This window comes from Polynucleobacter hirudinilacicola (genome assembly GCF_002192535.1).
GTDB lineage: Bacteria > Pseudomonadota > Gammaproteobacteria > Burkholderiales > Burkholderiaceae > Polynucleobacter > Polynucleobacter hirudinilacicola.
Map to the genome: position 1 here is coordinate 980418 of NZ_NAIA01000003.1, position 179739 is coordinate 1160156.

Genomic DNA, 179739 nt, shown 5'->3' on the forward strand with positions numbered 1-179739 from the left:
TCGATTCAGAAACACCAAAAAGCGCCTTAGGCATGCGCCAAATCACCACATTCAAAAAGCTACCTACTATCAGGCCTAGCAATAGGAAATAGAATGCGCCGACCGCTGATGTTTTAAAGAAAAGATTGAAGTGTTCAGCCATAAAGATGAATAGCTAAAATCCTGTTTTAACATTTTGTTGGTTAATCGAATACGTCAAACTAGAATCACTTCTCGATTGCGCATAAGCCACATAGTCATTGGAATTCACACCAGTGCAACTTCCTGACGAACCCACCGTGCCTGGTGAAATGTAAAAAAAGAAATCATTACTTGCCCCCACCACAATCGGACCAGAGGCTGGTGTTGTAGAACCTAGTAAGTATTGATTGACACTAGTAGATTGATCACCAGAACCGGGCGTAATGTAATAACAATAGTTTTCTGCAAAATAATTTTTCTGCATTAAGAAGATTGTCTTGAGAGTATTTTGCGCTTCCGCATTTTTGGCAACACGAATGTTATTGGTGTAAATGGGTGTGCCAATCGCAGCCAGAATCGCAATGATAGCGATCGTGACTAATAACTCCATCAAGGTAATGCCTAACTGCCCTCTTCTCTTTACCGAACTGATTTGCACCGCTACGCTCCTAAAAAAATGACCCGTAATAACGGGTCACTTATCAAACTTAAAGCAAACTCAGAGTCGCTTTAGTGAAAAATTACTGTACGCTGATGCACTCCGCTGCGGCTGGATATGAAGCAGTAGCGTTGGTGGCTGGATCAATAATCTTCGCCTGAATGGAAACACCAGATGGGCATGATGCAGTTGCTGCTCCGCTGATGCCAATCTCACCATTGTTTGCTGGGGGGATAGTGCCGTTCACAGCAGTAGTAGAAGTGCTGTCGTACGGGTTCTTCATCGTTGCCAAACCATAAGCCGTGAAATACGTAGCGGCTGCAGTCGCGGTTAAACCACCAGGACAAGTAATCGTTGCGCCGCCTGCCTTCGGGTCAGCCAAAGTTGGGGTCAAGCCAGCAGAACACTTAGTTACTTCACCAGCAATAAAAGTTTTCATACCATCAAAGTTTTGCTTGGTAGCACTGACCTTCGCAGATGCTTGGTAGCCGTTGTACATTGGCACACCAATTGCAGTCAAAATACCAATGATGGCAATCACCACCAATAGTTCTACTAGCGTAAAACCTTTTTGTTTAGTTTGAATATTCACGTAAAGCCTCCATGGGTGTTTGGTAACAAGTTAGCATTTTTAGTATTTATAAATCAACAATTCCAAATGAGTATGGTACTTATATACCAATTTCATCATAAGTTGCTGATTTAACAACGCTCTCAACTGATTTTATACATGTTTAGAACGGAATCTACTATTTCTTCAATTCCTTTTGCAAAAGTTCAATATTTCCTTGATGCAAACTTTGTTTCTTTTGTAAGGCAGCAAGTTCTTTTGCTTTGTTCGCTGATTTATTAGATGGGCTATTCAGGTTAGCAATCTTTGCATTGATCGCATCGAGCCGATCTTGCTCAAGAACCAACTCTTCCTGAATAATGCGCTTGCGCTCTCCTTGGGCATTCTCATAATTCGACTTGTTTTTAGCCTCTTTACTATTAGCGGCATCAGATGATTTAGCGGAGGCTGCAGACGAAGCATCCATTCTTGCCCGCTTCTCTACAGGCGGCAACACCATTTTTTTACAATTCTTATCTTTTTGAATATTGGATAGCGTAATGACGCCTGGAGTATCGTCGCAACGATAAATATCGGCATGAACAGTTGTCACCGTTAGAATCGATAATGTCGCTAAGCCCAGTCCGACAAGCCTTAGAATCCTTGGTGTGGCTATATTTATGGCTTTACTTCTTTTCATCTAATAGCGGCACCAGGTACATCGATAAGATCTTGGTTGCAATACCGTACTTTTCTTCCAGCTCTTCCGTACGAACTACCTCACCTTCACAAGAGAAGGTTAACTGCCCCGTTGGGGAATCGAGCGTTACTAAAAACTCAATGGTGCTGCCGGGCTCTTGAGGGCTGTTGACCTCCAAAAAAACGCCGCTAGCACTGACATCCCTCGTAATACCTTGCACACCATTGATAGTGACTGGCAGTTCAGTTTTAACGCGATCGGCCGTACGGATTTGATGTGTTTTATTTGTCATTATTTAGTAATGTAATACCGCTACATTGTGATTATTGCTTCTTCACACCCTATTATGAATTGTCTTTAAAGAGTGGCTCGATTTTTTAATAAAATGGTCCGCCAACGCCCCCCCTTGTAATTGTCTTAAAAAGTGTTTAATTTCATTAAATTTGCACTATTTTGGTGAATAAATACTAGTAAATTTAATAACCACTACTACGCAAGTACTATAGATCTAGTACACTCACGCCATGTTAATGCCAATAGCTAAAGGTAATCGTTTGGGTAGTACCGCTCAAAACACCGTTAATGTTTTATTGATTGATAGCCACCGCATTACCTTGTGGGGCTTAAAGCACCTCATTGAAAGCTCAGGCAATTTCTCCGTTTGCGCTTTAGCTACCAATCAAAAAGAAGCGCTCAAATACATTGACGAGCACGCTCCGGACATCATCATTCTTGAACCAGATCTAGACGGTGAGAATGGTATTGAGCTGATCCCCACCCTACTGCAAAGAAGTCATGCGAGACTAATTGTTCTCACGGGTCTGAGAGACTCTGATGCACACGACCTCGCAATTGTTAAAGGTGCGCGTGGCGTTCTCAAAAAATCTGATTCGCACGAAAATCTTTTAAAAGCAATAGAAAAAATTCATCAAGGTGAATTGTGGGTAAATCGCGATGCAACATCTCGCATCTTGATGCAGATCGCTCAGGCAAATGCGCCTAAGGAATACACTCCAGAAGAGAAAAAATTAGCGTCCTTAACTCCTAAAGAAGAAAAAATTGCGCGCACCCTACTCGGCCATAGTGAAAAACCCTTAAAAGAAATTGCTGGGTTGCTGCATATTAGCGAACATACTCTACGCAACCATTTGGCCTCCGTTTACGAGAAACTAGGCACACGTAATCGCCTAGAGCTTTATGTTTTCTGCTCTAAACATATGACATAATTGATTGATGAAATCCAAGTCGCCTCCTAAAGGCACTTCTTCCAACACACAACGGGCTCGCGCAGATCGAGTCAAAGCAGAACTCCCCATTACTCTAGGCAATCATTCCGGAAAAATACGGGATATCAGCGCCACTGGCATTTATTTTGAAATCCCCGAAGAGAAAAAACTTGGCTCGCAGGTGAACTTTGTCATTGATCTAACAACGCCTGGAGGCCCCTTGCAAGTGCAATGCACAGGTCAAGTTGTGAGAGTCCAAAATGCTGATGGCAAATTCGGTATTGCCGTAAAGATTACGAATTCAGAACTAAAGTAGTCGCACAAAAAATATCGGCGGACTGTATGCCCGCTCTTTCAAGTCTGCTGCAAAGGCTTAAAGACTTAACTCAACCTTAACCTCTACATCAAGCCCTTTCAATTTCATGAAGCCTACAGTCATATCACTGCTAGGCGAGACTCTAGCGATAACGCGTGAGATGAATCAGTAGCTAGAGCTATTAACTCTTGCTACGTGTATTGATTATTGGGGCTGCACAAGCTTGCTTTGAATATTTCTGGGGTTTTTGTTGTTCGCGAGTTGTCTTTATGCCCGATGTGTCATTGCGCCACCTTGGGCATAAAAGAGCGTTTCTTTGATCGCACCCATCAAGGGTTCGCAAGCCACCACTTTTGGGGTGCCCTTGACGGAAGGAATCCGCAGGTAAAATGAGTATGCATACCTACCTTTATTAAATTTACTAAAAATCTTATAAGCTATTGTTATTTATAGTATTTAATTAATAATTACTATTACAAAAATAAGTCATTAATGTCTTATTTTTGTATACAATAGCAGCATTAATACAGAAAGGAGGCCAAGATGGCTAGAGCAACAACTAAAGACCGTATTTTGGCCAGCCTACGTAATTCCAAAGGCAAGGTCTTCTTGCGTGATGACTTCAACCGGTTTGGTACCTACCGTCAGGTCTGCCGTGTGGTCAAAGAGCTATCAAACGAAGGCAAGCTAATACGCCTTGGTTACGGCACCTATGTAAAAGCACACCCCTCTTCCATCTCCGGCAAACCAGTAGCAGATGAAAGCCTGATTAATATTGGTCTTGAGGTGATGAAAAAGTTATCTATCAAAGCTGATGTAGGCAAAGAGATGCGCGCCCTTATCGAGGGTGATAGCACTCAGGTGCCAATGCCCCCCATCGTCAACATTGGTAATTCTCGGGTCTGCCGCAAATTATCTGTTGGTAACCGTTGCCTAGTCTATGAAAAAAATTAAAGATATTCAAAGACTCCAAGTCTTGGATGTAATTAATGAGTTTGAGCTTGGTATATCCGAATTTGCACTAGAAAAAGACTTCATGGTTACAGATGCTCTAGCATCGCTTGCCAGCATCAATAATCTAGACTTTGAATTGGTCTTCTGTGGTGGCACCTGCCTCTCTAAGGCCTATGGTCTATTGGAAAGAGTTTCCGAAGATGTGGATATCAAAGCCATCCCAAAATCTTCAGAAGCATTGACCAAGAGCAAAATCCGGTCAAGCATGAGCAAGCTCAAAGATGACCTTGAAGCGGCAATGAACTCGGCTGGCTTTAAATCAGAGTTCATATCAAGAGATGCTAAGGGCGACAACAACTTCATAGAGTTCGATATCCAGTACTTATCTCACTTTCAGGTAAGCCCTGGTATGCGAGCTAATTTAAAGCTGGAAGTAAGTTACAGCCCTCTACAGCTACCAAAGCAAGATAAAACAATTACCCTGCTATTTGACTCATTGGCCACTATGAATACAGGCCCCAAGTTCTCAATTCCATGCGTAGATTTGAGAGAGGCGCTAGCTGAGAAACTCGTTACCTTCCCAAGACGCCTAGCCCTATCGTTAGCCAAAGCAGGTGATAAGGTAGATAAGGCCTTAGTTCGTCATCTGTATGATGTTTATCAGATCATCGTAAAGAACCCCAGCCTCCTAGAGAATGATCTGGAACTGCTGACTAATCTGGTAGCTCAGGTCATTGAAAAGGATGGACTGGACTTTGCCAAGCAGCATGAAGTGTTTGTCATAGATCCAATGAGTGAAATCAAGAAGGCAATACAGTACGCCACAGCTGATCCGCAAACTAAGCAGACCTATGATGAATTCATCAGGGTGATGGTCTATGGCAAGAATGCACCTTCTTTTGAATATGCATTCTCACAGTTTTCCAAAACCTTGAATCTAGCTCTACCGAACCTTTCTCAATAGAAGACTAGATTCCCATATTGCCCTGATGCTGACTATTCAATCTATTAACTCTACAGAGCATGCTACCGATGCTTCTGGAGTAGCCGTTCTCGCCAAAATAGATGAAGATTTATTGCTCACAGGCTATGCAGTAGATCTTTATCGATAATTTCAAGCGGTCTGCTTGAAAAGTCGACATTATTTTTTGAAGTAAACCGCCACCTTCTCAAAGTCATTAACCTCAAGCGAGCCACCCAATTGATTGAGCTTTAAATAAGCCACTAAATAGTTGTATTTAGTTTGCGCTAAATCACGACGGGTGTTGAACAAGCCCTTTTCAGCAAGCAAAATATCGACGTTAATCCGCTCACCAGCCTGTACGCTCTTACGCATCGCTTTTACCAGCTGGGTAGCTGATTCTTGAGCGGATGTTAAGGCTGCCACTTTTTGTTTACCAGATACGACAAAATCATATTGCTTACGCAATTCGGTGATGACTTTATCGCGGGTCACATCGTAATCTGCTTTGGCTTTTTCATAATTGGCTAAAGCTTGTGAGCTACGAGCATTGATCTCGCCACCACTGTAAATCGGCAGATTGACTTGGACGCCAACATAGGCCTGATTGGTGGTGTTATTAATACTGGTGACGGTATTGGATTGCTGTGTAGTCATTGCACCAATCAAGTTCAATGTAGGGTAGTGACCACCATGATTTTTACGGTACTCTTGCTTGGCAATTTCCATATTATTTTCAGCAGCTTTCAGCTCAGCATTGCTGGCAAGAGCCTTTTCTTTCCAGTCCTCAAACTTGGTAGCAGGAAGATTGAGATACCGAAAGCCTGCCGATAACTTATTTACATCATTAACATTGGTGATGTTTGTACCAGTAATACTATCGAGCTTGCGTTTAGCATTTTCAATGGCATCTTTGGCATCAATCACCTTGGCCTCAGCTACTTGATATGAGGCCTCAGCTTCCAAGATATCCGTCATCGAAACTTCGCCACCCTTGTTGAGTTTCTTGGCAACATTCCACTGTTCTAAAAAGGCATCACGTTCTGCAGTCTGAAACTGCAACTGATCTACAGCAAATAAGAGATCGGTATAGGCTTGCGCTACCCGAATAAGCATATCCTGCGTGTTATAAATAAATTTAGACTGACTAAAATCTGCCTGGGCAATACCCTGACGCCAACGCGCAAAGGCTTCTAGACTGAAGATGGGTTGGGTAAGCTGAACGTAGGAATAATTACTCGGATAGTTCCAGTTAGTAGAAGTTTGGGGGCCGCCGGTATATTGAGCACCCCACTGAGTCGCTTTATTAGCATTCTGGTTATAAGCTGCGCCAATTTTAGGCAAAATAGCTGCTCGTCCAATCCCATTATTTTCCAAGCCGGCTTCATAATCTTTGCTTGCTGAACGATAAACAGGATCGTTTTTTAGGGCCAGCTCATAGGATTGCATTAAGTCTAAGGCCATCGCAGGCTGAACCATAGCGCAACAACCTAGGACCAAGAGTGATTTGCGCATCTTGAATGTATTAAATTTCACGGTAATTATTCCTCTCGTAATGCAGAATGGGTACGATCAAAGATTGGCTTAAGCATATAAGTCATCATCGATTGTTCGCCTGTCTTCACAAATAACTCAACTGGCATACCAGGGCGAACCTTATAGTCTTTGAGCATCTTGGCACCTTTTGCCGTTGTGACTGCTTGAATTTTATAATACGGCTGGCCAGTTTTTTCATCAACAATGCGATCGGCACCAACAGAAATCAAGGTTCCGGGAATATGCGGTGTGCGATTGGCATTAAAAGCAGTAAACATCATCTCTACAGGGAGGTCAACGTGGACCTTATCCACCAAATGCACTGGTAGCTGACCCTCAACAATGAGCGCCTCATTCGATGGAATGACTTCCATAATCTTCTGGCCAGGGCTCACTACCCCACCCTTGGTAAAGACTGTCATATTGACAACTTGACCATTAACTGGGGATTTGAGTTCGGTGTTCGCCAGATCCATCTCAAATGGGGTGAGCTTTTCTTTTTGTTCACTAATTTGACGTTTTAGTCGAACCAAATTGCCTTCATCTTCGAGTATGGAGCCCTTTAATTGCAGTTGCTGACGCTCTAGGTCAAATACCTTGTTACGCGCCATATAGCCTTCAGCGACCAATTCCCGTAAACCGATTAATTGCTTTTCAAGTAAAGCCGATTGCTGCTTTTTTTGAACAATCGATTGCTCCAAACCTTTGGACTGTGCATCTAAACCACCAATCACCTCTTGAGTAGAATTCTTTTGCGCCAATGCATTCGTGGGGTTTAATTTAATAAGCACTTCGCCAGCTTTAACCTGCTGGCCCTCTTTGACATAGATGTCTTCCACAATGCCTGCAAAGGCCGGCTGAATAGCTTGGCGATTACTATCCGTAATCACAAAGCCTGAAGCGGAAACGCCTTTCTCCAAAGGTGCAAAAATGGCCCATAGCAAAAGAATTCCCATGCCCCAAATTAATACCTGCCATCCGAGCCATGAGAAATAACGCTCATCTTTATCACCAGTGCGGATGTCATGCCACTCTGCATAGCCATCAGCCAATTTCATGACGGCATTTTTGGTGACATCAGTTGCCTGAGCAACGACTAAGGCAGCGCCAGTTTTAGGGGCGTTACCTGCTCCATCATTGGATAAAACAACTTCGGTTGCCTCAGTTGCATCTGAACCAGCGCCATGACGCGCTGATTTGTTTTCGTCTTTATCTTGATCTGAATTTGGATCATTTGGGTTTAGTGATCGATCATTCATCACGCTTCTCCCGTATTACTCAATTTTCCAGGGCCACCATCCCCCTGAATACTAGGCTTAGGCTCAGCCGCTTTGGTTAAGGCTTGCATCACTTCTACACTTGGGCCAAAGAGTTTGGCCATGCCGTCTTGTAGTACTAGCAACTTTGTTGTTCCTTGCAAGATCGGAATGCGGTGCGTAATGACTACTACTGTTGCCTTGCGTGCCTTGAGCCCTTGAATCGCTGCCACTAAAGCCTGTTCACCTTGCTCATCTAAGTTGGAATTAGGCTCATCCAAGACGATGATGGCTGGCTTTCCAAATAGAGCGCGCGCTAAGGCGATGCGTTGCTTTTGCCCACCGGAGATACCGTAACCACCATCCCCAATGCGGGTGTCATACCCCTCTGGCATACGCAATACCAAATCATGAATGCCTGCTGCTTGCGCAGCCTCTACAACATCCTCGGATTTGAAATCGGTAAAGCGTGCAATATTTTCTGAAACGGTTCCGGGGAAGATTTCAATATCTTGCGGTACATAACCAATTGCAGGTCCTAGTTCGTCCTTATTCCAACGATAGGCATCAGCACCATCAATCCGGGCTGGATTGGGTGAGGAAGGCCAGATACCCAAAATGACACGGGCTAAAGTCGATTTACCCGCTGCGCTAGGCCCGATCACACCCAATACATCACCTGGGGCAATAGCAAAACTCACATTTTTTAGCACTGGCTTAGAAATACCTGGAGGGGCAGCAAAGACGCCTTCAAAGGAGATAAATCCTTTGGGCCTTGGCAAGCTCATACCCAATACACGGGCTGGGTTATCAATAAAGAGTTTTTTAAGACGCTCATAGCTACTTACCGTACCGCGCCATTGACGCCATGAACCAATCACCGTCTCCACTGGACTAGTCGCTTTACCCAGCAAAATCGTGGCAGCAATCATCATGCCTGGTGAGATTTCATTTTGTAGCACTAAAAATGCGGCAATACCCAATGCAAAAGACTGCATTAAGGTTCGTGCAAACTTGGTGATAGCGCCTAGGCTGGCAGCACGTTTGCTGGCGATTGACTGAAAATCCAAAAATTGAGAGTGCAAGGCAAACCAACGACTCCGAATCGCTGGCAACATCCCCATGGATTCCAGAACTTCAGATTCACGTAAATTATTGGTGACTACCATGGAAGACTGTACGGACTTAGTGCTCGCTTCCGCCAAAGGCTCATGGGTAATACGCTCATTGATCACGGCCAGTACGATCAATATCAGTACGCAAACTGTGGAGTACACCCCAAGCCAGAAGTTAAAGAGAAAAATGACAATCAGGTAGAACGGAAACCAGGGAGCATCGAAGAATGCATATAAAGATGGCCCAGTAACAAACTGACGAATCGTCGTTAAATCATTGAGTGCCTGCCCTGCATTGACACCTTTAGTCTTCAGATTTTGCTCAAAGGCGGCATTGAATGCACGGTCATTGAGTTCAGCATCAATTTTCTTGCTGACTTCAATCACGGTTTGGCTGCGAATCATATCCAAAGCTGCATAAATAATGAACAGCACCAAGATAATCAAAGACAGCATTAATAAGGTGAATGCATTGCGACTGGTTAATACGCGGTCATATACCTGCAACATATACAGAGACGGGACCAACAGCAGCATATTCATGCAGGCAGTGAAAAAGCCTACGGACTTAAAAATCTTCTTAAATTTATAAAGCGTCGACAGTATTTCGTCGTCTGCCGGTGGCGGATTGAGGATTTTTTTCATAAATCAAAAGTGCTGGCATTTACCAGCACTGCAATCATTTCTAATAATCGTTAACACCCTGAATTATCTAGATTTTTTAACATTTGGCAAGGTAGATGCCTGCCAATTGGGATAGGACTTAGGGTTTTATCTATAAATACAACATCCATAAATCCCAATCCAGGAAATCCAAGAAAAAAGCCCAATCCACTAGGTGAATTAGGCTTTTTGCCTTCGAAACAGCAAAGCTAAGAAGTCAGGATTTCTAAAGGCTCAAGTGTTAGCCACCTGAGCCTTTAGCTTCATCGACTTAGACTAATGGCACATCCACTGGCAATGGGTCTTGAGAGATACCAACCAAAGCTACATGATTTGGCTCTCCAACAGCAAAACTGACGTCTTGGGCTACATGCTGAGCACCATCATTTGTGGTGAACAATGCATTACCAAAGCTATTGACATCGCCGTTAGCCATGGTTTGGAGATTGCCATCNGAAAAACNCCAAGTTCAAACTCTGAATCTGAGCCGCAGCCAATGATTGGAACTCACCGTCTTGCTGAGCGCCATCACTATTTACATCGACCCAAACACCGAAGTTAGCAAATGCATCATCCTGAATATCCAAGATACCATCTTGATTGCCATCGAACAACTTAGCAATGGCTTGTAAGTCAGTCTCGCCATCTTGAGTTGAGAACGCAATCTGTAAGCTACCGTCCTCACGCATCAATGCCAAGAGACCATCTTCAGGACCAGTCCAAGCAGTTCCTTCGGCTACGCCGTCTTGGCCGTAATCAAAGCGAACACCCGCATCAAGCGATAAGTAGCTGATGATGCCGTCATGGTTCATGTCAAGGGATACTGGGGCAACGCGTCCAACTACGCCACCAGTGGTGGATGTTGTTGACAGACTTGTCAGAGTAACGCCTGACAAGTCGATTAATTGCCCTCCAGCACCCGCACCTGTTTGTGTATAGACGAATGTATGCGCGACAGCAGTGCCATTAGTTGTTATGGATGCGTTAAAGAACACGGTTGATCCAGCTGCGCCGATACTATTAGCGTTTAGGTATTGAGTTGCTGCTGCTACGTCAGACCATGAACCCAAACTAACCGCGGCAGAAAAAGTATTCGCATCATCAAATGTAACTCTGCCATTGGCATTGATAGCGTGCGAACGTGCTGCAATACCAGTGTTCAACTGCAACGTGCTATCAGTGCCATTAGTTGCTGCAGTAGCTGTGGCTAGAGCTGCAGTACCAACTACATCAAGAATATCGTACGTTGAGGATGAATTAAAGTCAGTAATTACATCATATCCACTAATAGTTCCGCCGGTGGTAGTACCCCCAAAAGATAATGTTGTGGCGCCGCTCGCAAATACGAATGTATCGGTACCCGCACCACCAGTCATCGTATCTGCACCAGCACCACCAGTGATCGTATCTGCACCATCACCACCAGTCATCGTATCTGCACCAGAGCCACCAGTGATTGTGTCAGCAGCAGAACCACCAGTAATTACAAATTGGCCATCTGCTTCGTTTGCACCATTCCAAGTCATTGCGGAAGCTAAGGCACTACCATCAACGGTCAGTGTTGCTCCACTAGCAACTAGTCCGTTTACGGTGGTCACGGACGTAGCAGCATTACCTAGAACAATACGCTCCACATTCGTTACGGCATTAAGGTCATTAGTAGCACCGCCAGCATCTGTGAAGTTCAAGGTGTCACTGTCAGCACCGCCATTAATCGTATCCGCGCTTGTCAAACTTGTACCAAGGTTGAAGATATCAGCACCTGCGCCGCCGTTTAAGGTGTCATTACCAGAACCGCTAGTGATTGTATCTGCACCAGAGCCACCAGTGATTGTGTCAGCAGCAGAACCACCAGTAATTACAAATTGGCCATCTGTTTCGGCTGCACCATTCCAAGTCATTGCGGAAGTTAAGGCACTGCCATCAACGGTCAGTGTTGCTCCACTAGCAACTAGTCCGTTTACGGTGGTCACGGACGTAGCAGCATTACCTAGAACAATACGCTCCACATTCGTTACGGCATTAAGGTCATTAGTAGCACCGCCAGCATCTGTGAAGTTCAAGGTGTCACTGTCAGCACCGCCATTAATCGTATCCGCGCTTGTCAAACTTGTACCAAGGTTGAAGATATCAGCACCTGCGCCGCCGTTTAAGGTGTCATTACCAGCATTGGAAGTGATAGTGTCATCGCCATCGCCACCATTAATGGTGTCATTAGCAATCGTGCTATCTACTGCAGTTTGAGTAGTTTCTACAACAGGACTTTGCTGAGTTTGTTTTCCTGCTACGCTTGAAATGTTTGGGGCAGTCTGTCCTGTAGCGCTAGAAGTTATTACACCGGGATCGAACGTTGAGGAGATTTCAAACAAGTCAGTACCGGCAGTGTATGTCGCTGTCACGCCTGGAATAGCATTTAACTGATCTACCAAACCAGGGGCAACAGCATCAAATCGAGCATTACTATTAGCAGCCGCTGATGTTGAAGAAGTATAAGTTTGGCCATTAAAAACAATGCTTATCGTTCCCGATCCGTTACCAAAGCTATTAGGGGTACCATAGTCAATGGTTGTGACCCAAGCAGTATTTGTAGCATTCGTGACAGAAGCGGCAATAGTGAATGCATTTGCCGCACCAGCATTACTGGTTAAAGTAACTGCATCGCTAGCTAAATTACCTGCCCAAGTTACACCTTGAGCAGACAAACTATTAGCCAACGTCACACCATTAACAGACACAGCCTTTAATGCGTCATAGACGCTTTCAGCCGTGCGCCCATTGGCGAGAACAGTATGGCTGTAGTCAACAGTGCCAACGGTAACCGTGACGACGTCTCCTGCATCGTAACCATTGGCGTTAAAGGTCAATGTTGAAATCTGACCTATAGCAGCGGCTTCAGCAGCTGTATTGTCGGTAATAGTGTCATTACCGACACCACCATCGATAGTGTCTGCACCAGCACCGCCATTAATGGTGTCATTGCCATTGCCACCGAAGATGTTATCAACACCAGTTCCACCATTAATAGTGTCATCGCCATCAAAACCATAGAGTGCTGATGTTCCATTTCCAGTGTTGCTAATAGTATCGGCGCCTGAAGTTCCCAGAGCTACATAGATACCCGTATCCACTGTGAATTCACCATCCGTTACGCTCAGCTTGCCCTGTTTGAGGCTATCTTGTTGATCGGCAGTAAATGTTGAAGCTGCTTTCTCATTAATTACGGTGAGCACATTATCAAACGGTGCCGCATATGTCATTGTGCTATCGGTGTCACTTGCAGTAAATGTGATTGACTCTCCATTAACAACTGCACTCGTAGTGATGACAGGTGTGAGATTAGGATCACCAGGTATGGTTACCTTCAATTCAGCCTTATCAGACCCTTCAGCATTTGTTACGGTATAAGTAAAGATGTCATCGGCCGTCTTGCCATGAGCAATCAATGCAGCTTTAGTTGGGTCCACTGTGTATGAATATGTTCCATCTGCCTTGATAACCAAACTGCCATACAAACCCACCAGCGCAGTGTTAAGAGTACCGGTAGCACCAGAACCGTCTTCAGCGCCTGTACGAATTGCTGAAACTGTTAAAGAACCACCAAGCGGATCTTGATCATTTGTCAATACAGTACCAGTTGCTACTACATAGGCAGTAGTAACCAGTGTGCTATTTAGGAAGGTTGGTAGTTCGGCTTCGTTCTGTACAACAACACCATCCAAGGTTGAATTGTTAAAACCATCCCATGCCACTGGACTCAAGTTAACCTGAGTTGCCCCAGTACCAACTCCGAATGCGTAAGAAGTTATCTTATTAGTATTTAAGAATGATTTCCATGCAGCTTCTTCAGTTGCATCAAGGCCAAGGCCTGTTGACTGTGCACCAGTCGGACTAGGGTTAGTTAGCAACGATACAGTGCCATTAACGCTACCTAATGTAGGATCACCATCAGAAATAAAGTAAGAGACATTTCTTACATCAGACCCCACTAACTTCCCAGTGCTTGTTGCAAATGCACTTGTTGCAACAGCTATGGCAGCATCATAATTGGTGTACTGACCAGTATCACTAGGGCCTGCAGTTAGAGCATTAATAAATGTTCTAGCAGCTGCAACAGTTAACCATGTATCACCAAGTTGTAGAGCATCACCGGTGTCAGTGCTATCCACTTTTCCACTAAATTTAACTAAACGCACCATTGCGTTTGTATTGGCATCATATGTATCTAGCAAATCATTGAGTGCAAGCTTAGTGGCCTCCATCCGTGAAATTGTCTGACCTGCATATGTAACATTGGTAGTCATACTTCCTGAAACATCAATAACCAACATCATATTTACAGAAGGCTCGGTTGCTGTCAGTCCTACGGTACTCTATGCTGTCATCTACTGCGACTGGGTTGTCGTTAACCGCATTTACAGTAATCGTTTCAGTAGCTGTATCTGTGCCACCTTCACCATCGCTGATCTCATAGTCAAAGCTTACTTCACCATTAAAGTTCGCATTTGGCGTAAAGGTAATCACGCCAGCAGCGCTAATGTTCACCTTGCCATCAGTTACGGCAATCTCTTGCGCATTACCTGTCAAGGTAGTGCCATTAATACTGGTGACACTTAAGGTATCACGGTCTAGATCGGTATCTAAATCTAGTGGCGTTAAGGTAACAGTCTGGTCTTCATCGACAGTGTATGTGTCATCTACTGCGACTGGGGCTGAATTAGCAACCTTATCGATAATAGTACCCGTAGCGCTTGGGCCTGATACATCATGGTCATCATCAGATGAACAATTTTCGCCATCTTCTTCATGATCGTCACCCTCGTGATCATCGCCGTCTTTAGATTCAGCTGAGTAGCTGTACTCGCTATCTTCATGATCATCTTCTTCGTGATCATCGCCATCAATCAATTGAACGCCATTTGTTACGGCAGACGTCAAAGTAACGGTAACAGTTTGATCACCCTCCACCTTAGAATCTTCGTTTGTTGTGATTTCAATATATCCGGATGTTTCGCCCTTAGGAATAATGATTTCGTAAGTTGGCGCATCATAATCTGCATCTGCAACAGTAGCAGTGCCACCTAGAACATACTTAATAACTGTATCTTGAGAAGATTCCTTGCTTAACTCAACTGTGTAAACAAGCTTACCGCCCTCTTGCACATCTGCTGCATTTTTGATCGTAACAACTGGCTTATCGCCATTGTCCAAAACCTTACCAATTGCAACTAAACCATTGCCTTTGCCAGAATGATCATTGTCTGAATACTTGTCATCACCTTTGCCTTGGTCTGGATCTTTTTGGAGCCCAGTTAAACTTAATCTCCCAATAGTCGCAGAATTAATGGTTGCTACAACTTTTTGCGTGCCATTGAAGACCTCATTAGGTTCGGATTTAAACGTGAAGGTAGCGCTGGTATCACCCGCCGCAATGGTCAACTGGTTTGGTTCACCATTTAAGGTGTAATTAACAACAGTAGCTTCCGATGCAGCGCGATCCAATTTGACCGTATAAGTGAGCGTGCCACCTTCTTCAACTGACTTGCTTACATCTAAAGAAATCTTTGGAGGCGCATCGTTATCCTGAATGGTAGTCGCAAAGCCGGACTTTTCCGAATTAATTCCAACGCCTTTATTTGCTGCCAGCTCTACATTGAATGTATCGGCACCATCAAAGAGGTTATCGTCTTTTAACTTAATACTAACTTCGCTTGAGGTCTTCCCTTTAGGGATAACAACATAGTAAAGGCCGGTGGGGGCGCCGTTACCGTCTTTCTCCGCAATAACATTGGATGGCAACTTATAACCCTCTTCGCTGCCGCTAAGCTTGAAATAAACCTTGGTATCTGTTGAAGACGCTTTAGCAATATTGATATTAAAGGAGAGTACACCACCCTCTTTAACGGTCTGCGCGCCGCCAGAAATCGAAGCAACTGGAGATGCTACTGGAGTAACAACTTTAGAAGAAGATTTATTGTTTGAGCTCATGGTTTATTTCCTGTCTTAGTTTTTTTGCTAATTACTGTATTTGATTTATGGGTTTCGGTATTGCTGAATTAATTACTACGAATGTCTTGTTTAATAATCTTTGCTGCTATTCCGAGCTTGCCGTCCTTGTTTGTTAGACGGACCACTTCGCCGGTACAACGAATTTCTAATTTGCCGCCTGGGGTATCTAGTTCAATGGTGAATTCGATTGCGGAACCGAGTTCCTGATCATCATCAAGCTCAAAATAAACACCCGTAGCACTAATATCTTGGGTTAACCCCTTTTTGCCGTTGAGAACAACCGGCATTTGCGAGCGCACTCTGGGCGCTCTGTCACGCTGGACTTTGGATAGACCTGTCACACTTTTTTTCATAGTCAAAGAATAGGTTTCTTTGATATAGATCAAATGAGAGGCACCTACTTATCAATTAGTAGCTGGGGTGCTAATTTTGTGGGGGTAATTTTGGTAGTAGCGCAGTACGCCAACTAGTACTTATCAACTACTTTATACAATATCCAAAGTGATTGATAATTTCTCTATATAAATCAATAACTTGTAAATATATAGCAAAGAAAAAAGCTCTCAATCTTGAAGGTGATTTTTAGGCTTTTTAAGAACTTCCTTAGGACTTATTCTCTACAGGTGGCATATTTTTATGAAAATGCCAGCTGTTTTTCCCCTGCTTTTTAGCTTCATACATGGCCTCATCGGCATGCTCTACCATCTCTGCTGGGCTGGAGTTGTCAAATGGGTACAAAGTGACACCAATACTCGCTCCAATGGTGACCTTGTCGTGTGGCAATCTAATGGGCTTTTGCAAGGCGGTCAGAACCCGTCTTAAGAGGTAATGGGATTCTTGTTGGGTTTGGATCCCACCCAGTAGCAGTACAAACTCATCTCCGCCTAGGCGCATCACCGCATCATCACCACGGATGGTGGCGCGCAAACGTTGAGCCACTTCAATCAGCACCTCATCACCCGCCGTGTGTCCTAGACGATCATTTACCAGCTTAAAGCCATCTAAATCCAAGAAGCAAACAGCCAAAAGGCCGCCCTGCTGATGGCAACTGCTAATTGCCTGCTCCAAGAGCGGAATTAAGGCACTGCGGTTAGGTAATTTCGTTAACTCATCGATATAGGCGGCATTAGCCAAAAGGTCATTCGATTCAATGAGGGCATTCTCACCAGCCTCAATGACCCTAAAGAACCTTCTCATAATGACAATGATGATAGAAATGAGCGCCAAGAAGACAAGTGCCACACTCAAAGTAATATTGCGTTGAAGCGTATTGAGGATTTGATCCTCGGTTTGCGTCGACATCTCTATACGGAGCCAACCGAGTACTACTCCCGCCCTCACTTTGTACCAAAGCGTAACTACACCACCATCTTGGGTTTTGACTAAATCAGAGCTGGTATTAAGCGGTGGATTAATAAAGGTCTGATCAAAAACTAAGTTTGATTCCCCAGGATTTGTCTTAGATTTTGCTAAGTTCAAAATGACATTACCTTTGCTATCGGTAATGGCTACAGCGAGCATATTTTCATTGGCCAGGGTATCGACTAACCTTGACTCCAGCTCCGTATAGTCGCGAGTCACAATCGGATCACTGACTGCTACGGCAATACCTTTAATCAAGGCATGCTCACGGCGATCTTGTGTCACCCGCAAAAGATTATTAATACTGTAATAGGTCCATACGCTAGTCAGGATCATCAAGATCAATACCAATCCAGCGATGGAATAAATAACTTTAGGAAGTGCTATTTGGCTAGCACTGCGGCGGCGTTCAATTCGCATCGTGCACCACAAATTTATCCAAACCCAAATTCTCCAAAGCTTGATAGTCTTGCTTATAGCTTACAGCAACAGGATCAGGCATTTGTATTCCCTCTAACAGCGCTACGGATGAAGGATCAAGTTTCAATTTCATAAAACCATCTATCACGGCTGTATTTAAAGCATGAGGTACGCGCGGATGAACCGCAAAAGGATGAGGTCTAAAACTAGGGCTGACATACAAAATACGTAAATGTTCGCGCACCTCTAATCTCTCGCGTAAATACGTTGCATTGACCCCACCACCTGCAGCAGCCTGACCTAAGATCACTGCGCGATAGACATTTCCATGAGAACGTACATAGATTGGATTAATGGGAGTGTGCGCCTTAGCAAAAACTGACCTTAACAGCAGAGAGGAACCAAAGGCATTGGGCGATGGGAAGGCAACTTTTTGATTCTTCAGTTCTGCAATGCTAGCGATAGGACTATCCGCTCTCACCACAATAATGCCGTCGAGCATTTGCTTGCCATCGGCCAGTAAAGGATCATATCCCTGCGTACGATGGGCCATGACCAAATGATATGGATTCATAAATGCAAAATCTGCTTTACCACTGAGCACCGCTTTTTCAAAGGCATGAATACTGGCTGGAATTTGCAAATCAAAACACGTTTTGGCACTTTTTCCTACGCGCTCTAATACAGGGGCCCAAGCAGCATATAACTGCGTCGGCGCTAATTGCGGAACAATATAGACGCTACGAACCACTACCGCAGAGGGATCACCGATACAGTTTGCTACTGCTGAGTTAACCGCAATAGGACCAAAAAAAAGTATGGTGAGAAAAGCTCTTTTTAGAAAATGGAATGAAGGCGAGTAATGCAAATCAATCAATCGTATAGTGAAGCAGGAATGGGGCCAAGAAACAAAAGTAATAGATGCTACTTACTTCAGAGATTTGAGTAATTCAGCTTCATTGAGTTTGGCATCTGAATAATCGGGGCGAATACGCAAGGCTTTCTTAAAATAATCGAGCGCTTCTTTAGGGCGATTAAGGTCTCTTAAGGCAACGCCCATATTATTTAATGCTTCAGCATAATCTGGCTTAAGAGCAACCGCCTCTTCAAAATTAGCTAGTGCCGCCTTGGCATCTTTCAAGATACGTTGGACTACACCACAGTTATTGTGCGCTGCTGAGTTATCTGGATCTAGTTTGAGCGATGCCTGCATTAAGCCTAAGGCTAATGCAAAGTTTTGATTTTCTGCGGCAATAATGCCCATCAGATGATATGCGGGCGCATTTTTCGGATCAGCTCTCACAACGAGCTCACAAGTTAGATACGCATCTCTTAGTTGACCTTTGCGACGTAACTCAATCGCACGATTAAAGGTCGCTACTACATTTAGACGCTTAACAATCGGCGGCGCGTCTTTAGTACCCGCCGCAACGGATGGTTTTGTAGGGCTCGCCTTTGATGCTAACTTTTTAGCGACTGTCTTTTTTACAGCAGCCTTCTTAGCCGGGGTAGCACTCCGATTGCTCTCAACTTTTTTCGATGCAGTTTTAACTTTGGACTTTTCACTTGAAGTCGTCACCTTTTTTGGGCTTGCAGACTTCTTGTCTTGATCGCTCTTTTTGTCAGCTGTTTTCTTAGCTACCGCTGTCTTTTTACTAGCCACTGTTTTTGTTACTGTTTTCTTTTCAATAGTTTTTTTTGCTGGTGCTTTTTTAGTTGGCATTTTTTTTATTCAAGATGAGAAAGACTATTAAGACTAATTTTATCGATTACTTTTCACATTAGAGGACAAAAGAGGTGTCGGCTAAAGAAGCACCGCCAATCAAATTTACAGCAACGGCAAAGTCTACATTGACATTAGCATCCATATTTGCTTGCACTTGACCTGATAGAGCGTCAAACCTCAACTCGCCAGCTACACCAGAGAACTGATTGCCGCCAATGAACTTAAATACATCATTCGCAGTGGTTGCTGTATTCGCATCAAGCACTGATAGATCTAGCTTATCTCCAGCAGCAAAATCGAGGATCCGATCAAGCGCCAATAAACCAGAGTCTGCAGCTGAAAAATATTTGAAAATATCTGTGCCGGCACCGCCAGTAAGCTGATTAACACTTGCGTTAGCAACAATAGAGTCATTACCAGAGCCGCCAATGGCATTTTCTACTGCGCAATTTAAGGCAATAGATACGTTATTTGTTCCGCCATCTACTGAGGAGAAAGTGCCAGCAATTAAGCTAATATTTTGCGCAGCTGAATATCCAGAACAATCTAAGGTATCTACTCCGCCGCCATCCCAAATACAAAATTGGGGGATGACTGCTGTAGTCATACTGAAGGAGGTTTGTGCATCACTGGTGGCATTAAAGCCGTAGGTAGTATTTGTGGCCCGAGTAGCAGTGTTAGCGCCATACATTTGCTGGATTTCATAGATATCCAACAGCATCGGCGTATAGGCTGTTGCAAACCCACCAGGAGTTCCCCCAGTATAGGAACCACCGAAGTAGCTCATTACTGAATACATTTCCGTATCTTGAACAAATTGCGCGCTGTTGGCGTAAGTAATACTGACACCTACCCCTGCGTTGTAATCACCCGGATGTGCCAAACCTAAGGCATGACCTGCTTCGTGCATGATTGCAAAAAATGGATAAGTGCCAGGCGTTACGCCGCTCGTACTAACACCCCCAGCAAGATTTAACCAAAGATCGCCAGCAGAACTGGATGCTGCAGTAGATCCTGGGTAGTAGGCAAAAGCTCCTGCACCATCATTGGCGGAGTAGTTTGAAATCGCCATCGTGCCATTATTTGAGTATTCAGTAATGCCGTTGATAGTGGTGTCAACAACTTGCGTAAACGTCACTTGCGCAACATCTGACCACAATTTAAGGATAGCTTTGACAGCAGTAATTTCTTCGCTAGACAAAGGTGAAAAATTGGTTGGTGGTGCGTAAGTGGTAGGCGCAGAAGATCTAAAACTATAAGTCACATTGACTGCACTGGCAGATGTTAAAGAGCCCCAGGACGTATAAGAATCTAGTGCCCCTGCTGCCATTTCAATATCAAAGGATGCTTTTGTGCCAGCAGTGACAGAAACGCCGTACTGGCCAGTGCTGCCATTATTAAAGGCTCCAGCATCAATAAAATAGGTCCCAGACGCAGTAGGCTTATAGGTCAATAATGCGCTCGATCCAGGGCCACCATCATCATTACTGGCAACCCTCTTGCCAGATGCATTAACAATAGCAAGAAAAGGATCCTTCAGGCTACTAACCCCGGTACCAATTTCAGCAAATGTATAGGTTTGACCTGCCACCAGTGAAACTTTGTAAAAGTCGTGATCCCCTTTTGCAGAAATCTCTCCCCTAGCAGTTTGTCCAACGGCTAGGGTATATGTAGTTTTAATAGTTGCCAGCGCATCTACTTTTTCAGCAAGATTTGGGCCGATTGAAATGGCTGGAAACAATGTCGTTGCATAAGGGCTTGTTGCAGTTGAAATCACTGCATTGACATTTGGATTGGTGCGCGCAAAGAAACTTGTTTGCAAACTGTTCAACAAAGGATCAAAGAGCGTTTGATTATTCATCCCATGAGCGCCATTGAAATAATTTGAACGGCCTTCGTGCTCAGAAAATAATTCAAATGCACTCGAATTTGATTTTTTTTGAGAATGTTGTCATAAACCTCTGCCTTTAAAATTGACCCGCCCACTTAAACCATCAAAAATGATTATTTCTTTTGGATACATAATATAGTGATCTAGAAGCACTACTTCATTATTCTTGACGTTTTTTGAGGCATCTTTTACCAACTTCAGCGTGAATATCCCCAAGCAAGGATATAACTTTAGTTATATAAATGGTTAATCAATAATCTTTCGAGAAAATAGAATATAAAGTCTACAAATGGCGATTAAACAATTCAACGCGGGCTGGTCTAAAAAAGAGGATCGCATTACCCTAAGCCTCAATACCAGCGAAGGGGAGCTTTTCCGCTTTTGGATTACCCGCTTTATTGCCAAGCATCTTTTGCAAGGTTCGCAATCCATGATTCAGGCGAACTTGGAAACGAAACACAACGCCCGAGCCTCGCAAGTCATTCAAGAATTTCAAAAGGACGCTGTTAAACAGCAATTAAATCTTCAAGAGTCTTTTGAAGGTGGTGACAAGACTCCACTCGGCGATAAGCCCGTTCTGGTCATCGGTTTAAACCTCCAATCCAATAATGAATCGGTAACCATTGGTCTGCAATTAGATATTGGTAAAACAGCCACCTTTGAACTACCACTGGGGCAATTACAACCACTCATTGTTTTACTGGAGAAACTTGCTACTGATGCGGATTGGCAACTCCATGCCGAGAGTACTGGCGCACTGACTGGTTTACATGAAACCCTTGAGCAAGATAAATCTAGAAAACTCCATTAACTCAGGTGAATATGAGCTTCTTTAGAAAAGAACGTTTCCTCAATAATCGCTTCATTAGAACGCTGGGTGGCCTGGTCATTGCGCTCTTCTTTGTAGCGCAGGCAGGCAATTGGATTAACGTTTCCTTAATTGAACATGCTGATGGCCTGCTGTATGACGCTCGCCTAAAGCTGACTGCGCCTGGTGGCGTGGATTCTCGCATTGTCATTGTCGACATTGATGAAAAGAGTCTGCGCGAGCGCGAGCAAGGCGGTGAAGGACGCTGGCCATGGCCGCGTGATCGCCTAGCCCTTTTAAATGATCGCTTACTCAACCAGTATCAGGTAGCGCTAGTTGGCTATGACGTGATCTTTTCAGAAAAGGATCTCTCTTCTGGTATCCAGTCGCTTGAAAATATTGCCAATAGAAATCTCAAAGGCAACTCTGTATTAGCTTCAGAATTATCCAAACTCAAACCGGAGCTTGATTTTGATGGCCGCTTTGCAGCCAGCATGAAAGATCAGCCCGTTGTTTTGGGTTTTACCTTTTTGCCAGCAATTGAGACCAGTCAGAAAGGTTCTCTGCCAATACCTGCACTCACTACAAAAGAACTCCCCTTATCAGCGGTGGATCCTTTAGTACGTAGTGGCTACACCGGTAATTTGGCACGTCTGCAATCAAGCTCCGCGGATGGCGGTCACATCAATCCACTGGTCGACAGTGATGGCGTTATCCGCCGCGTACCCATGCTCATACGTCATGAGAATGGTTATTACGCCTCTCTTGCACTCGCTTCAGCTCGTACACTCTTGGGCGGTTTGCCCCTCGGTTTAATTCTGAATCCAGGAACTTCTGTCGACCAATTTGGCTCTGTTGCCGCTCTAGATGTTGGTGGCGCTGCGTTGCCAATAAACACGGAGTTAGTGAGCTACATTCCCTATCGCGGTGGCTATCAGAGCTTTGACTATATATCCGCATCTGATGTCATCAATCAAAAGATTGATCCCAAAGCGCTAGAAGAAAAAATCGTGCTCATTGGTACAACTGCTCCAGGCTTGCTGGATCTGCGCACCACTCCTTTTAGCAATACTTACCCTGGTGTAGAAATTCATGCGAACCTTATTGCCGGAATTCTGGATGGCACGATTAAGCAATCCCCTGTTTGGGTACAGACAGTCAATTTTTTAGCGATTGCAGTTTTAGGCATTTTCTTTGCACTGTTATTGCCGTGGCTAAAACCACTCTCGGGTTTAGTGGCTTCGACCATTGGGGCTGCTGTCATTCTAGGATCCAATTTCTGGCTCTATCAAGGGGGCATCGTCTTTCCACTAGCAGGTTTAATGGCGGTAGCCACCCTCCTCTACCTATTTAACGTGGCCTACGGCTATTTTGTTGAGTCGCGTGGCAAACGTCTGATGAATGGTCTTTTTGGTCAATACGTCCCTCCCGAACTCGTTGATGAGATGGCCAAGAATCCTGCCAACTTCAGTATGGAAGGTGAAAGTCGCGAGTTGACTATTTTGTTTAGCGATGTCCGTGGCTTTACGACGATTTCTGAAAGCTTAGATGCTAAGACTCTCTCTGAGTTTATTAATGCCTTCTTAACCCCCTTCACCAAAGTGATTTATCACAATCAAGGCACCATTGATAAATACATGGGCGATTGCATTATGGCGTTTTGGGGTGCGCCAATTAAGGACGAAGATCATGCGCGTCATGGTCTCATCTCTGCCTTTGAAATGCTCACCGCCATGGATTTACTCAATGAAGAATTTATTAAAAAGGGTTGGCCTCCTATTAAGGTGGGTATTGGTCTCAATAGCGGTCGCGTCAGCGTCGGCAACATGGGCTCCGAAATTCGTTTGGCATACACCGTCATGGGTGATGCAGTGAATTTAGCCTCTCGCCTGGAAGGCATTACTAAAGAGTATGGCGCAGCCATCATTATTGGTGATGAGACCTACAAAAAACTACCAGATTTGATCGCACGGGAAGTTGATAAAGTACGTGTGAAAGGTAAAGATATCGCCGTCAAGATCTTTGAGCCACTGGGCTTTGAAGGCACGGTCTCTGAAGAAAAGATGGCGGCCCTCCAATTGTTTGAAAAAGCCTTACAAGCCTACCGTAATCAAGAATGGAACGACGCACAAACCCAGTTTGAGTTCCTGCTAGAAAATTACCGCAGCACTGGAGAGGTGCTCTATGAGCTCTACCTAGAGAGAATTGGGCTTTTGCGAGATAATCCACCAGGTGATGATTGGGACGGTAGCTTTACCTTCACCAAAAAATAATTGGATTAAATAATGACTTGTAGCTTGCAGGTTCTGGGATGTAGTGGCGGCATTGCTGCTGGACTCAGAACCACTTCTTTTCTGCTAAATGAGAACACCTTAATTGATGCTGGCACTGGCGTTGGCGATCTCACACTAGATCAATTACGCAAGATTGATCATATTTTTCTGACACATAGTCATTTGGATCATATTTGTAGCGTTGGTTTTTTGGCAGATTCTGTTGGTGGCTCACGCAAGAGCCCGATTAAAGTCTATGGGATTGATGCCACCCTAAGTGCACTCAAAAACCATATTCTGAATAACATCGTCTGGCCTGATTTCACGGTCATTCCGAGCATTGAGCATCCTTTTTTGCAACTCATGCCAATCGACCTTGGCCAAACAATGGAGATGGGCACCTACAGGATCACTACCCTCCCGGTAAACCATAGCATTCCTGCTATTGGCTACGCGATTGAATCTGATTCTGGCGTTTTGGTCTTTAGTGGTGATACAGGCCCCCATCCCGACTTCTGGCAAGCAGTGAATGCCTACCCTAACTTGAAGCACTTATTAATAGAGTCTTCTTTTACAGCCTCAGAGCAGGCCTTAGCCGATCTCTCTGGTCATTACAGTAGCCTTGGCATTGCGAAAGATTTAGAGAATTTATCTAATCAGACAACCCAAGTTTGGATCTCGCATTTAAAACCAGATGGCGGCAATCACATCATCCAAGAAATTTTGGCTGCCTCCAAACATCTACCCCAGAAAATTCGTTCTCTAGAAGCAAACTTGGTCTTATCGTTTTAATTTCAAGAGTCTATTAAGTCAGCATAGGCGATGCACTTCCAGGTATCGCTGGATTTTTTCCACACACTCAAGCGTGGTGAATAGCTGGAAGATAATTGCTTGCCATCACGGTATTCGATGGCACAGATCCAAAAGCTGACAATTAGATTATCCCCTGCTTGCGTCACTTTAAAATCCTTAAAGCCTACCTCACCTAGATTCATCTCTTTCATGAGAGTCATGGCACTTGCCCGATCGTAAGACCCTGTAGAGCTTACAAACTGACAGGCGGGATCGAGCATATCCTCTAGGGCTTGCCAATTTTTTTCCTGAATATGGCGCACAGAGAGGCGCTCTAAAGCTTCTGCCTGAGCTTGGATGTCAATTGCATTCATCTACATTTCCAATCTAATTTCTTCTGTTTTACTGTGTTTCTTTTCCATCATACCGAAATTGAAACTCATTTTGTACTGTGAATGCGCACAAATAAAAACCCCCACCGGTAAGGATGGGGGGTTTTAGAAGACTGGGATATGCGTCCAATGATTAGTTCACATACCCTTCCCTACTTGATTAACCGTGCCACTGGATCTTATCGACATTATGAATATCGTGTGAAGTTCCATCAGCAGTGGTAATCGTAACCGCATTATCAGCATGATCTGAAGAGAATGTGATCTGATTGTTAGCCGTATCAACAGTAGCAGTACCAGACTTAACAACTACAGTCCAATCACCACCATTGTTGTCAAAGCTATTAGTTAATGCACCACCTTCAGCTGTAACAGATGCAGGACCACCATGCAAGCTAGTGATATCCACAACTTCAGTCCATGCGCTACCATCAAGCGCCTTAGCACCATCAGCGCCAGCGAAGTGAGACAAAATATCCTTACCGCCTAATTCTTCGCCTTTCATGGTTGCGATCTCGTAAGTCTGACCGCCGAGCTCTACAAACAGAGATGAATGTGAATCGGTTGCGCCATCCTGGTCGATCGAAATCTTCGAATGAACTGAATCAGCACCGCTTAACAAGGCTGAGAAATCAGCCAAGTAGAAGTCGCCATTGGTTGCAAAGCTGACGTCTTGAGCAATATGCGCAGTGCCATCAGTTGTGGTAAAGGTAGTTTCACCATGGATGATGACATCACCATTTGCAGCAAGGCTTACCTGACCATCTGAGGTTAATGACAAACTAGCAATACCGCGATCAGCTAATGTTTGGAATTCACCAGCATCAACCTTGCCATCGCTATCAACGTCTTGCCATGCACCAAACTTAGCAAAATCAACGTCTTTTGAATCAAACACATTATCTTTGTTTGAGTCATAGACTTTTGCTAGGCCTTGCAAGTCAGTTTCACCTGCTTGAGTACTAAAGACAATATTCAAAGTACCGTCTTCTCTTTGCAGAGCCAGTAAGCCATCACCTGAACCAACCCAAGCCGTTGCTTCGTTTACTCCAGTATTAGTGAAGTCATGAGTTACGCCGGCAGAGGTACTTAAGTAATTAATACCATTACCATCAAGATCCAGGGCAATAGGAGCTCTACTTACTGAAACATCAATCGCTGCTGTACCGATATTGGTAGAGCCACCATCACCATCATTTAATGTGAAGGTAACCGTACGCGTTGCTGTATTTGGATTATTCGAAGTATTGGCATAGGTGATCTTTTCGATCAAGGCTTCCACAATAGCAGGTGTTACTGAGCTGCTAGAGAAGTTGATTGTGAGATCAGAGCCATTTGAGCCATTTGAGCTAATCGTACCTACTGTGATTACGTTTGTGGTACCAGAACCCGTAGGGTTGTAGTACAAGGTAGTTGTGCCGCTTGAAGTCCTTGTACTAAAGTCCCCATCGTTAGCTGGAGTACTGCTACTTGTAGAAGACGTAATAATTGCCAATTGATCAGCAGCAGTACCGTTGGCAGTGAAGGACACTGTTAAGGAACCACCATTGAAGTTGGAAGAGTCGGCATCAGATACCGTTACAGCACTGTCCAATACAATCGTTCCGCCACTTTTGGTAAATGCCGCCGAGCTATTAACAGCACTAATTACCGGAGCATCGTTCGTACCAGCAATAGTGACGGTAATAGTCTTATTAGTACCATCAGCAGCTTGTACGGTCACGCTATCAGTGTAATTAGTACCTGATACGAACTCGTTATTAGCAGTATCTGCGGTATAAGTCCATGCGCCACCACTGGTCATTGTAAATTTGCCATAACCATTGTTACCTGCAGTACTAGGTAACGCTATAAATGCATTCGCAGTGCCATCTACGTCAGTAGAAGTTAAGGTACCAGTTGTCGTTAATGCAGCATTAGTTTCAGTCAGGCTAGCGGTTGAAGTTCCGCTAATGACTGCGGCGTTGTTAACCGCTGTTACATCAACAATAATTTCTGCTGTACCGATATTAGTTGAGCCTCCATCACCATCATTCAATGAGAAGGTAACCGTACGCGCTGCAGTACTTGGATTATTCGAAGTATTGGCATAGGTAATCTTTTCAATCAAAGCTTCTACGACAGCAGGTGTTACTGAACTGCTAGTGAAGTTGACTGTTAAAGCAGAACCATTTGCGCCATTTGAGCTAATCGTACCTACTGTGAATAAATTTTCTGCGCCCGCAGGGTTGTAATACAAAGTTGTTGTACCACCAGAAGTATTTGTACTGAAGGTACCGTCACTTGGGGTTGTATCGCTTGTAGAAGACGTAATAATTGCCAATTGATCAGCAGCAGTACCGTTGGCAGTGAAGGACACTGTTAAGGAGCCGCCGTTGAAGTTGGAGGAGTCACTGTCAGATAGAGTGATAGCGCTATCCAAGGTAATGGCCGAGCCACCCTCGGTATAAGCTACTGGGCTAGTAACAGCACTAATTACCGGAGCATCATTAGTACCAGCAATAGTGACGGTAATAGTCTTATTAGTACCATCAGCAGCTTGTACGGTCACGCTATCAGTGTAATTAGTACCTGATACGAACTCGTTATTAGCAGTATCTGCGGTATAAGTCCATGCGCCACCACTGGTCATTGTAAATTTGCCATAACCATTGTTACCTGCAGTACTAGGTAACGCTATAAATGCATTCGCAGTGCCATCTACGTCAGTAGAAGTTAAGGTACCAGTTGTCGTTAATGCAGCATTAGTTTCAGTCAGGCTAGCGGTTGAAGTTCCGCTAATGACTGCGGCATCATTAGTACCAGCAATAGTGACGGTAATAGTCTTATTAGTACCATCAGCAGCTTGTACGGTCACGCTATCAGTGTAATTAGTACCTGATACGAACTCGTTATTAGCAGTATCTGCGGTATAAGTCCATGCGCCACCACTGGTCATTGTAAATTTGCCATAACCATTGTTACCTGCAGTACTAGGTAACGCTATAAATGCATTCGCAGTGCCATCTACGTCAGTAGAAGTTAAGGTACCAGTTGTCGTTAATGCAGCATTAGTTTCAGTCAGGCTAGCGGTTGAAGTTCCGCTAATGACTGCGGCGTTGTTAACCGCTGTTACATCAACAATAATTTCTGCTGTACCGATATTAGTTGAGCCTCCATCACCATCATTCAATGAGAAGGTAACCGTACGCGCTGCAGTACTTGGATTATTCGAAGTATTGGCATAGGTAATCTTTTCAATCAAAGCTTCTACGACAGCAGGTGTTACTGAACTGCTAGTGAAGTTGACTGTTAAAGCAGAACCATTTGCGCCATTTGAGCTAATCGTACCTACTGTGAATAAATTTTCTGCGCCCGCAGGGTTGTAATACAAAGTTGTTGTACCACCAGAAGTATTTGTACTGAAGGTACCGTCACTTGGGGTTGTATCGCTTGTAGAAGACGTAATAATTGCCAATTGATCAGCAGCAGTACCGTTGGCAGTGAAGGACACTGTTAAGGAGCCGCCGTTGAAGTTGGAGGAGTCACTGTCAGATAGAGTGATAGCGCTATCCAAGGTAATGGCCGAGCCACCCTCGGTATAAGCTACTGGGCTAGTAACAGCACTAATTACCGGAGCATCATTAGTACCAGCAATAGTGACGGTAATAGTCTTATTAGTACCATCAGCAGCTTGTACGGTCACGCTATCAGTGTAATTAGTACCTGATACGAACTCGTTATTAGCAGTATCTGCGGTATAAGTCCATGCGCCACCACTGGTCATTGTAAATTTGCCATAACCATTGTTACCTGCAGTACTAGGTAACGCTATAAATGCATTCGCAGTGCCATCTACGTCAGTAGAAGTTAAGGTACCAGTTGTCGTTAATGCAGCATTAGTTTCAGTCAGGCTAGCGGTTGAAGTTCCGCTAATGACTGCGGCATCATTAGTACCAGCAATAGTGACGGTGATCAGCTGAGTGGTTCCATCTGCAGTTGTTACTGTAATACTGTCGGTGTAATTTCTGCCCTCTTCAAATTCATCGTAAGCACTGTTCATGGAGTATGTCCAAGTGCCATCCATATCAACACTGAACTTACCGTAGCCATTATCACCATCAGCCTCTTCGTATGCTACAAAGAAGGTTTCATCTCCGCCAGAGGAATGAGCAACTAATCTTCCGCCGGTAGACTTGCTTTCATGCTCTTCATCTACTCTTGATGAATTCTCTCCTGAAATTGTGCTATCTCCCTCTTCAGTTTCACCGTGAATATCAGCCTCACCAGATCCATCAGCAGATATATGATCGTCAATAGCAACACTTAGTGCAACACTTTCCAAGCCTGTTTGATCAGAATCAGCACCAGCTACGTTGTCGATTTGGCTCGCTTGATATACAGGCACATCAATTCCAAAATCTACTACCTTAAAGGAAGCTTCGCTGCTGGTATTTCGTGGATTTCCAACGGCCCAAATATCTATGCTGACGATATCTTCAGAATTTGTATAAGAAATGTTCCACAGCACATTGGTTGCACCTGATCCGTTTGAACCAGAATTATGATCTGAGCCACTCTCTTCAGAGCCATCATTGGCTACAACCTTTTGAATCTGAAAACCTGGTGCCGAAGAAATAGGATCGCCGCTGTTCGTAACCTTGATTAAGTTAGCATTATCACTGGCCTTAGTACCAGTAAACCCAGCAGAATATGAATCGGGCGAGTTCTGAGAGAAGATAAATGATTGAATCTTAATGCTTCCATCAGTAAACTTAACAGCTAAGGCAACTTCAGCATCGCCTACATTAGTAATCGTAAAACCACCACCCTTAACAGCCTGGGCCTGGTTAAATGTAGCAACCATGTGCTCTTGATAACCCTTTGTTTCGCTTGGGCCAAAATATTTGCCTTGAACCGTATTACCAGCAACGCCAGCAGTAAATGCGCCGGTATCGCTACTCATCTTAATAGGTGCATCAGTACCGCCCAAGTCATATTTACCATTTTGAGACTCATCTAAATCAGCAGTGCGATTGCTATCGTAAACAACATTGTTGTTTACATAAGCCGACAATTCGACATAATCGCGTCCATCAATTGAAACATCGTAGGTCATGCCTCTATCAGAGGTTGAGAAACTCATATCAGAAGAACTGATAGTCTCAATTGTGTAATTCAGATCTTCAATCTGAACTTCATAAGAGTAGGTTACAAGAATTGTTTCACCAACTTGTAATTCATCAATCTCTATATATGATTTACCTGCTAAATCAGTTTTAATTTCTCCATCATAGAGTTCACCATTAATTTTTATAGGAGAGATATGACTGCCATTTGTAACAAACATAGTGTCATAAACCAAAACATTAGTAAGAGTTGTATTTCCTGTGTTTTGGACTGTTAACGTATATTCAATGAGATCTCCAGAGCTATCTACTGAATGATGAGATGAATTGGAATCCGAATCGGATTCCGAGCTTGACTCTGAGTCATTCTCATTATTATTTTCTACTCGATACTCATTCTCAGAGTTATTGTTCTCATCATCGCTGTTGTCATCATCGCTAGAGTTATTGTTCTCATCATCGCTGTTGTCATCATCGCTAGAGTTATTGTTTTCATTCTCATCATCATGACTATCAGAAGATTCACTACCGCTTCCATCTGAGTCGAAGTCATCACCAAGATCCTTGATAACTGCGCTCTTAGTAATCAATAAATCTGGGGTTTTGGCCAACTCTACTGTGTAAGTAGCTTTACCATCATTGGCAGCAGGAGTATCACGATCAGCTGGGGTAGTTTGATCAGAGCTAGCGATTGCTAAGTTATCTAACTCGGCATTGCCATCAGCATCATTACCATCGGCAACATCCAAATCATCTTGGGTAATCACATAGTCATAAGACAGTTGCAAGGCTTGACCTGGGGCTAAAGTAACGCCCTCAGCCAGAGTCACTACTCCATTAGCACCGAGGGTGCCAGTAACTGTAGTGGTACCTGTAGTGTTTTGTGTAAAGGCAGTACCGTTATAGGTGCCTACCTCAAAAGTAATGGTGTCACCAATTTCATATAAATCGCTGGCATCAACTGTTGCAGTATTTAAAGAGCCAAATAATTTATCGTCGGCAATCGTTAAAGAAGATAAGGTTTGGTTACCCGTGTTTTGAACGATCACCGAGTAAGCAACCTGCGACTCACCCGCTTCAATCATAGTATCCAAATCACCCGCACCTTCAACAACAGTGCCAGTTTTCCAGATCGAGAGTTCTGGGGTTTTGGCCAACTCTACTGTGTAAGTAGCTTTACCATCATTGGCAGCAGGAGTATCAGGATCAGCTGGGGTAGTTTGATCAGAGCTAGCGATTGCTAAGTTATCTAACTCGGCATTGCCATCAGCATCATTACCATCGGCAACATCCAAATCATCTTGGGTAATCACATAGTCATAAGACAGTTGCAAGGCTTGACCTGGGGCTAAAGTAACGCCCTCAGCCAGAGTCACTACTCCATTAGCACCGAGGGTGCCAGTAACTGTAGTGGTACCTGTAGTGTTTTGTGTAAAGGCAGTACCGTTATAGGTGCCTACCTCAAAAGTAATGGTGTCACCAATTTCATATAAATCGCTGGCATCAACTGTTGCAGTATTTAAAGAGCCAAATAATTTATCGTCGGCAATCGTTAAAGAAGATAAGGTTTGGTTACCCGTGTTTTGAACGATCACCGAGTAAGCAACCTGCGACTCACCCGCTTCAATCATAGTATCCAAATCACCAGCGCCTTCAACAACAGTGCCAGTTTTCCAGATCGAGAGTTCTGGGGTTAAGACAATAATCTCAGGCGCAATTCCGCCATCGTCAACTGGATCGATAAGCAAGGCTGGAGTAGTGTCAGTAGGAGGGGTAACTTGATCAGCATTAGTGGGGGTTGGGTCTTGAGGGACCGCAGGTACAGCTGGGGCTGCTGGTGCGCCTTGTGGCTGGTTGCCATCACGACCGCCTACTATCGTAGGGTTCACGTTCGCATTTGGATTGCCTTCTGCAACAGTAACTGTTGCAACTTCAGTATTTTTTCCAGTGAAATCTTGGTTAGGATCAATAGCTGTTGTGTTCAAGTCGCCAGGGTTGCTGGCTACATTAGCGCCATCAAGTGGTGAATCTGCAGGCCTGCTATTTAATGGTGATTGATTATTATTTGGAGATTTTTCGTTATTGAAAAGACTTGGCTGATCTTGTGCTGGTGCGTTTTGCGCATCTGATGCGGCATCAGCACGAGCCTCGCCTTGATCCGGCGCATTGTTTTGCTGCAAGGACGTCATGTCATCAAGATGTTGTGCATCCTGAGCTTGTTGTGCTGAGTTTACGTTTGCGTTTTCTTCACCGGCCATGATCAATCTCCAAGTTAATTGCTAGGCAAGAACTGCCCTTTCGAGACTAATTTAATGCTTTATATGGGTTTTAATACCCCTAATCATGGTTATATAACTTAAGTTATATAACCTTAGGATTTTAGAAGATTAACGCTTATAGACAGCGACACCCTGAACAAAGGTGGTGCCAGTATTGAAGTTATAGGAGAGTCCAGCAGCTGATACAGGGGTGTTATAAAAACTCACATTACCGGACGCAGCACATCCAGATTTACAGACCCCTTGATTACCAGTGGTGTTTGAAACGGTACCATTTACTATGTTATTGGCTGACCCAGTTAGCCCACCTGAAAACGCCATGTTGTAGTTAGCATTACCTGAGGTTGTAGAAAATAAGCCCAAATTACCATTGATAGTTGCAGCACCAATATTTGCCGTTAAGTTTCCACCAGTGACAAACCAACTTTGGCCACCATTAATAGCAGTTGGAGTAGTAGCACGAAGCAAGGTAAAAGAAATAGAATTCGCCCTATTGATGGTCGCATTAAGCATATCTTGGTTTAACTGACCCGCAACAAGGTGAATACCAGAATCAATCGGAACATAAATAGGCTGGCCGTTGTTATATCCAGCAATCTGAGAAACGGTGCCATTACCCCAGCGCCCCCAAGAAACGTTTTGGTAATTTCCGCCCTCTAGTAACTGAGCCGAGCCTTGGGTATAAGCCAGTACCGGAGGAAGATTCGGCAATTGAGGTTGGGGGCCTGGCACAAGCAACGCGCCAGCAGAGGCCAGACTAACTTGTGTTAAAAAACCTGAAGCACTATAAGTTGCCGCAAAGCCTCCGCCATCATCAGTATTAATTAAAGAAGGGTTAATACTGTAATACGGCAAACCATTGCTTGGATTAGTGGACCCTGGCCAAGCTTGCGCGATTTGCACATAGTTGCTGTAACCAGTTGCCACTGTTGAGCCATCGTTATAAGTCGTGTTGTATATGTTGGCCGGGAAATTCCAAAGCAGGTTAGGTGTTTGGAAAATCGTTACTGGTCCAATGGTGGTTAATGATGTGGATGCATTGCCAACAACAACGTCAGCAGGTTCTTTAGGTGGATTGACTGGCTGCTGAATCGGCTGAACTACAGAGGCCGCCTTCTTAGGCACAATCACTTGACTAGCTAGTGGATCTCTCAGGAAGGCTGGAGGCTCACTGAGGCGATCAATCGGTGCGGTCTTGCTGGCAACGTAAATGGGCTCGTTCACCCCATACGTACCCTCACTAGCATCATTCTTGACTACGACTTTACCTTCAAAGACGCCTGCATATAAACCATTTTTGGCGAGCGCTTTGTCTGCGCCTAAACAACTATTAGAGCAATCGACGATATTAAATCCAGTACCACGCACACCAATGGTGGCGGCCACAGTATTGACTTTGAGATTGTCTTTATTCTCTCTCCCAATCACGCCAGTCACTGCACGTACACCACCTTGGACTAAATTTAATGAGGCTTTTTCAGTACCATCCGATTTACCATTGAATTGATACTCATCGATCTTAAATTCTGAACCAGCGCGCAGTGCAATCACTGCACCATCAGTCATGCGCATTTGTAAATTACTATTTACACCAGTGGTAATCGTATCGCCTGCTTGTAAGGTGGCGCCTTTCGTTAAGGCGCTACTCTGCCCTTTACGAATGAGCTTGGTATCACCAAGCGCTAATAAGATGCGACCTACTTCTGCGGTCGATTGTGCAAAGATTGGACTGGCTAGAGCGCAAGCTAATATGGCGCCGAGTAAAACCTTTGGAAGGTATTTGAAAAGATGAGGAGATGTCAATAGCATGGTCATGCTCCTTATTTAGATTGCCACTCATAGCGCAACTTCAGTGCACCGGTATATTGTGAGAACGAGTACAGCGTCAGATTCGAGTTATTTCTATAGTAAGTAAACTCTGCTCTTGTTGACAATGTTTTTGTCATTTTGTACTCAAGAGTACTTTGTGCTGAAATCAAACCATCACTCCGATTTTGCCCGTACAGCAAATCCGGTGCACCATAAGCGCTAGATGCATATCCTCCGCCAACCTGAAGACCCCACTTGTCACTCGGCAAGAAATATGCCGCTACAGTGCCACCAGTGATATTACGGCTTAAATCAGAACGATTTTGTGTATTGTTTTGTTGTGAGTAACTTGCTCCAAAAACCACAACAGGGGCCCAAGTCACATTGGGCATTGCCCAGCGATAACCGAGTGCACCTGTATTGAGAGTGGCGTTGTATACGCTGTACTCTGAGTTGTAATTCAGAGCAGTACTTCCCAAAGCAGCGGTAACCATATGATTGGGCACCAACAAACGCTCATACTGCGCACCGCCACCGTAAGCACTGGGCACAGGTACTTGATCTAGCTTAGCTGGACTAGCAAAACCGACTACCTTCACGGTGTTGATATCGTCAGTCATTTTGAGACCAGTCAACACATTACCAACATTCAGATCATAGCCGTCAACCTGCGAGTAGCGTTGGCTGCTAACACTCACTGAGGTAAAGCTGGTGATACCAGGCCTCACAGGAATATTAATATTTCCGCCAGCAGACAAGTATGAAAATGGCGAGGATTGTGGCTTGGAAGTGGATGCTAATTCCACTGGGCCATAAAACGGCAAAATGATATTGTTAATTGCAGCAGCCGTGTTCACATTATTGTTATAACCAGCACCGATTTCAGCAAAGACGGATCCGTTAGGTTTTAGAGCCCTTTCTTTGCGCTCAATTTCTGCAAGATACAAATTAATAGTACTCATTACCGCCGCAGGTGGTTTGTGGCTTTTCACTTCCAAAAACTCATCTTTTGCGCGACCGTACTCTTCTAACTGGTAATACGCACGCCCAAGCTCAAGTCGCACTAAATCATCGCTAGGGTTTTGTAATAAGACGCGCTCTAAGGAGAGTACGCCAAGTGATGCTCTGCCGGCATCTACCGCCGCTACACCAAAAGCATAATCAAACAGAGGCTCACCCATGAGCTCGGGATGTTTTAAACCTAACTCATATGCCTGCTTTGCTTTGCCCTGCTCAATCAATACTTTCATCTCATCGGCAATATCCGCACGCGCCAATGATGACATCACTAGCATGCCAATTGCTATGCCAACAAAAATTGAGGCGCGCACAATTTTGCTAACGTTTAATAAGGTAGAGACACTTTTCACAATTGCAATTAATTTAATAAATCATAGAAAAAATCATTTAACGGACAAATTCTAATACACATCTACTATTGGAATGCCATACATACTAGCCCTCAAGACCTATCCTAAGGGCTAATACCGATCTGTTAAAACCCGCCTGTAACAATTAATGTAGTCCACCTGTTTTTGCTCAAAAGAGGCGCACTCAGAGGCAACCTTAGCGGTACGCCGATGAAGTTCATCCTTATCTAAGGCCCACTTACCCTTCTTCTGAGCATAAAAAAGGACTCTTTTCTCAAAATACGCATCCTCAAAGCCTGATAGTCCATAAAAAGTGATTTCTTCACCTGTTAGGCGATACACACCTTTAGTGGTGTGATTTTGCATGGCCTGAAAGAAGCTACTCGGTATACCCATCTGCGCAAAATAAACTTTGGCATCACGCTCAAATTGGGCAAGCAAGGCTTTTGCCTTGGGATCTTCCTGTATATCAACTTCGCGCTTAATAACGCCGGCATCACTACTCATCGTAATGCGTCCCTGGTGAATGCCAACACTAAAGGAAGGTGCACCGCGCACCACCCCACTAGCTAACAAAAATACGCAAGCACTGGAACACTCACCCGTCACGAAAACATGGGCATTATTGCGCCTCAGAAATCGACCAATTTCCATAGCAGCCATCCCATCACCGCCCTTGCTGTCAAGGAGAACAATTAACTTCCCAGGAATAGGCTCTTCCATAGGATCGGGCACAGTATTGCCGGCTAGTAGCTTGCGCATGTTTTCAGCCAACTTACGTGAAATCGTGCCTTTGACAATGACTACCCGAATTTGATTGGCTGATAGAGGTTCGCCTTGCTCAATCGCCTGCTCTAAGGAAACTGGTTTGGCGCTCCGTTTATCGGGCTCGACCACTCCAGTTTGCGCCGATGATTTGTTCGCCGGCTTAAAGCTTGGAAGCGGATCACTGGAAGTCCTTGGGGCAACTGGAAATGGCGGACTAGACAAACCACAAGATGCCAAGAGAATACTTGCTAAACACAGCACCAGAAGTTTCAGATTGATGGGCTTGGCTGGCATCATAAATGAAAGAAGACTGACTAGGCTGCTAAGGACATATCGCTGAGCTGCTTAATGGCATGCGCAGTTGCGAGGTCGCGGAATTCAAAGCCATTACCCTGACTTGGCAGAATCAGACCGAAACTTGCTAATTCCTGAATAGCGGCCTGCAATACGGGCCTTGGGGACTGTAGCTCGAGGACTAAATCCTCAATCGATTTTTCTGGAGAAATAGCTGCCTTAAAGATCAAAGAATTCGCTACCGGTGATAGCTGATCCAATAATGCTTGCAAGTCAACACGGACACCCTCTGGTAAGAGATCTAAATCTGGTACCGTCATTGTCAGCACCCTTGAGAAAAGTGGCTTATGTGGACGAGGCCCCAGTAGGCGCACACTAGTCCGTGGCTCACCTTGATTTTGCACATTGCCTGCCGCAACCATCATGCGAGAACCCACCAATCGATCAACACCCTTTTCACCCAAAATCGTTTGTAAAGTTGGTAATGCGTGGATGCCATAAACCAACAAAACAATGGGGTTCTTTTTCGATAAATCGATCAAGGTTTTACTCAGGCGCTCAGCATTACCTTCTGCAAATGATTGCGAAGATTTAAGCTTACTTGGCATATAGCACTCAAGTTGAGCTAGCACACAGGAGCACACTGCATCAGCTTGTTTGTGTGCAGGCAGTCGAATATGAACTGGTTGAAAACCATGATTCATCGCTTCATTACCAATCGCATCTATTAATGCGGTAGTAATAGAAGGCGGCCAAGATTCCACCGCTAGCCATTGCGCAATGCCGCCATCGGCGGATGTACAAACCTCTGCTAAAAATGGCATACCGCCCCACTGTGTAGGATGGTTTGTTGGAGCTGATGGGACTGGACCAATTGCTATAAAACCTGCTGAATTCGCTACGTCTTTTGTCGGTGATTTTTTGGGTTTAATGAGAACCCATGGCACACAATGCGGTGCCAGTTTTTGCACTAAAGTATTTGCGAGAGGCAAACGCAAAGCGAAAGATTGTTTCGCCAAAGAAAGCGCCGTGCGATAGACCTCGACGGAGATTAAGTCCTGCGCCCCAGTGGGTACGACTTCAGCATGGGATGCAATGCCAATCCCCATCGGCTGGGCCAATGATTTCTGCTTATTTAACCAGTGACTAACAGCCTGGGCCAATTGACAGGCCCTGTCAGCATCATCCAAATGTGCCGCTGGATGACCAAACCAAGTCAACAACCCACCATCGGGAAGTGGCATAGCCCTGCCATCCAATGCTTGCGTTAATTTCATGACAAATTGACGGAACTCCATCATTTGTCGATTGTGTTCAAGAACCGCCTCTGGATTAGGGGGTGGAATATCAGAACTTACAAAAGCAACCGCGCTAATTAAGCGCCAGGCATAGCCTTTTTTATTCTGAATACTACTTTTTTTAATGTCATCGAATTGATGGGAGTCTAAAACTTCTCTAGCGAGAATCGCGACCTTGCCACGACTCGAGACGCCCAGCATTTTGAAAATGGTAAAGAGATGCTGCTTTACCGTGCCATAGGTGATTTTTAAATCAGCGGCAATTTCTTTATTGGACTTACCTTGTGCGATCAAATCCAAGATTTGCAATTGCCTCTGGGAAAAAGAGGATTTTGCTGAAGATGGATGCTCGCTCATAAGCTAAAACAAGAGTTTCCCCCTCCAATTAAGGAGAGGGAATTTGTTTAACGCTCACGCATACCTTGATGGAATGCAATGTAAATAGGACGCATTAAATAACGCAATACAGATTGACGATCAGTGACGATATCCGCCTGGGCAGTCATACCAGGGTCAATCGTTTTAGCAGGATCATCACCCAAGTTTTTCATCGGCAATGAGATGATGACCTTGAAATAAGGCTGTTGCTTCTCATCCAATGTGCTGTAGGAAGAAACCATCGAAACAGTGCCTTCCATCGTGCCGTAGCGCATGAAATCGTAAGTGCCAAATTTAACACGAGCTTTTTGACCCACTTTGACAAAGCCAATATCGGTTGGTAAGACACGCACTTCAGCGTGGAGGTTACCGTCAGATGGAACCACGTTCATCAAAATAGCGCCTGGAGGAATAACGCCACCCACCGTACGGAACTTCAGATCTTGCACAACGCCGTCTACTGGAGACACAACGTCTACACGCTCTAAACGATCGCGCATTTTGTTGAGTTGCTCTTCGGTCTGCACCATTTCATTGGCAGACAAATTCAGCTCATCCATATTAGTACGACGATAACGCAGCAACTCTGCTTTTGCTTGGGATAAATTACGCTGCGCATCTAGTGCTTGTACACGAGTTGCAAGCTTTTCTTTAGACAATTCACCACGGATATTGCTAACCTCAGACAAAATCTTAATTTCGCCTTCGAGTTGCGTTACTTGATCACGTGAAGTCTTGAGTGTTGTCTTTTGCTCTTCAACCATCTTGTCGAATTCTTTAGGAACATCCGAGAAATTAGCATCACGGCCATCAAGCAAGGCGCGCAAACGCTCTACTCTGGCATACAGACCCCAATACTTTGCATTCAAAGTCTCATATTCAGCGGATGGCTCGGTATCGTTTAGGCGCATTAGCACTTCGCCCTCTTTGACCTTTTGGCCATCGACTACATTGATCGTAGCAATACGACCACCGTCAACGTGCTGGATTACCTTTACGGCCTGAATCGGCATAATTTGTCCGGTTGAAAGCGCCACGACATCTAGCTTGGCAAACATCGCCCAAACAAAGAAGATGCCAACGGTATAAGCAACCAATTTGATGGTAGTGCGCATATACGTTGGAGGAGTTGCCTCTTCCAACAAAATCGCCTTAGCCAAATAGTTATCAGCACGGCTACCCAACACTAAGTTTGGACGGTCATTTGATGGTAAGTTTGGATCATTACTCATAGTTTTTTCTCACGTTTAATCTTTTTATCTACTACGCACTACTCGTTCATTAATGGTTACAAATCGTCTTTACATCCGTTTTAATTCTTAAGCAGCGGCATTAGTCGGTTGCTTGAGAAGCTCACTGGGTGGCCCAGCAGCCCGCAAGTAACCCTTATCAAAGACCAATAAGGTGTCAGCCAAACGAATATGGCTAGGACGGTGACTAATAAAGAGCACTGTGGTGTTGCCTTTGAGGGCCTTGAGAGCCTCAACAAACTTCGCATCACCCTCTGGATCTAAACCAGAGCCAGGCTCATCAAAAATCATGATTGGCGCACGGGTTAAATATGTTCTAGCAAGTAATAATTTCTGTTTAAGGCCAGAAGGCAATTCATTGGTGTTGTCACCCAAGCGATAGTCAATGCCACGCGGCAAGGAGAGTACGGTATCTAATGCGCCTGCCATATCCAAGGCTTGATACACCTCGTCATTGGTAGCATCTGGCCGTGCCAAACGTAAGTTTTGAGCAATGGTGGCCCTAAAGAATTGCATGTCTTGTGGTGCATAGCCAATTAAGCGGCGCAATTCTTGAGAGTCGAGCTGACGAATATCAACACCATCGATCAAAATGCTACCGGCTTGTGGTTGATACATGCCCAACAACATTTTGAGCAAGGTAGACTTGCCGCCACCGTTTGGACCAGAGATCGCCACCATCTCACCTGGCTGAACACGGAATTCAACACCAATTAATGCTGGATCCACATTCAATGAATAGCGGAATGACACCCGGGCAAACTCAATACGCCCTTCTAAACCACGAGCAATTGGAGAGGCCGCATTTTCTTGACGCTCACCTTGAATACGCATCAAGGTATCAATTTGGCGAGTAGCACTGCGAATACGCTCTAAACGGGTCATATTGACAAAGGCAGTTTGTAAGGGAGTCAATACACGCCACATCAGCATCATTGAGGCAATCAAAGCGCCTGATGAGAGTGTTTGGTCAATCACAGCAGGAGTAGTGAATGACACGATTAACAAGGCTGCCAACATCATCACAAAATAGGATATGCCGACCAACAGAGATGAAAGTTTTTCTGCCTTGAATGATGCCATTGTTGCGCTTGCAGAGGTCTCGCGTAAACGCTCTAACCATAAATACTGTGCGCCAGACTCACGGATATAACGCATTTTGCTGGTCATCTCAATCAAGAACTCAGTACGTTTTGTTGAGGTTCTACTGACGTCGATAACACTGTCATTCGTTCTTCTAGAGAAAATAAAGAACAGACCTGTATACACAACCACCATGATGACAAACAAAAGCAATGCAATCGGGTTAATGATAGATAAACCAATCAGCAACACCAAGGTCGCTGGAGTCTCAAGTAAGGTTGAGGCGATAGGGCCAGTAAAAAGGTCTCGAATACCTTCAAATGACTGTAAGCGAGCGGTTTGCGAGCCAACTGACGCACGTTCGGTATAGCTTGGTGGCATTGCCAATACGTGCTGCAAAATAGCCGTGCCGAAAAGATACTCAATACGGCCAGAAATGTAAGACAAAATGCTCGCGCGCTGACGTATGAAGAAATACGAAAACGCCAATGCAATAAAGGCGCCCAAACTCAAGTAAAACAAAGTATCTAAAGCGCCAGACGGAATAATGGTGCTATACACCACCATGAGGAAGAGGGAACCAGACATAATCACCACGCCTGATACCAAAGAGGATATGGTTGCTTGGCCAATCAATGGAGAAAAGCGATACAAGGTATGAGCAACCCATGACTTATTGTCAGGCAATTTAAACTCAGCGCGCTCATAGAAATACGCACGACCTTCCATGCCTAGATTGGACTCTAACCGTGGCTCAGTGACCGAATCTTGGCCAACGCGGAGTTGATTGCCAATACGTCCCAGCACTACGAACGCCTTACCCTCATTCGGAATAAACAAGCAAGGCAATGCGCGGCTATCAATTTCACTAAGGCGGCACTCGACATCAGACATCTTGTAATTTAACTGCGCCATTGCATTTTGAAAGCCAGTTAAATCTAAGTTATCCGTGAAATACGGCAAAGATTCTGCAACTGCACGAGCAGAATCTTGCGAGTTCATGAGCTTCAATAATAAAGATAGGCATCCAGAAAAATCGGTTTCATCTTTAAAGTTACCACTGACAGTCTCATGCATACGCTCCCATTTGCGGGTTGCTAAACCACCCTGCTTAAATGGAGACTGGAAGAAGGCTGCTGCAGAAAGCGGCTGATAGCTAGCAGGCAACTGCTGACGCGGGGTGAATGCAGGAATGCTAGCAACCATACCGCTACCTTGACTCACGTCACGCAGTGTATTGAAGCCTCCCTCGGGCGCTTCGATTAACTGACCGTCTTGCAAAATCAACTTCCGATCAGCCATACGCAGGAAGGATGGGCGCTCGGATACCAGAACCAAAGTAACCTTACCGCGGATAGACTCGAGATACTTCAATAGCAGGCTATCACCCTCGGAGTCCATCGCTGAACTAGCATCATCAAACAAAACGATATTCGGATTACTAGATAAAGCGCGCACAATCGCAATACGTTGACGATATCCTGGTGGCATTGAATCGGCTGCCATATCACCAACGATCGAATCCCAACCGCGCGGCATTTTGGAAACAAAATCTGCCAAACCTAATTCTTTGGCAATACGCAAAGCGTCGTCTACGCGCCCTGCATCATAAACAGTGGCATTGTCCAAAAGCGAACCTTCAAACATCACTGCTTTTTGTGGCAAATACGCAATTTGCTTAGTGAATGAGTCAATCGGGAGTGCTTTTAAATTGATGTCATTAAATAAGACATCGCCACTCTGTGGCTGAATAATGCCGGACATTAATTGCAATAGCGTGCTTCGACCAGCACCACCATGACCGCCAATTGCGATGCACTCACCCGCACGAACATGCAAGGAAAGGTTTTGAAACAAAGGTCTCTCAATTGCAGGGAATTGATAAGTCACATTAGTGAGCTTGAGATCGGCTGGCTTAGATTCCACTTCAATGGTTTTAGCCAGTGCATCTACTACATCATCCTGCACTTGTGTTGGCAAGGAACCGTTATCCAAGGCCTTAGCCAATTTGTCACGCAACACTTCATCCTGTTGATACTTGGCCCACATGCCACCTAAACGCTGGAGCGGAGCTAAAGAACGCATGCCTAACAATACGCAGGCAGCCAATTCACCATTGGATAAACGACCAATAATGACAAGGTATGCCCCCAAAGCAACCACTAGAACGGTCATCAGAGGTGAGAACACATTTCCTATTCCTGATGACATATCTAGCGCATAGGTCATGCGCGCCATCATCTTGGCGCAACTCTCTTGGAGACGCTCATACCTTCTCAGCATCAACGACTCCATCGTCATTGACTTTAAGGTGTGCACGTTTTTGAGGATTTCGTTCAGGAAATTAGCGCGGCGCAAGTCCCCTTCTTTTTGATCCTTAATTAAGGCAGGATCTTCGCGACCATTTTTCCAGGTGATAAATACAAATACGCTGTATCCGGCCATCAACAATAGACCAACCCATGGGCTAATCAAGAACACGATCAAGACATACAAGATCGTGAATGGTAAATCCATTAACTGCTGAAAAGTCTGGCCTGAATAGTGATACTTCAAAGTGGAAACAGATTTGAAGTCTTCCATGATTGCGCCAGTACCCTTGCGCTCAAAGTCATGTAAAGGTTCAGCCAGTAAACGATCTGCTAAAGATAAATAAGCACGATGCTCAAAACGCGCAGAGATCCATGCAGTAGCAAAGGATCTTAGTACTCGAATCATTGATTCCAGCGCAACGGCTAAGCCAACACCTACAGCAAAAATAACTAAGGTATCAGAAGATTGGCGCGGCAAAATGCGGTCATACAACTGCAACATCAACAACGGGAATGCTAAGGCCAAAATATTGATGATGATGCTAGCGACTAAGATCGTATTACGCTCTTGGTCAAATGGTGACATTTGAGAAACCGCATTATGCGGTGACTTGTTATGACGTGCATCTTGGTAGCGCTGCCATACTGTTTTTAAGTCTGCAAAAAAAGCAGCTAACTCGCGCTCACTAGTCGCTTGAAATTCTTCAAGGCGACGACTCAGCCTGGTGTAAATAGCATCAGCAGAATATTGATCAGCAAGCTCTTGTTTGCGCTGGGCAATTGAAAGGTCATCTAGACCCCCTTTCGCCTTAACAGATTTCCAAGAGCTGTGCGCTGAACCGCGTAATTTTTGGACATCATTGAAAACAGTATGGATAACTGTTTCAATACCAGTAAATATCCAGGCTAAGAGCAACCATACTGGTTTAGCAATTAAACCTAATGGCGATAGCAAACCTCTCACAACACCTGGCAAGGCATTCCAAATCCGTATGCTGGTATTGCTAATACTTGTGACTAGCGATTTAAAACCACTAATGACGGCCAAGATAATTTGAATCGCCTTTGGCACAACTAACTGTGATGCTTTGACAAACGCCAAAATGGCTTTGTCGAATAAATTAAATGTCCACCAGAACACAGTAAAAAGGATGATCAATAAACCACCAAGTAATCCAATAATAGGAGCGCTGATAGCACCCACTACTTTCTTGAGGCCAGTAAAAAGATTTGATAAGAATGAGTTCATAACAAGGCCAAATTAATTAGGTTTTACGTTGTTTACACCAGGAACAGGAGGCTCTGCAAGAACTTTTCCAGTGCCTTCAACAATAGGTTGACCACTAGAGTTCACTCCCAGGGCAGGTTTGCTACCAAAGACTGAATCTTTCTTGGAGGCATTCTGAATCCAGCGCGCATCAGCTTTCGGCAAACCTCCGCCGCCCACACATGGATCATCGTCCAACTTGGTGCCACCGCCCAGAGACTTAAAGAGATCAACAGAGGCGCGTAACTGATCAAAACGCGCGGAAATTGCAATGTCTTCTGTATTAAATACAGAGCGCTGAATTTCATACAACTGCACATAATCCATGCCACCCAACTCAACAACTCTCTGACTCATTACCGTCAAACGCTGCGCTTTATCGCGGGACTCATTTAATGAGTCGTAGGCCTTAGCTGTCAAAGTAATGCCTGTGAGGGAATCCTCAACCTCGCGTAATGATGAGAGGACTGTATTGGCATATGTCTCTAGCATCTCAACGTTTTTAGCACTTGCAATTTGCACTTGTGCCTCACGTTTGCCGCCGTCAAAAATGTTAGCCACTAAATTACTGGTGACGTTGTAGAAAAGACTTTGCGGCATTGTTAAGGTCGACAACAAATAACTACCGTAACCACCACCACCGGTTAAGACGAAATTAGGCAATATATTGGCTCGCGCAGCATAGAGATCCGCTTTAGCAGCAACCAACATGGCCTCAGAACGACGAATATCAGGACGACGGCACAGCAAATCAGAAGGCAGACCAGGCTCAACGACTGGAACCTTAATGCCTTCAACCGATTTAGCTGCGATCTTTAAGGTGGAAGGAGTGCGGCCTAGCAAAGTAGCAAGACGCGTAAAAGCACGCTCTTTTTGTTGACGGAGCGCTGTGACCTGAGCATCCGTATTGTTTGTCAGAATGACCTGTTGGTAGTAATCAATCTCAGTGGCATCACCCTTATCAACGCGACGCTTCAATCCACGAGTTAAGGTTTTGATGGCCTCTAAGTTACGCTCACCAACCCGAATCCGCTCATCTAATGAGACAACTTGGAAATACACAGTAACTACGTCACTCGCCAAACTTAAGGCAACTACTTCGCGGTTGAACTCACTTGCTAGAGCCTGCGCGAAAGCAGACTGTGTATCAAAACCTTTTTTACCCCAGAGGTTTACTTCATAACTTGCTAGCAAACCAACCTGCCATGTTCCTTGACTACTCCACTGCGATTTATTTGCCGCAGAGCCAATCGCGGGATATGGCGCCTGACTGGAATAACCACCCACCGCATCAATCGTGGGGTATTCAGCAGACTTCACTACATCCGCCTGCGCTCTAGTTTGAGCAACCCTAGCAATCGCTACTCTGAGGTCGTAGTTATTAGTGAATGCAGTGTCAACCAGTCCGTTTAACTCGTCGCTACCAAAATCCTGCCACCACTTTTCTTTCGGCTTAGGCAGTTGAACTTGGACCTCTGCCTTATATTGCTTTGGCATCCAGCGCACGTAATCAGGGCCATCTGGCGCATCGCCCTCCTTGACGATCGGGGATGTACAACCCGACATCACTAAGGCACAACAGGCCACATAGATAGGCAATCGCACAAAAAGTGGCTTGCGGGACGGTTTCGTTCCGTTAGAAATAGTCATAAATACAAGTTATTTATTTAGGTATAAGTATTTAAATCAATTAGATACGTTAATTTAGTGATTTTTTTTCTTCAACACAGCAATTAGTACATTAGATTCGATATATAACTAAATTCATAGAGTAGATGTTGCATCTAAATCACGATACTTAAATACTACTTTTTATTTTTATTATTAGTATTTATATACTAGTAATAAAACAATAGATTTACACCTGACCAAGATATATTGAGTAAACGCAATAAAACTCAATGCAATGCGCCATTCCTCCTATTAGAATTCTTTGATGAACACAAAGAATCCAGAAATCAAAATGATGCAAAAGCTCCTAGAAGTAGGAGCTTCGCTCAGCAGCGAAAAAGATATTGATCAATTACTTGAGAATATTTTGCAAGCTGCCATGAGCATCACCAATGCTGACGGCGGATCCATTTATCGACTCACCGAAGACCAGCACCTGAAATTTGAGATTCTGATTACCAAAAGTAAAGGGGCGCATTTAGGCGGCAAGAGTGGTACACCCATCCCCTTCCCGCCGATAGCTATTAATAAACCCGATGGTAGCCCTGAAATGTCGCGGGTGGTTTGCTACGCCGTTCATAAAGACGAGACTATTAATATTCCAGATGCTTATAACGCTACGGGGTTTGATTTCTCTGGAACTAAATTATTTGATGAGAAAAATAATTACCGCTCTCAGTCCTTCCTGACGGTGCCCATGCAAAATCATGAGTCTGAAATCATTGGGGTAATGCAGCTCATTAATGCTACCGATGCAGATACCGGAAAGATCCTTCCTTTTTCTGCAGCCCAACAAGAAATCCTAGAAGCTTTAGCATCCCAGGCCGCCATTGCCTTAACCAATCGACTGCTCATTAACCGCCTTGAGGATTTGTTTGAAGGCTTCATTAGCATGATTAACGATGCGATTGATGACAAGTCGCCATACACCAGCGGTCACTGCATGCGGGTACCTGAGCTCACCGTGATGTTAGCGGATGCAGTTAATAGCGCTAAAGCAGGCCCGCTCAAAGATTTCACGATGACAGATGGTGATCGTCACGAGTTAAAGATCGCAGGTCTACTGCATGATTGCGGAAAAATTACCACACCAGTTCATATTGTGGATAAGGCCACTAAGTTAGAGGCTATTTTTGATCGCATCGCCGTGATTGATTTGAAGGCGCAAATTATTCTGAGAGATATTGCCATTGAGGTAAAAGAGGGAACGCTAGATGAAGCAACTGCGCTGACGAAAAAGACGCAATTACTAGACGATCTCGCTTACTTACAAAAAACCAATATCGGTGGAGAGTTTATGTCTAACGCGGATATTGAACGCGTGAGCGAAATCGCACAGCGCTATACCTGGAAAAATAGCGCCGGCGAGCAAGCTCCATTCTTAAATGCGGATGAGATTAAAAACTTAACGATTCGTGCCGGCACCTTAACTGAAGAAGACCGCCAAATTATTAATCACCACATCGAAGTGACTATTACGATGCTGGAAAAATTACCTTGGCCCAAACACCTTAAAAATGTTCCCGAATATGCAGGGGGTCACCACGAGCGCATGGACGGCAAAGGCTATCCAAAAGGCCTTACCCGCGATCAAATGTCAGTACAAGCAAGATGTATGGCTATCGCCGATGTATTTGAAGCGCTAACCGCCTCAGATCGACCTTATAAAAAGGGTAAGAAGCTGAGCGAGTCATTAGAAATCTTAGGAAAAATGAAGCTTGGCGCTCATATCGATCCCGATCTATTTGATGTTTTCATCTGGGAAAAGGTATATGAAAAGTATGCCTCGAAGTACCTGCCAGCTGAGCAAATCGATGAGATTGATGTGGCTAAGATTCCAGGCTACAACCCGCCACCAGAGAATTATTTCAAGGCCTAATCTAAGCTACTAGCAACAAAAACTACTTTTTTTGTTGCTAGCTATTTTTTCGAATGATTTTTATTTAATAGTTGCGGGTAAGACTAACGCGACGGATTTCCGTTACAGCCAGCTGAGCTATATCACGCAGCTTTTCGTATTTATCTTCCTCTAATGGCGCCAGAGAATCGATTTGCGCGTAGGAAGAGGTGACAAAACGGTCGCCGTTTTCTTTACTGTAGCGCATCACTCCAAATTCAACCCTGCTACGCTCATCCGTGGTTAATCTACTAATGAGATTTTTGCTAGCCCAAATCGTGCCATGCCTTGCAAAGTCACTTAAACGGGCAGCACGATTAATCGTATCGCCCAGCACTACGAATTCAACATGATTGGCGGACTGGAAGCTACCTAACCACTCCTGCCCTTCGTGTAAGCCAATATTGAGTTGCAGTTCAGTTAGCCAGTTCTTTCTAAACTGCCAATCAGCGCTAATCTTGCGCATTGCTGCTCTTAATTCATCAGCGCAAGCAACGACATTAAAGAGGTAATTGCTCTCTGGTTGCGGGAAGAAGTAGTAAACCACTCCATCACCCGCATGCTTCCCATGAGTACCGGTGTATTTACGAAGGATGGGTCCCATGGTGGACCAGATTTGATTAATCAACTCAAAATATTCATCCGGCGGAAGTTCGGAGCAGATACGAACGGAGTTTTGCAAGTCGGCCACCAGCACTGCTAACGGTGTCATCACCGGCAGGCGCTTGCTTAACAAATTCTGAATAACCTGGTCGCGTCTTCCTAAGAAATCAAGCAGATCATCGCCGCGATCCTCTGCCAAAGTATGAATGACCAAAATACCTTCGCGGAAATACACCGCATAAACTCGATAGCGTGTTGGCACACCATGAATATCGGTACGGAATAAATCCAATTCGGCAACAGACTGCTGCTGCCCTTTTTCATGATCTGAATTTGCAAAATCAATATCATTAAAGAGGCTTAACAAATCGGGATCTGCCGCCAGCACCAATTTAGACAAGGCCTCACGTCCCACTCGAGCGCTTGCCAGGTGTATATATAAATTGGCTAGCGCCTTTTGATCCAATAGGCTGATGCGTGCCTCAGGACGAGAGAGCAAATCGAATAGATTACGCTCGGCACTTTGTGCAGGCGGAGTGTTAAAACGGAATATTTCTTTTCGTGCGGCCTCATTCAACCAGGTCAACTCGAGGTTGTAATTGAGCATATAGGCAGGCTGAGACAAGCCTTCAAGTGATAAAGCCATGGAAGAACTTGACCTGGACTTCTCAACAGTAGTTGTACTTGAGCCGCGCTTCTCAACACCGACACCAGCTCGACGACCACTTTGCTTGGCCTGCCCTACGCTTGCTTGGACAAACGCGGTATCTTGCTCTACATCTAATAAATCGTTGGTTTGCGAGAGCCGCTCTGCAATGGATGCCATATTTAGGCCCTGCGACTTGAGAAATTGAACAGTCTGGATGGTGTCTAAGGCGTCATCTGGAAAGTAACCCAATAAACGAGCAGTACCCTGCACCACCTCTTCGGATGGCGACTGAAATACAGGCTTAGGCAAGATGCCAAGCTGTATATAGTTATTGAGAGTCGCTCTAGAAATGCCGGATAACTCCAGCACTTCTTTACTTGAAATCATTTATACACATGTCCAATTTAACTGGCAGATTCATCAAAGTGCCGATGAAAATACGACGCCGGGAGAGTATTTATACAGCTATCTCAGTAATTTAGACACTTATTTAAATAGACAGGTGTATAAAGTTGCATGCAAACAACAATGATTTTAGCCACTAGAAGCCTCTTTTAGGTGTTTTTGAAAGTCAGCCCCAGACACAGGCCTACCAAATAGGTAGCCCTGTCCAATTTGACACCCTACATCTAGTAGTATTTGCCGCTGCTCTTCAGTTTCAACGCCCTCAGCAATAGACTGCAGATTCAAACCTGATCCCATAGTGATCATTGCTTGCACCAAAGCCCGATCAGCGCTCGCCCGCCCAATTTGCGAAGTAAATGATGAATCAATCTTTAAGAAATCAAAATTAAAATTTCTGAGGGCGGAAAGGGAGGAATATCCCGTTCCAAAATCATCAATCGCAAACCGAAATCCGGCTTCATGTAGCAGCGCAATTTTTTGACTTACTCGAGCATTCTGATTCATCATCGTGTGCTCAGTAATTTCTAGTATCACCCTTTCGGTGGATAGATTTAATTCATGTAGATACTCAATCCAATTTAATGCTGAGTGCTTATTCGAGTTGAACTGGGTCGCAGATACGTTAATGCCAACGCTAATATTGTTTGCCGACGCTGGCAGGGACAACAAAAACTGGCACACTTGACGAAATACCCAATCACCCATTTCGATGATCAATCCAGAATCCTCTGCCACCTCAATAAAATGTTCTGGCAAGATTAAGACGCCATCATGTCTGCGCCAACGTAATAAGGCCTCAGCATGAATCACTTCCTTGGTTTTGAGATCAACTATCGGCTGATAGAACACATCGAATTGGTTTTCTTGTAACGCTGTTCGCAATTCAGAAATAATTTTCATCTTACGGTCAGCCAACTCCTGGAGTGACTGAGTAAAGTAGTGGAAACCATTTCGTCCTTGATTCTTGACTGCATACATCGCCTGGTCAGCCTTCATCAGCAAGCCCTTAGTGCTATTGGCATCCTGTGGATAGAAGGCGATCCCTAGGCTGGCTGATATATGAAATATTTGTCCGTCAATCTCTACAGGCTCAGCCAAGCGATCTGTGATTCCCAGCAATACCTTGTCAATATTTTGGGGGCTATCTAAGTCATTGAGGATGATGGTAAATTCATCTCCCCCGATACGTGCAACGGTATCGGATTCGCGCACCTCTTCTTTAAAGCGATCAGAAACCCTTCTCAGAATCTCGTCACCAACATCATGACCCGAAGTGTCATTAATATCTTTGAAATGATCTAAATCCACGAATAACAATGCAAAAGTATTTTTGGCACGATCAGCACGTTTAATAGATTCATCCACACGATCTAAAAAAAGACGTCTATTTGGCAGACCCGTTAAAGCATCGTAGTTTGCCTGTCGATTAATAATTTCTCGGGTTCTCTTTTGGTCTGACACAGGCGAAATCAGACCAACGCGTTGTCGCACAAATCCTGAATCATCTAAGGCTGTAAAAATTGACAGAAATCCTAAATATTCAGCATCTGTCTTGCGTTTAATCCAAACCTGCCCTTCCCAGTGCCCAACAGAATCGAGCGATGGAATTAAGTCCGAGTATGAGCGGGCTCCATGGGCTTTAACCAGGATCGATGGCAAATCTTTGCCAACGATTTCAGACTGGGCATACCCCGTGATCTCCTGGAATACATCATTCACTACCAAAATCGTATTTTTACCATCCATAATGAAGACGGCCTCTCCGATAGCTTGATAAACGGAGGATGTGATTCTGAGCAGATCTTCGTCATGCTTTCTTTCGGTTAAATCAATACCGTAGATAGCAAATTTATCTCCCGCTTGGACTGATCCCCAGCTAATGTATTTCTTGGCGCCATTTTTACAAGTAGTCCAAGTTTCTAGTGGGGCCATGACTGATTGAGTTTGACGGGCTTGATGCAGGCGATGACTCCACTCCCTCTTCATCTCCTGACGATATTGGGGGTCTGGGTAGACTAAGTCCCACCACTCATCACTATTACTCAAATCCGTGGCTTGATAGCCCGTTAGATCGGTGTAGGCTTTATTGACAAACTCCACGGATCGTTTATGAATATCTAGCAGCGCCATAGACACAGGCATGCGCTCAATAATTGCCCTGAAGCGCCCTTCCATTTGCAGCAAATCATTTGTCTTGTCTTCAATACTTTCGATAATCAAACTGACTAACAAGCCCACCAGACACATCAAGCTCAAATAAGCCCAAATACTAATTGGGGCTGGGTCATTCATCAGATTTTTATTAAAAAATCCGTGGCCCTCATAAGCACCCAGAATAGACTGCAAGACAGTCATGGCTAGGATAAGCATCGCTCCATGTCTGCCGTAGCGCAAAGCTGCAACCAACAGAATTGGATAGACGAAATATCCTCGGTTCAGAAATTCAATATGGGCAAATTGATTATTTAGCCAACCAAAAATAACTGCTTGCCCAAATAAAAATACTAGTCCGAAAAAAACCAATACCTCGTATAACTTTGGCGCACGAAACCAGTCCCTAGGTACTGTTCGCCAAACCAAAATAACAGGCGTGAAGAAAGCAGCGCCAAAAAAATCACCCACAAACCAAGTATAAAAAATATTGAGGTAGGTTTCGTTTTCTAATAGATCTGCGTTGATCAACAAGAGTGTGCTGAGAGAGCTACTAATCAAAGCAGTAATGACAGACACTACAAATAAAGAGGCGATATCTAGAATCGAAGTGATATCTTTATTGAAGGAAAAAACATATTGCAGCAATAAACTGCCCACTAGAGCAGCGACCGTACTGCCAGCTGCGAGCTGAAAAGCGATCAATAAATCAAAGCCACCCAAGAATTCACCAACAACGGCAGCAACAAAAATAAAAGGCCAAAAACGGTTGCCATAATTGAGCAACATGGCAAGGCCAATACCAGCCGGCACCCAAATCATGCTGGCGCCAGAACTGTTCGAAAAGTTTTTTAGGATATAACCAGCAATATAAGCATATAAAATTGACCAAAGGATCGCTGAGGCAATTTCACGATTTTTCATCAAAGGATGATTCTGAAAGCGACTTATTAAGTTCATTTATGGAGCAGTCAAATATTGGTTTTATTGGCCCTAGCTTTTAATCCAGCGCCTGCCAAAAGAATACCCCAACCTTACTCATTTCGTTAAAATTGAATCGCCCACCTAGATAGCCCCTCATCGGGTTAATATTTGCTATGAGCTCCGTCACCATTCAACCCCAATCCTATGATTACCCAGCACAAAATGCCGCTGGAATAACCTGTACTGCTCAAGCCTGGGCCAATGTACCGCCCCCATTACAGGCAACTGAAAAAGCCGCGATCGTTTCACGGATCAAACAGCTTTTGAAGGAAAAGGATGCCGCTTTAGTGGCGCACTACTATGTTGACGGTGATATTCAAGACCTGGCCTTAGAAACCGGGGGTTATGTCGCAGATTCTCTAGAAATGGCGCGCTTTGGCAAAAATCATTCTGCAAAAAACTTAATTGTGGCTGGCGTTCGCTTTATGGGCGAAACCGCAAAAATCCTCAGCCCAGAAAAACGGGTCTTTATGCCGGATTTAGATGCTACCTGCTCTTTGGATCTTGGCTGTGATGCAAAGGACTTTGCAAAATTTAGAGCACTCCATCCTGACCGTGTAGTGGTTGTCTATGCCAATACCAGTGCGGCAGTCAAGGCTCAGGCTGATTGGATGGTGACTAGCTCCTGTGCACTGGCCATTGTTCATCAGCTCAAACTCGATGGAAAAAAGATCTTATGGGCGCCCGATCGTCATCTTGGTCGCTATATTCAAGAACAAACCGGCGCCGACATGCTTCTATGGAATGGCGCCTGCATTGTGCATGATGAATTTAGAGCGGTAGAGCTTGAACTTCTCAAAGCTAGTCACCCACATGCAATGGTTTTGGTTCACCCTGAATCACCGCAAGCCGTAGTAGATTTAGCGGATGTGGTTGGCTCTACTTCAGCCATGATCAAGGCCGTAGTAGATGGCACAGCAACTGAATACATTGTCGCAACCGATAAGGGCATTCTGCATCGGATGCGTCAATTAGCGCCCAATAAGAAGCTGATTGAGGCCCCCACTGCTGGCAATAGCGCCACCTGTAAGAGCTGTGCACACTGCCCGTGGATGGCAATGAACGGTTTACAAGGAATTCTCAATTGCCTTGAAACATCCTCTGGCGAAATTTTTGTCGCAGAGCCCATCCGTCTCAAAGCTCTGACCTGTATAGAGCGCATGTTAGATTTTACGAAGAATCATCCTGATCTATTAGCCAAAGCCCAGCATGGCTTTGTAAAAAATATTGGTGCTGCTTAGTTTCATCATTTCTTTTAATTTTTGATTTAGAAAATTGTGCGTTTATGTTTGATCACAACGAAACCTTAGAGCAAGCTCGCCAACGCAATATTCATGATGCGCTTATGGAAGATATTGGCAAGGGCGACTGGACTGCCCAATTGGTTCTCAGTAAGGCTGTTCAAGCGCAATTGATTGTGCGCCAGGAAGCAGTGTTGTGTGGCGTCGATTGGTTCGAAGGCACGCTGAAGAAATTAGACCCCAATGCCAAGGTAACCTGGAGTTATATCGAGGGCGACCTGATGAAGCCAGATACCAAGGTATGCGACATACAAGCCAACTCGCAAGCCCTACTCTCTGCTGAGCGCACTTGCATTAACTTCTTACAAACACTCTCATGGACAGCCACTATCACCCGTCAATATGTTGACGCCATTGCGGGTGCTAGCCCTAACCCCCAAGGTTGCGCGGTACTAGATACCCGCAAAACGATTCCAGGATTACGTCAGGCTCAGAAGTATGCAGTACGGGTTGGCGGAGGAAAAAATCAACGTCTCGCCTTATGGCATGGCATTCTGATTAAAGAGAATCATATTGCGGCTGCGGGTAGCGTCACAGCAGCACTAAACAATGCTCAAGCGCTCAATGCAGGAGTGGATATTCAAATTGAAGTAGAAACTTTTGCTGAGCTTGAAGAGGCTTTGTCAGCTGGTGCAAAAAGCATCTTGATCGACAACTTTACTACCGAGCAAATGCAAGAGGCCGTTGCGCTGACTGCAGGTCGAGCACTACTGGAAGCATCAGGGGGTATTAATTTAGATCAAATGCGTACCATTGCTGCTACAGGTGTTGATCGTATCTCTCTTGGAAAACTCACCAAGGATGTTTTAGCAGTCGATTTTTCAATGCGTATCTTGGGATAAGGCTAAGCCTTTTCATCCCCTTCACTACCCTCTGATTGCGGTGTCAGGATTGTTGGGTACGAGACCGCCCAAGTCCCAGGGTAATCACGACTGTAATGTAACCCTCTGCTCTCCCTGCGCATCAGAGCTGATCTGACGATGAGCTCTGCGCATTCTAATAAGTTCCGGAGTTCAATGAGGTCGCGTGTTACTTTAAAGTTGGCGTAATACTCCTGAACTTCATATCTGAGGAGTTTAATTCGGTGAAGTGCGCGCTCCAATCGGCGATTGGTTCTCACAATGCCGACATAGTTCCACATGAGTGAGCGCAATTCATCCCAATTATGAGCAATCACCACCTGCTCATCGGCATCTTCCACTTGGCTCTCATCCCAAAGAGGCAAATCTGGCATTGCTGGTGTCTTGGAATTCGAAATATCTTCTGCTGCAGCCTTACCAATGACCACACATTCCAAAAGTGAGTTACTCGCCAAACGATTAGCACCATGCAAACCAGTATAGGTAGCCTCACCTACCGCATATAGGCCAGGTAAATCAGTGCGGCCTTTTAAATCGGTCACCACACCTCCGCAGGTGTAATGGGCTGCAGGCACTACTGGTATTGGCTCTTTGGTGATATCTAAACCCAAGCTGAGGCAACGCGCATAAATCATGGGGAAATGTTCTTTAACAAATACTTCACCTAAATGGGTAGCATCCAGATGCACATAATCTAAACCGTGCTTCTTCATTTCAAAGTCGATGGCACGGGCAACAATATCTCGAGGCGCTAACTCATTGCGCTCATCATGCTCTGGCATAAAGCGGGTGCCATCAGGAAGCTTTAATAAGCCACCTTCACCCCGCATGGCTTCGGTAATTAAGAAAGTGCGATCACTGGGGTGATACAAACAGGTTGGATGAAACTGAATAAATTCCATATTGCCCACGCGGCAACCTGCACGCCATGCCATTGCTATGCCGTCACCTGTAGCGGTATCAGGGTTGCTTGTATAGCGATAGACTTTACCAACGCCACCAGTAGCCAGCACAACTGATTTGGCTTGAATCGTTTCTACACGATTATTTTTAATATCTAAGGCATAAACACCATAGCAACGATTTGGCTCGGTGCGCTGTATCTTGGCATCGAGTTGACGATTGGTAATGAGATCAAGCGCAATCCAATGTTCCAGAATACGAATATTTTGATGGGACTTAGCTTTATCCAACAATACTTCATGAATGGCTTTTCCGGTTGCATCTGCGGCATGGGCAATACGACGGTGACTATGGCCACCTTCGCGAGTTAAGTGCAAACCCATAGGCCCAGTTTCATCGGTGGTGAACGGGACACCCTGCTCTACTAACCAACGAAGTGCCTCAGCGCTCTCTTCGGCAATATAACGAGCAGTCGACTCAACGACTAAACCAGCGCCAGCATCTAATGTGTCAGCCACATGTGAATCAATACTGTCATGCTCTTTATCTACAACACCCACAATACCGCCTTGTGCCCAGGCAGTCGCTGCTTCACCTAAGCCGCGTTTCGCCATCAAGATAACGGGCTGGGTTTTAGCCATATGTAAGGCAACAGTCAAGCCAGCTAATCCAGCCCCAATGATCAGGACAGGAAGCTCAGCTTTTGCAGTGGTATTTACAGAGGATTTGGAACTGGCCATAGAGGGATCATTCTAACTGGCATTAGAAATATTGGTTACGCTTAAATTTCTGCATTACGAGGCATAAAAGGAAGTAATTCATCTAATTTAGATATAGAAAGTGCCATTAAACAATTGGCAACAAAGGTAGGCGGAAGATCTGGATTGTCTATACAAGCTCGCTCTAATCGAACAAAGAATTGCATTTGCTCCTCTTCCGAATAATCCTTATCTGAGGCTAAAGCCCTCGCATATTTAAATAAATTACGCTCTAACATTAGGTACTCAGCATTTATGTGATGGATAGCAAAGACTTTGCCTTAGCCCTTACTTCAGCTAGAACTCCAGGGTTCACTTTATTTTTGTATTTTGCTTTTCTTATTTTCCAATCAAGCGACTTGACCTGATCAGACAAGACCGCAGATTGAACTCCATCTATTTCAACCAACACTTCAAAGGGATAGCCTTTAATCTGGGTTGTTAATGGACAGCAAATCATCAAATTAGTTTTTTTGTTATAGACCTCTGGTGTCAATACGACAGCAGGTCGACGACCCGCTTGTTCCCTTCCTGCCTGAGGATCAAACTCTAACCAGACAATATCACCAGCTTCTGGCACATAAGCTCTAACCATTAGAGAAGCTCTTTACCAAGGGGGCCACCAAAGTCGGCCTCACCATGTAAATTCTTAGCAGTAATTCCGGACAATAGCTCATCCAGTGGATATTCTTGTTTCGCCATTGGCTCAATCACAATTCGACCCTTTTGTACTTTTACAGAGACAAGCTGATCAATATTCAATTGGGCGGATTTCATCACCGCAGCATTTAAACGCAAAGCTGGGCTATTACCCCACTTTTTAATAATTGTTTGCATATGAACCCCTCTAAATGTATCTACATTGTATCTACATCACCCAATGCAAGCAAGTCAAAAGAAAAAACCCCGCCATAAGGACGGGGTTTTAGGGGTCTCTTCAAGTTAAACGTTAGACATTTCCTTAGATCCGCCTAGGGCGTTTGTGCCATAACCCATGATCTTAGCCACTTCACCGCCCTTAGCTATCTTCACGGCGCAGTACTTAAACTCCGGAATCTTGCCAAATGGATCTAGCGCTGAATTGGTGATCAAGTTCGCTGCAGCTTCATAGTAGGCAAACGGAATGAAGATCACACCTCTAGGTGTACCGTCATCCCGTCTCACATGGATACCGACCTTACCCCGACGTGATTGAACAGTAATGACATCGCCCGCTGTAACCCCTAACTGGGTCATATCTTCACCGTGCATAGATACGGTAGCCATCGGTTCAATTGCATCCAGCACAGTGGCACGACGAGTCATACTGCCGGTATGCCAATGCTCTAGCTGACGACCCGTTATCAGTACAAATGGATACTCAGCATCTGGTCTCTCATTGGCAGGAATGATGTCTGCAGGAACGAGTTTGACCTTGCCGTCAGCTGTAGCAAATTGGTCGTCAAAAACGATTGGGCGACCCGGATCCTCGAGTGATAGGCATGGATAAGTTACGCTAGACTCTTTTTCAAGGCGCTCCCATGTAATACCGTTAATAGCCCCATGCATTGCCTGGCGCATTTCGTCATAGACTTCTGCGACACCTGCGTCAGGACCTTGGTAATTCCAATTGAGCCCCATACGTTTAGCAATTTCCTGGATGATCCAAAGATCTGGCTTGGCATCCCCAGGAGGTTCAACAGCTTTCTTGCCCATCTGCACCATGCGGTCTGTGTTACTGGCAGTGCCTACTTTTTCTGGCCAAGCACTCGCAGGCAAAACAACGTCTGCCAGCAATGCGGTTTCAGTCATAAAGATATCTTGCACTACTAAATGCTCAAGAGATACCAAGGCATGACGAGCATGGTTTAAATCTGGGTCGCTCATCGCTGGGTTTTCACCTTCGACATACATGCCGCGAATCTTATCCGGGTCACTATCAGGCGCAGTGATCTTGTGCATGATTTCAACAACGGTATATCCAGGCTTTTTATCCAATGGAGTTCCCCAGAATTTTTCAAACCAAGCATGCGCCTCTGGGTTATCTACTCTCTGGTAATTCGGGAACATCATTGGGATCAAACCAGCATCACTAGCACCCTGCACGTTATTTTGACCACGCAATGGGTGCAATCCGGAACCGGGCTTGCCGATTTGACCGGTAATACTCACCAAGGCAATCAAGCAACGGGCATTATCGGTACCGTGGACGTGCTGACTAACGCCCATGCCCCATAAAATCATTGCCGATTTAGTAGTAGCAAACTCTCTTGCTACCTCACGCAAGGTTTCTGCTGGAATACCGCAGATTGGCGCCATTTTCTCTGGGCTATAACCCTTAATGTTTTCTTTTAAGGCTTCGTAATTATTAGCGCGGTTCTCAATAAAATCTTTATCCGCCAGACCTTCTTCGATAATGGTGTAAATCATGGCATTGAGCATGGCCACATCAGTATCTGGCTTAAATTGCATCGTACGCCAAGCATGCTTACCGATCTCAGTCATGCGAGGATCACACAACACAATTTTTGCGCCGCGTTTAGCCGCATTCTTAAACCAAGTTGCTGCTACTGGATGATTTGCGGTTGGGTTAGAGCCGATTAAGAAAATCAAACTGGAATGCTCAACATCGTTTACTTGATTGCTGACCGCACCTGAACCTACGCCTTCAAGCAAAGCAGCGACAGATGATGCATGACATAGACGGGTGCAATGGTCGACGTTATTGCTACCAAAACCGGTGCGGACCAATTTTTGAAATAGGTAAGCCTCTTCGTTACTGCCCTTTGCCGAACCAAAGCCCGCCAATACTTTATTACCGTATTGATCCTTAAGCTTCTTCAGCCCGCCACCGGCAGCCTCCAAAGCCTCTTCCCAGCTTGCTTCACGGAAGATGTCGGACCAATCTTGCTTCCCTTCGAGCAAAGCTTCGTCTTTGGGTACGCCAGGCTTACGAATCAATGGTTTCGTTAAACGCTGAGGGTTATGGATGTAATCCATACCAAAGCGCCCCTTCACGCATAAGCGATTGTGATTGGCTGGACCATCACGACCTTCGACACTGACAATCTTGTCATCTTTAACGTTGTAGGTGATCTGACAACCAACACCGCAGAATGGGCAAACAGAGTCTACCTTGCGATCCACTGTTTGGGAGCCAATGAGCCCCTTTGGCATCAAGGCGCCTGTAGGACAGGCTTGCACGCATTCTCCACAAGCAACGCAGGTACTCTCGCCCATAGGATCATTGAGATCAAACACAATTTCGCTATGTGCACCGCGCATGGCATAACCAATCACATCGTTCACCTGCTCTTCACGGCAAGCACGCACACAACGATTACATTGAATACAAGCATCTAAATTGACAGCCATCGCTGGATGAGAAATATCACTACTTACCTTCTCGCGACGCAATGCTTTTAACTCAGGACGAACCGTGACAGCCATGCGCGTAGCCCAAGTACTGAGTTCGCCATGCTGATTCTGCTGCTCTTCTTCTTTGCTGCTACCAACCCACTTAAAGCCCTCATCCGGCATATCGGATAGCAACATCTCTAAAACTAGCTTTTGACTCTTTACAGCTCGCTCACTATTGGCCTTGACTTCCATCCCTGGCGTCGCGCTCCTGCAGCAGCTAGGCGCCAGAGTGCGCTCACCATTAATTTCAACCACACAGGCTCGGCAATTACCGTCTGGGCGATAGCCATCTTTAAAACACAAATGGGGAATATCAATGCCATGACGTTTAGCAGCCTTAAGGATCGTTTCACCTTCATAAGAAAGGATCGTCTTGCCGTCTAACTTAAACTCAACTGTTTGCAGTTCAAGTTCTTTAGGATTGGTGGGTGCGTTCATGTTTGTCTCGTTGTTCCCTGATGATTTTGAGTTCTTTTGTTCAACAACTTCTTTATTTAACTTCTTCTGGGAAATATTTATGAATACAACGAATAGGATTTGGTGCTGCTTGGCCAAGACCACAAATAGAAGCATCTACCATCACAGTAGCTAGGTCTTCTAAGGTTTCTTGATCCCAGGATTTGGCTTGCATCAATTGAGCCGCTTTACCAGTGCCTACACGGCAAGGGGTGCATTGACCACAACTCTCATGCTCAAAGAAATGCATCACGTTCAAAGCCATATCACGCGCTTTATCGTGATTACTGAAAACCATGACTGCAGCAGAACCAATGAAACATCCATAAGGTTGCAAAGTATCGAAATCAAGTGGAATGTCATTCATAGTAGCGGGCAAAATGCCGCCAGATGCTCCACCAGGTAAATAGCCATAAAACTGATGGCCATCCTGCATGCCACCACAGTACTCATCGATCAACTCTTGAATGGTAATACCGGCAGGCGCCAACTTCACACCCGGTTTTTTAACACGGCCACTGACGCTAAAGCTACGCAATCCCTTCCGATCATGGCGACCAAAAGAACTAAACCACTCCGGACCACGTTGCACAATATCGCGCACCCAATAGAGCGTTTCAAAATTGTGCTCCAACGTTGGCCTCCCAAATAAGCCGACTTGAGCAATATAAGGTGGGCGCATGCGAGGCTCGCCACGCTTACCTTCAATACTTTCAATCATGGCGGATTCTTCACCGCAAATGTAGGCACCAGCGCCACGACGCAATTCAATATTCGGCAACTTAAATGGTGGATTCGCTTTCAACTTTGCCAACTCAGACTCGAGCAACTCCCTGCAGCCGTGATATTCATCGCGTAAATAGATATAGCAAGCATCAATGCCTACTACATTTGCCGCAATTAATAATCCTTCTAAAAAGCGATGTGGGTCACGCTCTAAGTAGGTACGGTCTTTAAAAGTTCCTGGCTCACCTTCGTCAATATTGACTGCCATTAATTTTGGAGCAACTTGATCCTTCACGATACGCCACTTACGACCCGCCGGAAATCCTGCGCCACCTAAACCACGAAGACCAGAGTTTTCCATTGCTTTGATGATGCTCTCAGCATCTTTCTTGCCTTCGAAGATTTCTTTAGCTAAAGCATAGCCGCCTTGAGCACGATAAGACTGATATCCAACATAGTCAGGAGAAACTGCTTGCATCTCGCCTTGAGGGGAAACACCCTGCTCAGCTAGAGATGCCGGCTCAAAAATGGCATCGTCTTTTGCCATTGGCTGGGTAGTGAGATTATTTTTGACAGCGGCAGATACTTTATCTACTGTGGCAAATAGCACTGGGTACTGATGCACTACTGCGATAGGGGCCTGCTCGCAACGGCCCACACAAGGAGCTGCAGCAACTTTTATATTGGGGTTGCCTAAGATATCCGGTAACTTTGCCAGCAGATTTTGTGCGCCAGCCAATTCACAAGCGATACCATCACAAACACGAATGAGGATATCCGCCACAGGATCATTACCGCGTACTACTTCAAAATGATGATAGAACGTGGCAACCTCATACACTTCCGCCATCGGTAAATTCATTTCTTTTGCCAATGCAACCAAATGTCGATCATGCAAAGCACGATACTCATCATTGAGCTTGTGAAGATTTTCAATGAGCAAGTCGCGACGATGTGGCGCATTGCCAATTAATTTGCGGACCTCTGCAAGGGATGCATCATCTGCCTGGCGTCCCTTCAGCTTACTCTTGCGACGAATGGTTTCTCGTAAATCATCTGCAGTTGCAACCGCAACAGCTTTGACTTCTCCAGAAGGCTTCGGATGATTCATATTTTCTAGTCTCTAATTTTTTATATTTATTGCTATTTTTTGCTTTGTACTAAGGCAGAGTTTTTTGCATTTCGCGCATCAAAAATCAATCCCAGCCAGACACTGAGCATGCCTTAGACATACAAAATAAGGCTTAATTTTGGGTTATTTAATACCCTAAGTCCTTGACGGCGCTCAAGGACTTGAATTAAGGGTTTACCCTATCAAAGTAAGGATGGGTATGGCTTATCGCCAGGAGGAAGGGAGTAATCCAACTTGCGCTCATACAACCTTGCTTTATAGCAATCCTGGTAGCCTTTGCTGCCAATTTGCCAGCCAATTGAAGTGCAATCGTCTTGAGCAGCTGATTCAATGGAGCCGCATCCAGTTAAACCCAGCACAGACAGAACCATGACGATAGAGAGAATATGCAATTTTGTTGAATTCATAGGCTCAAGTCTACTTGATTCTGACCTCGACATCGAGAGGAATACCCTCTTTTCCAGCCCCTACCGCCCTCACTTCACCCATCTGAATCCGCTCTTTTAAGCTCGGGTCGGCTTTGATCATGTAGCCGTACGCAATCTTGGCACGCTCATGAGCTAGCTCTCTTAGTTCGGCATCGGTGATCTCAGTGCCAGCAATGAGCTCAGCATGGAGTTGTTCGTTGCGCTGCTCGTTGTCTGGCAGCATCAAAAGACGCTGTCCGAGTTTGATGCGTCCAATGTATTGAGCATAAGCTGATTTAAGCCCAGCCTGAACCCTAGGGTCCGACATACTAGGGGTTGGAACAGGTTCACCTGGGGACAACTTAAAACCAGCGTCTATTAATATAGCCGTGTCCGCTTTTGCTCTCGCGAGCTCTTTCTTATCTTGCACTGGATCATATGTGCCAATAATTTCTATACTGGAATTAGGTCGCTTCACAAGATACTCGCCAAACTTTTCTAAACGATCTTGGTCATCCACTAAGAAAACTGCTTCCCCAGGGACAGCGTTCACCCCCTCATTTGCCCCTAAGCCCATTAAAGCACCCAGCGCCCTAAAGGGAGCGGTGGCAATATTGGTCAGCACAGTGCTAATAGCCTGCCATACCAACCCGCTAGCGCTGAACTCAGGGGAATCTACATTGCCCGCAATACGAACTGTGACATCGATCGTGTCATCAGAATCTTCAAGCAAGGCTATTGCCAAACTCAGGGGTAATTTCTTACCCTTGAAGTCTGGCACCTCTTCACCCAACTCTACTTTTTTAATAATGATTTGATTGCTGCCACTTAAATTACCATCTTTTGCTTTGTAATTTAAATTGAGATTGAGACGACCGCTAGCGATTTGGTAGCCAGCAAATGAAATCGCAGCGGGGTTAAGGGCAGATAAAGGCAGATTCTTAAAACCCATCTGAATATCATGATTACGTCGCGGATCATCAAACGAAGCCTGCCCCCTTGCCCTCATACTTCCCGATCCGGCAACTACCCCATCCATCGCAACTGTAGCGAAACGGCCAGGAGTATTACTCACACCCAGTAAGGTCGCATTGAACCTCTTCACATCCACTTTGAAATGAGGTCGCATCGCCAAATCAGAGAAGAACACTTCGCCATTTTTGAGATTCATTGAGCGAATATCCAAATTGAATACAGCAGAGTTGTCAGTTGGAGATGCGCTAGCTGTCTCAGCACTTGAATCTGTTGCCGGTTTAGCAAATAGCCTTCTGAAATTAGAAAATCCCTCTTCGTTAATTTCAAATTGAAGAATTGGACTATCAACAATCAGTTCGTTAATTGCAAGGACATTTCCAGCACCTTGTTTTGACTTCAGCATCTGGTATTCAAATTGGCGAATATCTGCCATTTTCCAAACAATCAGTGGCGTTTTTTGACCCATTTCGATAATCGCTAAATCCGCAAGATGAATATCACCAGTCACTGAATCGACATCACCACCAAGCTTCACACTAAGCTCTGCATTGATGGCACCACTTTTGCCTATTAGCTCTTTATTGGCCGGCAAAAGTGGAATGATAGGTGCAGTTGCCAGATTCTGAATCTCTAACTTACCATCTACTGATTTTGCTTCGGTATTGAAATCCCAATGAGAGAGCACGGCACCATCATCTAACTTCACATTTAACTGCACTCCCAAATTACCTGAACGTGAATTATCCAATCCGCCCGTAATAGCAACATGCTGATAGGTGACGCTTTTATTAATACCCGGTATTAATACTTGCAAAGCACCCAGATTGAAATCATATTGCCCGCGCACGCCTGACACAACTCCATGCTGATCGTAGTTCGCCACATCAAGTAACTTCATCGTAAAAGGCTTAAGCTCTTCTTTAAATCCAGAAGAGTCATCCAGCAAACGGAGTGAAGCCGAGCTCACCTTCAATTCGTCGATCGATATTTTGATGGGCTTCTGAGGCTTGCTGGGATCTGCTGGTGGCACCACCTTGTCAATTGCAGCAATCAACTCCTGCCAATTCCAGACCCCTGACTGAGTACCCTTGGGCAACTTCTTCTCCACCACAAGCTTGGGCTCCTGCAGCAAAATCTCAGAAAAACCGATTTCGCCAAGAACGAGTTTGGTCCATTTCAGCGTAATGACCAGCTTTTTAAACTCCAGTAATTTAGAGTCGCCCTCTTTTGCCAAATGAAGACCATCTAGCTCTACCTTAAGTCTTAAGGGGGAGATACTGAGGTCTTGATAAGCAACAACGTAACCAATCCTCTCACCCAATTCAGATGCAGACTTTTTAATGAAGCCAGGGACAAAGAGATGAGCTCCTGCCCAAAACATCATGATGCAAGAAAGCACCAAGATGATGACCCTAGTGAGCCACTTTATTAAGCGAGGGTATGATTTAATTACCATAATCAGAAACGAAAAACGCCGTAATGATGGTCGGTTACTTAGTGCGCGGGAGGGAATCCAACCTTTTGCGCCCACATATTATTAAATACATGGATCACTCAATTGATAATGAATATGGTGGATGTTTTGTGGTTACCCGCTTAGTAATATGCTCAAAATTTTGCCGCTCAGCGATGAATGCTTCTACTACGACTGGGTCAAAATCACTTCCACTCTTACTTATAATTTCAGCATAAGCCTCTTCTATGCTCCATGCTTTTTTATAAGGACGAGTGCTGACTAAAGCATCAAATACATCTGCTACAGACATAATTCGAGCCTCAATTGGAATATTGTCCCCATGAAGTTTCCTTGGATAACCACTGCCATCCCACTTTTCATGATGAGCACCAGCCACCCTCATAGCTGTTGAGATCAAATCAACTTCTAGATCTTCAGATTGCGCGGCGGCCAAAATATTTTCTCCAATTAATGCATGGCTATAGATGAGTGATTTTTCTTCATCTGTTAAACGACCTGTCTTTTTTAGAATGTGATCCGGTATACCCACCTTACCCAAGTCATGCAAGGGAGCAACTTTAACTAATTTTTCAATATGCTCATCAGATAAAGTCTCGGGACAATAACCCATGCTTTGCAATCGATACGCAAGTAGCTTTACATACTGCTGAGTACGAAGAATATGACTACCAGTTTCATTATCTTTTGCCTCTGCCAAGGAATTCAAAGCAGATAGCATTTGATCCTCCCTAACCGTAATTTTGCGCTTAGCGGACTCTAGGTCATGCAAATACTTTGTCATTGGTCGCGTTACCGTCCATCTCACAACAGGGATGGTGATCAAACTTAACAATGCGATATCCACAAAAACTGTGGCTATATTCGATAGAGTTCCAAGAGATGGAAGGATAAGCATAATCAGGGCTTCACCAGCACAAATTGTGACGATGAGGACTGCATTGAGCCGATGAATCGGGATGTATTTCTTACGCAATCAGAGTTCTCCTTGGTGAAATCTGATAAGGATCATCCTAACACTAAATTAATTGCCTTGGTGCAAAATGATAGGGATTAGAGCTGCAAATAGATATCCCCCCATAGAAAATACTTTCTATCTGACTTTAAATAAATAAAAAACCACCCGCGGGTGGTCTTGTGTGGAAAGCAAAATAAACTTATTTAGAGGCCAACTGTATAAGTGGCTAGCACGGCTGTTATTGAAGTTGCTTGATAAGTTTCTTTGTCGCCTAGGGCGCTATCAAATCTCTATCACAGGATTTTCAATCCCCAACTTATATGACCGCTGGCGAGAAAAATGAAAAGCCACCCCGTAGGATGGCTTTGGTAAAGACCTTGGTAATGCCTAAAGACTTGGCGGAAGGGGCGGGATTCGAACCCGCGGTAGGCTATTAACCTACGCACGCTTTCCAGGCGTGTGACTTAAACCGCTCATCCACCCTTCCGTACAGCCGTTGATTATACGTTTGCCAAAAGGGTTTCTGCCAAAAGCTGATGCCTGCTTGCTTATACAGACTCTTTTAGCTGCTCCAAGATATGTGGATTTTCAAGCGTAGAGGTATCTTGAGTAACCTCTTCACCTTTGGCAATCACGCGCAAGAGACGACGCATGATCTTGCCAGAACGGGTCTTAGGCAAGTTATCACCAAAGCGGACATCTTTTGGTTTTGCAATTGGGCCAATTTCTTTGCCAACCCAGTTACGCAATTCAGTCGCAATCTTCTTAGCATCTTCGCCTGTTGGGCGACCGCCTTTAAGAACTACGAATACACAAATGGCTTCACCAGTGAGTTCATCTGGGCGACCAACCACTGCAGCTTCAGCGACTAATGGATTAGCCACCAAGCAAGACTCGATTTCCATGGTTCCCATACGGTGACCGGAGACGTTCAGGACATCATCGATACGACCGGTAATGGTGAAATAGCCAGTATCTTTGTTACGGATTGCGCCATCGCCTGCAAGATATAAAGTTCCGCCCAACTCTTCTGGGAAATAGGATTTCACGAATCGATCAGGGTCACCCCAGATGGTACGAATCATTGAAGGCCATGGACGCTTCACAACCAAGATACCGCCCTGACCGTTCGGAACATCCACGCCAGCTTCATCAACGATAGCCGCCTGAATACCTGGCAATGGCAATGTGCATGAACCTGGAATCATTGGTGTTGCACCCGGCAATGGTGAAATCATGTGACCGCCAGTTTCGGTTTGCCAGAAAGTATCAGCGATTGGGCAGTTAGAATTGCCAACATTTTCGTAATACCACATCCATGCTTCTGGATTGATTGGCTCACCAACAGAACCTAAGAGGCGCAATGAAGATAAGTCATAGCTCTTTGGATGGACTGCTTGATCATTGCTAGATGCTTTAATCAATGAACGAATCGCGGTCGGTGCTGTATAGAAAATAGATGCTTTGTGTTTTTGGATCATGTCCCAGAAACGGCCAGCATTTGGATAAGTTGGCACACCTTCAAACACAATCTCAGTAGCGCCAACAGCGAGTGGGCCATAAGTAATATAAGAGTGGCCCGTTACCCAACCAATGTCAGCAGTACACCAGAACACATCATTTGGCTTAATGTCAAAGGTCCACTTCATTGTGAGAATCGCCCACAAGAGGTAACCGCCTGTAGAGTGCTGCACGCCCTTTGGTTTACCAGTAGAACCTGATGTGTACAGAATAAATAATGGGTGCTCAGCGCTGACCCATTCTGGCTCGCAAGTCGCGGCTTCATTCGCCATGATTTCTTGCATCCAAACATCGCGGCCTGCAGCCATCACAATATCAGCGCCAGTACGCTTACTAACGATCACATGCTTTACCTTAGGGCATTCGCCAGTGGAAAGAGCCTCGTCACAAATTGCTTTTAATGGCAATGCTTTGCCGCCACGGAACTGTCCGTCAGCAGTAATCACTGCAACTGCACCGACGTCCATAATACGATCGCGCAGTGCTTGTGCAGAGAAACCGCCGAACACTACAGAGTGAATTGCGCCAATACGGGCGCAGGCTTGCATCGCCACAATGCCTTCGATAGTCATTGCCATGTAAATGATGACGCTGTCACCAGACTTAATACCCATCTTGCGCATTGCGTTTGCCATTTTGCAAACGCGCTCAAGTAACTCTTGATAGGTCACTTTAGTCACTGTGCCGTCATCCGCTTCAAAGATCAGGGCAGTCTTAGCACCTAAACCAGCTTCAACCTGACGATCTAAACAGTTATAAGAGGCATTTGTTGTGCCATCTTCAAACCACTTATAGAAAGGCGCTTTAGATTCGTCTAAAACTTTAGTAAATGGCTTTTTCCAATAGAGATTTTCTTTAGCAAGCCGACCCCAAAAACCGTCATAATCCTGATTCGCTTCAGCGCAAAGCTTCTGATAGGCGTCCATACCCGGAATAGCAGCACCCTTTACAAAGTCTGCGGGTGGGTTAAATACGCGGTTTTCTTGCTTTAATGGTTCCATGCTTCGCTGCCCTCTATCTAATAATCAATAATCTATTTTTGCCAAAATACCGCAAAATGATGGGTTTAGACCCTCGGAACCTTAGAAGATAAGTGAAAACACCCGGGATTTGCTCTATGGCAAACCCTTAAAATAGGTCAAACCTTACTAATAATGTGGAAATAAGCCAAAAACCATGACAAATATCAAACAAAACGACCTGATTCAAAGCGTTGCCGATGCATTTCAGTTCATCTCTTACTACCACCCCAAGGACTTTATTACTGCCATGGGTAAGGCTTATGAGCTTGAGCAAGGCGCAGCCGCCAAAGATGCACTGGCCCAAATTTTGACCAATAGTCGGATGTGCGCTGAAGGCCATCGCCCAATGTGCCAAGACACGGGCATTGCTGTCGTATTCATGAAAATTGGTATGAATGTCCAATGGCCTGATGCCACGATGAGCGTTTCTGAGATGGTGAACGAAGGTGTTCGCCGTGCCTATCTCAATCCAGAAAATACACTGCGTGCATCAGTTTTAGCTGACCCAGCAGGCAAGCGCAAAAATACAGGTGACAACACCCCCGCTGTCATCCATTACGAAATTGTTCCAGGTGATGATGTTGAAGTGATCTGCGCCGCCAAAGGTGGTGGCTCAGAAAACAAAGCCAAAATGGTGATGCTCAATCCATCAGACTCCATCGTCGACTGGGTAGTGAAAACTGTTCCCACCATGGGTGCAGGTTGGTGTCCTCCTGGAATTCTGGGTATTGGTATTGGCGGCACTCCAGAAAAAGCCATGTTGATGGCAAAAGAATCCTTAATGGGTCCAGTAGATATTCAGGAACTCATTGCCCGTGGTCCTAAAACGCGCGCTGAAGAGCTGCGTCTTGAGATTTATGACAAAGTAAATAAATTGGGCATCGGCGCCCAAGGTCTTGGTGGCTTGGCAACTGTGCTCGATATTAAGATCATGGAATACCCAACCCATGCTGCGTCACTACCTGTAGCAATGATTCCGAACTGTGCAGCCACTCGTCACGTGCACTTCCATTTACACGGCGATGGCCCAGCGAAGTTAGAGAAACCCTCTTTATCTGATTGGCCAGATGTCACATGGACACCAGACACCCAAAAATCGAAACATGTCGACGTCAATACATTAACTGCTGAACAGGTAGCAAGCTGGAAACCAGGCGATACCTTATTACTCAATGGAAAAATTCTCACTGGTCGTGATGCAGCCCATAAACGGATTGCCGATATGTTGGCCAAAGGGGAAGAACTTCCAGTGAGCTTCAAAAATCGCATCATCTATTACGTTGGTCCAGTGGATCCTGTTCGTGATGAAGCAGTTGGTCCTGCAGGCCCTACCACCTCAACTCGGATGGATAAATTCACCGAGATGATGCTTGCCCAGACTGGCTTGATTTCGATGATTGGTAAAGCTGAGCGCGGCCCGGTTGCAATTGAAGCCATCAAGAAACATAAATCCGCTTATCTCATGGCCGTTGGTGGCGCCGCCTACTTGGTATCTAAGGCGATTCAGTCTGCCAAAGTCGTTGGCTTTGCTGACCTCGGCATGGAAGCCATTTATGAATTCGATGTCAAAGATATGCCAGTAACCGTTGCCGTTAATTCTGAAGGCATCTCTATGCATGAGACTGGCCCTCAAGAATGGCAAGCAAAAATTGCTGGTATTCCAGTCAAAATTGCTTAACCAAGATCATATCGCTAGATCGCTTTGGCACTCATAGGGGTTTTTGATTCTGGCGTTGGAGGCTTATCCATTTTGGACGAGGCTCTGCGTCAGCTTCCGCAGCACGACTATATCTACCTTGCGGACTCAGCGAATGCCCCTTATGGAGAAAAATCTAGCGACTGGATTACTGCCCGCAGCCTTGCTTTATGTAAACATCTCGCAAGTAAAGGCTGCGATGCCATCGTTGTAGCTTGTAATACTGCTACTGCTGAAGCAATCAAACAGATCCGCGCCGCATTAGATATTCCGATCATTGGCGTGGAACCAGGGATTAAACCTGCGGCGATGCAATCGCAAAACGGGATCGTAGGAGTCTTAGCAACTGAGGCAACTCTCAAGAGCGATAAATTCAATGCGCTATTAGCAACTCTTCCGGATCACTGTCGTTTCATTAAGCAGGCTGGCGCGGGACTTGTCCCTCTAATTGAGGCGGGCAAGGCAGATAGTGAGGAAACGTTAGAGCTATTAGGTAAACATCTTGCACCTATTTTGGATGCTGGCTCAGATACTTTGGTCTTGGGTTGTACGCACTACCCTTTCCTTAAAAAATCTATCCGCAAACTTTTAGGTGACAGCGTTAGCTTAATTGATACGAGCGATGCTGTGGTAAGGCAACTGAAACGAGTACTTGAGTCATTGCCACAAGATGCTCATTCTGCAAAACGCAGCTCCGTTTTATTTATCAGCAGTAAAAATGATGCCTCGCTTCTAAGTATGTCCCAAGATTTACTCACGAGCGATTTAAATATATATGCAATTGATTCAGCATTGTTGGGTGAAGTGTCATGAGCACCTTCATGCAAAAACTAGACTCTCGTCTACCGTTTACCAAATCAGAGCGGGTCATTATTGCTATCGTTTTAGTGTTGCATGCTTTGCCAGCTTTGGAGTTCATTCATCTCAGCGCGCGTCCACCCAAGATAGATGACACGCGGATGATGGCAAATTTAGTGAGCCCTTCACCAGCCAAAAGCCAGGAAGCACCTGCTGTGCCCAAACCCATACCACCCAAATCTAAAGAAGAGCCGAAGAAAAAGGTAGAGGAGAAACCAACTCCAACTCCAGCGCCAGCAGAACCAAAATCGTCAACGGCATCCCAGAAGCCAGCAGAGACTAAGAGTGAATCCCAAGCCCAAAATGCTGCGGTGGCACCCTCTACTACTGGCGGAGCAAGCGGCACGCCAATTCAGACCGACATTGGTAAACTGGAGGTGCTCTACCAACCCGATGCGGACCAGTACTATCCCTCATTCTCAAAAAGGTCTGGAGAACAGGGTACAGTTATTGTGCGTTTAATTATCGATCAAACGGGCATCGTTGAAGAAATTGCCCTTTTGCAATCGAGCAATTTTCCCAGACTTGATCGCGCTGCTAGTGAAATCGGAAGACGTTATCGCTTCAAGCCTTTTTTAGTAAATGGTTCACCACAAAGAATTTCTACCAATCTCTTAATTAAATTTAATCTCAAGTAAACACATTATGAATACACCATTTGGCATAGCAAATCTTTGGCTTGAAGGCGACTTCATCACCCGCTTTGTGGCTATCGCACTTATCATCTGCTCAATTGTCACTTGGGTCATTTTGCTCAGCCGCTTTTGGGAGCTACGCAATCTTCGCAAGCTCAAGCCTGAGCTCGATCAATTCTGGCGCGCCACATCCTATGATCAAGGTTTACAGTCCTTTAGCAGTCATGCGCTGAATCCTTACTATCACCTTGCTAAATCTGCAGCGACTGCATCTGCGCATCATCAGAATCAAGCTCATGATCATCGTGAACTATTGCAAACCCTCAATTACTCTGAATGGATGGCTAGAAGCCTGAAGAACAGCATTGATGGAATTGCAGCAGGTTTTCAGAAAGGGTTAACTTTCCTCGGCTCTACCGGTGCGATTTCTCCGTTTATTGGCTTGTTTGGTACCGTATGGGGCATCTATCACGCCCTTATTGCAATTAGCAGCTCGGGTAGCGCACAGCTAGACCAAGTTGCTGGCCCAATTGGTGAGGCACTCATTATGACTGCCCTGGGTTTAGCGGTGGCGATTCCTGCCGTTCTGGCTTTTAACGCCATTAATCGCGCTAACAAATTAATGGTGGCTGACCTCAATCGCTTTGCAAATGATCTTTTAGCCTACTTTGTGACAGGTGCGCGCGTGAAGTCAGGAGAATAAGTATGGCCTTTCATATTCAAGATGATCAGAGTGATGACAGCATCATGTCTGAGATCAATATGACACCAATGGTTGATGTGATGTTGGTGCTATTGATCATTTTCATCATCACCCTACCCGTCATACAACAAGCAGTAAAGATTGAGCTGCCCAAAGCCAATAGCGTGCGTAATGAGGTCAAACCAGAATCTGTTCAACTCAGCATTGACGGTAAGGGTCAAATTTTCTGGAACAGCACTGCAATTGATTTAAAAACTTTTGATGGCTATGCCGAGAAAGCTGCTCAGAAAGAGCCGCAACCAGAAATTAACTTGCGTGCTGATAAATCCGTGAAATATGAGTACGTCGCTCAAGTCCTAGCGGCCTCTCGTCGCGCTGGGTTAACGAAGTTGGGCTTTGTAACCGAGCCTGATTAAGTTCTAGCGTGGTTTTGAGGGTGCTTTAGCTGGGAAACAGGTTTCTTCACTCACGTGAGTGCCGTTTCCTAAAGATGCACCCAAAATACCGCCCTGTATTTTTTCAACCTTCTTTAACTTCCCAGTCGCTGGATCAAGAGTGATGTGGGTTAAAACTGTGCCAGCAGGATATTGAACACCCATGAGGTTCTCGGCTGGAAAACTAGCCTCTATTACTATAAAAATATTTGGCTTAGCAAGTGTGACACTCTTCACAACTTGCGTTCCAAAGGCATCAGACTGATCCAAATCCCGGTCATCTAAATAGACTTTTGCCTTTTGGGTCTTTGATGCAAGCGTCAGCTGCATGGAATACTCTTCAACAAAATCCCTTTCGGATCTTTTACAGTCAAAGAAAGCAGATTGCCCCATCACTGGAGTCATTGTGCAAGAGAGCAATAACAGGAAGATTAAATGAAATGTTCTCAAGATCTGAATGAGGAAACAATTGAAATACTGGTGCCCGAGGCCGGAATCGAACCGGCACGACTTTTTTGAGTCGGCAGATTTTAAATCTGCTGTGTCTACCGATTTCACCACTCGGGCTCGCACAAACAGAAACTGCTGCGCTAAATAAATCAAGACAAACAGAATTTTAGCACGCCAGAGGGGCCTTAGCCTGAAGCCCCAGGGATCTTCATGCCCAGTGGGCTAGCCTATAAAAGCACTAAACTACCCCCATGAAATTGCAAGGAAAGTCCAAGGCCATGAGCTCGTTTATACGGGGCTCTTTGTTCATTGGCGGCAGTCTCTTGGTCATTGCAGTTTTGATTGTTCTGGCTTATTTATATTTTGCTCAATCCTCCCCTGCTGGCAAAAGAACAATCAAAAATCTGAGTGACTCTGTTGTCATTACTTTTGATGAGAGCGATGTGCCTCATATCAAAGCCAACACTCAGGCAGATGCCTTATTTGCCCTAGGCTATTTACATGCTACTGAGCGTTCTTGGCAAATGGAGGTCAATCGCCGTTTGGCTAGCGGTCGCCTCTCAGAAATTTTAGGTAGCGACACTGTCAAGATTGATCGCTTTATTCGTACACTCGGTATTAAGCGCGCTGCCGAGCGTCAATTTGATCGCTATCCTGTGGCAGCTAAACGTTTACTGCAAGCATATGCTGATGGTGTGAATACTGGCAATGCTCAACTAGGCTGGGCGCTACCAGTGGAATATTTTCTAGCAGGGTCCAAACCTGGCCATTGGTCGCCAACGGATAGCGTCGCCTGGATGCTCATGATGGCCTACGATCTTGGCGGAAACTGGGATAAAGAATTACAACGCTTTGAACTCTCGCAGTTCCTCAGCACAAAACAAATTTGGGAAGTATTGCCGCCCTACGAAGTCGGTAGCCCTGTAAGTAATGTAGATTTTGCAAAGCTCTATAAAGACCTGAATGCATTTAATCCTGCAGCGGGTCCATCTGAAGAAAAATCCAAAAAACTTCCTACAACTGAGCTCGGCTCTCTTGATCTTCCAGGTGGAAAAGATGGCATTGGGTCAAACAACTGGGCATTAGGCGGCAAGCTCACTGCAAGTGGCAAGCCTTTGCTAGCGAACGACCCTCATTTGGGTCTATCGGCTCCAGCTATTTGGTATTTTGCTCACCTCGATGCACCGGGAATGAATGTCATCGGCGGAACTCTACCGGGCATTCCAGGAGTAGTTTTAGGAAGAACAGATAAATTTGCTTGGAGTTTTACCAACACCAATCCCGATGTGCAAGACTTGTATATTGAGCAAATAGATCCAAGTAATCCAGGTATGTATCGTGGCCCCGATGGCCTACTCCCATTTAAAGTGCATCAAGAGATCATCGACGTCAAAGGTTCGCCATCCATCACCTTCTTGGTAAAAGAGACCCGTCATGGTCCTGTTATTTCAGATTCCTATGCGCGTGCCAAGCGCAGCATCGATACCAAGCGATTTGCCTTAGCGTTGCGTTGGACAGCACTCGATACCGAGAATCAATCCGTTGTTGGCCTTTTAGAAATGAATAGTGCCAAAGATTTAGATACCTTTAAGCAAGCGCTACGCAAAAACTATGCCCCAATGCAAAATGTGGTGATGGCAGATGCTGAAGGCAATATCAGCTATCAAGCTGCCGGTATTGCTCCTAAGCGTGTTTTACACCAAGGACTCTATGGTCTGGCACCAGCTCTGGGCTGGGAGAAGCAATACGATTGGACTGGCTATGTTCCTTTTGAACAGCTACCGGCAAGCAATAACCCCGAACAGGGCTGGATTGCTACTGCCAATCAAAGAATCATGGCCACCAACGATCCCAATCCATTGACGGCGGATTGGGATTTGCCAACGCGTTATGACCGTATTGTTGAGCTCATTAAATCTCGAAGTAGTCATGACCTCGGTTCAATGAAAGCCATGCAGGCAGACACCCTGTCTCTTGGTGCCACTCCTTTATTAGACTTATTTAAATCGAGCAAATCAAATCATAAACTTGCCCTACAAGCACAAGAAATCATTCAAAAATTTGATGGGGATATGACGATCAATAGTGCTGGCGCTCTGATTTTTAATGCTTGGGCAGATCAGCTGACTCGCAATCTATTCTCACGCCTGAGTTATTTGTTTACCGAGAGCTATGGTTCGCGCAGTTTTAGACAACCCCTCATCCTTGCCTTGCAAAACCCTGATAGCTCTTGGTGTGATGACCCCAAAACCAATCAAGCAGAGTCTTGCTTAGACTCCTCTAATAATGCTCTTGATAAGGCTTTGGATTATTTAAATAATCAATATGGTAGTGACCCCAAAGGTTGGACATGGGGCAAAGCGCATACCGCTACATCAGAGCATCGACCGCTGAGCAAAGTTCCAGTATTGGGTGACCTCTTCAATCTAAAGACTCCTTTTCCTGGAGATGCCTTCTCTATTAATGTTGGCAGACTTCAACTCCTGAAATCTACCAACCCCTATGAAACTGTTCAAGGCCCTAGCATGCGGGCAATCTATGACCTTGCAGACCTAGAGAAGTCACTGTTTATTTACCAAACTGGTCAATCTGGCTGGGTACAAAGCAAGCTCTATCGCAATATGAACCCCCTGTGGGCGAATAATGAATACCTGCGATTACAGATGAAACCTGAAAAGACTCAGCGCCAACTTGAATTGAATAACAAATAAGGCTTATGAACAGCACTCGCTAAGACGTTTAGAATGTCTTATCGCTATCAATCAGTCACTGATTAGGACTCTGACCCATGAAAAAATTGACCCCATTCATTACAGCCACCATCTTTACCGCCTCCATGTCTTGCATGAGTAATGCCTATGCTGAGTGGAAAGAATTAGGCTATAACGATGTCATGGTTGTTTATGTTGATTTAGATACGGCTAGTAGCGGCAGTGGCGAAAAGGCCCAAATCATGTCTATGTTGGATTTTAAAAAGCCTGGAAGAAATCCAAACAATAAAGAGACTGTGAATTCTATTATTGGCCTCAATGAATACAACTGTCCTGAGCTGAGCTATCGCCCAATTGCCTTTAAAGAATTTTCTGGCAGCAAAGGTACGGGCAAAGTAGTTTCTGATAACAGCACTCCTGATAGCAAGTTTGAACCTGTCATCAATGACTCATGGACAGCTGGAGTATTTAATGTTGTCTGCCAAAGAAAATAGTCTGCCCACGAAATCTCCATTCAATTTCGGGGTTTACCTACTCCCTATCTTTTGTGGCCTAGGTTTACAAGCCTGTATTGCCCCCATTGCAGCTGTTGGCGCCTCAGGCTCAGCCGCAGCTAGCAGCGCTGGCGGTGCTGTAGCTACTGCTGCAGTTGCAAATCCAGTAACAGCCACCAGCCTTGCATCCACTGCAGCCACAGGCAAATCTCCTTTAGAGCATGCCGCCTCTGCTGCTACTAAAAAAGAATGTAGCTTCTTGAATCCGCTGTCATCTAAACCAATCTGCATAGAAGTCTCCATCCCTAAGGTGACCGATAACAGCACGCCCTTAGCTGGTCCTGCAGATCAAATGATTGATACAGCCAAGCAGCAGAACATCTCTGCCCCGCTCTCTAAGGACTAAAATAATCGTTTACCAGCATTTTTACTAATCTAGCCATGACAACAGAAAACTATTACCTCACGCTAACCTGCCCTAATAAACCAGGCATCGTTGCTGCAGTTTCAACCTATATCTTTCAGGCAGGTGGCGATATTGAGGAGGCCCAACAGTTTGACGATAAGGCTTCTAAACGTTTCTTTATGCGCGTGAGTTTTAGTTGCCCTACGGATGGCAACACTCTCAAGTCTGGCTTTCAAGAAATTGCCAAACGTTTTGAGCTCACCTGGGATTTGCGGGCAGTAAAGGATCTCAAGCGCGTCTTGATCATGGCGTCAAAGCTTGATCACTGCTTGGTAGATTTACTCTACCGTTGGCGTATTGGTGAATTACCAATGATTATCTGTGGCATTGTCTCGAACCACCCACGTGAGGTATACGCTAGCATCGATTTTGCTGATATTCCGTTTTACCATCTACCGGTCACTCCTGAAACTAAGTCAGCACAAGAAGCTAAACTACTAGAAATCATTGCTGACTCCAAGGTCGACATGGTCATTCTGGCGCGTTATATGCAGATTCTGTCAGATGACTTATCCAGCAAATTATCTGGACGCTGTATCAACGTACACCACTCCTTCTTGCCAAGCTTTAAAGGTGCCAAGCCTTATCACCAAGCGCATGCTCGTGGCATTAAATTGATTGGTGCTACCGCTCACTTTGTGACTAGTGATTTAGATGAAGGCCCCATCATTGAGCAAGATGTGACTCGAGTCACTCATGGTGATACACCTGATGATTTAGTGCGTAAAGGTCGTGACTTGGAGCGAACTGTGCTTTCTAGAGCCCTGCGTTATTACTTGCATGACCGCGTCTTAATTAATGGCGCAACTTCAGTCGTCTTCTCAGACTGATACTACTTGAGACATAACCCTCGGAGTGCCTTGGGATAGTCTTCTGGCTTGCCGCATCAGCAAATGCCAGGGTGCCTTGTGATGCGGCACTAAATTCATTAATTTATTCCCCAAGGGCGTGTAATTTAGTGCTGATTATCTTTGGAAATGATGCTGCAGTGGCGTCATCGTTTTTTACTAGGCAACCGTAAGCCTAGCCTGTAAGATCAAGTCATGATCTCCGGCCTTGTTCAAATACTGCTCTTCCAAAGCTTGGGTGAGCTAGTTTCTAAATTCTTATTACCCACCCTACCTGGTCCTGTGATTGGTTTGGTTCTCTTAGTTGTATGGCTAGTCCTGCGCAAAGGAATCAATGCTGAGCTAGCTATGGTTGCGGATGGCTTTAGTCAATACTTGGGCTTACTCTTCGTCCCCGCTGCCGTTGGTGTGGTGCTCTTTCTGCCGCAGCTACAAGCAAATGCTCTAGCAATCATGAGCGCTCTTATGGGTAGTGTCATTTTGACTATTGGGTCGAGCGCTCTAGTAGTTCGCTTTTTAAGCAGAAAAGATGCTCATGAGTGATAAGCACTCTATTGTTGAGATTTGGGTTTACCTATCTGGTAGCCCACTCTTTGCCCTCTTTATTACTTTGGCAGCCTATCAAGTTGGATTAATGATCTATCAGCATGCCAAGCAAAATCCTCTGGCTAATCCTGTAGCGATTGCCATCATCTTGGTTGCCACCATGATTCAGTTCATCGAGATGCCCTACTCGACCTACTTTGAAGGCGCACAATTTATCCACTTCTTATTGGGTTCAGCAACGGTTTCCTTGGCCATTCCGATTTACCGAGGGCTGGCTAGCTTAAAGGGTCGCTCTATACCGCTGATTGTTTCATTGGTTACCGGTGGCTTGGTTTCCATAGTGAGCGGGGTCGGCATTGCTAACCTGTTGGGCGCCGACTCCAGCATCACGGGGGCAATGTATCCCAAATCGGTTACAGCACCAATCGCCATGGGTATTGCGGAACGTATTGGGGTATCACCAACACTCACCGCCATCTTTGCTGTCAGCACCGGCATTCTGGGGGCGATCTTGGCACCCTTTGTTTTAAACGCACTAGGTATGAAAGCATGGTGGCAAAGAGGCTTTGCAATTGGTATAGGCGCTCATGGTATCGGTACCTCACGAGCATTTAGCATTCATCCTGAAGCAGGAACTTATGCAAGCTTAGCCATGGGCATGAATGGTGTGATCAGCGCTGTCGCTATACCAGTGATCTATCACTTATTTAATCAGTAAATTTTAGGCTGCTAGTAGTTGAGGAATACGAGCATGCTTCACTTTAGGCTTAATAGTCTTTCTAGCCTTCCACAGATCGTAGGCTGACTGTTGTGCCAACCAAACGCTTGCGCTACCACCATTTTTAACGCCTAGCCATGCCCCAATGCGCAGAGCCATCTCAGGAGAAATTGCAGCTCTAGCATTTAATACTTAAGATAAAGCAGGACGAGTAACCCCCAACTGCTCGGCTGCAGTTGTCACAGTGATCCCAAGAGCTGGTAAAACATCATCTCGCAAGGTTAGCCCTGGGTGCGGTAAAGGAAAATTTTTATTCATAAGCTTCATTTTACTTTCATCGCAGCATCCACTGCATCACCCAGCACGCTACACAAGAACTCCACTTCTTCCGGTTTAGAAATAAATGGTGGGCCTACTGCAATGCAATCACCTGCTACACGCACCAGAGCTCCGCGTTCAATGCAAGCTTCTAGCACTTTCAATGCGCGCAGTCCGAGTTTTCCTGGCACTGGCTCAAGATCAATTGCGCCAGATAGGCCAAAGTTACGAATATCCAATATTCCAGATTTACCTTTTAAGGCATGCAGGCCATTTTCTAAAACTGGCTCTAATGCTTTAGCGCGATTGACTACATCATCCGACTCAAAAATATCTAGCACCGCATGGGCAGCCGCTGTTGGTATTGGGTGCCCTGAATAAGTGTAGCCATGAAAGAACTCAATCGCCTGCTCTTGTCCGCCATTACCAATAATGCTGTCATAGATATCACCGCGCACAAGAACACCACCCATCGGAATTACGCCATTCGTAATCCCTTTAGCAAAGGTAATCATGTCAGGCGTCACACCAAAACGATCGGCACCAAAGTTAGCGCCCAAGCGACCAAAGCCGGTGATGACCTCATCAAAAATCAACAGAATGCCGTGCTTAGTGCAGATCTCGCGAATCTTTTGTAAGTAACCTTCTGGTGGAACGATCACTCCAGTTGAACCTTGCACCGGCTCAAGAATGACTGCGGCAATCGTATTGGCATCATGTAATGCAACGATCTTTTCTAATTCGTCAGCAAGATGAGCACCCCAAATCGGTTGACCTTTAGAAAAAGCCATTTGAGAAAGATTTAATGTGTGAGGTAAATGATCTACACCGGGGATCATAAGGCTAGTAAACATTTTGCGATTAGCAACCATGCCGCCTACCGAGATACCGCCCATCCCTACCCCATGATATGCACGCTCTCGACCAATCATGCGAACACGGGAAGCGTTTCCCATCACGCGGTGATATCCAATCGCAATTTTGAGCGCAGTATCTACCGCTTCAGAGCCTGAGTTGGTAAAAAATACTTTATCTAAACCCTTGGGTGCCATCTTGGCAATACGGCTTGCAAGACTGAAAGTAGCTTCGCTTGCCATCTGAAAAGCTGGGCAATAGTCCATGGTTTCATATTGCTTGCTGATAGCTGCACCAATCCGTGGATCGGCATGCCCTAAAGGAGAGCACCAAAGCCCAGAAAGGCCATCAAACAGCTTACGCCCATGATCGTCATAGTAGTAAGCTCCTTTGGCAGATTGCATCACCTTGGGGTTCTGATGAAAGTAGCGATTGGGTGTGAATGGCAACCAATAGGCTGACATATCAACTGGCTTAGAAGGGCTGCTCATGCTTGTCTCGTATGTATTTAATAGAATTATTCGATACTATAGCAATTCAATAGCTTTTCATTGATCACCCTCATGAATTTAACCAACTACCCCTATGCCAAGTTCTAAACACTCCATTACGGTTGAGACCCTGTCAGCATTCAGCGCTGCCTGGAACCGCCACGATATCGACTCCCTCATGAGCTTCATGAGTCATGATTGTGTATTTCAAACAGCAGCGGGGCCAGACTCTTGTGGCGCACGCCATGAAGGCCCTGCAGCAGTGAGAGCAGCATTTGAAAGTGCTTGGCTGAATTTTCCAGATGCCCAATGGATGAACGATAGGCATTTTGTCGATGGGAATTTTGGGGTATCGGAGTGGACGTTTACTGGAACGGCAGCCGACGGCAGCCGCATTGAGGCTGACGGCGTCGATATTTTTACTTTTAAAGATGGCAAGATTCAGTTAAAAAATGCATTTCGCAAGAATCGTCCAAACTTGCCCGCAGCAAAGTAATTGGGAATGCTCTAGACTCAATCCCCATGAAATACGACCCACTTTATGACCCCCTCACTTCTGAAAATCCTGGGGCGAATCGAGACTATGCCCCTAGTTATTGGGTAGCGAGTGCTGGATCACCGCCACCAACAGATGGGCCAGTAAGCCAAGATATTGACGCCGATGTTGTGGTGATTGGCTCAGGTTCAACCGGGGTTTCAACTGCGCTGTATTTAGCGCAAGAGCACGGAATCAAAGCGGTCATCTTAGAGGCCAACCAAACTGCGTGGGGTTGCTCGAGCAGGAGCGGCGGCCAGGGCCAAAATGCCAGCGGTCGATTGTCGCGCTCTCAATGGATTGAGCGCTGGGGTTTAGAGACTGCCAAAAAACTCGATCGTGAAATTTATAGCGGCTTTGAGAACTTCAAAGATCTAGTCAGTCAAATTGATTGCGATGCCACCGATGGTGGCCATCTTTACGTTGCACATCGCCCAGAGAAGATGGCCTATCTTCAGAATGAAGCGCGGGTCCGTAAGGATGTATTTGGATATGATCCGCTGCTCATGAGCGCCCAAGAACTCAGGGAGCAATATTGTGATGATCACGATGCAGCTGGAGCTCTTTTGGAGCGCGAAGGCGTTGGTATTCACCCGCTCAAATTTACTTTTGGATTACTCCGCAAAGCTCAAAGCTTGGGGGTAAAAATTCATACTGGCAGTCCTGTTCAGGGATGGGAGACGATTAACGGGGTTCATCATATTCAAACTCCCGGTGGCATTGTTCGTGCCAAACGCATTGCGATTTGTACCGGTGGGTATGGCATGCAGGGCCTCAAGACCATCAAGAATCGCATACTCCCTATTTTGTCTAATTCAGTGGTAACCAGACCGCTGACTGATGCAGAGATAGCAGCCTGTAAGTTTCGTTCACATACCTTTTTAACGGATACGCGCACCCTACGTTTTTACTATCGCCTATTAAAAGATAAGCGGCTGCAAATTGGCAGCCGTAGCTCTATTGGTGGTGCCGATGCCAACTCACCTCAACATTTAAAGTTATTGACTGATGGTATTGCTAGAAAGTTTCCACCTTTAGCAGGAATTCAGATTGATTACTCTTGGTGGGGATGGGTTGATGTCAGCCATGACATGATGCCCCGTATTACTCAGCCTGACCCCAAGCAAATGGTATGGCATGCATTGGGCTATGGAGGCAATGGCGTCTCCTTTTCTACCTGGGCTGGGAAGCGATTAGCAGAACTTGTTGCTGGAAGTAAAGCCAATGCGGAAGTTTTCAAGTTACCGATTTATAACTCTCCCCTCGAATTTCCCAATCTATTTGGCCAGGTACGCTCAGAAGCGCTTGCCCCATTTAGAAGATTGGGGCAAAGTATTCTTTATAAGTGGTATTGGTTTAAAGATGAGAAATAAACATATCCAACAAGACTCCAATTTATTTACTACAAAGGCTCCCATGAATCTCCTTCATCGCATCGTCTTCGGTGCCGTACTCTCTCTTGGTTTAATGAATGCTAGCAGCGCATCGACAGATACAGATTGGCCAAAAAAACCAATCCAAATGATTCTCTCCTTCCCGGCTGGAGGATCGACTGATGTCTTTGCTCGCAGCATTGCAGTTCCATTAGGCGAAGCATTAGGTCAGGCAGTAGTCGTTGAGAATAAACCGGGTGCTGGCGGAATGATTGGCATGACTGCCGCAGCTAAAGCAAATCCAGATGGCTATACCATTCACTTCAGCGCTTTAACAAATCAGGCAATCGCCCAAGCACTCTTTAACAACCCACCTTTTTCTCTGCAAAAAGATTTTGTCTCTGTCGCTCTAGTAGGTTCTGTTCCTCATATTCTGGAAGTGAACCCGAGTGTCCCAGCCAAAAACATGACTGAGCTGATTGCCTTTATTAAGTCAAAGAATGGCAACTTTAATTACGCCTCTCAGGGCAATGGCAGCCTCTCACACTTAGAATCTGCTTTGTTTATGCAGCGCATTGGTGCTACTGGTACACATATTCCATACAAAGGCAGTAGTTTTGCCTTGCCTGATTTAATTGCTGGCAATACCTTAATGATGTTTGATAGCTTAACGGCATCTCTTCCGCATATTCAAAGCGGCAAACTCAGACCGATTGCAATTGCCTCAAATGAGCGCTCACCCCTGTTACCAGGTGTCCCAACACTTGAACAGGATGGCTTTAAGCAATTTGATGTTGAGAATTTATTTGCCATTTATGCGCCCAAGGGCACTTCACCCGCTGTTGTTGCTCGCCTAGAAAGAGAGATTCGGAAAATTCTCACGAATCCTGACTTCAAAAATAAGTTAGCCAACCAGGGCATTCAAACCCAATTTGCTAACTCAGAAAAACTGACAGAAATCACTGCTGCCGAACACGCTAAGTGGTCAAAATCTGTCAAAGCCGCCAATATCAAGGTTGACTAATTAGCTACTGCATTTAACTTCTAGAAAAATATCCATGTTGATTTCTCCTCCCTTTGGCGGTGGTCGTGCACCTGTTCTTGCCAGAAACACTGTTGCCAGCTCTCAACCACTAGCCACACAAGCAGGTATTGAGGCGCTGCAAAGTGGCGGCAATGCAGTGGATGCTGCATTAGCCACTGCGATCACCCTCACCGTTGTCGAGCCGACCATGAATGGCTTAGGTGGTGATGGTTTTGCGATTCTCTGGGATGGTCAAAAACTCCATGGCTTAAATGCTTCTGGCCGAGCCCCCGCTGCTTGGACACCAGAATACTTTGCTGGTAAATCCGCCATGGATCTCATTGGCTGGAATACTGTTACCGTTCCAGGCATGATTGCTGGCTGGGTTGAGTTATCGAAAAAGTTTGGCAAACTCCCTTTTGCACAATTATTCAAGCGTGCCATTGATTATGCGGAGAATGGTTTTCCTGTTTCTCCTGTCATTGCGCGTCAATGGCGTGAAGCCATTCCGATTCTCAAAAATCAACCAGGATTCACAGAGTCTTTTCTAATCGATGGCAAAGCGCCACAAGCGGGCCAGATCTGGAAATATCCTGCCCAAGCAAAGACCTTAAAAGAGATTGCAGCGACCGAAGGGCAGTCTTTTTATAAAGGCGCACTTGCTCAAAGCATGGTCGACTTTGCACAAGCCTCTGGTGGTTGTTTTTCCATGCAAGACTTTGCAGATAACAAACCTGAGTGGGTTGAGCCCTTAGCATTTGATTATGGTGAATACACTCTTCACGAGATTCCCCCGAATGGCTCAGGTATTGCCGCACAGATCGCTTTAGGTATCTTAGAAGCTGCAAACGTAAAACAATATCCAGCAAACTCTGCACAGCGCATTCACTTGCAGGTAGAAGCTATGCGCATCGCCTTTGCTGATGCTTATGAGTATGTCTCTGATGCGCGTTCAATGACCATGCCGGTGAGCTCATTGCTTGATAGAGAATATTTAGCCAGTCGTGCTGCACTCATTGATCACAATAAAGCTGGCATCTATGGCCCTGGTGATCCGCACTCTGGCGGCACAGTCTATCTTTGTGCTGCAGATGAATCTGGCATGATGATTTCATACATCCAGTCGAACTTTAAGGGCTTTGGTTCTGGCGTTGTTGCCCCTGGCGGTATTGCACTTCACAACCGTGGCATGAGCTTTAGCCTCAAAGATGGGCATCCCAATCAAGTTGCCCCAGGTAAACGACCTTTTCATACAATTCTGCCCGCCTTCTTAACAAAAGATGGCAAACCCACAATGGCTTTTGGTGTGATGGGCGGCAATATGCAGCCCCAAGGCCACATTCAAGTAGTTATGCGGTTTGTTGATGAGTATCTCAACCCTCAAGCATGCTCGGATGCACCCCGCTGGAGGATTGATGACTTAGGCAAGTTGACTGTTGAAGCAGCAATGCCAGCAAACATTGTTGAGAGTCTCAAAAGTATGGGGCATGAAGTAACGGTGATGCCTGCAAACAGTTTGGATTTTGGTAGTGCTCAGGCAATTGCCAAGATTAGCGATGAATCTGATTCTGCCTATATAGCTGGTAGTGATCACCGCAGGGATGGATTAGCGGCTGGGTTTTAGTTTGGTTAAATTGCAAAAGCTTCTTGCAGTACGGCAAGACTAGCGGATAAAGTCTTAGGATTACTCTTCCCTATTTTCTGAACCAAACGTGCCTTATCAACTGATCTGATCTGGTCTAAAAGAATAAAGCCCTTCTTGCCGTAATGTGTAATAGGAACGCGAAAGCCAGCCGCTCTTTCCTTGGTGGACATTGGCGCAACGATCACTGTGCGTAAATGATCATTAAGCTCTTGGGGTGAAACCACAATACATGGTCGTGTTTTTTTAATTTCACTTCCAATTGTTGGGTTTAAATTAATGAGCCAGATTTCTCCACGGGAAACGATACTCTTTACCAAACCCAATCCTTATCCTCTTCATTACCAAATTCGCCTAGCACTAAACCATCCTCACCAGCCATAGCAAAGCTTTGAGCGTCTTGAGCCCAAGATTCCCGTACTGTGTTTTTAGGCTTACTCATGATGATTTTTTCTCCGTCCACCGACATCTCAACGATCTTATCTATTCCAGATTGTTCAAGAATAATCTTTGGAATAACCACGCCTTTAGAGTTGCCAATGGCTCTAATGGCAACCTGCAATGAGGCGCTAGAAGTAATGGTGGACTTATGGTTTTTATTCATAGTAATAACAATGTTATTACATAAACTAAGCTAAGCCAATTAAGCCTGAATAACCCTATTTTGAAGGCAAACAGTTCAAGTAAAAACGTTTGATCTCTTGATCGCAACTCACATCTCTAGGCTCAATTGGTCTTTGCAAAGAGATGCCTTCGATTGTTTTGCATCTACTGAGGGCTACGTAAACTTGGCCCGAGGCAAAGGCACCAGAAGATAAATCAACTTTGACTTTATCGAGTGTCTTACCCTGACTCTTATGGATGGTTACTGCCCAAGCAAGCATTAAGGGTATCTGCACATAAGTTCCCACAATACTGGGTGAGATCTTGCCTGACATCATGTCGTGATCGTAACGATACGACTCCCATTGATGGCCACTGACTTCAACGGTATTGGAGTATGGTCCGTTCTTCACCATAACTTTTACTTTATCTGGAAGCATCTCTCGTACGACACCAATCGTGCCATTGACCCAGCGCTTCGGAAAATTGGGATCTGTTGCAGTAAACATTACCTTTGCGCCAACCTTTAATGACAGATTATTTACTGAGGGTAGATTGCGTTCATCAACATTAAACTTCCCCGTTGTTTTGCCCATATAGACTTTGACATCATTTGGAATAGCGCGTAATCCAGCACCATTAATTTGATCTGCCCGTACATTAGTCGTTGTGAGAGTGATAGTTTCTTCATCTACCTCGACATCTTTTCGATAGCATTGCGCATTGAGTGTATCGAGTGCCTCGTCTATATCCTGATTAATACGGATGCGATTAAGTAGATCAGCAAAGTGTTCATCCTTTTGACGGAAGATCTTGGATAACTCCACCATGGTGACGTCTTTGCGGTGCAGAGCCATAGCGCAGAAGAAATAAGGCCCTTCATAGCCTCTATCGGATAGCACTTGCATATCATTACTCGAAACCACTGGCGGCAACTGAAACAAATCCCCTACAAACATCACCTGAATGCCACCAAAGGGTTTGCCTTTTTGCGGTCCATTCTCGCGCAAGAATAAATCCATGGCATCGACTACATCAGCGCGCACCATGGAGATCTCATCGATGATGAGAAGGCGTATATCTTTATAGAGGCGCTTATCACGGAGCGGCTTGATATCCTCTTCTGGAAAAATCAAACGTGGTGGTAATCTAAAGAAGGAGTGAATGGTGACCCCTTTGACCTGGAGAGCAGCAACTCCCGTAGGAGCAACGACAACCACATTGCCAGGAATCGTCTCACGCAGATAGCCGATGAGAGTGGTTTTACCCGTACCCGCTTTACCACTAACAAAGATATAGGGATCGTGACGTTCAATAGCCTCAATTACCGCCTGGTAATCTGGGGTAACTTCAATCTCAGATGAATCTATTGAAGAGCTAGTCATCCCCTATTGTTTCACGGCATCGGCGACACACCTAAATCCGATATAAACCACAGTAATATCAGCCGACTTAGACTCCACATCAGCCTCCTGCTGTCGCTCTGGTCCGTACCACCATGAAGCCCCACGGGTGATATATCCGCCATTTCTCTCGGTAGCCGTCCATTCCCAAACATTACCACCCATGTCATACATACCGTTCACTCCAGCCTTAGTCGTTTTTGTAGCGACATGTCCTGTGCCGCGATTCAGAGCACCAGCAGGCGCCACACCTTTGTAATCACCGCAGCCACTTAAGCAATGGGATGGTGTTGGCGTACTTCCACCTGGAAATGGATAGCGTTGCCCTTTGACATACCCACTCGGAGGATTAGTTCTTTGTTCCAAGAAAGCAGCGTTAGTCCACTCAGCATCCGTTGGTAAACGCTTGCCGTAGTAACGACAAATAGTCTCTGCTTCTTTTTGATTGAGGTGCACTGCAGGCTCTAGATCCTTGGCAGGAACTCCATAAGGTGTCCTCCAAGTCCAACCCGGCTTTTGTACAAAACCACTTTCATAATTTAAACCGCCACCCCTTTTTTCTGCGGCACTTACAAAACCGGTTGTTGCAAAGCCTTTGACATCACCAATCGTCATCTCTGTTTGATCCCAAATAAGATTACCAATTTGCACTGTAGGAATAGAAGATGTAGGAGCGCTTTGACTCGGCGATGATCGCAGCATAAAGTACGCTGCAATAGCTGTCAGCAATAGTCCAAACAAAATTGTAGAGAAATCAAACTTTTTCATACTAAGAACTGTAATAGAAAAAGCTCCGCTTGGGAGCTTTCAAAAAATTGAGTGGGGCGAACGACGGGGCTCGAACCCGCGACAACCAGAATCACAATCTGGGACTCTACCAACTGAGCTACGTCCGCCGTTGTAGAGCAAATATTATAGCTTTTTGCTCAAAAACCTGTCAAAAATAGGCTGTTTGGGCTCTTTAGGGTTTTCTTAAGCGCCTTCGTACTCAAAAGCAGCCCAATCCCCAAGGGTTAGACTGGCATCAATAAAGAAATCGACTATTGCCGCTTTGCTCTGTACTTTGGCTAAAGCATGATGATCTGAGAGGCGCTGGCGCCAATATCTAGACCCTGCTCTACCATGCGCTAAGCCTAGGATATGTCTTGTGAATGCGCCAATATAAAAAGGCTTCTCTTTTGCTCTGCACTCATCAAACCAGCTCTGCACTTGCTTGACTAGAGCAATCTGAATTCTGTGCCATTCGGTCTCACTAAAGAGATATCCCGCTGCATCACCATTGGTATAAATCAAATCATCCCAACCTAGCAACATTGCTGGAAAATGATAGGCAGCCCTACCTACCATGAAACCATCAAAGTCATCCCAATGACCAGCAATTTGTTCATTGGTTTCTAGACCGCCGTTCAGTAGGACTTTGAGATTCGGAAATTGCTTTTGTGCATCTAGCCTTAGTCTTGCAGCAACCTCATAACGTAGTGGTGGTTTACTACGATTTTCTTTTGGCGAGAGTCCTTTGAGCACTGCATTGCGTGCATGAATGGTTACCTGGCTTGCACCAGCATCCGCTACCGCCAATATGAAATCCAGCGCAAATTGATAATCTTTTTCTGTGCTAGATGCATCCATGGAATCCAATCCGAGACGATGCTTTACCGAAATTGGGATATCCACCGCCCCCTTCATTGCCTTGACACATTCAGCCACTAAATTGGGTTCGGCCATTAGACAAGCGCCGAAAGCGCCGCGCTGAACTCGCTCTGAGGGACAGCCACAATTGAGATCAATCTCATCGTAGCCCCACTGCTGCGCAAGCTCTGCTGATTTAGCCAAGTCACTAGACTCTGAACCACCCAACTGAAGTACCACTGGGTGCTGATCCTGCGAAAAATCCAAATGTCGCGGCACATCGCCATGTATTAATGCACCCGTTGTCACCATTTCGGTATACAGAACGGCTTCTTTAGTGAGTGCGCGATGAAAAGAACGGCAATGACGATCCGTCCACTCCATCATGGGGGCAACCGCGAGACGTTTCTTAGGAGTATTGGTCATGAACTTCAATTAATTAGCAATGATCAGTATTTTAAATGCATCAGGGCAACCGAAGCTGCCCTGATCTCATGCTTTTTAACGCTAGCTTCAGCGTATTTTTGCTAGCTTTGCCTCTAGCTCAACTGCTAAATCTAGAGCCCCCATATAACCAGACTTGAGATGGGCTGGTAAATCAGGATCTCCAACCATTGCACCCAATGTTTCTACTAGACTAAAAACAATACCTTTTGCTGCACTACTAGCAATTGATTTATTACTTACTGCTTCATCAATGTGCTTAACGGCATCCAAAAAATAGTCATGCCCAGGCAAACCATCTGGCCCTAATTCTTCTTGAGATTCCTTAGGCATATTTGCTCCTTAAATTAGACCTCAAATCATTTGATCTACTTTATAGAAAAACTTACGGGCATGCGCGAGAATTTCTTTATCAGAGGGATGATCAACAGTTTCTACGCCAACAATCTTTTCTGCTATCTGAGCATCATGTTTATGAGCATGCTTAATCAGCTCTAATTTTGCAGAGCCAGGTCCCAGAATTAATATTTCTTGTGACTTATTTACCGCTTGAATGACCGAGTGGAGATATTTAGAGTCTAGGGCAAGCTTACCGCTACCTACTTCCCCACCCTTATGATGCAAATGAGTATGAGTAGATTTGCTTCTAATAACCTCAGCTTCGCTAGCATCCTGACTTAAAAACATGACATGAGCTTCTTGATGATCGATCCAAATAACTGCGTGATTTAATGACATAGTTCTTCCTATTGTGATGACTTCTCTTTTCAGGATACTCCTCAAGAGCTCCAGAAATGGCTTATCTGCTTGATTTAAGTCAAATGTGAGCGCTAAAAACTGAATACCTATATATCTAGCGCTCTTTTGCTCACGAATGATCTAGTCATCTTTGTCTGTGGGTCTAAAAAAGAGATTTCTTTGGCCAATAACTGTAATGGCCTTGAGAGATCTATGTCATATTCTTGATATGGTGTCAGTATTGGGTAGATCTGATCATCTTTGATTGGTATGCCCAAGGCATTGAGATGACAACGCAGTTGATGTTTCTTGCCGCTTCCTGGCGTAAGTCGATATTTAGCCCATGGCTTATTTAGCGCAATAAGCTCAATCAATGTATCGGCATTGGATTCACCCTGCACTTCCATCATCTGTAAAAAATTTTCAGACTCCTCCAATCTACTTTGATAGCTTATCGGCAATCGAGATGCTAAGTCTTCTGAGTATGGTGCAATTGCCTCATAAATCTTTTTCACTTCTCTATCTCTGAATAGATTCTGATAAGAAGCTCTCTCTTCCGGCTTAAGAGAAAAGATTACGAGCCCAGCAGTATCACGATCAATGCGATGAATAGGGCTTAGACTTTGAATTCCAGTTTTTTTCTTGAGGCGATTCAGAAGTGTTTGATGCAAGTAAAGCCCACTAGGCGTTACTGGTAAAAAATGGGGTTTATCTGCAACTAGGATATGCTCATCCTGAAAGACAATCTCTTCCTCAAAAGGTATTTGGGGTTCGCGCGCTAGACGCCGAAAGTAAATGAGATGAGTATTGGGTTGATAGGCATCACTAGCTCCAAGGGCCTGCCCTTCATCATTGAGCACCAACCCTTGGGCAAATCGATCCTCCCATTCCTTTCCCTCAATGTGAGGGAATTGATTGATAAAGAATTGCAATAAATTCGGGTAAGCCTGATCAGCAGGTAAAAATACGCGCGATGCTGAGACTCCTTCTGAATTAACTTGCATGCAATACCCCATTACTTGGAGCTTGCTATTTTAAGTGATTATGTAGCTGAACCGAGTCGAATATTTCATACTTTTGGGCTTAAAAATGCACTACAGATTTTATAAATATATCGGCTATTTGCAACATTTTTAGGTAAATACTGAATATCAGAGCAATTTACTCAGAATAAAAGCACTGAAATACCTTATCTAGCTTAATTTCATATATGGAATGCTCATTTCGTAGTAAATTAGTAATAGCAATTTAACACTTTACAAATTTATTAAGAATCAAAGAGGGGCAAATGAAAATACTAGTACCAGTAGATGGCTCAAAATCTTCACTCAACGCTGCTAAATACGTAGCTAAATTAGCTAAAGACTTACGCAGCAAGTGCACTGTCACACTTGCCAGTATTCATGATGACATTGGTTTAGGTCATGTAAAACAGTTCGTGGCACAAAGCGTGGTCGACGACTATCTCAGGGAGGTCAGCGAAAAAGAGCTGAAGCCTGCACAAAAGGCTTTAGATACTGCGGGCATTAAACATACGATGGTGATTAAGCGCGGTAATGTTGCACAAGAAATCATCAATTTGGCCAACAAAGAAAAGTTTGACTTGATCGTCATGGGTTCCAAAGGTCGTTCTGGAATCTTGGATGCCTTAATGGGTTCAGTAGCTCAAAAAGTCAGCTCTGGTGCAAAGCAAGCAGTTTTGCTCGTGAAATAAATTCACTCCTGACTACAAGTAATCAGGGCCGCTTCTGCGGCCCTTTTTTATGAGCGACTGCTATTTATGCAATCTTGTAGTAACGCTCTTTAATCCAGAGTGCAACAGTGACTAAGCCAATCATGATGGGCACCTCAACCAAGGGCCCTATCACTGCCGCAAATGCAGCCCCAGAGTTAATACCAAAGACGGCAATTGCTACTGCAATGGCTAATTCAAAGTTATTACTAGAGGCGGTGAAAGATAAAGTGCAGCAGCGCTTATAGTCAATGCCCATCTTAGCCGTGATGACAAAGGTTAACAAGAACATCACACCGAAGTAAATCAATAGTGGAATAGAGATAGTCAAGACATCACCTGGCAACTCCAGAATCAGCTTACCCTTAAGGCTAAACATCACCACGATCGTAAAGAGCAGCGCAATGAGAGTGAGCTTACCAATTTGGGATACAAAGTGTTCGTGATACCACTCTTTAGAAACAAACTTGAGCATCACAAATCGGGTTAGTAATCCTGCAATACAAGGAATACCCAAGTAAATAAAGACTGTTTTAGCAATCTCACCAATAGTGATGCTGATATTTGATCCTGCAAGACCGAAGTGTGGGGGTAACACTGTCAAGAAGATGTATGCGTAAAGGCTAAAGAATAGAACTTGAAAAATCGCATTAAACGCTACAAGACCAGCAGCATATTCTGTAGACCCTTTAGCGATGTCATTCCAAACGATCACCATTGCAATGCAGGGTGCAATTCCAATCAGGATCAGGCCTGCCATATATTCAGGTTGATTTGGCACAAAGGTAATGGCCAATAAGAACATGAAGACTGGGGCAATGATCCAATTCATCAGAAAGGCAATGGCAAAGATCTTCTTATCTCTAAATACATCTGGCAGATCTTCGTATCTTACCTTGGCAAAAGGTGGATACATCATCAGGATTAAGCCAATCGCAATTGGATAATTCGTGCTACCCACCTGAAATGAGTTAATAAAGCCCTCTACCCCGGGAATGAAATAGCCCAAGCCAATACCCAAAGCCATAGCAGCAAAGATCCAGACCGTTAAATAGCGATCCAAGAAAGATAGTTTTTTAGTCAGTGAACTCATGAGTTTGAGTGGATCTCTTTTAAGGACATTGCGTCCAATTTTTCAAGAGGCATAGCAGCCAAGATATCTACCCTCTTTTTAAGACCATTCATCACTTCGTTAAAAGCAGCTTTCTTCTCCATATCAGTCCCCTGTACTTGGGATGGATCAGGGAACCCCCAATGGGCACTCACTGGCTGTCCAGGCCAATGGGGGCATACCTCACCCGCTGCGTTATCACAAACCGTAATAATGAAATCCATCTTGGGAGCATCGGGCAGTGCGAATACATCCCAACTTTTAGATTTCAGTAAAAAAGTATCAAAGCCCAGCTCTTTAGCTATCTGAGCAGCGTATGGGTTCACGCTCGCGCCAGGAGTAGATCCTGCAGAAAATCCTCTGAGCTTACCGCTGGGATGAGTTGATGCTAAAGCTTCACCAATAATGGATCTTGCTGAATTATGGGTGCAGAGAAAAAGCACGTTGTATTGTTTCATATTGATTTTGCTTTCTTTGGAACTTTTACTGGAAGGCAAGACTGACCACCACAGCAGTTATCCAATAAGAAATCACTGAGGTCCTGAACCAGTTTTGCATTGGGTCGATAGATGAGATTGCGACTTTGCCTCTCAACCACGAGCAGGTCTGCTTGCGCCAACTCCTTGAGGTGAAAACTCAGTGTCGCATTTGGAATACCTAATTTTTCGATGATTTGGCTGGGAGTAAGCCCCTCATCGCCTCGCTGCACAATTAAGCGAAAGATATTGAGGCGAGACTCCTGCCCTAGGGCCAGAAAGGCCTGAACTGCATTAGTATTTTTCATATTTCCAATTATATAGAAATATATGACAAGAGTATTACAAAATGAAAATCGTTAACTCCATGGATCAAAGATTTTGACGCCAGATTGACTAAAGTCAGAAACATTTCTAGTCACAATAGTCATCCGATGCTCAATAGCAGTAGCAGCAATCATTGCATCTCGCTCAGATTTAGGGTTTGGCACATGCAAGCTTGCACAACGCTGTGCAACTTCAACATCTACAGGGAGAACTCTATCCAAAAACGCTGGAAGAACATTTTTATTTAACCATTTTCTTAAAATAAGCCCTTGCTTCTTGTCGCGACGCTCCATTTGCAGCACTCCAATCTCCAATTCAAGCACTGAGATTGCAGAAATAAACATCAATTCAGGAGAAATTTCATCAGCCCAGCGTTTAACATGTTTGTTGATGCGCCCATCTGCAGACTTTCTAAATTCTGATACAACATTGGTATCTAGCAAGTACATTACAAGGAATCTCCAATTGGCTTTGAAAGGCTGATGATTTTCGCAGGTTCAAATTCAATATGACCGGCACCCTTCATACCCACAAGATCTAAGATGTTTTTTCTCTTCCCCACAACACGCTGATAATCAGAAAATGTCATCAACACGTGCGCAGGTTTTCCGCGATCGGTAATGACAACTGGACCAGCTTCAGAGGCTTTTTTAGCCTTTCCAGTATCTTGATTAAATTCACGGCTCGACAAAGTAGTAACCATTGATACCTCCGTCATAAAAATGTAATATGTAGCAATGTTACTACATTTTAGAGCGATCAAAAACCATTACTTCAATACTGATATCAGTAAAAAAGCCACCCGAGGGTGGCTTATCTGATGCGTTTAGAGCTTACTCGCGTGAGGCCTTCTTGCGATCATGCTCTTTCAGGTGACGCTTACGAACACGCACACTCTTAGGTGTTACTTCAACCAACTCATCATCGCTAATGAATTCAACCGCATACTCCAAAGTTAAATCAATTGGGGTTACTAGGCGCACTGCTTCATCAGTACCAGAAGAACGCACGTTGGTTAATTGCTTACCTTTAATGGGGTTAACAACCAAGTCATTATCACGACTATGAATACCAATCACCATGCCTTCGTAAACCGGATCACCATGCTTTACGAACATGCGGCCGCGATCTTGTAATTTCCAAATAGCATAAGCAACTGCTTCGCCATCATCTTGGCTAATCAATACACCATTATGACGCTCACCCAAAATACCATCTTTGGCAGGCGCATAAGCATCAAAGGTGTGACTCATCAAACCATTACCGCGAGTCATCGTCATAAAATCGCCTTGGAAGCCAATCAAGCCACGCGCTGGAATGCGGTATTCAAGACGAGTACGACCTTTACCATCACTCACCATATCTTGCAGTTCGCCTTTACGCTTACCCAAATCTTCCATCACCGCACCTTGAGTAGAGTCTTCGACGTCCACTGTGAGGTTCTCGTATGGCTCCATCTTGACGCCATTCTCTTCATGAAACACTACGCGTGGACGGGAAACCGCCATCTCATAGCCTTCACGACGCATTGTCTCTACCAAAATGGTGAGGTGCAACTCACCACGGCCTGATACTTCAAAGACTGTATCGTCATCCGTTTCTCTTACTCGCAAAGCCATATTGGACTTCAATTCACGATCTAAACGTTCACGAATCTGACGACTAGTCACAAACTTACCTTCACGGCCAGCCAATGGACTGGTGTTCACCATGAAGTTCATGGTCAAAGTTGGCTCATCAATCTTGAGCATTGGTAATGCATCTGGCTTATCTACAGCGCAAACCGTAGTGCCAATAGCCAATTCTTCAATGCCGTTGATCAAGGCGATATCGCCTGCTACTGCCTCATCTACTACCTCACGCTCAAGACCCTTAAACTTCAATACTTGATTGACGCGACCTTTAAATGGAGCGCCGTCTGGACCGTTCATGCAAATGACTTCCATGCCGGATTTAACGCGGCCACGATTTACACGACCAATACCAATTTTTCCAACATAGCTGTTGTAGTCAATGGAGGAGATCTGGAACTGTAAAGGACCATCTGGATCATCATCACGAACAGGAACATGCTCTAAAACAGCATCAAATAATGGGCGCATATCACCTTCGCGCACATCTTCTGTTAAGCCTGCATAGCCATTTAAGCCAGATGCGTAGATGATTGGGAAATCAAGCTGCTCTTCAGTAGCGCCAAGTTTGTCAAACAATTCAAAAGTTGCATTAATCACGTAATCGCAACGCGCACCTGGGCGGTCAACTTTGTTAATCACTACGATTGGCTTCAAACCAAGGGCTAATGCTTTCTTGGTAACAAAGCGCGTTTGTGGCATTGGGCCTTCCACTGCATCCACCAAGAGCAATACACCATCAACCATGGAGAGTACGCGCTCTACTTCACCACCGAAGTCTGCGTGTCCTGGGGTATCAACGATGTTGATGTGTGTGCCGTCATACTCAACCGCACAGTTCTTGGACAAAATAGTAATACCACGCTCTTTTTCTAGATCGTTTGAGTCCATGACGCGTTCGGTCATTTTTTCATTGGAGCGGAATGTGCCAGATTGGCGCAAGAGTTGATCAACCAGAGTAGTTTTACCGTGGTCAACGTGGGCGATGATGGCAATGTTACGAAGTGCGCGTTTAGTCATGTGAAGCTTCTAAAGTTAAAGATAAGTAAAAGGGTTATAAATAATGATTGCTTAGTGAGACTGAGAAATCAGACGCTTGGGATGTAACACCCCAGAGCGCCAATCCGCAGTTCCAATAAAGTTATGGGGAGCAGCAGTGGCACGATAAATTCGTACCAACGCTTCAATCGATGGCAGATTGAGAGGAACACGTTGGCCCATCTCTAAACGCTTAGCCTGTTGCTCATCCACCGTTAAGTGCGGCAAGGTTTGTAGCAAAGCATCTACCGGCAGAATATAACTTGAGCTGTTTTGTAAACCACTCTGGATTGATTCGATGGTAAATGACTGCTCTAGGTTTAAATGCCCTACTTCGGTACGGCGCAAGCCAACCAAATGGGCTCCACAACCTAAGGCATTGCCAATATCTTCTGCCAATACACGAATATAGGTGCCCTTACTGCAAGAGACTTCTAATGTAGCTTCTGGCCACTGAATATCAGTCCAACGAATTTGATGAATCGTGATGTCACGGGCGGTACGCTCTAATTCAACACCAGCGCGGGCGTATTCATATAAAGGTTTGCCATCACGCTTGAGCGCTGAATACATTGGCGGCACCTGTGTAATCGGCCCCGTAAATTGAGGGAGCAAAGCATCGAGTGCTTTTTTAATATCTGCTACGTTTACGAATACTGGCAGAGGCAACTCTTCAATCGTGAGGCCTTCAGCATCACCAGTATCTGTGCGTGAACCAAATTTGACTTTGGCGATATAGGTTTTATCAGCCTCTAACAAATCTTGAGAATACTTAGTGGCTTCACCTAAGCAAATTGGCAAAAGACCTGTAGCCATTGGATCTAAAGTACCTGTATGGCCAGCTTTATCAGCATTCAATGCACGCTTAACTGCGGTAACCGCTCCTTGGGAACTCATTCCCGCAGGTTTATCTAGCAGCACTACGCCGTCGATCCGATTAGCCATGAGTTATTGAGTCTCGTCTTTACGATCGCTGTCCACAGCTTGATCGATCAATCGAGACATCTCTATGCCATGCTCCACTGAGCTGTCATAGTGAAAGTGCAGTGTTGGCACAGTATGAATATGCAAACGCTTAAACAATAAAGAATGTAAGTACCCTGCTTTTTCTTGCAATGCTTTTAAGGCATGTTCAGGTTCAGCACCCAATACCGTAAAGAATACTTTGGCATGCGCTAAGTCAGGCGTAAGCTCAATACTTTGCAAAGTAATTAAGCCTAGGCTTGGACTGCGCAACTCACGAGGAATGAGCTCGGCCAGGTCTCGCTGAATTTGATCGGCGAGACGCTGGTTACGATGCGGGCTAGATTTATGCATGCTTAAAACGAATCTTACTTAGAGTGAACGCGCTACTTCAGTAACTTCGAACACCTCGAGCTGATCGCCTTCTTTAATGTCGTTATAGCCTTTTAATGACAGACCACACTCAACACCGGCACGAACCTCTTTGGCATCATCTTTAAAGCGCTTGAGTGAGTCGAGCTCACCAGACCAGACAACCACATTGTCACGTAAGAGGCGAACACTTGAAGTGCGTTTAACAACACCGTCAACTACCAAGCAACCTGCGATAGCGCCAACCTTAGATACCAAGAAGACTTGACGGATCTCAACGAGACCAGTAATTTCTTCTTTCTTATCTGGAGTCAACATACCGCTCAGAGCCAACTTCACTTCATCGACCGCGTCATAAATAATGTTGTGATAACGAATATCTACGCCATTGTTTTCAGCCAACTTACGTGCTGCCGCATCTGCACGTGAGTTAAAGCCGATGATGACTGCCTTAGAAGCAACCGCTAAGTTCACGTCTGTTTCAGTAATGCCGCCCACAGCTGCGTGAACAATTTGTACCTTCACTTCTGGTGTAGAGAGCTTCATTAAAGATTGTGACAACGCTTCTTGTGAGCCCTGTACGTCTGCCTTGATGATCAATGGCAATAACTTCGCTTCAACCGCACCCTCTTCCATGTTTTCCATCATGGTCTCGAGCTTGAATGCCTGTTGTTTAGCCAGCTTCACGTCACGGAACTTGCCTTGACGGAACAATGCAATCTCACGAGCCTTACGCTCATCAGGAACTACCTGCACTGATTCACCAGCAGCCGGAACATCGGCCAAACCTTGAATCTCCACCGGAATGGACGGGCCAGCCTCGTTACATGGTTTACCGTTTTCATCCATCATCGCGCGGACACGACCAAATGTAGATCCAGCTAAGAGCATATCGCCACGCTTGAGCGTTCCAGACTGAACCAAAATGGTTGCCACTGGTCCCTTACCTTTATCCAAACGTGCCTCAATGACCAAGCCTTGTGCTGGAGCATCTTTAGCGGCCTTGAGTTCCAAGATTTCTGCTTGCAAGAGAACGTTCTCTAATAAAGCATCAATACCTTCGCCTGTTTTTGCAGACACCGGAATAAAGGGCACATCGCCGCCGTACTCTTCAGGAACAACCTGCTCTGCTACCAACTCGGTCTTGACCCGCTCAGAGTTGGCTTCTGGCTTATCAATCTTGTTAATAGCGACGACCAAGGGCACACCACCAGCGATTGCATGGTGAATCGCTTCTTTCGTTTGCGGCATCACGCCATCATCTGCTGCCACCACCAAGATCACGATATCGGTTGCCTTAGCACCGCGAGCACGCATTGCCGTAAAGGCTTCGTGACCTGGGGTATCTAGGAAAGTGATCATGCCGCGTGGCGTTTCTACGTGATAAGCACCAATGTGCTGAGTAATACCGCCCGCTTCACCGGTAGCCACTTTAGCTGCACGAATCTTATCGAGCAAAGAAGTTTTACCGTGGTCAACGTGACCCATCACAGTAACTACCGGAGGACGTGGCAATAATTCTGCATCGTGACCATCAGTACCCAGATCTAAATCTGGATCATCTAATTTCGCTGCATGGGCTTTATGGCCCATTTCTTCAACGATGATCATGGCTGTGTCTTGATCAAGTACTTGATTAATGGTGACCATTTGACCCATACCCATCAAAAGCTTAATCACTTCTGCACTCTTCACTGCCATTGCATGAGCTAACTCAGCAACAGTAATCGTTTCTGGAACATGAACATCACGCACCACTGGTTCTGTTGGAACCTGGAAGTTGGTATCAACGTTGGCTTCAGCAATTTGACGCTGCTTTTTACGACCACCGCCGGAGCGCCAGCCACCAACACCGCCAGATACATCACCACGAGTTTTAAGACCACCAGGCTTCTTGGCGCCTTCTTCTTGCCAAGTAGATGATGTCTCTGAAGACTTAATTGTTTTACCGCCAACTTTAGCGGGAGATTTTTTCTTGTCTTCTGCACCTTCTGCTTTTGCAGGTTTATGCAAAGTACCTTTTTTCGCTTCTTCAGCAGCAACTTCGCTTGGTGCTTTGAGAACACGAGCTGGTGCACTCATCATGTCACGAATCGCTAAGGCTTCTGCTTCAGCAGCAGCACGACGAACACGAATCTCAGCTAGCTCTTGCTCTTTGCTGGCTGCTAAATCCTTTGCAGCCTTTTCTGTCTTGGCTTTTTTCTCAGCAGCTGCAGGGGCAGCATCTGCTTTTGCATCACTCTCAGCAGGCTGGGCAGCTTCTTTTTGACGAGCATCTTCTGCCGCCTTCATTTCAGCTTCTTGACGAGCTAACAACTCAGCCTGGCGTGTTGCCTCAGCTGCACGTTTTTCTAATTCTTCTTCAGAAAGAATCGGTTTAGCTGCTGCCGCAGGTGTAGCTGCCTTTGCAGGGGCCGCCTCAACTGCAGGAGCTTTATCACCCGCTTTGACTAGTACACGCTTTTTACGTACTTCAACCTGAACTGTACGAGTACGCCCAGCAGAATCCGCCTGACGAATCTCAGAGCTCTCGCGCTTGATTAAAGTAATCTTTTTACGAGCGCCAGCCTCGACATTACCGTGTGCTTTTTGCAAATGCTCGAGCAGAACAGTTTTGTCTTTTTCGGTAATGCTCTCATCCTCAGAAGCTTTGTCGATCCCAGCTGCCTTCAATTGCTTCAAGAGGTCAGCCGCGGTTCGTTTGAGTTCCTTAGCGAGTACTTTTACTGTTGTTGTTGCCATGCACTACTTCCTCTCATGAAGTAAACCAATGTTCGCGCGCTTTCATGATGAGCGTTTTCGCAGTTTCTTCGTCAATTTGTGTCGCCTCAACTAGCTCATCAACAGCTAGTTCAGCAAGGTCGTCACGGGTGTGAACTTGATTGTCAGCAAGCTTAGCAATCAGCTCTGTTGTCATTCCTTCTAAAGAACGCAAGTCTTGGGAAACTTCACCAATACGCTCTTCTTTTGCCAACTCCATCGTTAACAAGGAATCACGAGCACGAGTACGCAACTCATTCACAGTGTCTTCATCGAATGAGTCGATCTCTAACATTTCAGAAAGCGGCACATAAGCTACTTCTTCCAATGTATTGAAACCTTCTTCAATCAAAATATCAGCAACTTCTTGGTCAACGTCTAATTTATCCATGAATAATTGACGTACAGAAGAAGCTTCTTTTTCTGTTTTCTCAGCAGACTCCTCTGGAGTCATGATGTTGATCTGCCAACCAGTCAAATCACTTGCCAAACGAACGTTCTGTCCGCTACGGCCAATGGCAATCGCTAAATTTTCTTCATCAACCACCACGTCCATCGCATGACGCTCTTCATCAACCACGATTGAAGAAACTTGTGCTGGAGCCAAAGCACCAATCACAAACTGGGCTGGATCTTCAGACCACAACACAATGTCAACCGCTTCGCCAGCAACTTCGTTACGCACTGCAGTAACACGTGTGCCACGAACACCAACACAGGTGCCAATTGGATCGATACGCTTGTCATAAGTCACAACAGCAATCTTGGCGCGGATGCCAGGGTCACGGGCTGCGCCCTTAATCTCTAATAAACCCTGCTCCATCTCTGGAACTTCATTCTCAAATAACTTAATCAAGAAGTCTGGGCAAGTACGAGAGAGTTCGATTTGGGGACCACGCGCTTCACGATCTACTTTAAGGATGTAGGCACGGACACGATCACCAGAACGTAAATTCTCTTTTGGAATCATTTGATCGCGACGCAATAAAGCTTCAACACGACCAGATTCAATAATCAAACCATTTTTGTCAGCACGCTTTACGGTACCGGTCATGACTTTTTCGCCACGCTCAAGGTAGTCGTTCAAGATTTGCTCACGCTCAGCATCACGAATGCGTTGCAAGATTACTTGCTTAGCAGCTTGCGCACCAATACGGCCAAATGCCAAAGATTCGATCTGCTCTTCGATGTAGTCACCAACTTCCATATCCGCAAGTTGCTCTTGAGCTTCGAACTGCAAAATCTCTTTGTCAGGCTCTTGCAGACCAGCTTCGTTAGGAACTACCAACCAGCGACGGAAGGTTTCGTATTCGCCTGACTCACGGTCAATCGATACACGAATATCCACATCTTCGTTGGGATAACGTTTTTTAGTAGCTGAGGCCAGCGCCATCTCTAGCGCCTCAAACACAATAGCTTGATCAACGTTCTTTTCACGCGCTAGGGCGTCTGCCAACATGAGAACTTCTCGGCTCATGACTTTCTTCCTTTGAAATCAATAACAGGGACCAACCGAGTCTTATCGACCTCGGCTAAAGAAAACTCCAATTGAGAGGGCTGACCATCAGCACCCTCAAACACCAAACCAAATTTCGCATCAGGTGAATTCAATTCACCAGTCAGCAAACCTTGCAACACACCACGAAAATTCTTACGGCTAGCAACAGCCACACGCAACTTCAAATCCACTTCCATTCCAGCAAAGCGTTCAAAATCTGCCGCACTCTTCACAGGACGATCTAAGCCCGGTGAAGAAATCTCCAAACGCTCGTAAGGAATGTTCTCAACTGGCAAGGTGTAGCTCAGTTGATGACTTACCTTCTCGCAATCGAGGACAGTAATCAAACGCTCGTAATCCGGGTTTTCAATCGTGACGCGCAGCAAACCTCCAGCTTCACGCTCAATATCTACTAACGTGTAGCCTAAGTTTTCCAGCTCTGCAGCAATAATCTGCTGATCCTTCACAACTTCCCTTCATACCAAAATGGCAAAAAAAAATGGGCTTCAAAGCCCATATTCTCGAAATTCAGAACAGGCCGACTTACGTTGATCGCAACATCAGTCGGTAACAACTAAAAACAGCAGAAGTCTGCTGTAAGACCAAAATTATAGCTGATTTTTAGGGAAAACTGTTAGAAATCAGAAGCTTTCGCCTGGATTTCTCGGTTTTCTAGGGCCCTTATTGAAGGGTTTTCGCCCTTTTGGTGCACCCCGTTTAGGTCCATTTCCCGGACTTTGGGGATTCGCCGTCACAAATGCAGACTGGCCATGATGCACTTTCTTGCTCTTGCTACGGTTTTGGCCTTGACCTTGGCCACCGCCTCCGCCCTGACCGCTACCTTGACCAGGCCTGCCGCCTTGGGTGCGACCACGGAAAGGACCGCGCCCTTCGCCTGAACCACCGCCTCCACCACCAGGTTTGCCGCCTCTACCCTGATGTGTCATGCCGTTATGGCCACTAGCAAGGGTTAGGGCATCACGAGAGCCCCAGTAAGAAACCGAGGTTTGCATTGGATCGGGTTGGAAATCTGCAGCAGCAGGATTCCGGCTTTGACCATTCGGGTTTGGATTGCGACCCTTATCTTGCGGCTGTGGCATTTTTAAGCCAGCAGACTTCATCAAGTTGTAGATACCACCAGCCTCAATCTCTTCCCATTTCCCCCGCCTTAAGCGCGGAGGCAATAAGAAAATGCCATAACGGGTTCGGATTAAGCGAGATACCGTGTGACCAACTGCTTCAAACATACGACGTACTTCGCGATTGCGCCCCTCACTTAATGCAACGTGGTACCAACGGTTAGCACCGTCACCACCACCCATTGCTAGGCGTAAGAATTTAGCTTGGCCATCATCGAGCGTAATACCACTCTTTAATTGCGCTGTATTTTCTTGACTTAACTCACCTAGGATGCGCACAGCATATTCGCGTTCAACGCCGTAACGTGGATGCATTAAACGATTTGCTAACTCACCAGAAGTGGTAAATAACAAAAGACCTTCAGTATTAAAGTCCAAGCGACCGACAGCAATCCAGCGACCTTGACGCGGCTTTGGCAAACGATCAAAAACGGTTGGACGACCTTCAGGATCAGATTGGCTAACAATCTCACCGGCAGGCTTGTGATACATGATGACGCGTGGTGGTTTAGTCTGAATCTTGCGATGAACTGGCTTGCCATTGATGCGTACTTGATCTGTTGGCCCAATACGTTGGCCGATATGTGCGGGCAACCCATTAACCGATACACGTCCTTGAATAATCAAGTCTTCCATATCGCGACGGGATCCCATGCCAACGTCAGCTAATACCTTATGCAACTTAACAGTATCTTCATCATCAGCTTCATCATCTAAACCATCGAGATCTGACCAGACTTCATCACGCAAACTCAGCGGCAAGTCATCGACGTTTGCAAATTGCAAACTACTCATTTCTTCTTCTGTCGGCGCATCAGGATCTTCATCCTCACGTGAACGTTGTGCGCGTTGAGCACGACGTTCTGCACCAGTCTGATGAGAAACCTCGCTCTCATTCAGGCCATCTGGATTTTTTACTTCCAATACTTCAGGAGCATCTAAAGCAGCATCAAATTCTCCAGAAACAACGGAAGCAAACAGAGCTTCACTTTCTGCAGGATTTGGAGCTAATTTGGTAGATTGATTGCCTGGATTGTTGCCACCCTCACGCGGACCATTGCCTTCACCGCCTTCACGACGAGGCCGATCCTTATTAAAAGGACGCTTCTTATTGAAGGGATGCTTCCCTGAGCCCGCACGGCGTGGATGTCTTGGGCCACGCTCACCACCTTCGCGACCTTCGCCTTTATTGCCATCCTCATTGGATGGGCCTGCGTCAGCGCTAGATGGAGTTACGGCTTGATTTACTACCGGGGATGAATCGTTTTCGTTAGAGCTTGTCATTAATTATTGTTTTGTTTCGTCTGATTGCTCAGACTCGGGGGTAACTTCTTCTACTGCTGCATTTACTGAATCTTCAGTGGCTTCTTGAGCTTCATTGATGATCACAGTTTCTACTGTGGCATCTGGATCAAATTCGATGATGGCTTGGCCCAAGTGTTCTGCCGCTGCCATCGGCGCGGCATCCTCTAGCATTGGCAAGCTTTGCAAGTTTGTCAAACTGAGGTCATCTAAAAATTGTTTGGTGGTAGCGTATAAGCCTGGGCGGCCGATAGTCTCTTTATGGCCAATCACTTCTACCCAACCACGATCTTCTAACTGCTTCATCACGTTACTGCTTACTGCAACGCCACGAATCTCTTCAATCTCTCCGCGAGTCACAGGCTGGCGGTAAGCAATGATGGCCAAGGTTTCCATCACTGCGCGAGAATACTTTGGTGGCTTCTCGGGAGTGAGGCGATCTAAATACTCACGCATGGACAAACGACTTTGGAAACGCCAACCGGTTGCAATATGAACCAGCTCCATTCCTTTGTCATCCCAGGCGCGCTGAATTTCTACTAAAGCTTCATCAATATCTGCTGTTGTGATGTCTTCAACAAACAAGCGAGATAGATCAGCTACAGAGAGTGGTTCCTGTGCGCACAGGAGGGCTGTTTCAATAACGCGCTTGTTGTGATCGTCCATAAAAGTCGGGCTATCAGGAATATTCCTGATGAGGCTTTAAAAAATGTATTTCAGTAATGGGTTTGTGGTGTTCTCTAGCTACTACGACCAATCCATCTCATGAATTCTAGTTGGGGGATTGATTCGCGCCGAAACGAAGTCCTTTTCGTTCACCGTGCAGCCATTATAAGGTAGGCTCAATACAATAGCTATATGCACAATATTTCATCAAAACCCCGAATTGAGCCATTGATGGAGCCTAAATCTCCAGAACGCCGTCGCCTATTGGGGCTGGGCATTGGTGTTGGCACCCTTCTTGGGGCGGCAGGCCTCTCCTCATGCAGCATGATGGGGAGTAAAAAACCTGTCCTTGGACTAGTACTTGGCGCAGGGGCTGCCCGAGGCTTTGCCCATGTCGGGGTCATCAAGGCACTAGAGTCACAAGGCATCTACCCTGACATCGTTGTAGGTAGCAGTGCTGGCAGCGTGATTGCCGCCCTCCTCGCATCTGGGGCAACCGGCAATGATCTCAATCGTATTGCCTTAAGTTTGGATGAAGCCACGATCGCAGACTGGGGTTTGCCATTTGTCGGTCGTTTTGGCGGACTCATTAAAGGCGATGCCCTACAGAACATGGTCAATCGCGAAGTACAAAATAAAACGATTGAGCAAATGCGGATTCCGCTGGGCATTGTGGCAACCGAATTGCAATCAGGCAAAGGCGTCTTGTTTAGGAGCGGCAATACAGGTCAGGCGGTTCGCGCATCGTGCAGCGTGCCTGGCGTGTTTCAGCCTACCGTCATTAGCGGTAAAGAATATGTTGATGGCGGTTTAGTGGCACCAGTGCCAGTGAGTTATGCAAGACAGATGGGGGCCACTATTGTGATTGCTGTCAACATCTCTTCTGAACCAGTGCATCAAGATGCCAGCGGTACTTTTGGAGTGTTACAACACACCATCTCCATCATGCAAAAAAGTATTAATCAGTTCGAGCTCAAGAGCGCCGATATTGTGATTACCCCGCAACTGAAGCAAATGAGTAGCAGTGACTTCAAATCCAGAAATGCAGCCATCCTTGCAGGAGAAGCTGCGGCACAAGAGCAAATGGGTTTAATTAAGGAAAAGCTGAGGGGCTAAAATAAAGACTATGCACATTAAAAAGAAAAAGGATCCAAACGACTTCCAATGGACAAGGCTTGAAATAAAAGCCTCAGGCAAGATTAATTCCCTTCCGAAATCTTTACAGATCAAGCTAGCATCACGAAAACCCCTTAACCCCTCCTCGGCCAAGGCGTAAGCAGTGAGATTTGACTTACAAGCTACGTGACTTACGCTTGAGGTTTTTAACTTCGTTCAACAGCTCTTTGCGCTCAGCGTCATTTAAGGTGTCGCTGCCATCTAGACGGCGTGCGCCATCAAAACGCTTATCCCAATAGAGACTTCCAAGGTCATCAACACGAACAGTGGTTCCCTTGGATGGGGAATGAATAAATTTGTTATCGCCAACATAAATGCCGACGTGTGAAAAAGTTAAACGCATCGTATTAAAAAATACCAGATCACCTGGTTGCAACTCATCACGATTGATGGGCTTACCAACACGACTCATTTGGGTTGATTTACGGGGCAGCAAGAATCCAAGCTTGTCTTTGAAAACGTAGCCAACAAAACTGCTGCCATCTAATCCAGACTGAGGTAATTCTGTATCCGAGCGATAACGCACACCAATCACTTCCATGGCGCGATCGATTAACTCTTCCGATTTTCCAGAAACGGTATCGACCAAGCGATCAGATACACGAGAGAGATAAGAGCGCCCAGCCTGAAACATACTTTCTTTTGGAACTACCGCTTCAGCAGAGACGTCACTCGGCGCATCGACCGCGTAAGTCGACACAGAAACCGCTAAGCCCAAGGCAAAACCCAGGAGCTTTGTAAGTAGCGCTTTTTTCAGTGACATCGAATCAGTTTAACAAAGAACCCTGAATTAACCAAGCCTTGACTCTAGTCTTAAGTCTTTGTTTATAAAGATAATTTATCCTTAAATTGGGGCAAATGCACCAAATTAGCCCATTTAAAGACCAATTTGACTGACTATTAAGTCAACTCAGCTGCAGCAAAAAGCTCCTTGGTATAAATCTGGCGCGGATGTTTAATGAGGGTTTCGGTATCCCCAAACTCCACTACCTTGCCCTCCTTGAGCACCATCACCTCATGGGACATTGCTCTGATGACGGCTAAATCATGACTAATCATCAAGTAAGCTAAGTTGTACTTCTTCTGCAATTCAGTGAGCAGTGCCAATACTTGTTTTTGGATTGAGACATCTAATGCAGAAGTAGGCTCATCCAATACCAAAATCTGTGGTCGCAAGATGAGTGCTCGCGCAATCGCAATCCGTTGCCTCTGTCCCCCAGAGAACTCATGTGGATAACGTGCAAGCGCTGATCGATCGATACCAACCTCTTTCAAAATATCCACCACACGATTTTCTCGTTCAGTTACTGAGAGTTTTGGAAAGTGCACATCCAATCCCTCAGCCACAATCTGCATCACGTTCATCCGCGGTGAGAGCGATCCAAATGGATCTTGAAAAATCACTTGCAGGCTTGAGCGCATTGCACGACGCTCTACTGGTTTGAGTGTTTGCCAATCATTACCGAGAACATCTACATCACCACTAACCTGTGCTGCAGAATCTCCCAGCAAACCCAAGACTGCCATACCCAGCGTAGTCTTGCCAGAGCCTGACTCACCAATCACACCAATAGTTTGACCTTGCTTCAGGGAGAAGCTCACCTTTTTTAATACCTTATGCGGTGGCGCTTTTTTAAACCAAGAGATGGATTCTGAACTTGGATAAGCCACTGATAACTCTTCTGTCTTCAGAAGTACTGGTGCTAGCGGCATTACTGGCGCCAAGTCCCGAACCGGCTCACTATTAACCAGTGCCTTTGTATAAGGATCGCTCGGTTGAGTAAAGACTTGTTTAGTTGGACCCGACTCCATCAAGTTACCTTGATTTAATACTGCTACACGCTGAGCAAAGTGTTTTACTAAATTGAGATCATGGGTAATCAATAAGATGCCCATGCCCCCCTGATCTTTAGATTCTTCTTGGAGCTCTTTCAGTAAATCGAGAATCTGCAAACGCAAGCTCACATCTAGAGCGGTAGTCGGCTCATCTGCAATGAGTAAGCGTGGTTTACATGCCAATGCCATCGCAATCATGGCGCGCTGTCTTTGACCGCCTGAGAGTTGGTGTGGATAGGAGTGGAAACGGCGCTCAGGCTCTGGAATGCCAGTCTTTTTCAGTAAATCAATCGCTGCATCAATGCAATCTGCTTTAGACATTAAAGGCTGATAGATTTGTACTGCCTCAATGATTTGATTGCCAACTGTAAATAATGGATTGAGAGCAGTCATCGGCTCCTGAAACACCATAGCAATTTCTCGACCACGGATTTCGCGAATATCTTGAATGGGCAATGAGAGTAAATCAACTGTGCCCTGCCCGTCTTTACGATTCCACAGAATCTTTCCAGAAACTTTGGCCCCCTCTGGCTCAAGTCTTAAAGGAGCTAAGGCGGTAAGCGTCTTACCAGAGCCTGATTCACCTACCAATGCAACACGTTCACCAATCCCAATTTCTAAATCAAGATGACTAACGGCAAACTTTTGACGGCGACCTGATCCAAATGAAATGGAGAAATCTTCATAGCGCAGCAAGCTCATGAACGACCTCCGCTCATCGCGCCAGACTTACGAGAATCAAACGCATCTCGCAAAGCTTCGCCCATAAAAGTGAGTAGAAGCAATGTGGCTACTAAAACAATGAAGGTGGATAGTGAAATCCACCAAGCATCCAGGTTACCTTTACCTTGAGAGAGCAACTCGCCCAGGCTTGGGGTACCAGGCGGTACGCCAAGACCCAAGAAGTCCAAACTCGTCAGCGACAAAATGGCCGCACTCATGCGAAACGGTAAAAAAGTGATTACCGGAGTCAAACTGTTCGGCAGAATATGTCGCCACATGATTTGCACATTCGTTAATCCCAGTGCTCGCGCTGCACGGACATACTCTAAAGCGCGATTGCGAAAGAATTCTGCACGCACATAATCCGATAATCCCATCCATCCAAACGCTGCCAAGAGGATGATCAAGAGAGAAACGCTAGGATTAAAGATCGAAGCAAAAATAATCAATAGATATAACTCTGGCATAGCTGACCAAATCTCAATCAGCCTTTGCGAGACCAGATCAAATTTACCGCCAAAGAATCCCATCAGAGATCCCGTAATGATGCCGACCGTCACGCCTACGATGGTGAGAGCCAAACCAAACAAAATGGATAAGCGGAAACCATAAATCAGACGCGCCAAGACATCGCGCCCACGATCATCCGTTCCTAACCAGTTCTCGGTTGAGGGTGGCGCAGGATTGGGAACCTGAGAGAAGTAATTGAGAGTCTCGTAGCTGTAGTGAATTGGGGGATAGATTGCCCAATTACCATTGCTCGTAATGTTGCGACGAATATCGGGATCCAAGAAGTCTGTTGGGGTTGAGAAGTCCCCGCCGAATACCGTTTCTGCATGACTCTTGGCAATCGGAAAATAGAATTGTCCTTCGTAGCGCACAACTAAAGGCTTGTCATTGGCAATCAGCTCGGCACACATGGATAAGCCAAACAGGACCATAAAGATCCAGAGACTCGCGTAACCTACGCGACTGTGCTTGAAGCGCTGCCAACGACTCATGAGCCACCTCCAGCACCAAACTGAATACGAGGATCAATGTAAACATAGCAAAGATCAGAAATGAGTTTGGTAAACAGGCCAATCAAGGTAAATAAATATAGGGTGCCGAATACTACTGGGTAATCCCTGCGCATTACAGACTCATAGGAGAGTAAACCGAGACCATCCAATGAAAAGAGTGTCTCAATCAGGAGTGAACCCGTAAAGAATGCACCAATAAATGCCGCCGGAAAGCCTGTCACCAGAGGCAATAGCGCATTACGGAATACATGCTTCCAGAGAACTTGCTTTTCAGTAAGTCCCTTTGCTCTCGCGGTCAACACATACTGCTTACGAATCTCTTCTAAGAAAGAGTTCTTAGTTAGCATGGTGATGACGGCAAAACTACCCAGCACAGAGGCAGTAATTGGCAGAACCAAATGCCACAAATAGTCCATTACCTTGCCAATCAAACTCAAATCACTCCAATTGTCTGAAGTCAGCCCTCGCAACGGAAATATATGCAAGAAGCTGCCGCCACCAAAGATAACCAATAACAAAACGCCCAAGACAAATCCTGGAATCGCATAACCTACCAAAATGATGCTGCTTGTCACGGCATCAAAACGAGAGCCATCACGCACTGCTTTTGCAATGCCTAACGGAATCGAAACTAAATAGGTAATGAAGAAAGTCCATAAACCAATACTGATGGACACTGGAAGTTTTGAGACCACCAATCCCCAGACGCTTTGATGTTGGTAATAACTTTGACCTAAATCGAAGCGAGCAAAGCGCCCTAACATCATGAAGTAACGCTCTAAAGGTGGCTTATCAAAGCCGTATAGTGCTTTCACTTCCTCTAGACGTTGCGCATCAATGCCTTGACGGCCACGATAAGTAGCCCCAGCACCAGAAGACTCAGAACCTCCTACTGCAGCATCGCCTTTGCCCTTGAGCTCCAACACCATTTGCTCAACTGGGCCACCTGGCACAAACTGCACTACTGCAAAGGTCAAGGTCAATACACCCAAGAGCGTTGGGATCATGAGCAGTAAGCGTTTGAAAATATAGGCGCGCATTTGTGCTTGCATTATTTAGCCTCTTCTTTCCACCAGTTTTGCATAATCCAAGGCTCTGCCTGGTAATACAAAGGTGGCTCTGGGTAACGCATCTCTTTACGGAAGGCTACGCGATGGGTTGGGTTATACCACTGCGGAATAACGTAGTAGCTATTCCAGAGAACGCGATCCAGCGCCCTACAAGCAGCGCGTAACTCTTCTCGATTTTGAGCCTTAGTAATCTCTTCAACTAACGCATCTACCACGGGAGACCGGATGCCGATGATATTGTCAGAGCCCTTCTCCTTGGCAGCCTCACTGCCAAATCGATCCCACAATTCATTACCGGGGTTTTGTGAGTCTGGAAAACGCGTTGTTGTCATATCAAAGTCGTATTCATTCATCCGCTTTTGATACAGAGCAAAATCACTCGTACGAATATCTAGCTGAATGCCTAGCTTTTCTAAGTTACGACTGTAAGCAGAAATCACTCTTAAGAAGAATCCGCCGTTTTCTACCATCTCCATCCGGAAAGGTTCACCCCTTTCATTCCGCAGTGCGCCATCACGGTACTGCCAGCCAGCATGCATCAATAGTTCGCGGGCTTTCTTGAGATTCTGCCGCAGACTATCTGGTGACTTGGTTGAAGGTGGTGCCGGCATCGGACCAAAGACTGCATCAGGCACCCATTGTGGATACTTAGCCTTGAGCGGTCTGAGTAGTTTCAACTCAGCTTCAGTAGGTTTGCGTGGGCCATCAAAGTTGGCACTTAAATCACTATTGGTGAAGTAGCTGTTAATACGGCCATATTGATCAAAAAATATTTGGCGGTTGAGCCATTCGAAATCCAAAGCCAAACCCAATGCTTGACGAACACGCACATCCTGGAAAATCGGTTTGCGTACATTCATGGCAAAACCTTGCATACCAGCACCGTTGTGATTGATAAAGGCTTTTCTTAAAAGCGTTCCATTATCAAACTTGGAACCCACATAACCCTTCGCCCAAATCTTGGCGCGGTATTCCACAATCGCATCAAACTCACCTGCTTTAAATGCTTCGAGGCGAACTGCATCGTCGCTGTACAGCTTGTAGAGCACACGATCAAAGTTATAAAAACCCACCCGCACATTGAGGGGTTTACTTAATTGATCGGCCCAGTATTGGGGGTTGCGCTTGTAGACAATCGACTTACCAGCCTTAAAAGACTCAATCAGGTAGGGGCCGCTACCCACTGGAGCCTCAAAGGCAATCTTCTCAAAAGGAACAATCGTACCGTCAGGTTTCTTTCCCCAGTTACGAGAAAAGATGGGGAGCGTTCCTACCAAGATGGGTAGCTCAGCATTGTTGTTTTTGAAATCAAACCGCACTACTCGCTCGGAAAGCACAATTGCTTCTTTAACATCTGCAAAGGTAGTTTTATAGCGCGGATGTGCTTTGCCACTCATTAAGACATCAAAACTGTGTTTAACATCTGCAGCTAAAACAGGAGTGCCATCCGAAAACTGAGCCTGTGAGCGAATGCGAAACGTTACCGACTTATGGTCTGGAGCCACTGCGATATCTTCAGCTAGCAAACCATAAATACTAGAAACTTCATCTGCACTCCCTTCGGCCAATGATTCAAACATCAAATCAATTCCGGGAGCGGTGACACCTCGGAGCGTAAATGGATTGAACTTATCAAAACTCGTTCTTTGACCTGGATTAGGCAAAGTTAGGGTGCCACCCCTGGGCGCATTGGGATTCACATAATCAAAATGGGCAAATCCATCCGCATATTTCGGTTTACCGTACTGGGAAATCCCTTGAGCTGCCTGTGCTGCATTGGCCCCAAGCGCTACTAGCATGGCGATTAGCAAGAATTGGATGAGGTGGCGAATGGGGCTTAGGGTAGGCATATATGCAACAATTGTAGATAGCTAATCATATTTGAAGCAAAGGACACAACATGGGCTTTCTCTCCGGCAAAAAAATCCTCATTACCGGCCTTCTCTCTAACCGCTCTATTGCCTATGGCATTGCCAAAGCATGTCACCGTGAAGGCGCAGAATTGGCCTTTACCTACGTAGGCGAGCGCTTTAAGGACCGGATTGTCGATTTTGCAAAAGAATTCAATACCGAACTCATTTTTGACTGTGACGTCGGTAGCGATGAGCAGATTTCAGCTCTCTTTCAGGATTTAGCCAAATCTTGGCCTCAATTTGATGGCTTTGTGCATGCGATTGGCTTTGCCCCAAGAGAGGCAATTGCTGGTGATTTCTTGGAAGGCCTCTCTCGCGAAGGCTTCAAAATTGCCCACGACATTTCTGCATACAGCTTTCCTGCAATGGCAAAAGAAGCATTACCGATGTTGCGTGACAAATCCTCACTACTGACATTGACTTACTTAGGTTCAATGAAGAATGTTCCAAACTACAACACCATGGGTTTAGCAAAAGCATCTTTAGAGGCATCTGTGCGTTACCTTGCCGGATCAGTTGGTCCTAAAGGTATTCGCGCAAATGGCATCTCTGCTGGCCCGATTAAAACTTTAGCTGCTTCTGGCATCAAAGGCTTTGGCAAAATTTTAGAAGCCGTAGAGCAAACCGCTCCATTGCGTCGCAACGTCACGATTGATGATGTTGGTAATACCGCAGCATTCTTATTATCTGATTTAGCCAACGGCATTACCGCTGAAATCATCTACGTTGATAACGGCTTTAGCCAAGTTGTTGGTGGAATGGAAGACGCTTGAGCGTTCCACTCAGTGAAGCCCTGAAGTTTTGGGCCAAACTCGGCTTTATTAGTTTTGGTGGTCCAGCGGGACAAATCGCTGTTCTGCACCAAGAGTTGGTTGAGAAGCGTCGCTGGATTTCTGAGCGGCGCTTTTTACATGCACTCAACTATTGCATGCTGCTGCCTGGACCTGAAGCGCAACAGCTAGTAACTTATATCGGCTGGCTCATGCATCGTAGTTGGGGTGGCATTCTGGCTGGCACTCTTTTTGTTTTGCCATCACTCTTTATTTTGATTGCGTTGTCGTGGATTTATCTCACCTTCGGTCAAGTGCCGTGGATCGCCGCAATCTTTTTTGGCATTAAACCCGCCGTAGTTGCGATTGTTTTACATGCAGCTATGCGTATTGGTAAGCGCACCCTTCACAACCAAGCATTAAAGTGGATTGCACTAGTCTCTTTTTTAGCTATCTTCATTTTGAATTTAGCCTTTCCGATCATCGTTCTGATTGCAGCAGCGATTGGTTACTGGGGAGGCAAGCGCTACCCCGAATATTTTCAGCAAACCGGTTCACATGGAAATTCCAAGGCAAGTAATTACGGTAGCGCCATCATCGATGACAATACCCCCACCCCCTTACACGCCCAATTTAATCTTCAGAAAACGATTAAACATAGTGCGATTGCATTTAGCTTGTGGCTATTGCCGATTGCAGCATTGATTGCAATCTTTGGTTGGAAAACGCTCTTCCCGCAAATCGCTTGGTTCTTTACTAAAGCCGCCCTTCTGACCTTTGGTGGAGCCTACGCCGTACTGCCATATGTCTATCAAGGTGCAGTAGATCATTTTCATTGGCTCAGCGCCAATCAAATGATTGATGGTTTAGCGCTTGGAGAAACTACACCCGGACCACTCATCATGGTCGTCGCTTTTGTTGGTTACTTAGCTGGTCATATCCAACATTTAATTGGTAATAGCAATCCATTTTGGTTTGGCGTGCTTGGGGCTTGCGTTGCTACTTGGTTTACTTTTTTACCTTCCTTCTTTTTTATTCTGGTGGGTGGGCCTCTGATTGAGTCTACTCACGGCAAACTAGGGTTTACTGCACCATTGACTGCGATTACTGCTGCGGTAGTTGGCGTCATCGCCAATTTAGGGCTCTTTTTTGCCTATCATGTGTTTTTACCAAGCGGCTTAGGTGCTTCGATTTCCTGGATTTCAATAGTGATCTGCCTATTGGCTGGCTTGGCACTATTCAAATACCAAAAAGGGGTGATTACGGTCCTGGGAGGGTCTGCATTTGCTGGACTTCTCGCCTATCTGGCCGCAGTCTTAATGGGCTAAGCGCTTCCCCAAGGTTGGCATAATGGAACTTATGCGAATCGAACCTCAAACTATCACTCACTTACAAGAATGGCTTGGTAAAACCGAGTCTTTTCAGGATGCCGTTACGGCAGCCCCCGTGCGCGCCTTATCGGCAACCTTAAATCGCGACGATCCTCCGCCTAGTAAGGGCACTTTCTTGCCTGAGCTGTGGCACTGGCTTTATTTTTTGTCCGCACGCACCTCAATCTGAAATTGGTCCTGATGGTCATCCTAAGCGGGGCGGCTTTCTACCACCCGTTCCTCTGCCACGTCGCATGTGGGCAGGCAGTCGCATTGAATGGTTAGCACCACTTTCCGTTGGCGATGAGATTGAACGGGTTTCTAAAATTGAATCCGTTACTCATAAAGCAGGTCGTACCGGTGATTTGATTTTTGTCTTGGTCCAACATCAGATCTCAAATCAAAATGGTCTTGCGATTATTGAAGAGCACGACATTGTTTATCGCGATGCGCCAGGACCGGATGACAAACCAGTTGCTCCTACACCCGCCCCAAGCAATGCTCAGTGGACAAAAACGATTACGCCTGATGATGTCCTGCTCTTTCGCTACTCCGCTCTCACTTTTAACGGTCATCGCATTCATTACGATCGCAAATACGTTACTGAAGTAGAAGGCTATCCAGGATTAATTGTGCATGGCCCTTTGATTGCCACCTTGCTAGTGGATCTAGTACGTCAAAGCATTCCTGGCTGCAAGCTCAAGAGTTTTGAATTCCGTGCAATTCGCCCAACCTTTGATATCAATATTTTTAAGGTATCTGCCAAACCGGATTTAGAAAAAGATCCAAGTGGCAAAACAATTGCTGTTTGGGCACAAGACCATGAGGGCTGGCTCACCATGCAAGCCACTGCTGTTTTGGCTTAATACACTAGCCCTGAATAAAAGGATATTTTTTATGAGTACCGAACACTTATCGCGCGAACTCGCTAGCTTTGCCGCTCATTTAAAAGCGAGTGATATTCCAAGTGATGTGATGAGCCGTGCCGAAGATTTACTAGTAGATTGGTTTGGCTCCGCAATTGCTGGCAAAGGCTCACGCCCTGTTGAAACCATTACCCAGTTTGCGCAAACCATGGGTGGTTTTGATAATAGCCACTCTGGTCCCTCAGAAATTCTGATCTCTCGCAAAAACTCGAGCCCTTTCTTAGCAGCGATGGCTAATGCAGCCGCTTCTCATGTGGCTGAGCAAGATGATGTGCATAACGGTTCCGTATTTCATCCAGCTACCGTGGTATTTCCGCCTGCTTTAGCTTGTGCCCAAGCAATCGGCGCCTCTGGTGAAGATCTGTTAGTGGCATCAGTCGCAGGATATGAAGTCGGTATTCGGGTTGGTGAATTTTTGGGTCGCTCCCATTACAAAGTCTTTCACACCACAGGTACTGCAGGTACGATTGCCGCTGCAGCTGCTGTTGGTCGCCTCTTAAAACTATCGCCTGTACAAATGCTGCATGCCTTTGGCTCAGCCGGCACCCAATCTGCTGGTCTTTGGGAATTTTTGCGTGATGCTGCGGACTCCAAACAACTCCATACTGCGCATGCTGCGGCAACTGGCCTGATGTCGGCATATATTGCTCAAGCTGGGTTCACTGGCGCTGAGCACATCCTCGAGGGCAAACAAGGCTTGGCTGCTGGGATGTCGAGTGATGCAGATCCTAAAAAACTCGTAGATCGATTGGGCACTCGGTGGGCTTTAGCGGAAACTAGCTTTAAGTTTCATGCTTCCTGTCGTCACACCCACCCGGCTGCGGATGCGCTATTGCAAGTGATGATAGCTAACAAACTCAAGCCTAGTGACATTGCCAAAGTAGAAACCTTAGTGCATCAAGGTGCGATTGATGTGTTGGGCCCTGTAACAAATCCTGCCACTGTGCATCAATCCAAGTTTTCAATGGGCACCGTACTTGCTCTAGTTGCCCACTATCAATTTGCTGGCCTTCAAGAATTCGATGAGCACTTTAAGGATGATGCCATTTGCTTATTCCGCGATCGCGTCACCATGATGCTGGATCCAGAAGTTGATAGCGCCTATCCACAACGCTGGATTGGCAAAGTCAAAGTACACCTCAATAACGGACAAATTTTGGATGGGCGCGTTGACGAGCCCAAAGGTGATCCTGGAAACACCTTAAGTCGCACTGAGATTACTGATAAGGCAATGCGCCTTGCTGCTTTTAGCAAAGGTGCAAGTCCTGCTGAGATGAGTAAAGCTATTGATTCCTTGTGGAATATTCGCAAACAAGCCAAAGTAGGCCCTCTACTTCCAAGTAATTAATACACTACACATCATATGAACCCACTTGATACACCATTAGGCTTTTGCAGTAACTTTTTATTTGTACCTGGCACTCGCCCTGAGCGTTTTATAAAAGCACTCGATAGCGGTGCTAGTGGTGTCATTATTGATTTGGAAGATGCAGTTGCTGCCGAAGATAAAGATATGGCTCGCAATGCGATTCGGACAGCTTGGCCTTGCTTTACTGCTGAACAAAAAAAGCGTTTAGTCATTCGCAGCAACTCTCCAGGCAGTAAGTTTTACTCCGCTGATTTAATTCTGGCGCAAGAGCTCGATGTTGCTTGTTTACTCATCCCAAAGAGCGAGTCAGTTGATGAGATGAATGGTGCAGCACTGGTTTTACCAAATACCGCTCTGATTCCGATGATTGAAACTGCCATTGGTTTAGATCATCTTCGCGAAATAGCCAACTCCAATCAAGTGATTCGTCTTGCGTTGGGTAATTTAGATTTGCAGGCAGATCTTGGTATGGTCTGCGATCCACAAGAAACTGAACTGCAAACTGCACGCTATCAAATCGTCTTGGCCTCACGTGTAGCGCAGATTGCCCCTCCTATTGATGGGGTTACGCCGTCGACTGATGATGTCGTCCGCATTCAAGATGATGCTGAGCGCGCTAAGCGTATGGGCTTCGGTGGAAAACTCTGTATCCATCCAAAGCAAGTGGGTATTGTCAAAGCTGCCTTCATGCCCTCAGAAGAAGAAGTAGCTTGGGCAAAGCGTGTCATAGAGGCCGATAAAGCCTCTAAAGGCGGTGCAGTCAAGCTGGATGGACGCATGATTGATCGCCCAGTAGTGTTGCTAGCCCAAAGAACCATTGCGGTTGCTGGTAAACACTAGGTAGCAACCCTCCCCAAAAGACCCAAAAACTGGCAGAATAAGCCTGCATAACAACATGATGGAGACCGAATTGAAGATCAAGAATTTTGTATTTTCTGGAATCACTGCAGCACTCACCGCTGGCGCACTTCTGAGCGGTAATGCCTTAGCGCAAAAAGACTGGCCAACCAAGTCAATTAACTTAGTTGTTCCATTTGCTGCTGGTGGACCGACAGACTCTATCGCACGCCTGATTGCAGTACCAATGGGTCAAGCATTAGGTCAAACAGTGGTGGTAGAAAACGTTCCTGGTGCCGGTGGCACGATTGCCTCTACTAAGGTAGCTCGCGCAGCCCCGGATGGATATACTATTTATATTCATCACATGGGTATGGCTACTGCACAAGCTTTGTATGACAAGCTCCCCTATGACCCAATGACTAGCTTTGAATACGTTGGTCAAGTAGCTGATGTTCCAATGGTGCTCTTGGGTAAAAAAGATTTGCCGGCAAACAACTTTAAAGAACTGGAAGCCTATATCAAGGCTAATGGCTCAAAAGTCACAATGGCAAATGCTGGTCCAGGCGCTGTATCCCAACTTTGCGGCTTGTTATTCCAAAGCCGTATGGGTGTAAAGCTTACGAACATTCCTTACAAAGGAACTGGCCCTGCCCTCACTGACTTATTGGGCGGTCAAGTCGATTTGCTTTGCGATCAAACCACTCAAACCATTCCTTACATCAAGGATGGCCGCGTCAAGGCTTTTGGTACAACTACTATGAAGCGCTTGCCAGCGATTCCTAATGTGCCAACTCTCAATGAGCAAGGACTCAAGGGCTTTGAAGTTAAAGTTTGGCATGGTGTCTACACCCCGAAAGGTGTTCCACAACCAATCTTGGATAAGCTCAATGCTGCTCTGAAGAAGGCGCTCAATAGTCCTGACGTGAAGAAGCGTTTAGAGGATGCCAATATTGATATTGTTCCAGCAAGCAAGGTTTCTGCTAAGGGCTTAAAAGACCATCTTGATACTGAAATCAACGTTTGGGGCCCAGTCATTCGTAAAGCGAATATTCCAGACTAAGCATTACCTGCATCAAATAAAAGGCCAGCATATGCTGGCCTTTTTCTTTAGTTCTGGAAGATTATTATTTACAGGGGTAGCCTTGTCTAAAGAATCTCATCAAGGTTTTAGCAGCGCTCTCTTGATTGAACTGAGGGTTTGCCGCGCTCCAAACCAGAAATTTTTGCAAGATCTCATTGCGGGTTTCGCCTTTATTTGTAAAGCAGATAGATCGCTTTGTATTTGGACTGAGATTGGCTAAATACGATTGGTATATGCCTTCGCCAAAGCCAAAACAAAAACTGCGGCCTTGCTCATCATTTGGATTTTTACAGAGCTCCACAAATGCGCCAGTACTCGCATCGTTTACTGGAAGATCTTTTTGCGCATGTGCACTATGACTAAAGCATACGATGGATGTAATTAGCGCGAGTATTGCTGGGAATTTTTTCATGGCTCTATTCTCTTAATAAGGTTAACGTCTAAATCCACCCATGTGGCCGCCGCCAAAGCCGCCATAACGGCCACCTCCTCCAAAACCCCGTGAGCGATCTTGCTCAGCATCAAAGCGCGCTTGATCTCGCATAGCATTCTCTTGGGCAGCTTCGCGATATACATTCGGATTAGCTCTATCCATCTGCGCATCATTACGCGCCTCTTGATTTAGACGCGCCGCTTGATCTCTTTCTTGTGGGCTCGCGTCTTTCTGAAAAGCACTATTGGCACGCTGAGCATCTGTGCGAGCAGCCTGCCTCTCCTGTGGAGTGGCATTATTTTTCCAGTCGTTCAGTAAGCGCTGCTGGTTAGCAATGCTAGCGGGACCAATAACGGCGCGAGAAGGAGTGCGTCCAGATGGATTAATGGTTGTGGAGTTAATGGTGCCATTAGACCAATTGGGATAGGTCCAAAAATCATCACCAATCGCAAAACCCAAACCAAAAGCCATCATTCCCCAGGCGGGGTCATAAGCAGGATAAGGTGGGTAATCAGGATATGGCCATGGTCCATACACTACCGTAGGGTTGTAGCTGGGGATATAAACCACTTTGACATTGGCTGGGGCAATCAAGATATTGCCGTTGACATCTGTAGTGACAGTGATTTCCTTATTGGACTTCAGTGTGCCGGCGTTCAGAGCCTTTTTTCTTAAGACTTGTACTGCTTTCATAGTGTCAGCTGCTTGGAGCTTATAGGCATTACCAAGGTTTTGAGTCCACTGTAATTTACCGCCCAACATATTGAATGCTTGTGGAAACGATATGAGAGACTTCACGCTATCGTTCCACGATTGCGCCTTCAGCGCGTTTTGCAATGGGTCACCATTCAGGGAGGCATTGCTGTTTCGCCAGTTATAAGCCTCGGCTACTTCTAGCGGATAAGTCGAAGCTAACAACATCAGCGAGAGCAAGGAATCTGGATAAAGTGCTATTGGAGAAACTAAGGACTGCAATTGCGCAGACGAAATCGTTTGTGGAGCTGCGTTATTACTCGGATCCTGAGTGTAATATCCGCTTTGCTGATAAGGGTCAGAATTCATTACACATCCATTGAGGAGGGATCCGCAAGCGATTATCACTAGCGTGTGCAATCCACCTTTTTTACTCCATGCGGAAATACGTGTTTGACTTTCCTGTCTCATACTGGCCTCAATATTGATCTATGCAAATAGCTTAGTAGATTCACCATCTTTTACGAATTTTGCTTGAATACATTAACCCGGTCTAAATAAATAACCAGATCGCGCTTTATCTCTGCGCCTTCTATAAAGCGCCGCGATCAATCCAGTCAGAGCCCAGATAGCTAAGAATGGATCTAGCAAGTAATCCCACAGATTGGCAGACTCATGCCAGTGTCCTGCCCAAGCCAGAATCCCGATGGCAATAATCCATACGCCCTTACTCCAATGAGCAAGTCCGCATACGAGGGCAAAGAACAAAACCGCAATGAAAAATCCAATTGAGCCATAACCCCAAGCATAGGGATCCATCATGCCAAGACCAAGTGCAAGTGGATAAAAAATAATGGCTATCAATGCAAGCGCAAACTTAAATGCGAAGGGGGCTGGCTTATTCTTGGGCAGCAATGAAGTCCATAGCAAGAGCATCGTAACGATACTGAGATCGCCTACCACTCCTCGCACATAGGCAACAAGTGGTAATTCCATACCTAAACCTAAAGGCCAGAAAAATAGGTTAGCAATCAAGAGTATGAGCAATACTTTGACAATAACCGGAAATGGTTGTGCAGACGTTTTTTGTAAGAGCAAAATAATCACAGCTGCACAAGTAATGGACATCTCAATCAAAGCAAAGGTTTGCATTAGGTTATTCATTATTTAACCTCCTGAGAAGCAACTTCTGTTTGGGTCCTAGCAAGCTCACTCTGAGCGTGCTTTAACCAAGCCCCTGAGAAATATCGATGTCGAATCTTCTTGCGATCCCAGGTATAAACCAAATGGGCATCATTACCATCAACGCTAACGAGATATGGATAGGAAAACTCTTTACGCTGACCATCTGGTAATGCTTCATCATTTTCTATTACTTCAACCACCTGCCACTGGTCTGATTTCGCATCGGCCATCAATAACACCAAGCGATATCGGCCTGCTTCAATATTATTGAGCACCAAAATACGTGCGCCGCTACTGAGTTGTAGCCCAGCAACTGCAGAATTGGGATTGGCGATAGGTAAATCTGCGCTTGTCTGCCAAGATTGGCCCGCATTTTGAGTATGACTAGCAATGACTTGTTTTGCTAGCCCTGCACTTCTTGCCTGCCGAAAATATGCGCTGGCATCTTGGGCATCGTTAACAAAAACCATTGGCTGAATAGCGCTACGACCAGAACTCATGCGGCGCTTATCAATGACCTGCCCTGCCTCCACTCTTAAAAACTCACCAAAGCGCCCAACCCACTCGTGATAAGCAGGCAAGCCAAGGCGGCCATCTATAAATGTCACTGCCGGAGACTTCACTAAAGTACTTATATTCATCAAGGGGGAGCTAATCAGGCGCTGTGGATTACTCCAAGTTAAGCCCTCATCATCTGAAATAAGACTAGATATAGAACTACCCGCCCAACCACCAATCGAGACTGTGACAAAAAATAATTGCAAGCGGCCATCGGTCATTCTGGCGGGAACAGGGTTCCCTAATTTAGCGATATAGCGCATTAAGCCTTTTTCAGCACTCACTCTATCCATCACAACTGTTGGTGCGCTCCAACTAGATGCCTTAGGATCAAAGACAGCACTGTTAATCACCACATCCGCGGCGCCTTCCCGGCTGCCCGCAAACCAAAAAGCCCGAACAGCACCATCGTTTAATACAATCAGAGATGCAGCATGTACTGATGGAGCGCCTGTCTCTGGCAACCAAGTGCTAATAGGGCTCGCAATGACTGCCTTACTTGGAGTACTTTGGTTTTTAGATTTTGGAGTTGGCGTAGGCTCTAACTCTTCCTCAGCTGGAGGGGCTATATATGTAGTAAACGGCGCCCAAACCGGACGACTATCAATATGCAAAAAGCCGATTACTGCAGCCAGCAATAAAAAACAGAGGGCAATAACACGACTCATCTACACACATCCTTAACATTAGAAAGATCGGGAGCGATCGCTGGGGTTACCACTAGATACTCATTTACAAAAAGATGCTTGCCGATCTGGCCTTGCAACATCTGAGTAATTTCTTCATCAGAGTGGCGTGCGCGCATCTCCATTCTCTGCCCCACAATCTGACAGGAGTCACATAGCTCCGGCTGAGATCCAAACGGCGCGTGAACTGCAACGATGGGGTATGAACTGATGAGCTTAGCTATATTAGCTGCATCTTTGGCTAAATAGCCATGCAACTTAGCACCAGGCAACAGCAATCGATACTCTTCATCTTTAGCACGGAAATCACAAGGTATCCAAACATCTTTACCTTGAACTTGGGTCATTGTTTCGACTGAATAACGCCCTAGCTTTCCCTCTAAGGGGGCAAGACTACTAGTGAGTGTGCAGTAGGTCAGAAAACATCCTGCCAATGCCAAAGTCTTTGCATAATGAGACTTGATTAAACCAATCAGCACGATGAAAAGACTGGCGGCCATCAAGATCCAATGGCAGTAGGAATAAATCCATGTACCAGAAGTTCCCATAAAGCTAGAGAACTGCAGATTGCTTCCTATCCATAAAAGCAGTGCGAGGATGATTCCCTGGAGCAGTAAGGCAATCCGAAAGCCCCATAAAGGCAAGCGCTCCCAGTGCAGCGCAATTAAAGCAGCAAATGCTGGCATTACCGGTAATAAATATCGGCCAGAACGCTGACTAGGCAGAGTAAACACGATCAAAAATGCAAGGATCAATAGCAATAACAGAACTTCCTCAAGATTGAGGAAGCGACGGCCACGCCAGCATTGCCATAGAGTAGAAATTAATACGAAAGTAAAGAGGCCTGCATTGGCTAGAGTTGTTATGAGCAAGAGCCAAATACTGTCGCCCCCACGCAAGAGGTCTAATAGATAGTTCGAGTTACGGGCAGCAAACTTGCCTGCATTCTCGCCCAGCACAAATTCTTTCCAAACCGCTTCTGGGTTTGGATCAAAGGCAAACCACAAAGCAAAGACCGCTAAAGCTAAAACTCCAGCGATCAAGATCTTATATAGATCATAAGTCAGCGTTTTTGGAATACTCCACTGTCGCCAGCGCCAATAGTAGAGGCCTAGGGCGAATGTAGCTGGAGCGATATAAGCGAACGATTTAGCAAAGAGGGCTAACCCAAAACAGACGCCTGCCAATACTGGGAAAAAGAATTTGGACTCAAAAGCGCTCTTACCCCAATACAGAAGCGCCATAAACGGCAAACTAATCCAAAAGACTTCTGGTGGATCAGCTAAAAATGGGCGGCCATATCGATAAGTTGCAAAAAAAGATAACCAAACCAAGGCGGCTAACAAACCCGTTTGGGTTTTTCCACTAAATCGACGTACGGCTAAAAATAAGAAAAAAGCAGTCAGCCCTGTGTAGAGAACACTAGGCCAACGCAAGTTCAGCAAAGACCATTCGCTTACCCAATGACTACTGGCTATGCCTTGCCAAAAAATTAGAGGCGGCTTGGTATTTTTGATACCGTCCATCTCCGATTGCAGAGGAAGCCAATTTCCAGCATCGGCAGTCATCCGCACAATGTGCATGTAGGGATATTCATCGCCGTTTTTAGGGGCAAATCGACTATCTAAGCCATAAAGATAGGTAAATACACCTAAAAGTAGGATTAAGAAGGCGGAACGGTAAGAAAATGAACCTCGCATTCCTATAGTTTATAGGGCTTGCAAGAAGGCTGGAGAAAACCGACTTGCTCTACTTTTTCACATGAGCTTATGAAAAATGAATCTGAGACAAATCTGACTTTTTGCGAACTTCTTGTTTAAGATGCTGATAAGTAAAAAAGTAATACATTATTCAGAAATAAACCAAATGGAGATGGACCCCATGCGAGCAAAGTATCTCAAACCCGCAATCCTAGCTGCGCTCTATATTGGCTTTAGCCAATGGAGCGGCTCTGCCCTTGCGCAAAATGCCAATGCCAGTAATCTATATAAACGTAGCCTGGCAGCTACTTGCGCTAACTGTCATGGTACCGATGGTAAAGGTGTGCCTGAGGGTGGCATGCCTCTCATCAACACACTTACTAGTGAGCAAATGCTGGCTCAATTAAAAGCATTTAAATCAGGAGCTCGAGAAGGAACTATCATGCCGCAGCTAGCCAAAGGCTACTCTGACGAGCAACTTGAAACTATCGCCAAACAGCTTGGCAAGAAATAATAAGGAAGCCATCATGGATCGTCGACACTTTATTGGTCAGAGCGCAGCAGCGCTAGGTTTACTTGCAGGCTTCTCTGGCGCAGCCCGCGCCAATTTACAGAAGGCAGAAATTTTAGTGATTGGTGGTGGTTACGGTGGTGCAACTGCCGCTAAATACTTGCGCTTATTTTCAAATAACACCGCCAAGGTAACGCTCATTGAGCCAAATGCTTCTTTTGTCTCTTGCCCACTATCGAATTTAGTAGTGGGTGGCTCACGCACCCTCGCAGAGCTTACCTCTCCTTACGATAATCTGAGCAAGCGTCATGGCATCAAGATTATTCAAGATAGTGTGAGCAGCATGGATCCAGACAAGAAGACTGTCAAATTGGCTTCAGGCAAAACTTTGCGCTATGACAAAGTCATTGTTTCTCCTGGCATCACTTTAATGATGAATAGCATTGAAGGATTGGCACAAGCTAATAAAGATGGAGTCACTCTGCAAGCTTGGAAGGCTGGCGCAGAGACTGTTGCTCTTCATAATCAGTTGGCTGCGATGCGCGACGGCGGCACATTTGCCCTGAGCATTCCAGAGGCGCCCTATCGTTGCCCTCCTGGTCCGTATGAGCGCGCTTGCCAAGTAGCGAACTATCTCAAGAAAAATAAACCCAAATCGAAGGTATTGATTTTAGATGCCAACCAAGATGTCACATCCAAGGGTGGACTCTTCAAGAAAGTTTGGGCTGAGCAATATACCGGCATGATTGAGTATTTACCAAAGCACAATGTCACTGCTGTTGATGCAAAAACCAAAACAATCAAACTGGAAGTTCAAGATGACATTAAAGCGGATGTATTGAATTTACTACCCGCTATGAGTGCTGGTGAGATTGCAGTCAAAACAGGTCTTGCAAATTCCAATGGTCGCTGGGTTAATGTCAACTTCCTGAACTTTGAATCTACAGCGCAGAAAGACATACATGTCTTAGGCGACTCTATTCAAATTGCACCAGCAATGCCCAAGTCTGGCCACATGGCTAACCAACACGCCAAAGTAGCAGCCGCAGCAATCGTAGCTGAACTGAGTGGCTGGGAAGTCAATCCAGCACCCGTGCTCACTAATACCTGCTACAGCTTTGTCAACGAGCGTGAAGTTGTTCACGTCGCTAGCGTCCACCAGTACAACGCTGCCGAGAAGACCTTCAAGACCGTTCCTGGCTCCGGAGGGCTGTCCCCAGCACCATCTACCCTTGAGGGTGTATATGCCTGGGGTTGGGCTCACAATATTTGGGCTGATAGCTTGGGTTGATCAAAGCCAACACTTGCAAAAAAAGGGGCCTTTTGGCCTCTTTTTTATTCCTCCAAACCGCATTGAGAAATATACTGGCAAAAATACATTTAGAAACTGGAGAATCGCATGACCCCAAACTCACCAAAAGACGCTTCCAAATTAGAAGCCACGATTGAAAAGTGGACAGTACCGCTTGGTAATCTATTTGTTTCCCTATTCCATCGCATTGCCTTGTTTGGAATTGGTGCAGCAACAGTTTGGTCCGCTGCCGTTGCCTTTATGGGAATGATGAGTAAGGGATCTGCCTCAATTGAAGACTTACTCTTACTATTTATCTATCTCGAGATTGGTGCAATGGTCGGCATTTATTTCAAAACCAATCATATGCCTGTGCGGTTTTTGATCTATGTAGCCATCACTGCTGTGACCCGTCTCATTATTGATTTAGTCAATACTAAGCATGAAGCCGATCTTCCGATTCTCTACATGGGCATCACAATCCTCGTACTTGCTTTGGCAAACGCAGTAGTCCGTTATGCCTCGTTTAAATACCCTAGCAAATCAGGTGAGAACGAATAGCTTATAAAGGTGGGGCCTGGGTTACTTGCTCGGTAGGAGCTTGCATGCCTGGGTCAGCTTGCACTATCTGGTAAGGCTGAACCCCCCGATTCAAGCAGTTGCGAACATAGTCGATGCTAGTACGCAAAGAGTAACACTCGCTCGCTAAGCGTCTAGATACTTGTATTGTGAGCGCCTGATACTCAAGCAAATCCAGCTTCTTTAAATACTCCTCTCGTTGACTTATATCGAAATTAGCTAGCAATTCATACTCAAAAGCCTTCAATTCAGAATATAGACGATTAATTTTATTACGCATTAGCCGTGTTCTATAGCCAGGCAAAGACCTCAGCATTGGATAGCTAATCAATAGGAAAGGCAATAATATAAAGATGAGTCTGTTAGCTAGCTCAGCCAACCAAAATGGTAAATAGTTGGCGATTAGTGGATAGCGATTTTGTTCGTAATGGACTGCAACAGGGCTTTCTGGTAATAGCGAATCTTTAAATGAGGGAAACTCGCCTCGCTTAGCGAAGAAAGATTCTCTGCCGTTGATTTCAGTTGCGGCCTGTAAAAATAGAAATTGAATTGCTGGATGCATGCGATCATCAATCAAGAGATTGGTAGTAGTTGCAACTAGCTTGATATTCTCACTTGGAAAGTCACGCACCAAATTAAATGACCCCTCGGGTACATCGAGGATCTGCAAATAAGGAATCACCTTTGTAAAGGCCTCCGCACGCCTGAAGGTCAGGAGGTGAAAGCTAGGATCTGCGAGTAATGCCTGAATATTTTTAGACTCAATGGCATCTACGATAATGGCGCCATCGATCTCTCCACTTTTGAGAGCGTTAACTACCTGGTCTCCTGAAAAATTCAAAAATTGCAGGTTCGCCCGGTCTATACCAGTAGCCTTAACGATTCGCATAGCCTGGGTGTGGGTACCACTACCTTCAACCCCAATCGATATCTTGTGATTCGCAAAAAATTTTGCGTTTCCATGAAGCACTCGAAGATCACTGCCCTTGACTTCTGGGCCTCTGTAAAAAAACCATATGGGTTCGTAATCAACCGCACCTAATGATTGGATTCCACTCACGCTCTTAGGGTGAGCCACCCCTGCTTGAACAAATGCTGCCTGTACAGGATCATTTCGATCACTTAAACGGGCGAGGTTTTCTTGTGCGCCATTCGTTGGCATCAACTCAAGCACAACCCCTTTTTTTGCAAAATACTCGACGTACTTCTTGCCCAGTACTTCATAAGACCCACCAGATGATCCCGACGCCATCAGCACATGTCTTGGTGGGGGCGGGTCGGCATACCACCAAATACCCATCAAGACCATCAGCAAGAAAATTAATAGCGGCCAAGTCTCTTGTAAAAATTGGATGAAATCTATCCGCTTCTCCTGAGCGCTCTCAGAAAGACCCAGAAAGGTTTCTTTCACATTCTCTTTAAAGCTTCCCATGCACTACCAATCTGCAAAAATGGCAAAAGCTAATGATAATGTCCATATTGATATTCCCACAATAAAAAGCGGCAAACCTATGCTCCAACTCAGAAAATCCCAAGATAGAGGCTATGCTGACCACGGCTGGCTCAAAAGCTTTCATTCCTTCTCTTTTGCTGGCTATCACGACCCTCAATTTATGGGCTGGGGGAACTTAAGAGTCATCAACGAAGATCGTGTAGCAGCCGGTATGGGTTTTGGGAAACACGGTCATCGGAATATGGAAATCATTAGCTATGTTCTCTCCGGTGAACTAGCGCACCAAGATAGTATGGGCAATATCGAAAGCATTCCTCCGGGAGATGTTCAACGCATGAGCGCAGGTTCAGGTGTCACTCATAGCGAGTTCAATCATGCCAAAGATCAAACAACCCATTTCTTACAAATCTGGATTGAACCTAATGTATTAGAAATTGCTCCAAGCTATGAACAAAAGACTATTCCGTTAGTCGACAAGCAAGGCAAGCTTCGCTTAATTGCTTCACCCGATGGGAAAGATGGATCAGTCAAAATATTTGCAGACGCCAGCGTATATGCAGGTCTTTTTGATGGATCCCAGTCTTCAGAGTTACCACTCGACCCAAGCCGTAAAGCTTACGTTCACCTCATCAAAGGATCCTTGCTTGTGAATGGTCAAAAACTAGCTAGCGGTGATGCATTACTCATTGAGAATGAATCCTCCCTTCAAATAAGTAATGGCAATGATGCAGAAGTGCTATTTTTTGACCTGAGTCATTAAAACCCAGCTAGCCTCGGTTTACGATAAGTCCATTACACAAGAACTGACAAGAACATGATTGAAACGTCTGGAAAAAAATTGGCTGGCGCCATTATCCGCTTACACCCTAACGATAATATTGTGGTAGCGCGTATTGATATTGGTATTGGCACAGAAGTACCTAGTGAGAATTTTACAAGCCGCAGCCAAGTTCCTGCTGGCTACAAAATTGCTGCCAAGAAGATTCTCAAGGGTGAGGCTATTCTAAAATACAACGTGACTGTTGGCTTCGCTAATACTGATATTGAAGCCGGCACTATGGTTCACAGTCACAATACAGAGTTTCGTGAATTTGATCGAGACTATGCGTACGCCAGTGAATTTAAACCAACGCAGATGTTGCCAGAGTCTGAGCGCGCTACCTTTCAGGGATATGTCAGAGCAAACGGTAAAGTAGGTACGCGTAATTTCATTGGAATTTTATCTACTGTCAATTGCTCTGCGACCGTAGTCAATAGAATTGCCGACTGGTTTACACCGGAGAGATTAAAAGACTTTCCAAACGTAGATGGTGTGGTGGCATTTAGTCATGACATCGGCTGTGGAATGGAAATGAGTGGTGAGCCAATGGAGTTACTCCGTCGGACTATGGCTGGGTATGCTCGCCACCCCAACCTTGCAGCCGCACTGATTGTTGGCCTTGGTTGCGAGCGCAACCAATTAAAAGGATTAATGGAGCAGGAGGATCTCACTGCAGGCACCAATCTCCATACCTTCATCATGCAGGAGACCGGCGGTACTCGCAAAACGATTGAAGCTGGTATTGAGGCAGTTAAAGCCCTTCTTCCAGAAGCAAACAAAGCCAAACGGGAAACGGTTTCTGCAAGTCATTTGTGTGTTGGCTTGCAATGTGGTGGTTCGGATGGTTTCTCATCTATTACCGCTAATCCCGCATTAGGCGCTGCCATCGATATTCTGTCTCGTCACGGTGGTACTGGAATTTTGTCAGAAACCCCTGAGATCTATGGCGTAGAACACACCCTCACCCGTCGTGCCGCCAGTCAAGCCATTGGTGAAAAGTTGATCAAACGTATTCGCTGGTGGAAAGATGAATACTCCGTTGGTAGAGATGTGCAAATTAATGGCAAAGTAAGTCCTGGCAATCAAATTGGCGGGCTTGCCAATATCTTTGAAAAGTCCTTAGGCTCTTCGATGAAAGGCGGTACTGGCCCCTTAATGGAAGTCTATAAATATGCTGAGCCAGTAACGGCTAAAGGGTTTGTCTTTATGGATACTCCCGGCTTTGATCCCGTCTCCGCTACCGGGCAAATCGCTGGCGGAGCAAACTTAATTGCCTTTACCACTGGGCGAGGCTCCATGTTTGGCTCTAAACCCGCTCCCTGCATCAAGCTAGCTACCAATACCCCAATGTATCAGCGGCTCACCGAAGATATGGATATTAATTGCGGTGAGATTCTAGACGGGACCGTTTCTGTCCAAGAGATGGGGCAACGCATTTTTGAGCTCTTTCTGAGAACAGCCTCTGGAGAGCACTCTAAGAGCGAACTACTGGGCCTGGGAGACTATGAATTTGTTCCTTGGCAAATCGGGGTTATGAGCTAATAGGACTGTAGAATTCATCATTAGCTCAGTAAGAATCAATGTATGAGGATTAATACAGACTTATGAAATTTAGGGATTACTACGAAACACTTGGAGTGGCACGCTCCGCTACCGAAGCAGAAATTAAAACTGCCTATCGCAAGCTTGCTCGCAAATATCATCCAGATGTAAATAAAGAAGCTGGCGCTGAAGAGCAGTTTAAGGAAATTGGTGAGGCCTATGCGGTTTTAAAAGATACCGAGAAGCGCGCAGCATACGATCGCTTTGGCGCTAACTGGAAAAACGGTCAAGATTTCACACCTCCCCCAAATTGGAATGAAGGTTTTGAATATTCCGATAATGGATTTAATGGTGGGCATCCAGGTTATGGTGGCGGCTTTGAGGGTGATCAAAGTGAATTCTTTGAATCCCTCTTTGGCAGAGGAAAGCATCGCCAAGGTGGTCGCGGTGGCCAATCACAACAAGGCATGAACTTCAAAGGTCAAGATCATCACGCCAAAATATTGATTGATCTTGCCGATGCATACAACGGCGCTAAACGGACTATTGCTTTGCACATGCCAGTGCAAGATGCCAGCGGACACGTTAGCACTCAAGAGCGTAAATTAGACGTCAGCATTCCTAAAGGGATTAAGGCCGGTCAAAATCTGCGTCTCTCAGGGCAAGGCGGTCCTGGCATTGGACAAGGTCCTACAGGTGACCTGTATTTAGAGATTGATTTCCATCCAAATGCAATTTATCGAGTAGATGGTAAAGATGTTTTTATCGATCTTCCCCTAGCGCCCTGGGAAGCAGCTCTAGGCACCACAGTCAATGTGCCAACCCCAGCAGGCTCAACACTAGAATTAAAAATCCCAGCAGGCACCGTTGCTGGTCGCAAGATGCGCCTGAAAGGTAAAGGCATTCCAAGTACTGAGCCCGGTGATCTTTATGTAGTCCCCACGATTGCACTGCCACCAGCAAATACAGATTCACAAAAAGAAGCCTATCAACACTTTGAAAAGGCTTTTGATTTCAATCCTAGATCTCACTTGAAGGGATGATGACGATGACAGAGTTAAATGCCACTTGGATCGAAGCGAGTGTTGTCGAAAATGAAGTTCACATGAGTATTGTTGAGCTCTCACATGCCTCCCGCACTCCTCAAGAATTGATTATGTCCTGGGTATCAGAAGGTGTTCTGAGTCCTGCAGGCTCATCTCCCGAAGAATGGCGCTTTAGTGGAGACTCTTTGAGAAGAGCCAAGACCGCAGCACACCTCACGCATGATCTAGAGTTAAATGTTCCCGGTGTTGCCCTAGCACTTGATCTCCTAGATGAAATCGCCCAACTTCGTGCGCGTCTAAACCTTAAATAAGAGGGTTTAAGACTCCGAGCGACTGAGAAGCAGCTCCCAGCGTTGTAGCTTTTGATCTAACTGGGCAGTAATCTCTGTTAAACGAGCCTGCAAACTTGCAGCCAGCTCAGGCTCATTCTTATATAAATCGGGATTGCTCATCGCAATACCGATATCAGCCTGCTCTGTTTCCAGCTCTTCGATTTGCAAAGGCAAGGTTTCTAACTCTTGGCGCTCTTTGCCATTGAGTTTTTGCACGCCACTCTTCACTACTGGCTTAGCCTCTACTTTAGACTCTTGCTTGGCTTCGGCCTTAGGCTCTGCCTTAGCCACAATCTTTGTATTATTGGCGCGGATTTTGTCTGAACGTGCTTTTTGAATCTTCCAATCCTCATAGCCACCTTCGTACTCACGCCAAAATCCACCCCCTTCATGAGCAATGATGCTGGTGACTACGTTATCCAAGAAATAACGATCATGACTTACTAAAAAGACGGTGCCCTTATAGTCTTGCAGTAATTGCTCGAGCAAATCTAGGGTATCAATATCCAAATCATTGGTTGGCTCATCTAACACCAGGACGTTTGCTGGTCTTGCAAACAAACGGGCCAATAGCAAACGATTGCGCTCGCCACCTGATAAAGTGCTCACCGGTGAATTGGTCCGCTCTGGTGCGAATAAGAAATCGCTCAAATAACTCTTAACGTGTTTTTTATTGCCATTGATTTCAATCCATTCGCTGCCTGGGCTGATATAGTCTTCAAGCGAAGCATTGAGGTCAAGGCCTTCGCGCATTTGATCAAAATACGCCACTTCAATGCGAGTGCCCATAGTAGCGCTTCCTGAATCAGGCGCAATGGTTCCCAGAATCAATTTAAGCAGCGTTGTCTTGCCGGCACCATTGGGACCAAGCAAGCCGACTTTATCGCCACGCAAAATAGTTGCCGTGAAGTCCTGCACAATCGGTCTATCGTAAGACTTGCTGACGTTTTGAAGATCGGCCACAATCTTGCCGCTGCGATCACCGGCCGAGACAGCTAGCTTCACTTGACCCATGGCATCTCTGCGTTCAGCGCGGCTAGTGCGAAGTTTTTCTAGGCGGGCAATGCGGGCTACGCTTCGTGTGCGGCGAGCCTCAACCCCTTTTCTGATCCACACCTCTTCTTGGGCTAGCAACTTATCCGCTCTAGCATTCGCTAAGGACTCAGCATTGAGCTCTTGCTCTTTGAGAACCTCATATTGCGTAAAATTACCGGGATAGCTGCGCAAGATGCCACGATCTAGTTCCACAATTTGTGTGCAGACATTATCTAAGAAGGCACGGTCATGGGTAATCAGAATGACAGAGCCTTGATATTCCTTTAGAAGCTCTTCTAACCAAGCAATGGAATCTAAATCCAAATGGTTAGTGGGCTCATCTAAGAGCAAGACATCAGGCATCTCCACTAAAGCACGTGCGAGTGCTACCCGTTTTTTGGTTCCGCCAGATAAGGTACTGATTTTGACATCTGCCTCTAAATGCAGGCGATCTAGAGTTTCATGAACGCGTTGCTCCCAATTCCACCCGCTCAGTGCTTCTAATTGAGATTGCACTTCATCTAAACGGTGATGAGAGGCATCATCCCAGTCGCCCACACTCAGCGCCTCATATTCTTCACGCAGGGCCTTAGCCTGGGCTACACCCTTGGAGACGGCATCAAATACGGTTTCTTCAGCATCAAAGATGGGCTCTTGAGGAACGTAAGCAATTCTGAGGCCTTGCTGATATTGCAAAAGCCCATCATCCATTTTTTCAATACCAGCCAAGATCTTCAAAAGAGAAGATTTACCAGTGCCATTGCGCCCAATTAAGCCAACACGCTCACCCGATTCCAGTGAAAAAGCAGTATTTGCGAGGAGGTCTACGTGGCCGAAAGCCAGTTTTGCATCAGTAAGTACGATTAAAGCCATGGCGACATTATCGTCACTTCTAAGAAAGAGGAGTGATTTCTGGAATTGCCCAAAAAATAGGGCCCCTCAGGGGCCCCACCTCAAGAACCAAGAACTACATTCTTAGAACTTATAAGTTACACCAACGGCTGGCATCCAAGGATTTAAAGTCAGCTTTCCTCCATCAGCACCCGCAGCGGTAGTGACGTTTGTCGACATGGTGGCATATTTCAAGTCAAGGTTAAGACCCCAGTTTTTATCAAACATATAGTCCATACCAATTTGACCAACCGCACCAAAACTCGAGTTATCAACTGAATATGCTCCATTGCCGAGATTATTACGGCTTGTGAAGATGGTGTAATTCACGCCAGCGCCGATATATGGCTTGAACGCACCAAAGTTCGTGAAGTGATACTGAAGCAATAAGGATGGTGGCAGGGCCTTAATGGAGCCTAATTTTGTTTGGCTAGATGTGTAATTGATGTCGATTGTTTGTGGGTATGTCAATACTAATTCTGCAGCGATATTTTTAGTAAAGAAATAGGAGACATCCAGCTCTGGAATAACTTTATTGGCCGCTTTTACATCAGCACCTTGAACAACAGCACCAGATTGACCATTTTGCCAAAGCAAATCAACGGCACGTACACGCACCATCCATGGATTCTCTTCTGCAGATTGCGCATGCGCTGCAATTGGGGCTAAGGAAGCTACGGTAGCCATTGCTACTACTAGTGATTTAAGACGCATGATGATCCCTCTTTCTGTTATCAATTTCGATGAGATTATTTTCGAATTGATGCAGCGTGAGGAGTTTGATGTAAATCAAATGCAATGATGCTGTAAATTTTTTAATGGCTTAAAAGCAACAGTATTTGTTTGCTTATTTGATCTACATCAAAAGTGTTCGGATTTACCCTTAAGAGTAGGATTAAAGAACTTTAGAGTAAGTGCCTTTGGCTTGAGATTCTCTAAGATGGCGATCAAAAGTCATGGCTACACGTCTTGCCAGCAACCTACCTTTGATAGGGACTTGCATATTGGCACCCTGCCACTCTAACAAACCAGCCTCTTCTAAGTCTTTAAGCTCTTCAATCTCAGACTTAAAGTAATTGGAGAAATCAAGTTGATGATCCTTGGCAAAGGTTTGCGTATTTAAGGAAAATTGACACATCAATTCACCAATCAGCTCACGACGTAATAAGTCATCTTGATCCAATTGCATACCCCTCAGCACTGGTAGGCGGCCATGATCTAAAGATTCATAGTATTCATCTAAGGTGCGGACATTTTGAGAATAGCAATCATCTACCTTACCGATTGAGGATATTCCAAAAGCCAAGAGATCACACTCTGCTTGAGTTGAATACCCTTGGAAATTGCGATGCAACCTTCCCTCTTTCTGTGCGATTGCTAATTCATCATCGGGCTTTGCAAAGTGATCCATTCCAATAAACACATATCCTGCTTCCAGGAGGCGCTCGATTGTATTGGAGAGAATATTCAACTTATCAGCAGCGGGCGGTAGATCAGCTTCAGAAATCCGGCGCTGAGGTTTAAAGATGTGGGGTAAATGGGCATAGTTATAGACCGATAAACGATCAGGGCTCATTGCCAAAACTAAATCGACAGTCTCTTTAAAGGTCTCGGGTGTTTGTTTAGGCAGGCCATAGATCAAATCCACGCTTCTAGATTTAAAGCCGTACTTTCTGGACCAATCCATGACCGCTTGGGTCTCTTCAATAGTTTGTATGCGATGCACAGCCTCTTGTACTGCAAGGTTAAAGTCCTGTACACCTAGACTAATCCGGTTAAAGCCAAGCTCAGCTAATAAAGCAATATCTTTTTCAGTAACCCTTCTTGGATCAATCTCAATCGAGTATTCACCACCTGCTAATAATTCAAAATATTCGCGGGTATGCTGCATCAACTCAATCATCTCTTCATGGGACAGAAAGGTTGGTGTACCACCACCCCAATGCAATTGGGTGATTGGGATCTTTTTCTGAGCACCCATGGCGCCATACACCATTGTCATTTCTTTAGCTAAGTACTTAATATACTTAGCGCTACGTCCATGATCTTTGGTAATGATTTTGTTACAACCACAGTAATAGCAAATATTAGGACAAAACGGTAGATGAAAATATAAAGATAAAGGTTCATCTACTTTAGCGACACGCTGTAATGCACCTAAGTAGTCTGCTTCAGAAAACTCATTATGAAAGCGGTCTGCACTCGGATAAGACGTGTAACGCGGTCCATTGATATCAAACTTTTGCAGCAACTCAGGATGAAATAGAGCTTCCTTTTCTTCTGGTGGGCAAGAGTTTGTTGAGGAGTTCATAAATGACCAAGGGTGAGTATGGGACCTACTTTGATAAGTAATCCAGAGCAAGCGCTTCTGCTACTTTAATTCCATCAACACCAGCAGACAAGATTCCGCCAGCATAACCAGCCCCCTCACCTGCAGGATAAAGGCCTTTGATATTGAGACTTTGAAAATTAGGTCCTCGAGTAATTCTGAGAGGTGAAGAGGTTCTGGTCTCAACACCTGTTAAGACAGCATCCTTCATTGAAAAGCCTTTGATCTGCTTTTCAAAGGCAGGCAATGCTTCCCGAATCGCTTCAATCGCGTACGCAGGCAAGCTCTCAGCCAAATCGGTTAAATGCACACCAGGTTTGTAGGAAGGCAAGACACTGCCAAACTCTGTTGAAGGTTTACCCGCCAGAAAATCTCCAACCAGTTGCCCTGGAGCTTCATACGTTCTTCCGCCCAGCTCAAAAGCTTTGGTTTCGATTGCGCGCTGAAACTCAATGCCCGCCATAGGACCACCAGGATAATCATCCGGGGTGATGCCCACCACAATACCGGCATTGGCATTGCGTTCATTACGAGAATATTGACTCATCCCATTCGTCACCACACGATTAGGCTCTGAGGTTGCCGCCACTACAGTACCACCAGGGCACATACAGAAGCTATAAACCGAGCGACCATTTTTGGCATGGTGAACCAGTTTGTAATCAGCGGCACCAATGAGCTCATTACCAGCATGGGGCCCTAGGCGCGCTCTATCAATGAGTGATTGCGGATGCTCAATCCGAAAACCCACCGAGAAGGGCTTAGCTTCCATGAATACACCAGCCTCATGCAAAACCTGAAAAGTGTCGCGTGCACTGTGGCCAAGAGCCAGTACCACATGACTTGCCGGTAGATCATCATGGCATTCAATTTTGACACCAGTAATCTGCTCATTCTGAATGTCAAAGCCAATCACTTTTTGTGAGAAGCGAATCTCTCCACCAAGCTCAATAATTTCTTGGCGCATTTTTTCTACTACACCGACCAAGCGGAAGGTGCCGATATGAGGCTTAGCAACATATAGAATTTCTGCTGGCGCACCCGCCTTCACAAATTCATTAATCACTTTGCGACCATAAAACTTCGGGTCTTTAATCTGACTCCATAACTTACCATCTGAAAAAGTACCCGCCCCACCCTCACCAAATTGCACATTGGATTCTGGATTGAGAACATTCTTGCGCCATAAGCCCCAAGTATCTTGAGTGCGCTCTCTGACCTTCTTGCCGCGCTCGAGCACGATCGGCTTAAACCCCATCTGTGCCAACACTAGCGCTGCAAATATTCCGCAAGGGCCAAATCCAATGACTACAGGACGCAATGATTTGCCAGTCGCAATAGACTCAGGGGCTTTAGCTTTGAAGTGGTAACTCGTATCGGGTGAAGGCCTTACATGAATATCGCCATCAAATTTTTTCAGAATAGCTTCCTCATCTTTAACCGAGAGGTCTACTGTGTAGATAAAAGAGAGCGCTACATTTTTTCTGGCATCGTAGCTGCGCTTAAAGACCTCAAAGCCAATCAAATCCTTTGGGGGTAAATTGAGACGCTTGAGTATCGCCATTTCCAAGGCTTCTGGAGCATGGTCGATGGGTAGACGCAGTTCAGTGATACGGATCATGGGGCTCTTAGCTAGCTATATTCAGTCTCTAGGGATAAATGATACTGGTTAAAGACCAGGCTACCTCGAGTAGCGAGCCATACAGGCGATAATGCGTCATGGCTCTACGCGCAACTATCCACAAAGCCGACCTTCACGTCGCAGACTCTGACCGCCATTACTATGGCAGTCACTCCCTTACCATCGCCAAGCATCCCTCAGAAACCGAGGAACGGATGATGGTCAGAATCATTGCTTTTGCATTGCAGGCAAATGAAGATTTAGTCTTTACCAAGGGCTTAAGTGATACCGATGAACCTGATCTCTGGATTAAAGACCTAACGGATGCCATCAAGCTTTGGATTGAGATTGGTCAACCGGATGAGCGCCGAATTCTGAAAGCCTGCGGTAGATCGGATCAAGTGATTGTGTATTGCTATGGTGGACATACTAGCAAAATTTGGTGGGACGGTATTGCTAATAAACTTACACGTGCGCGTAATCTCCAAATCATTTCTATACCAGCAGCGCAAGCAAATGAGCTGAATAAATTAGTTGAACGCAGCATGGTCCTTCATGTGAATATTCAAGATGGTGAAGCCTATGTCTCTTCAGATCAAGGTCAAGTGACGATCACCCCTGAAGTTTGGCGTAGCAATCAAGAGTAAGCTGTTCTTCCAAGATGAATACAGTTGTCTTTGATACAAATGTCTTATTAGATCTCTTTGTCTTCAATGACTTCAGGGCAATCCACTTAAAGCAAGCATTACTTGAAAAGCATATTGATGCTCTGGCTACCCCAAAGACCCTAGAAGAGTTTGCGGATGTGATCTCTAGACCCTTATTTTCTCTTGAGCCTGCTGCGCAAGAGGCAATTTTGCTGCAATGGCAATCTTTGGCGCGTATTGTTGATGAGCAAAGCCTCACGCCCTCCTCCTGGTGCTGCCAAGATCCCGATGATCAAGTCTTTCTGGACTTAGCTTTTACATCTAAGCCCTGTATTCTCATAAGTAAAGATAATGAAGTATTAAAGTTTGCTACTAAGGCTTTGAAAGAAAATGTACTAATTACTGACAACTATAACATTATGGATTTGCATCATGACTAAACCTAAAATGGCCTCGCCTGATGAAGGACTCTTTAAGCCTGGCAGCAAACTTAAACACGTCAAGACTGGTGGTTTTTATAAGGTAGTCTTTTTAGCAAACATCGAAGCCTCTCTTGAGCCTGCTTATGTTTACGAATCTATGCAATCGCATGATTTTTGGATTAGACCAAAAGCAGAGATGGAAGATGGTCGCTTTGAACTTGTCGCAGAATAAATAGGTAAACCCAATGAGTGATGACCGAATGACCAATCTAGAAATCAAATTGAGCTTTACTGAAGACCTCATTGAAAAACTCAATGAGACTGTCTATAAGCAACAACAGCAAATCGAATTTCTTTACCGCGAGCTCAAGGCTATTAAAGAGCAGGCCAGCAGCGCAGGTGGTGGCGGAGGTAGTCTCAAAGATGAAATCCCGCCGCATTACTAAGTGACTGATAAGATAGTCCTCTACGCATCACTCTCTATCACCTTCTTGCAAGAAGAAAAGGAAGAAAAATGGGTAACTTAACGCTGTTTCTCGTGCAATGGGGTCTTACCTCTCTATCCCTCTGGGTGGCTAGCTATATTTTTAGCGGCTTACGCTTTGCTGATGGAGGATCACTTCTGATTGCAGCCCTATTGCTAGGATTTGCAAATGCCATCGTTAAACCATTACTCATCCTTTTTACGCTACCTTTAACGGTAGTGACGATGGGCTTATTTCTATTAGTCATTAACGCTTTGGTCTTGATGCTGGTATCAGCAGTTGTGAGCGGCTTTACGATCTCTAGTTTCTGGACTGCTTTCTTTGCAAGTATTTTTATTTCTTTATTCAGCCTCTTTGTGAGTGGCCTAGTCTTCTAAAGACCAGGTTAGTTAGAGCCTGGGTAAATATCAGCCCAAGAGTGCATTGCCGTCTTACAAGGCTGCCTTTTGGTGCTCAAAGACTTTGCATTCTCAGCAGCAATACTGATTCCGCCAGTCAAAATCCCTAGGCCAATCGATACGGCGCTATTCACAACGCCCTCTTTATTGACCCCAGCCTTCGGGTTTTGCAAGGTTCCCTCAAGTTGCACTAAGCTGCCGAGATCGATACCAGTGGTGAGTCCTGATTTCTGGTTCGGATCAATCTTAAGATGAATCGCTTCTGAATTGAGATTGACTGTTCCCGATAAAAAAATGTCTAACTTATCCGTCTCTGCTGCAAACGAATCTTTAATATTAATCATGCCATTACTAATCGGAAGATAAGCCACTGCGCACTCTAATATGGTTTGATTGCTTTGCTTACGCATTGGATTTAAGGCATCCATAATGGTGACAGCCAAATCGCCAGCAGAATTGAGTAGCTTTGAATCTAAGCGGGCTTTACCCACGGTCACTTGTACTTTGCCATTTGCTGCGCCCATGATTTGATGCAAGCTTTTGCCTTTGCTAGATAAGTTGAAGGCAATTTGAGTATCACCTCCACTGACCTTCGCACTGGAATCATCGCTAACGACTACTTGCTCCAAGGTAAAGCCTTTTGCTAGCGCCTTCATAGATATCGCGGGCGTAGGACTATCTATTTGCGATAATGAAATTTGTGCTTGAGCCTGCCCCTTACCTAGCTCAAACTTCAGATCATTGATATCCAGTCTATTGCCTTTAAAGGCAATCGTGCCACTGACATTCTTAAAAGGTGCTTGATCTGGCACTCCAAGCTGTGCAATATCTAAGACAATCTTTCCATTGGCGTTAGGCAATAAATCAAATGGCAAAGGATCATCGCTAAAGAAGTATCTACCCTGAGCTTGCGAAGGTTTAGGAGTAGATGAAGATTTTCCAGAGACGGCAGATGCCGCGGCCAAGGGAAGTAAGTCAAACGATTTTGATTCGAGCTTAATATCAAATTGTGGCAATACCTTAGGGGCTTTATCAACCTTACCGGTGATATCTAATGATTTTCCATTTAGAGTGAGTGTGAGGTCTAGATTCGTCTTCACTGGGATTTGATCCCAATCGATGATGGCCTGTCGTAGAGAACCCATCTTGCCCTTAAGGCCCAGTTTGTAGTTAGCGTATTGCAGGTCCAGCAAGATGGTAGTTTTACCACTCTCACCCATTAATAAAAGCTTAGGAACCTCTATGACTTTAATAGGGCTAGCACCATCTTGATAGGATATACGCGCATCAGAAACACGAATAGTTTCTATTGCCACGAAGTTACTATCATCTGAGGTTTCTTGAGGAGGAGCACCTTTAGTATTGCTGGCAACGACTGCTTGTGTTAAATCCCAATTATTTTGCCCTGCTTTATTAGTCTGCAAATGGGCTTCAAGCCCCGCAAGATTAATGCTGCTAATTTCTACATTCCCTGTAAATAAAGGAAATAGCTTCACTTCAAGCTCGACGTTTTTCAAGAACAGCATTTGAGAATCGCTTGCCCATGTTGCATTGCTTAAGCTCACTTGCTCAGCCTTGACACCAATCGAGGGAAAAATGGTTAAGCTAACAGGCCCAGCAATCTTGAGCTCTCGTCCAGTTGCATCTTTCACTTTAGAGCTGAGTAATTGCGTTAATTGCGCTGGATTAATAGAAGAGGCGGCATACCAAGCACCCAAGCCTGCAAGGGCCAAGCAAGTACTCAAGATGATCAGGATGATTTTTAAGGTGTGACTCATTACGCATTCATTCTATATCGAGCCCGTCGAGATGAGAGGCTCTAGACTAAAATGCCTATTATGAGCACTGACAACCTACCTAAATGCCCTGGCTGCCAGGAAGATATGACCTATCCCGATGGCGCCAACTATGTGTGCGCTCAGTGTGGCCATGAATGGCCCATCACTGCAACAGCAGAGGAGATAGAAATTGGCTTAATCGTCAAAGATGCTAACGGTAATCTATTAGCGGATGGTGATACCGTTACCCTCATTAAAGATCTGAAAGTAAAGGGCTCCTCAACTACATTGAAGGTGGGAACTAAGATTAAAGGTATTCGTTTGGTCTCAGGTGACCATGAAGTAGATTGCAAAACAGAAGCAGGCAGCATGCTGTTAAAAGCCTGCTTCCTTAAAAAGGCTTAGTTCTTTTTTATTAGGCTAGCTACTTGCCTTCTTCAATACAGCGTAGATCTGATCCTTTAATAGCAATTTTTCTTTCTTCAGGGTTTCGATCTGCTCTGGGGTGCTAGGCTCTGAATGGGCCTCCATTCTTTGAATCTTTTGATCCAAATTATTGTGCTTATCAAATAAATGAGAAAAGTGACGATCCGAAGTCTTTAGCTTGCTAATTAATTCACGAAATTCTGGAAACATAGATCCTCTTGATATTTAGGTTATTCAAAGCTACCTCTTTTTAGTGTATTCCTGCTTGAAGAATAGGACAATGCCCATAGCAATAAGCAGGACAAACCCCATATAGCCCAAATGAGATCTGTAAGGAACTTGCAGTAATATCTATAAGCACTTAAAGACGTTCCAACCAAAAGAAGGGTAATAAATCATGGCTACAAAGAAGTCTCCAGCAAAAAAGCAAGTAGCTACTAAGGCGGTAAAAAAAGCCCCTGCAAAGAAGGTTGTTAAAAAAGTAGCAGCTAAGAAGCCAGCAACCAAGAAAACCGCTAAAAAGGCAGTGAAAAAAGTAGTGGCTAAGAAAGCCCCTGCCAAGAAGCCTGCGGCCAAAAAACCGGCAGCCAAGAAAGTTGCTAAAAAAGCAGTTAAGAAAGTAGCGTCACAATCTTCCAAAGTGGATCAATATGGTCTTGAGAAAGATGACGAGTTTTACGGTCTCTACTTCGCTAAATCCACCAGCAAAGGTTTGGTAGAAGTAAAACCTTGCACCTTCTCTCTCATGTATTGGTGGAAAGGCCTGCTTGGCTATCCTGACATGATCGAGATCTCCAAGGGCAGTAATACTGCAATGCTGCAATTTGAGTCTACATTTGGCGGCGGTGATTCTGGTGAAACAGAATTGACTGAGCAGGATGTTTTAGATATTGATCACATCATTGAAGTAGATGAGCAAGAAATGCTGATTTCACTCTACTCCTATGTACCAATCCCAGTTCCAGAAAAGCTTATTGGCGCACTAGGCCTAGCTATTCTGAACATCAATCCTGAAACCCGCTACGGTAGCCTTGAGCTCTGCTCTACTGAGAACGAAGAAGGCGAAACTGAGCACTTCTTACGTTATCGTGCAGCGACCTATTTACGAGGCATTAAGTCTGGGAAAGTAGAAGCTATCGAGAGCATGGTTACCAATGGCTCTGAGTTCTTTGGTCTTGCTTTAGACGCAATGTGTGTCAATAAGTCTATTAAGAAGTGGTTGCTGAGCTAATCAAATCACTCAAAACTTATCTACATAAATAAATGTAAGTCATGGGAAAACGGTCATTGACCGTTTTTCTGCTTTCAGCGATCACAGCGCTCTGTTTTCCTAGCTTCTTACATTCTGCAAGGGCTGCCTGCTGTACTTCGTTCTCGTTAGCACCCTTAGGAGCGTGTACTCCAATTGCCCCATCAGATTGCTTATAAACCCCGAACTCGCTAACAGGAGTGCTACAGGCCATTAAGGCAAGTACGAAAATTAAAGATAGGTATGAAGTGGTTTTCATGGGCATTATCACTAGTCAATAGCTTTCAGATAAGCAGATAACAATTTGGCGGAGAGGGAGGGATTCGAACCCTCGGTAGGTTTGACCCTACGCCTGATTTCGAGTCAGGTACATTCGACCACTCTGCCACCTCTCCGAACCGATCACTCATTATAGCTACCGATACATAAAGCCATACGGCTGATATTGGCTTAAAAATTGACTGGCCACACCCAATAATTTACATTAATATAGATATACATTTATGTATATCTATTTAAGGACTAATCATGAACATACAAATTTCAAAATGGGGCAATAGCCTGGCACTTCGCATTCCAGCTAGCTTCATCAAAGAAATCAAGCTAAAAGATGGGGACAAAGTTGAAGCAACCCTTTCAAAGGATGGCTCATTAATCATTCGACCTCAGAAATTAGAACGCAAAGAAATTGCTGCTCAACTAAGAGCATTCAGAGCTACGTTGAAGATGGGTAAATCAGTGATGGAGGAAGTTCGCTCAAAGGCGCGTTACTAATGATCTATGTCGATACTAGTATTTTTGTGGCCTTGTGTACAACTGAACCGAAAAGCGATGCCGTTGATAAATGGCATGATAAAAGCTCTGCAAAAATGATCTCTTCGACTTGGGCATTTACTGAATTTTCTAGCGCTCTCAGTCTTAAAGTCAGAACTAATCAAATAACAGAAAAGCAGAGTCGTGAGGCTTGGAAAAAATTTGACACTCTTTGCCAAAATGATATCGAGCTAATGCCTATTGAGAGTAAAACTTATTATTCTGCAGGAATTTTAGTGATTGACAGTAAATCAAATTTAAGGGCTGGAGATGCGTTACATCTCGCAGCCGCAAAATCTTTCAAAGCAAAGTCAATCATCACCCTTGATAAAGTACTCGAAAAGAATGCATCTCGGTTAAAGATAAAAACTATCGTTATTTAAGGGGTTGGCTTGAGCACTGTTAAGCCACCCAAATAGGGTTGCAGTGCTTTAGGAATAGCAATGCTGCCATCGACTTGCTGCTTATTCTCAATGAGGGCTACCAATGCCCTGCCCACTGCAAGACCTGAACCATTTAAGGTGTGAACCAATTCTGGTTTCCCTTGTCCTGCTTTAAATCTGGCTTGCATGCGTCTTGCCTGGAAGTCGCCCATGCTGGAGCATGAACTGATTTCACGATAGGCTTTTTGTGATGGCACCCATACTTCTAAGTCATAGGTCTTGGTACTGCCAAATCCCATATCGCCCGTACAGAGCAATACTTTTCTATATGGCAATTCGAGAAGCTCCAGAATTCTTTCAGCATGGCCAGTTAAGTCCTCTAATGCTTGCATGGATTCTTCTGGTTTTGTGATTTGTACTAACTCAACTTTGTCAAACTGGTGTTGGCGAATCATGCCGCGCACATCACGGCCATAACTACCTGCTTCAGAGCGAAAGCATGGGGTATGAGCCACATACTTCATCGGCAATTGATCAGCATTGACGATTTCATCTCTGACTAAATTCGTTACTGGAACTTCTGCAGTTGGAATGAGGTAGAAGTTTTCTGTTTTTGCTTCGCCTGAATTTGTTCCCTTTGCGTCTTCACCACCCATCTGACGGGGAACTTTAAAAAGGTCTTCTTCAAACTTGGGTAGCTGTCCTGTGCCACGCATGGAGGCAGCATTGACCATATATGGCGCATAGACTTCCTGGTACTCATGCTGTGTGGCATGCGTATCGATCATGAACTGTGCTAAGGCGCGATGCAATCTAGCGATTGGGCCTTTGAGAACAACAAAGCGTGAGCCGCTAATCTTGGCGGCCACTTCAAAGTCAAGACCCAATGGACCACCAAGGTCAACGTGATCTTTAATCTCAAAATCAAAGAGGGGTTCTTCACCCCAACGCTTCACTTCTTTATTTTCGGTTTCATCTTTACCAGTGGGTACAGACTCATCAGGCAGATTGGGGATGCCCATCAAGAAGTCAGAAATCTCAGCTTGAAGTGTGCTCAATCTTGCTGCGCCAGCTTCCATATCCGTATTGACTTGAGCTACTTGGGCCATCTCAGCAGAGGCATCTTCGCCCTTGCTTTTTTTCATACCAATGGCTTTAGATAATTGATTGCGTTTTGCTTGCAATTCTTCAGTACGTGTTTGTAAAGATTTACGCTCAGATTCTAGGGTGTTGAATTTCTCAACATCCAATTGGAATTTACGAGTCGCTAGGCGCGCTGCAACAGCGGCGATATCTTTACGGAGTAATTGCGGATCAATCATATATTGCTCTGTTTAGTCTATTTGGCACTTCATGAATATTGTGGCTCTAGTTTAAGCGTAAGACCTCAGCGCCGGCGGGCGGCATAAAAGTAAAGCGATTTGCAGGCAAATTGACGTTCAGCTGGATTTTATCGAGGGTTACTAAGACCACGCTACCGAGACCATCAATTAATTCCAAGGCTTTTGGTAAGCCATTGGCCATGCCTATCGAGATCTTTGTATAGGGCAGATCGTTTTTATCTTTAGCCTTGGGATCTTTTTTAGGCGTAAGGGCTACCCACTTCATTCCCAAGCGCTCTTCACCTTCCGTTAAATCAAAATGCTGATCAAGCAAAGTTTCACCAAACAATATGGCCGCTGGCGTAGCAGCTAATGCCTGCCCTGCAGGACGAATAGTGGCTTGGTTTAAATCCTTATCCCACAAAATGAGTTGCTTGCCATCAGCAATCAGTTTTTGTTCATACGGTTTTTGGGTATCCCAGATAAATCGTCCGGGACGCTGAAATACAAAGTGACCTTGTGTCTGGCGGACTACCTTTAAACCTTTATCTTGTGGCTCGCCTGCCTTGGGCGCACGTAGCTGCTGTTGCACAAAGTCACCTTCAGCAGTTTTGGAGTTGCGTACAAACTGACGCAACTGATCAGCACCACTCTCGCTTTGAGCGTTGACTATATTTGAAAACAGGAAGACTGTTCCAAGGACTACCGCAGATAAGAATCTTTGCAAAATTACTACCTTATTCCGATGGGCGATGTAGGATCTCGCGATTACCACCATTACCCATCTTCGATACGAGCCCTGCTTTTTCCATATCTTCTAAGAGACGTGCTGCGCGGTTGTAGCCAATACGCAAGTGACGCTGCACCAAAGAGATCGATGGACGTTTGTTTTCTAGAACAATGGCTACTGCTTGATCGTAGAGTGGATCAGCTTCGCCGCCACCCTCACCAGTTAAGGCATCGATATTGGATTCATCAGCACCTTCGAGCACACCATCAATGTAATTGGCTTCGCCCTTCTCTTTAAGCCATTCCACTACGCGATGTACCTCATCATCCGATACAAATGCGCCGTGCACACGTACCGGCAATCCAGTACCTGGTGCCATATAGAGCATGTCACCCATTCCAAGCAAGGCTTCTGCGCCCTGCTGATCCAAAATCGTACGGCTGTCAATCTTGCTACTAACTTGAAATGAAATCCGGGTTGGCACGTTCGCCTTAATCAAACCAGTAATGACGTCTACGCTCGGACGTTGGGTTGCCAATACTAAATGAATACCTGCAGCACGCGCCTTTTGTGCAATCCGCGCAATCAACTCTTCAATCTTCTTACCAGAGACCATCATCAAGTCGGCCAGCTCATCGATCACGATCACAATGACTGGTGCTTTATAGATTGGCTCAGGATCATCTGGAGTCAAACTAAATGGATTGGTGAGTTTCTCACCCTTCTCTTCTGCTTCCAGAATCTTCTTATTGAAGCCAGCTAAGTTACGCACACCAAACTTACTCATGAGTTTGTAGCGACGCTCCATTTCATTCACCGCCCAGTTCAGTGCGTTGTAAGCCTGCTTCATATCAGTGACTACTGGGCAAAGCAAATGGGGAATCTTGTCGTAGATAGCCATCTCGAGCATCTTTGGATCGATCATGATCAAACGCACTTCATCAGGCTTAGCCTTAAAGAGCAGTGACAGAATCATGGCATTAATACCAACCGACTTACCAGCGCCAGTAGTACCCGCCACTAAGCAGTGCGGCATCTTGGCAAGGTCAGCCACCATTGGGCTACCAGAGATATCTTTACCTAAAGCCAGGGTCAATAATGAATGGTTATCGTTGTAAACCTGTGAAGTGAGGATCTCTGAGAGGTACACAGATTGACGTGTTGGGTTTGGTAACTCCAAAGCCATACAAGTTTTGCCTGGAATGGTTTCGACAACACGCATACTCACAACACCAAGCGAGCGCGCGAGGTCTCGTGAGAGATTGACAATCTGACTACCCTTCACGCCAATCGCTGGATCAATCTCGTAACGAGTGACTACCGGACCAGGGTAGGCAGCAATCACAGTAACCTGTACATTAAATTCAGCAAGCTTGCGCTCGATTAAGCGAGAGGTGAATTCCAACACATCTGCAGAAATGGTTTCTTTTGCTTCTGGTACAGGATCGAGTAAAGCTAGCGGTGGTAATTCTGAATCTGGAATATCGACAAATAGTGGTTGTTGTTTCTCACGCTCTACACGAGCGCTCTTTGGAATTTCTACTGGAGCGCGCACAATTTGCACAGGAGCGGCAACTTCAACTCGTCCACGGAACTCTTCCACGAACTCTTCACGCTCTTCGGCAGCTACTTCGCCAAGCTTGCGATCTTCCTCACTATCGCGACGCTCCCGTATACGCAGAAAAGTCACTTCTAGGAAGCGGCCAACTTTCTCGGCAATATCGAGCCAGGAGAAATGCAAGAACAGGGATAAACCGGCACAGAGGCCAAAGAGAAGAACTAAGGTTGCGCCAGTAAAACCGAGAGACATCTGCAGGGGATCGCCGATGAGCTCACCCAGGATGCCACCAGGGGGCCTTGGAAGCTCCCAGGACAGTGAATGCATCCGAATGGACTCAAGACCCATACTGCAAGCCAAAGTTAGTCCAAAGCCCAACCAACGCACCAACAGGGAGTCTGGTTTGGCATCTGGATCCGGTGGGAGCGGAATACTCCAGAGCTCACGCCAGCCATTGAGGACTCGGCGCCCGAATAACACCACCCACCAAAAGGAGGAGATGCCAAAGATATAGAGCATGAGATCAGCTAAATAGGCTCCAAAACGACCACCTAGGTTTCTAGGGGCCTCAAAACTGGCATGTGACCACGCTGGATCCGCCTTGGAATAGGTTAGCAAAATGGCAAATAAGCCCAGACATAAACCCAGGGAAATGAACCAGCGGGCCTCTAGTAGAAGGCGGGGCATCCTGCCCTGCCCATCACTATTGGGGGGCTGGGGGATCTGGGACTTCGGGTATACGGTTCTCGCCATGTTCTACCGATTGTAAACAAGCAAATCTATAATTTGCTTATGACTACAAATACCCCAAAACACTCCAAAGTTCTTATCCTCGGTTCCGGCCCTGCTGGCTATACGGCTGCAGTCTATGCCGCCCGAGCCAATTTAAAGCCTACCCTCATTACAGGCCTGGCTCAAGGGGGTCAGCTAATGACCACTACAGACGTCGAAAACTGGCCTGCTGATGCTGATGGCGTCCAAGGCCCCGAGCTCATGGACCGCTTTTTGAAGCATGCCGAACGCTTTAATACCGAGATCATTTTTGACCATATTCATACGGCAGCCCTCACAGAAAAGCCCATTCGTCTGGTTGGCGACTCTGGAACTTACACCTGTGATGCCTTAATTATCTCAACCGGCGCGTCTGCCCAATACATCGGCTTACCAAGTGAAGAAGCATTTATGGGGCGCGGTGTTTCTGGTTGCGCAACTTGCGATGGCTTCTTTTACCGCAATCAAGATGTCTGCGTAGTAGGTGGTGGTAACACTGCAGTTGAAGAAGCGCTTTACTTAACCGGCATTGCCAAAAAAGTAACTGTCATTCATCGTCGCGACAAATTCCGTGCGGAGCCCATCTTGAATGACCGCCTCATGACTAAAGTTGCTGAAGGCAAAGTAGAGCTCAAACTCAACGCCACATTGGATGAAGTACTTGGTGATGAAAAAGGTGTTACTGGTGTGCGCATTAAGAAACAAGATGGCAGCACAGAAGATATCGCCGTCACTGGTGCTTTCATTGCCATCGGCCACAAACCAAATACTGAACTCTTTGTTGGCCAGTTAGATATGAACAACGGCTACATTAAGACTCATTCTGGTCTAGAGGGCAATGCTACTGCTACTAATATCCCTGGCGTCTTTGCTGCCGGTGACGTACAGGACCACATCTATCGCCAAGCAATTACGAGTGCTGGTACAGGCTGTATGGCTGCACTGGATGCACAACGTTATTTGGAAACTTTAGATTAAGCCTGTAAAAGTTGCTCCAATAAAAAAACGCCTAGCAATCCTAGGCGTTTTTACTTAAGGAGCGCTATTTAAACCCAATTTTCAAGAGCTAGATTTGGAACCCTTTTAAATTCAGATAAATTGTTAGTGACTAAAGTTAATCCATGACTTCTAGCGTGAGCAGCAATATGAATATCATTCACGCCGATTGGCTTTCCAGCTTGTTCTAAAAATGCCTTTATTTGACCGTAATGCTGAGTCGCGTTTATATCGTAAGGTAAAACCTCTAAATGACTGATAAAGTCCTCAATAGTGTTGAGATTCTTTTCTACTTGCTTACTTTTTTCAGCGCCATAAATTAACTCTGCCAATGTAATGGTAGATATAGCCATGCGACTTGCGTTTTTATTAAAAACCTTAAGGGCCTCTAGAGGTTTTCGTTTCATGACGTAAATAACAATGTTTGTGTCTAATAAGTATTTAAGCATTAAAGCGGCTCTCTATCGCCTTGTTCTTGGGTTCCTCTTTCATCCATAAAGTCATCACTTACACCTGCTTCACTTAAGAAAAAGTTGTCCCATATGTTTTCAATTGGGGCAATGATGCGTTCACAGCCTTTTGCACGTACATTCACCTTGCGAACGTTCTCAGGAAGCCGCATCTCGACAGGTAGTCGCACAGCCTGAGTTCGATTGTTCGTAAAAACAGTTGAAATGGCCAAAATCTAGTCCTCCTCATGTATATAGCAATTGTATATTGCATTTAACCCTCTTGCAACCCCTATATAAGGGAGGGTAAATAAAAAACGCCTAGCAATGCTAGGCGTTTTGGTTTGTTGCTTTACTGACTTGTTTTATCGACTCATCACTGGCAAGAGTGGCACGATGAGCAATGCCACGATGTTAATGATCTTAATGAGTGGATTCACAGCAGGACCGGCAGTATCTTTGTAGGGATCGCCTACAGTATCACCCGTCACAGCTGCTTTATGTGCTTCAGAACCTTTACCGCCGAAGTTACCTTCTTCGATATATTTCTTGGCGTTATCCCAAGCACCACCACCAGTACACATTGAGATCGCTACAAACAAGCCGGTCACAATCGTACCCATCAATAAGCCTCCTAATGCAGCAGGTCCCAACAAGAGACCAACCACGATCGGAGCAACCACTGGCAACAGTGAAGGAATAATCATTTCTTTAATGGCTGCGGTTGTCAGCATATCGACAGCCTTGCCGTATTCAGGCTTAGCAGTGCCTTCCATGATTCCAGGAATGTCGCGGAACTGACGGCGCACCTCTTCTACTACTGCACCAGCACAGCGGCCAACAGCCTCCATTGCCATCGCACCGAACAAGTAAGGAATCATGCCGCCGATAAAGAGGCCGATGATGACCATGTGGTTTGATAGATCAAAAGAAACTTGCTGACCAATCGCCTCTAATGCATGGGTGTAGTCAGCAAACAATACGAGTGAAGCCAATCCAGCAGAGCCAATCGCATAGCCTTTGGTAACTGCTTTAGTAGTGTTACCAACCGCATCCAATGGATCGGTAATGTCACGTACTGATTGTGGCAAACCAGCCATCTCCGCAATACCACCAGCATTGTCTGTAATTGGACCGTAAGCATCTAGCGCAACCACAATACCTGCCATTGACAACATCGCAGTTGCGGCAATCGCTATGCCATACAAACCGGCTAACCAGTAAGCAGCAAAAATAGCAGCACAAACAAAGAGCACTGGATATGCAGTGGACTTCATAGAGATACCCAAGCCCGCAATGATGTTAGTACCATGGCCTTTAGTAGAAGCCTCGGCAATATGCTGCACTGGCTTGAACTGAGTACCGGTGTAGTACTCGGTAATCCAAACCAAGCCTGCAGTTAGCAAGAGACCCACAACGGTTGAGCCGAACAAGCGCCATTGGCTACCTGGAATGCCCAAAGCATCATCCGGCATGATGAGGTTAGTCACAAAGTAGAACGCTACCAATGACAAGCCACCTGCAATGATCAGGCCCTTATACAAAGCAGGCATCACATTTTTCATACCAGGCGTTGCTTTTACAAAGGAACAGCCGATGATGGAAGCAATGATAGAAACGCCACCAAGTACGAGTGGATAAACAATTGCTGCAACTGGAGCACCGACCACCATCAATGAACCAAGCACCATCGTGGCAATCAATGTCACTGCATAGGTTTCAAATAAGTCCGCCGCCATACCAGCACAGTCACCGACGTTATCACCGACGTTATCAGCAATCACCGCTGGGTTACGTGGATCATCCTCCGGAATACCTGCCTCTACCTTACCAACTAAGTCAGCACCAACGTCTGCGCCCTTGGTAAAAATACCGCCACCAAGACGCGCAAAGATGGAGATCAAAGATGAACCAAATGCCAAGCCAATGAGCGGGTGCAATACAGAAGCGAGATCTTGTCCTGCACCAATCGATACTAGGAACATAAAGAAGAGACCAACTCCCAAGAGACCCAGGCCAACTACTAGCATGCCGGTAATCGCACCGCCCTTAAATGCAACATTGAGCGCTTCATTCATGCCCTTGGTAGCAGCTTCAGCTGTGCGTACGTTTGCACGTACTGAAACATTCATACCGATAAAACCGCATGCTCCTGATAGCACGGCACCGATCACAAAGCCGATAGCAGTCGCAAAGTCTAGGAAGAGCGCCATGAGGATAGTGAGAACCACCCCAACTACAGCAATCGTTTTATATTGGCGTGACAAATAAGCGGCGGCACCCTGCTGAATCGCCTCTGCAATTTCTTGCATTTTGGCATTTCCCGTACTTTGCTTCAAAATCCAGCCGCGCATCACAAAACCGTAAATTACGGCTAGGACACCGCAAGCCAAGGCAAAATACAAGCCTAAAGTGACATTACTCATGCTTGACTCCCTAAAGTTGATCTTATTGTTTTGTATATCTAGCGCTTAGGTCGACCAGGTTTTAGAAAGCTTTAAACTAGGGTCTTTAAGCTGTACCAGTATGTAACAGAATCACCCCTGCTACCCCTTGCTGGAATCAGGGTATTTACTAATCATTATTCGGAGTATTTATGAGTCTCGACAACGTCAAGCCAGGCAAAAAGATCCCAGAGAGCTTCAACGTCATTATTGAAATCCCAATGAATGCGGATCCAATCAAGTATGAAGTTGATAAAGAAAGTGGCGCGATTTTTGTAGACCGTTTTATGGGTACTGCAATGCACTATCCATGTAACTATGGCTACATTAACAAAACGATTGCTGGTGACGGTGATCCTGTTGACGTTCTCGTAATCACTCCATTTCCACTGATTCCGGGCGTGGTTGTTAGCTGCCGTGCAATTGGTGTTTTACAAATGGAAGATGAAGGCGGTCAAGACGCTAAGTTGTTAGCTGTTCCAGAAGACAAAATTTTACCAATCTATACACACTGGCAAAAACCAGAAGACATCAACCCATTACGCTTAAACCAAATCCAACACTTCTTCGAGCACTATAAAGATCTCGAGCCAGGTAAGTGGGTCAAAGTTAAAGGCTGGGGTGGTATTGCAGATGCCCATACAGAAATTATGGAAGGCATTGAGCGTTACAACAAAGAGCATAAATAATTTTTATCTTCATTATTAATAAAGGCTTTGTGAATCGGAGTGAGTGCCCAGAAAATTGCCCTAGTCCAAATGAACCCCTTACTCGGGGATCTGGCTGGCAACGCGCAACTGATTTACAAAGCCGCTCAAAATGCCTTTCAGCAAGGCGTCAAACTTGTAGTTACCCCCGAGCTCTCGCTCACCGGCTACCCTCCAGAAGACTTATTACTCCGCCCCGCTTTTATTGAAGCGGCACAGCAGCAGCTTGATCTCTTAATGAAAGAGTTGGCGCAATATTCTGGTCTCACTGTAGTAGTAGGTCATCCTAAAAAGACTTCAGCTGGCCTACAAAACTTTGCCTCTGTTTTACAAAACGGCAAAGTGATTGCCGGCTATGCCAAACAAGAATTACCCAACCACGAAGTATTTGATGAAGTGCGGTACTTCGTTCCAGGCAAAGAGGCCTGCGTATTTGAATGTGAAGGTATTCATTACGGATTGATATTGTGTGAAGACGCATGGCATGTTGGTCCAGCAAAACAAGCACATGCCGCTGGCGCACAAGTCTTACTTGTTCCCAATGCATCACCCTATCACCTGAAAAAAGAAACTCTGCGTATTGAAGTACTACGAGGACATATTGCACAAACCAAAATGCCTTTGGTGTATGTCAACGCCGTTGGCGGTCAAGATGAATTGGTCTTTGATGGCGGCTCATTTGCATTAGATAGTCAGGGCGAGCTTGTCATGGCAATGCCGCAGTTTGAAGTTGGGCTCGGTATTGTAGAAATCCACTCATCCGGTCAATTAGAAAAGGGGGCGATTACTCCACCCCAAAGCGTTGAGGCACAAGCCTATCAAGCATTGGTTTTAGGTGTGCGCGATTACGTGAACAAGAATCGCTTTCCTGGAGTCATTATTGGTTTATCGGGTGGCGTAGATTCGGCTTTGGTATTAGCGATTGCGGTTGATGCCTTAGGCGCTGATAAAGTCCGTGCAGTGATGATGGCGTCACGCTACACGGCCGACATCTCTTGGATCGATGCGAGCGAGCTAGCGAAAAACTTGGGCGTCCAGTATGACGAGATTCCGATTAGCGGCCCAGTAGATGCCCTCGAAGAATCTTTAGCTGCACAATTTAAAGGCTTAAAGGTAGATGCTACTGAAGAGAATATTCAAGCACGTGTCCGTGGCACTCTTCTCATGGCGCTCTCCAATAAAACAGGTCGCCTAGTGTTAACCACTGGCAACAAGAGTGAAATGGCCGTCGGCTACTGCACTTTATATGGTGATATGGCGGGTGGCTTTGCAGTTATCAAAGATATCGCCAAGACTTTGGTTTATCGACTATGCGATTACCGCAATAGCATTAAGTCTGTGATTCCAGAGCGGATTCTGACGCGCGCGCCTTCTGCCGAATTACGCCCCGACCAAACTGACCAAGACAGCCTGCCCTCTTATGAAGTACTAGATGGGATAGTGGAGCGCTATATGGAACAGAATCAATCCATCGCCCAAATCATTGCCGCTGGCTTTGATGCCGAGAGCGTGGAAAAGGTCACTAGGCTGATCAAGTTAAATGAATACAAGCGTCGTCAAGCGCCGCCCGGGGTTCGTGTAACCACCCGCGCTTTTGGTCGCGATTGGCGCTACCCAATTACTTCACAATTTAGGGCTTAGAAACCAAAAATGATGCTTGTTTTTGACCTTATCTGCTAGTTCTAGGTATGATTACTGCATTAGGGGGAATAAATGAAATTAATTACATCAATCATTAAACCGTTCAAGCTTGACGAAGTCCGTGAGGCTTTAGCAGAAGTGGGTGTTACTGGCCTTACCGTCACCGAAGTAAAAGGCTTTGGCCGCCAAAAAGGTCATACCGAACTTTATCGTGGCGCTGAATATGTAGTCGACTTTTTACCTAAGGTAAAAGTAGAAGCCGTTGTTCCCAGTGATCGTGTTGAAGCTGCAATTGAAGCGATTACCAAAGCTGCACGTACTGGAAAAATTGGTGATGGAAAAATTTTCGTTACCGCGGTTGAGCAAGTCATTCGTATTCGCACAGGCGAAACAAACGAATCTGCAGTTTGATCGCTCTTTAAGCTAAACAGATTCTCAGCGCGACTGAGAATCTGTAATGGCTACAGGCTGACTGATTTCAGCCGCCTCTAAAATAATGGTCTTACCAGTGCTACCTGTTCGCACCTTAGCGCCCTGGAAATACAAATCCACCTGATTTAAGCCTGCTGTGAGCACCTTAAATGGTGGCTTGCCATAAATACTGACGCCTACACCGGACTCCAGGGTTTTGTTTTGGGCTTTACCAGATGCATCAATCACACAGATAGTTTGCGCCGTCTTTGATTGCACATAGACCAGATCAGCAGCTTTTCTTGGGGCTTCAGGCTTATAAGTAACAGCTGCCGCATCAGCGGCTGGGCATTCTGTAGAAACTACTGCCGCAGGAGCTGCGACCTCTGGCGTGGCAGCAGCTGCAGGCTTAGCTTCCTCTGCTGGGGCGGCTGGCGGGGCTTCTTGCGCCACCTCCACCACAATCTCTTCCTTCGGTGGCTCAGGAAAAAATAGTGGGCGTAAATTCACTATCGAAAATAGCAGTGCAGCAGCGATACCTAATAGAACAAAGATTTTCTTTTGGGGATTGCTTTTTGCAGCCGCCTTACTGCTCTCAAATTGGCCTAGCGGCTTAATATCCTTAACAACTACTTTGAGTGTCTCCTCCACTTGCTGTGGCTTGAATTTTTTTTTCTGGTGCAGGCTCTTTTTCTGCTTTGACAACTTTTTGTGCAACAGGAGGCTCTAGCTCTTTTTCTGCGATGATTTTTGCTGGCGGCGCTTCTTCGCCAAAATCAAATGCGTCTTCTTCTTTTAGCTTAAGTAAACCAGCAACTTTTTTTGCGGCAGTAACTTTAACTTGAGGTCCGTAGAAAGTGCTGGTTTCGCCATTTTCAATTTGCTCAATTTGCCGAACGGACAAACAAGCCATGCCAGATAATTCTTTTGTGCTTAAGCCAAGACTTTCTCTAGCCTTTGTGAATACCTCTTTTCGAATCTCTGGGAGCTTGCCTGGCTTATTCACTGCTGAGGATCTTTCTGATGTTGAAACAATATCCGTGATCTTAATACCAAAACACTATCTGTGTTTAGGAGCAATCTACTAGAAATGAAAATATTAGGGGCCTGATGTTCAATGTTGATTCAACAATTATTCTCATGAACAAGCAGCCATAGCAATTAATAATATGCCACTCAAAACATCACCCCAAAAACAGCACCCAAACACCCTAGAAATGCAGAAATAAATATTGCATCGCAGCAAAATGGCACCTCCAATATGTCGGACCAAGAAGACAGTCCAAAGATCTCATCTCACGGCACAATAGAGCCTTTCGACACAAACCTTTTCTGGAGTAATAAGCATGAAACGCCTTAATGAACGCTCGCGCATGGTCACCGAGGGAGTCGCTCGCGCACCCAACCGCTCGATGTATTACGCCATGGGTTACAAAGATACGGATTTCTCAAAACCAATGGTTGGAGTTGCTAATGGTCACTCCACGATCACCCCTTGTAATAGCGGATTACAAAAATTGGCAGATGCTGCCGTCCAGGCTCTAGAAGAAGCTGGTGCAAAGGCACAACTATTTGGCACCCCTACCGTATCTGATGGTATCGGCATGGGCACTGAAGGCATGAAATATTCTCTCGTCTCACGTGAAGTGATTGCCGACAGTATTGAAGTATGTGTCAATGGTCTTTGGCAAGATGGTGTAGTTGTCATTGGTGGTTGCGATAAAAATATGCCAGGCGGCATGATGGCAATAGCGCGCACCAATGTTCCCGCAATCTATGTATATGGCGGAACGATTAAGCCTGGTCACTACAAAGGCAAAGACCTCAATATTGTTTCTGCATTTGAGGCTGTTGGTGAATTTACTTCTGGCAGATTAAGCGCAGAAGATTTAAAAGGTGTGGAAGAGCATGCCTGCCCAGGTAGTGGTTCATGTGGTGGTATGTATACCGCTAATACGATGAGCTCATCCTTTGAAGCCCTTGGCATGAGCCTGCCTTACTCCTCAACCATGGCTAACGTAGATGAGGAGAAAGTGGTAAGTGCTGCTGAGTCTGCCCGCGTTTTGGTTGAAGCCATCAAAAATAACTTACGCCCACGCGACATCATTACTAAGAAGTCGATTGAGAACGCGGTTAGCGTCATTATGGCTGTAGGCGGTTCTACTAATGCTGTTTTGCATTTCTTGGCCATTACCAGTGCCGCTGAAATTGAGTGGACGATTGATGACTTTGAACGTATTCGTCAGCGCGTTCCAGTCATCGTGGATATGAAACCATCAGGCACTTATTTAGCAACCGACTTACATCAGGCTGGTGGCATTCCACAAGTCATGAAAATTTTGCTCGACGGTGGATTGCTCCATGGTGATTGCATGACGATTACTGGCAAAACGATTGCTGAAACATTGAAAGATATTCCGTCTGTACCACGTGCAGATCAAAAAGTGATTCGCACTTTGGATAATCCGATTTATAAGCAAGGTCACTTAGCTATTTTGAAGGGCAATATTTCTCCAGAAGGATGTGTTGCCAAAATCACTGGCCTCAAGAACCCATCGATTACTGGTCCAGCCCGTGTATTTGATTCTGAGGATGATGCGATGGCCGCTATCATGGCCCAGAAGATCAAAGATGGAGACGTCGTGATCATTCGTTATGAAGGCCCTAAAGGTGGTCCTGGTATGCGTGAGATGCTCGCCCCAACCTCTGCCCTTGTTGGTCAAGGTCTAGGTGAGACTGTCGGCCTCATCACCGATGGTCGCTTCTCTGGTGGCACCTGGGGCATGGTCGTAGGCCACGTAGCTCCAGAAGCGTATGTTGGCGGTGTCATCGCCCTCATCCATGAAGGTGACTCTGTGACCATCGATGCCCATAAGTTACTGATTCAGCTCAACGTCAGCGAAGAAGAAATTGCCAAGCGTCGTGCTGTTTGGAAACAACCGAAGCCACGCTACACCCGTGGCTTGCTGGCTAAGTATGCAAGCCTTGCAAGTAGCGCAAGTAAAGGCGCAGTAACAGACTTGAACTTAGACTTAACTTAATTGGTAAGGCTCTAAAACAAAAGCCCCTAAGTAAAACTAGGGGCTTTTTTATTACCTTAAATCATTCAATGGCAACTTAGTGCTTCATTGCTCCGCCATGACCAGCACCCATAGCATTAACTGGCATTTTGACTTCCACTTCGCCAGCCTTAGCAAACTTGAGTTTTACGGGAACAGTTTCACCAGCAGTCAATGGCGCCTTAATGTTCATGAACATGAGGTGTAAACCTCCTGGCTTTAACTCGACTTCACCGCCTGAGGGTACAACGATATCTTTCACTTGGCGCATTTTCATGACGTTGCCATCCATTGCCATCTCGTGCAATTGCACTTCACCAGCAACAGGTGAGCTCGCAGAAACCAATTGATCAGCAGCACCCTTGTTTTCAATCTTCATAAAGCCGCCAGCAGCCATCTGGCCTGGCACTGTAGAGCGGGTGTAGGCTTTCTCAATCTTAATTGAACCCACTCTCGCCTCTTGCGCTTGCACAGAAAAACTAAAGCCTAAAGCTACAACTAATAATGCCAATATATTGCGTTTCATATTTACTCCCTTTTCATTAATCTAAAACCTCAAGATATTTCTCAAGCTTTTTTAAGACATTCCCGTTAGCTATAAACAAAAGCATAGCCTAAAATTTACCAACTCATTGTCTTGGTACCGTCCTTAAATAAAGCATCGCCAGTCACCTTAGGACTACCAAGCTTCACGCCTGCAATCAAATCAGATTCAGCGTAACCAGCTTGCTTTAGACACATGGGACACATGATAACCAAGGCACCACTAGTAATCACTTCGGTTAAAGCCTGCTGCTGATCGGAAAACTTATTAGATCCTGCTTTTACACCCAGTATCACCGCTTTATCATTCAGAAAAATGGTTAATGGATGACCATTGGCAGAGTGATGTTTGCCAAAATTAATCGCCATACTAGCGCGATGCGTTTCATCAGTCGAAAGATTAATGAATAAAGGATCATTAGGCCCCGCCATTGCTGACAACGATAAGGATGCCAAAATTGCAATGAATACCACTTTAAGTGATTTAAACAACATATACATCTCCAAAAAATAAATACGTTAATAATTTGCGCAACTTTAAATCCTTAGTCCTTGATGTGTATCAAAAGCTAGCAGATAAGCCCACCGAACCCCAGGTTCCTGGCATTGGGTAACCTTGGCGGTAGCTGTACTGTTGATTGAAGATGTTTTCTACCATCACAAATACCTCGCCCTTTTTGCCCAGCTCCGGAATCGGATAAGAGACGCGTGCGTTAGCAACCGTAGAACCATTGACCAATGTCGTATTGGTCGAGCTAGTATTCCGACTTAAGGTCTGAGAGTAAAAAGAGGTTTGATATTGAGCATCAACAGATAGCCTGAACTTTCCAAGGTACCCAGTAATGGCAGCATTAAATGCATTTTGAGGCACATAAGGTAAATTTGCGACGCTATTGTTATTTAAATAGGTCCACCCGCCAAATACCGTCAATTCTGGAATGAATTCTCTTTGGGCAGAAAGTTCAACGCCCTGCATAGTGTATTGACCATAAGTACTCCAAGTTGCGCTTGGTGGAAATGGGGGGCCATCTGCAATCGTAAAGACGGAGCGATTTTTAATCGTGTCTTGGAAAAGACTGGTATCAACTCTAGTTTTCTTATCTATAAAGAATTTTCCACCGAGCTCCATATGAGTCATTTCCTCAGCCGATAAATTCTTCCACGACTGATTTGCCCAATTTACAGGAATAGAAGCCTGCAAAGCTGGTCCCTCCATCCCGGGATAGTTAATACCCTGAGAGGCGTTAAAGAAAATTGTTGCAACATCAGAAACTAGAGAAATACCCCCATATGGAGCTGTCTTAGAGGCGTACTGATTATTCTGATAATTACGCACACCAGCAGATGGCACCAAAGACCACTTGTTATTCATCATAAAGCTGTGGCTGACACCCATGTAAGGGGACATTAATTTATAGGTTGGTAGGGTAGTCTTTGTAGTTGTACTTGAAAGCGCACCATTAAAGGCTGGAGTACTTGTTACACTTCCGCTTGAAGAATCGTAATCAAGGCCAAGCAAAACATTTCCACCTTGCCAAGGGGTGATTGACTCTTTCCAGCGGAGACCTTGCATGGTGAAGTTGTTATAACTATTTCCCCATCCTCCAGATACCAAATCATTATTCAAATTACCATTACCGGTATTTGAATAGATACGAAACTCGCCCTCTACCGAGTCATAATTATGTTTTGCAAATGCCGTCACCATTTGCGCGTTACTATCGTATGTTGGAGCGATAACTGGTGATGGTAAGGTATTGTTGCCAGGGTCTTTGGCGGTATTGTTAAGCGCCATGCCACTAATACCAATCTTCCAATTTTGGTCAATTTTAAAACCAGCAGATCCCATGATATTTGCAAGTTGACCACTACTATTTGTACGAGCGCCATTGGATTTAGAAAAACCCTGCGCTAACGAGAAATCAACATCATTACTGCGACCGGCCAAATCAACCTGCTCAATCATGGTGTTATAGGAACCATAGGAAACTCGTGCATTACCGGATACACCATTGTTAGGTCCGGCAGTCTTAGTATTTAAATTAATAGAGGCAAAGTTATTTCCATTAATTTGAGGCTGAGGACTCTTGTAAATAGTGATGTCTTTCATGCCATTGACTGGCAACAAATCCAATAATGCATGGCCCCAAACTGGCATATACATTGGCACGTTATCAATGTATGTCTTAATCTCGCTACCTGGGCGACTGAGACCCATTCCGCGAATAAAAATAGAGCCGCCCTGATCACCGCCGAACGAACCAACAGGGTTGTAACGAGTAATTTGGGTTCCCGGTGTATTTCTTAAGGCAGACGAGAGATCGGAAGCGTGTAAATCCCGTAGTGTTTCATCTGTGATAACTGCAGATGTACTCGAAAATCGGTCGATCTCAATCTCTGCTACGTCTGGTTTAGCTGTAACGATTACATTTGGCAAGTTTTGCGCATACACATTACTAGCCACGATGAGTGAAGTGGCAAGTGCTAATTTAGTCTTATAAAGTTTCACGATTTATCTCTTTTCTTAATGTTTTGAATTTGGTGAGTGCTTCGCATCGTGAACCATGTTCACAACGCCATCAAATGAATCAAACTGTTTTATTTGCTGCGGGCTAAGCTTGGCTTCAGCATCTTTTAGTTTTGCAGTAATGTTGGTGGCGATCTCTTTGGAGATGCCAATTGCGGCAATCCCTTCCGGATCCTTAAAGCCAGAACCGCCACAGGCAATGATTTCCCAATCGTTATGCTTTCTACGTAGCAAGGCACGACCACCCTTCTGGCCTTGAGTCCAATCAGCAATGGCAACCTTGCCCTCAATCACAATAGGACTGGTTTTAACTTTCAAGTTAGGCTGATCAAAGGACTTTGAGATCAGTGCCTTGATCTTTTCCTGGCTCACCTCATTGGTTTGAGAGTGGGCTAGTGCACCACCTGCATAGGAAAGACCGGCAATAGCCATCACCAGGCAAATAATGCAAGCTTGAAAGTGGTTTCCGTGAAAGAACCTTATCTTATTTATCTGCTGCATCATTTATGGCTCGTAGCAATAGGCGTGAGCACAAACTGAGTACTACTCAATGGAGTATGTGTATTCATTGCACTCGAAATAATGAAGTAGCTAGCATATAAAAGCCAAATAGCTATGCCCATGGCAATGCCCACATACACGCGCTTTAGGCGTAGTGAAACTTTTTCAGATAAAAACATGTACTTCTCCACACAACATCACGGCAACCTGGTTGCCAATTACATAGCTAGGCTATGCCCTAATTTTTAGTTAGGCTGTTACTGGTGGAGCTGCTGAAGGTGGGGTTACCCAAACAGCGAGTGGCTTGGGTGATTGATAGAAAAGTCTTGGAAGGAGCGCAAAGGAATTTGGCGCTGCGAATGTCAGGTTGGTATTAAAGGCTGGTGTGATGCTATTTTGAGCAACACAATATGGACATGGCTGAGCTTGCTCTGCTACTTCTTGATCTTCGCCTTGTACATTGATTTGAATCTTGCTGCCATCAACCGAACAAATCTCCATCGCAAAACCTTGGCCATGCTGAGCAAGCGATACCGCTTGAGAAACAGCGGGCGCCAATGCACTCATTGCGATTGCGATAGCAGCAATCCAGTGAACGAGGCGATTTTTATGGACATTCATGATGAGTGAATTTTATCGGAATTTTGTATTTCTTTTATTTCTTGCATGAAAAAAGGGGCTTGCGCCCCTTTTTAACTAGATCAGACTGGTTTTTGACCAGCTAAGCTTTATACGGCTGCTGACTTTTTCTTGCCAATCACTTTGCCAATCAATGGCCAGAAGAGGAGTAATAAAGCCAAAGATGTAATACCGCCAACCAATGGGTTAGAGAAGAAAATATCTAGGCTACCCTGTGAGAACAACATGGATTGACGGAAGGAATCTTCTGCACGGTCGCCCAATACCAAGGCTAAGACCATTGGTGCCATTGGGTAATCGAGTTTCTTGAAGACATAACCCAGAATACCAAAGCCCATCATCAACCAAACGTCAAACATGGCGTTATGAACAGTGTAAGCACCAACCGCACAAATCACAATAATGACTGGCGCAATGATGGAGAATGGAATTCTCAAGATTGACGCAAACAGTGGCACACAAGTTAATACAACAAACAAGCCAGCCAAGTTACCTAAGTACATACTGGCGATCAAGCCCCAAACAAAGTCTGGCTTCTCTACGAAAAGCAAAGGACCAGGCTGTAGACCCCAGATCAACAAGCCGCCGAGCAATACCGCTGCTGTTGGTGAGCCTGGAATACCGAGAGACAACATTGGGAGAAGTGCCGCAGTACCAGCAGCGTGAGCTGCAGTTTCTGGGGCAACAATACCTTCCATCTTGCCGGTACCAAACTTATCGCCCTCTTTAGATACGCGCTTCGCTACGCCGTAGGCCATGAAAGATGCTGGTGTTGCACCACCTGGAGTAATACCCATCCAGCAACCAATCAAACAGCTGCGCAATGAAGTAGCCCAGTATTTTGGCAACTGCTTCCAAGTTTCCCAAACCACCTTAGCGCGAATCTTAGCAGCGGCACCTTTGAATGCAAGACCCTCTTCCATCGAAAGCAGAATCTCACCGATACCGAATAAGCCGATCACAGCGATCAAGAAGTCAAAGCCACGCATTAATTCTGGATTGCCGAATGTCAGGCGCAACTGACCAGTAACAGTGTCCATACCAACGGTAGCCAAGGCGAAGCCCAGCATCATTGCTGAAATAGTCTTAAATGGCGACCCTTTATTCATGCCCACGAAGCTACAGAAGGTAAGCAAGTACACCGAGAAGAATTCCGGCGGACCGAATTGGAGTGCAAACTTCGCAACCAAAGGTGCCAAGAAGGTAATCATCACGATTGCAAAGAACGCGCCCACGAATGAAGATGTGAACGCTGCAGTCAGTGCCTCACCAGCTTTACCATTTCTGGCCATTGGATAACCGTCAAAGGTTGTCGCAACTGACCAGGGCTCGCCTGGAATATTAAAGAGCACTGATGTAATCGCTCCGCCGAACAATGCGCCCCAATAAATACAGGAGAGCATGATGATTGCCGATGTTGGTGGCATTGTGAATGTCAACGGCAACAGAATTGCAATACCGTTTGCACCACCTAGACCTGGCAACACACCGATGATCACACCGAGCGTTACACCAACCAACATTAACAGCAAGTTAAAGGGTGTCATTGCAACGGCAAAGCCGTTGAATAGAGCGCTAATTTCTTCCAACTTGAACTCCTTTTATCTAATCTTTTTTATTATTTAGTTCACACCAACAAACTCGAGCGGGTTAAACCATGAGCCATGTGGCAATGGAACCTGGAACCAGAACTCGAACATGAGGTAGAGGGCAGCGCTCACTCCAACAGAAACAGCAACCGCCTTCCAAATTGGATATTTTCCTAGCCACACCATAAAGATAGCGATGTAGAAGGCTGAAGAAACATAAATACCAATCAATTGCACGCCCAACACAAAAACGATCGCGGGCAAAAGCACGGCCATAATTTGCTTTAAAGGCTCGCTATCGACAAATGACTCTGTTTTCTTTTTCTTATTAACGATTGCGGCTTGATAAAGAGTAACTGTGCTAGAAAGCAGAATAATCAAGCTAATGTAGAAGGGAAAGTATCCCGCTTCAGGGCCGTCAGCGCCCCAACTAGCGCCCAACTTCAGGCTACCTACCATCACTGTTAGGCCAATCGCAATAAATACGAGCGCGGTGATGATATCCATTGCTCTGACGCTGATCGCTGATTCTTGATTTGAATTATTTGTATGTTCAGACATTTGCTTTGTTTATCAATAAAGTTAATTAATACGCTACTTAAAAAATAGGACCCCCTAGTGGAGGTCCTATCCGATTTCCTAAAAATTACTTGGCCAAGAAGCCAGCTTCAGACATCAATTGCTTGTGTAAAGCTTCATTCAATGTGAGCCAGTTTCTGAACTCTTTACCAGTCATGAATGTCTGATTAAATGCGCCATCAGCCATAAACTTCTTCCACTCTGGTGTGGCACGAACTTTTTTGAACAGCTCGATATAGAAATCAACCTGCTCTTGAGTTACGCCTGGAGCCATAAAGATGCCGCGCAACATCACATAGTCAGTTGGCACGCCAGCTTCTTTACAAGTTGGCACGTCATACCATGACTGAGTATCAGTAACCTTCTCTTTATATGGCATACGGGTGTCATCAAATACGCACAATGCACGTAATTTATTTGCACGCCACTGAGCAACCGCCTCAATTGGATTGTTTACAGAAGAATCAATATGGTTACCAACGAGCTGAACAGCAACGTCGCCACCCCCTTTGAATGGGATGTAAGTAAATTTAGCGCCAGTGGCCTTTTCAATCGCTACAGTAATGATCTGGTCTTCAGACTTTGAGCCTGTACCACCCATTTTGAATTTACCTGGGCCTGCTGCCTTAGCTGCATCGATATATTCCTTAGCAGTCTTGTAAGGCTTGTCAACGTTGTCCCACAAAACGAATTGGTCGAGCGCCAACATGGCTACTGGAGTAATGTCTTGCCAGTTAAATGGAACGCCTGTTGCTAATGGAGTAGTGAATAAGTTAGAAAGTGTGATCACAATCTTATTTGGATCGCCTTTAGCCTCTTTCATTGCGAGAAAGCCTTCAGCACCAGCACCAGCACCCTTGTTCACAGGGATCACTGCTTGCTTCATTAAATTGTTTTTAGTGATAATGCCTTGGATCATGCGCGCCATTTGATCAGCGCCACCACCAGGACCAGCAGGAATGATGAACTCAACAGGTTTAGTTGGTTCCCATGCAGCAAATGCAGGTGATACACCAGCGACACCGAGGGCTAAGGCGGTGGAAATCAATGCCCCTTTTAACTTCATCTTCATATATGCTCCTCCAAAAATGGTTTGCCAATTTATATCTGGCTTATCTAATGTGTGAATGATTTTTAAACAAGATGACTCAACATAACTTGACTGCCATCAATAATTTCAAAATCGATCCACGGGAGCTTCTGCAATCTAGTAGAAACCCTGATAAATCAAGCCAAAGACAGTCTTGAGTGTACTTAGATCCAGAATAAAAAACTGGATTTAATGCACAATAAATGCACATAACAAAAATGGTTATTAGCTTGGATTGCTGCAAAAGAGGGCTGAGGTAAAAAGCTAAGTGTTTACCCTAAATGGAAAGAGTGGTGCCGCTTGCCGGAATCGAACTGGCGACCTTTTCATTACGAATGAACTGCTCTACCGACTGAGCTAAAGCGGCAAATCCGTTTTTATTCTAGCGGAAGCGATCCAGCAGCTTTTTGCTGACCTTATCCAACTGTGTGGAATCTTTAATTAAAAACTGTAGGCCATTGGCATCAGCAATCAATAAAGTATTGCCTGCAATTCTGCGGATATGCTCCTCGCCCTTAAGACGAATGCGCGTTGGGCCGCGATCCGTTTCAATATCCCAAATGCTTGGTGTAGCAAATGTCGATACCTTAGTAATTCTTTCGATGACAGGCATAAATTCTCGGGCTGCCAACTCTTCTTCAATCAAAGTGAGCTCTGCCTGCGGAATCAATGCAACGTCTGGATACCAGCACACTTCTTTGCCAGACTGATTCATGATGCCAACGCCAGTCCTAGGTGCGGTAATGGGAAATGCTCGAACCGGATAAACACCAAGATGTCGCTCACCCTTAGCATCGATAAAAACTAAGCGGCCAAGTGAGTCTCGTTCTAGCTGATGGCTCTTGTTCATACACCACCCCCGATGTTCTTTGCAATGACTTCTAATTTTTCTTCTTGCTTTTCATCTTGATGCTCTTCAAGACTCTCACCAATTGCAACACCCTCAACCAACTCAGCAGCATGACGCAGCTGTGCCTGATACAGAGTGTAGTAAGCGCCTTGAGCATCCATCAATTGTTCGTGTGAGCCAATCTCTACAATCTCGCCCTTATCAAGCACCACTAGGCGATCAGCCTTTCTGAGAGTCGACAAACGATGTGCGATCGCAATTGTTGTGCGGCCTTTAACTAAGTTATCTAAAGCGCGCTGAATCTCTTTTTCGGTGGTGGTATCAACCGATGATGTCGCCTCATCCAAAATCAAAATACTTGGATTAATGAGTAGTGCACGTGCGATAGAGATACGTTGACGCTCGCCACCCGATAGAGATTGGCCGCGCTCACCCACTAAAGAATCGTAACCCAGTGGCAGTCTTAGAATAAATTCATGAGCGTGTGCAGCGCGAGCCGCTTCAATAATCTCTTCCCGAGTAGCATCAGGTTTTCCATAAGCAATATTCTCGGCAATCGTGCCAAAGAATAAAAATGGCTCCTGTAAGACCAAGCCAATGCATTTACGATAGTCAGAGATTCGAATACTGCGAATATCGCGCCCATCGAGTGCGATTGAGCCGGAGCTCACATCATAAAAACGGCAAATCAGGTTCACCAGTGTGCTCTTACCTGAACCACTATGCCCTACCAAACCAATCATTTCACCAGGAGCAATATCCAAATCAATGCCTTTAGATACCGCACGATTACCATAGCGGAAACCTACGCCACGCAGGGAAATACGGCCTTCAACTGGCCGTTCTAATGGGGCCGGATTAATCGGTTCAGGAACGCTGGATACATGATCCAAAATATCAAAAATACGCTTAGCCCCTGCTGCTGCTTTTTGGGTGTGAGAAACAATTCGACTCATTGAATCTAGGCGAATATAAAAGCGTCCGATATAAGCCAAGAAAGCAATCAACACGCCAACGGTGACTTTTTGGTGAGCCACTTGCCAAATACCAAAGCCCCATACAACTAGTAATCCGGTTTCGGTAAGCAAAGTGACAGTTGGAGAAAATAATCCCCACACACGATTGACGCGATCATTAATTTGTAAATTGTGTTTATTTGAATCTACGAAGCGCTTGAGCTCACGATCTTCTTGAGCAAACGCTTTTACCACCCGAATTCCTGGGATGGTGTCGGCCAAGATATTGGTCACTTCAGACCAGATACGATCAATCTTTTCGAAACCAAAACGCAGGCGATCGCGCACCACATGAATCATCCACACAATGAATGGCAATGGCGCCAGTGTCACCAGGGCAAGCAAGGGATCAATCGATACCAAGATTGCTGCAGTCATGGTAATCATGAGTACATCGGTGGCAAAATCTACGGCGTATAAGGATAAGAAAACGCAGATGCGATCAGTCTCTGCACCAATCCTGGCAATCAAGTCCCCTGTACGTTTGCCGCCGAAATACTCTAAAGACAGTTTAAGTAGATGCTCAAAGGTCGTGTTACGTAAATCAGCGCCAATACGCTCGCTTACCAACGCAAGTAAGTAAGTCTTCCACCAACCTAGACCCCAAGCAACAATTGCTGCAGCAAATAAAGCCAGCAGATACATACTCGCCAAATGAAAATCAATTGGATTGCCACGTTCATACGGAATCAAAACATGATCCATTAATGGCATCGTGAGATACGGTGGGATTAGGGTTGCACCAGTGGATAACAAAGTGAGCACAAAACCTAATGCAAGTTGTTTTTTATAGGGCTTTGCAAAACGCCATAACTTAAAGAGCGTCCATGTAGAAGGTGGCGCATCATCTTCTGGATCACAAGTGGGGCATGAATCAGAATTTGCTGGCTTTGGACTTAAGCAAGCTGGACAAACTTGTTTATCGTATTCACCGGATTCCGTATTGCCTTGCCCTTCACCTTTGGCTAATTGCTTAAACCTCGATTGCAAACGCAATATCTGTGGATTGACTGCCAAGGTGAAATACCAAGTCCGAAGCAAGCGATCGGCTGATTCCAGCCTTAAATGACCAACCCCTGCATGATCACCATGTGCTAGACGCCCTCCCTGATGCATTGGCCAAGACTCAAATTGCTTGCCATCGGTCCAATACAGGCCGCCTTCATTCAGGAATAACAGGCTTTTCTCAAAGCGCAATTCCGCATCCAAATCCAACTCTACCCATGCCAGCAAGGCCTCTGGGCTGTGAACTGGAGATTTTTCACCCTGCAAAATAGGCTGCCAATGGCTTGGCAATACGGGGGCAAAAGGGAGGATTTCTAGCTTCATTGATACTAAAAGTATAGTGGAGCTAGATTTTTTAGATTTATAGCTCCTGTCAACTTTAGAGCTCTAAAAAACGTTAAATTGATATAAATAGGCCTTTTTATGTATTTTTGCTAATTTTGTGAGTTTTAAATAAAAACTATAAATAGAGAGACTGTCTGACGCGCCATAGCCAAATCCTGGCGCCGTCACTCGTAACACCCCAAACATGCCCCAATTACTAGATAAATCGATAGAGATTCTGAGCCACAGACATCTTCGTGGCCCCAATATGTGGAGCTATAACCCAGCTTTAGAGGTTTTGATTGATATTGGGGAGTTAGAAGACTATCCATCAGACAAAATACCTGGCTTCTATGAGCGTCTTTGCGCTTGCCTCCCTAGTCTTCATGAACATCGTTGCAGCTATGGAGAGCCAGGCGGTTTTTTAAAGCGTGTTGAAGAAGGTACCTGGCCTGGTCACATCCTAGAGCATCTAACCATTGAACTACAAAACTTAGCGGGCATCCCCGGCGGATTTGGAAGAGCTCGAGATGGAGGCGGTCGAGGTGTTTACAAGGTGATTGTCAGCGCAACAGAAGAAGCGGTAACCCTAAAAGCATTTACACACGCCCGGGACCTTTTGCTCACCTTAATTCAGGACAGTGGCGATCCGATTGCGCAAAAAAATAACATTATTGAAGAGTTGCGAGAGTTAAGCGATGATCTGTGCTTAGGGCCCAGTACCGCCTGCATTGTGAATGCAGCTACTGCCCGCGAAATTCCGTATATTCGCTTGTCCAGTGGAAACTTAGTTCAGCTTGGGTATGGCTCTAAACAACGCCGTATTTGGACAGCTGAAACAGACCAAACGAGCGCTATTGCTGAAACGATTTCAAGAGATAAAGACTTAACCAAGAGCTTATTACGAAGTGCAGGAGTTCCCACTCCAGAAGGTAGAACCGTTACTAGCCCTGATGATGCCTGGGAAGCGGCTCAAGATATTGGTTTACCTGTCGTAGTTAAACCCATTGACGGTAATCACGGTCGCGGCGTATTCATCAATCTTTTCACCCAACAAGAGATTGAAGCTGCTTATGCAGTAGCAATTGATGAAGGCAGCGAAGTTCTGGTAGAGCGTCATATTGTTGGTGATGAGCATCGCCTTCTTGTAGTTGGCAATAAAGTGGTTGCCGCAGCAAAAGGAGAGACCGTCTGGGTGACAGGTGATGGTAAACACACTATTCGCGAGCTCGTTCAAATACAAATTAATTCTGATCCACGTCGCGGAAATGCAGAAGAGCACCCACTCAATCCTGTAAAAATTGATTCAGCAGTAGATTTGGAGCTTGCACGCCAACAGCTTACCGGTGAAAGTGTTCCCGCATTAGATCAAAAAGTGCTGATTCAGAGCAATGGTAACGTCGCATTTGATGTGACTGACTTAGTTCATCCAGATATTGCCTATCAAGTAGCCTTAGCAGCGCGCGTCGTTGGTCTTGAGATTGCCGGTATAGATTTGGTTGCGCAAGACATTGGCCGCCCACTGGCTGAACAAAATGCCGCCATTGTGGAAGTGAATGCTGGCCCCGGCCTTCTCATGCATTTAAAACCAGCCAGCGGTAAACCACAACCCGTTGGCGAGGCAATCGCTGAGCATCTATTCCCGCCTGGCTTAGATTTCCGCATTCCCATCATTGGTATTAGTGGCAGCAAGGGCAGAACGATCACCGCTGAAATGGTTGCGCATTTTGCAAGACTCACCAATGTACATGTTGGATTATCTTCTAGCAAAGATTTATATTTCGGTAGCCGATCTATTACTCGCACCTCTCAATCCAATTGGGAAAATGGTAGACGAACACTACAAAACAGAACAATAGAACTGGCGGTTATCGAAAATAATAATGCCTCACTTTTGCTCGAAGGCTTGTCCTATGATCAATGTCATGTAGGAATAGTTCTGAATGTTGACCCTCAAGGTCTATTTCCAGAACACAACATTAGCGATGAAGATCAATTATTTAATGTAGTAAGAACTCAGGTTGATGTTGTATTACCTACTGGCGTTTGCGTTCTAAACGCTGATGATCCAATGATAGTGAAGATGACCGAGCTATCTAAAGGCGAGGTGATGTATTTCTCGGAAAATCGCAATTCAAGCGTCATTACCGAACATCAAAAAAATAAGGGGCGCGTCATTATTGCAACCCCTACAGCCATTACCCTCATGCAAGGTGATTCAGAAACACTGGTAATACCAGTGCCCTCTTTTATCCAAAATTATCCAAAATCAGAGTGGGCTCCTCATTTAAGTCTTGCTGCCGCAATCGGCGCTGCCTGGGCTCTAGAGATTCCATTTAGCATTATTAAAGCGGGCGTTGAAACTTTCATGCCTGATGTCACAAATACCTCAGGGGTCTAATTGGAAATCACTCGTATCCGCATGCTACGCGGACCCAATTTATGGAGTCGCCATACTGCACTAGAAGCAATTGTCTCTTGTGAAGAATCTGAACGCTCGATTGACTCCATCCCTCAGTTTGAAAATAAGATTCGTGAGCGCTTTCCGCAGCTTGGTAGCATGCGTCGCGGCGCCCCTAATGAAAAACTGTCTCTAGCGCACGCTTTAGAATACGCCGCCCTTGGACTGCAAGCACAAGCTGGCTGTCCAGTGACCTTTAGTCGCACAGTTCAAACCATCGATGTTGGGGTGTACCAAGTTGTTGTTGAGTACACCGAAGAGGTTGTTGGCCGCATGGCTTTTGACTTTGCCTTTGCGCTCATTCAGGCGACATTGAACGATATGCCGCTTGATCTCGCCGCTGCTCTTTCTGAGCTAGAGGCCTTATATGAAGATGTTCGCTTAGGCCCTAGCACTGGATCTATTGTTGATGCAGCTGTACAGCGCAATATCCCTTTCCGCCGCATGACGGAAGGCAGTATGGTTCAGTTTGGTTGGGGCAGCAAACAAAAGCGTATTCAAGCGGCCGAGACTAGCGATACCAGTGCAATTGCCGAGGCAATCGCACAAGACAAAGAACTCACTAAAAACTTACTCGCTGCCGCAGGTGTTTCAGTGCCCATTGGTGAGGTTGTCACTACTGCTGATGATGCTTGGCGTGCTGCCCAAAAAATTGGCGGCTCGATTGTTCTTAAACCCAAAGATGGTAATCAAGGTAAGGGCGTTGTAGCTAATATAGAAACTGAAGAAGAAGTTCGTGCTGGCTTTGAAGTTACCCAAGGCTTTGGTCGTGAAACCATTGTTGAGCGCTACCTGCCTGGCGCTGACTATCGTCTTCTCGTAGTTGGTAATCGTCTTTCAGCAGCAGCGCGTCGAGAGCCTGCGCAAGTTGTTGGCGACGGTATGCATACTGTTGCCGAATTAGTCGAAATCGAAAACAAAAATCCGTTGCGTGGCGATGGTCATGCAACCGCCCTCACTAAAATTCGGTTTGATGACATTGCTTTAACCCATCTAGCTAGTAATGGGCTCACCCCTCAGCATATTCCAAAAACTGGTGAACGTGTACTACTTCGCAATAACGCAAATCTCAGCACTGGCGGCACGGCCACCGATGTCACTGATGATGTCCATCCCGATGTAGCTGCAAGTGCAGTAGCTGCCGCACAAATGATTGGACTTGATATTGCAGGCGTGGATATCTTATGTGAATCTATTTACAAACCATTAGAGCAGCAAGGCGGAGGCATTGTTGAAGTTAATGCTGCGCCTGGCTTGCGCATGCACCTCAAGCCCTCATACGGAAAAGGTCGTCCTGTTGGTGAAGACATCATCAATACCATGTTCCCCCCTGGTGACGATGGTCGTATTCCAGTGGTCGCCGTCACCGGAACCAATGGCAAAACAACTACCGTACGTTTAATTGCCCACCTATTAGATGAGACCGGTCTTCGTGTCGGAATGACCACAACTGATGGTGTTTATATCAATCATCGCTTGATTGACTCTGGCGATTGCAGTGGCCCCAAGAGTGCTCGCAATGTATTAATGCACCCAGATGTCGATGCTGCCGTGCTAGAAACAGCCCGCGGTGGAATGTTACGCGAAGGCCTTGGCTTTGATCGCTGTGAAGTTGCTGTAGTCACCAATATTGGTGAAGGTGATCATCTCGGTTTGAACTACATCACCAGTGTTGAGGATTTAGCGATTCTTAAACGTGTCATCGTGCAAAACGTTGCACCAACTGGCGCCGCCGTACTCAATGCCGCAGATCCTATCGTGGTCAAAATGGGTGATAAGTGTTCTGGCCGAGTAATTTTCTTTGCCCAGAATCAGCACCACCCAGTCATTGCTGCACATCGTGCCAAGAATAAGAAGGTAATCTACTTTGATGGCAGCCATATCGTTGCCTCGAAGGGTGCAAAAATTGTGTACCGCTTCCCTGTAAGTGAAATCCCAATCACCCAAAATGGAGTACTCGGTTTCCAAGTAGAAAATGCAATGGCCGCAATCGGTGCTGCTTGGGCACTTGGATTGGATGCTGAGAAAATTGCTCGCGCCCTCTACAGTTTTGAGAGTGATGCAAACTCAGTTCCAGGTCGTTTCAATCAGTTCCAGCACAACGGTGCAACCGTGATTGCTGACTATGGCCATAATCCAGATGCAATGCGTGCCCTAGCTAGCGCCATTCAAGCCATGAAGCCTAAGAAAAGTCATGTTGTGATTAGTGGTGCTGGTGATAGACGTGATGAAGATATTCGTGATCTCACCCGTATTTTGGGTAACTCATTTGATAACGTTATCTTGTATCAAGATGCCTGCCAACGCGGTCGTGAAGATGGCGAAGTACTTAAACTCTTGCAAGAAGGCTTAGTAGGCGCAACTAAAGCCAAGCAAGTGAAAGAAATTCATGGGGAATTTAAGGCGATTGATACTGCCCTAGAGGATATCTCTCCTGGAGATATCTGCCTCATTCTGATTGATCAAGTAGAAGAGTCGCTCGCCTACCTCAAAGAAAAAGTAAAACCCTAAGATCAAACTTAGGCTATGACTTACGAATGGTACTGCCGTAAGCGATCAATTTCTTCTTTAGACCCCAACATCACTGAGACGCGCTCATGCAAACCTGTAGGCTCTAGATCCATAATGGTCTGCGTACCATTAATGGAAGCGCCACCAGCCTGCTCTACCAAGAAGCTCATTGGATTGGCTTCATACATTAAGCGCAACTTCCCGGCCTTTTTTGGATCACGTTTATCCCAAGGGTACATAAATACGCCACCACGAGATAAGACACGGTGCACGTCAGCTACCATGGATGCAATCCAGCGCATATTAAAGTCTTTATCACGTACGCCCGTGGTGCCAGCCAAGCATTCTTCGACATAACGGCGCACCGGATCAGCCCAGTGACGCATATTGGACATATTGATTGCGAACTCTTTGGTAGCAGGCGAAATAGTCACAGCATCTTTAATTAATAAGAATTCGCCAGTCTCTTTATTTAAGGTGAACATCACCACGCCATCACCTAAGGTCAGAGCCATCGTAGTTTGCGGACCATAAACCACGTAGCCAGCAGCCACTTGGTGACGTCCTGATAATAAGAAATCAGAAGTCTGCAAAGGCGCATTGGGGTCTTGCTTCTTGAGAATGGAAAAAATGGTGCCAATGGAAACATTTACATCAATATTGGATGAGCCATCGAGCGGATCAAACAAGAGCAGGTAATCACCGGTCCCTTGTACTGGTACAGGCAATTCCATTTCTTCGGAGGCAAGGCCAGCAAGTGATTTGCAGCCTTTGACGCCATCCATTAATTGGTCATTAGCAATGATGTCGAGTTTTTGCTGTACTTCACCCTGTACGTTACCGCTACCAGCAGAACCTAGCAAACCAATCAAAGCACCCTGTGCTACTTCATGACTTAAGGTCGAGCAAGTATTAACTACTGCGAGTAATAAATCTTGCAGACCAGCAGGAATAGCGACGCCTTTAGGTTTAGCGCTTACTAAATATTGCTTGAAGTTGGTATTGGTGCTTGAGGACAAAAGTATTTCTCCAATTGTTAATGCTAATGACGTTCTTTAGGACTCTATTTTGCCCTGTTATCCAAAAGACTAGTTACCTAAAGCCTTGCCAATCACCTCTCGGGTATCTGGAGAAAGGGTTGGGCATGCTGCCACGCGCTCTAGACCTGCTTTCATCTTATCTTGATAGGGTTGGGCAAATAAACGCCAGCGATCCAAGGCTCTCGCTAAGCGTGCCGCAACCTGAGGATTAATCGGGTCTAAAGCAAGAACGCTATCAGCCCAAAACTCGTAACCACTGCCATCCGCCTGATGAAAGCTTGCAGGATTATTGGAGCAGAAAGCATGAATCACGCTACGGACGCGATTTGGGTTATTCATCTTAAATGCAGGATGCTCGCGTAATTTCTTGACATCACTCAAAGTAGGCTCAAGACCATCAACGGGTGGACGACTCGATTGCAATCCAAACCACTTATCTATGACCAGGGCATCATTAGCAAAGCGCTCATAGAAATCAATCAAGCAGTCTTTTGCTTCCTTCACCCCATGAATCACTAAGCCAGCCAAAGCAGCATAGCGATCAGTCATATTGTCAGCAACACGGTATTGATTTACTGCCATTGGCGCCCAAACATCCTTATTGGCTTCGAGCAACATACTGAGAGCTAAGTTCTTGAGGGCACGCTTACCGGAATCAACTGCATCAGACTTAAATGGCCCCGGTGTTTGCATTTGCTGATAGATTGCAGCCCACTCTAATTGCAACTGCTTAGCAATCTCTCTGCGGAATGCACGGCGTGCGGCATAAATTTTCTGTGGATCTACGCTAGCGCACTGCTCGTATAGATACGACTCCGCAGGCAGGGTCAAGGCAAGCTCCTTAAAGGCTGGATCCAGTTTGGGGTCTAGTAAAAGATTGCGATAGGCATTAATCAATCTCTCATCAGGCAAGCGATTATTCAAAATCATTTGCATCGCTAGCCTTTGAGCAGCCTCCCAGCGGTTAAAGGGATCATCATCAGATGAAAACAGCGTCAAAAGGTCAGCTTCACTTTGATCAAAGTCTAAATGAATTGGGGCTGAGAAATTCCGGTTAATCGATAGTACTGGGCGCTCATCAAGATTGTCAAAAGTCCAAGTTTGATTGGCTTGCGTCAACTCTAATAACTGCTCTACTTGATCATTACCTTGAGTAATCAAGCGCATCTTCAGTGGAATATGAAAAGGTTTCTTCTCGGGCTGACCAGAACTTGGTGCGCAGCTTTGGGTCAATGCAATTTGATACTGTTTTTTGCTGGCATCGTAATGCTCTTGAACTTTCACCCTCGGGGTGCCCGCTTGGCTGTACCAATTTCTAAATTGGGTGAGGTCTCTGCCATTAGCATCTGCCATTGCCATCAAGAAATCATCACAAGTGACCGCCTGGCCATCATGACGCTTGAAATACAAGTCCATACCCTTACGGAAACCCGCCTGACCGAGCAAGGTCTGATACATGCGAACCACTTCTGAACCCTTCTCGTACACGGTCACGGTATAGAAGTTGCTGATCTCTTGATATTCATCTGGACGAATAGGGTGAGCCATCGGACCCGCATCTTCAGGGAACTGCAGTTGACGCAGTAAGCGAACATCCTCAATGCGCTTTACTGCCCTGCCAGATTCACTACCCATTTGATCAGCAGAAAACTCTTGATCCCTAAATACCGTTAAGCCTTCTTTAAGAGATAGCTGGAACCAATCTTGGCAAGTTACTCGATTGCCAGTCCAATTATGAAAATACTCGTGTGCAACAACACTTTCAATATTGGCGAAGTCTGTATCAGTTGCGGTTTCAGGTTGCGCGAGCACAAACTTGGTATTGAATATATTCAAGCCCTTATTTTCCATCGCGCCCATATTGAAATCACCTACCGCCACAATCATGAAGCGCTCTAAATCCAACTCTAGACCAAAACGTTTTTCATCCCAATGAATCGAGGCGATTAAAGAATCCATGGCATGACGAGTCTTCTTCAGATCATGGGGCTCTACCCAAATCTGCAATAGCTTCTTAGCGCCACTGCTAGTAGTAATAGTCTCCTCAATGCACTCCAACTTACCAGCCACCAGCGCAAATAAATAAGATGGCTTTAGAAATGGATCTTCCCAGGTAGCGCTATGCCATCCGTTGGGTAATTTTTCAGTATTGAGTAAGTTGCCATTTGACAAAAGAACGGGGCACTCAGCTTCGCGGGCACGTAATGTCACACGATAACGCGCCATCACATCAGGGCGATCTAAGAAGTAAGTAATTTTTCTGAAGCCTTCAGCCTCGCATTGCGTAAAGAAGTTTCCATTCGAAACATATAGGCCCATGAGGGAGGTATTTTTCTCAGGAACGCAGACGCAAATAATTTCAACAATGAACTTATCTTTACCTTCATTTGGCAAAGAATGGATTGTCAAAAATTCAGGGGTGAGTTCAAAGTGGCGATGAGCCTCTCCATTAATACGCAAACTCACAAACTCCAATTCTTGGCCCACCAACACTAATGGTGCCCCTGCTTCAAAGCTCTTGCCTGGCAAGACCTCAATTCGACTTTTGATAATCGTGCGTGCGGGATCTAAAGCGATATCAAGCTCTACTTGATCCACGGTATAAACAGGGGGACGGTATTCGAGCCGACGAAAGCTCTGTGGCAGATCAGTTTTCATAGGTTTATTTTAAGCCTTGGCTAGAGTCGCTGCAGACTTGTCATTAGGCTGTTAACCCCAGATCAGCGTGGCAATACCGATGGCAATAAAGGTAACAGCAGCAACGGCATGTACCCACTTAATGGGCATACGCTTGGTAAATTTTTGACCAATCCAGACTGCTGGAGCATTAGCCAGCATCATCCCTAATGTGGTGCCAACCGTTACAGAGAAAACATCTTCATAGCGCGCACCTAGAGCAATTGTTGCAATTTGGGTCTTATCCCCCATCTCAGCCAAGAAGAATAGGCCAACCGTTAGTAGAAATACTTGCCATGCACGATCAACTATCTTTGATCCAACTGCATCGTCAATATGATCCGGGACAAGGAGCCATAACCCGATTCCAAGGAAGCTCAAACCTAAAATCCATCGCATCACATCTGGAGAAACCAAAGTCGTGAGCCAATGGCCCAGCAAAGCTGCGCAAGCATGATTAGCAATAGTGGCAATCAGTATGCCCGCAATAATTGCTAAGGCCTGCTTGGGATAGCGAGCCGCCAACATCAAAGAGAGAAGTTGAGTTTTATCACCCATCTCCGCTAAGGCGACAACGCCAGTAGAGAGGGCTAGAGCAGAAACATCCATGAAGGTAGTGGTTCCAGTAAATACAGCAATAGGTAGTACGTTGGGGATAGTTTAAATCCCCAACGTACCCACAAGCTACAAGAACTAGTAATCCCGATAAAACCAGCCTAAGCAAGCAAGAGCGCTTCTGCCAAGGAAAAATCTAGGCCTTGTGCTAGAGCCACGGGTTGAGAGGTCAATACCCCCTTATGCACACTCAAACCGTTCCGTAGGTGATGATCTATCGATAAGGCCTTCATAACACCACGGTTGGCTAAGGCCTCTACAAATGGATAGGTGGCGTTGGTTAATGCAAAAGTGGAGGTTCTTGCAACTGCACCAGGCATATTGGCAACGCAATAGTGCAATACATCATCTACTAAGAAAGTGGGGTCAGCATGTGTAGTAGGTCTAGAAGTTTCAAAGCAACCTCCCTGATCAATTGCCACATCCACCACTACCGAGCCTGGCTTCATTTTTTTCNACCATCTCATGCGTAACCAACTTTGGCGCTGCGCCACCGGGCAGCAGCACTGCACCAATCACAACATCTGCCTCACAAACTTCTTGCTCTATTAGTAAGTTATCGGAATAAAAGGTTCTTACGCGATTGCCGTAATGCATATCAATCTGACGTAAGCGATCTA

The 179739-nt window shown here is 45.4% G+C and carries 156 protein-coding genes, 5 tRNA genes and 3 pseudogenes (1 of these 164 cut by a window edge); 57 read left to right on the plus strand and 107 right to left on the minus strand.

The window, feature by feature from the left end; translation table 11 throughout:
* The 5 genes from B6A14_RS09060 to B6A14_RS09080 all read right to left on the minus strand — a co-directional run.
* Positions 1–142 carry the 5' portion of a prepilin peptidase gene (locus tag B6A14_RS09060; protein WP_087910131.1) on the minus strand. 710 nt of this gene lie to the left of the window's left edge, so the window shows 142 of its 852 coding nt (coding positions 1–142); it begins with the start codon at positions 140–142; the stop codon falls past the left edge of the window.
* 12 nt (positions 143–154) lie between these two features.
* On the minus strand, positions 155–619 hold the full coding sequence (locus B6A14_RS09065) for a prepilin-type N-terminal cleavage/methylation domain-containing protein (protein WP_161491124.1): 465 nt from the start codon (positions 617–619) through the stop codon (positions 155–157).
* Between the two features lie 82 nt (positions 620–701).
* On the minus strand, positions 702–1211 hold the full coding sequence (locus B6A14_RS10530; protein WP_330831796.1) for a pilin: 510 nt from the start codon (positions 1209–1211) through the stop codon (positions 702–704).
* A gap of 157 nt (positions 1212–1368) precedes the next feature.
* The gene (locus B6A14_RS09075) at positions 1369–1869 is read right to left on the minus strand and encodes a hypothetical protein (RefSeq protein ID WP_236635704.1); all 501 of its coding nucleotides are present in this window, start codon (positions 1867–1869) and stop codon (positions 1369–1371) included.
* Positions 1856–2161, minus strand: a complete 306-nt coding sequence (locus B6A14_RS09080) for a PilZ domain-containing protein (protein ID WP_087910134.1) — start codon at positions 2159–2161, stop codon at positions 1856–1858. Before B6A14_RS09080 ends, B6A14_RS09075 begins: the two co-directional genes overlap by 14 nt.
* A 232-nt stretch (positions 2162–2393) precedes the next feature.
* Between B6A14_RS09080 and B6A14_RS09085 the strand changes: the two genes are divergently transcribed.
* The 5 genes from B6A14_RS09085 to B6A14_RS10490 all read left to right on the plus strand — a co-directional run bounded on the left by B6A14_RS09085 (position 2394) and on the right by B6A14_RS10490 (position 5477).
* Entirely contained in the window at positions 2394–3095 is a 702-nt protein-coding gene (locus B6A14_RS09085) for a response regulator (RefSeq protein ID WP_087910135.1), read from the plus strand.
* Positions 3096–3102: 7 nt separating this feature from the next.
* Positions 3103–3411, plus strand: a complete 309-nt coding sequence (locus B6A14_RS09090) for a PilZ domain-containing protein (protein WP_087910136.1) — start codon at positions 3103–3105, stop codon at positions 3409–3411.
* A 543-nt stretch (positions 3412–3954) separates the two neighbouring features.
* Positions 3955–4365 (plus strand): DUF6088 family protein, encoded by a 411-nt coding sequence (locus B6A14_RS09095; protein WP_087910137.1) that lies wholly within the window; start codon positions 3955–3957, stop codon positions 4363–4365.
* On the plus strand, positions 4352–5329 hold the full coding sequence (locus B6A14_RS09100; RefSeq protein WP_087910138.1) for a nucleotidyl transferase AbiEii/AbiGii toxin family protein: 978 nt from the start codon (positions 4352–4354) through the stop codon (positions 5327–5329). The genes B6A14_RS09095 and B6A14_RS09100 overlap by 14 nt, the downstream gene beginning before the upstream one ends.
* A 25-nt stretch (positions 5330–5354) precedes the next feature.
* Positions 5355–5477, plus strand: a complete 123-nt coding sequence (locus B6A14_RS10490; protein ID WP_269088048.1) for a hypothetical protein — start codon at positions 5355–5357, stop codon at positions 5475–5477.
* A gap of 29 nt (positions 5478–5506) precedes the next feature.
* Here the strand turns inward: B6A14_RS10490 and B6A14_RS09105 are convergent, their stop codons facing one another.
* The 11 genes from B6A14_RS09105 to B6A14_RS09150 all read right to left on the minus strand — a co-directional run bounded on the left by B6A14_RS09105 (position 5507) and on the right by B6A14_RS09150 (position 21271).
* Entirely contained in the window at positions 5507–6862 is a 1356-nt protein-coding gene (locus tag B6A14_RS09105; RefSeq protein ID WP_129560421.1) for a TolC family outer membrane protein, read from the minus strand.
* A gap of 5 nt (positions 6863–6867) precedes the next feature.
* The gene (locus tag B6A14_RS09110) at positions 6868–8121 is read right to left on the minus strand and encodes an HlyD family efflux transporter periplasmic adaptor subunit (protein ID WP_236635705.1); all 1254 of its coding nucleotides are present in this window, start codon (positions 8119–8121) and stop codon (positions 6868–6870) included.
* Positions 8121–9878: a type I secretion system permease/ATPase gene (locus tag B6A14_RS09115; protein ID WP_087910140.1), complete on the minus strand. Its 1758-nt coding sequence runs from the start codon at positions 9876–9878 to the stop codon at positions 8121–8123. Before B6A14_RS09115 ends, B6A14_RS09110 begins: the two co-directional genes overlap by 1 nt.
* A 289-nt stretch (positions 9879–10167) precedes the next feature.
* Positions 10168–10332: a hypothetical protein gene (locus B6A14_RS10280; RefSeq protein ID WP_161491125.1), complete on the minus strand. Its 165-nt coding sequence runs from the start codon at positions 10330–10332 to the stop codon at positions 10168–10170.
* The gene (locus tag B6A14_RS09120; RefSeq protein ID WP_087910141.1) at positions 10325–14227 is read right to left on the minus strand and encodes a beta strand repeat-containing protein; all 3903 of its coding nucleotides are present in this window, start codon (positions 14225–14227) and stop codon (positions 10325–10327) included. Before B6A14_RS09120 ends, B6A14_RS10280 begins: the two co-directional genes overlap by 8 nt.
* Entirely contained in the window at positions 14211–15881 is a 1671-nt protein-coding gene (locus tag B6A14_RS09125; protein WP_087910142.1) for an Ig-like domain-containing protein, read from the minus strand. Before B6A14_RS09125 ends, B6A14_RS09120 begins: the two co-directional genes overlap by 17 nt.
* Before the next feature lie 68 nt (positions 15882–15949).
* Positions 15950–16255 carry a PilZ domain-containing protein gene (locus B6A14_RS09130; protein ID WP_087910143.1) on the minus strand — a complete coding sequence of 102 codons (306 nt, stop codon included), beginning with the start codon at positions 16253–16255 and terminating at the stop codon, positions 15950–15952.
* Positions 16256–16505: 250 nt separating this feature from the next.
* Positions 16506–17684: a GGDEF domain-containing protein gene (locus tag B6A14_RS09135; protein ID WP_087910144.1), complete on the minus strand. Its 1179-nt coding sequence runs from the start codon at positions 17682–17684 to the stop codon at positions 16506–16508.
* Positions 17674–18561 carry a phosphate/phosphite/phosphonate ABC transporter substrate-binding protein gene (locus B6A14_RS09140; protein ID WP_161491126.1) on the minus strand — a complete coding sequence of 296 codons (888 nt, stop codon included), beginning with the start codon at positions 18559–18561 and terminating at the stop codon, positions 17674–17676. The genes B6A14_RS09135 and B6A14_RS09140 overlap by 11 nt, the downstream gene beginning before the upstream one ends.
* A 51-nt stretch (positions 18562–18612) precedes the next feature.
* Positions 18613–19407, minus strand: a complete 795-nt coding sequence (locus tag B6A14_RS09145; protein WP_087910146.1) for a tetratricopeptide repeat protein — start codon at positions 19405–19407, stop codon at positions 18613–18615.
* Between the two features lie 58 nt (positions 19408–19465).
* Complete coding sequence (locus tag B6A14_RS09150) at positions 19466–21271, minus strand: M10 family metallopeptidase C-terminal domain-containing protein (protein ID WP_087910147.1); 1806 nt, start codon at positions 21269–21271, stop codon at positions 19466–19468.
* 319 nt (positions 21272–21590) lie between these two features.
* On the opposite strand from B6A14_RS09150, the gene B6A14_RS09155 reads away from it, so the two are divergent.
* The 3 genes from B6A14_RS09155 to B6A14_RS09165 are packed head-to-tail and all read left to right on the plus strand — an operon-like array spanning position 21591 to position 25174.
* Entirely contained in the window at positions 21591–22112 is a 522-nt protein-coding gene (locus B6A14_RS09155) for a hypothetical protein (RefSeq protein WP_087910148.1), read from the plus strand.
* 11 nt (positions 22113–22123) lie between these two features.
* Positions 22124–24382 (plus strand): CHASE2 domain-containing protein, encoded by a 2259-nt coding sequence (locus B6A14_RS09160; RefSeq protein ID WP_087910149.1) that lies wholly within the window; start codon positions 22124–22126, stop codon positions 24380–24382.
* 12 nt (positions 24383–24394) lie between these two features.
* Positions 24395–25174 (plus strand): 3',5'-cyclic-nucleotide phosphodiesterase, encoded by a 780-nt coding sequence (locus tag B6A14_RS09165; protein WP_087910150.1) that lies wholly within the window; start codon positions 24395–24397, stop codon positions 25172–25174.
* Positions 25175–25176: 2 nt separating this feature from the next.
* On the opposite strand, the gene B6A14_RS09170 is transcribed toward B6A14_RS09165, so the two are convergent.
* From B6A14_RS09170 to B6A14_RS09210, 9 genes are all read right to left on the minus strand, one after another.
* Positions 25177–25548 carry a nuclear transport factor 2 family protein gene (locus B6A14_RS09170; protein WP_087910151.1) on the minus strand — a complete coding sequence of 124 codons (372 nt, stop codon included), beginning with the start codon at positions 25546–25548 and terminating at the stop codon, positions 25177–25179.
* A 178-nt stretch (positions 25549–25726) separates the two neighbouring features.
* Complete coding sequence (locus B6A14_RS09175) at positions 25727–32932, minus strand: beta strand repeat-containing protein (RefSeq protein WP_087910152.1); 7206 nt, start codon at positions 32930–32932, stop codon at positions 25727–25729.
* A 129-nt stretch (positions 32933–33061) separates the two neighbouring features.
* Complete coding sequence (locus B6A14_RS09180; RefSeq protein WP_161491127.1) at positions 33062–34762, minus strand: FecR family protein; 1701 nt, start codon at positions 34760–34762, stop codon at positions 33062–33064.
* A gap of 11 nt (positions 34763–34773) precedes the next feature.
* A complete protein-coding gene (locus B6A14_RS09185; RefSeq protein WP_087910154.1) occupies positions 34774–36132 on the minus strand; it encodes a surface lipoprotein assembly modifier in 1359 nt (452 codons plus the stop codon).
* A 111-nt stretch (positions 36133–36243) separates the two neighbouring features.
* Positions 36244–37197 carry a hypothetical protein gene (locus B6A14_RS09190; RefSeq protein WP_087910155.1) on the minus strand — a complete coding sequence of 318 codons (954 nt, stop codon included), beginning with the start codon at positions 37195–37197 and terminating at the stop codon, positions 36244–36246.
* A 17-nt stretch (positions 37198–37214) separates the two neighbouring features.
* Positions 37215–38849 carry a LuxR C-terminal-related transcriptional regulator gene (locus B6A14_RS09195; RefSeq protein WP_087910156.1) on the minus strand — a complete coding sequence of 545 codons (1635 nt, stop codon included), beginning with the start codon at positions 38847–38849 and terminating at the stop codon, positions 37215–37217.
* Between the two features lie 47 nt (positions 38850–38896).
* A complete protein-coding gene (locus B6A14_RS09200) occupies positions 38897–40102 on the minus strand; it encodes an HlyD family efflux transporter periplasmic adaptor subunit (RefSeq protein WP_087910157.1) in 1206 nt (401 codons plus the stop codon).
* 87 nt (positions 40103–40189) lie between these two features.
* Positions 40190–44764 carry a peptidase domain-containing ABC transporter gene (locus tag B6A14_RS09205; protein ID WP_087910158.1) on the minus strand — a complete coding sequence of 1525 codons (4575 nt, stop codon included), beginning with the start codon at positions 44762–44764 and terminating at the stop codon, positions 40190–40192.
* 12 nt (positions 44765–44776) lie between these two features.
* Positions 44777–46432, minus strand: coding sequence for an efflux transporter outer membrane subunit (locus tag B6A14_RS09210; protein ID WP_087910159.1), 1656 nt, complete (start codon positions 46430–46432; stop codon positions 44777–44779).
* A 286-nt stretch (positions 46433–46718) separates the two neighbouring features.
* On the opposite strand from B6A14_RS09210, the gene B6A14_RS09215 reads away from it, so the two are divergent.
* Positions 46719–48332 (plus strand): HD family phosphohydrolase, encoded by a 1614-nt coding sequence (locus B6A14_RS09215; protein ID WP_087910160.1) that lies wholly within the window; start codon positions 46719–46721, stop codon positions 48330–48332.
* 64 nt (positions 48333–48396) lie between these two features.
* Here B6A14_RS09215 and B6A14_RS09220 read toward each other — a convergent pair whose 3' ends face one another.
* Together B6A14_RS09220 and B6A14_RS09225 are read right to left on the minus strand one after the other, a co-directional pair.
* The gene (locus B6A14_RS09220; RefSeq protein ID WP_087910161.1) at positions 48397–49989 is read right to left on the minus strand and encodes an adenylate/guanylate cyclase domain-containing protein; all 1593 of its coding nucleotides are present in this window, start codon (positions 49987–49989) and stop codon (positions 48397–48399) included.
* 147 nt (positions 49990–50136) lie between these two features.
* Positions 50137–53082 (minus strand): bifunctional diguanylate cyclase/phosphodiesterase, encoded by a 2946-nt coding sequence (locus B6A14_RS09225; RefSeq protein ID WP_236635706.1) that lies wholly within the window; start codon positions 53080–53082, stop codon positions 50137–50139.
* A gap of 173 nt (positions 53083–53255) precedes the next feature.
* Here B6A14_RS09225 and nadA point away from each other — a divergent pair, with 173 nt between their 5' ends.
* Positions 53256–54383, plus strand: a complete 1128-nt coding sequence (gene nadA / locus B6A14_RS09230; RefSeq protein WP_087910163.1) for a quinolinate synthase NadA — start codon at positions 53256–53258, stop codon at positions 54381–54383.
* A gap of 44 nt (positions 54384–54427) precedes the next feature.
* Positions 54428–55285 (plus strand): carboxylating nicotinate-nucleotide diphosphorylase, encoded by an 858-nt coding sequence (nadC, locus tag B6A14_RS09235; protein WP_087910164.1) that lies wholly within the window; start codon positions 54428–54430, stop codon positions 55283–55285.
* Between the two features lie 2 nt (positions 55286–55287).
* Here nadC and nadB read toward each other — a convergent pair whose 3' ends face one another.
* From nadB to acs, 11 genes are all read right to left on the minus strand, one after another.
* Positions 55288–56946 (minus strand): L-aspartate oxidase, encoded by a 1659-nt coding sequence (gene nadB, locus B6A14_RS09240; RefSeq protein WP_087910165.1) that lies wholly within the window; start codon positions 56944–56946, stop codon positions 55288–55290.
* A 41-nt stretch (positions 56947–56987) separates the two neighbouring features.
* On the minus strand, positions 56988–57203 hold the full coding sequence (locus tag B6A14_RS09245) for a hypothetical protein (protein WP_087910166.1): 216 nt from the start codon (positions 57201–57203) through the stop codon (positions 56988–56990).
* 14 nt (positions 57204–57217) lie between these two features.
* On the minus strand, positions 57218–57559 hold the full coding sequence (gene mazF, locus B6A14_RS09250) for an endoribonuclease MazF (RefSeq protein WP_087910167.1): 342 nt from the start codon (positions 57557–57559) through the stop codon (positions 57218–57220).
* Positions 57559–57801 (minus strand): AbrB/MazE/SpoVT family DNA-binding domain-containing protein, encoded by a 243-nt coding sequence (locus tag B6A14_RS09255; protein ID WP_087910168.1) that lies wholly within the window; start codon positions 57799–57801, stop codon positions 57559–57561. The genes mazF and B6A14_RS09255 overlap by 1 nt, the downstream gene beginning before the upstream one ends.
* A gap of 105 nt (positions 57802–57906) precedes the next feature.
* The gene (fdhF, locus tag B6A14_RS09260; RefSeq protein ID WP_087910169.1) at positions 57907–60801 is read right to left on the minus strand and encodes a formate dehydrogenase subunit alpha; all 2895 of its coding nucleotides are present in this window, start codon (positions 60799–60801) and stop codon (positions 57907–57909) included.
* Between the two features lie 52 nt (positions 60802–60853).
* Positions 60854–62656: an NAD(P)H-dependent oxidoreductase subunit E gene (locus B6A14_RS09265; protein WP_087910170.1), complete on the minus strand. Its 1803-nt coding sequence runs from the start codon at positions 62654–62656 to the stop codon at positions 60854–60856.
* Between the two features lie 203 nt (positions 62657–62859).
* Positions 62860–63084: a hypothetical protein gene (locus tag B6A14_RS09270; RefSeq protein ID WP_087910171.1), complete on the minus strand. Its 225-nt coding sequence runs from the start codon at positions 63082–63084 to the stop codon at positions 62860–62862.
* Between the two features lie 10 nt (positions 63085–63094).
* Positions 63095–65515, minus strand: a complete 2421-nt coding sequence (locus tag B6A14_RS09275; protein WP_087910172.1) for a DUF748 domain-containing protein — start codon at positions 65513–65515, stop codon at positions 63095–63097.
* A gap of 94 nt (positions 65516–65609) precedes the next feature.
* Entirely contained in the window at positions 65610–66509 is a 900-nt protein-coding gene (locus tag B6A14_RS09280) for an HD-GYP domain-containing protein (protein ID WP_087910173.1), read from the minus strand.
* Between the two features lie 378 nt (positions 66510–66887).
* Positions 66888–66978: transfer RNA gene (locus B6A14_RS09285), tRNA-Ser, on the minus strand.
* Positions 66979–67039: 61 nt separating this feature from the next.
* Positions 67040–69013: an acetate--CoA ligase gene (gene acs, locus B6A14_RS09290; protein ID WP_087910174.1), complete on the minus strand. Its 1974-nt coding sequence runs from the start codon at positions 69011–69013 to the stop codon at positions 67040–67042.
* Positions 69014–69188: 175 nt separating this feature from the next.
* On the opposite strand from acs, the gene B6A14_RS09295 reads away from it, so the two are divergent.
* From B6A14_RS09295 to B6A14_RS09315, 5 genes are read left to right on the plus strand one after another with little or no spacing between them, the layout of a single operon-like run.
* The gene (locus B6A14_RS09295; protein WP_087910175.1) at positions 69189–70712 is read left to right on the plus strand and encodes a fumarate hydratase; all 1524 of its coding nucleotides are present in this window, start codon (positions 69189–69191) and stop codon (positions 70710–70712) included.
* Between the two features lie 24 nt (positions 70713–70736).
* On the plus strand, positions 70737–71543 hold the full coding sequence (murI, locus tag B6A14_RS09300; RefSeq protein ID WP_087910176.1) for a glutamate racemase: 807 nt from the start codon (positions 70737–70739) through the stop codon (positions 71541–71543).
* Between the two features lie 8 nt (positions 71544–71551).
* Positions 71552–72226 carry an energy transducer TonB gene (locus B6A14_RS09305; protein ID WP_236635708.1) on the plus strand — a complete coding sequence of 225 codons (675 nt, stop codon included), beginning with the start codon at positions 71552–71554 and terminating at the stop codon, positions 72224–72226.
* Positions 72227–72233: 7 nt separating this feature from the next.
* The gene (locus B6A14_RS09310; protein ID WP_087910178.1) at positions 72234–72926 is read left to right on the plus strand and encodes a MotA/TolQ/ExbB proton channel family protein; all 693 of its coding nucleotides are present in this window, start codon (positions 72234–72236) and stop codon (positions 72924–72926) included.
* Positions 72927–72928: 2 nt separating this feature from the next.
* Complete coding sequence (locus B6A14_RS09315; protein WP_087910179.1) at positions 72929–73342, plus strand: ExbD/TolR family protein; 414 nt, start codon at positions 72929–72931, stop codon at positions 73340–73342.
* Between the two features lie 3 nt (positions 73343–73345).
* Here B6A14_RS09315 and B6A14_RS09320 read toward each other — a convergent pair whose 3' ends face one another.
* Together B6A14_RS09320 and B6A14_RS09325 are read right to left on the minus strand one after the other, a co-directional pair.
* The gene (locus tag B6A14_RS09320; protein ID WP_236635709.1) at positions 73346–73690 is read right to left on the minus strand and encodes a hypothetical protein; all 345 of its coding nucleotides are present in this window, start codon (positions 73688–73690) and stop codon (positions 73346–73348) included.
* 148 nt (positions 73691–73838) lie between these two features.
* Positions 73839–73927: transfer RNA gene (locus B6A14_RS09325), tRNA-Leu, on the minus strand.
* 161 nt (positions 73928–74088) lie between these two features.
* Here B6A14_RS09325 and B6A14_RS09330 point away from each other — a divergent pair.
* From B6A14_RS09330 to B6A14_RS09355, 6 genes are all read left to right on the plus strand, one after another.
* Entirely contained in the window at positions 74089–76521 is a 2433-nt protein-coding gene (locus B6A14_RS09330) for a penicillin acylase family protein (protein WP_236635710.1), read from the plus strand.
* Positions 76522–76598: 77 nt separating this feature from the next.
* Positions 76599–77015, plus strand: coding sequence for a surface-adhesin E family protein (locus tag B6A14_RS09335; protein ID WP_087910182.1), 417 nt, complete (start codon positions 76599–76601; stop codon positions 77013–77015).
* The gene (locus B6A14_RS09340; protein ID WP_087910183.1) at positions 76993–77421 is read left to right on the plus strand and encodes a hypothetical protein; all 429 of its coding nucleotides are present in this window, start codon (positions 76993–76995) and stop codon (positions 77419–77421) included. Before B6A14_RS09335 ends, B6A14_RS09340 begins: the two co-directional genes overlap by 23 nt.
* A gap of 35 nt (positions 77422–77456) precedes the next feature.
* Positions 77457–78311, plus strand: a complete 855-nt coding sequence (purU, locus tag B6A14_RS09345) for a formyltetrahydrofolate deformylase (RefSeq protein WP_087910184.1) — start codon at positions 77457–77459, stop codon at positions 78309–78311.
* Positions 78312–78524: 213 nt separating this feature from the next.
* Entirely contained in the window at positions 78525–78872 is a 348-nt protein-coding gene (locus B6A14_RS09350; RefSeq protein WP_087910185.1) for a CidA/LrgA family protein, read from the plus strand.
* Positions 78865–79593, plus strand: coding sequence for an LrgB family protein (locus tag B6A14_RS09355; RefSeq protein WP_087910339.1), 729 nt, complete (start codon positions 78865–78867; stop codon positions 79591–79593). The genes B6A14_RS09350 and B6A14_RS09355 overlap by 8 nt, the downstream gene beginning before the upstream one ends.
* A 3-nt stretch (positions 79594–79596) precedes the next feature.
* On the opposite strand, the pseudogene B6A14_RS09360 reads toward B6A14_RS09355, so the two are convergent.
* Positions 79597–79911: pseudogene (locus tag B6A14_RS09360) on the minus strand (HigA family addiction module antitoxin).
* Between the two features lie 5 nt (positions 79912–79916).
* On the minus strand, positions 79917–81257 hold the full coding sequence (locus tag B6A14_RS09365; protein ID WP_087910186.1) for an aspartate aminotransferase family protein: 1341 nt from the start codon (positions 81255–81257) through the stop codon (positions 79917–79919).
* A 94-nt stretch (positions 81258–81351) separates the two neighbouring features.
* Between B6A14_RS09365 and B6A14_RS09370 the strand changes: the two genes are divergently transcribed.
* The 4 genes from B6A14_RS09370 to B6A14_RS09385 are packed head-to-tail and all read left to right on the plus strand — an operon-like array spanning position 81352 to position 85813.
* On the plus strand, positions 81352–81753 hold the full coding sequence (locus B6A14_RS09370; protein ID WP_087910187.1) for a nuclear transport factor 2 family protein: 402 nt from the start codon (positions 81352–81354) through the stop codon (positions 81751–81753).
* A 26-nt stretch (positions 81754–81779) separates the two neighbouring features.
* Positions 81780–83165, plus strand: a complete 1386-nt coding sequence (locus tag B6A14_RS09375) for an NAD(P)/FAD-dependent oxidoreductase (protein ID WP_087910188.1) — start codon at positions 81780–81782, stop codon at positions 83163–83165.
* A 43-nt stretch (positions 83166–83208) separates the two neighbouring features.
* Positions 83209–84189 carry a Bug family tripartite tricarboxylate transporter substrate binding protein gene (locus B6A14_RS09380; RefSeq protein ID WP_087910340.1) on the plus strand — a complete coding sequence of 327 codons (981 nt, stop codon included), beginning with the start codon at positions 83209–83211 and terminating at the stop codon, positions 84187–84189.
* Positions 84190–84223: 34 nt separating this feature from the next.
* Positions 84224–85813 (plus strand): gamma-glutamyltransferase family protein, encoded by a 1590-nt coding sequence (locus B6A14_RS09385; RefSeq protein WP_087910189.1) that lies wholly within the window; start codon positions 84224–84226, stop codon positions 85811–85813.
* Between the two features lie 5 nt (positions 85814–85818).
* On the opposite strand, the gene B6A14_RS09390 is transcribed toward B6A14_RS09385, so the two are convergent.
* The 9 genes from B6A14_RS09390 to B6A14_RS09430 form a co-directional block, all read right to left on the minus strand.
* Complete coding sequence (locus tag B6A14_RS09390) at positions 85819–86139, minus strand: type II toxin-antitoxin system PemK/MazF family toxin (protein WP_087910341.1); 321 nt, start codon at positions 86137–86139, stop codon at positions 85819–85821.
* Between the two features lie 5 nt (positions 86140–86144).
* On the minus strand, positions 86145–86435 hold the full coding sequence (locus tag B6A14_RS09395) for an AbrB/MazE/SpoVT family DNA-binding domain-containing protein (protein ID WP_087910190.1): 291 nt from the start codon (positions 86433–86435) through the stop codon (positions 86145–86147).
* A gap of 55 nt (positions 86436–86490) precedes the next feature.
* Entirely contained in the window at positions 86491–87819 is a 1329-nt protein-coding gene (locus tag B6A14_RS10535) for an ATP-dependent DNA helicase (protein WP_087910191.1), read from the minus strand.
* A gap of 3 nt (positions 87820–87822) precedes the next feature.
* Entirely contained in the window at positions 87823–88539 is a 717-nt protein-coding gene (locus tag B6A14_RS09405) for a formylglycine-generating enzyme family protein (RefSeq protein ID WP_201721501.1), read from the minus strand.
* Between the two features lie 118 nt (positions 88540–88657).
* Positions 88658–88733: transfer RNA gene (locus tag B6A14_RS09410), tRNA-His, on the minus strand.
* Positions 88734–88809: 76 nt separating this feature from the next.
* The gene (gene dusA, locus B6A14_RS09415) at positions 88810–89892 is read right to left on the minus strand and encodes a tRNA dihydrouridine(20/20a) synthase DusA (protein ID WP_087910193.1); all 1083 of its coding nucleotides are present in this window, start codon (positions 89890–89892) and stop codon (positions 88810–88812) included.
* Positions 89893–89979: 87 nt separating this feature from the next.
* On the minus strand, positions 89980–90243 hold the full coding sequence (locus B6A14_RS09420; RefSeq protein ID WP_087910194.1) for a hypothetical protein: 264 nt from the start codon (positions 90241–90243) through the stop codon (positions 89980–89982).
* Between the two features lie 21 nt (positions 90244–90264).
* Complete coding sequence (locus B6A14_RS09425; protein WP_087910195.1) at positions 90265–90648, minus strand: translational machinery protein; 384 nt, start codon at positions 90646–90648, stop codon at positions 90265–90267.
* A gap of 107 nt (positions 90649–90755) precedes the next feature.
* Positions 90756–91652, minus strand: a complete 897-nt coding sequence (locus B6A14_RS09430; RefSeq protein ID WP_087910196.1) for a pseudouridine synthase — start codon at positions 91650–91652, stop codon at positions 90756–90758.
* A 284-nt stretch (positions 91653–91936) separates the two neighbouring features.
* Between B6A14_RS09430 and B6A14_RS09435 the strand changes: the two genes are divergently transcribed.
* The gene (locus B6A14_RS09435) at positions 91937–92362 is read left to right on the plus strand and encodes a universal stress protein (protein ID WP_087910197.1); all 426 of its coding nucleotides are present in this window, start codon (positions 91937–91939) and stop codon (positions 92360–92362) included.
* A gap of 64 nt (positions 92363–92426) precedes the next feature.
* Here B6A14_RS09435 and arsB read toward each other — a convergent pair whose 3' ends face one another.
* The 13 genes from arsB to scpB form a co-directional block, all read right to left on the minus strand.
* On the minus strand, positions 92427–93473 hold the full coding sequence (gene arsB, locus B6A14_RS09440; protein WP_087910198.1) for an ACR3 family arsenite efflux transporter: 1047 nt from the start codon (positions 93471–93473) through the stop codon (positions 92427–92429).
* Entirely contained in the window at positions 93470–93949 is a 480-nt protein-coding gene (locus B6A14_RS09445; RefSeq protein ID WP_456238388.1) for an arsenate reductase ArsC, read from the minus strand. The genes arsB and B6A14_RS09445 overlap by 4 nt, the downstream gene beginning before the upstream one ends.
* A complete protein-coding gene (locus B6A14_RS09450) occupies positions 93946–94275 on the minus strand; it encodes an ArsR/SmtB family transcription factor (protein ID WP_087910199.1) in 330 nt (109 codons plus the stop codon). The genes B6A14_RS09445 and B6A14_RS09450 overlap by 4 nt, the downstream gene beginning before the upstream one ends.
* A gap of 51 nt (positions 94276–94326) precedes the next feature.
* On the minus strand, positions 94327–94743 hold the full coding sequence (locus B6A14_RS09455; protein ID WP_087910200.1) for a type II toxin-antitoxin system VapC family toxin: 417 nt from the start codon (positions 94741–94743) through the stop codon (positions 94327–94329).
* Complete coding sequence (locus B6A14_RS09460; protein ID WP_236635711.1) at positions 94743–95012, minus strand: type II toxin-antitoxin system Phd/YefM family antitoxin; 270 nt, start codon at positions 95010–95012, stop codon at positions 94743–94745. Before B6A14_RS09460 ends, B6A14_RS09455 begins: the two co-directional genes overlap by 1 nt.
* Before the next feature lie 115 nt (positions 95013–95127).
* On the minus strand, positions 95128–96945 hold the full coding sequence (gene typA / locus B6A14_RS09465) for a translational GTPase TypA (protein WP_087910202.1): 1818 nt from the start codon (positions 96943–96945) through the stop codon (positions 95128–95130).
* A 51-nt stretch (positions 96946–96996) separates the two neighbouring features.
* A complete protein-coding gene (gene truB / locus B6A14_RS09470; protein WP_087910203.1) occupies positions 96997–97908 on the minus strand; it encodes a tRNA pseudouridine(55) synthase TruB in 912 nt (303 codons plus the stop codon).
* Between the two features lie 3 nt (positions 97909–97911).
* Positions 97912–98280, minus strand: coding sequence for a 30S ribosome-binding factor RbfA (gene rbfA, locus B6A14_RS09475; protein ID WP_087910204.1), 369 nt, complete (start codon positions 98278–98280; stop codon positions 97912–97914).
* Positions 98281–98298: 18 nt separating this feature from the next.
* The gene (gene infB / locus B6A14_RS09480; RefSeq protein WP_087910205.1) at positions 98299–101040 is read right to left on the minus strand and encodes a translation initiation factor IF-2; all 2742 of its coding nucleotides are present in this window, start codon (positions 101038–101040) and stop codon (positions 98299–98301) included.
* A 13-nt stretch (positions 101041–101053) separates the two neighbouring features.
* Positions 101054–102535 carry a transcription termination factor NusA gene (gene nusA, locus B6A14_RS09485; RefSeq protein WP_087910206.1) on the minus strand — a complete coding sequence of 494 codons (1482 nt, stop codon included), beginning with the start codon at positions 102533–102535 and terminating at the stop codon, positions 101054–101056.
* On the minus strand, positions 102532–103023 hold the full coding sequence (gene rimP, locus B6A14_RS09490) for a ribosome maturation factor RimP (RefSeq protein WP_087910207.1): 492 nt from the start codon (positions 103021–103023) through the stop codon (positions 102532–102534). The genes nusA and rimP overlap by 4 nt, the downstream gene beginning before the upstream one ends.
* A 174-nt stretch (positions 103024–103197) precedes the next feature.
* On the minus strand, positions 103198–104979 hold the full coding sequence (locus tag B6A14_RS09495) for a pseudouridine synthase (RefSeq protein WP_087910208.1): 1782 nt from the start codon (positions 104977–104979) through the stop codon (positions 103198–103200).
* Positions 104980–104982: 3 nt separating this feature from the next.
* Positions 104983–105663: an SMC-Scp complex subunit ScpB gene (scpB, locus tag B6A14_RS09500; protein ID WP_087910209.1), complete on the minus strand. Its 681-nt coding sequence runs from the start codon at positions 105661–105663 to the stop codon at positions 104983–104985.
* Between the two features lie 324 nt (positions 105664–105987).
* On the opposite strand from scpB, the gene B6A14_RS09505 reads away from it, so the two are divergent.
* Complete coding sequence (locus B6A14_RS09505; protein ID WP_407947081.1) at positions 105988–106779, plus strand: patatin-like phospholipase family protein; 792 nt, start codon at positions 105988–105990, stop codon at positions 106777–106779.
* A 175-nt stretch (positions 106780–106954) separates the two neighbouring features.
* Here the strand turns inward: B6A14_RS09505 and B6A14_RS09510 are convergent, their stop codons facing one another.
* From B6A14_RS09510 to B6A14_RS09530, 5 genes are all read right to left on the minus strand, one after another.
* Positions 106955–107602, minus strand: coding sequence for a C40 family peptidase (locus B6A14_RS09510; protein ID WP_087910211.1), 648 nt, complete (start codon positions 107600–107602; stop codon positions 106955–106957).
* Between the two features lie 137 nt (positions 107603–107739).
* Positions 107740–109377: an ABC transporter ATP-binding protein gene (locus B6A14_RS09515; RefSeq protein WP_087910212.1), complete on the minus strand. Its 1638-nt coding sequence runs from the start codon at positions 109375–109377 to the stop codon at positions 107740–107742.
* On the minus strand, positions 109374–110399 hold the full coding sequence (locus tag B6A14_RS09520; protein WP_087910213.1) for an ABC transporter permease: 1026 nt from the start codon (positions 110397–110399) through the stop codon (positions 109374–109376). The genes B6A14_RS09515 and B6A14_RS09520 overlap by 4 nt, the downstream gene beginning before the upstream one ends.
* Entirely contained in the window at positions 110396–111460 is a 1065-nt protein-coding gene (locus B6A14_RS09525) for a microcin C ABC transporter permease YejB (RefSeq protein WP_201721527.1), read from the minus strand. The genes B6A14_RS09520 and B6A14_RS09525 overlap by 4 nt, the downstream gene beginning before the upstream one ends.
* Before the next feature lie 11 nt (positions 111461–111471).
* Positions 111472–113340 carry an extracellular solute-binding protein gene (locus B6A14_RS09530; RefSeq protein ID WP_087910215.1) on the minus strand — a complete coding sequence of 623 codons (1869 nt, stop codon included), beginning with the start codon at positions 113338–113340 and terminating at the stop codon, positions 111472–111474.
* Positions 113341–113390: 50 nt separating this feature from the next.
* On the opposite strand from B6A14_RS09530, the gene fabI reads away from it, so the two are divergent.
* The 6 genes and pseudogenes from fabI to B6A14_RS09560 all read left to right on the plus strand — a co-directional run bounded on the left by fabI (position 113391) and on the right by B6A14_RS09560 (position 119738).
* Positions 113391–114176, plus strand: a complete 786-nt coding sequence (fabI, locus tag B6A14_RS09535) for an enoyl-ACP reductase FabI (RefSeq protein WP_087910216.1) — start codon at positions 113391–113393, stop codon at positions 114174–114176.
* Positions 114173–115501 (plus strand): chromate efflux transporter, encoded by a 1329-nt coding sequence (chrA, locus tag B6A14_RS09540; RefSeq protein ID WP_087910217.1) that lies wholly within the window; start codon positions 114173–114175, stop codon positions 115499–115501. Before fabI ends, chrA begins: the two co-directional genes overlap by 4 nt.
* Before the next feature lie 22 nt (positions 115502–115523).
* A pseudogene (locus tag B6A14_RS09545) lies at positions 115524–116409 on the plus strand (FAS1-like dehydratase domain-containing protein).
* A 31-nt stretch (positions 116410–116440) separates the two neighbouring features.
* Complete coding sequence (locus B6A14_RS09550) at positions 116441–117817, plus strand: MmgE/PrpD family protein (RefSeq protein ID WP_087910218.1); 1377 nt, start codon at positions 116441–116443, stop codon at positions 117815–117817.
* 15 nt (positions 117818–117832) lie between these two features.
* Positions 117833–118678 carry an HpcH/HpaI aldolase/citrate lyase family protein gene (locus B6A14_RS09555; RefSeq protein WP_087910219.1) on the plus strand — a complete coding sequence of 282 codons (846 nt, stop codon included), beginning with the start codon at positions 117833–117835 and terminating at the stop codon, positions 118676–118678.
* Positions 118679–118733: 55 nt separating this feature from the next.
* Entirely contained in the window at positions 118734–119738 is a 1005-nt protein-coding gene (locus tag B6A14_RS09560; protein ID WP_407947069.1) for a Bug family tripartite tricarboxylate transporter substrate binding protein, read from the plus strand.
* A gap of 64 nt (positions 119739–119802) precedes the next feature.
* Here B6A14_RS09560 and B6A14_RS09565 read toward each other — a convergent pair whose 3' ends face one another.
* The 5 genes from B6A14_RS09565 to B6A14_RS09585 all read right to left on the minus strand — a co-directional run bounded on the left by B6A14_RS09565 (position 119803) and on the right by B6A14_RS09585 (position 125014).
* Entirely contained in the window at positions 119803–120171 is a 369-nt protein-coding gene (locus B6A14_RS09565; RefSeq protein ID WP_087910220.1) for a Rap1a/Tai family immunity protein, read from the minus strand.
* Positions 120172–120192: 21 nt separating this feature from the next.
* Positions 120193–121254: a DUF3300 domain-containing protein gene (locus B6A14_RS09570; protein ID WP_161491128.1), complete on the minus strand. Its 1062-nt coding sequence runs from the start codon at positions 121252–121254 to the stop codon at positions 120193–120195.
* A gap of 174 nt (positions 121255–121428) precedes the next feature.
* Positions 121429–122049 carry a hypothetical protein gene (locus tag B6A14_RS09575; RefSeq protein WP_087910222.1) on the minus strand — a complete coding sequence of 207 codons (621 nt, stop codon included), beginning with the start codon at positions 122047–122049 and terminating at the stop codon, positions 121429–121431.
* Complete coding sequence (locus B6A14_RS09580; RefSeq protein WP_087910223.1) at positions 122049–123296, minus strand: sialidase family protein; 1248 nt, start codon at positions 123294–123296, stop codon at positions 122049–122051. The genes B6A14_RS09575 and B6A14_RS09580 overlap by 1 nt, the downstream gene beginning before the upstream one ends.
* Entirely contained in the window at positions 123293–125014 is a 1722-nt protein-coding gene (locus tag B6A14_RS09585; protein WP_087910224.1) for an ArnT family glycosyltransferase, read from the minus strand. The genes B6A14_RS09580 and B6A14_RS09585 overlap by 4 nt, the downstream gene beginning before the upstream one ends.
* A gap of 181 nt (positions 125015–125195) precedes the next feature.
* On the opposite strand from B6A14_RS09585, the gene B6A14_RS09590 reads away from it, so the two are divergent.
* The 3 genes from B6A14_RS09590 (at position 125196) to B6A14_RS09600 (ending at position 127377) form a co-directional block, all read left to right on the plus strand.
* A complete protein-coding gene (locus B6A14_RS09590) occupies positions 125196–125528 on the plus strand; it encodes a c-type cytochrome (protein ID WP_087910344.1) in 333 nt (110 codons plus the stop codon).
* A 13-nt stretch (positions 125529–125541) separates the two neighbouring features.
* Complete coding sequence (locus B6A14_RS09595) at positions 125542–126816, plus strand: NAD(P)/FAD-dependent oxidoreductase (RefSeq protein WP_087910225.1); 1275 nt, start codon at positions 125542–125544, stop codon at positions 126814–126816.
* A gap of 108 nt (positions 126817–126924) precedes the next feature.
* Entirely contained in the window at positions 126925–127377 is a 453-nt protein-coding gene (locus tag B6A14_RS09600) for a phosphate-starvation-inducible protein PsiE (RefSeq protein WP_087910226.1), read from the plus strand.
* 1 nt (position 127378) lies between these two features.
* Here B6A14_RS09600 and B6A14_RS09605 read toward each other — a convergent pair whose 3' ends face one another.
* Positions 127379–128827, minus strand: coding sequence for a TAXI family TRAP transporter solute-binding subunit (locus B6A14_RS09605; RefSeq protein ID WP_087910227.1), 1449 nt, complete (start codon positions 128825–128827; stop codon positions 127379–127381).
* Positions 128828–128906: 79 nt separating this feature from the next.
* Between B6A14_RS09605 and B6A14_RS09610 the strand changes: the two genes are divergently transcribed.
* From B6A14_RS09610 to B6A14_RS09625, 4 genes are all read left to right on the plus strand, one after another.
* Positions 128907–129608, plus strand: a complete 702-nt coding sequence (locus B6A14_RS09610) for a pirin family protein (RefSeq protein WP_087910345.1) — start codon at positions 128907–128909, stop codon at positions 129606–129608.
* A 54-nt stretch (positions 129609–129662) separates the two neighbouring features.
* On the plus strand, positions 129663–131210 hold the full coding sequence (locus tag B6A14_RS09615; protein WP_087910228.1) for a UxaA family hydrolase: 1548 nt from the start codon (positions 129663–129665) through the stop codon (positions 131208–131210).
* 62 nt (positions 131211–131272) lie between these two features.
* Entirely contained in the window at positions 131273–132253 is a 981-nt protein-coding gene (locus tag B6A14_RS09620; protein WP_087910229.1) for a DnaJ C-terminal domain-containing protein, read from the plus strand.
* Positions 132250–132567, plus strand: a complete 318-nt coding sequence (locus B6A14_RS09625; protein ID WP_330831798.1) for a chaperone modulator CbpM — start codon at positions 132250–132252, stop codon at positions 132565–132567. Before B6A14_RS09620 ends, B6A14_RS09625 begins: the two co-directional genes overlap by 4 nt.
* A 6-nt stretch (positions 132568–132573) precedes the next feature.
* Here B6A14_RS09625 and B6A14_RS09630 read toward each other — a convergent pair whose 3' ends face one another.
* From B6A14_RS09630 to B6A14_RS09645, 4 genes are all read right to left on the minus strand, one after another.
* A complete protein-coding gene (locus B6A14_RS09630) occupies positions 132574–134496 on the minus strand; it encodes an ATP-binding cassette domain-containing protein (RefSeq protein ID WP_087910230.1) in 1923 nt (640 codons plus the stop codon).
* A gap of 102 nt (positions 134497–134598) precedes the next feature.
* Complete coding sequence (locus B6A14_RS09635; protein WP_087910231.1) at positions 134599–135228, minus strand: OmpW/AlkL family protein; 630 nt, start codon at positions 135226–135228, stop codon at positions 134599–134601.
* 181 nt (positions 135229–135409) lie between these two features.
* Positions 135410–136825 carry an oxygen-independent coproporphyrinogen III oxidase gene (gene hemN, locus B6A14_RS09640; RefSeq protein ID WP_087910232.1) on the minus strand — a complete coding sequence of 472 codons (1416 nt, stop codon included), beginning with the start codon at positions 136823–136825 and terminating at the stop codon, positions 135410–135412.
* A 25-nt stretch (positions 136826–136850) separates the two neighbouring features.
* Positions 136851–138464 carry an NAD(P)/FAD-dependent oxidoreductase gene (locus B6A14_RS09645; RefSeq protein WP_087910233.1) on the minus strand — a complete coding sequence of 538 codons (1614 nt, stop codon included), beginning with the start codon at positions 138462–138464 and terminating at the stop codon, positions 136851–136853.
* Between the two features lie 98 nt (positions 138465–138562).
* Here B6A14_RS09645 and B6A14_RS09650 point away from each other — a divergent pair, with 98 nt between their 5' ends.
* From B6A14_RS09650 to B6A14_RS09670, 5 genes are all read left to right on the plus strand, one after another.
* Complete coding sequence (locus tag B6A14_RS09650) at positions 138563–139111, plus strand: YaeQ family protein (RefSeq protein WP_087910234.1); 549 nt, start codon at positions 138563–138565, stop codon at positions 139109–139111.
* Positions 139112–139125: 14 nt separating this feature from the next.
* Complete coding sequence (locus B6A14_RS09655) at positions 139126–139551, plus strand: putative toxin-antitoxin system toxin component, PIN family (RefSeq protein WP_087910235.1); 426 nt, start codon at positions 139126–139128, stop codon at positions 139549–139551.
* Complete coding sequence (locus tag B6A14_RS09660) at positions 139544–139765, plus strand: hypothetical protein (protein ID WP_087910236.1); 222 nt, start codon at positions 139544–139546, stop codon at positions 139763–139765. The genes B6A14_RS09655 and B6A14_RS09660 overlap by 8 nt, the downstream gene beginning before the upstream one ends.
* Before the next feature lie 13 nt (positions 139766–139778).
* Complete coding sequence (locus B6A14_RS09665; RefSeq protein ID WP_087910237.1) at positions 139779–139979, plus strand: SlyX family protein; 201 nt, start codon at positions 139779–139781, stop codon at positions 139977–139979.
* A gap of 68 nt (positions 139980–140047) precedes the next feature.
* Entirely contained in the window at positions 140048–140395 is a 348-nt protein-coding gene (locus tag B6A14_RS09670; RefSeq protein WP_087910238.1) for a phage holin family protein, read from the plus strand.
* Between the two features lie 8 nt (positions 140396–140403).
* On the opposite strand, the gene B6A14_RS09675 is transcribed toward B6A14_RS09670, so the two are convergent.
* Complete coding sequence (locus B6A14_RS09675; protein ID WP_087910239.1) at positions 140404–142194, minus strand: AsmA family protein; 1791 nt, start codon at positions 142192–142194, stop codon at positions 140404–140406.
* A gap of 60 nt (positions 142195–142254) precedes the next feature.
* Here B6A14_RS09675 and B6A14_RS09680 point away from each other — a divergent pair, with 60 nt between their 5' ends.
* Positions 142255–142599: a zinc ribbon domain-containing protein YjdM gene (locus tag B6A14_RS09680; RefSeq protein ID WP_087910347.1), complete on the plus strand. Its 345-nt coding sequence runs from the start codon at positions 142255–142257 to the stop codon at positions 142597–142599.
* 15 nt (positions 142600–142614) lie between these two features.
* On the opposite strand, the gene B6A14_RS09685 is transcribed toward B6A14_RS09680, so the two are convergent.
* Entirely contained in the window at positions 142615–142830 is a 216-nt protein-coding gene (locus tag B6A14_RS09685; RefSeq protein ID WP_087910240.1) for a YdcH family protein, read from the minus strand.
* Between the two features lie 187 nt (positions 142831–143017).
* On the opposite strand from B6A14_RS09685, the gene B6A14_RS09690 reads away from it, so the two are divergent.
* Complete coding sequence (locus B6A14_RS09690; RefSeq protein WP_087910241.1) at positions 143018–143851, plus strand: hypothetical protein; 834 nt, start codon at positions 143018–143020, stop codon at positions 143849–143851.
* 16 nt (positions 143852–143867) lie between these two features.
* Here the strand turns inward: B6A14_RS09690 and B6A14_RS09695 are convergent, their stop codons facing one another.
* On the minus strand, positions 143868–144134 hold the full coding sequence (locus B6A14_RS09695) for a hypothetical protein (RefSeq protein ID WP_236635712.1): 267 nt from the start codon (positions 144132–144134) through the stop codon (positions 143868–143870).
* A gap of 40 nt (positions 144135–144174) precedes the next feature.
* A tRNA-Ser gene (locus B6A14_RS09700) sits at positions 144175–144264 on the minus strand.
* 133 nt (positions 144265–144397) lie between these two features.
* On the opposite strand from B6A14_RS09700, the gene B6A14_RS09705 reads away from it, so the two are divergent.
* Together B6A14_RS09705 and B6A14_RS09710 are read left to right on the plus strand one after the other, a co-directional pair.
* Positions 144398–144643: an AbrB/MazE/SpoVT family DNA-binding domain-containing protein gene (locus B6A14_RS09705; protein WP_087910242.1), complete on the plus strand. Its 246-nt coding sequence runs from the start codon at positions 144398–144400 to the stop codon at positions 144641–144643.
* Positions 144643–145065 (plus strand): type II toxin-antitoxin system VapC family toxin, encoded by a 423-nt coding sequence (locus tag B6A14_RS09710; RefSeq protein WP_087910243.1) that lies wholly within the window; start codon positions 144643–144645, stop codon positions 145063–145065. Before B6A14_RS09705 ends, B6A14_RS09710 begins: the two co-directional genes overlap by 1 nt.
* Here B6A14_RS09710 and serS read toward each other — a convergent pair.
* From serS to B6A14_RS09725, 3 genes are read right to left on the minus strand one after another with little or no spacing between them, the layout of a single operon-like run.
* On the minus strand, positions 145062–146387 hold the full coding sequence (gene serS, locus B6A14_RS09715; protein ID WP_087910244.1) for a serine--tRNA ligase: 1326 nt from the start codon (positions 146385–146387) through the stop codon (positions 145062–145064). The genes B6A14_RS09710 and serS overlap by 4 nt on opposite strands.
* Positions 146388–146433: 46 nt before the next feature.
* The gene (locus tag B6A14_RS09720; RefSeq protein WP_087910245.1) at positions 146434–147114 is read right to left on the minus strand and encodes an outer membrane lipoprotein carrier protein LolA; all 681 of its coding nucleotides are present in this window, start codon (positions 147112–147114) and stop codon (positions 146434–146436) included.
* A gap of 10 nt (positions 147115–147124) precedes the next feature.
* Positions 147125–149362, minus strand: coding sequence for a DNA translocase FtsK (locus B6A14_RS09725; RefSeq protein ID WP_201721503.1), 2238 nt, complete (start codon positions 149360–149362; stop codon positions 147125–147127).
* A gap of 105 nt (positions 149363–149467) precedes the next feature.
* Between B6A14_RS09725 and trxB the strand changes: the two genes are divergently transcribed.
* Positions 149468–150424, plus strand: coding sequence for a thioredoxin-disulfide reductase (gene trxB / locus B6A14_RS09730; protein WP_087910247.1), 957 nt, complete (start codon positions 149468–149470; stop codon positions 150422–150424).
* Between the two features lie 68 nt (positions 150425–150492).
* On the opposite strand, the gene vapC is transcribed toward trxB, so the two are convergent.
* From vapC to B6A14_RS09745, 3 genes are all read right to left on the minus strand, one after another.
* A complete protein-coding gene (vapC, locus tag B6A14_RS09735) occupies positions 150493–150891 on the minus strand; it encodes a type II toxin-antitoxin system tRNA(fMet)-specific endonuclease VapC (RefSeq protein WP_087910248.1) in 399 nt (132 codons plus the stop codon).
* Positions 150891–151124, minus strand: coding sequence for a type II toxin-antitoxin system VapB family antitoxin (vapB, locus tag B6A14_RS09740; protein ID WP_087910249.1), 234 nt, complete (start codon positions 151122–151124; stop codon positions 150891–150893). The genes vapC and vapB overlap by 1 nt, the downstream gene beginning before the upstream one ends.
* A gap of 132 nt (positions 151125–151256) precedes the next feature.
* Positions 151257–153317, minus strand: a complete 2061-nt coding sequence (locus tag B6A14_RS09745) for a sodium-translocating pyrophosphatase (protein WP_087910250.1) — start codon at positions 153315–153317, stop codon at positions 151257–151259.
* A 170-nt stretch (positions 153318–153487) separates the two neighbouring features.
* Between B6A14_RS09745 and ppa the strand changes: the two genes are divergently transcribed.
* The 3 genes from ppa to B6A14_RS09760 all read left to right on the plus strand — a co-directional run bounded on the left by ppa (position 153488) and on the right by B6A14_RS09760 (position 156094).
* Positions 153488–154024 carry an inorganic diphosphatase gene (gene ppa, locus B6A14_RS09750; protein ID WP_087910251.1) on the plus strand — a complete coding sequence of 179 codons (537 nt, stop codon included), beginning with the start codon at positions 153488–153490 and terminating at the stop codon, positions 154022–154024.
* 39 nt (positions 154025–154063) lie between these two features.
* Entirely contained in the window at positions 154064–155683 is a 1620-nt protein-coding gene (locus B6A14_RS09755; protein WP_087910252.1) for an NAD+ synthase, read from the plus strand.
* A 72-nt stretch (positions 155684–155755) separates the two neighbouring features.
* The gene (locus B6A14_RS09760; RefSeq protein WP_087910253.1) at positions 155756–156094 is read left to right on the plus strand and encodes a P-II family nitrogen regulator; all 339 of its coding nucleotides are present in this window, start codon (positions 155756–155758) and stop codon (positions 156092–156094) included.
* A 24-nt stretch (positions 156095–156118) separates the two neighbouring features.
* Here B6A14_RS09760 and B6A14_RS09765 read toward each other — a convergent pair whose 3' ends face one another.
* Together B6A14_RS09765 and B6A14_RS09770 are read right to left on the minus strand one after the other, a co-directional pair.
* Complete coding sequence (locus B6A14_RS09765; RefSeq protein ID WP_087910254.1) at positions 156119–156745, minus strand: hypothetical protein; 627 nt, start codon at positions 156743–156745, stop codon at positions 156119–156121.
* Positions 156717–157100, minus strand: coding sequence for a helix-turn-helix domain-containing protein (locus tag B6A14_RS09770; RefSeq protein WP_087910255.1), 384 nt, complete (start codon positions 157098–157100; stop codon positions 156717–156719). The genes B6A14_RS09765 and B6A14_RS09770 overlap by 29 nt, the downstream gene beginning before the upstream one ends.
* Before the next feature lie 340 nt (positions 157101–157440).
* Between B6A14_RS09770 and ilvD the strand changes: the two genes are divergently transcribed.
* Entirely contained in the window at positions 157441–159135 is a 1695-nt protein-coding gene (gene ilvD, locus B6A14_RS09775) for a dihydroxy-acid dehydratase (RefSeq protein WP_087910256.1), read from the plus strand.
* Positions 159136–159211: 76 nt separating this feature from the next.
* On the opposite strand, the gene B6A14_RS09780 is transcribed toward ilvD, so the two are convergent.
* The 12 genes from B6A14_RS09780 to B6A14_RS09835 form a co-directional block, all read right to left on the minus strand.
* Positions 159212–159679 (minus strand): copper chaperone PCu(A)C, encoded by a 468-nt coding sequence (locus tag B6A14_RS09780; protein ID WP_087910257.1) that lies wholly within the window; start codon positions 159677–159679, stop codon positions 159212–159214.
* Between the two features lie 95 nt (positions 159680–159774).
* Positions 159775–160191: a DsrE family protein gene (locus B6A14_RS09785; protein WP_087910258.1), complete on the minus strand. Its 417-nt coding sequence runs from the start codon at positions 160189–160191 to the stop codon at positions 159775–159777.
* A gap of 67 nt (positions 160192–160258) precedes the next feature.
* A complete protein-coding gene (locus tag B6A14_RS09790) occupies positions 160259–162205 on the minus strand; it encodes a TonB-dependent receptor (RefSeq protein ID WP_087910259.1) in 1947 nt (648 codons plus the stop codon).
* A gap of 15 nt (positions 162206–162220) precedes the next feature.
* Complete coding sequence (locus B6A14_RS09795; RefSeq protein ID WP_087910260.1) at positions 162221–162655, minus strand: copper uptake system-associated protein; 435 nt, start codon at positions 162653–162655, stop codon at positions 162221–162223.
* A gap of 68 nt (positions 162656–162723) precedes the next feature.
* Positions 162724–162903 carry a hypothetical protein gene (locus B6A14_RS09800; protein WP_087910261.1) on the minus strand — a complete coding sequence of 60 codons (180 nt, stop codon included), beginning with the start codon at positions 162901–162903 and terminating at the stop codon, positions 162724–162726.
* A gap of 70 nt (positions 162904–162973) precedes the next feature.
* The gene (locus tag B6A14_RS09805) at positions 162974–163345 is read right to left on the minus strand and encodes a DUF2946 family protein (protein ID WP_087910262.1); all 372 of its coding nucleotides are present in this window, start codon (positions 163343–163345) and stop codon (positions 162974–162976) included.
* A 107-nt stretch (positions 163346–163452) separates the two neighbouring features.
* A complete protein-coding gene (locus B6A14_RS09810) occupies positions 163453–164952 on the minus strand; it encodes a tripartite tricarboxylate transporter permease (RefSeq protein WP_087910263.1) in 1500 nt (499 codons plus the stop codon).
* Positions 164953–164985: 33 nt separating this feature from the next.
* Positions 164986–165513 carry a tripartite tricarboxylate transporter TctB family protein gene (locus B6A14_RS09815; protein WP_087910264.1) on the minus strand — a complete coding sequence of 176 codons (528 nt, stop codon included), beginning with the start codon at positions 165511–165513 and terminating at the stop codon, positions 164986–164988.
* Positions 165514–165598: 85 nt separating this feature from the next.
* Positions 165599–166597, minus strand: coding sequence for a Bug family tripartite tricarboxylate transporter substrate binding protein (locus tag B6A14_RS09820; RefSeq protein ID WP_201721528.1), 999 nt, complete (start codon positions 166595–166597; stop codon positions 165599–165601).
* Between the two features lie 315 nt (positions 166598–166912).
* Positions 166913–166988, minus strand: a tRNA-Thr gene (locus B6A14_RS09825).
* 15 nt (positions 166989–167003) lie between these two features.
* Positions 167004–167471, minus strand: coding sequence for a cyanophycin metabolism-associated DUF1854 family protein (locus B6A14_RS09830; protein WP_087910266.1), 468 nt, complete (start codon positions 167469–167471; stop codon positions 167004–167006).
* The gene (locus tag B6A14_RS09835) at positions 167468–169816 is read right to left on the minus strand and encodes a cyanophycin metabolism-associated ABC transporter (RefSeq protein ID WP_087910267.1); all 2349 of its coding nucleotides are present in this window, start codon (positions 169814–169816) and stop codon (positions 167468–167470) included. Before B6A14_RS09835 ends, B6A14_RS09830 begins: the two co-directional genes overlap by 4 nt.
* Positions 169817–170021: 205 nt before the next feature.
* Between B6A14_RS09835 and B6A14_RS09840 the strand changes: the two genes are divergently transcribed.
* Together B6A14_RS09840 and cphA are read left to right on the plus strand one after the other, a co-directional pair.
* Positions 170022–172217 (plus strand): cyanophycin synthetase, encoded by a 2196-nt coding sequence (locus tag B6A14_RS09840; RefSeq protein WP_087910268.1) that lies wholly within the window; start codon positions 170022–170024, stop codon positions 172215–172217.
* Positions 172218–174788, plus strand: a complete 2571-nt coding sequence (gene cphA, locus B6A14_RS09845) for a cyanophycin synthetase (protein ID WP_087910269.1) — start codon at positions 172218–172220, stop codon at positions 174786–174788.
* Positions 174789–174808: 20 nt separating this feature from the next.
* Here the strand turns inward: cphA and B6A14_RS09850 are convergent, their stop codons facing one another.
* The 4 genes and pseudogenes from B6A14_RS09850 to B6A14_RS09865 form a co-directional block, all read right to left on the minus strand.
* On the minus strand, positions 174809–175807 hold the full coding sequence (locus tag B6A14_RS09850) for a class 1 fructose-bisphosphatase (RefSeq protein ID WP_087910270.1): 999 nt from the start codon (positions 175805–175807) through the stop codon (positions 174809–174811).
* A gap of 69 nt (positions 175808–175876) precedes the next feature.
* Entirely contained in the window at positions 175877–178486 is a 2610-nt protein-coding gene (pepN, locus tag B6A14_RS09855; RefSeq protein WP_087910271.1) for an aminopeptidase N, read from the minus strand.
* 51 nt (positions 178487–178537) lie between these two features.
* On the minus strand, positions 178538–179113 hold the full coding sequence (locus B6A14_RS09860) for a TMEM165/GDT1 family protein (RefSeq protein ID WP_087910272.1): 576 nt from the start codon (positions 179111–179113) through the stop codon (positions 178538–178540).
* 107 nt (positions 179114–179220) lie between these two features.
* Positions 179221–179739 (minus strand): annotated as a pseudogene (locus B6A14_RS09865) (alanine dehydrogenase); the annotation flags it as partial.

What these genes read in the sequence shown, in the direction of transcription:
- B6A14_RS09225 (WP_236635706.1), bottom strand. Translation starts at nt 53,082, where the DNA reads ATGAAAAATCGTGAAATTGCCTCAGCGATCCTTTGGTCAATTTTATAT.
- B6A14_RS09295 (WP_087910175.1), top strand. Translation starts at nt 69,189, where the DNA reads ATGACAAATATCAAACAAAACGACCTGATTCAAAGCGTTGCCGATGCA.
- B6A14_RS09550 (WP_087910218.1), top strand. Translation starts at nt 116,441, where the DNA reads ATGAGTACCGAACACTTATCGCGCGAACTCGCTAGCTTTGCCGCTCAT.
- arsB (WP_087910198.1), bottom strand. Translation starts at nt 93,473, where the DNA reads ATGAGTTCACTGACTAAAAAACTATCTTTCTTGGATCGCTATTTAACG.
- B6A14_RS10535 (WP_087910191.1), bottom strand. Translation starts at nt 87,819, where the DNA reads ATGACTAGCTCTTCAATAGATTCATCTGAGATTGAAGTTACCCCAGAT.
- B6A14_RS09175 (WP_087910152.1), bottom strand. Translation starts at nt 32,932, where the DNA reads ATGGCCGGTGAAGAAAACGCAAACGTAAACTCAGCACAACAAGCTCAG.
- ppa (WP_087910251.1), top strand. Translation starts at nt 153,488, where the DNA reads ATGAGTCTCGACAACGTCAAGCCAGGCAAAAAGATCCCAGAGAGCTTC.
- B6A14_RS09690 (WP_087910241.1), top strand. Translation starts at nt 143,018, where the DNA reads ATGGCTACAAAGAAGTCTCCAGCAAAAAAGCAAGTAGCTACTAAGGCG.
- B6A14_RS09450 (WP_087910199.1), bottom strand. Translation starts at nt 94,275, where the DNA reads ATGAAAAATACTAATGCAGTTCAGGCCTTTCTGGCCCTAGGGCAGGAG.
- B6A14_RS09370 (WP_087910187.1), top strand. Translation starts at nt 81,352, where the DNA reads ATGCCAAGTTCTAAACACTCCATTACGGTTGAGACCCTGTCAGCATTC.
- B6A14_RS09165 (WP_087910150.1), top strand. Translation starts at nt 24,395, where the DNA reads ATGACTTGTAGCTTGCAGGTTCTGGGATGTAGTGGCGGCATTGCTGCT.
- nadA (WP_087910163.1), top strand. Translation starts at nt 53,256, where the DNA reads ATGAGCTCCGTCACCATTCAACCCCAATCCTATGATTACCCAGCACAA.
- B6A14_RS10490 (WP_269088048.1), top strand. Translation starts at nt 5,355, where the DNA reads ATGCTGACTATTCAATCTATTAACTCTACAGAGCATGCTACCGATGCT.
- B6A14_RS09830 (WP_087910266.1), bottom strand. Translation starts at nt 167,471, where the DNA reads ATGAACAAGAGCCATCAGCTAGAACGAGACTCACTTGGCCGCTTAGTT.
- B6A14_RS09365 (WP_087910186.1), bottom strand. Translation starts at nt 81,257, where the DNA reads ATGAGCAGCCCTTCTAAGCCAGTTGATATGTCAGCCTATTGGTTGCCA.
- B6A14_RS09435 (WP_087910197.1), top strand. Translation starts at nt 91,937, where the DNA reads ATGAAAATACTAGTACCAGTAGATGGCTCAAAATCTTCACTCAACGCT.
- B6A14_RS09385 (WP_087910189.1), top strand. Translation starts at nt 84,224, where the DNA reads ATGTTGATTTCTCCTCCCTTTGGCGGTGGTCGTGCACCTGTTCTTGCC.
- B6A14_RS09155 (WP_087910148.1), top strand. Translation starts at nt 21,591, where the DNA reads ATGGCGATTAAACAATTCAACGCGGGCTGGTCTAAAAAAGAGGATCGC.
- B6A14_RS09555 (WP_087910219.1), top strand. Translation starts at nt 117,833, where the DNA reads ATGAACCCACTTGATACACCATTAGGCTTTTGCAGTAACTTTTTATTT.
- dusA (WP_087910193.1), bottom strand. Translation starts at nt 89,892, where the DNA reads ATGACCAATACTCCTAAGAAACGTCTCGCGGTTGCCCCCATGATGGAG.
- B6A14_RS09180 (WP_161491127.1), bottom strand. Translation starts at nt 34,762, where the DNA reads ATGCTATTGACATCTCCTCATCTTTTCAAATACCTTCCAAAGGTTTTA.
- vapC (WP_087910248.1), bottom strand. Translation starts at nt 150,891, where the DNA reads ATGCTTAAATACTTATTAGACACAAACATTGTTATTTACGTCATGAAA.
- B6A14_RS09520 (WP_087910213.1), bottom strand. Translation starts at nt 110,399, where the DNA reads ATGAGTCGTTGGCAGCGCTTCAAGCACAGTCGCGTAGGTTACGCGAGT.
- acs (WP_087910174.1), bottom strand. Translation starts at nt 69,013, where the DNA reads ATGGAACCATTAAAGCAAGAAAACCGCGTATTTAACCCACCCGCAGAC.
- B6A14_RS09660 (WP_087910236.1), top strand. Translation starts at nt 139,544, where the DNA reads ATGACTAAACCTAAAATGGCCTCGCCTGATGAAGGACTCTTTAAGCCT.
- B6A14_RS09650 (WP_087910234.1), top strand. Translation starts at nt 138,563, where the DNA reads ATGGCTCTACGCGCAACTATCCACAAAGCCGACCTTCACGTCGCAGAC.
- B6A14_RS09590 (WP_087910344.1), top strand. Translation starts at nt 125,196, where the DNA reads ATGCGAGCAAAGTATCTCAAACCCGCAATCCTAGCTGCGCTCTATATT.
- B6A14_RS09170 (WP_087910151.1), bottom strand. Translation starts at nt 25,548, where the DNA reads ATGAATGCAATTGACATCCAAGCTCAGGCAGAAGCTTTAGAGCGCCTC.
- B6A14_RS09505 (WP_407947081.1), top strand. Translation starts at nt 105,988, where the DNA reads ATGATGGGGAGTAAAAAACCTGTCCTTGGACTAGTACTTGGCGCAGGG.
- B6A14_RS09600 (WP_087910226.1), top strand. Translation starts at nt 126,925, where the DNA reads ATGACCCCAAACTCACCAAAAGACGCTTCCAAATTAGAAGCCACGATT.
- B6A14_RS09265 (WP_087910170.1), bottom strand. Translation starts at nt 62,656, where the DNA reads ATGAATCATCCGAAGCCTTCTGGAGAAGTCAAAGCTGTTGCGGTTGCA.
- B6A14_RS09355 (WP_087910339.1), top strand. Translation starts at nt 78,865, where the DNA reads ATGAGTGATAAGCACTCTATTGTTGAGATTTGGGTTTACCTATCTGGT.
- B6A14_RS09130 (WP_087910143.1), bottom strand. Translation starts at nt 16,255, where the DNA reads ATGAAAAAAAGTGTGACAGGTCTATCCAAAGTCCAGCGTGACAGAGCG.
- serS (WP_087910244.1), bottom strand. Translation starts at nt 146,387, where the DNA reads ATGATTGATCCGCAATTACTCCGTAAAGATATCGCCGCTGTTGCAGCG.
- B6A14_RS09425 (WP_087910195.1), bottom strand. Translation starts at nt 90,648, where the DNA reads ATGTCATTAAATCACGCAGTTATTTGGATCGATCATCAAGAAGCTCAT.
- mazF (WP_087910167.1), bottom strand. Translation starts at nt 57,559, where the DNA reads ATGGTTAGAGCTTATGTGCCAGAAGCTGGTGATATTGTCTGGTTAGAG.
- B6A14_RS09320 (WP_236635709.1), bottom strand. Translation starts at nt 73,690, where the DNA reads ATGCAGCTGACGCTTGCATCAAAGACCCAAAAGGCAAAAGTCTATTTA.
- B6A14_RS09610 (WP_087910345.1), top strand. Translation starts at nt 128,907, where the DNA reads ATGCTCCAACTCAGAAAATCCCAAGATAGAGGCTATGCTGACCACGGC.
- B6A14_RS09420 (WP_087910194.1), bottom strand. Translation starts at nt 90,243, where the DNA reads ATGCCTAAGGAATCTCAAGAAGAATTAGGGCCAGATGGTTTGCCTGGG.
- B6A14_RS09395 (WP_087910190.1), bottom strand. Translation starts at nt 86,435, where the DNA reads ATGAATAAAAACCATAAGTCCACCATTACTTCTAGCGCCTCATTGCAG.
- B6A14_RS09820 (WP_201721528.1), bottom strand. Translation starts at nt 166,597, where the DNA reads ATGAAGTTAAAAGGGGCATTGATTTCCACCGCCTTAGCCCTCGGTGTC.
- nusA (WP_087910206.1), bottom strand. Translation starts at nt 102,535, where the DNA reads ATGAGCCGAGAAGTTCTCATGTTGGCAGACGCCCTAGCGCGTGAAAAG.
- B6A14_RS09760 (WP_087910253.1), top strand. Translation starts at nt 155,756, where the DNA reads ATGAAATTAATTACATCAATCATTAAACCGTTCAAGCTTGACGAAGTC.
- B6A14_RS09220 (WP_087910161.1), bottom strand. Translation starts at nt 49,989, where the DNA reads ATGATTTCAAGTAAAGAAGTGCTGGAGTTATCCGGCATTTCTAGAGCG.
- infB (WP_087910205.1), bottom strand. Translation starts at nt 101,040, where the DNA reads ATGGCAACAACAACAGTAAAAGTACTCGCTAAGGAACTCAAACGAACC.
- trxB (WP_087910247.1), top strand. Translation starts at nt 149,468, where the DNA reads ATGACTACAAATACCCCAAAACACTCCAAAGTTCTTATCCTCGGTTCC.
- B6A14_RS09160 (WP_087910149.1), top strand. Translation starts at nt 22,124, where the DNA reads ATGAGCTTCTTTAGAAAAGAACGTTTCCTCAATAATCGCTTCATTAGA.
- B6A14_RS09680 (WP_087910347.1), top strand. Translation starts at nt 142,255, where the DNA reads ATGAGCACTGACAACCTACCTAAATGCCCTGGCTGCCAGGAAGATATG.
- B6A14_RS09095 (WP_087910137.1), top strand. Translation starts at nt 3,955, where the DNA reads ATGGCTAGAGCAACAACTAAAGACCGTATTTTGGCCAGCCTACGTAAT.
- B6A14_RS09110 (WP_236635705.1), bottom strand. Translation starts at nt 8,121, where the DNA reads ATGAATGATCGATCACTAAACCCAAATGATCCAAATTCAGATCAAGAT.
- hemN (WP_087910232.1), bottom strand. Translation starts at nt 136,825, where the DNA reads ATGAACTCCTCAACAAACTCTTGCCCACCAGAAGAAAAGGAAGCTCTA.
- B6A14_RS09190 (WP_087910155.1), bottom strand. Translation starts at nt 37,197, where the DNA reads ATGATGCCAGCCAAGCCCATCAATCTGAAACTTCTGGTGCTGTGTTTA.
- B6A14_RS09785 (WP_087910258.1), bottom strand. Translation starts at nt 160,191, where the DNA reads ATGTTGTTTAAATCACTTAAAGTGGTATTCATTGCAATTTTGGCATCC.
- B6A14_RS09570 (WP_161491128.1), bottom strand. Translation starts at nt 121,254, where the DNA reads ATGAATTCTGACCCTTATCAGCAAAGCGGATATTACACTCAGGATCCG.
- B6A14_RS09075 (WP_236635704.1), bottom strand. Translation starts at nt 1,869, where the DNA reads ATGAAAAGAAGTAAAGCCATAAATATAGCCACACCAAGGATTCTAAGG.
- B6A14_RS09860 (WP_087910272.1), bottom strand. Translation starts at nt 179,113, where the DNA reads ATGGATGTTTCTGCTCTAGCCCTCTCTACTGGCGTTGTCGCCTTAGCG.
- B6A14_RS09350 (WP_087910185.1), top strand. Translation starts at nt 78,525, where the DNA reads ATGATCTCCGGCCTTGTTCAAATACTGCTCTTCCAAAGCTTGGGTGAG.
- B6A14_RS09330 (WP_236635710.1), top strand. Translation starts at nt 74,089, where the DNA reads ATGAGCTCGTTTATACGGGGCTCTTTGTTCATTGGCGGCAGTCTCTTG.
- B6A14_RS09565 (WP_087910220.1), bottom strand. Translation starts at nt 120,171, where the DNA reads ATGAAAAAATTCCCAGCAATACTCGCGCTAATTACATCCATCGTATGC.
- B6A14_RS09255 (WP_087910168.1), bottom strand. Translation starts at nt 57,801, where the DNA reads ATGCAAACAATTATTAAAAAGTGGGGTAATAGCCCAGCTTTGCGTTTA.
- B6A14_RS09530 (WP_087910215.1), bottom strand. Translation starts at nt 113,340, where the DNA reads ATGCCTACCCTAAGCCCCATTCGCCACCTCATCCAATTCTTGCTAATC.
- B6A14_RS09795 (WP_087910260.1), bottom strand. Translation starts at nt 162,655, where the DNA reads ATGGCTATTGCCGGTCTTTCCTATGCAGGTGGTGCACTAGCCCACTCT.
- ilvD (WP_087910256.1), top strand. Translation starts at nt 157,441, where the DNA reads ATGAAACGCCTTAATGAACGCTCGCGCATGGTCACCGAGGGAGTCGCT.
- B6A14_RS09675 (WP_087910239.1), bottom strand. Translation starts at nt 142,194, where the DNA reads ATGAGTCACACCTTAAAAATCATCCTGATCATCTTGAGTACTTGCTTG.
- B6A14_RS09725 (WP_201721503.1), bottom strand. Translation starts at nt 149,362, where the DNA reads ATGCCCCGCCTTCTACTAGAGGCCCGCTGGTTCATTTCCCTGGGTTTA.
- B6A14_RS09200 (WP_087910157.1), bottom strand. Translation starts at nt 40,102, where the DNA reads ATGAGTAATGATCCAAACTTACCATCAAATGACCGTCCAAACTTAGTG.
- B6A14_RS09560 (WP_407947069.1), top strand. Translation starts at nt 118,734, where the DNA reads ATGATGGAGACCGAATTGAAGATCAAGAATTTTGTATTTTCTGGAATC.
- B6A14_RS09145 (WP_087910146.1), bottom strand. Translation starts at nt 19,407, where the DNA reads ATGCCAACTAAAAAAGCACCAGCAAAAAAAACTATTGAAAAGAAAACA.
- B6A14_RS09670 (WP_087910238.1), top strand. Translation starts at nt 140,048, where the DNA reads ATGGGTAACTTAACGCTGTTTCTCGTGCAATGGGGTCTTACCTCTCTA.
- B6A14_RS09780 (WP_087910257.1), bottom strand. Translation starts at nt 159,679, where the DNA reads ATGAAACGCAATATATTGGCATTATTAGTTGTAGCTTTAGGCTTTAGT.
- B6A14_RS09665 (WP_087910237.1), top strand. Translation starts at nt 139,779, where the DNA reads ATGAGTGATGACCGAATGACCAATCTAGAAATCAAATTGAGCTTTACT.
- B6A14_RS09340 (WP_087910183.1), top strand. Translation starts at nt 76,993, where the DNA reads ATGTTGTCTGCCAAAGAAAATAGTCTGCCCACGAAATCTCCATTCAAT.
- B6A14_RS09405 (WP_201721501.1), bottom strand. Translation starts at nt 88,539, where the DNA reads ATGCTGCGATCATCGCCGAGTCAAAGCGCTCCTACATCTTCTATTCCT.
- B6A14_RS09840 (WP_087910268.1), top strand. Translation starts at nt 170,022, where the DNA reads ATGCCCCAATTACTAGATAAATCGATAGAGATTCTGAGCCACAGACAT.
- B6A14_RS09705 (WP_087910242.1), top strand. Translation starts at nt 144,398, where the DNA reads ATGAACATACAAATTTCAAAATGGGGCAATAGCCTGGCACTTCGCATT.
- B6A14_RS09210 (WP_087910159.1), bottom strand. Translation starts at nt 46,432, where the DNA reads ATGACTATTTCTAACGGAACGAAACCGTCCCGCAAGCCACTTTTTGTG.
- B6A14_RS09125 (WP_087910142.1), bottom strand. Translation starts at nt 15,881, where the DNA reads ATGAGCTCAAACAATAAATCTTCTTCTAAAGTTGTTACTCCAGTAGCA.
- B6A14_RS09685 (WP_087910240.1), bottom strand. Translation starts at nt 142,830, where the DNA reads ATGTTTCCAGAATTTCGTGAATTAATTAGCAAGCTAAAGACTTCGGAT.
- scpB (WP_087910209.1), bottom strand. Translation starts at nt 105,663, where the DNA reads ATGGACGATCACAACAAGCGCGTTATTGAAACAGCCCTCCTGTGCGCA.
- fabI (WP_087910216.1), top strand. Translation starts at nt 113,391, where the DNA reads ATGGGCTTTCTCTCCGGCAAAAAAATCCTCATTACCGGCCTTCTCTCT.
- B6A14_RS09805 (WP_087910262.1), bottom strand. Translation starts at nt 163,345, where the DNA reads ATGAATGTCCATAAAAATCGCCTCGTTCACTGGATTGCTGCTATCGCA.
- B6A14_RS09745 (WP_087910250.1), bottom strand. Translation starts at nt 153,317, where the DNA reads ATGAGTAATGTCACTTTAGGCTTGTATTTTGCCTTGGCTTGCGGTGTC.
- B6A14_RS09270 (WP_087910171.1), bottom strand. Translation starts at nt 63,084, where the DNA reads ATGAATTCAACAAAATTGCATATTCTCTCTATCGTCATGGTTCTGTCT.
- B6A14_RS09455 (WP_087910200.1), bottom strand. Translation starts at nt 94,743, where the DNA reads ATGTACTTGCTAGATACCAATGTTGTATCAGAATTTAGAAAGTCTGCA.
- B6A14_RS09695 (WP_236635712.1), bottom strand. Translation starts at nt 144,134, where the DNA reads ATGCCCATGAAAACCACTTCATACCTATCTTTAATTTTCGTACTTGCC.
- B6A14_RS09085 (WP_087910135.1), top strand. Translation starts at nt 2,394, where the DNA reads ATGTTAATGCCAATAGCTAAAGGTAATCGTTTGGGTAGTACCGCTCAA.
- B6A14_RS10280 (WP_161491125.1), bottom strand. Translation starts at nt 10,332, where the DNA reads ATGGCTAACGGCGATGTCAATAGCTTTGGTAATGCATTGTTCACCACA.
- B6A14_RS09310 (WP_087910178.1), top strand. Translation starts at nt 72,234, where the DNA reads ATGAATACACCATTTGGCATAGCAAATCTTTGGCTTGAAGGCGACTTC.
- B6A14_RS09580 (WP_087910223.1), bottom strand. Translation starts at nt 123,296, where the DNA reads ATGAGTCGTGTTATTGCCCTCTGTTTTTTATTGCTGGCTGCAGTAATC.
- B6A14_RS09595 (WP_087910225.1), top strand. Translation starts at nt 125,542, where the DNA reads ATGGATCGTCGACACTTTATTGGTCAGAGCGCAGCAGCGCTAGGTTTA.
- B6A14_RS09525 (WP_201721527.1), bottom strand. Translation starts at nt 111,460, where the DNA reads ATGCGCGCCTATATTTTCAAACGCTTACTGCTCATGATCCCAACGCTC.
- B6A14_RS09090 (WP_087910136.1), top strand. Translation starts at nt 3,103, where the DNA reads ATGAAATCCAAGTCGCCTCCTAAAGGCACTTCTTCCAACACACAACGG.
- rbfA (WP_087910204.1), bottom strand. Translation starts at nt 98,280, where the DNA reads ATGCATAAATCTAGCCCGCATCGTAACCAGCGTCTCGCCGATCAAATT.
- B6A14_RS09495 (WP_087910208.1), bottom strand. Translation starts at nt 104,979, where the DNA reads ATGACAAGCTCTAACGAAAACGATTCATCCCCGGTAGTAAATCAAGCC.
- B6A14_RS09380 (WP_087910340.1), top strand. Translation starts at nt 83,209, where the DNA reads ATGAATCTCCTTCATCGCATCGTCTTCGGTGCCGTACTCTCTCTTGGT.
- nadB (WP_087910165.1), bottom strand. Translation starts at nt 56,946, where the DNA reads ATGGCCAGTTCCAAATCCTCTGTAAATACCACTGCAAAAGCTGAGCTT.
- B6A14_RS09195 (WP_087910156.1), bottom strand. Translation starts at nt 38,849, where the DNA reads ATGAGCGAGCATCCATCTTCAGCAAAATCCTCTTTTTCCCAGAGGCAA.
- B6A14_RS09460 (WP_236635711.1), bottom strand. Translation starts at nt 95,012, where the DNA reads ATGACGGAGGTATCAATGGTTACTACTTTGTCGAGCCGTGAATTTAAT.
- truB (WP_087910203.1), bottom strand. Translation starts at nt 97,908, where the DNA reads ATGGCTAATCGGATCGACGGCGTAGTGCTGCTAGATAAACCTGCGGGA.
- B6A14_RS09510 (WP_087910211.1), bottom strand. Translation starts at nt 107,602, where the DNA reads ATGTCACTGAAAAAAGCGCTACTTACAAAGCTCCTGGGTTTTGCCTTG.
- pepN (WP_087910271.1), bottom strand. Translation starts at nt 178,486, where the DNA reads ATGAAAACTGATCTGCCACAGAGCTTTCGTCGGCTCGAATACCGTCCC.
- B6A14_RS09335 (WP_087910182.1), top strand. Translation starts at nt 76,599, where the DNA reads ATGAAAAAATTGACCCCATTCATTACAGCCACCATCTTTACCGCCTCC.
- B6A14_RS09375 (WP_087910188.1), top strand. Translation starts at nt 81,780, where the DNA reads ATGAAATACGACCCACTTTATGACCCCCTCACTTCTGAAAATCCTGGG.
- B6A14_RS09815 (WP_087910264.1), bottom strand. Translation starts at nt 165,513, where the DNA reads ATGTCTGAACATACAAATAATTCAAATCAAGAATCAGCGATCAGCGTC.
- B6A14_RS09515 (WP_087910212.1), bottom strand. Translation starts at nt 109,377, where the DNA reads ATGAGCTTGCTGCGCTATGAAGATTTCTCCATTTCATTTGGATCAGGT.
- B6A14_RS09575 (WP_087910222.1), bottom strand. Translation starts at nt 122,049, where the DNA reads ATGAATAACCTAATGCAAACCTTTGCTTTGATTGAGATGTCCATTACT.
- B6A14_RS09205 (WP_087910158.1), bottom strand. Translation starts at nt 44,764, where the DNA reads ATGAACTCATTCTTATCAAATCTTTTTACTGGCCTCAAGAAAGTAGTG.
- B6A14_RS09100 (WP_087910138.1), top strand. Translation starts at nt 4,352, where the DNA reads ATGAAAAAAATTAAAGATATTCAAAGACTCCAAGTCTTGGATGTAATT.
- B6A14_RS09620 (WP_087910229.1), top strand. Translation starts at nt 131,273, where the DNA reads ATGAAATTTAGGGATTACTACGAAACACTTGGAGTGGCACGCTCCGCT.
- B6A14_RS09630 (WP_087910230.1), bottom strand. Translation starts at nt 134,496, where the DNA reads ATGGCTTTAATCGTACTTACTGATGCAAAACTGGCTTTCGGCCACGTA.
- purU (WP_087910184.1), top strand. Translation starts at nt 77,457, where the DNA reads ATGACAACAGAAAACTATTACCTCACGCTAACCTGCCCTAATAAACCA.
- B6A14_RS09605 (WP_087910227.1), bottom strand. Translation starts at nt 128,827, where the DNA reads ATGGGAAGCTTTAAAGAGAATGTGAAAGAAACCTTTCTGGGTCTTTCT.
- B6A14_RS09275 (WP_087910172.1), bottom strand. Translation starts at nt 65,515, where the DNA reads ATGGTAATTAAATCATACCCTCGCTTAATAAAGTGGCTCACTAGGGTC.
- B6A14_RS09655 (WP_087910235.1), top strand. Translation starts at nt 139,126, where the DNA reads ATGAATACAGTTGTCTTTGATACAAATGTCTTATTAGATCTCTTTGTC.
- B6A14_RS09625 (WP_330831798.1), top strand. Translation starts at nt 132,250, where the DNA reads ATGATGACGATGACAGAGTTAAATGCCACTTGGATCGAAGCGAGTGTT.
- B6A14_RS09800 (WP_087910261.1), bottom strand. Translation starts at nt 162,903, where the DNA reads ATGTTTTTATCTGAAAAAGTTTCACTACGCCTAAAGCGCGTGTATGTG.
- B6A14_RS09585 (WP_087910224.1), bottom strand. Translation starts at nt 125,014, where the DNA reads ATGCGAGGTTCATTTTCTTACCGTTCCGCCTTCTTAATCCTACTTTTA.
- fdhF (WP_087910169.1), bottom strand. Translation starts at nt 60,801, where the DNA reads ATGAACGCACCCACCAATCCTAAAGAACTTGAACTGCAAACAGTTGAG.
- B6A14_RS09150 (WP_087910147.1), bottom strand. Translation starts at nt 21,271, where the DNA reads ATGAATAATCAAACGCTCTTTGATCCTTTGTTGAACAGTTTGCAAACA.
- typA (WP_087910202.1), bottom strand. Translation starts at nt 96,945, where the DNA reads ATGACTAAACGCGCACTTCGTAACATTGCCATCATCGCCCACGTTGAC.
- B6A14_RS09615 (WP_087910228.1), top strand. Translation starts at nt 129,663, where the DNA reads ATGATTGAAACGTCTGGAAAAAAATTGGCTGGCGCCATTATCCGCTTA.
- B6A14_RS09305 (WP_236635708.1), top strand. Translation starts at nt 71,552, where the DNA reads ATGCAAAAACTAGACTCTCGTCTACCGTTTACCAAATCAGAGCGGGTC.
- B6A14_RS09445 (WP_456238388.1), bottom strand. Translation starts at nt 93,949, where the DNA reads ATGAAACAATACAACGTGCTTTTTCTCTGCACCCATAATTCAGCAAGA.
- B6A14_RS09215 (WP_087910160.1), top strand. Translation starts at nt 46,719, where the DNA reads ATGAACACAAAGAATCCAGAAATCAAAATGATGCAAAAGCTCCTAGAA.
- B6A14_RS09315 (WP_087910179.1), top strand. Translation starts at nt 72,929, where the DNA reads ATGGCCTTTCATATTCAAGATGATCAGAGTGATGACAGCATCATGTCT.
- B6A14_RS09245 (WP_087910166.1), bottom strand. Translation starts at nt 57,203, where the DNA reads ATGTTAGAGCGTAATTTATTTAAATATGCGAGGGCTTTAGCCTCAGAT.
- B6A14_RS09430 (WP_087910196.1), bottom strand. Translation starts at nt 91,652, where the DNA reads ATGCAAGTTAATTCAGAAGGAGTCTCAGCATCGCGCGTATTTTTACCT.
- B6A14_RS09115 (WP_087910140.1), bottom strand. Translation starts at nt 9,878, where the DNA reads ATGAAAAAAATCCTCAATCCGCCACCGGCAGACGACGAAATACTGTCG.
- B6A14_RS09135 (WP_087910144.1), bottom strand. Translation starts at nt 17,684, where the DNA reads ATGCGAATTGAACGCCGCCGCAGTGCTAGCCAAATAGCACTTCCTAAA.
- B6A14_RS09080 (WP_087910134.1), bottom strand. Translation starts at nt 2,161, where the DNA reads ATGACAAATAAAACACATCAAATCCGTACGGCCGATCGCGTTAAAACT.
- B6A14_RS09645 (WP_087910233.1), bottom strand. Translation starts at nt 138,464, where the DNA reads ATGATCCGTATCACTGAACTGCGTCTACCCATCGACCATGCTCCAGAA.
- B6A14_RS09835 (WP_087910267.1), bottom strand. Translation starts at nt 169,816, where the DNA reads ATGAAGCTAGAAATCCTCCCTTTTGCCCCCGTATTGCCAAGCCATTGG.
- nadC (WP_087910164.1), top strand. Translation starts at nt 54,428, where the DNA reads ATGTTTGATCACAACGAAACCTTAGAGCAAGCTCGCCAACGCAATATT.
- B6A14_RS09635 (WP_087910231.1), bottom strand. Translation starts at nt 135,228, where the DNA reads ATGCGTCTTAAATCACTAGTAGTAGCAATGGCTACCGTAGCTTCCTTA.
- B6A14_RS09710 (WP_087910243.1), top strand. Translation starts at nt 144,643, where the DNA reads ATGATCTATGTCGATACTAGTATTTTTGTGGCCTTGTGTACAACTGAA.